General features: G+C 62.1%; 214 protein-coding genes, 1 tRNA gene and 2 pseudogenes. 118 read left to right on the top strand and 99 right to left on the bottom strand.

All coding sequences use genetic code 11. The features are described from left to right. The first annotated feature begins 77 nt into the window (after nucleotides 1–77). The 3 genes from NCT04_RS27195 to NCT04_RS27185 are packed head-to-tail and all read left to right on the top strand — an operon-like array spanning nucleotide 78 to nucleotide 6,262. Nucleotides 78–2,273, top strand: a complete 2,196-nt coding sequence (locus tag NCT04_RS27195; protein WP_502800703.1) for an NHL repeat-containing protein — start codon at nucleotides 78–80, stop codon at nucleotides 2,271–2,273. A 15-nt stretch (nucleotides 2,274–2,288) separates the two neighbouring features. Further along, nucleotides 2,289–3,800, top strand: coding sequence for an oligosaccharide flippase family protein (locus tag NCT04_RS27190; protein ID WP_250468640.1), 1,512 nt, complete (start codon nucleotides 2,289–2,291; stop codon nucleotides 3,798–3,800). A gap of 23 nt (nucleotides 3,801–3,823) precedes the next feature. After that, a complete protein-coding gene (locus NCT04_RS27185; protein ID WP_502800708.1) occupies nucleotides 3,824–6,262 on the top strand; it encodes a glycosyltransferase family 4 protein in 2,439 nt (812 codons plus the stop codon). A gap of 56 nt (nucleotides 6,263–6,318) precedes the next feature. Here the strand turns inward: NCT04_RS27185 and NCT04_RS27180 are convergent, their stop codons facing one another. Further along, nucleotides 6,319–7,455, bottom strand: coding sequence for an acyltransferase family protein (locus NCT04_RS27180; protein WP_250469492.1), 1,137 nt, complete (start codon nucleotides 7,453–7,455; stop codon nucleotides 6,319–6,321). A 217-nt stretch (nucleotides 7,456–7,672) separates the two neighbouring features. On the opposite strand from NCT04_RS27180, the gene NCT04_RS27175 reads away from it, so the two are divergent. From NCT04_RS27175 to NCT04_RS27160, 4 genes are all read left to right on the top strand, one after another. Continuing rightward, a complete protein-coding gene (locus NCT04_RS27175; protein WP_244829986.1) occupies nucleotides 7,673–7,825 on the top strand; it encodes a hypothetical protein in 153 nt (50 codons plus the stop codon). 101 nt (nucleotides 7,826–7,926) lie between these two features. Next, nucleotides 7,927–8,859, top strand: a complete 933-nt coding sequence (gene galU, locus NCT04_RS27170; RefSeq protein ID WP_244829987.1) for a UTP--glucose-1-phosphate uridylyltransferase GalU — start codon at nucleotides 7,927–7,929, stop codon at nucleotides 8,857–8,859. Between the two features lie 156 nt (nucleotides 8,860–9,015). Next, on the top strand, nucleotides 9,016–9,546 hold the full coding sequence (locus tag NCT04_RS27165; RefSeq protein ID WP_250468630.1) for a septal ring lytic transglycosylase RlpA family protein: 531 nt from the start codon (nucleotides 9,016–9,018) through the stop codon (nucleotides 9,544–9,546). A gap of 49 nt (nucleotides 9,547–9,595) precedes the next feature. After that, nucleotides 9,596–10,657 carry a phytoene/squalene synthase family protein gene (locus NCT04_RS27160; RefSeq protein WP_250468623.1) on the top strand — a complete coding sequence of 354 codons (1,062 nt, stop codon included), beginning with the start codon at nucleotides 9,596–9,598 and terminating at the stop codon, nucleotides 10,655–10,657. On the opposite strand, the gene NCT04_RS27155 is transcribed toward NCT04_RS27160, so the two are convergent. Beyond that, nucleotides 10,635–11,486, bottom strand: coding sequence for a LysR substrate-binding domain-containing protein (locus NCT04_RS27155; protein ID WP_250468621.1), 852 nt, complete (start codon nucleotides 11,484–11,486; stop codon nucleotides 10,635–10,637). The two genes, NCT04_RS27160 and NCT04_RS27155, sit on opposite strands and share 23 nt — an antisense overlap. A gap of 106 nt (nucleotides 11,487–11,592) precedes the next feature. Between NCT04_RS27155 and NCT04_RS27150 the strand changes: the two genes are divergently transcribed. From NCT04_RS27150 to NCT04_RS27140, 3 genes are all read left to right on the top strand, one after another. Continuing rightward, nucleotides 11,593–12,462 (top strand): alpha/beta fold hydrolase, encoded by an 870-nt coding sequence (locus NCT04_RS27150; RefSeq protein WP_250468619.1) that lies wholly within the window; start codon nucleotides 11,593–11,595, stop codon nucleotides 12,460–12,462. A 198-nt stretch (nucleotides 12,463–12,660) separates the two neighbouring features. Next, complete coding sequence (locus NCT04_RS27145) at nucleotides 12,661–13,077, top strand: hypothetical protein (protein ID WP_250468617.1); 417 nt, start codon at nucleotides 12,661–12,663, stop codon at nucleotides 13,075–13,077. A gap of 189 nt (nucleotides 13,078–13,266) precedes the next feature. Continuing rightward, nucleotides 13,267–14,163, top strand: a complete 897-nt coding sequence (locus NCT04_RS27140) for a fructose bisphosphate aldolase (RefSeq protein ID WP_244829993.1) — start codon at nucleotides 13,267–13,269, stop codon at nucleotides 14,161–14,163. Nucleotides 14,164–14,208: 45 nt separating this feature from the next. On the opposite strand, the gene NCT04_RS27135 is transcribed toward NCT04_RS27140, so the two are convergent. Beyond that, on the bottom strand, nucleotides 14,209–15,447 hold the full coding sequence (locus NCT04_RS27135; protein WP_250468615.1) for an NAD(P)/FAD-dependent oxidoreductase: 1,239 nt from the start codon (nucleotides 15,445–15,447) through the stop codon (nucleotides 14,209–14,211). A gap of 280 nt (nucleotides 15,448–15,727) precedes the next feature. Between NCT04_RS27135 and NCT04_RS27130 the strand changes: the two genes are divergently transcribed. After that, nucleotides 15,728–16,027 (top strand): DUF4148 domain-containing protein, encoded by a 300-nt coding sequence (locus NCT04_RS27130; protein WP_244829995.1) that lies wholly within the window; start codon nucleotides 15,728–15,730, stop codon nucleotides 16,025–16,027. Nucleotides 16,028–16,133: 106 nt separating this feature from the next. Here the strand turns inward: NCT04_RS27130 and NCT04_RS27125 are convergent, their stop codons facing one another. Beyond that, nucleotides 16,134–17,075 carry a LysR family transcriptional regulator gene (locus tag NCT04_RS27125; protein ID WP_244829996.1) on the bottom strand — a complete coding sequence of 314 codons (942 nt, stop codon included), beginning with the start codon at nucleotides 17,073–17,075 and terminating at the stop codon, nucleotides 16,134–16,136. A gap of 108 nt (nucleotides 17,076–17,183) precedes the next feature. Here NCT04_RS27125 and NCT04_RS27120 point away from each other — a divergent pair, with 108 nt between their 5' ends. The 9 genes from NCT04_RS27120 (at nucleotide 17,184) to NCT04_RS27080 (ending at nucleotide 28,499) form a co-directional block, all read left to right on the top strand. Continuing rightward, complete coding sequence (locus NCT04_RS27120) at nucleotides 17,184–18,695, top strand: CoA-acylating methylmalonate-semialdehyde dehydrogenase (RefSeq protein ID WP_250468613.1); 1,512 nt, start codon at nucleotides 17,184–17,186, stop codon at nucleotides 18,693–18,695. 137 nt (nucleotides 18,696–18,832) lie between these two features. Further along, a complete protein-coding gene (locus tag NCT04_RS27115; protein ID WP_250468611.1) occupies nucleotides 18,833–19,924 on the top strand; it encodes an NAD(P)H-dependent flavin oxidoreductase in 1,092 nt (363 codons plus the stop codon). Nucleotides 19,925–20,072: 148 nt separating this feature from the next. Beyond that, complete coding sequence (locus tag NCT04_RS27110; RefSeq protein ID WP_250468609.1) at nucleotides 20,073–21,008, top strand: TauD/TfdA dioxygenase family protein; 936 nt, start codon at nucleotides 20,073–20,075, stop codon at nucleotides 21,006–21,008. 64 nt (nucleotides 21,009–21,072) lie between these two features. Beyond that, a complete protein-coding gene (locus NCT04_RS27105) occupies nucleotides 21,073–22,134 on the top strand; it encodes an ABC transporter substrate-binding protein (protein WP_250468608.1) in 1,062 nt (353 codons plus the stop codon). A 29-nt stretch (nucleotides 22,135–22,163) separates the two neighbouring features. Beyond that, entirely contained in the window at nucleotides 22,164–22,994 is an 831-nt protein-coding gene (locus NCT04_RS27100; RefSeq protein WP_250468606.1) for an ABC transporter permease, read from the top strand. 9 nt (nucleotides 22,995–23,003) lie between these two features. Beyond that, the gene (locus NCT04_RS27095; RefSeq protein WP_250468605.1) at nucleotides 23,004–23,795 is read left to right on the top strand and encodes an ABC transporter permease; all 792 of its coding nucleotides are present in this window, start codon (nucleotides 23,004–23,006) and stop codon (nucleotides 23,793–23,795) included. A 20-nt stretch (nucleotides 23,796–23,815) separates the two neighbouring features. Continuing rightward, nucleotides 23,816–24,583: an ABC transporter ATP-binding protein gene (locus tag NCT04_RS27090; RefSeq protein WP_250469491.1), complete on the top strand. Its 768-nt coding sequence runs from the start codon at nucleotides 23,816–23,818 to the stop codon at nucleotides 24,581–24,583. Nucleotides 24,584–24,969: 386 nt separating this feature from the next. After that, complete coding sequence (locus NCT04_RS27085; RefSeq protein WP_250468603.1) at nucleotides 24,970–28,110, top strand: CheR family methyltransferase; 3,141 nt, start codon at nucleotides 24,970–24,972, stop codon at nucleotides 28,108–28,110. Nucleotides 28,111–28,121: 11 nt separating this feature from the next. After that, nucleotides 28,122–28,499, top strand: a complete 378-nt coding sequence (locus NCT04_RS27080) for a response regulator (protein WP_250468600.1) — start codon at nucleotides 28,122–28,124, stop codon at nucleotides 28,497–28,499. Between the two features lie 10 nt (nucleotides 28,500–28,509). On the opposite strand, the gene NCT04_RS27075 is transcribed toward NCT04_RS27080, so the two are convergent. The 3 genes from NCT04_RS27075 to NCT04_RS27065 all read right to left on the bottom strand — a co-directional run bounded on the left by NCT04_RS27075 (nucleotide 28,510) and on the right by NCT04_RS27065 (nucleotide 31,483). After that, a complete protein-coding gene (locus tag NCT04_RS27075) occupies nucleotides 28,510–29,274 on the bottom strand; it encodes an enoyl-CoA hydratase (protein ID WP_250468598.1) in 765 nt (254 codons plus the stop codon). Further along, entirely contained in the window at nucleotides 29,271–30,446 is a 1,176-nt protein-coding gene (locus tag NCT04_RS27070; protein WP_250468596.1) for a CaiB/BaiF CoA transferase family protein, read from the bottom strand. The genes NCT04_RS27075 and NCT04_RS27070 overlap by 4 nt, the downstream gene beginning before the upstream one ends. 146 nt (nucleotides 30,447–30,592) lie before the next feature. Beyond that, the gene (locus NCT04_RS27065; RefSeq protein ID WP_250468594.1) at nucleotides 30,593–31,483 is read right to left on the bottom strand and encodes a LysR family transcriptional regulator; all 891 of its coding nucleotides are present in this window, start codon (nucleotides 31,481–31,483) and stop codon (nucleotides 30,593–30,595) included. A gap of 238 nt (nucleotides 31,484–31,721) precedes the next feature. Between NCT04_RS27065 and kdgT the strand changes: the two genes are divergently transcribed. Beyond that, complete coding sequence (gene kdgT / locus NCT04_RS27060) at nucleotides 31,722–32,738, top strand: 2-keto-3-deoxygluconate transporter (RefSeq protein ID WP_244830008.1); 1,017 nt, start codon at nucleotides 31,722–31,724, stop codon at nucleotides 32,736–32,738. A gap of 21 nt (nucleotides 32,739–32,759) precedes the next feature. Here kdgT and NCT04_RS27055 read toward each other — a convergent pair whose 3' ends face one another. The 4 genes from NCT04_RS27055 to NCT04_RS27040 all read right to left on the bottom strand — a co-directional run bounded on the left by NCT04_RS27055 (nucleotide 32,760) and on the right by NCT04_RS27040 (nucleotide 35,112). Continuing rightward, nucleotides 32,760–32,993 (bottom strand): hypothetical protein, encoded by a 234-nt coding sequence (locus tag NCT04_RS27055; protein WP_244830009.1) that lies wholly within the window; start codon nucleotides 32,991–32,993, stop codon nucleotides 32,760–32,762. Between the two features lie 121 nt (nucleotides 32,994–33,114). After that, on the bottom strand, nucleotides 33,115–33,333 hold the full coding sequence (locus NCT04_RS27050) for a hypothetical protein (protein WP_244830010.1): 219 nt from the start codon (nucleotides 33,331–33,333) through the stop codon (nucleotides 33,115–33,117). Nucleotides 33,334–33,691: 358 nt separating this feature from the next. Further along, a complete protein-coding gene (locus NCT04_RS27045) occupies nucleotides 33,692–34,378 on the bottom strand; it encodes a type 1 glutamine amidotransferase domain-containing protein (RefSeq protein WP_244830011.1) in 687 nt (228 codons plus the stop codon). Between the two features lie 128 nt (nucleotides 34,379–34,506). Further along, the gene (locus NCT04_RS27040; protein WP_250468592.1) at nucleotides 34,507–35,112 is read right to left on the bottom strand and encodes a TetR/AcrR family transcriptional regulator; all 606 of its coding nucleotides are present in this window, start codon (nucleotides 35,110–35,112) and stop codon (nucleotides 34,507–34,509) included. Between the two features lie 250 nt (nucleotides 35,113–35,362). On the opposite strand from NCT04_RS27040, the gene flgM reads away from it, so the two are divergent. Further along, on the top strand, nucleotides 35,363–35,668 hold the full coding sequence (gene flgM / locus NCT04_RS27035) for a flagellar biosynthesis anti-sigma factor FlgM (RefSeq protein WP_244830013.1): 306 nt from the start codon (nucleotides 35,363–35,365) through the stop codon (nucleotides 35,666–35,668). 352 nt (nucleotides 35,669–36,020) lie between these two features. Here flgM and NCT04_RS27030 read toward each other — a convergent pair whose 3' ends face one another. Both NCT04_RS27030 and gcvA read right to left on the bottom strand, forming a co-directional pair. Further along, the gene (locus NCT04_RS27030; protein ID WP_250468590.1) at nucleotides 36,021–36,797 is read right to left on the bottom strand and encodes an EAL domain-containing protein; all 777 of its coding nucleotides are present in this window, start codon (nucleotides 36,795–36,797) and stop codon (nucleotides 36,021–36,023) included. Nucleotides 36,798–36,886: 89 nt separating this feature from the next. After that, a complete protein-coding gene (gcvA, locus tag NCT04_RS27025; RefSeq protein ID WP_250468589.1) occupies nucleotides 36,887–37,819 on the bottom strand; it encodes a transcriptional regulator GcvA in 933 nt (310 codons plus the stop codon). A 108-nt stretch (nucleotides 37,820–37,927) separates the two neighbouring features. Here gcvA and NCT04_RS27020 point away from each other — a divergent pair, with 108 nt between their 5' ends. The 7 genes from NCT04_RS27020 (at nucleotide 37,928) to NCT04_RS26990 (ending at nucleotide 44,928) form a co-directional block, all read left to right on the top strand. Next, a complete protein-coding gene (locus NCT04_RS27020; RefSeq protein WP_250468587.1) occupies nucleotides 37,928–39,133 on the top strand; it encodes an MFS transporter in 1,206 nt (401 codons plus the stop codon). Nucleotides 39,134–39,437: 304 nt separating this feature from the next. Beyond that, complete coding sequence (locus NCT04_RS27015; protein ID WP_250468579.1) at nucleotides 39,438–40,739, top strand: gallate dioxygenase; 1,302 nt, start codon at nucleotides 39,438–39,440, stop codon at nucleotides 40,737–40,739. 30 nt (nucleotides 40,740–40,769) lie between these two features. After that, nucleotides 40,770–42,122, top strand: a complete 1,353-nt coding sequence (locus NCT04_RS27010; protein WP_250468578.1) for an MFS transporter — start codon at nucleotides 40,770–40,772, stop codon at nucleotides 42,120–42,122. 14 nt (nucleotides 42,123–42,136) lie between these two features. Continuing rightward, entirely contained in the window at nucleotides 42,137–43,162 is a 1,026-nt protein-coding gene (locus NCT04_RS27005) for an amidohydrolase family protein (protein WP_250468576.1), read from the top strand. Between the two features lie 2 nt (nucleotides 43,163–43,164). After that, on the top strand, nucleotides 43,165–43,848 hold the full coding sequence (gene ligK, locus NCT04_RS27000) for a 4-carboxy-4-hydroxy-2-oxoadipate aldolase/oxaloacetate decarboxylase (protein WP_250468575.1): 684 nt from the start codon (nucleotides 43,165–43,167) through the stop codon (nucleotides 43,846–43,848). Between the two features lies 1 nt (nucleotide 43,849). Further along, the gene (locus tag NCT04_RS26995) at nucleotides 43,850–44,542 is read left to right on the top strand and encodes a substrate-binding domain-containing protein (RefSeq protein WP_250468573.1); all 693 of its coding nucleotides are present in this window, start codon (nucleotides 43,850–43,852) and stop codon (nucleotides 44,540–44,542) included. Continuing rightward, on the top strand, nucleotides 44,539–44,928 hold the full coding sequence (locus NCT04_RS26990; protein ID WP_244830023.1) for a hypothetical protein: 390 nt from the start codon (nucleotides 44,539–44,541) through the stop codon (nucleotides 44,926–44,928). Before NCT04_RS26995 ends, NCT04_RS26990 begins: the two co-directional genes overlap by 4 nt. A 28-nt stretch (nucleotides 44,929–44,956) precedes the next feature. Here NCT04_RS26990 and NCT04_RS26985 read toward each other — a convergent pair whose 3' ends face one another. The 5 genes from NCT04_RS26985 to NCT04_RS26965 are packed head-to-tail and all read right to left on the bottom strand — an operon-like array spanning nucleotide 44,957 to nucleotide 50,399. Beyond that, complete coding sequence (locus NCT04_RS26985) at nucleotides 44,957–45,877, bottom strand: dihydrodipicolinate synthase family protein (RefSeq protein ID WP_250468566.1); 921 nt, start codon at nucleotides 45,875–45,877, stop codon at nucleotides 44,957–44,959. Nucleotides 45,878–45,896: 19 nt separating this feature from the next. Continuing rightward, on the bottom strand, nucleotides 45,897–46,853 hold the full coding sequence (locus tag NCT04_RS26980; protein WP_250468564.1) for an amidohydrolase family protein: 957 nt from the start codon (nucleotides 46,851–46,853) through the stop codon (nucleotides 45,897–45,899). Nucleotides 46,854–46,859: 6 nt separating this feature from the next. After that, nucleotides 46,860–47,861 (bottom strand): 4-hydroxythreonine-4-phosphate dehydrogenase PdxA, encoded by a 1,002-nt coding sequence (locus NCT04_RS26975; RefSeq protein WP_244830026.1) that lies wholly within the window; start codon nucleotides 47,859–47,861, stop codon nucleotides 46,860–46,862. A 22-nt stretch (nucleotides 47,862–47,883) separates the two neighbouring features. Then, on the bottom strand, nucleotides 47,884–49,170 hold the full coding sequence (locus NCT04_RS26970; protein WP_250468562.1) for an MFS transporter: 1,287 nt from the start codon (nucleotides 49,168–49,170) through the stop codon (nucleotides 47,884–47,886). 53 nt (nucleotides 49,171–49,223) lie between these two features. Then, a complete protein-coding gene (locus NCT04_RS26965) occupies nucleotides 49,224–50,399 on the bottom strand; it encodes an L-rhamnonate dehydratase (RefSeq protein ID WP_250468560.1) in 1,176 nt (391 codons plus the stop codon). 169 nt (nucleotides 50,400–50,568) lie between these two features. On the opposite strand from NCT04_RS26965, the gene NCT04_RS26960 reads away from it, so the two are divergent. Beyond that, nucleotides 50,569–51,492: a LysR family transcriptional regulator gene (locus tag NCT04_RS26960; RefSeq protein ID WP_250468558.1), complete on the top strand. Its 924-nt coding sequence runs from the start codon at nucleotides 50,569–50,571 to the stop codon at nucleotides 51,490–51,492. A gap of 58 nt (nucleotides 51,493–51,550) precedes the next feature. Here the strand turns inward: NCT04_RS26960 and NCT04_RS26955 are convergent, their stop codons facing one another. From NCT04_RS26955 to NCT04_RS26940, 4 genes are all read right to left on the bottom strand, one after another. After that, the gene (locus NCT04_RS26955; protein WP_250468556.1) at nucleotides 51,551–52,867 is read right to left on the bottom strand and encodes an MFS transporter; all 1,317 of its coding nucleotides are present in this window, start codon (nucleotides 52,865–52,867) and stop codon (nucleotides 51,551–51,553) included. Nucleotides 52,868–53,090: 223 nt separating this feature from the next. After that, the gene (locus NCT04_RS26950; RefSeq protein ID WP_284503442.1) at nucleotides 53,091–54,647 is read right to left on the bottom strand and encodes a methyl-accepting chemotaxis protein; all 1,557 of its coding nucleotides are present in this window, start codon (nucleotides 54,645–54,647) and stop codon (nucleotides 53,091–53,093) included. Between the two features lie 190 nt (nucleotides 54,648–54,837). Next, the gene (locus tag NCT04_RS26945; protein ID WP_250468552.1) at nucleotides 54,838–55,812 is read right to left on the bottom strand and encodes a glycosyltransferase family 2 protein; all 975 of its coding nucleotides are present in this window, start codon (nucleotides 55,810–55,812) and stop codon (nucleotides 54,838–54,840) included. Between the two features lie 244 nt (nucleotides 55,813–56,056). Further along, nucleotides 56,057–56,818: a DUF899 domain-containing protein gene (locus tag NCT04_RS26940; protein WP_250468550.1), complete on the bottom strand. Its 762-nt coding sequence runs from the start codon at nucleotides 56,816–56,818 to the stop codon at nucleotides 56,057–56,059. A gap of 101 nt (nucleotides 56,819–56,919) precedes the next feature. On the opposite strand from NCT04_RS26940, the gene NCT04_RS26935 reads away from it, so the two are divergent. From NCT04_RS26935 to NCT04_RS26915, 5 genes are all read left to right on the top strand, one after another. Next, nucleotides 56,920–58,140 (top strand): helix-turn-helix domain-containing protein, encoded by a 1,221-nt coding sequence (locus tag NCT04_RS26935; RefSeq protein ID WP_250468548.1) that lies wholly within the window; start codon nucleotides 56,920–56,922, stop codon nucleotides 58,138–58,140. A 41-nt stretch (nucleotides 58,141–58,181) separates the two neighbouring features. Beyond that, on the top strand, nucleotides 58,182–58,820 hold the full coding sequence (locus tag NCT04_RS26930) for a Vgb family protein (protein WP_250468546.1): 639 nt from the start codon (nucleotides 58,182–58,184) through the stop codon (nucleotides 58,818–58,820). Between the two features lie 161 nt (nucleotides 58,821–58,981). Then, entirely contained in the window at nucleotides 58,982–61,099 is a 2,118-nt protein-coding gene (locus tag NCT04_RS26925) for a hybrid sensor histidine kinase/response regulator (protein WP_250468544.1), read from the top strand. Between the two features lie 141 nt (nucleotides 61,100–61,240). After that, nucleotides 61,241–63,475, top strand: a complete 2,235-nt coding sequence (locus tag NCT04_RS26920) for a putative bifunctional diguanylate cyclase/phosphodiesterase (protein WP_250468537.1) — start codon at nucleotides 61,241–61,243, stop codon at nucleotides 63,473–63,475. Between the two features lie 89 nt (nucleotides 63,476–63,564). After that, on the top strand, nucleotides 63,565–63,783 hold the full coding sequence (locus tag NCT04_RS26915; protein WP_244830044.1) for a hypothetical protein: 219 nt from the start codon (nucleotides 63,565–63,567) through the stop codon (nucleotides 63,781–63,783). Between the two features lie 77 nt (nucleotides 63,784–63,860). Here NCT04_RS26915 and NCT04_RS26910 read toward each other — a convergent pair. Continuing rightward, nucleotides 63,861–63,937 (bottom strand) — tRNA-Val (locus NCT04_RS26910). A gap of 180 nt (nucleotides 63,938–64,117) precedes the next feature. Here NCT04_RS26910 and NCT04_RS26905 point away from each other — a divergent pair. From NCT04_RS26905 to NCT04_RS26890, 4 genes are all read left to right on the top strand, one after another. Then, nucleotides 64,118–64,516 carry a VOC family protein gene (locus NCT04_RS26905; RefSeq protein ID WP_250468535.1) on the top strand — a complete coding sequence of 133 codons (399 nt, stop codon included), beginning with the start codon at nucleotides 64,118–64,120 and terminating at the stop codon, nucleotides 64,514–64,516. 62 nt (nucleotides 64,517–64,578) lie between these two features. After that, nucleotides 64,579–65,226: a twin-arginine translocation signal domain-containing protein gene (locus tag NCT04_RS26900; protein ID WP_244830046.1), complete on the top strand. Its 648-nt coding sequence runs from the start codon at nucleotides 64,579–64,581 to the stop codon at nucleotides 65,224–65,226. A gap of 81 nt (nucleotides 65,227–65,307) precedes the next feature. Continuing rightward, nucleotides 65,308–66,891 (top strand): GMC family oxidoreductase, encoded by a 1,584-nt coding sequence (locus NCT04_RS26895; RefSeq protein WP_250468533.1) that lies wholly within the window; start codon nucleotides 65,308–65,310, stop codon nucleotides 66,889–66,891. A gap of 99 nt (nucleotides 66,892–66,990) precedes the next feature. Further along, on the top strand, nucleotides 66,991–67,338 hold the full coding sequence (locus NCT04_RS26890) for a ribbon-helix-helix domain-containing protein (protein WP_250468531.1): 348 nt from the start codon (nucleotides 66,991–66,993) through the stop codon (nucleotides 67,336–67,338). A gap of 39 nt (nucleotides 67,339–67,377) precedes the next feature. Here NCT04_RS26890 and NCT04_RS26885 read toward each other — a convergent pair whose 3' ends face one another. Continuing rightward, complete coding sequence (locus tag NCT04_RS26885) at nucleotides 67,378–67,578, bottom strand: hypothetical protein (RefSeq protein ID WP_244830052.1); 201 nt, start codon at nucleotides 67,576–67,578, stop codon at nucleotides 67,378–67,380. A gap of 289 nt (nucleotides 67,579–67,867) precedes the next feature. Here NCT04_RS26885 and NCT04_RS26880 point away from each other — a divergent pair, with 289 nt between their 5' ends. From NCT04_RS26880 to NCT04_RS26860, 5 genes are all read left to right on the top strand, one after another. Next, nucleotides 67,868–68,548 carry a CsgE family curli-type amyloid fiber assembly protein gene (locus tag NCT04_RS26880; RefSeq protein ID WP_250468529.1) on the top strand — a complete coding sequence of 227 codons (681 nt, stop codon included), beginning with the start codon at nucleotides 67,868–67,870 and terminating at the stop codon, nucleotides 68,546–68,548. 33 nt (nucleotides 68,549–68,581) lie between these two features. Then, nucleotides 68,582–69,022, top strand: a complete 441-nt coding sequence (locus tag NCT04_RS26875; protein WP_250468527.1) for a curli assembly protein CsgF — start codon at nucleotides 68,582–68,584, stop codon at nucleotides 69,020–69,022. A 14-nt stretch (nucleotides 69,023–69,036) separates the two neighbouring features. Next, nucleotides 69,037–69,975: a CsgG/HfaB family protein gene (locus tag NCT04_RS26870; protein ID WP_244830057.1), complete on the top strand. Its 939-nt coding sequence runs from the start codon at nucleotides 69,037–69,039 to the stop codon at nucleotides 69,973–69,975. Between the two features lie 24 nt (nucleotides 69,976–69,999). Further along, the gene (locus NCT04_RS26865; RefSeq protein ID WP_244830059.1) at nucleotides 70,000–70,530 is read left to right on the top strand and encodes a hypothetical protein; all 531 of its coding nucleotides are present in this window, start codon (nucleotides 70,000–70,002) and stop codon (nucleotides 70,528–70,530) included. A 166-nt stretch (nucleotides 70,531–70,696) separates the two neighbouring features. After that, entirely contained in the window at nucleotides 70,697–71,971 is a 1,275-nt protein-coding gene (locus NCT04_RS26860; protein WP_250468526.1) for a hypothetical protein, read from the top strand. Nucleotides 71,972–72,047: 76 nt separating this feature from the next. Here NCT04_RS26860 and NCT04_RS26855 read toward each other — a convergent pair whose 3' ends face one another. Together NCT04_RS26855 and NCT04_RS26850 are read right to left on the bottom strand one after the other, a co-directional pair. Further along, nucleotides 72,048–74,069 carry a glycoside hydrolase family 28 protein gene (locus tag NCT04_RS26855; RefSeq protein WP_250468524.1) on the bottom strand — a complete coding sequence of 674 codons (2,022 nt, stop codon included), beginning with the start codon at nucleotides 74,067–74,069 and terminating at the stop codon, nucleotides 72,048–72,050. A gap of 267 nt (nucleotides 74,070–74,336) precedes the next feature. Next, a complete protein-coding gene (locus NCT04_RS26850; RefSeq protein ID WP_244830063.1) occupies nucleotides 74,337–74,972 on the bottom strand; it encodes a TetR/AcrR family transcriptional regulator in 636 nt (211 codons plus the stop codon). A 151-nt stretch (nucleotides 74,973–75,123) separates the two neighbouring features. On the opposite strand from NCT04_RS26850, the gene NCT04_RS26845 reads away from it, so the two are divergent. Beyond that, entirely contained in the window at nucleotides 75,124–76,242 is a 1,119-nt protein-coding gene (locus tag NCT04_RS26845; protein WP_255784700.1) for a porin, read from the top strand. A gap of 1 nt (nucleotide 76,243) precedes the next feature. Here NCT04_RS26845 and NCT04_RS26840 read toward each other — a convergent pair whose 3' ends face one another. Then, nucleotides 76,244–76,990: an SDR family oxidoreductase gene (locus NCT04_RS26840; RefSeq protein ID WP_250468522.1), complete on the bottom strand. Its 747-nt coding sequence runs from the start codon at nucleotides 76,988–76,990 to the stop codon at nucleotides 76,244–76,246. A gap of 105 nt (nucleotides 76,991–77,095) precedes the next feature. Between NCT04_RS26840 and pdxR the strand changes: the two genes are divergently transcribed. Next, nucleotides 77,096–78,544 (top strand): MocR-like pyridoxine biosynthesis transcription factor PdxR, encoded by a 1,449-nt coding sequence (gene pdxR / locus NCT04_RS26835; RefSeq protein ID WP_250468520.1) that lies wholly within the window; start codon nucleotides 77,096–77,098, stop codon nucleotides 78,542–78,544. Nucleotides 78,545–78,562: 18 nt separating this feature from the next. Here the strand turns inward: pdxR and NCT04_RS26830 are convergent, their stop codons facing one another. From NCT04_RS26830 to NCT04_RS26805, 6 genes are all read right to left on the bottom strand, one after another. Next, the gene (locus tag NCT04_RS26830; RefSeq protein ID WP_250468518.1) at nucleotides 78,563–79,180 is read right to left on the bottom strand and encodes an FMN-dependent NADH-azoreductase; all 618 of its coding nucleotides are present in this window, start codon (nucleotides 79,178–79,180) and stop codon (nucleotides 78,563–78,565) included. Further along, nucleotides 79,177–79,635, bottom strand: coding sequence for a GNAT family N-acetyltransferase (locus tag NCT04_RS26825; protein WP_250468510.1), 459 nt, complete (start codon nucleotides 79,633–79,635; stop codon nucleotides 79,177–79,179). Before NCT04_RS26825 ends, NCT04_RS26830 begins: the two co-directional genes overlap by 4 nt. Before the next feature lie 92 nt (nucleotides 79,636–79,727). Further along, nucleotides 79,728–80,579, bottom strand: coding sequence for a sugar phosphate isomerase/epimerase family protein (locus NCT04_RS26820; protein WP_250468505.1), 852 nt, complete (start codon nucleotides 80,577–80,579; stop codon nucleotides 79,728–79,730). 4 nt (nucleotides 80,580–80,583) lie between these two features. Beyond that, the gene (locus NCT04_RS26815; RefSeq protein ID WP_250468503.1) at nucleotides 80,584–81,747 is read right to left on the bottom strand and encodes a dihydrodipicolinate synthase family protein; all 1,164 of its coding nucleotides are present in this window, start codon (nucleotides 81,745–81,747) and stop codon (nucleotides 80,584–80,586) included. 8 nt (nucleotides 81,748–81,755) lie between these two features. Next, complete coding sequence (locus tag NCT04_RS26810; protein ID WP_250468502.1) at nucleotides 81,756–82,535, bottom strand: 3-ketoacyl-ACP reductase; 780 nt, start codon at nucleotides 82,533–82,535, stop codon at nucleotides 81,756–81,758. A gap of 128 nt (nucleotides 82,536–82,663) precedes the next feature. Further along, nucleotides 82,664–83,329 (bottom strand): TetR/AcrR family transcriptional regulator, encoded by a 666-nt coding sequence (locus tag NCT04_RS26805; RefSeq protein WP_244830074.1) that lies wholly within the window; start codon nucleotides 83,327–83,329, stop codon nucleotides 82,664–82,666. 196 nt (nucleotides 83,330–83,525) lie between these two features. On the opposite strand from NCT04_RS26805, the gene NCT04_RS26800 reads away from it, so the two are divergent. The 5 genes from NCT04_RS26800 (at nucleotide 83,526) to NCT04_RS26780 (ending at nucleotide 88,134) form a co-directional block, all read left to right on the top strand. After that, on the top strand, nucleotides 83,526–85,046 hold the full coding sequence (locus tag NCT04_RS26800) for an acyl CoA:acetate/3-ketoacid CoA transferase (protein ID WP_250468500.1): 1,521 nt from the start codon (nucleotides 83,526–83,528) through the stop codon (nucleotides 85,044–85,046). A 26-nt stretch (nucleotides 85,047–85,072) separates the two neighbouring features. Then, nucleotides 85,073–85,843 (top strand): enoyl-CoA hydratase/isomerase family protein, encoded by a 771-nt coding sequence (locus tag NCT04_RS26795; protein WP_250468499.1) that lies wholly within the window; start codon nucleotides 85,073–85,075, stop codon nucleotides 85,841–85,843. Nucleotides 85,844–85,914: 71 nt separating this feature from the next. Next, nucleotides 85,915–87,213, top strand: coding sequence for an MFS transporter (locus NCT04_RS26790; RefSeq protein ID WP_250468497.1), 1,299 nt, complete (start codon nucleotides 85,915–85,917; stop codon nucleotides 87,211–87,213). A 48-nt stretch (nucleotides 87,214–87,261) separates the two neighbouring features. Then, nucleotides 87,262–87,756, top strand: a complete 495-nt coding sequence (locus tag NCT04_RS26785; RefSeq protein WP_250468490.1) for an MOSC domain-containing protein — start codon at nucleotides 87,262–87,264, stop codon at nucleotides 87,754–87,756. 45 nt (nucleotides 87,757–87,801) lie between these two features. Then, entirely contained in the window at nucleotides 87,802–88,134 is a 333-nt protein-coding gene (locus NCT04_RS26780) for a DUF2322 family protein (RefSeq protein ID WP_250468483.1), read from the top strand. 59 nt (nucleotides 88,135–88,193) lie between these two features. Here the strand turns inward: NCT04_RS26780 and NCT04_RS26775 are convergent, their stop codons facing one another. Together NCT04_RS26775 and kdgD are read right to left on the bottom strand one after the other, a co-directional pair. Further along, entirely contained in the window at nucleotides 88,194–89,546 is a 1,353-nt protein-coding gene (locus NCT04_RS26775; RefSeq protein WP_250468482.1) for an MFS transporter, read from the bottom strand. A 90-nt stretch (nucleotides 89,547–89,636) separates the two neighbouring features. Beyond that, entirely contained in the window at nucleotides 89,637–90,554 is a 918-nt protein-coding gene (gene kdgD, locus NCT04_RS26770; RefSeq protein ID WP_244830083.1) for a 5-dehydro-4-deoxyglucarate dehydratase, read from the bottom strand. A gap of 194 nt (nucleotides 90,555–90,748) precedes the next feature. On the opposite strand from kdgD, the gene garD reads away from it, so the two are divergent. From garD to NCT04_RS26750, 4 genes are all read left to right on the top strand, one after another. Continuing rightward, nucleotides 90,749–92,341, top strand: coding sequence for a galactarate dehydratase (gene garD / locus NCT04_RS26765; protein WP_250468480.1), 1,593 nt, complete (start codon nucleotides 90,749–90,751; stop codon nucleotides 92,339–92,341). 174 nt (nucleotides 92,342–92,515) lie between these two features. Further along, on the top strand, nucleotides 92,516–93,217 hold the full coding sequence (locus NCT04_RS26760) for an ABC transporter ATP-binding protein (RefSeq protein WP_244830087.1): 702 nt from the start codon (nucleotides 92,516–92,518) through the stop codon (nucleotides 93,215–93,217). Further along, nucleotides 93,214–95,781 carry an FtsX-like permease family protein gene (locus tag NCT04_RS26755; RefSeq protein WP_250468478.1) on the top strand — a complete coding sequence of 856 codons (2,568 nt, stop codon included), beginning with the start codon at nucleotides 93,214–93,216 and terminating at the stop codon, nucleotides 95,779–95,781. The genes NCT04_RS26760 and NCT04_RS26755 overlap by 4 nt, the downstream gene beginning before the upstream one ends. Further along, on the top strand, nucleotides 95,781–96,971 hold the full coding sequence (locus tag NCT04_RS26750) for a lipocalin-like domain-containing protein (RefSeq protein ID WP_250468476.1): 1,191 nt from the start codon (nucleotides 95,781–95,783) through the stop codon (nucleotides 96,969–96,971). The genes NCT04_RS26755 and NCT04_RS26750 overlap by 1 nt, the downstream gene beginning before the upstream one ends. 6 nt (nucleotides 96,972–96,977) lie before the next feature. Here NCT04_RS26750 and NCT04_RS26745 read toward each other — a convergent pair whose 3' ends face one another. Together NCT04_RS26745 and bluB are read right to left on the bottom strand one after the other, a co-directional pair. Then, complete coding sequence (locus NCT04_RS26745; protein ID WP_250468474.1) at nucleotides 96,978–97,688, bottom strand: DUF4148 domain-containing protein; 711 nt, start codon at nucleotides 97,686–97,688, stop codon at nucleotides 96,978–96,980. A gap of 198 nt (nucleotides 97,689–97,886) precedes the next feature. Next, nucleotides 97,887–98,543, bottom strand: coding sequence for a 5,6-dimethylbenzimidazole synthase (bluB, locus tag NCT04_RS26740; RefSeq protein ID WP_250468468.1), 657 nt, complete (start codon nucleotides 98,541–98,543; stop codon nucleotides 97,887–97,889). Nucleotides 98,544–98,791: 248 nt separating this feature from the next. Between bluB and NCT04_RS26735 the strand changes: the two genes are divergently transcribed. The 3 genes from NCT04_RS26735 to NCT04_RS26725 all read left to right on the top strand — a co-directional run bounded on the left by NCT04_RS26735 (nucleotide 98,792) and on the right by NCT04_RS26725 (nucleotide 101,578). After that, on the top strand, nucleotides 98,792–100,015 hold the full coding sequence (locus tag NCT04_RS26735) for a PepSY-associated TM helix domain-containing protein (RefSeq protein WP_250468460.1): 1,224 nt from the start codon (nucleotides 98,792–98,794) through the stop codon (nucleotides 100,013–100,015). Nucleotides 100,016–100,187: 172 nt separating this feature from the next. After that, nucleotides 100,188–100,601 carry a DUF1801 domain-containing protein gene (locus NCT04_RS26730; protein WP_250468457.1) on the top strand — a complete coding sequence of 138 codons (414 nt, stop codon included), beginning with the start codon at nucleotides 100,188–100,190 and terminating at the stop codon, nucleotides 100,599–100,601. Nucleotides 100,602–100,714: 113 nt separating this feature from the next. Further along, complete coding sequence (locus tag NCT04_RS26725; protein WP_250468455.1) at nucleotides 100,715–101,578, top strand: NmrA family NAD(P)-binding protein; 864 nt, start codon at nucleotides 100,715–100,717, stop codon at nucleotides 101,576–101,578. Between the two features lie 4 nt (nucleotides 101,579–101,582). Here NCT04_RS26725 and NCT04_RS26720 read toward each other — a convergent pair whose 3' ends face one another. The 3 genes from NCT04_RS26720 to NCT04_RS26710 all read right to left on the bottom strand — a co-directional run bounded on the left by NCT04_RS26720 (nucleotide 101,583) and on the right by NCT04_RS26710 (nucleotide 103,327). Then, nucleotides 101,583–101,960, bottom strand: a complete 378-nt coding sequence (locus tag NCT04_RS26720) for a DUF1090 domain-containing protein (RefSeq protein ID WP_250468453.1) — start codon at nucleotides 101,958–101,960, stop codon at nucleotides 101,583–101,585. A gap of 183 nt (nucleotides 101,961–102,143) precedes the next feature. Beyond that, complete coding sequence (locus tag NCT04_RS26715) at nucleotides 102,144–102,785, bottom strand: DUF1109 domain-containing protein (RefSeq protein ID WP_250468451.1); 642 nt, start codon at nucleotides 102,783–102,785, stop codon at nucleotides 102,144–102,146. After that, on the bottom strand, nucleotides 102,782–103,327 hold the full coding sequence (locus tag NCT04_RS26710; RefSeq protein ID WP_250469490.1) for a sigma-70 family RNA polymerase sigma factor: 546 nt from the start codon (nucleotides 103,325–103,327) through the stop codon (nucleotides 102,782–102,784). The genes NCT04_RS26715 and NCT04_RS26710 overlap by 4 nt, the downstream gene beginning before the upstream one ends. 322 nt (nucleotides 103,328–103,649) lie before the next feature. On the opposite strand from NCT04_RS26710, the gene NCT04_RS26705 reads away from it, so the two are divergent. The 3 genes from NCT04_RS26705 to NCT04_RS26695 all read left to right on the top strand — a co-directional run bounded on the left by NCT04_RS26705 (nucleotide 103,650) and on the right by NCT04_RS26695 (nucleotide 105,364). Continuing rightward, a complete protein-coding gene (locus tag NCT04_RS26705; RefSeq protein WP_244830104.1) occupies nucleotides 103,650–104,264 on the top strand; it encodes a cytochrome b/b6 domain-containing protein in 615 nt (204 codons plus the stop codon). Between the two features lie 19 nt (nucleotides 104,265–104,283). Beyond that, entirely contained in the window at nucleotides 104,284–105,060 is a 777-nt protein-coding gene (locus tag NCT04_RS26700) for a molybdopterin-dependent oxidoreductase (RefSeq protein WP_250468450.1), read from the top strand. A 70-nt stretch (nucleotides 105,061–105,130) separates the two neighbouring features. After that, on the top strand, nucleotides 105,131–105,364 hold the full coding sequence (locus NCT04_RS26695; RefSeq protein ID WP_250468449.1) for a pentapeptide MXKDX repeat protein: 234 nt from the start codon (nucleotides 105,131–105,133) through the stop codon (nucleotides 105,362–105,364). Nucleotides 105,365–105,458: 94 nt separating this feature from the next. Here the strand turns inward: NCT04_RS26695 and NCT04_RS26690 are convergent, their stop codons facing one another. Beyond that, entirely contained in the window at nucleotides 105,459–106,571 is a 1,113-nt protein-coding gene (locus NCT04_RS26690; RefSeq protein WP_250468448.1) for an MBL fold metallo-hydrolase, read from the bottom strand. A 95-nt stretch (nucleotides 106,572–106,666) separates the two neighbouring features. Here NCT04_RS26690 and NCT04_RS26685 point away from each other — a divergent pair, with 95 nt between their 5' ends. Beyond that, on the top strand, nucleotides 106,667–107,305 hold the full coding sequence (locus tag NCT04_RS26685) for a TetR/AcrR family transcriptional regulator (RefSeq protein ID WP_250468447.1): 639 nt from the start codon (nucleotides 106,667–106,669) through the stop codon (nucleotides 107,303–107,305). 34 nt (nucleotides 107,306–107,339) lie between these two features. Continuing rightward, complete coding sequence (locus tag NCT04_RS26680) at nucleotides 107,340–108,080, top strand: beta-ketoacyl-ACP reductase (protein WP_250468446.1); 741 nt, start codon at nucleotides 107,340–107,342, stop codon at nucleotides 108,078–108,080. 10 nt (nucleotides 108,081–108,090) lie between these two features. Here NCT04_RS26680 and NCT04_RS26675 read toward each other — a convergent pair whose 3' ends face one another. Continuing rightward, on the bottom strand, nucleotides 108,091–109,500 hold the full coding sequence (locus NCT04_RS26675) for an HdeD family acid-resistance protein (RefSeq protein ID WP_244830110.1): 1,410 nt from the start codon (nucleotides 109,498–109,500) through the stop codon (nucleotides 108,091–108,093). 113 nt (nucleotides 109,501–109,613) lie between these two features. Further along, nucleotides 109,614–110,486, bottom strand: a complete 873-nt coding sequence (locus NCT04_RS26670; RefSeq protein ID WP_250468445.1) for a GNAT family N-acetyltransferase — start codon at nucleotides 110,484–110,486, stop codon at nucleotides 109,614–109,616. Between the two features lie 237 nt (nucleotides 110,487–110,723). Between NCT04_RS26670 and NCT04_RS26665 the strand changes: the two genes are divergently transcribed. From NCT04_RS26665 to NCT04_RS26615, 11 genes are all read left to right on the top strand, one after another. Next, nucleotides 110,724–112,202, top strand: coding sequence for an aldehyde dehydrogenase family protein (locus tag NCT04_RS26665; protein ID WP_250468444.1), 1,479 nt, complete (start codon nucleotides 110,724–110,726; stop codon nucleotides 112,200–112,202). Between the two features lie 196 nt (nucleotides 112,203–112,398). Next, nucleotides 112,399–113,067 (top strand): haloacid dehalogenase type II, encoded by a 669-nt coding sequence (locus NCT04_RS26660; RefSeq protein WP_250468443.1) that lies wholly within the window; start codon nucleotides 112,399–112,401, stop codon nucleotides 113,065–113,067. A gap of 22 nt (nucleotides 113,068–113,089) precedes the next feature. After that, on the top strand, nucleotides 113,090–114,364 hold the full coding sequence (locus NCT04_RS26655; protein WP_250468442.1) for an NAD(P)/FAD-dependent oxidoreductase: 1,275 nt from the start codon (nucleotides 113,090–113,092) through the stop codon (nucleotides 114,362–114,364). Nucleotides 114,365–114,450: 86 nt separating this feature from the next. Further along, nucleotides 114,451–116,067, top strand: coding sequence for an ABC transporter substrate-binding protein (locus NCT04_RS26650; RefSeq protein ID WP_244830115.1), 1,617 nt, complete (start codon nucleotides 114,451–114,453; stop codon nucleotides 116,065–116,067). Nucleotides 116,068–116,142: 75 nt separating this feature from the next. Continuing rightward, nucleotides 116,143–117,099: an ABC transporter permease gene (locus tag NCT04_RS26645; protein ID WP_244830116.1), complete on the top strand. Its 957-nt coding sequence runs from the start codon at nucleotides 116,143–116,145 to the stop codon at nucleotides 117,097–117,099. Beyond that, nucleotides 117,096–118,040, top strand: a complete 945-nt coding sequence (locus tag NCT04_RS26640; RefSeq protein ID WP_250468441.1) for an ABC transporter permease — start codon at nucleotides 117,096–117,098, stop codon at nucleotides 118,038–118,040. Before NCT04_RS26645 ends, NCT04_RS26640 begins: the two co-directional genes overlap by 4 nt. Continuing rightward, nucleotides 118,037–119,884 (top strand): ABC transporter ATP-binding protein, encoded by a 1,848-nt coding sequence (locus NCT04_RS26635; protein WP_250468440.1) that lies wholly within the window; start codon nucleotides 118,037–118,039, stop codon nucleotides 119,882–119,884. The genes NCT04_RS26640 and NCT04_RS26635 overlap by 4 nt, the downstream gene beginning before the upstream one ends. Then, on the top strand, nucleotides 119,881–120,201 hold the full coding sequence (locus tag NCT04_RS26630; RefSeq protein WP_250468439.1) for a (2Fe-2S)-binding protein: 321 nt from the start codon (nucleotides 119,881–119,883) through the stop codon (nucleotides 120,199–120,201). The genes NCT04_RS26635 and NCT04_RS26630 overlap by 4 nt, the downstream gene beginning before the upstream one ends. Continuing rightward, the gene (locus NCT04_RS26625; RefSeq protein WP_250468438.1) at nucleotides 120,180–121,598 is read left to right on the top strand and encodes an NAD(P)/FAD-dependent oxidoreductase; all 1,419 of its coding nucleotides are present in this window, start codon (nucleotides 120,180–120,182) and stop codon (nucleotides 121,596–121,598) included. Before NCT04_RS26630 ends, NCT04_RS26625 begins: the two co-directional genes overlap by 22 nt. Continuing rightward, nucleotides 121,595–122,764 carry an NAD(P)/FAD-dependent oxidoreductase gene (locus NCT04_RS26620; protein WP_250468437.1) on the top strand — a complete coding sequence of 390 codons (1,170 nt, stop codon included), beginning with the start codon at nucleotides 121,595–121,597 and terminating at the stop codon, nucleotides 122,762–122,764. Before NCT04_RS26625 ends, NCT04_RS26620 begins: the two co-directional genes overlap by 4 nt. Beyond that, complete coding sequence (locus NCT04_RS26615; RefSeq protein WP_250468436.1) at nucleotides 122,761–123,219, top strand: helix-turn-helix domain-containing protein; 459 nt, start codon at nucleotides 122,761–122,763, stop codon at nucleotides 123,217–123,219. The genes NCT04_RS26620 and NCT04_RS26615 overlap by 4 nt, the downstream gene beginning before the upstream one ends. Here the strand turns inward: NCT04_RS26615 and NCT04_RS26610 are convergent. Further along, nucleotides 123,133–124,104, bottom strand: a complete 972-nt coding sequence (locus NCT04_RS26610; RefSeq protein WP_244830123.1) for a LysR family transcriptional regulator — start codon at nucleotides 124,102–124,104, stop codon at nucleotides 123,133–123,135. The two genes, NCT04_RS26615 and NCT04_RS26610, sit on opposite strands and share 87 nt — an antisense overlap. Nucleotides 124,105–124,207: 103 nt before the next feature. Between NCT04_RS26610 and NCT04_RS26605 the strand changes: the two genes are divergently transcribed. The 6 genes from NCT04_RS26605 (at nucleotide 124,208) to NCT04_RS26580 (ending at nucleotide 130,542) form a co-directional block, all read left to right on the top strand. Continuing rightward, the gene (locus tag NCT04_RS26605; protein WP_250468435.1) at nucleotides 124,208–125,284 is read left to right on the top strand and encodes an ABC transporter ATP-binding protein; all 1,077 of its coding nucleotides are present in this window, start codon (nucleotides 124,208–124,210) and stop codon (nucleotides 125,282–125,284) included. 81 nt (nucleotides 125,285–125,365) lie between these two features. Then, nucleotides 125,366–126,079: an HAD-IA family hydrolase gene (locus tag NCT04_RS26600; RefSeq protein WP_250468434.1), complete on the top strand. Its 714-nt coding sequence runs from the start codon at nucleotides 125,366–125,368 to the stop codon at nucleotides 126,077–126,079. A 2-nt stretch (nucleotides 126,080–126,081) separates the two neighbouring features. Then, nucleotides 126,082–127,392 carry an NAD(P)/FAD-dependent oxidoreductase gene (locus NCT04_RS26595; protein WP_250468433.1) on the top strand — a complete coding sequence of 437 codons (1,311 nt, stop codon included), beginning with the start codon at nucleotides 126,082–126,084 and terminating at the stop codon, nucleotides 127,390–127,392. A 38-nt stretch (nucleotides 127,393–127,430) separates the two neighbouring features. Beyond that, complete coding sequence (locus NCT04_RS26590; RefSeq protein ID WP_370652234.1) at nucleotides 127,431–128,300, top strand: ABC transporter permease; 870 nt, start codon at nucleotides 127,431–127,433, stop codon at nucleotides 128,298–128,300. Then, complete coding sequence (locus tag NCT04_RS26585) at nucleotides 128,297–129,091, top strand: ABC transporter permease (RefSeq protein WP_250468432.1); 795 nt, start codon at nucleotides 128,297–128,299, stop codon at nucleotides 129,089–129,091. The genes NCT04_RS26590 and NCT04_RS26585 overlap by 4 nt, the downstream gene beginning before the upstream one ends. A gap of 23 nt (nucleotides 129,092–129,114) precedes the next feature. After that, complete coding sequence (locus tag NCT04_RS26580) at nucleotides 129,115–130,542, top strand: aldehyde dehydrogenase family protein (protein WP_250468431.1); 1,428 nt, start codon at nucleotides 129,115–129,117, stop codon at nucleotides 130,540–130,542. 56 nt (nucleotides 130,543–130,598) lie between these two features. Here NCT04_RS26580 and NCT04_RS26575 read toward each other — a convergent pair whose 3' ends face one another. The 10 genes from NCT04_RS26575 to NCT04_RS26530 form a co-directional block, all read right to left on the bottom strand. Further along, complete coding sequence (locus NCT04_RS26575) at nucleotides 130,599–132,341, bottom strand: GMC family oxidoreductase (protein ID WP_250469489.1); 1,743 nt, start codon at nucleotides 132,339–132,341, stop codon at nucleotides 130,599–130,601. 23 nt (nucleotides 132,342–132,364) lie between these two features. Further along, nucleotides 132,365–133,381, bottom strand: a complete 1,017-nt coding sequence (locus tag NCT04_RS26570; protein ID WP_250468430.1) for an ABC transporter substrate-binding protein — start codon at nucleotides 133,379–133,381, stop codon at nucleotides 132,365–132,367. A 243-nt stretch (nucleotides 133,382–133,624) separates the two neighbouring features. Further along, complete coding sequence (locus NCT04_RS26565; RefSeq protein ID WP_244830131.1) at nucleotides 133,625–133,972, bottom strand: cupin domain-containing protein; 348 nt, start codon at nucleotides 133,970–133,972, stop codon at nucleotides 133,625–133,627. A gap of 25 nt (nucleotides 133,973–133,997) precedes the next feature. Then, nucleotides 133,998–134,975: a M14 family metallopeptidase gene (locus tag NCT04_RS26560; RefSeq protein WP_250468429.1), complete on the bottom strand. Its 978-nt coding sequence runs from the start codon at nucleotides 134,973–134,975 to the stop codon at nucleotides 133,998–134,000. After that, a complete protein-coding gene (locus NCT04_RS26555) occupies nucleotides 134,972–136,438 on the bottom strand; it encodes an NAD-dependent succinate-semialdehyde dehydrogenase (protein WP_250468428.1) in 1,467 nt (488 codons plus the stop codon). The genes NCT04_RS26560 and NCT04_RS26555 overlap by 4 nt, the downstream gene beginning before the upstream one ends. A 10-nt stretch (nucleotides 136,439–136,448) precedes the next feature. Then, on the bottom strand, nucleotides 136,449–137,528 hold the full coding sequence (locus tag NCT04_RS26550; RefSeq protein WP_244830134.1) for a tartrate dehydrogenase: 1,080 nt from the start codon (nucleotides 137,526–137,528) through the stop codon (nucleotides 136,449–136,451). 133 nt (nucleotides 137,529–137,661) lie between these two features. After that, nucleotides 137,662–138,159 (bottom strand): Lrp/AsnC family transcriptional regulator, encoded by a 498-nt coding sequence (locus tag NCT04_RS26545; protein ID WP_244830135.1) that lies wholly within the window; start codon nucleotides 138,157–138,159, stop codon nucleotides 137,662–137,664. A gap of 45 nt (nucleotides 138,160–138,204) precedes the next feature. Next, on the bottom strand, nucleotides 138,205–139,635 hold the full coding sequence (locus tag NCT04_RS26540) for an aspartate aminotransferase family protein (RefSeq protein ID WP_250468427.1): 1,431 nt from the start codon (nucleotides 139,633–139,635) through the stop codon (nucleotides 138,205–138,207). A 139-nt stretch (nucleotides 139,636–139,774) separates the two neighbouring features. Next, nucleotides 139,775–140,701: a 2-hydroxyacid dehydrogenase gene (locus NCT04_RS26535; RefSeq protein ID WP_250468426.1), complete on the bottom strand. Its 927-nt coding sequence runs from the start codon at nucleotides 140,699–140,701 to the stop codon at nucleotides 139,775–139,777. Nucleotides 140,702–140,706: 5 nt separating this feature from the next. Beyond that, on the bottom strand, nucleotides 140,707–141,582 hold the full coding sequence (locus NCT04_RS26530) for a GNAT family N-acetyltransferase (protein ID WP_250468425.1): 876 nt from the start codon (nucleotides 141,580–141,582) through the stop codon (nucleotides 140,707–140,709). A 200-nt stretch (nucleotides 141,583–141,782) separates the two neighbouring features. Here NCT04_RS26530 and NCT04_RS26525 point away from each other — a divergent pair, with 200 nt between their 5' ends. Both NCT04_RS26525 and NCT04_RS26520 read left to right on the top strand, forming a co-directional pair. Beyond that, complete coding sequence (locus tag NCT04_RS26525; RefSeq protein WP_250468424.1) at nucleotides 141,783–143,597, top strand: DNA-binding protein; 1,815 nt, start codon at nucleotides 141,783–141,785, stop codon at nucleotides 143,595–143,597. A 169-nt stretch (nucleotides 143,598–143,766) separates the two neighbouring features. Further along, entirely contained in the window at nucleotides 143,767–144,789 is a 1,023-nt protein-coding gene (locus NCT04_RS26520; RefSeq protein WP_250468423.1) for a polysaccharide deacetylase family protein, read from the top strand. Here NCT04_RS26520 and NCT04_RS26515 read toward each other — a convergent pair whose 3' ends face one another. Then, a complete protein-coding gene (locus NCT04_RS26515; protein ID WP_250468422.1) occupies nucleotides 144,790–145,914 on the bottom strand; it encodes an MraY family glycosyltransferase in 1,125 nt (374 codons plus the stop codon). Between the two features lie 659 nt (nucleotides 145,915–146,573). Here NCT04_RS26515 and NCT04_RS26510 point away from each other — a divergent pair. Then, nucleotides 146,574–147,629, top strand: coding sequence for a glycoside hydrolase family protein (locus NCT04_RS26510; protein ID WP_250468421.1), 1,056 nt, complete (start codon nucleotides 146,574–146,576; stop codon nucleotides 147,627–147,629). Between the two features lie 104 nt (nucleotides 147,630–147,733). Then, on the top strand, nucleotides 147,734–148,816 hold the full coding sequence (locus tag NCT04_RS26505) for an EpsG family protein (protein ID WP_250468420.1): 1,083 nt from the start codon (nucleotides 147,734–147,736) through the stop codon (nucleotides 148,814–148,816). 42 nt (nucleotides 148,817–148,858) lie between these two features. Here the strand turns inward: NCT04_RS26505 and NCT04_RS26500 are convergent, their stop codons facing one another. Next, nucleotides 148,859–149,821 carry a GNAT family N-acetyltransferase gene (locus tag NCT04_RS26500; RefSeq protein WP_250468419.1) on the bottom strand — a complete coding sequence of 321 codons (963 nt, stop codon included), beginning with the start codon at nucleotides 149,819–149,821 and terminating at the stop codon, nucleotides 148,859–148,861. A 525-nt stretch (nucleotides 149,822–150,346) separates the two neighbouring features. Here NCT04_RS26500 and NCT04_RS26495 point away from each other — a divergent pair. The 3 genes from NCT04_RS26495 (at nucleotide 150,347) to NCT04_RS26485 (ending at nucleotide 153,685) form a co-directional block, all read left to right on the top strand. After that, nucleotides 150,347–151,492 carry a GNAT family N-acetyltransferase gene (locus tag NCT04_RS26495; protein WP_250468418.1) on the top strand — a complete coding sequence of 382 codons (1,146 nt, stop codon included), beginning with the start codon at nucleotides 150,347–150,349 and terminating at the stop codon, nucleotides 151,490–151,492. A gap of 616 nt (nucleotides 151,493–152,108) precedes the next feature. Beyond that, nucleotides 152,109–153,260: a glycoside hydrolase family protein gene (locus NCT04_RS26490; RefSeq protein ID WP_250468417.1), complete on the top strand. Its 1,152-nt coding sequence runs from the start codon at nucleotides 152,109–152,111 to the stop codon at nucleotides 153,258–153,260. Between the two features lie 215 nt (nucleotides 153,261–153,475). Continuing rightward, a complete protein-coding gene (locus NCT04_RS26485) occupies nucleotides 153,476–153,685 on the top strand; it encodes a hypothetical protein (RefSeq protein WP_250468416.1) in 210 nt (69 codons plus the stop codon). Between the two features lie 31 nt (nucleotides 153,686–153,716). Here NCT04_RS26485 and NCT04_RS26480 read toward each other — a convergent pair whose 3' ends face one another. The 12 genes from NCT04_RS26480 to NCT04_RS26425 all read right to left on the bottom strand — a co-directional run bounded on the left by NCT04_RS26480 (nucleotide 153,717) and on the right by NCT04_RS26425 (nucleotide 169,222). Next, a complete protein-coding gene (locus tag NCT04_RS26480) occupies nucleotides 153,717–154,937 on the bottom strand; it encodes a glycosyltransferase (protein WP_250468415.1) in 1,221 nt (406 codons plus the stop codon). Further along, nucleotides 154,934–156,115 carry a glycosyltransferase family 4 protein gene (locus NCT04_RS26475; RefSeq protein WP_250468414.1) on the bottom strand — a complete coding sequence of 394 codons (1,182 nt, stop codon included), beginning with the start codon at nucleotides 156,113–156,115 and terminating at the stop codon, nucleotides 154,934–154,936. Before NCT04_RS26475 ends, NCT04_RS26480 begins: the two co-directional genes overlap by 4 nt. Nucleotides 156,116–156,132: 17 nt before the next feature. Next, nucleotides 156,133–157,311: a glycosyltransferase family 4 protein gene (locus tag NCT04_RS26470; RefSeq protein ID WP_250468413.1), complete on the bottom strand. Its 1,179-nt coding sequence runs from the start codon at nucleotides 157,309–157,311 to the stop codon at nucleotides 156,133–156,135. Next, a complete protein-coding gene (murJ, locus tag NCT04_RS26465) occupies nucleotides 157,308–158,603 on the bottom strand; it encodes a murein biosynthesis integral membrane protein MurJ (protein ID WP_244830151.1) in 1,296 nt (431 codons plus the stop codon). Before murJ ends, NCT04_RS26470 begins: the two co-directional genes overlap by 4 nt. Before the next feature lie 85 nt (nucleotides 158,604–158,688). Further along, nucleotides 158,689–159,774, bottom strand: coding sequence for an SDR family oxidoreductase (locus NCT04_RS26460; protein WP_250468412.1), 1,086 nt, complete (start codon nucleotides 159,772–159,774; stop codon nucleotides 158,689–158,691). An 18-nt stretch (nucleotides 159,775–159,792) separates the two neighbouring features. Further along, nucleotides 159,793–161,070: a Vi polysaccharide biosynthesis UDP-N-acetylglucosamine C-6 dehydrogenase TviB gene (gene tviB / locus NCT04_RS26455; protein ID WP_250468411.1), complete on the bottom strand. Its 1,278-nt coding sequence runs from the start codon at nucleotides 161,068–161,070 to the stop codon at nucleotides 159,793–159,795. Nucleotides 161,071–161,149: 79 nt separating this feature from the next. Further along, nucleotides 161,150–163,396, bottom strand: a complete 2,247-nt coding sequence (locus NCT04_RS26450; RefSeq protein WP_250468410.1) for a polysaccharide biosynthesis tyrosine autokinase — start codon at nucleotides 163,394–163,396, stop codon at nucleotides 161,150–161,152. A gap of 506 nt (nucleotides 163,397–163,902) precedes the next feature. After that, the gene (locus NCT04_RS26445) at nucleotides 163,903–165,381 is read right to left on the bottom strand and encodes an efflux transporter outer membrane subunit (protein WP_284509443.1); all 1,479 of its coding nucleotides are present in this window, start codon (nucleotides 165,379–165,381) and stop codon (nucleotides 163,903–163,905) included. Between the two features lie 17 nt (nucleotides 165,382–165,398). Further along, nucleotides 165,399–166,403 carry an efflux RND transporter periplasmic adaptor subunit gene (locus NCT04_RS26440; RefSeq protein ID WP_250468409.1) on the bottom strand — a complete coding sequence of 335 codons (1,005 nt, stop codon included), beginning with the start codon at nucleotides 166,401–166,403 and terminating at the stop codon, nucleotides 165,399–165,401. Beyond that, the gene (locus NCT04_RS26435) at nucleotides 166,400–166,609 is read right to left on the bottom strand and encodes a DUF1656 domain-containing protein (protein ID WP_244830156.1); all 210 of its coding nucleotides are present in this window, start codon (nucleotides 166,607–166,609) and stop codon (nucleotides 166,400–166,402) included. Before NCT04_RS26435 ends, NCT04_RS26440 begins: the two co-directional genes overlap by 4 nt. Nucleotides 166,610–166,643: 34 nt before the next feature. Continuing rightward, a complete protein-coding gene (locus NCT04_RS26430; protein ID WP_250468408.1) occupies nucleotides 166,644–168,746 on the bottom strand; it encodes an FUSC family protein in 2,103 nt (700 codons plus the stop codon). Further along, on the bottom strand, nucleotides 168,743–169,222 hold the full coding sequence (locus NCT04_RS26425) for a MarR family winged helix-turn-helix transcriptional regulator (RefSeq protein WP_244830158.1): 480 nt from the start codon (nucleotides 169,220–169,222) through the stop codon (nucleotides 168,743–168,745). Before NCT04_RS26425 ends, NCT04_RS26430 begins: the two co-directional genes overlap by 4 nt. 106 nt (nucleotides 169,223–169,328) lie before the next feature. On the opposite strand from NCT04_RS26425, the gene NCT04_RS26420 reads away from it, so the two are divergent. The 7 genes from NCT04_RS26420 to NCT04_RS26390 all read left to right on the top strand — a co-directional run bounded on the left by NCT04_RS26420 (nucleotide 169,329) and on the right by NCT04_RS26390 (nucleotide 177,119). Beyond that, nucleotides 169,329–170,090 (top strand): YoaK family protein, encoded by a 762-nt coding sequence (locus tag NCT04_RS26420; RefSeq protein ID WP_250468407.1) that lies wholly within the window; start codon nucleotides 169,329–169,331, stop codon nucleotides 170,088–170,090. Between the two features lie 23 nt (nucleotides 170,091–170,113). Further along, nucleotides 170,114–171,289 carry a class C beta-lactamase gene (gene ampC / locus NCT04_RS26415; RefSeq protein ID WP_284503438.1) on the top strand — a complete coding sequence of 392 codons (1,176 nt, stop codon included), beginning with the start codon at nucleotides 170,114–170,116 and terminating at the stop codon, nucleotides 171,287–171,289. A 476-nt stretch (nucleotides 171,290–171,765) separates the two neighbouring features. Continuing rightward, nucleotides 171,766–172,851, top strand: a complete 1,086-nt coding sequence (locus NCT04_RS26410) for a linear amide C-N hydrolase (RefSeq protein WP_250468406.1) — start codon at nucleotides 171,766–171,768, stop codon at nucleotides 172,849–172,851. Nucleotides 172,852–172,933: 82 nt separating this feature from the next. Beyond that, entirely contained in the window at nucleotides 172,934–173,638 is a 705-nt protein-coding gene (locus NCT04_RS26405; protein ID WP_250469487.1) for a DUF3348 domain-containing protein, read from the top strand. Between the two features lie 9 nt (nucleotides 173,639–173,647). Next, nucleotides 173,648–175,927, top strand: coding sequence for a DUF802 domain-containing protein (locus tag NCT04_RS26400; protein ID WP_250468405.1), 2,280 nt, complete (start codon nucleotides 173,648–173,650; stop codon nucleotides 175,925–175,927). Further along, the gene (locus tag NCT04_RS26395; protein ID WP_244830162.1) at nucleotides 175,924–176,565 is read left to right on the top strand and encodes an OmpA family protein; all 642 of its coding nucleotides are present in this window, start codon (nucleotides 175,924–175,926) and stop codon (nucleotides 176,563–176,565) included. The genes NCT04_RS26400 and NCT04_RS26395 overlap by 4 nt, the downstream gene beginning before the upstream one ends. After that, complete coding sequence (locus NCT04_RS26390) at nucleotides 176,562–177,119, top strand: DUF2894 domain-containing protein (protein ID WP_250468404.1); 558 nt, start codon at nucleotides 176,562–176,564, stop codon at nucleotides 177,117–177,119. The genes NCT04_RS26395 and NCT04_RS26390 overlap by 4 nt, the downstream gene beginning before the upstream one ends. 25 nt (nucleotides 177,120–177,144) lie before the next feature. Here NCT04_RS26390 and NCT04_RS26385 read toward each other — a convergent pair whose 3' ends face one another. The 10 genes from NCT04_RS26385 to NCT04_RS26340 form a co-directional block, all read right to left on the bottom strand. Then, the gene (locus tag NCT04_RS26385; RefSeq protein WP_250468403.1) at nucleotides 177,145–178,146 is read right to left on the bottom strand and encodes a transketolase family protein; all 1,002 of its coding nucleotides are present in this window, start codon (nucleotides 178,144–178,146) and stop codon (nucleotides 177,145–177,147) included. Then, nucleotides 178,143–178,985, bottom strand: coding sequence for a transketolase (locus tag NCT04_RS26380; protein WP_244830165.1), 843 nt, complete (start codon nucleotides 178,983–178,985; stop codon nucleotides 178,143–178,145). The genes NCT04_RS26385 and NCT04_RS26380 overlap by 4 nt, the downstream gene beginning before the upstream one ends. Before the next feature lie 24 nt (nucleotides 178,986–179,009). Next, nucleotides 179,010–180,338, bottom strand: coding sequence for an MFS transporter (locus NCT04_RS26375; protein ID WP_244830166.1), 1,329 nt, complete (start codon nucleotides 180,336–180,338; stop codon nucleotides 179,010–179,012). An 88-nt stretch (nucleotides 180,339–180,426) separates the two neighbouring features. Then, nucleotides 180,427–181,176 carry an SDR family NAD(P)-dependent oxidoreductase gene (locus NCT04_RS26370; RefSeq protein WP_250468402.1) on the bottom strand — a complete coding sequence of 250 codons (750 nt, stop codon included), beginning with the start codon at nucleotides 181,174–181,176 and terminating at the stop codon, nucleotides 180,427–180,429. A 135-nt stretch (nucleotides 181,177–181,311) separates the two neighbouring features. After that, the gene (locus tag NCT04_RS26365; RefSeq protein WP_244830168.1) at nucleotides 181,312–182,208 is read right to left on the bottom strand and encodes a LysR substrate-binding domain-containing protein; all 897 of its coding nucleotides are present in this window, start codon (nucleotides 182,206–182,208) and stop codon (nucleotides 181,312–181,314) included. A gap of 149 nt (nucleotides 182,209–182,357) precedes the next feature. After that, nucleotides 182,358–182,945: a peroxidase-related enzyme gene (locus tag NCT04_RS26360; protein WP_250468401.1), complete on the bottom strand. Its 588-nt coding sequence runs from the start codon at nucleotides 182,943–182,945 to the stop codon at nucleotides 182,358–182,360. Nucleotides 182,946–182,964: 19 nt separating this feature from the next. Continuing rightward, entirely contained in the window at nucleotides 182,965–185,574 is a 2,610-nt protein-coding gene (locus NCT04_RS26355; protein WP_250468400.1) for a PAS domain-containing hybrid sensor histidine kinase/response regulator, read from the bottom strand. 221 nt (nucleotides 185,575–185,795) lie between these two features. Then, nucleotides 185,796–185,972: a hypothetical protein gene (locus NCT04_RS26350; protein ID WP_244830173.1), complete on the bottom strand. Its 177-nt coding sequence runs from the start codon at nucleotides 185,970–185,972 to the stop codon at nucleotides 185,796–185,798. A 62-nt stretch (nucleotides 185,973–186,034) separates the two neighbouring features. Then, complete coding sequence (locus NCT04_RS26345; protein ID WP_250468399.1) at nucleotides 186,035–186,865, bottom strand: siderophore-interacting protein; 831 nt, start codon at nucleotides 186,863–186,865, stop codon at nucleotides 186,035–186,037. Nucleotides 186,866–186,879: 14 nt separating this feature from the next. Next, entirely contained in the window at nucleotides 186,880–187,641 is a 762-nt protein-coding gene (locus NCT04_RS26340) for a PadR family transcriptional regulator (protein WP_250468398.1), read from the bottom strand. A gap of 150 nt (nucleotides 187,642–187,791) precedes the next feature. Between NCT04_RS26340 and NCT04_RS26335 the strand changes: the two genes are divergently transcribed. Both NCT04_RS26335 and NCT04_RS26330 read left to right on the top strand, forming a co-directional pair. Then, entirely contained in the window at nucleotides 187,792–188,373 is a 582-nt protein-coding gene (locus NCT04_RS26335) for a flavin reductase family protein (protein ID WP_250468397.1), read from the top strand. 312 nt (nucleotides 188,374–188,685) lie between these two features. Then, nucleotides 188,686–189,438, top strand: coding sequence for a hypothetical protein (locus NCT04_RS26330; RefSeq protein ID WP_244830177.1), 753 nt, complete (start codon nucleotides 188,686–188,688; stop codon nucleotides 189,436–189,438). 94 nt (nucleotides 189,439–189,532) lie between these two features. Here the strand turns inward: NCT04_RS26330 and NCT04_RS26325 are convergent, their stop codons facing one another. The 3 genes from NCT04_RS26325 to NCT04_RS34510 are packed head-to-tail and all read right to left on the bottom strand — an operon-like array spanning nucleotide 189,533 to nucleotide 191,743. Continuing rightward, nucleotides 189,533–190,876, bottom strand: coding sequence for a sensor histidine kinase (locus NCT04_RS26325; RefSeq protein WP_250468396.1), 1,344 nt, complete (start codon nucleotides 190,874–190,876; stop codon nucleotides 189,533–189,535). Then, nucleotides 190,873–191,613, bottom strand: coding sequence for a response regulator (locus NCT04_RS26320; protein WP_250468395.1), 741 nt, complete (start codon nucleotides 191,611–191,613; stop codon nucleotides 190,873–190,875). The genes NCT04_RS26325 and NCT04_RS26320 overlap by 4 nt, the downstream gene beginning before the upstream one ends. Before the next feature lie 7 nt (nucleotides 191,614–191,620). Next, nucleotides 191,621–191,743 carry a hypothetical protein gene (locus NCT04_RS34510; protein ID WP_284507835.1) on the bottom strand — a complete coding sequence of 41 codons (123 nt, stop codon included), beginning with the start codon at nucleotides 191,741–191,743 and terminating at the stop codon, nucleotides 191,621–191,623. A 271-nt stretch (nucleotides 191,744–192,014) separates the two neighbouring features. On the opposite strand from NCT04_RS34510, the gene NCT04_RS26315 reads away from it, so the two are divergent. The 3 genes from NCT04_RS26315 to NCT04_RS26305 are packed head-to-tail and all read left to right on the top strand — an operon-like array spanning nucleotide 192,015 to nucleotide 192,968. Then, the gene (locus NCT04_RS26315) at nucleotides 192,015–192,203 is read left to right on the top strand and encodes a DUF4148 domain-containing protein (RefSeq protein ID WP_250468394.1); all 189 of its coding nucleotides are present in this window, start codon (nucleotides 192,015–192,017) and stop codon (nucleotides 192,201–192,203) included. Nucleotides 192,204–192,242: 39 nt separating this feature from the next. Continuing rightward, a complete protein-coding gene (locus NCT04_RS26310) occupies nucleotides 192,243–192,515 on the top strand; it encodes a hypothetical protein (RefSeq protein ID WP_250468393.1) in 273 nt (90 codons plus the stop codon). Nucleotides 192,516–192,551: 36 nt separating this feature from the next. Next, nucleotides 192,552–192,968: an organic hydroperoxide resistance protein gene (locus NCT04_RS26305; RefSeq protein ID WP_250468392.1), complete on the top strand. Its 417-nt coding sequence runs from the start codon at nucleotides 192,552–192,554 to the stop codon at nucleotides 192,966–192,968. 101 nt (nucleotides 192,969–193,069) lie between these two features. Here NCT04_RS26305 and NCT04_RS26300 read toward each other — a convergent pair whose 3' ends face one another. The 3 genes from NCT04_RS26300 to NCT04_RS26290 form a co-directional block, all read right to left on the bottom strand. Beyond that, the gene (locus NCT04_RS26300) at nucleotides 193,070–193,693 is read right to left on the bottom strand and encodes a superoxide dismutase (RefSeq protein WP_250468391.1); all 624 of its coding nucleotides are present in this window, start codon (nucleotides 193,691–193,693) and stop codon (nucleotides 193,070–193,072) included. A 30-nt stretch (nucleotides 193,694–193,723) separates the two neighbouring features. Then, a complete protein-coding gene (locus NCT04_RS26295; protein ID WP_250468390.1) occupies nucleotides 193,724–194,215 on the bottom strand; it encodes a DUF2753 family protein in 492 nt (163 codons plus the stop codon). Between the two features lie 255 nt (nucleotides 194,216–194,470). Further along, entirely contained in the window at nucleotides 194,471–195,199 is a 729-nt protein-coding gene (locus NCT04_RS26290; protein ID WP_250468389.1) for a haloacid dehalogenase type II, read from the bottom strand. A gap of 93 nt (nucleotides 195,200–195,292) precedes the next feature. Between NCT04_RS26290 and NCT04_RS26285 the strand changes: the two are divergent. From NCT04_RS26285 to NCT04_RS26275, 3 genes and pseudogenes are all read left to right on the top strand, one after another. Beyond that, a pseudogene (locus NCT04_RS26285) lies at nucleotides 195,293–195,478 on the top strand (helix-turn-helix domain-containing protein); the annotation flags it as partial. A 372-nt stretch (nucleotides 195,479–195,850) separates the two neighbouring features. Continuing rightward, on the top strand, nucleotides 195,851–196,483 hold the full coding sequence (locus NCT04_RS26280; RefSeq protein WP_404989408.1) for a TetR/AcrR family transcriptional regulator: 633 nt from the start codon (nucleotides 195,851–195,853) through the stop codon (nucleotides 196,481–196,483). A gap of 188 nt (nucleotides 196,484–196,671) precedes the next feature. Beyond that, nucleotides 196,672–197,079: a VOC family protein gene (locus tag NCT04_RS26275; RefSeq protein ID WP_244830187.1), complete on the top strand. Its 408-nt coding sequence runs from the start codon at nucleotides 196,672–196,674 to the stop codon at nucleotides 197,077–197,079. Between the two features lie 91 nt (nucleotides 197,080–197,170). Here NCT04_RS26275 and NCT04_RS26270 read toward each other — a convergent pair whose 3' ends face one another. Then, nucleotides 197,171–197,593 carry an RcnB family protein gene (locus tag NCT04_RS26270; protein ID WP_244830188.1) on the bottom strand — a complete coding sequence of 141 codons (423 nt, stop codon included), beginning with the start codon at nucleotides 197,591–197,593 and terminating at the stop codon, nucleotides 197,171–197,173. Nucleotides 197,594–197,869: 276 nt separating this feature from the next. On the opposite strand from NCT04_RS26270, the gene NCT04_RS26265 reads away from it, so the two are divergent. The 3 genes from NCT04_RS26265 (at nucleotide 197,870) to NCT04_RS26255 (ending at nucleotide 200,505) form a co-directional block, all read left to right on the top strand. Next, nucleotides 197,870–199,384 (top strand): xylulokinase, encoded by a 1,515-nt coding sequence (locus tag NCT04_RS26265; RefSeq protein WP_250468388.1) that lies wholly within the window; start codon nucleotides 197,870–197,872, stop codon nucleotides 199,382–199,384. Next, a complete protein-coding gene (locus NCT04_RS26260) occupies nucleotides 199,381–200,046 on the top strand; it encodes an HAD family hydrolase (RefSeq protein ID WP_250468387.1) in 666 nt (221 codons plus the stop codon). The genes NCT04_RS26265 and NCT04_RS26260 overlap by 4 nt, the downstream gene beginning before the upstream one ends. 201 nt (nucleotides 200,047–200,247) lie before the next feature. After that, nucleotides 200,248–200,505, top strand: coding sequence for a hypothetical protein (locus NCT04_RS26255; RefSeq protein WP_250468386.1), 258 nt, complete (start codon nucleotides 200,248–200,250; stop codon nucleotides 200,503–200,505). A gap of 21 nt (nucleotides 200,506–200,526) precedes the next feature. On the opposite strand, the gene NCT04_RS26250 is transcribed toward NCT04_RS26255, so the two are convergent. Both NCT04_RS26250 and NCT04_RS26245 read right to left on the bottom strand, forming a co-directional pair. Then, entirely contained in the window at nucleotides 200,527–201,696 is a 1,170-nt protein-coding gene (locus NCT04_RS26250) for a zinc-dependent alcohol dehydrogenase (RefSeq protein ID WP_250468385.1), read from the bottom strand. A gap of 42 nt (nucleotides 201,697–201,738) precedes the next feature. Beyond that, nucleotides 201,739–201,942: a CsbD family protein gene (locus NCT04_RS26245; RefSeq protein WP_244830193.1), complete on the bottom strand. Its 204-nt coding sequence runs from the start codon at nucleotides 201,940–201,942 to the stop codon at nucleotides 201,739–201,741. Nucleotides 201,943–202,207: 265 nt separating this feature from the next. Between NCT04_RS26245 and NCT04_RS26240 the strand changes: the two genes are divergently transcribed. Beyond that, nucleotides 202,208–202,396 (top strand): hypothetical protein, encoded by a 189-nt coding sequence (locus NCT04_RS26240; RefSeq protein WP_250468384.1) that lies wholly within the window; start codon nucleotides 202,208–202,210, stop codon nucleotides 202,394–202,396. 58 nt (nucleotides 202,397–202,454) lie between these two features. Here the strand turns inward: NCT04_RS26240 and NCT04_RS26235 are convergent, their stop codons facing one another. The 6 genes from NCT04_RS26235 to NCT04_RS26210 all read right to left on the bottom strand — a co-directional run bounded on the left by NCT04_RS26235 (nucleotide 202,455) and on the right by NCT04_RS26210 (nucleotide 209,133). Then, entirely contained in the window at nucleotides 202,455–203,282 is an 828-nt protein-coding gene (locus NCT04_RS26235; protein ID WP_244830195.1) for an ABC transporter permease, read from the bottom strand. 19 nt (nucleotides 203,283–203,301) lie between these two features. Continuing rightward, on the bottom strand, nucleotides 203,302–204,555 hold the full coding sequence (locus tag NCT04_RS26230; RefSeq protein ID WP_250468383.1) for an ABC transporter permease: 1,254 nt from the start codon (nucleotides 204,553–204,555) through the stop codon (nucleotides 203,302–203,304). Between the two features lie 77 nt (nucleotides 204,556–204,632). After that, complete coding sequence (locus NCT04_RS26225) at nucleotides 204,633–205,679, bottom strand: ABC transporter substrate-binding protein (RefSeq protein WP_244830197.1); 1,047 nt, start codon at nucleotides 205,677–205,679, stop codon at nucleotides 204,633–204,635. 1 nt (nucleotide 205,680) lies between these two features. Beyond that, a complete protein-coding gene (locus NCT04_RS26220; RefSeq protein ID WP_250468382.1) occupies nucleotides 205,681–206,862 on the bottom strand; it encodes an ABC transporter ATP-binding protein in 1,182 nt (393 codons plus the stop codon). A 29-nt stretch (nucleotides 206,863–206,891) separates the two neighbouring features. Further along, entirely contained in the window at nucleotides 206,892–208,040 is a 1,149-nt protein-coding gene (locus NCT04_RS26215) for an SRPBCC family protein (protein ID WP_250468381.1), read from the bottom strand. Nucleotides 208,041–208,206: 166 nt separating this feature from the next. Beyond that, nucleotides 208,207–209,133: a LysR family transcriptional regulator gene (locus NCT04_RS26210; RefSeq protein ID WP_250468380.1), complete on the bottom strand. Its 927-nt coding sequence runs from the start codon at nucleotides 209,131–209,133 to the stop codon at nucleotides 208,207–208,209. 234 nt (nucleotides 209,134–209,367) lie between these two features. On the opposite strand from NCT04_RS26210, the gene NCT04_RS26205 reads away from it, so the two are divergent. From NCT04_RS26205 to NCT04_RS26185, 5 genes are all read left to right on the top strand, one after another. Further along, nucleotides 209,368–210,699, top strand: a complete 1,332-nt coding sequence (locus NCT04_RS26205; RefSeq protein WP_250468379.1) for a flavin-containing monooxygenase — start codon at nucleotides 209,368–209,370, stop codon at nucleotides 210,697–210,699. Between the two features lie 57 nt (nucleotides 210,700–210,756). Further along, on the top strand, nucleotides 210,757–211,188 hold the full coding sequence (locus NCT04_RS26200) for a RidA family protein (protein WP_244830202.1): 432 nt from the start codon (nucleotides 210,757–210,759) through the stop codon (nucleotides 211,186–211,188). Between the two features lie 15 nt (nucleotides 211,189–211,203). Beyond that, nucleotides 211,204–211,881 carry a DUF1028 domain-containing protein gene (locus NCT04_RS26195; protein ID WP_244830203.1) on the top strand — a complete coding sequence of 226 codons (678 nt, stop codon included), beginning with the start codon at nucleotides 211,204–211,206 and terminating at the stop codon, nucleotides 211,879–211,881. Next, complete coding sequence (argE, locus tag NCT04_RS26190; RefSeq protein ID WP_250468378.1) at nucleotides 211,874–213,037, top strand: acetylornithine deacetylase; 1,164 nt, start codon at nucleotides 211,874–211,876, stop codon at nucleotides 213,035–213,037. Before NCT04_RS26195 ends, argE begins: the two co-directional genes overlap by 8 nt. Nucleotides 213,038–213,145: 108 nt before the next feature. Further along, on the top strand, nucleotides 213,146–214,582 hold the full coding sequence (locus NCT04_RS26185; RefSeq protein WP_250468377.1) for a purine-cytosine permease family protein: 1,437 nt from the start codon (nucleotides 213,146–213,148) through the stop codon (nucleotides 214,580–214,582). A gap of 56 nt (nucleotides 214,583–214,638) precedes the next feature. On the opposite strand, the gene hpxZ is transcribed toward NCT04_RS26185, so the two are convergent. Genes hpxZ through NCT04_RS26160 form a run of 5 tightly spaced genes read right to left on the bottom strand, consistent with a single transcriptional unit; the run spans nucleotide 214,639 to nucleotide 218,594 of the window. After that, the gene (gene hpxZ, locus NCT04_RS26180) at nucleotides 214,639–215,016 is read right to left on the bottom strand and encodes an oxalurate catabolism protein HpxZ (protein WP_250468376.1); all 378 of its coding nucleotides are present in this window, start codon (nucleotides 215,014–215,016) and stop codon (nucleotides 214,639–214,641) included. Beyond that, complete coding sequence (locus NCT04_RS26175; RefSeq protein ID WP_250468375.1) at nucleotides 215,013–216,416, bottom strand: AtzE family amidohydrolase; 1,404 nt, start codon at nucleotides 216,414–216,416, stop codon at nucleotides 215,013–215,015. Before NCT04_RS26175 ends, hpxZ begins: the two co-directional genes overlap by 4 nt. Next, nucleotides 216,413–216,610 (bottom strand): AtzG-like protein, encoded by a 198-nt coding sequence (locus tag NCT04_RS26170; protein ID WP_250468374.1) that lies wholly within the window; start codon nucleotides 216,608–216,610, stop codon nucleotides 216,413–216,415. Before NCT04_RS26170 ends, NCT04_RS26175 begins: the two co-directional genes overlap by 4 nt. Before the next feature lie 50 nt (nucleotides 216,611–216,660). Further along, nucleotides 216,661–217,794 (bottom strand): amidase, encoded by a 1,134-nt coding sequence (locus tag NCT04_RS26165; RefSeq protein WP_250468373.1) that lies wholly within the window; start codon nucleotides 217,792–217,794, stop codon nucleotides 216,661–216,663. Then, entirely contained in the window at nucleotides 217,791–218,594 is an 804-nt protein-coding gene (locus NCT04_RS26160) for a cysteine hydrolase family protein (RefSeq protein ID WP_250468372.1), read from the bottom strand. The genes NCT04_RS26165 and NCT04_RS26160 overlap by 4 nt, the downstream gene beginning before the upstream one ends. Nucleotides 218,595–218,770: 176 nt before the next feature. Between NCT04_RS26160 and NCT04_RS26155 the strand changes: the two genes are divergently transcribed. From NCT04_RS26155 to NCT04_RS26130, 6 genes are all read left to right on the top strand, one after another. Next, entirely contained in the window at nucleotides 218,771–219,778 is a 1,008-nt protein-coding gene (locus tag NCT04_RS26155; protein WP_404989399.1) for a BMP family protein, read from the top strand. After that, nucleotides 219,775–221,346: an ABC transporter ATP-binding protein gene (locus tag NCT04_RS26150; protein ID WP_250468370.1), complete on the top strand. Its 1,572-nt coding sequence runs from the start codon at nucleotides 219,775–219,777 to the stop codon at nucleotides 221,344–221,346. The genes NCT04_RS26155 and NCT04_RS26150 overlap by 4 nt, the downstream gene beginning before the upstream one ends. Next, on the top strand, nucleotides 221,343–222,449 hold the full coding sequence (locus NCT04_RS26145; RefSeq protein WP_409015130.1) for an ABC transporter permease: 1,107 nt from the start codon (nucleotides 221,343–221,345) through the stop codon (nucleotides 222,447–222,449). The genes NCT04_RS26150 and NCT04_RS26145 overlap by 4 nt, the downstream gene beginning before the upstream one ends. Further along, nucleotides 222,446–223,363: an ABC transporter permease gene (locus NCT04_RS26140; protein WP_250468369.1), complete on the top strand. Its 918-nt coding sequence runs from the start codon at nucleotides 222,446–222,448 to the stop codon at nucleotides 223,361–223,363. Before NCT04_RS26145 ends, NCT04_RS26140 begins: the two co-directional genes overlap by 4 nt. A 41-nt stretch (nucleotides 223,364–223,404) precedes the next feature. After that, nucleotides 223,405–224,109, top strand: coding sequence for a TetR family transcriptional regulator (locus NCT04_RS26135; protein WP_250468368.1), 705 nt, complete (start codon nucleotides 223,405–223,407; stop codon nucleotides 224,107–224,109). Between the two features lie 158 nt (nucleotides 224,110–224,267). Next, the gene (locus tag NCT04_RS26130; protein WP_250469483.1) at nucleotides 224,268–224,543 is read left to right on the top strand and encodes a YlcI/YnfO family protein; all 276 of its coding nucleotides are present in this window, start codon (nucleotides 224,268–224,270) and stop codon (nucleotides 224,541–224,543) included. 29 nt (nucleotides 224,544–224,572) lie between these two features. On the opposite strand, the gene NCT04_RS26125 is transcribed toward NCT04_RS26130, so the two are convergent. Continuing rightward, nucleotides 224,573–225,463, bottom strand: a complete 891-nt coding sequence (locus NCT04_RS26125; protein ID WP_244830215.1) for a LysR family transcriptional regulator — start codon at nucleotides 225,461–225,463, stop codon at nucleotides 224,573–224,575. 219 nt (nucleotides 225,464–225,682) lie between these two features. On the opposite strand from NCT04_RS26125, the pseudogene NCT04_RS26120 reads away from it, so the two are divergent. Next, nucleotides 225,683–225,760, top strand: a pseudogene (locus tag NCT04_RS26120) (succinate dehydrogenase, cytochrome b556 subunit); the annotation flags it as partial.

Raw genomic sequence — 225,760 nt, 5'->3', positions numbered from 1 at the left:
TTCTCGTTGATGCGACCAGACGACGTCCCGATGCATCGAGCGCACCCGGCGTGCACGCAGTTTTATCGGAGGCCCCGTTGCAGCGTAATTCGTTCTTCACTTCCGTTTGCAGGCTGATCTGTTTGCCGCTCGCGTGCGTGGCGGCTGGCGCATTCGCGACGCCGCCCGTGCTCGATGCAAAGACATCGTGGATAGGCAATACGTCGGGCTTTGGCGACGGCACATGGACGCAGATCAACATCACGGCGATTGCCGTTGCGCCCGATGGCCGCGTGTTCACCAATGCGCCGTGGGACGAAAGCGGCGCGGAAGCGAGCGTGTATCGCGATGGCCGCATGTCGAGTTACGCCGGCGGCACGCATGGATGGGGCGCTTCCGGCGGCAATGCCGTCGCAGTGAATTCGCGCTATGTATTTGTCGCCGTCGGCGTAGGTAACGAACGAGGCCGGCTCGTCAAGCAAGGCGTGTGGCCGCCTGCGGGCAAGCAGTGGTGGGGCGTATCGCGTCGCGATATCAACGACGTCAAGCGTCCCGTGCCTTTCGGTGCGAGTGCATTGGACGAAAAGGACCTGCGCGCCACGCTGGCGCGCAGCTTCCTCACGATCAACGAGTCGAACGACGCACGACAGGACGTAAGCGGTCTTGCTGCAAGCGAAACAAGGCTTTATGTGGCGAACACGGCGCTGAATCGCATCGAAGTCTATGACGCGCAGTCGATGCAAAAAGAAGCGCAATGGAGCGCGCCGCAGCCGGGGAAAATCGCGCTGTCGGCGGATGGTTCCTTATGGGCGATCGTGGAGAGCAATGGCGATCATCCGCGCATCGCGCATTACGCCGCATCGGGCGCGGTATTGGACGATGCGCCGCGCTTGAATGCCGATAGCAGCGCGGTGGATATCGCCATCGACAGAGAAGGGCGTCTGCTTTTAGCCGATAACGGGCCGCGTCAGCAAGTGTTGTTCTTTTTGCGCAAGGCGAATGCTTATCTCGAAGCTGGCGCGTTGGGCGAGCGCGGCGGCATCTTCTCCGGCGTTGCGGGAACGCCGGGCCCGCGTCGCTTCAATGGCCTGACAGGCGTGGGTGTCGATGCCGCTGGCAACGTCTATGTATCGACGAACGGAATAGGGCCACGCACAGGTTCGACGGGCGCCGGTCTTGGCGCGACGCTGGAAAGCTATGCCGCCAATGGCGCGTTGCGTTGGCAGACGCAAGGGCTTCTTTTCGTCGATGGCGCGTGGATCGATCCGGGCCGCCCCAATAGCGTCTTTACCGGCAACAAGCGGTTCGAGCTGGATCTGTCAAAGCCTGCGGGACAGGACTGGAAATACGCGGGCTTTCTGTCGGGCCGCTTCAAGTATCCCGACGATCCGGTGTTCCACGTCGATCAATGGCCGGGCATGCCTATCGCAAGAAAACTCGATGGCCGCACGTTCCTGTATCTGACCGACATGTATGCGGATCACATGAAGATCTATCGCTTCGATGCGAAGCATGACGGCGAGCTGGCGATTCCATCGGGCTTTATCGCGGGAAGACCACGCCCCGTGCAGAACGTGCCGAACCGCCCCGAAGGCGGCGAGTGGATTTGGCGCGATAGCAATGGCAACGGCCGCTTCGACGAAAGCGAATTCAAGCGCAATCCGGGCACTGCGCGCATGACGGGCGGCTGGGGCTGGTGGGTCGATATCAAAGGCGACATCTGGCGCACGAGCGACGTGAAGGGCATTTATCGCCTGCGCTATGGCGGCCTCGACAAGCAAGGCAATCCTGTCTACGACTACGAAAACATCGAGACGTACCCCGTTCCCGCGCCGTTCACCGAATTGCGCCGCGCGATCTACGACGCGGCAAGCGACACGCTCTATGTCACCGGTTATACAGCGGACGCGCCTTACGACAAGCGCTATTGGAAAGAGGTCGGCAAGCGCCTCGTGCGCTACGACCACTGGTCCGACGGCCCGCATCAACGCTATGCAATCGACTTGCCGTGGGATACGCAGAAGAAGCCGCTATCGACCGTGATTGGTGTGACCGTCGAAGGGCAATACGTGTTCGCGGTCGAGCCTGTTGGCGACGTGCACGTGTTCGACAAGGACTCCGGCAAAGAGGTAGGCGTAATCAAGCCGGGGGCGGAAGTCGGTCATGCGTCGGGCTGGGTGGACGTACCCAATGGCGTGAGCGCCTATAAGCGCGGCGATGGCGAGTACCTGGTGTTCGTCGAGGAAGACGCACGAGGCAAGGTGATGATGTACCGCTGGAAACCCGGCACATGAAGTCGCGAGGAACCGATGGAAAAGAGCATGGTCAGGAACGTCGGCATCAACTTCGTCGGGTTGATCCTGCCGACATTCGTATCGCTTGCAACGGTGCCTGCCTATATCCACCTCGTAGGCGTGGAGCGTTATGGCGTGATCAGTCTCGTATGGACGCTGATCGGCTACTTCGGGATTCTCGATCTCGGCATGAGCATGGCCGCGCAACATCAGATAGCGAAAGCGCATGCGGCCGGGGATATGGCACAGCGCGCGCAGGTCTTCTGGAGCGCGGTGTGGCTCAACTTCGCGACGGGCGTGGCAGGCGGCCTCGCCATCTACTTCGGCGCGTTTCTCTATACGGCGTATGTGGCGCACTCCGCACCGGCCTTGCAGCATGAGGTTTATCGCGCGTTGCCGTGGCTCGCGCTCGCCATTCCCATTGCCAATGTGTCGTGGGTTTTTGCTGGCGCGATCAACGCGATGGAACGCTTCGGCATCTATAACGCCAATCAGACCTTCGGCACTTTCCTGTTCCAGTTGCTGCCGCTCGGTGCTGCGTGGTTCATCGCGGCCAATCTGCAAACGGTGCTGGCTGCCGCGGTCGTCGCGAGATTGCTCGCGGCCATTCTGCTTGGAAGAGCGAGTCTGAAGCTGCTGGCGATACGCCGCATCGATTGGCCGAAGCGTGCCGTTACGGGCGGACTCTTCCGCTTCGGCGGCTGGATGCTGGTCTCAACGATGACCTCCATGCTCACCGATTCGCTCGATCGCGTTCTGCTCGGCGCGCATCTCGGCGCGCGTTTCGTCACGTATTACACGGTGCCGCAGAACCTCGTCACGCGTCTCAACATGCTGCCCAACGCGATGGTGCGCACGCTATTTCCGCGCCTTTCATCGATCGATCGCAGCGACGCCGGCAAGATGGCCGCGACATCGCTCGAATTCCTCAATGGCGTATTTACGCCGCTTGCGATCTTCGCGATGCTCGTGCTCGAACCGTTCCTGCATGTGTGGATCGGCGCTGATCTCGCCATCGCAAGCGCGCCGGTAGGCCGCATTCTCGTGATCGGTGTATGGCTCGTCGGTCAGGCGAGCGTCACGCGCATCCTCATTCAGTCGAAGATCAACCCCGCTTCGGCTGCACGTGCAGGACTCTTCCAGTTGCCGTTCTTCGTGGCGCTCCTATGGTTCGGCATTCAACGATACGGACCGGTTGGCGCCGCAAGCGTGGTTGCCCTGCGAGCGCTTGCGGACTACGCGGTGCTGTTGTGGCTGACCCGTGTGCGCGCAACCCCGATTGCGCTCGACATGCTTGCCCATCTCGCGTTTCTGCTCGCGGGGCTGGTGCTTGGCTATCTGATCGATGCCCTGGCGCATCCGCTCTATGCAATATCCGCAGCCGCCTTGCTCGCACTCGTCGATGCGGGATGGTCCGTGGTGACGCGGCCGGCCTTGCGTGCGTTTTTGCTTGCAGTGTTACGCAAGGCCGGCGCGCGTTTTGGAAGACGCAATCATTTACCGTTGAAGGCGAGGAGTGACGCATGAAAACAAATATCGAAGACGCGTTCATGGGGACCGCGAAAGCGCGTCATTTCCTGCACGAGCCGGCGCCAGCCATGACGCCGGTGCCGCGTCGCGAGCGCAGTATCGCGCGTGCGAACGGTGTACCGCGTATCGCTATCGTGCATGACTGGCTCGTGACCTACGCTGGCGCGGAGCGTGTGCTGGAACAGATGATCGCGTGCTTTCCGGACGCGGATATTTTTAGCGTCGTCGACTTCCTCGAAGACAGAGGGTTCTTGCGCGGCAAGCAGGCGAAGACCTCGTTCATCCAGAAGTTGCCCTTCGCGAAGAAGCGCTATCGCGCATATTTGCCGCTCATGCCGCTCGCGATAGAACAGCTTGACGTGTCCGGCTACGACCTCATTCTGTCGAGCAGCCATGCGGTAGCGAAGGGTGTGTTGACAGGACCCGATCAGGTGCACGTCAGTTACGTGCATTCGCCCATACGCTACGCATGGGACCTGCAACATCAGTATCTCAAGCAGTCGAATCTCACTGCGGGCATGAAGTCGCTGATCGCACGCATGGCGCTGCATTACATGCGTAGCTGGGACATACGTACCTCGAATTCGGTGAATCATTTCATCGCTAATTCGGCTTTCATTGCGCGGCGAATCCACAAGGTTTATCGGCGTTCGTCGCAAGTGATCTTTCCTCCTGTCGATGTCGCCGCGTTCAACGTGTGCGAGGAAAAGGACGATTTTTATTTAACGGCGTCGCGCATGGTGCCGTACAAGAAGATCGATCTGATCGTCGAGGCATTCGCGCAGATGCCTGAGCGCAAGCTCGTCGTGATCGGCGAGGGCCCGGACATGGCGAAGATCCGTGCGAAGGCTACGCCCAACGTGCGCATCATGGGGTATCAGCCGTTCTCCGTGCTGCACGAAAAGATGCGCCGCGCGAAAGCGTTCGTCTTCGCGGCGGAAGAAGACTTCGGCATCTCGGTGGTCGAAGCGCAAGCGTGCGGCACGCCAGTGATTGCCTATGGCAAGGGCGGCGCATTGGAAACCGTGCGCGATGCGTCGGAGGCCGAGCCCACGGGCATGTTCTTTCAGGAGCAGTCGGCGGACGCCATCGTGGATGCTGTCGAGGCCTTCGAAGACGGGACGGTGACGTTCAAGCCAGCCGACTGTCGCAAGAACGCAGAGCGCTTTTCCAACGCGCGTTTCAGGGAGCAGTTCCATGCGCATGTCGCACGCGTGGCGCCGCGCTTCGTTCTTCCTCCGCTGCCGGCCGAGCCCGAGGTTCAGGTCGAAGAAAAGAGCGATTTGCGCGTGCTTGCCGTGGATCAAAGCGGCTCGCTTGGCGGCGCGGAACTCTCCATGCTCGAAGTGGTGAAGAACATGCGCGGCGACGTGCAGACGGTTCTTTTCGACGATGGTCCGTTTCGCATTGCGCTGGAAGCGGTCGGCATCAAGGTAGACGTGCTCGACGGCAAAGCGCTCGGCAATGTTCGCAAGGACGGCATGACGCGTCCCGGCGCGGGCGTGGTGGGCGGCGTCGTCAAGCTCCTGCGCGGCACGCTCGAAAAGTCGCGCAATGCCGATGTCATCTACGTCAACACGCAGCGCGCGATGGTGATCGGCGCCATCGCCGGCCTGATCTCGCGGCGCCCCGTGGTGTGGCATCTGCGCGATATCGTGAGCGAGGACCACTTCGGGCGGACGCAGCTTTCGATCATCAAGTGGTGCACCAAGCTCATGCTCGAACATGTCATCGCCAATTCGACGGCATCGGCGGCCGCGGTCACGGCGCTCACGCGTTTGCGCGAGGAGCGGCTCGATGTCGTGTTCAACGGCATATCGGCGGAGCCTTTCACTAGCATCGAAACGGTGGCGCAGCATGAGTTGCGAGCACGGTTCGGCTTGCCGCAAGATGCGTTTCTCGTCGGATGCTTTAGCCGTCTTGCACGCTGGAAGGGTCAGCATGTACTGCTCGAAGCGTTGCGCGAATGCACGGAGATGCATGCCGTTCTGGTTGGCGCGGCGCTTTTTGGAGAACACGAGTACGAGGCCGAGCTGCGTGCTTTCGTACTCGAACACGGGCTTGCGGACCGCGTGCATTTTCTCGGCTTTCAGGATGACATTGCCGCGTGCATGAAAGCGGTCGATGTGGTCACGCATACGTCGATCATGCCGGAGCCGTTTGGCCGCGTGATCATCGAAGGCATGTTGTCGAAACGGCCCGTTGTTGCGACGCGTGCGGGCGGCGTGACGGATATCGTCGACGATGGCAAGAACGGCCTGCTCTGCGCTCCCGGCGATGCCGCCGAACTGGCGCGCGTACTGGATCGCCTCAAGGACGACTCACCGCTTCGTGACCGTCTGACCGAAAGCGGCTTCGTACACGCAACGAAAAGATTCGGGACCGAGCGATACGTCGAGAGCGTCGAGAGAATCCTTGGAGACGTGGCGGCGAAGGCGAAGAAGCGCGAGCGTAGCTGAGGTACTCGAACTTCGATCAAGCCGCCTTTCGAGGCGGCTTTTTTATTGGCGCTTTATCAACGCGCAATGCGAACGCGTGTCTTCGCAGGTTTCAATCTTGCGGCCCAGGCCATGGCGGGTCGCTCGACAAGCGCATAGAACGCTGCGGCAACCACAACTGCAATGGCGGTAAAAGCAAACGAGGCCCAGATGCCCGTTTGCAAGACCGAATGAAAAAGCACGGACCCAAGCAGCACGAAAATGGGCAGATGCACGACGTAAAGCGAGAAGCTGAACTCGCCGAGCACGGAAAACACGCGCACTGGGCCGCCTTCACGCATGGGCCGATCTAATGCGCCAAACAAATAAACGGCAAACGCCAGCGCCCAAAGCTGAAACGCCAGATATTGCGCAAGCCCGAAGGCAGCGCATCCGCATAGCGCGATGCCAACCGCCACGACTCCCGAGCGCCTCGGTGCGCGCACGTTGCGCGCTTTCGCTTCGGCGATCCATGCTCCAAGCATCCATGAAAGCCAGTAGGACGTGAAGATTACGATCTGCTGGCGCTCGAAGACGAGCGCCGACACGATGTTGACGACAGCGACAAGGCCGACGACCGCCGGCATTCCGATTCGCCTCCGCAATGCAATCACGAGCGGATATACGAGGTAGAACTGCACCTCGACGGAGAGCGTCCATAAGGCGCCATTGGAGCCGAACGTCTTGCCCGCGATTCCCTGCAAGGAAAAGAGATTGATGAGAAAAGCATGAAGATCGAAGGGATTGATCTTGCGGCTTACCGGCTCAAAGCCGACGCTAAGCGAATCCAGCACGAACGTCAGGACCAGCGCGGCAATCAGAACCGGATAGATCCGCACGAACCGCCGTAGCAGAAAATTCAAGCCGTCGAACGGCGCGCGCGGGTCGGCATTCAGGCGCCGCGCCATCGCGCGATGAATGCAATAGCCGCTGATGATGAAGAAAATCGGCACACCGGCCGATCCCCAGGCGACAGGGAACGTGAGGTAACTGACGACTGTGTTGAGGTCGAACGCGGGCGAAGCGCGATGAAACTGCTGCATGCCGACCCACGTAACCTGCCTGCAATGAAAGTACGCGACCAGCAACGCGGCGACACCACGCCATGCGTTGATCGCGACGTCTTTATCGTCGGCGATAGCGTTCGAATTGCGCGCGGAAGTGCGCAGCGCCATGCCGCTTTCGTCGAAGGCCGGGGAGTCGCTCATCGCTTAACCTTAAGGAGCCGAAGGGATCGGCCCATGTTAGAGCAGCAAGAAATCCGTGCCTAAGCAAAAAATTCGGCGCATTTCTTAAGAAAGCAGGCAGCGTAACGGCTTAAAGCGGGCGAATTATTTATCGATTTTTTTCTGCTACGGTGAGCCCTCATCTACAGGCGAATGGGTGTCGATCATGGATATGCATGCAGTCGCCGGCATAGCCGTGCTGCTGGTACTCGTGGCGGCGTCCGCGTACCGCGACGCGTTGCGCAACGACCCTCTCGATCCCTTCCGCAAGAAGGGCTCCAACAATGCGCAGGCATCGCAGATGGAGGAAGCGGAGTAACGTGCGCAACGCTCGAAGCCTGCCGCCAGTGCGGGCGAATTCACAAGAAAAACAGCGCGGGGACAACGTCAATTTTCCGGTTTCGATCTGGAGGAGCAGTCATGCTTAAAGTGACCAAGGCCGTATTTCCAGTTGCAGGTCTCGGCACACGTTTTTTGCCAGCCACCAAGGCGAGTCCGAAGGAAATGCTGCCAGTGGTCGATAAGCCGCTCATTCAATACGCGGTGGAAGAAGCCATTGCTGCGGGCATGACGGAGATGATCTTCGTCACGGGTCGGGGCAAGCGCGCAATCGAGGATCACTTCGACAAATCATATGAGCTCGAAGCGGAACTGGAAGCGCGCAACAAGGCGGTTCTGCTCGATGCGGTACGCAGCATCAAGCCCGCGAACGTGGATTGTTTCTACGTGCGCCAGCCGGCCGCGCTGGGCTTGGGTCATGCGGTGCTATGCGCGGAACGGCTCGTCGGCGGTGAACCATTCGCCGTCATTCTGGCCGACGATCTGCTGCACGGCGCCGAGCCTGTCATGAAGCAACTCGTCGATGTATTCGACCACTATCACAGCTCGGTGATCGGTGTGGAACGCATTGCGCGCGAGGAAAGCGCGTCGTATGGCGTGATCGAAGGGCGCGAATGGGAAGAGGACGTCATCAAGTTGTCGGGTGTCGTCGAGAAGCCACAGCCCGCGCTTGCGCCTTCCAATCTCGGCGTGGTCGGGCGTTACGTGCTGATGCCGAGCATCTTCGATCATCTGCGCAAGACGAAGCCCAACGCGGGCGGCGAGATTCAGCTAACCGATGCTATCGGCTCCTTGCTCGCGGTCGAACAGGTGCTGGCGTATCGCTACTACGGCACGCGTTTCGACTGCGGCAGCAAGCTCGGGTATCTCAAAGCGACGGTACAACTGGCCTTGCAACATCCTGAAGTGCGCGGAGACTTTGAGGCGTATCTGCGTGCGGCGGTATGGGCGCTCATGCCGCAAACAAAGGACGAACCGATGACGCATGCGGAATCGCTACAGGATTCGCTGTGATTGGAAATAGTTCGAATGACGAATCATGATCATCGTAAGGCAAACGTAGTCCTGTAAAGAAGCGTCATATCCAAGGAAGGCAGGTCAACGCTAAAAAGCAGAGGGCGTTAAGGGCGATCCGATCCACGAATCGGTAACTCATGGAGTAGATCGCCCATGCAGGTCCGCGCATTCCATGCGCGCCGGCTATTGGCCTGGATCGTGTCCATCGGCGCTTGCGTGTTGCTGTGCGGATGGACTTCACATCGGCCAGTCAAGCCAGCACGCAAGCATCATGCTTTACACAAGGCCGTGTCGCACGCGAAGCATGTGCACGCCAAGAAGGCATATGCCTTCCAGATCGGCATGGCCAGCTATTACGCCGACGCCTTCCAAGGCCGCCCCACCGCGAGCGGCGAGGCTTACGACGTGAACGCGCTCACGGCCGCGCATCTCACGCTGCCGCTCGGCACTTACGTGCGCGTCAGCAATGCCGCGAAGACGCGGTCGGTCGTCGTGCGCATCAACGACCGCGGCCCCTACCAGAAGGGCCGCGTGATCGATCTTTCGTTTGCGGCGGCGGTATTGCTCGGCCTGCAACACGCGGGTACGGCGCAAGTGGTGATCGAGCGTGTATCGGCGCATGATGCCGTCGCCATGCCCGTGCATCATCGGGCAAAGAGGCGAAGGCACAAGAGGCACCGTTGAGCCGGATACAATGCGCTCTCGCCTGCTTGAGCGCTCTCTGATCCCACTCATGAATCAATCGACCCGGGCAGTCCTCCTCGGCCCGCTTCTCAAGAGCGTTTCGCGCTCGTTCTATCTGACGCTGCGGATTCTTCCGGCGGGCATGCGCGACCCCGTCGCGCTGGCGTATCTGCTTGCGCGCGCCGCCGATACCATCGCGGATACGTCGCTCATCGCGCCGCAACTTCGTCTGGAATTGCTGCTGTCGTTGCGCGCGCAAGTCAACGGCGCACCGGACGATGGCGCGCTGGCCCGCATAGCCGGCGAAGTAGCGGGCCAGCAAGCGCAAGCGGATGAACGCGCGCTGCTCGAATCGCTCGGCGGAGCGCTTGCCATCCTGCCGCAATTGAGCAAGGCCGACCGCGATGCCGTGCGCGATATCGTGGCCACGCTCACAACGGGCATGGAGTTCGACCTGCGCACGTTCCCCGATGAAACCTCGGGCGAGATCGCGGCGCTCGGTGAATTCGACGAACTGGACCGCTACACCTATCTCGTCGCGGGCTGCGTGGGCGAGTTCTGGACGAAGATGACCTACGCGCATATGCCGGGCACGCTCAAGGCCGCGCCGGATATCATGCTCGCGCGCGGCGTGCGCTTCGGCAAGGCGCTGCAGATGACCAACGTGCTGCGCGATTGCGCGCGCGATCTGCGTATCGGGCGTTGCTATGTGCCTTCGTCGATGCTGGCGCGTCATGGCATCGCGCCACGAGAACTGCTCGCGCCCGATGCGTCCGATAAAGCGCGTCCCGTGCAAGACGAGCTGTTGCAAACCACCATCGCGCTCTATCGCGACGCGCTGGCCTACACGATGGCGATTCCATCGAGCGCCATTCGGCTACGGCTCGCGTGCCTGTGGCCGATCATGATCGGGCTGGAAACGCTGGTGTTGCTGGAACGTAACGACGCATGGCTCGACCCGGAGCGCATTACCAAGGTGCGCCGCAACGATGTCTATCGCATCATGGCGGCGTCGATGCCTCTGGTTGCATCGAATGGGCTCCTGAAGGTGTGGGCCGAACGCAGGATCAGCGACATCCAAGCCGCACTCAACGGCGCAGCTCGGCCATGATGCGTTCGGCCAGGAAGTCGCAAGGCGGCCGTTTGGATGCCGCGCTGCGCGCCAGCACCACTTCGAGCGCGGCGATTTCCGGCAGCCCTTGCGCCTGACCGAGTAGCGTGAAATGCGCGGGGACAGCGCACTTCGCAAGCGGCGTGACGGCAAGACCGGCTTCGGCCATCGTCAGGAGACCGAGCAGACTCGGGCTCTCGTACGACGTGCGATAGCCGATACGCGCGCGTTCCAGGCTGCGTATGGCGTTCTCGCGCGCCACGCTGCCCGGCAGGAACACGGCAATGGGCAAGGGACGTTCGCGCCAGATTTCCGTGGCCCCGGGCGCGGCGGCCCAGACCATCGGCTCGTGACGCAGGAATTCGCCGCTCAGACCTTTCACGCGCGTGGCGCAGACCAGATCGACCGAGCCGTCTTTCAGCATCGGCGCAAGCGCCACGCTCGGCAAGCCGACCACCTGAATCTCGACCTTGGGAAAGGTCGCCGAAAACTTCTTGAGGATGGGCGGAAACAGCGACGACGCGTAGTCGTCCGGTACGCCGATCACCACGCGCCCCGTCACGTCCGGCCGCACGACGGCGGCCCATGCTTCATCGCGCAAGGCGAGCATGCGGCGCGCGTAGGTCAGTAACACTTCGCCGTCTTGCGTGGGCGTCACGCTGCGCGGTTTGCGCACGAATAGCGCCTTGCCAAGCGCGGTTTCGAGCGTCTTGATCTGCATGCTGACGGCCGATTGCGACCGATGCACGAGTTCCGCCGCGCGGCTGATGTTGCCCGTGTCCGCGACGGCGACGATCATGGCAAGGACATCGAGGTCGAGTGCTTTCATGCCTGTGTATGACGACTTGGTATCAGAAAATCTGAACGATGTTATCAATATTATGCGATTTTCTTTTAAATTGGCGAACGGCATAGTGCGGGAAAGGAGCGAATCAATGAACGCCCGTACCGATCCCGCCGTACTGTCCGCCTTGCAAGCCTTGCCGGAAGCGTCTTTCGCAACGACCGCGTCCGGCATTTCCGTGCCTTACGTGGATTGCGGAGAAGGCGAGCCGCTCCTGTTCTTGCATGGTTCGCTCTGCGATTACCGCTACTGGAGCGCGCAGATTCTGCCGCTTGCCAGGCAGTTTCGTTGCATCGCGCCGAGTCTCAGTCACTACTGGCCCGCCGTCGATGCCTTCGTGCAGGGCGAATTCAGCTGGGAAGCGCATGTCGCGGAGATGGCGGAATTTATCGAGGCGCTCGACATTGCACCCGTGCATCTGGTCGGGCATTCGCGCGGCGGGTGCGTCGCGTTTCATCTCGCAAGGGAATATCCGCGTCTCGTGAAGACGCTCACGCTCGCGGACCCGGGCGGACCGCTCCAGGTTTCGCCGCAGCCTGCGGCCGCCAGCTTGCCGCCCGCGACCAACGCCTTGCGCACGCGCGTGGCGGAACTCATCGAGATGGGCGAAATCGAGCCGGGGCTGGAACTGTTCGTCGACTCGGTCAGCATGCCGGGCTTTTGGCAAAAGAGCACGCCGGCTTTTCGACGGATGGCGATAGACAACGCGCTTACGGTGCCGAAGCAACTTCGCGATCCCTTGCCCGCTTATACTCGCGACGCCGCGCGCGATATCAAGTGCCGCACTTTGCTGATAGACGGACAAAAGAGCCCGCGCATGTTCCGCAATAACGTCGACAAGCTGGCGGAATGGATTGAATTCGCGGATCGGCAAACTATTGCCGGGGCATCGCACGGAATGAACGTGGCAAGCCCGGCCGCATTCAATCGCGCTATACAGGCGTTTGCCGGTGCCTGGTAATTTCCTTAGCGATTCTTTAGCAAGAACGCTCGTTCGCTCGAAAGTCACGCTTAAGAATATCTTTGGCCATTGCTAAGGAAGTAATGGAAGGCAAGCTTTTATCGTCCGACTTTTTGTCTGCTTGTTGTGGCGGGACAACGCAAACGCGCGGGTCTCGGGCTAACATCATTGCCACCTCATCGCCAAGAAGAGGCCAATGTGAGTACGGGCCAAGACGATCTCGAAGTATGGAAGCGCCAGCGCACCCAGCAATTGGCGTTCGAACTGGCCGATAGCGGTCAATACGAGAATTTCGCCGATATCGCTTATGCGCTGCAATTCGAGCGCGGTCTCGCGACGGCGCAAGCACTCATCGAAAATCCGGAAATGCGTCGCTTGCTGAACGTGCATTGCGCAAATGCGCGTGAAGCGCTCTTGAACGTCAAAGCGCCAGCGCCTGAAAAAATACAGGCGCAATCTCAGCCGGTTTTAGAAACGCCCGAATTACCCACCCTCGAAATCATGGCGGCGCAAGGCGCGCCATCGTTCCTGCGCCGCGCTGCGTTCATGCTCGGGCGAAGCGCACGCGCGGTCGAACCCGTGAACGCCGGGGACTTCAACTCCGCTGCGCCTTGAGCAGATCGAGCCGCAAAAGCCCTGCCGCGTCGCCTTTTCTCTCCTCGATTTGAGTGTGTGGCAGGGGAAATGGCGGATATGCACAGTCAAGTCGCGCCTCAAAACCATTACACTTACCGTAGTGGAACCAGAAGCCCGGGCCGTGCTCGCGCGCGTTCCGGTGTTTGAACTTTGAGGAGGGAAATGTTCGTGGCTAACGAAAAGATGCTGTCGCAAATGGCGGAGAAGCAAGGTTTTATCGCCGCCTTGGATCAAAGCGGCGGTTCGACGCCGGGCGCGCTCAAGCAGTACGGCATTGCAGAAGACGCCTACAACGGCGACGCCGAGATGTTCAAGCTGATGCATGAAATGCGCGTGCGCATCATCACCGCGCCGTCATTCACGGGAGAAAAGGTCATTGGCGCCATTCTCTTCGAAGCCACCATGGACGGTCAGGCAAATGGCAAGTCCGTGCCTGCGTTCCTGTGGGAAGACCGTGGCGTGGTGCCGTTCCTCAAGGTCGACAAGGGCCTCGAAGCGGAAGCCGACGGCGTGCAGGTCATGAAGCCGAACCCCGGCCTCGACGCGCTGCTGGAACGCGCCGTCAAGCTCGGCATCTTCGGCACGAAGATGCGTTCGGTCATCAAGGACGCGAACGAAAAGGGCATCGCCGCAGTCGTGAAGCAGCAATTCGAAGTGGGCAATCAGATCATCGGACACGGTCTCGTGCCCATTCTCGAACCCGAAGTGTCCATCAAGAGCACGGACAAGAAGGGTGCGGAAAAAATTCTGCGCGACGAATTGCTGAAAGGTCTCGACGCGCTGCCGGAATCCAGTCAGGTGATGATCAAGCTGACCATCCCCGATGAAGTGGACTTCTACGCGCCGCTGATCGAGCATCCGCGTGTCGTGCGCGTGGTGGCGCTTTCGGGCGGCTATACGCGCACCGACGCATGCCAGCGTCTGGCGAAGAACCACGGCATGATCGCGAGCTTCTCGCGCGCGCTTATCAACGAACTGAAGAAGTCGATGAGCGACGAAGAGTTCAACGCGACGCTCGGCGAGTCCATCGACGAGATCTACGAAGCATCGGTCGACAAGGTTTGATGCTTCAGTGGCAATGAGGCGTGCTGTCTGCCCTCATCGCCACGATCATGAATCGGCGCGTGTCGTCGATGGCGGCGTCTGTACGATAGGCGCGGCAGCCCGGAACAACTCTTCGCGGCAGCCGCTCCTCGGCGGATAGATCCGCTCCCCGTTGATCGTGCGCTTGGTCGCCTTGGCGGCCTCGCCTTCCGACACCAGCTTGCGTTCCCATCCCTCCGTATAGACCGCGCCCCACGGGCCCAAGTCGCAGACCGTCGTGTACCAATCGATCTGCAACGGCAGCATCTCTTCTCCGTATAAATCGCAGACGGCGTTATTGCCGGCGTAGCGGCCCATCGGCCGGCCATGCTGACACGACATGACCGAAGGCCGTTTGCCGTCGATCAGCACGCGTGCGCAATCGCCCGCCGCAAATACGCCGGGAACGCCCGTGACGCGCAGATAGGCATCGACGGGCACGCGGCCCATGGAATCGAGTCCGACGGGAAGCTGGCTCGCTAATGCGTTGGCGCGCATGCCGCCGCACCAGACCACGGTGCATGCCTGGATGTAATCGGCATTGACGCCGTCCGAAAGCGAAGCGCCGTGTCCGTCGAGTTCTTCCAGCGATACGCCTGGCCTAAGCTCGACGTCGAGCGAGGTCATGGCCTGAACGACGACGCTTTGCGCGCCGCCCATCGATTGCGCGATTTTCGGCGATCGATCCGCGAGCACCACGCGCACCTTGTCGCGATCCGCTTCGCCCACGATCTCACGCAGGCGGCCGGGCAATTCCGCCGCGAGTTCGATTCCCGTCAGGCCTGCGCCGATCACGACAGCCGTATAGCGTCCGGGCGAGTCGGGCAATGCGGGCAGGGTGGACAGATGCGCCTGGAGCTTGCAGGCGCCCGCATAGGTATCGACGTCGAACGAGTGGCGATCCAGCCCGGGAATTTCCGGGCGTACCAGTTCGCTGCCTACCGCGAGGATGAGCCGGTCGTATTCCAGCGAACCTTCTCCGTCTTCCCGCGTGAACATGACGCGCCGATTCGCGCTATCGACCGTGTGCGCGGTCGCCTGGACGAAGCGCACGCCGGTCGGACCGAACACGCCGTCGAGCGGCACGAGCGTGGGATCGAGCGGTTGCTCGTAGTTGCGCACGCGCACGCTGTGATAAGGCTGCGGATTGAGGACGACCACTTCGGCCTGATCCGCTGGTTGCTGCAATTCATCGAGTTTGCGCGCGGCGGCGAGCGCGCTCCATAGTCCGGCAAAACCCGCCCCAACGACCACGATTCGCTTCAAGGCATTGCCTCCTTTGCAAACCGAACGTTCGATCCATTTGACATGATGTGTCGTGGACAACGTCCTGCTTACTTTATAGGCGATGCGCTAAGCAATTTCCTGTCGATGCTAAAGAACTGGAGTTTTCAGGCCTGGATTAGTCGCGATTTCACCAAAACTGATTTCGTGGATTAAGTATTTACCCTAAGCGAAGCACTCACTAAACTCTCTTCAACGGTCGCACACGAGCAAATGCCAAGTGAGCGACAGCCCCAAAAACCTAAGCTGGAGGGTATCAATCATGAACAAGCTCATTGGAATCGCAGCAGTTGCCATCGCTTTCGCCGCACCGGTTGCTTCTTTCGCACAATCGAACCAACCGCTTACGCGCGCTGAAGTTCGCGAACAGATCGTTCAGTTGGAAAAGGCCGGTTATAACCCCGGCTTCGTGAGCGACTCGCACTATCCGTCGGACATTCAAGCTGCTGAAGCGCGCGTTGCGGGTCAAGGCAACTCGTTTGGCGGTGCGACTGAAGGCTCGGCGCAAGCCGGCTCGCGTGCGGTGCAAGCCGACGTGTTCCCGACGTTTGCGCATCACTAAGCAACAGGTAGTCTCGCTATAAAGAAAGCGCTCGCAATTGCGGGCGCTTTTTCTTTGGCTAGAGCAAGCGCTAAAGCAAGCGCTAAAGCAAGCGCTAAAGAAAACGCTAAAGCGGAAAGCCGCCCGCAAAGGTCTCACGCAAATAGCCGATGAAAAGCGCGACCGCACGCGGCACATGAGGCGCATAAGGACGCACGACATAAAGCTGATCGGCGAATGTGCCCACGCAGCGCCAGTCCGGCAGCAACACCACAAGCTTTCCCGCCTGCACCGCGGCTTGCGCGCTGAAGTCGGGCAACAGCGCGATACCCAGATCGTCGAGCGCGGCATCGCGCAGCACTTCGCTATTGTTCGCGGAGAATGGCCCGTTGACCGCAAGCGTATGAGGCCCGGCCGCCGTCTTGCGCGCGCCCTTACGCACGAACGACCACACGCCCGATGTCTGCGCGCGCGGATAAAACAGGCAGTCGTGCACCGCGAGATCGGCGGGCGTTGCGGGCATGCCGCGCCGTTTGAGATATGCATGTGTCGCCACGATCACCGAATGGGTATCGCACAACTTCCACGCGACATGCGTTTCCGGCGCTTGCGCGCTGTGCCGGATGGCGAGATCGAAGCCCTCCGTCGCAATGGAACTCAACCTGTCCGATGCTTCCAGTTGCACCCGCACTTCCGGATGCGCATGCAGAAAGCCCGCTAAACGCGGCACCAATTGCTGACGCGCGAACGCCATTGGCGCGGTGACGCGGATCAAGCCGCGCGCCACGCCCGCCATTTCCCTCACGCTCGAAAAGCTCGCGGCGATATGCTCGTACTGCGTGCGTGTATCGTCGACGAGGCGCCGTCCTGCCTCCGTGAAGCGCACGCTGCGCGTGGTGCGCGTGACGAGCGGCACGCCTGCCGCGCGCTCCAGTTCGGCGATACGCTGACTCATCGCGGCTTTGCTCACGTTGAGCCGCGCCGCCGCCGCCGTGTAGCTGCCCTGCTCGGCGAGCACCGTGAGCCAATGCAGATGCGTCCAGAGCCCTTCGACTTTTTGTGCGTCCATGCGCGGGGATTGTTTGCCGTTATGAACAATGAGTTCAATCATAACGCGTTCGCGGCGCACGATTCCGTCCTACACTCTTGGCATTGACACTTCTGGACAGGAGACGAAATGCAAGCGTATAACGACACCGCCGACGTGGTTCACTTCATTCATGGCGAACGCGTGAATGGCTCGGGCGCCCGCTCGCAGCCCATTTTCAATCCCGCGACGGGCGAGCGTCCGCGCAAGCTCGTGCTCGGCGAAGTCGCCGATGTCGATGCCGCCGTCGAGAGCGCGAAAGCCGCGTTCCCCGCATGGCGCGATACGCCGCCCATTCGGCGCGCGCGCGTCATGCTGAAGTTCCTCGAACTCATGAACCTGCGTCGCGATGAACTCGCGGCGATCATCACCGCCGAGCACGGCAAGGTCTTTACCGACGCGCAAGGCGAAGTGTCGCGCGGTATCGACGTGATCGAATTCGCTTGCGGCATTCCGCAATTGCTGAAGGGCGATTACACCGAACAAGTCTCCACCGGCATGGATAACTGGACGACGCGTCAGCCGCTCGGCGTCGTCGCGGGCATCACGCCGTTCAACTTCCCTTGCATGGTGCCGTGCTGGATGTTCCCCGTGGCCATTGCAAGCGGCAACGCGTTCATCCTGAAGCCGAGCGAGCGCGATCCGTCCGCGTCGCTTTTCATGGCTAATCTGCTGAAGGAAGCGGGTCTGCCGGATGGCATTTTCAACGTGGTGCAAGGCGACAAGGTCGTGGTCGATGCATTGCTCGAACATCCCGATGTGCGCGCGATCAGCTTTGTCGGTTCGACGCCTATCGCCAACTATATCTACGAGACCGGCGCGAAGCACGGCAAGCGTGTGCAGGCGCTCGGCGGCGCAAAAAATCACATGGTCGTGATGCCGGACGCCGATCTCGATCAGGCTATCGATGCGCTCATCGGCGCGGGCTATGGCTCGGCGGGCGAGCGCTGCATGGCGGTATCGGTCGCGGTGCTGGTGGGCGACGTGGCGGACAAGATCGTGCCGCGCCTCGCCGAACGTGCGCAGCAGCTCGTCATCAAGAACGGCATGGAGCTGGATGCCGAAATGGGGCCGATCGTCACGCGCGCCGCGCTGGAACGTATCGAAGGTTATATCGCGCTGGGCGTGGATGAAGGCGCGAAACTCGTCGTCGATGGACGCGGCCACAAGGTTCCCGGTCACGAAGACGGCTTCTTCACGGGCGGCACGCTGTTCGACCATGTGACGCCGAACATGCGCATCTACAAGGAAGAAATCTTCGGGCCGGTGCTTTCATGCGTGCGCGTGAAGGACTTCGGCGAAGCCGTGGAACTCGTCAATGCGCACGAGTTCGGCAACGGCGTCGCCTGCTACACGCGCGACGGTCACGTTGCGCGCGAGTTCGGCCGACGCATCGAAGTGGGCATGGTCGGCATCAACGTACCCATTCCCGTTCCGATGGCATGGCATGGCTTCGGAGGCTGGAAACGCAGTCTCTTCGGCGACATGCACGCTTATGGCGAAGAAGGCGTGCGCTTCTATACGAAGCAAAAGTCCATCATGCAACGCTGGCCGGAAAGCACGGAAAAGGGCGCGGAATTCGTGATGCCGACCGCGAAGTAAGACATACGCAGCATAGGTAGTCGTCGCCCGCTTGGCTTCCGTGCAGGAAGGAGCGGGCGATTTGTTATCTGGCCTCGCAGCCTTGCGTGCGGTTTCATCGTCGAGAAGCTCGAGGCCACTATCGAGAGGACATGGTCATGAGCAGGAGCAACGCTTTATTGCCGTTACTCGGCATCAACAAGCCCATCATTCAAGCGCCGATGGCCGGTGTCACGACGCCTGCTCTCGCGGCGGCGGTATCGAATGCGGGCGGACTGGGGTCGCTCGGCGTGGGCGCGATGAACGCCGAAGCGGCGCGCAAGGTCATTCGCGAGACGCGCGCGCTGACCGACAAGCCGTTCAACGTCAACGTGTTCTGTCATAGCCCGGCTAAAGCCGACGCCGCTCTGGAAAGCGCGTGGGTCGAATGGCTCGCGCCCGTCTTCGCGCGATACGGCGCCACGCCGCCCGCGCGGCTCAGCGAAATCTACACGAGCTTTGTCGTCGATGAAGCCATGCTCAAGGTCTTCGTCGAAGAAAAGCCGGCTATCGTGAGCTTTCACTTCGGCCTGCCTTCGAAGGACTATATCGATGCCCTCCGTAACGCGGGCATCAAACTGATTGCATCTGCAACTAATGTGAGTGAAGCGGAGCAAATCGCAAAAGCGGGTATCGATGCGATCGTCGCGCAAGGCATCGAAGCGGGCGGGCATCGCGGTATCTTCGACAGCGAAGCCGACGACGATTATCTCGGCACCTTCGCCCTCACGCGTTTGCTCGTGCGCAAGTTCGACGTACCGGTGATCGCGGCGGGCGGCATCATGGATGGCGCGGGAATCGCCGCCGCGCTCGCGCTCGGCGCGCAGGCGGCGCAGCTTGGCACGGCTTTCGTTCCGACCACCGAGTCCGCAATCGATGCGGGATATCGTCGCGCGCTTCTGAGCGATGCCGCGAATCACACCACGCTAACCGCCGCGATATCGGGCCGCCCGGCGCGCAGTCTCGTCAACAAGTTCACGGAACTCGGGCGTGAGGCAAACGCACCGAACAGCCCCGCGTATCCCGTGACTTACGACGCGGGCAAGGCGCTGCATGCGGCGGCCAAGGCACGAGGCGAGTTCGGCTATGGCGCGCAATGGGGCGGGCAGGCGGCCGCACTCGCGCGCGAAATGTCCGCCGCGGAATTGATGGCGCGGCTCGAAGCGGAACTCGATGAAACGATCGAATCCTTACAGCGTTATTCGCGTTGAATAGCGGATTCGAGCAAAGCGTCATCACCTCGGCGCTGTAAAGCTTAGTCGAAACGCTTCGTTGGTCTGATGGGCAGTCGATGCTTCAATGTTTCGGTCGCGTTCTTTCGCGGCTTGCCCACGATATCCGAAACCAACGGAGCAACCGATGTCCGATTCCGCTACGCTCGACCACGATTCCGTCCGTCAGCCCGCCGCCACGCAGGAGCCTTTCCAGGTCCGTCCCATAGGCGGCCGCATTGGCGCCGAAGTGCGCGGCGTGACGCTCTCAGGCGATCTCGACGATACCGCCATCACTCGCATCAACGACGCGCTGCTCAAGCACAAGGTGCTGTTCTTTCGCGGCCAGTCGCATCTGGATGACGCCTCGCAGGAAGCGTTCGCCGCGCGTTTTGGCGACACCGTGGCGCATCCCACGGTGCCTTCGAAGGAAGGCACGAGCCGTCTGCTCGAACTCGATTCGAAGCACGGCACGCGCGCGAATTCATGGCATACGGATGTCACTTTCGTCGATGCTTATCCGAAGATTTCCATCCTGCGCGGCGTGGTGATCCCGCCCGCCGGCGGCGATACCGTGTGGGGCAACACCGCCACCGCCTACAGCAACCTGCCGCAGCCCTTGCGCGATCTCGCCGACAACCTCTGGGCGTTGCATTCGAACGCCTACGACTACGCAGCCACGCGCAACGCGCCCGACACCGAGACGGAGCGCGAGTACCGCAAGCAGTTCACCTCCACGCTCTACGAGACGGAACATCCCGTGGTGCGCGTGCATCCGGAAACGGGTGAACGCACGCTCGTGCTGGGTCACTTCGTGCAGCGCTTCGTCGGGCTGTCGCAGCGCGATTCGGACCGACTGCTCGAAATCTTCCACGATCACATTCAGCGCCTCGAGAACACGGTGCGCTGGCGCTGGACGCAAGGCGATGTCGCGATCTGGGACAACCGCGCGACGCAGCACTACGCGGTGGCGGATTATGGCGATGACCACCGCGTCGTGCGTCGCGCGACCGTTCACGGCGACGTGCCCGTTTCCATCGACGGCAGAAAGAGCCGCACCGTCAAGCGCGAAGCACGCGCCTGAACGCCCTCACTGGCGATGACGCGGGTCATCGCCAGTCGATCATCGAATAACGCCGAAGGACAAGATGACAACGAGATTCGCGCGCTTCGCGGGCGCTCTTTTGTGCGCCGCATTCGCTTCCATCTCGCACGCCGCGGCGCCGGAAACAGTGCGCATCGGCGTCGCGCAGCAGGGCGCGGGCGACCCGCCCACGTTCGGCGGCTCGCCTGCCGCCACCGCGCAATTGCAGCATCGTGTCGAGGATGCATTGCAGGGCGATCACATCAAGGTCGAGTGGATCTTCTTCAAGGGCGCGGGTCCGGCCGTGAACGAGGCGCTCGCCAACAAGCAGATCGACTTCGCGTATCAGGGTGACTTGCCCGCCGTGCTCGGACCCGCGAACGGCCTGAAGACGCACTTGCTGCTCGAATCGAATGTGCGCGCGGGCGTGTACGTCGCGGTGCCGCCGGACTCCGACATCAAGTCGGTGAAAGACCTCAAGGGCAAGCGCGTGGCGATTTTTCGGGGCACGAATCTGCAGCTCGTGGCGGATAACGTGCTCAAGGAAAACGGCCTGACCGAACGCGATCTGCGCGTCATCAATCTCGATACGGCCGCGGCGCAGGCAGCGCTTGCGTCGAAGGGCGTCGATGCCGTGTTTCTCGACTACTCGCTCTTCAAGTTGCAGCGCCAGGGTCTCGCGAAGATCGTTTATGCGTCGCGCGATGGCGGCATGCAACTGACGCGGCAAGCGCATCTGCTCGTACTCGACGACTTCGAAAGCGCGCATCCCGACGTGGTGCAAAAGGTCGTGACTTCGGTGGTGCAGGCCGCGCAATGGTCGTCCGACGAAGGCAATCGCAATGCGCTCTTCACGTTGTGGTCGAAGAGCGGCGTGCCGTCGGAGTCGTGGGCATCGGAGTATGCGAATCAGCCTTTGAAGGACCGCAATTCGCCGCTCATCGATCCATTCGTGCAGGCACGCTATCAATCCGTCGCCGATGACGCCTTGCGGCTGAACCTCATTCGCCAACCTGTCAGCGTGAACGGCTGGTTCGAGCCGAAGTATCTCGATCAGGCGCTCAAGTCGCTCAAGCTCGAAAGCTACTGGCCGCGCTTCGATGCGTCGGGCAAGCCGGTCGCCTGACCCGCTTCTTTCTCAACGGAGAACTTCCGATGGCGAATGCTCTCTCGCGTGTGCTGGTGCCGGCGGCACGCCGCAACGCTTCGGTCGCGCGCGCATCCGGCGGCACGGCGCGTTCGCTTGGCTGGGCCGTATTGCCGTGGCTTCTGCCGCTCGCCTGCGCGTTGCTATGGGTTATAGGCTCGCGTTTTGGATGGATCTCCGCGCAGGTTCTGCCGCCGCCCTCGCTGGTCTTCGATACCCTTACCGCGCTCATCAAGAGCGGCGAACTATGGATGCACTTGGGCGCGAGCATGTCGCGCGCGGCTGTAGGCTTTGGCGGCGGCGTGGTGCTCGGCATTCTGCTAGGCGGCGTGCTCGGCCTGTCGCGCACGGTCGAGGCGTATGTGCTGCCGAGCTTCAACGCGATCGTGCAGGTGCCCGTGCTCGGCTGGCTGCCGTTTCTGATGATCGTGGTGGGCATCGGTGAGCCGTTGAAGTATCTGCTCATCGGTCATGCCGCGCTCGTGCCGGTGACCCTGAGCACCTTGCAGGGCTTTCGCAGCACGCCGCCCGAGTTGCGTGAGGTCGCGGCGGTGTATCGCTATACGCGCTGGCAAACCATTTTGCGTGTGGTCTTGCCCTCGTCGGTGCCGATGATCGGCACGGGCATTCGCCTCGCCTTCACCAAAGCATGGCTGACGCTCGTGGTTGTGGAACTCGTGGCATCGTCGGAAGGGCTCGGCTATCTGATCGTGTACGGACGCCAGCTCTTTCAACTGGATCTGGTGCTGGCTTCGGTCTTGATCGTGGGCGCGGTCGGCTATGTCGCCGATCGCTTGTTGACCGCGCTCGAGCGCAAGTTGCAGCGCGGCGCGGTCTAGGAGCGGACGATGTCATCGATAGAACTCGAAGCAGTCCCGCGTGTTGCCATGCCGAAGCGCTGGCGCGGCTTCGTGCTGCCGCTCGCGGCTCTGGCGATATGGTGGCTCGTATCGCGCGATGCCAAGCCCGCCCACGGCATGATGGTGTCGCCCGCGCAAGTGCTGCATGTCGCGTGGGAACAGTTGCGTAGCGGCGCGCTGGCGCGTGCGTTGTCGGCGTCGCTTGCGCGGGAGTTGACGGGCTTTGCGATCGGCACTTCGCTCGGGCTCGCGCTCGGCGCGTTGCTGGGTGTGTCGAAGCTCGCGAATCGCGCCATTGCGCCGAGCTTCAACACCTTCAAGCAAGTGTCGCTGTTCGCGTGGATTCCGCTCATCTCCGTGTGGTTCGGTCTCGGCGATGTCGCGAAGGTCGTGTTCCTGTCGCTCGCCGCGCTGGTTCCGGTCGTGATGCATACGAGCGACGGCATCCGCGCCGTGCCGCCGCGTTTTCTCGAAGTGGCGCGCGCGTATCGCTACGGCAAGTTGCAGACGCTCGCGTTAGTGGTGCTGCCGGCCGCGCTGCCTTCGATCTTCACGGGCATCTATCTCGCGCTCATCTATTCGTGGCTCGCGACGCTCGGTGCGGAGTATCTGCTCGTCGCGGGAAGCGGGATCGGCAATACGCTCGTGGATGGCAGCGAACAGTTTCGGATGGATCTCGTCGTATTCGGCGTGATCGTCGTGGGAATAACGGGGTGGGCGCTCAACGCGCTCGCGCGTGCGGTGCAGCGGCGCTGGTTCAGCGAAGCGCGCGCGGCTTGAGGAGAATGACGATGGCAGCGATACCAACGATGGCAACGGACACGAGCGGCCTCGCGCTGCGGCGGGTGAGCAAGCGTTATGAAGGCGATGCAGGTGCGCCCGTGCTGGATCGTATCGACCTCTCGATCCGAAGCGGCGAGTTCGTGAGTATCGTCGGGGCGAGCGGTTGCGGGAAGTCGACGCTCTTGCGGTTGATCGCAGGCCTCGATGCGTCGTACGAAGGCGAAATCGAATTCGGCGGCGAGCGCGTGGTCTCGACGGATCTTTCGCGCGGCATCGTGTTTCAAGATCATCGTCTGTTTCCATGGCTGAACGTCGAACAGAACGTCGCGGTGGCCTTGCGCAACGCCCCTTTGAGCAAGCACGAGAAAGCGCGTGCGGTAGCCGAGCATGTGGCGCTCGTCGGCCTCGAGGGGTGCGAGGGACAGTATCCGCATCAGCTCTCGGGCGGCATGGCGCAGCGTGTCGCCATTGCGCGAGGGCTCGTCAACCGGCCGCGTTTGCTCTTGCTCGATGAACCGTTCGGCGCACTCGATGCGCTCACGCGCGCACGGCTCCAGGACGAACTGCAACGCATCTGGGCGCAGGAGCGCATCACGATGGTCCTCGTCACGCATGACGTCGAGGAGGCGGTGCTGCTCTCGGATCGCATCGTAGTGATGGAAGCGCGTCCGGGACGTATCGGCGAAATCGTCGATGTCGACCTGCCGCGTCCGCGCAAGCGCGGCAGTCTCGATGTCGTCGCGCTCAGGGACGGTATTCTCGAAGGGTTCTTTCACGAAGCGTAGAAGCGCTGCCAGACAGCGCTCGTCGCCGTCGCCATCGCCGTGAAATAAAAATCGAACGGATTCGACGGCGAGTCAAGGCTTATATTCGTGAAGCGGCCCGCGCGGGCCGTTTATGTTCAACACTCTGGCTGACCGCTCGCGTCACGCCATACATGTCTGCCCGCCTTGCATGCACGCTTCGACGCCCGTTGCGCGCGCGGTAATATAGACTGATACCTTTGTTCTTCGAGGCGGTCCATGACCAGCAAGCACGCAATCGACGTCCGTCTTACGGAACATCTCGCGGTTTTCGTCAGGGCGCGCTCAGGCCTTGCTCGCGAAGCCGGACTTCTCCCGGAGGCAAGGCGCCTGGACCGCAGCGACAATGCGCCGATGCGGGAGAAGTCATGACACCGGCAACCGACTTCCCCATTGTCGGCGTCGGCGCGTCCGCTGGCGGCGTCGAGGCGCTGGAAGGCTTCTTTCGCGGCATGCCGGAAAAGCCAGGCCTCGCTTGCGTGATCATCACGCACCTGAGCCCGGACCGTATCAGCTTGTTGCCGGAGATTGTTTCGCGTTTTACGCCAATGCAGGTACACGCGATTGCCGAAGGCGAGCCGATCGAGATCGATAGCGTCTATCTCTTGCCGCGCGATGCCATCGTCAGCGTCTCGAACCGGACCTTGCACGTGCAGTCACTGGACAAGCCGCGTCGCGAGCGCAAGCCGATCGACCATTTCCTGAGCACGCTCGCGCTCGATATCGGCGAACTGTCGGCAGGCGTCATTCTCTCAGGCGGCGATTCGGACGGCACGCTCGGCATCAAGGCCATCAAGGAGCGGGGCGGACTGACGCTCGCACAGGTTGCGGACGGCTTCGGACCGCATCACCCGGACATGCCCAATAGCGCCATTGCCACTGGCCTGGTCGATTTCGCCGTGCCGGTCGACCAAATGGGCGCGAAGCTCGCGAGCTTTGCCGCCGGCGCCTTCAGGCTCGATTCCGTCGTGGAAGAGCCCGAAGTCGAAGCCGCCGCGAAAGCATTCGACGAGGCGCGAGAAGCCATTTACGGCATCTTGCGCGATAACGTCGGACACGACTTCAGCGGCTACAAGGTCAAGACTTTTTCGCGGCGGGTGCAGCGGCGCATGCAGGTCCGGGCGATGGCAACTCCGGAGAGTTATGTAGCGCGGCTCGCGGCCGATCCGCAGGAAGTGACGGCACTGTTTCGCGATCTCTTGATCAACGTCACGAGCTTTTTCCGCGATGAGCACGCGTTCGAGAGTCTCGCCACACTCGTCCTGCCGAAGCTTTTCGAAGGCCGCACCGCCGAGGATGTCGTACGTGTCTGGGTGCCGGGCTGCGCCACGGGCGAGGAAGTGTATTCCATCGCCATGCTGATGTCCGAACAGATCGCAGGTGTCGAGAAGGCGCCGCGCATCCAGATCTTCGCCACCGATATCGACGACGGAGCGCTCACGGTGGCGCGTGCGGCGCGCTATCCGCTGGCGTTGCTCGACAATGTATCGCAAGAGCGGCGCGACCGTTTCTTCGTGCCGGACGGCAGCAGCTTCGTGGTGGCCAAGGAAGTACGCGAACTGTGCATCTTTTCACCGCACAGCGTCATTCGCGATCCGCCTTTCTCACGCATCGATCTCGTGTCGTGCCGCAATCTCCTCATCTACTTCGGAATCGAGGTCCAGAATCAGGTCATTCCGACCTTCCACTATGCGCTGCGCCCGGACGGTTTTCTGTTCCTCGGCCCGTCGGAGAACGTGAGCCAGTTCGACGAGTTGTTCGTTCCGCTCGACAAGAAGCACAGGCTTTTCAAGCGCCGCGCCGATGTCGTGTCGCAAGTGCGCCTGCCACTCGCGGTATCCGCGCTGACTATCGGCCATTTGTCCGCGTTGACGCCAAGCCGTCCGCCCCTGGGCGGCGCCGCGCTGCGCCTGGCTGTCGACGGTCATATGATCGACCGCTTCACGCCGCCGCACGTGCTCGTGACGCGCGATGGCGATGTCGTCTACTACTCGGGCCGCACCGGCAAATATCTCGAGGCAGCGCCCGGCATGCCGACGCGCCAGCTATTCGCAATGGCGCGCAAGGGGCTGGGCCTCGACTTGCGCTCGGTGTTTCGCGAAGCGGTCGACTCGGGCCGCACGATCGCGCGAGAGGGGGTGGTGGTCGAGGGCGAGGACGGCCGTGTACAGGTGATCAATCTGACCATCGAGCCGCTCGTCCAGCAAGCGCCGGGTGAGCGCATGTATCTCGTCGTGTTCCAGGACCAAGGGCCCGTGCTCACGCGCGAAGAGGCGCTTGCGCGCGCCGAGGCCATGCACGACGGCACCGCGGAGCAAATCGAAAAGGAACTACGGGATACCCGTGAGCGCCTGCAATCGATGATAGAGGAATACGAGACCGCGCTCGAAGAACTCAAGTCGTCGAACGAAGAGTTGGTTTCGGTCAACGAGGAACTGCAATCGTCGAACGAAGAGCTGGAGGCGTCCAAGGAAGAGCTCGTCTCGCTCAACGAGGAGCTGCACACCGTCAATCTGGAACTGAATGGCAAGATCGACGCGCTCGACCGCTCGAACAGCGATCTTCACAACCTGTTCGAAAGCACGTCGGTCGCCACCGTGTTTCTCGACCGGCAATTTTCCATTCGCTCGTTTACCCCGGCAATGGCCGATATCTTCCATATCCGTCCGGTCGATCGCGGGCGTCCCATTTCGGAGCTCGTCAGCCGTCTCGACCTTCCGGGGCTGGAAGAAGGCATCCGTGAGGTATTCAGGAGTCAGGAAACACGCGAACAGCAGGTCAGCAGCAAGGATGGGCTGAATCATTTCCTCGTGCGTCTCGCACCTTATCTCAACGGCGATCGCAAGATCGACGGTGTGGTCATTGCTTTCGTCGATATCACGGGAATGGTTCATGCTGAAGGTAGACAGGACGTTTTGATTGCGGAATTGCAACACAGGACGCGAAATCTGTTGTCGGTGATTCAGTCGATCGCGCAACAGACGCTCTCGGGCGACGAAGCGCTCGACACGTTCACGAGTCGCCTCGCCGCGCTTGGCAGGCTGCAGGGCTTGATCGGCGAAGCGAACGGGCATCTGATCAATTTGGGTGACATCGTTCGCCTTGAATTCGAGGCGCTCGGTGTGGGCAGCAGCGATAGGGTCTCGGTGAGTGGACCGGTCGTGCCGCTTGGCTTTCGCAACGTTCAGACGATCGCGCTCGTGCTTCACGAACTCGCGACCAACGCGCTCAAGTACGGCGCATTGAAGCATAAAGGCGCACGGCTCGTCGTCAGCTGGATTGTCGAGAAAAGAGAGTCCGGGCCGGAATGGCTCGTTCTGGACTGGATCGAAAGTGGTGTGCGCATCACGCCCGAGGACAAGAAAATCGGCTTCGGCCGGCAACTCATCGAGAAAGCGCTTCGTTTCACGCTACACGCTCGCACCGAGCTCGACTTCAACTGGGATGGGGTTTCGTGTCATATCGAGATCCCGCTGCGACCAGCGCATATGCACGGCAGCAGTCCCTAGGGGGTCCGAAAATGGCAGTAGTCGGGACACCGCTCGAAGGTTTGAGCATCTTGGTCGTGGAAGACGATTACCTGGTGGCGCTCGCGCTGTCCGCGTTGCTCGAAATTGCAGGGGCAATCGTCGTCGGGCCGGTGGCGTGGGCGCAGGACGCGCTGGCGCTTCTAGACGACGACGAACATTACATCGACGTTGCTATTCTCGACATCGACCTCAACGGCGAGAAGTCATACGCCGTAGCAGATGAACTGACGCTGCGTGAGATCCGCTTCATCTTTGCAACCGGGTACGGTGTCGATTCGATCGATATCGCCTACCGGCATCATCCGCGTTGTCAAAAACCCTTCGATCATCAAACGCTCTTCAACACGCTCGCACTGAGCGGGCGTTGAAGAATCGCGCTCACCGTTTCGGCTTGCCCGAAGTGAATGCTGTCACCGCATCACGAAAAGCCGCGCTTCCATAGACTTCCTCGATGATGTCTTCGTCCGCGAAGCTCTGGTCGATCACGATGCGCCGTAGGCTCTCCTTTACCGCCTTCTGCGTGATTGGCGACAACGCCATGAGCCGCTCGGCAAGCGCATGCGCGCTGGCATCGAGCGCGTCTTTCGTCACCACCGAATATACGTAGCCGCACGCCAGGACCTCGTTCGCTGCGAGAAAGTCGGCGAGCATCAGCATGCGCTTGACGCGCGGCACGCCGAAAGCCGCATGTAGCCGCGCGATATTGCGCGACGAAAGCGTGTTCGAGAGCGTCTTGGCAATCGGTGCGCCGAACCGGGAGTTTTCGCTGCACACGCGAAAGTCGCAGGCCGTGGCGAGCGCGAGACCACCGCCGACCGCCCAGCCATCGATCACGGCGAGCGTGGGAAGCGCGATGCGCTCGACTGTATCGATCACGCGCTCGACCAGCGCTTCGTAGGCCACGCCATCGTGTCCGCCGCGAAAGTCCTTGAAGTACTCGATATCCGTTCCCGCGATAAACGACTTGCCGCCCGCGCCGCGAAAGAGAATGCAGCGCACGTCTTTATTGCGCTGGCATTCGTCGATACGCGCGAGCAGCGCTTCGTACATGGGAATCGACATGGCGTTGTGACGCTCGGGCCGGTCGATGACGATCTCCGCCGCGCCCGATGCATGCAGCGTAAGCCGGACATGTTCGCTCATGGCTTCATTCCACTGGTTCCGTTGATCTCCGCGAAGATCTCTTCGTTATGTTCGCCGAGCAGGGGCGGATGGCGGCGCACGGTCTGCGGCGTCCCGAGCAGCTTGACCGGAAAGCCGATGTTCTTCACCTTGCCTTCGTGCGGATGATCGATTTCCATTGCCATGCAGCGATGCGTGGCATGTTCGCTCTCGAATGCTTCCGGATAAGTCAGGATAGGGCCGGCTGGAATGCCGGCCGCGAGCAGGGTATCGACCCATTCCGCGCTGTCGCGCTTGGCGAACTCCTCTTCGAGCACTTGGATCATGGCCTCGCGGTTTTTCAGGCGCAGCGAGACGTTCGCATAGTCGGCGTGGTCGATCAGATCGGGCCGCTTTAACAACCCGCACAGCTTCGTCCACAGCTTCTGGTTAGTCGCGCCCATCACGAAGTAGCCATCGCGCGCCTTCACGGCCTGATACGGCGCGCTCATCTTGTTGCTGGTGCCAAGCGGTGTCGGCGGCACGCCCGTGCCCCAGTATTCCGACATGTCCCAGATCGAGAAGGCCATGACGGAATCGAAGAGAGAAGCGTCGATATGCTGACCGACGCCCGATTTTTGCGCGCCGATATAAGCCGACAACAGCCCCGACACCGCAAAGAGCGCGCAGCCGATATCCGCCACCGGCACGCCCGCCTTGACCGGCTTGCCGCCGGGATATCCCGTCACGCTCATGACGCCGGACATGGCCTGAGCCATCAGATCGAAGCCGGGCCGCGTGGACCACGGGCCGCTTTGCCCGAAGCCCGAGATGCTCACATAAACGATCTTCGGGTTGATCTCCCGGATCGACTCGTAATCGATACGAAGCCGCTGCACCACGCCTGGCCGATAGTTCTCGACGATCACATCGGCAGTCTTCGCGAGCTTGTAGAAGAGCTCGCGGCCTTCGTCGCTCTTCAGGTCCAGCGTCACCGAACGCTTGTTGCGGTTCATGTTGAGAAAGCCCATGCTGTCGGGCCCTTTCATCTTGAAGCCCATCGCGCCGCGCGTCTGATCGCCTTCGGGCGGTTCCACCTTGATGACATCCGCGCCCATGTCGGCGAGCAGCATGCAGGCGAACGGGCCCGCCATGACCTGGCTTACGTCGAGCACGCGGATTCCGTCCAGGGGGAGAGGTTTTGTCTGGGTCATGTCGATTGGTTCGGTGGAGAAGGGCTTCGACCTGCGGCGCGGGTCATGCCTTCACTTTCGACCACCGCTTGCAATGCCGCAAGGCTTGCGCGGGCAAGGCTGGCTTCGCAATTCGCGAAAGCCTCGAGCGTGCTTCCTCGTTCAGACTAGTCGCGTGCGTCGAGCAGCTCGGCCACGACGCGTTGAAGCGTCTGTTCCTGAGCGTGACCTTCGACGCAAGAAAGCACGTAGCTGCGCTTATGCCAGTCGCCTGCAATCTCCTGCGACGCAATCGCGCCTTCGGGGTGAAAGCTGCGCAGCACAGCCGCGGGCATGAGGCCGACGCCCAAGCCCTGACGCACCATCACGAGCATGGTGTCGAAGCCGCTCACGGCGTAATTGTTCGCGAAGAGTCGTCCCCGGCTCTGATGTGCGCGTTGCAGCGCGGACAGAATGGCGGAGCCTTTGCCGAGACTGATCACGGGCAAGTCCATGATCTCGTCGATACCGAGCGGCGCATCGTCGAACTCAAAATGTTCGGTGCTATACACGAGTTCGAGCCGGTCTTCGCGATACGGCATGCGGTCGAGGTCGAGAAAGCCGCTCTTCTTTTCGTAGATGCCGATATCGATGACCTTGTCGCGCAACAACTGCTGAACGATTTTGCTGTTCTCCTCCTGAACCATGAGCGAGATGCCGGGATGCTTGCGCTGAATCGCGGCGATGGCGCCCGCCAGAAACTGCATGACCACCGCCTTCGGCGCACCGATGATGATGCGCCCGTGGCGCCCTTCCTTGAGCGCGCGCGCATCGCCTTCGAGACGGTCGATCAGATTGTCGATCTGGCGGATGTACAGCAGCAGCTTCGCGCCCGGCTCGGTGAGCTGCACACCGTGCGGAACGCGCGTGAAGAGCTTCGCGCCCAGTTGCGCTTCGAGGTCCGATACGCGCCGCGAGGCGGCGGCCACCGCGAGACTGAGCTTGTCCGCGGCGCGCGAGATGCTGCCTTCGTCCGCGATGGCGAGAACCAGACGGATGGTGGTCGTATCGAATTTCACTAAGGCTCCGTTTTGTCGTGCTCGCGAATGTGAAGTGTCCGCGAAGGCCCACCGGACAGGCAAACCCGGTAACTCTGCCCGCGCACGGGTAAACGATTAACCCGCCTCCCGGCTTTGCATTCAGCGAATATAAAACAGCGATGCTATATTGCGCCGAACCGATGCGGCCGAGCTTAAAGCGGCGCATTGCACTGGGTAGACAGCCCGCCATCCGGACGCCAAAGTCCACGGAGGAGACATGAATATAAAGAAAGCGATTGACCGCATTCCAGGCGGTCTCATGCTCGTGCCCTTGCTGCTCGGCGCCTGCGTCCATACTTTCGCGCCGGGCGCGGGCAAGTACTTCGGCTCGTTCACGAACGGGTTGATCACGGGCACCGTGCCGATTCTCGCGGTGTGGTTCTTCTGCATGGGCGCGACCATCGACCTGCGCGCGACCGGCACCGTGCTGCGCAAGTCGGGCACCTTGCTCGTGACCAAGATGGCGGTTGCGTGGATCGCGACCATCGTCGCCGCGCACTTCATTCCTATCGATGGCGTCAAGGCCGGTCTCTTCGCGGGCCTCTCCGTGCTCGCCATCACCACGTCGATGGACATGACCAACGGCGGACTCTACGCCGCCGTGATGCAGCAGTACGGCAGCCGCGAGGAAGCGGGCGCGTTCGTGCTGATGTCGGTGGAATCCGGGCCGCTCGTCAGCATGCTGATTCTCGGCGCGACGGGCGTCGCGTTCTTCGAGCCACGCCTTTTCGTCGGCGCGGTGCTGCCGTTTCTGATTGGCTTCGCGCTCGGCAATCTGGACAGCGACCTGCGCGAACTGTTCGGCCGCTGCGTGCACCCGCTGATCCCGTTCTTCGGCTTCGCGCTCGGCAATGGCATCGACCTGCACGTGATCGCGACGAGCGGCTTGCCGGGGGTTGCGCTTGGGTTGGGCGTGATCGTCGTGACGGGCATTCCGCTGATTCTCGCGGATCGCTGGATTGCGGGCGGCAATGGCGCGGCGGGACTCGCGGCTTCATCGACGGCGGGCGCGGCGGTGGCGAATCCGGCGATCATCGGCGAGATGATTCCGCGCTTCAAGCCGCTCGTGCCGGCGGCCACCGCGATGGTCGCGACCGCCTGTCTCGTGACGGCCATTCTCGTGCCAATTCTGACCGCGCTCTGGGTGCGCCGGCATCGGGCGCGTCATGGCCTTGAAGAACAACGTGTGGAAGAACCGGTGCGGCCGCTCGGCGAGCGCGACGTGCACGTGTGATTTCGTGCGGCCGACGAGCCGTCAGGATGGCTCGTCGCTCACGAACAGCATCGAGATATAAAGAATGGTCGAAACGGCGATAAGGCCAACGCCCGTGAACACCTTGGTGCGATTGAATTCGAGCCCGCCGTCGATGGCGATACCAATGCCGAGCACCGAGCCTAGCGTCCCGAAGGCCGCGAGCGCGACATGCGCCTTGCTCAAAAAGAGACGCCGGCGTTTTCTGCCGGCTTCGCTGAAGGGTCCTCGTCGCATCGCTTCTCCATCGGCCATGTAGCCGCGCCGTTATTTGCGTTCCGGATGAAGCAGCAATATCACAAAAATAAAACGTGCTTCGCGAAAGAAATCGGCGAAGCACGTTCGTATCGACGATGCGTCACTCGACGCTTTCCCAGTGCTCCGGCTCGCCCTTGTCCGTGATACGCACCTTCGCCAGCAAGGGCGTATAGCCGCGCAGCCTGATTTCGCTGACCGCGAGCTTTTCTGAACTGAACACCTGCTCGGTGATCTTCGTGCCGTCGGGATACTCGAGTGTGTATCCATCGATCGGGCCCCATCGGCCCTTGGGCAAGGGTTCAACGTAGATTTGCATCATGATGACTCCGGCGTTGTAGGAAGCGTCGGGCAAGCGCCGTGACTGCGGCTGCCTCTTATATAAGAGCGTAGCCCTTAAGCGTGGCGCTGCATCGAGGAAAATGACGGCTAAATTTGCGCGTTGAATCAGAGGGTTGGAGAGAAAATTCCGCGATGAGAAACGCACCGGGGCTATGTGCAACGCGTGCATGCTGCCACGCAGCAGGATTTCTCACGACACGCGGGCTGGTTTCGTGATGTGGGATCGACGAGCTCACGCGCCCGGCAATTTGCCCGTGCATCGCAAGTCCTGGCACGAGCGTGGGTTCCATGGCGCGCGGCCGCCCAATGGCCGCGCGCGCCGGTAACGTCAACGTCGGTTATTGCGCGAGCGCCGGGTGCTTCATCAACGTCGCCGCAGCGGACGACGATGAAGCCGGGTTCTGCCCGGTAATCAAAAGGCCATCGGTGACGACATAAGGTGCCCAGTCTTCGAGCTTCGAATAGATGCCGCCCTTCGCCTTGAGTTCGTCTTCAACGAGGAACGGCACGACATCGGTCAGTCCGACCGCGGCTTCCTCGGAGTTGGTGAAGCCCGTGACTCGTTTGCCTTCGACAAGCGGTGCGCCCTCCGGCGTGCGGACATGGCGCAGCACGCCAGGTGCGTGGCAGACCAGCGCGACAGGCTTGCCAGCGGCCAAGAAGGCTTCGATCAGGGCGATCGAGTTTTTGTCTTCGGCCAGGTCCCAGAGCGGACCATGACCGCCCGGATAAAACACGGTATCGAAATCGGCTTGCGAGACGAGATCGAGCTTTACCGTGCTGGCAAGCTGCGCGGTAGCCTGCGAATCGGCTTCGAAACGATGTGTCATTTCGGTCTGATTGGCCGGCTCGTTGCTCTTCGGGTCGAGCGGCGGCTGACCACCTTTAGGCGATGCCAGCACGATTTCCGCGCCCGCATCCCTGAAGGCGTAGTAGGGTGCGGCCAGCTCTTCGAGCCAGAAACCCGTCTTGCGGCCCGTGTTGCCGAGTTGGTCATGCGAGGTCAGAACCATGAGCACTTTCATGTTGCATCTCCGTGGGTGAGTAAGGCGAAACCGTAAAGAAGGTTGATGGGGTTAGTAGACCAGTCGTCTAGTAAATGCTTCAAAAAAAGCACCTCTAAAGAAGTGCTGGCACCTCGCTCCCTGCTTCGTCAGGGAGCAAGTCGCAAGATCTGCTGCGTTGTCGTCGTCGCCACTTCAAACGGCTGCGTGTTGCGAACAATCTTCACCATGATGCTGGCGCCGAGCCACAGTTGATACAAGCTCTGCGCGACGCTTTGCGGATCACCTTCGATCGAAAGCGAGCCTTCCGCCACACCGATTTCGATTGCACTTGCAAGACGGCTAACGATCCCCGCCGTGCCGCGCTTCAGCGTGGCGCGCATGGCCTCCGACATGTCCGCCACTTCGGCGCCGAGCTTGACCGCGAGACATTTGCCCTGGCAATCGAAGAAGGACTGGGTTTCTTGCCAGATGCTCCAGTAGTTCGTCAGCCGCTGCGCCATGCTCAGTCCGGGCTGCGCTAGCGTCTGGTCGAGGTCGTTCAGGTAGTCCTCGAAATAGCGTTCCAGGAGCGCCACGCCGAACGCATCCTTGGAGCCAAAATAATGATAGAACGAGCCCTTCGGCACGCCGGCTTCCGTGAGAATCTCATTCAGGCCGACGGCGGAAAAGCCTTTGGCGCCGATCAACCGTTGACCGACGGTAATGATGTTTTCGCGGACGTCGACGGTTTCTGATGTGTTTGCGGTAGGCATGGGTGGACTTTAGCTTATAGTAGACCAGTCGTCTAGTATTTTAAGAAATTTCTTGCCCTCGCAGACGCCAAGTCCGGTCTATGTGCGATTCCTCACACTTTGTTTCAATTTGTTGCAAATACACGGGAGGCTTACTGGATAAGGCTATGCGGGCTGGACGAGGTTGCGAGGGTGTCGGCAGGCCGCCGGGCTTGGTAAAGATTTCAAGCCCCACTCCGTTAAAGAACTCAACAGACAAGGAGCCGAAGCCATGAAGATCGAATCGAACAACACGCCCGCCGCACTCCAATCCGACACCTTTCGCGTAGCAAGCAAACGCGATGTGCAGGCTACGGGCGGCGTGCAGCAAACCAGCGCGACCAACGCAACCAGTTCGAAAGTGACGTTGTCCTCGTTGTCGTCTATGCAAGTCACGGGCGGCGCGGACATCGACACGGCGAAGGTCGAATCGATCAAGGCGGCTCTGCGTGATGGAACCTACAAGATCGACTCGGGCAAGATTGCGAGCGGCATGTTGAGCACCGCAGGCGATTTGCTCAAGACGACGATGCGTTGATGGGTGGTTAAGCGGGAATGGAGCGCGGGCGGCATAGCGCAAAGCGTCGGGGGACAAAACCAAATGCCCCGTTCAAATGGCATGGCCGATTCTGCAGATTCGTAGTCGAGCGGACCGACGCGTAGTGAGCCCGACACCAATCACTCGCCTGGCGGCCCATACATCTTCGGATTTCTGCGCGGCGCCTCGACACGCTCTGAATGTGAATGATCAGTCGATGCCGGAGCTTGGGTGGCCGACCCTTCGGCTCCAACGCTATTCTCTGGCGATGCCGGCGCACCAGGCACCGCGCATCCCGCCAAAACGATTAGCAACGTCCCAAGCACGGCTTTCAACATTTTGGCACCCTGCATTAACGCACATTGGCAATCGCAGGCATCTCTTTAAACGAGGGCTTGGCGAACAAATAGCCTTGCATCAGGCTCACGCCGGCTGCTTCCAGAAAATCGCGCTCGCCTTGCGTCTCGATGCCTTCCGCGATCACGCGAATTCCCAGATCACTGCAAATCTTCAAGACGCCGGCAACGATCCGCTGACGCACGGTGTCGGTGTCGATGTCGCGCACCAATGCCATGTCGAGCTTGATCAAGTCCGGCTGAAAGTCGGCGAGCAGTGTGAGCCCTGAATAACCCGCGCCGAAATCGTCGATCGCGGTCTGAAAGCCGAACGATTTATACGCGCGGAAAATCTGCACCAGATGCGAACGGCTAATGATGTTTTCACCTTCGATGGTTTCGAAGATGATCTTATTCACCGGGAAGCCGTGTTTTTCGGCGGCCTCGAAGGTACTGCGAATGCATGCCGCAGGCTGATAGACCGCGTTCGGCATGAAGTTGATCGACAGAAAGCTGTCCATGCCCATGCTTGCCGCCTGCTCGATTGCAGTCGTGCGGCAACGTTGATCGAAGTTATAACGGTTCGAGTCGTCGACCTGCGACAACACCGAACCCGCCGATTCGCCATTCGGCCCGCGTACGAGCGCCTCGTAGGCATAGGGACTGCCCGACCGCACGTCGACGATAGGCTGAAACGCAAAGGCCATTTCGATCTGCGCCACTTCGGGGCTATTGCAGCCACCGCAGCGAACGGGGCCGTTTGCCGGCTGTCCCGCCTCGTGAATTTTGATCATGTTTCGTTCGTCTGAAAAGTTGGTCTTTGAAGCGACAGCTTGCCATCTCGCGCCGGCCTTCAATATATCGGACGATGGGACGCGCTTCTTTAACTTCCGGCACCTCCCGCGCTCGCCATGATCCACTTCTCGAAGGAAACCACGGCGTCATCCCCGACGCGGTCTGCGTTGATCACCAGTGTGTAATCGGACGCGCGCCACGCCGGCGCCGCGATCGGGCATACGAGTCGGCCTTCGGCGATATCGCGTCCGATCAGCGGCAACGACGCGAGCGCCACGCCAAGCCCCTCCGCTGCAGCAGCGAGTTGCAGATATGTGTGCTCGAACTCGACGTGCCGGGCCGCGCGCAAGTCCGCCGCGCCCGCCTCCTTGAGCCACGACGACCAACTCGTGCGCGTGCTGGCGGAATGCAGCAGCGCGTGATGACGCAGATCCGCGACGCTTGCTATGGGACGCTGACGCAGCAGCGCGGGGCTGCACACCGGCAAGCGCACATCGGCCATCAACGAGCGCGATACGACGCCCGCGCCTTGTTCATGACCCGAGCGTATGCCGATATCGAAGGCATCGCCGATATACCGCAACTTGCGCGACGTGGTCGACAACCTGACGTCGATATCGGGAAAGCGCGCCTGAAAATCGGCGAGACGCGGCAGCAGCCAGCACAACGCGAAGCTCGCCAGCGCGTTCACGCGCACGACGCCGGACACGCGGCGCGTGAATTCGTCGTGCCTGAGGCGCGCTGCCCCGCGTGTGAGACGTTCGAACGCGCTGCTCACGTCGTTGAGGAGTGCCGCGCCTTCATCTGTAAGCTGAACGCCGCGCGCGCGCCGCTCGAACAACGGCACGCCGAACCAGTCTTCGAGCAGCCGTATTTGCTTGCCGACCGCCCAATGAGTGACATGCAGGTCGGCCGCCGCCGCGGCGAAGCTTCCATGCCGGGCGACCGCCTCGAAATTGCGCAACGCATTGAGCGGCGGCAGCCTGTCCCGGTCCTGCGCCAGATTTGCTGGTTCGTCCATGGCGTGACTTTATCTCTCCATTGACGCGATCTTACGTCAATTGAAGGCGCCTTCCTCGAGTCATAAAATTGTCTTTTAGGCCTCGTCACGCCGTCGTCCGGGAGACTCATGCGCTTTATTCCGTTTTCCTTGCCGTCCTTGCTTAAAACAGACCGGACCGCGCTTTTACCTTCGCGCGTGCTTTGGCTGTCCTGCGTCGCACACGCGCTGCACGACGGTTACACGGACATGATCTACGCGTTGCTGCCGGTGTGGCAGGCGGACTTCGGTCTGGGGTATGGCGCGCTCGCCATGCTGCGCGGCGTCTATGCCGGAACCATGGCGAGTCTCCAGATACCGGCCGGGCGTCTGGCGCAAAGGCTTGGCAGCCGGGCGACGCTTGCGCTCGGCACGTTGCTCGCAGCCGGTGGCTACGCGCTCGCGGGTATGTCGGGAAGCCTGCTCGGTTTGTGCGTGGCGTTGGCGGTATCGGGAAGCGGGTCGAGCACGCAGCATCCCATTGCATCGGGCGCGGTGTCGCGCGTCTATGGCCGCCGCGCGCGCGGCCCATTGAGCGTCTACAACTTCTCCGGCGATCTCGGCAAATCGGCATTGCCGGCCGCAATCTCTCTTCTCGTTACGCTCATGCCCTGGCGTCACGCGCTCTGGATCATGTCGGTCCTGGGTTGCGTCGTCGCTGTATCCATTGCACTTTTCTTTCCTGTCATACCGAGAAGCACGCCGGCCGCCGATGCGCAATCCAGCGGCAACCGCGGCCGCTCAGGACGAGGATTTTCGATGCTGCTCTCGATAGGCGTGCTCGACACCAGCGTTCGCATGGGCCTGCTGACGTTCCTGCCGTTCTTGCTGAAAGAGAAGGGCATCTCTCCACCGATGCTGGGCACGGCGCTCGCACTCGTCTTCATCGGCGGCGCGGCCGGCAAGTTTGCCTGCGGATGGCTCGGCGCGCGGCTGGGCGTGATCGGCACCGTGCTCGCAACCGAGGGCGGCACGGCGGCCTGCATCGTCGCGGTGATGCTCTGCCCGCTGAGTGTCGCGATGGTCTTGCTGCCGCTCCTCGGCGTGATGCTCAATGGCACCTCGTCCGTGCTCTACGGCACCGTGCCGGAACTGGCGCCACTCGACGGAGCCGAGCGGGCCTTTGCGCTCTTCTATACCGGCACCATTGCGTCGGGCGCGATCTCGCCGGTCATCTACGGTTTCCTCGGCGACCGGATCGGCGTGCACGGCGCCACGCTTGCCACGGCTCTCACGGCCATCGCCATTTTCCCGCTGGCCATCGCACTGCGCTCGCGCCTCGCGCACGAGGCCTAGATCGCGCATGTTCGTGCCAATCCGTCCGCGAACATGCGGGCGGTCGGGCGACCTTGCGTCTTCCTTCTTCGCGCATCAGTTTTATTTATCGGACGCCGCATCACGCAGCCAGCCGATCGCTCGCCCAACCCCAGCAAGCAAAGGCATCGAACGTCGTCGGACGTATCGAATCGCGCCCATCTTCATGGTTTACGCGTAGTTTCCCGCGCTGCCGCCAGCCGCTATCTTCCATTCAGTTTTCCGCACCAGACACCGCTGCCGATGGACGCGTAACGCGTCGCCCGGCACCCGAAGGAGCATCACAATGGCTCGCATCATCGGCGGCATTGCTGCCTCGCATACCCCGACCATCGGTTTCGCGTTCGACAAGAACAAACGTGACGACCCGGTCTGGGCTCCCATCTTCGAAAACTTCGCGCCGCTCGCAACATGGCTCGAAGAAAAGCGCCCCGATGTGGTCGTGACGATCTACAACGACCACATCACGTCGTTTTTTTTCGATCACTACTCGGCCTTCGCGCTCGGCGTCGGTCCGGAATGGCGCGTCGCGGACGAGGGCGGCGGCGCGCGCGATCTGCCGCCGATCAAGGGGCATCCCGCGCTCGCGGCGCACATCGGCAACTCGCTCGTGACCGACGAGTTCGATATGTCGTTCTTCCAGAACAAGCCGCTCGATCACGGCTGTTTCTCACCGCTCTCGATGCTTACCCCGCACAAGCCCGACTGGCCGATGCAACTGATTCCGCTGCAAATGGGCGTGCTGCAACTGCCCGTGCCGAGCGCGCGGCGTTTCTACAAGCTCGGTCAGGCGCTGCGCCGCGCCATCGAAAGTTATCCGGAAGACCTCAAGGTCGCGATCATCGCGACGGGCGGCCTGTCGCATCAGGTTCACGGCGAACGCGCGGGCTTCAACAACACGGAATGGGATCACCGCTTCCTCGATCTCTTCGAGCGCGACCCCGAGCAACTCGCCGACATGACGCTCGCCGAATACGCGGAACTCGGCGGCTTCGAAGGCGCTGAAGTGGTCATGTGGCTGACAATGCGCGGCGCGCTGTCGAACAACGTCGTGTGCAAGCACCGCAGCTACTACCTTCCGTCGATGGCCGGTATCGCGACCGCCATCTACGAAGGCGAGGACAGCGAGACGAAGCCCGCGATACTCGAACGTCATCGCCAGAAGATGGCCGTGCAACTCACCGATGTCGAGAAGCTGCAAGGCACGTATCCGTTCAGCATCGAAACGGCGGTGCGGGCTTATCGCATCAACGACTATCTGCATCGCATGGTCGAGCCCGCGCATCGCGAGGCGTTCAAGGCCGACGAGGAAGCGAGCTACGAAGCAGCGGGTCTGAGCGAACAGGAGCGCGATCTTCTGCGCCGCCGCGACTTTCGCGGTCTTCTTCACTACGGCGTGATCTTTTTCATGCTCGAAAAGCTGGGCGCGGTGACGGGCATCTCGAACCTGCATATTTATGCGGCGATGCGCGGCGAAACGCTCGAGGAATTCCAGAAGACGCGCAATGCGCCCGGCGCGCTCTACTCGGTGGCGGGCAAGGGCGCGGGCAATCTCGCCTGGGACAAAGAAGAGAAGAACAAGGCTTGACGGCCAAAACGATGCAACACGGAGACGAACATGAACAGCGGTAAAACCATCGACATCAAGGGCTTCATCGACGCGCGGCCCATCTCGGCGTACCAGTGGTTGCTGGTCGCGCTGTGCTTTCTCGTCGTCGCGGCCGACGGCATGGACGTCGCCATCATGGGTTTCGTGGCGCCCTCGATCATCGGCGACTGGCACATCTCGCGGCCCGCGTTCGGACTCGTGATGAGCGCCGCGCCCATCGGACTCGTGATCGGCGCTTTGACGGCGGGACCGGCTTCGGACCGCATCGGCCGCAAGTGGGTGCTGATCACCTCGGTGTTCCTGTTCGGCGTCTTTACCATCGCGACGGCGTTCACCAATTCGCCCTCGTCGATGGCGCTCCTGCGCTTGCTGACCGGTATCGGTCTTGGCGCGGCCATGCCCAACACCACGACGCTGCTCTCCGAATACGCGCCGCAGCGCAAGCGCTCGCTGCTCATCACCATCATGTTCACGGGCTTCAACCTCGGCTCCGCGCTGATCGGTTTCGTCGCCGGCTGGCTGATTCCCGAGCACGGCTGGCGCTCGGTGCTGATCTTCGGCGGCGCGTTGCCGCTCGTGTTGATTCCGCTGCAGATCTGGCTGCTGCCCGAATCGGCGCGTCTCATGTCGGTGCGCGGCGCGACCTCGCAACGGATCGGCGCGGTGCTCGGACGTGTCTGCGGCGAGCGCTTCAAGGGCGATGAAGTCTTCGTATCGACGGAACCGCCGCTGCCGACCAAGAAGCCTATCGGCGTGCTGTTCTCGCAAGGCTATGGTTTCATGACCGCCGCGTTGTGGGTCACGTACTTCATGGGCCTGCTCGTGATCTATCTGCTGACCGGCTGGCTGCCCACCTTGATGAAGGATGCGGGTCTCACGGTTTCCGCCGCCGCCAACATCACGGCGATGTTCCAGATCGGCGGCACCATCGGCGCGATCATCGTCGGCTTCATCATGGACAAGACGCGGCCCGCGCCCGTCATCAGCGCGGCGTATCTCGGCGGCGCGGTGTGCGTGCTGGGGCTTGCGTGGATTGGCGCGTTGTCGTCGTCGCTCGCCGTGCTCGTGTTCGCCGCGGGCTTTTGCATGAGCGGCGCGCAGACCGGCCTCAACGCCTTCGCGCCGGGACGCTATCCGACCGTGGCGCGCGCCACCGGCGTGAGCTGGATGCTCGGCATGGGACGCTTCGGCAGCATCTTCGGTTCGGCCATCGGCGGCGCGCTGCTCGGTCTGGGCTGGCAGTTCGGCGCGATCCTCGCGATGCTCGCCGTGCCCGCCACGCTTGCCGCCGTCGCCATTCTCGTCGCGCAGAAAACGCGCGCCGGCGAACCCGCGCCGCAAACGAACGCCGCTGCACACTAGTTTCTGGAGCAAGGATGATCATCGACATTCACGGCCACTACACCACCGCGCCCAAGGCGCTGGAAGCGTGGCGCAACCGGCAGATCGCCGGCATCAACAATCCTTCGGAGAGGCCGGCGGTTTCCGAACTGCGTATCAGCGACGACGAATTGCGCGAGTCGATCGAGAGCAATCAGCTTCGCCTGATGCGCGAACGCGGGCTCGACCTGACCATCTTCAGTCCGCGTGCGAGTTTCATGGCGCATCATATCGGCGACTTCGACGTGTCGAGCACATGGGCCGCGATCTGCAACGAGCTGTGCTTTCGCGTGAGCGAGTTGTTCCCCGATCACTTCGTCCCCGCCGCGATGCTGCCGCAAAGCCCTGGCGTCGATGTGGCGACGTGCATTCCCGAACTCGTGAAGTGCGTCGAGCAATACGGCAATGTCGCCATCAATCTGAACCCGGACCCGTCCGGCGGTCACTGGACGAGCCCGCCGCTGTCCCATCGTTATTGGTATCCCATCTACGAAAAGATGGTCGAGTACGATATTCCCGCGATGGTCCACGTGAGCACGAGTTGCAACGCGTGCTTTCACACGACCGGCGCGCATTATCTGAACGCGGACACGACCGCCTTCATGCAGTGCCTGACCTCGGACCTGTTCCGCGACTTTCCGAGCTTGCGTCTCGTGATTCCGCACGGCGGCGGCGCCGTGCCTTATCACTGGGGACGTTTTCGCGGGCTGGCGCAGGAATTGAAAAAGCCGCTGCTCGAAGACCATTTGCTGAAGAACATTTTTTTCGATACCTGCGTGTATCACCAGCCGGGCATCGACCTGCTGACGCGCGTGATTCCCGTCGACAACATCCTCTTCGCGAGCGAGATGATAGGCGCGGTGCGCGGCATCGACCCGCAAACGGGACAGTATTTCGACGATACGAAGCGCTATGTCGAAGCCGCGCAGATCGAACCCGAAGCGCGCTACAAGATCTACGAAGGCAACGCGCGCCGTGTGTATCCGCGCCTCGATACGGCGCTCAAGTCAAAGGGACGTTGAACATGGTCGAACTCGGAGTGGTTTATCGCAACATCGATCGCGCGGACGCAGAGGCCGCGACCAAACTCGGCGCGCTCGGCTCGGCGACCGTGCATGAAGCCATGGGGCGCGTCGGTCTCTTGAAGCCGTACATGCGGCCCATCTATGCGGGCGCTCAGGTGAGCGGCACGGCGGTGACGGTCCTTCTGCAACCCGGCGACAACTGGATGCTCCACGTCGCCGCCGAACAGATTCAGCCCGGCGATATCGTCGTGGCCGCCTGCACCACCGACAACACCGACGGCTTCTTCGGCGACTTGCTCGCGACGAGTTTCAAGGCGCGCGGTGCGCGTGCGCTCGTCATCGACGGCGGCGTGCGCGACGTGCGTGTGCTGACCGCAATGAACTTTCCCGTGTGGAGCCGCGCGATCTCGTCGAAGGGAACGGTCAAGGCGACGCTTGGCTCGGTCAACATTCCGGTGGTCTGCGCGGGCGCATGGGTTACTCCCGGCGATGTGATCGTCGCCGACGACGATGGCGTGGTCGTGGTGCCGGCTGCATCGGCGAGACAGGTGCTCGACAAGGCGAGCGCGCGCGAAGCGCTGGAAGAAGAGAAGCGCGACAAGCTCGCGAGCGGCGTGCTGGGTCTCGACATGTACAACATGCGCGAGCCGCTGCAACGCGCGGGCCTGCGCTACATCGACTGATATGGCAACGACGATTACCGGCATCTCGTCGATGGCGACGAAGCATCTGCTAGCCGATCTCGCCCATGCTTATGCAAGCGCATTCGCGCAGCCGGTCGCGATCGAATCGACGGGCGGCGTGGCGGCGTTGCGGCGTATCGAGGAAGGCGAAGCGTTCGATATCGTCGTGCTGGCCGCGAACGCCATCGAGCGTCTCGCCGAAGCGGGACGTATCGATCCGGCGAGACGCGTGAATATCGCGCGTTCGGGCGTGGCCGTCGCGGTGAAGGCGGGCGCGCCGCATCCCTCCATCGACGACGAAAGCGCCGTGCGTCACGCAGTGTTGGCCGCGCGCAGTATCGGCTATTCGACCGGGCCGAGCGGCGCGTATCTCATGCGGCTGTTCGAGCGCTGGGGCGTGCTTCAGGAGGTGTCGTCGCGTATCGTGCAGGCGCCGCCCGGCGTGGCCGTGGGCGGACTTATCGCGCAAGGAGAAGTGGAGCTGGGCTTTCAGCAGATGAGCGAGCTGATCGGCGTCGCGGGCATCGACGTAGTGGGTCCGTTGCCCGCGGACATTCAGACGCTCACGGTATTTCAGGGCGCCGTGTGCACGGCCGCGCGCGAACCCGTGCTCGCGCGCTCCCTTCTTGCTTACCTGAGTTCTCCGGAAGCCGGCGCTGTCATGCAACGTCTTGGCATGGAACCCGTTCGATGAGCACGCGCCTGAGCGAACGATGCAGACTTGCACTCTTCCGCCTGGCGTTGTCCGCGCCAGGCGGTGTCACCGTGTTTCTGATGGCCGATGGACGAGAGAGCGCCTTGCGCATCGCGCGCGCGGCCGTCTCCATTCTTCGCGAAGTGCCGGTGCATGAAGTGCGCGTACGCGAATCGCTGTCGTTTCGCGAGTTGCTTCGCGCGGGCGTCAGCGACGACCCCGATCTGCGCGTGTTCGAAGCATCGTCGAAAGACGGCAAGGTGCAAGCCTGGATCGAGCCGCCGATCTTCTTTACCGACGACGCCACCTTGCTCGGGAAGTGGGCCGAGCTGCATGCGGATCTCGCGACGGAGACCGCACGGCAGCTCATCGACCGCGCAAAGTAGGGGCGGACTTCAGGCCATTAAAGCAGCGTCAGTGCCCCCAGCGCAGCACCAGCGGGTCGAGCTTTCGCGCCACCTTGAGCAAGCCTTCGCGCACTTTCGGATGCATCGGCGCAAGCGGATGCCTCACCGCGTCCGAGCCGATCACGCCGCCTTCCTTCATCAGCGTCTTGCATGCGGCAAGCCCACACTGGCGGTTCTCGTAATTGATGAGCGGAAGCCATTGCTGATACAACTCGGCGGCTTCGTCGGTGTTGCCGGCAGCGTAGGCATCGACGATCTTGCGGATGCCGTCGGGGTAGCCGCCGCCCGTCATCGCGCCGGTCGCGCCTGCATCGAAATCGGGGATCAGCGTGATCGCTTCTTCGCCATCCCACGGGCCGACGATGGCATCGCCGCCGAGTTCGATCAGCTCGCGCAGCTTCGACGCAGCCTGCGCCGTCTCGATCTTGAAGTACGACACGTTTTCGACTTCACGCGCGAGCTTCGCGAGAAAGGGCGCGGACAGCGGCGTGCCCGCGACGGGCGCATCCTGAATCATGATCGGAATGTCGATGGCGTCCGACACCTTGGCGAAGAAATCCTGAATGCCGCGCTCGCTCACGCGGATAGTCGCGCCGTGATAAGGCGGCATGACCATGACCATGGCCGCGCCCGCGTCCTGCGCCGCGCGGCTGCGTTCGGCGCAAACGTGCGAGCTGAAATGCGTCGTCGTGACGATCACCGGCACGCGGCCCGCGACATGTTCCAGCACGGTGCGCTGCACGGCATCGCGCTCTGCGTCCATCAGCGCAAACTGCTCCGAGAAGTTCGCGAGAATGCACAAGCCGTTCGAACCGGCATCGATCATGAAGTCGATGGCGCGCTTCTGGCCTTCGAGATCGAGCTTGCCTGCGTCGTCGAAGATGGTAGGCGCGACGGGGAACACGCCGCGATAAAGGGGAGCTGCCATTGATTGTTGTCTCCTGAATTTAGATGCGATAGAGGGCGCTGGCATTGTCGTGGAAAAGGGCCAGTCTTTCCGCGGGCGTTCGGTGCGCGACCATCGCCTTGAAGCCGCTGAAAAGATTGTCCAGCGAAACGACGAGGCTATCCACCGGAAAATTACTCGCGAACATGCAGCGCTCGACGCCGAAGCTCGCGATGGCCTCGCGCACCACCGGCCCGTTGCGCTCCACGCTCCAGTTTATCCCCGCTTCGCCGATGCCGGATATCTTGAGCCACACGTTGGGCCAGCGCGCGAGCGTATCGAGCGCGGCGCGCCATGCGCGCAACGCCTCCTCGCTGCGATCGGCCGGTAAGCCCGTGTGATTCACGATGATCTTCACATCGGGAAAGTCGCGCGCAAGTTCGGCCGCTTCCGCGAAATGCCACCACGGAGCCTGCAGTTCGAACATCAGATCATATGCCGCGAGCAGCGCGTAACCACGCCGCCACCGCTCGCAGCGCATGGAACCCGCTGCCGAGAAATCCGCGCGATGCTCCGCGCGCGGCACGGTCTTGGGCTTATGACGCACGCTGCGCACGAGCGGCAAACCACGATATCCATCAAGCACCGCGCGCACGTCTTCGCGATCCAGCCAGATTTGCCCGGCCATTGCATTGGGCAGGCCGGTGCGCGCGTTGAGCGCGCTCGCCCAGCGCGCTTCGCCGAGCGGATCGCGCGCGTCCCATTCGCCTTCCATCATCACCGTCTTGACCACGCGATGACTCGCCGCCTGCGCAAAGTAATCGTCGGGCAGGAAGTCATGGCAGATGGCCGCGTAATCGCCATAACGGAACGGAATGCGCGGCAGATCGCGCAGCCACGGATGATAGTTGTTCGCGAGGTCCCAGAAATGATGATGCGCATCGACGACAGGCAGGTCGGCATCGTCGCCGCTTTGCAGGAAGCGCTCGCGCAAGGCATCGATATGGGCGTGCATCATGGGCTCTTAGCTCACGCGGTCTTGTGCCATGCGCACGAGAATATCAAATGCCTTCTGTGTAGCGCCGACATCGGCGGAACCCTTGCCGTGGATATCGAACGCGGTGCCGTGCGCGGGCGTCGCGATGGGCACAGGCAAGCCGCCGTGCACCGTGACGCCGCGCCAGAAGCCCATGAGCTTCATCGCGATCTGGCCTTGGTCGTGATACATGGTGACGACGCCATCGAAGACCTTTTGGTCGCGTGCACGCACGAAGATGGTGTCGGCGGGAAAGGGGCCTTGCGCGTCGTAGCCGAGCGCGCGTGCATGCTCCACGGCCGGCGTGATGACATCGATCTCTTCGCGGCCGAATGCGCCGTTGTCGCCGTTGTGCGGATTGAAGCCGCAGACCGCGATACGAGGCGCCGCGATGCCCGCGCGTTTGAGTCCGTCGTGAATCAACTGCACCGCGCCGACTATGCGTTCGTCAGAAAGCCGCGCGCTCACGTCCTTCAATGCAATGTGGGACGTGACGCGCGAGGTCCACAGTTCATCGAGCACGTTGAATTCGCAAAATGCGCCGGCATAGTCGAGCTGATGCGCGAACCATTCCATCTCGTCGTTCGTGTCCATGCCCGCCATGTGCAGCGAGGTCTTGTTGACGGGCGCGAACAACATGGCGTTGGTGCGGTTCGCGCGCGTCAGTTGCAGGGCTTGTTTGAACGCTTCCAGGCTGTAGCGTCCGCCGCGTTCCGTGGATACGGCGGGCTCGTAAGGCGCGTCGTCGGGCAGGCGGAAGTCGATGAGCGAAGGCACGTCGGTATCGCGCGCGGCGGCGGCTTCATCGTTCACCACGGTGTAATCGAAACGTTGCCGCGCGATCTCCATGCCGCGATCGAGTTCGCGCCGGTCGCCGATGATGAGCAGATCGGCACGCTTGCGATTTTCCGGCCGTGCAACGAGACGCGCGATGAGTTCGGGGCCGATGCCGGCGGGGTCGCCGAGAAGGACAGCAATGCGAGGTTTCATGACGGATCAACCTTTGAGTTTTTTAGCGGGTACGGCGCAGATCGATGGCGATCGAGCCGAAGATATACACCAGCGCGCAGGCGCTGTAGAAATGCAGCACGGTATCGAACGAACCGGTACGCTGCAGGATGAAGCCGGTGATGAGCGGAATCGAGATGCCGCCGACGCTGCCCGCGCAGTTCATGCATGCACCGAGCAGACCGACGCGCCCCGGCGTCGCGAGCAACGAAGGCAGGCTCCAGTAGAGACTACCCCACATCAGCAAGAACGACGCCGCGCACAGCACCGCGACCGCGCTCACCGGCGACTGAATGGTCGGCAGCGCGGCGAATACGGCAAGCGTCGTGATGCCCGATAGCGCGATCATGCTTTTGACCACCTTGCCGCGCGAGAAGCCGTGCGTGCAAAGTGCATCGCAGAGAAAGCCGCCCGACAGCGAGCCCAAAGCGCCGGAAAAGAAGATGAAGAATGTGGCCGCGCCGATCTGCGAAAGACTCAAGCCGCGTGCTTGCGTCAGATAGCTCGGTCCCCACGTGATGAGCCCGAAGAAGATCATCGCCCAGCTCATGCGGCCTACGCACATGGCGATGGTCGAGCGCAGCGGCAAGGGTTCCTCGGCGATGACGCTCGCGGCGACCGGGGCCGCGCCGTCACGAACTCGCGCGAGTTCCGCGCCATTCACGAAGGGATGCTTCGCGGGATCGTCGCGCAGATAACGCCATGCGAGCCAGCCCGCCGCGATGGTCGCGATGCCCGCCACGACGAACGCCATGCGCCACGAGCCGAACGCGAGGATGAGATTGGAGATTGCAAGCCCGCCGATGGCCGCGCCCAATGGCGAGCCCGCATCCATCAATACGGCGCCGCGACCGCGCTCTTTCTTCGAGAGCCACAACGCATTGAGCTTGCTGCCGGCGGGAAAGAGCGGTGCTTCGGCGCCGCCCAGACCCACACGCAGGAACAGCATCGACAGACCGCCGCCGGCAGCGCCCATCAAGGTTTGGAAAATGCCCCATAACACCGTCGCGCCCGCGATGATCTTGCGCGGACCGTAGCGGTCGATGAGCCATCCGCCCGGTATCTGCAACAGCGCATACGACCAGAAGAAGCTCGACAGGATCAGCCCCTGCATGGCGGGCGAGAGCGCGTATTCCTTGGCGATGGTGGGCATCGCGATGGAAAGCGAGATGCGATCGACGAGATTGATCAGCGTGATGAGAAACACCACGCCAAAGATGCGCCAGCGCACGCTCGTCGCGCGCTCCGACGTAACCGCGTCGAGTGCGGGCGCTTCTATTCTGCTTTCCATTGCGTGTCTCCAATCCTTGATGTCGAGGGCTGCATTGGCCCATCGTTCATGCGTTATTCGATGATGTTGAAGTCATCCAGATACTTGTCCGAGAGCGTGATGCCGAGGCCCGGCGTCTCATCGGAGAGTTGCAGATAGCCGTTCTCCGGTTGCGGTTCACCGTCGAAGATGTAGTAGAAAAGCTCGTTGCCCACTTCCACGTCGTAGACCGGGAAGAACTCGGACATGGGGCTCGCCACGCTCGACATGGTGAGGTGATAGTTGTGCATCTGTCCGGCATGCGGAATGACCGGCACGGACCACGCCTCGGCCATTGCGTTGATCTTGCGCGCCGCCGTGATGCCGCCCACGCGATTCGTGTCGTACTGAATGACGTCCACGGCGCGGCGTTCGAGCAGGTCCTTGAAGCCGTAGATGGTGAACTCGTGTTCGCCGCCCGAGATCGGGATGACGTTCATCTTCTTCAGTTCCCGATAGCCCTCGATATCGTCGCCGATGACCGGTTCTTCCAGCCAGCGCGGATTGAATTCGGCCAGGCGCGGCAACATTCTGCGTGCGTATTCGAGCGTCCAGCCCATATAGCATTCGACCATGATGTCGATGTCGTCGCCCGCGAGTTCACGCAAGAGACGCAACTGTTCGACGTTCTTCGCCATGCCGCTCGGGCCGTCTTTCGGGCCGTAGCCGAAGCGCATCTTCATCGCGGTAAAGCCGTCGTCGAGATAGCTCTTTGCTTCGGCGAGAAACACGTCGCGGTCGTCGTTGTTGTAGAGCTTCGAGGCATAGCACCAGATCTTTTCCTTGGTACGTCCGCCGAGCAGTTTGAAGACGGGCTTCTTCACCGCCTTGCCCATGATGTCCCACAAGGCGATATCGACAGCCGAGATCGCCGCCATGCCAATACCCTTGCGCCCCCAGGCAAGCGTGCGCCGATACATCTTCTGCCAGATGTATTCGTGATCGAACGGGTCTTCGCCAATGGCGATAGGCGCGAGATATTCGTCGACGATCTGCTTGGCCACGCGCGGCGCAAGCGCGCAATTGCCGATGCCGATGGTGCCGTCGTCGCACTCCACTTCGACCACGAGCCATTGGTGAAAGCGGAACGAGCCCATGGCGTCGCCGCGTTCGTAGAGAATGTCCACGGCATTCGTGCAGAAGTGCGCTTGCGGCGGCACGACCTTGCCTTTCCATTCGAATACGCGTGCACGGATATGCTTGATCTTCATCGCGAATGTCTCCTTCTTGTTTGATGGAAGGCCGCGCGAGGAAGGGTTTGCGCGGCTGTTTCGGGTGACGCTAGTGTGCGAAACTGCGCGATAACTGACTATTGAATAATTTGCATCGGGTTATTTCCTGCGGTTATCGCGGGAAAGCGCTCACAGGGTTATCGCCGACATGATTGCGCCTGCCAATACCATCCGCAAACGCCTGCGCTTGCGTCATCTTCAACTGATGATGGCGCTCTCCGAAACAGAGTCTCTGCGCAGCGCCGCCGACGAACTCGCCATGACGCAGCCCGCCGCGACCAAGGCGTTGAAGGAACTGGAGGACACCATGGGCGCGTCGCTGTTCGTGCGGCATGCGCGCGGCATGCAGGCCACGGTATATGGCGAAGCGGTCATGCGTTATGCGCGCGTGGTGTTCGAAGACCTCGACGAGTTGCGCGAAGAACTCGCGGCCATCGAAGCGGGGGATATCGGCAAGGTGCGGATTGGCGCGGTCATGGCGCCCGCGCCCGAGCTGTTGACGAAAGTAATCGTGCAGTTGAAGGACGCGCATCCGCGCCTGCATATCACCGTGCAGATCGATACCAGCGATGTGCTCGTGCAAGCCTTGCAGCAGGACCAACTGGATATCGTGGTCGGGCGCATTCCCTACGGGTTTCCCGCCAACGACTTGAGTTTCGAAACGCTTGCCGAAGAGGCATTGGCGATTGTCGCGCGGCCCGGGCATCCGGTGTTCGAATCGGCCGGGCGCCCGAAACTGGATGAGCTCGCGGGGTATGCGTGGATCGTGCAGCCGCATCCGAGTCCGATGCGCGAGATCATCGATCAGACTTTCAGGGAGTCACGCGTCGCACCGCCGGTGAGCACCGTCGAGACGTCTTCCATTCTCACGACGCTTTCGCTGTTGCGCGATTCGGATATGTTGGCGGTGCTGCCGAGTTCGGTTGCCGATTACTACGCTTCGCTCGATACCATCGCTTCCATTGCCACGCCGTTGCGTGGACGGCTCGCGCCTTATGGGTTGATCCTGCGCAGTAACCGGCGCATCAGTCCGGCTACGCAACTGGTCATCGAGGCGATTCGGGCAGCCTAGTTAGGGCGACGGCGCGGCCGCGTCATGCGTGTCGAGCGCGAGACGCCGTCGCCGTCCGTCATAGGCGATCGGCGAATGCCAGTTTCCCTTCGGCATCGCGCAACGAGGAATCGGCATCGTTCGCCGGATCGAGTTCGATATCGGGTCGCATGAAGAACGTCATCACGATACCCACCGCAAGCAGTCCCAGCGAGCCGCCGAACGGCAAGGTCCAGCTTCCAGTGCGGTCCACGATGAAGCCGAACACGATCGGCGAGAAGATGCCCGCAATGGCCGATCCCGCATTGACGAGCCCGCTCGCAATCCCGACGTGCTTGGGCGTGATGTCCATCGGCACGGCCCAGATGGGACCGATGGTCATTTCGAGGAAGAAGAACGACAGACTCATGCAGCCTGCCATGACGGGCAAGGACTTCACCACCATGACGGGCGCGAGAAAGATCAACGCGCCGAGAAATGCGACGATGATCATGTTGCGCCGCGCGGCGACCACGTTGCCGGTGCGTTTGAGAATGCGGTCGGAGATCACGCCGCCCGCCGTATTGCCCACGACGCCCGAGAGAAACACGCCCGCTGAAAAAAGCGCCGAGCTCTTGAGATCGAGGCCGCGTCCGTGCATGAAGAACGTCGGCAGCCACGTGAAGAAGAGCCAGCCTGTCCAGCCGTAGCAGAAGTAGACCATCATGGTCGGCCCGATGCGCTTGATGAGACGTCCCCACGGCGTCGGCTCGCGGGTCTTCTCCACGGCCACCTTATTCTCGGGCGGCAGCTCGGCGATTTCCTCGGCCGTGATGTGTCGATGCTTGCGCGGGTTATCGGCGAAGTACCACGCGTAGACCAGCACCCAGACCGCGGTCAGCGCGCCCACCAGAATGAACGATGCACGCCACGACGCGAAGGCGACGAGAATCGCGATCAGCGGCGGCGTCAGCGCATTGCCCAGGCGCGAGAACGAATGCGTGAGCCCTTGCACGAAGCCGCGCTTTTGCGCCGGATACCAGTTGACTAGCGCGCGGGCCTGCGCCGGAAGCGCCGCGCCCTCGCCGACACCGAGCAGCATGCGCGCGCAGAAGAGCGATACGACGCCGCCCGCGAAGCCCGTCGCGACCGTGGCGACGATCCAGATCGACGCGCACAGCACGAGCGTGGTCTTCGCGCCGAAGCGATCGCTCACCCATCCGCCGATTACCTGGCAGATCGCATAGGTGTAGGCGAAGGCGCCGAACACGAAGCCGATATCGGTATTGCTGAGATGAAGATCATCGCGAATCAGGCCTGCCGCGGCGGACAGGTTGACGCGATCGAGATACATGATGAAAGACATCGCGCACATGAGCGCGAGGACCGACCGGGTGACCTTGGGTCGATGGAACATAGCGTGTCTCCTCCGAGGCTTGTGCGCTTCATGCGCGCTCTTATCGAGGGCGAATCGTGTATCGATCCGACGTCCGAAGTCTGGAGAAAACAGCGATAGCCGTCTATTGAATTTGCCTTATGAGGCGATTACCACAGGTTATGTCCTTGAAAGCGGCTTCGAAAATGCCGCGGCCCGCGCTTCCTTGAGAAGACGCGGGCCGTCAGGGTGAACCAGTAGACGATCAAGCGGCGATGCGCGCGCCTTCGTCATGCAGACGGAAGATTTCGACTGCGGTACGCAACGCGCCCGCCTGATCTTCGAGCGACTGCGCCGCTGCCGCCGCTTCCTCGACGAGCGCCGCGTTCTGCTGCGTCACTTCGTCCATTTGCGTCACGGCGCGCGCCACTTGTTCGATACCGCTCGATTGTTCTTCCGATGCCGCCGCGATCTCGCCCATGATGTCGGTCACGCGTTGCACGGCGTTGCTGATGTCGTTCATCGTGCGGCCGGCTTCATCGACGAGCGCCGCGCCGGATTGCACGCGTTCGACGGAGGTATCGATCAGTTCCTTGATCTCCTTCGCCGCCGCCGACGAGCGTTGCGCGAGCGAGCGCACTTCGCCTGCCACGACCGCGAAGCCGCGTCCTTCTTCGCCTGCACGCGCCGCTTCCACGGCTGCGTTGAGCGCGAGAATGTTGGTCTGGAACGCGATGCCTTCGATGATCGCGATGATGTCCGCGATCTTCGTCGAGCTCTGGTTGATCTCGCCCATCGTGGTCACCACTTGCGACACCACATGGCTGCCCTTGCCCGCGATCTCCGATGCATTGGCGGCCAGCACGCTCGCTTGGCGCGCGTTGTCGGCGTTCTGTTTGACCGTGCCCGTGAGCTCATCCATGCTCGACGCGGTTTCCTGCAATGCCGACGCCTGTTCCTCGGTGCGCGAGGACAAGTCCACGTTGCCCGCCGCGATCTGCTTGGTCGCGGATGCAATCGATTCGCTACCCGAGCGCACCGAACGCACGGTTTCGACGAGGCTCGCCTGCATGGTCGAAAGCCCGCGCAGCAGCTGGCCCATTTCGTCGTTCGAGGTGATGCGCACATCGCGGCGCAGGTCGCCTGCGGCAATGGCGCCGAACTGTTCGAGCGCGGCGTCGAGCGGGCGCGCAATGCGCTGGCGCAGCGAGAACCACGAATACGACGATGCAGCGAGCCCGATCACGATCGCGATGATCGACACCATGCGGAACATGGCGAAGGTCGCCTGGCTCGCGTCGTAGTCGCTTTGCGCCTGGTCGAACTGCAGCTTGCGCAACTCGACGCCGGTCTTCGCGAAGTCGTTGAACGCGGCCTGCATCGTGGCGGCGTCGGCGGTGACTTTCGCCTGGTCCTTCGCGCGCACGTCGGCATAGCCTTCGTCGAGCAGCTTCTGCATTTGCAGACGCTGCTCGTTGAATTTGTCCGCAAGCTGCTTTTCGCCGGGAGCCTGGGGCAGAGCGGCGTACTTCGTCCATGCGTCGTCGGAAGTCTTGCGCATCAGCGCGCCCCGGCCGATGGCCTCGTCCGCCGCGTTCGTGCCGATGTTCAGCGCCGCGCGATCGAAGCTCAGACGTTCGCGCGCCATGAACATTTCCGCATTGCCGACCGACACCGCGCTCGGCATTTCATTCGTGAAGAGGTCGTGGGTCGTCTCGTTGGACTTGCTCATGCCGACGAGTCCGACCAGCCCGATGCCGATGAGCAGCATGCTCAGCAGAGTCATGGCGAGGGCGAGGCGGCCCTTGATTGTGGAAAACATATTCGTCCCAAAGGTGGCTGCATCTTGTTCGCGCGCCGGCACGCGAGGATGCTCTCGCCTGCCACGCGGCCAGTGAAATGTCACCGGCCGCCTGTATAACGACCGCAACGCGATGGCCTTTAGGGAAACGGTTACCGATAACTGCGCGGCTTTGAGATCGACCGTGCGAAAACCTCGGACATTCAGCGCATCAGGGAAAACGCGGCGTGCCTGAACGCTGCCGGCTACGCATGGCGACGAGCGCGCGCACGATCAGCAAGAGGTGATAGTAGAGCCTGAGACTTGCGCCATACGTATAGGCATCGGGATGTTCGAAGGCGACGCGCAGCGCGGCGAGCGGCGCATCGTGCCGCGCGTGCAGCGAAACGACGATCGGTGCCAACCGGCGCAACGCGATGCCGCGCGCCGCTTCGAGCGATGGATCGAGCGTCATCGCCGAAACGAACTGGTAGGCGCTAAACGCTGCCGCGCTGACCGAACGGCGCGTGCTGCGCGACACGGAAGCCGTCGTCTTGCGATAGTACGAAACGTATTCGTGCAGATAGTAGACATGCTTGGCCGCCAGACACAACTGCGCGCCGAACACGTAATCGCAGCACGCGCCGACTTCCTCGCGATACCCCACTGCCCGCACGAGCGCCGCGAGCGCCATCCAGCCATTGTTGGGGAACATTTGCACAAGACCGGTTCGTCCTGGCAGCGGCTGCATGCCTTGCGCGCGCCGTTTTCGATGGAACGCCGCATTGAGCGCCGCGCTTTTATGGACATCGACGCGACCTTCGGGATCGACCTCGTATTGATCGCCGAACGCGACTTGCAGATGCGGATACGTCGCCCAAAGCGCCGCGAGCCGCGCGACGGCGTCGTGCACGAGATAGTCGTCGTCGTGGATCAGCATGACGAGCGCGCCCGTCGCACGCTCGAAGAGGCTCGACACATTGCGTGCTTGCCCGAGCGGCACGTCGTTGCGTACATATCGCACGCGCGCGTCGTGCGCGTAGCACGCGGCGATGAGCTGCTGCGTGAGATCGTCACGCGAGTCGTCCCCGATCAATATTTCGATGTGCGGATACTTCTGCGCGAGGCAGGAGTCGAGGCACTGCACGATCAGTTCGGGCCGGTTGCAAGTGGGCAGGCAAATGGAGACCGTCAGCGCGTTTTTCATCTTCTTCTCGCTTCGTCGTTTGTTTATATCGGCGATTTTGTCGGCGATTTTCAGCGGCCGCTTCACAATGCGAAATCTTTCGCATCGTTAGCAAGGTAGAAGAAAGAGAAAGAAAAATAATCCGAAAAAAATGGGTAATTAATACGGCGTTTGCGGCTCGGGTTCGTACGCCATACCGATTTACGCGATTCGCGCGATTTATGCGTGCATCGCTCTGCCTAACTGGCGCGATTGCCCCGCGCCTTCAGCCCGGATATTCGTCGTGACGCTTCCACCAGTTGCCGGTTTCGTTGCGGCCTTTCGGCGCGCGATCGAGCCACTGATACATGCCCCAGAGACTGTCGAGACCTCGCGAGTAGGCCGAGTACGTGTGATAGACGTCGCCGTCCTGCATCGCGAAGACGCTCAAGCCTGGTCTGTCGAGCGAATACGCGGGCGCGGTCGTGCCGACATCGGCGGCGCCTTGCTTGACGGTTTCGGGCGGGTCTTTCTGATCCATCGCGTGGCGATTTTTCGCATAGTTATATTCGATGCTGCCGTCGCGCTGCTGCTCTTCGGTGAACGACACGTTGAAGTCGAAGTTGAAGTCGCCATCGTGCGCGGAGGCCCATGGGAAGTGCCATCCCATGCGCTTCTTGTAGGCCGCGAGCTTCTCGATGGGCGCGCGGGACACGCACCACAGCGCGACATCGTGATGCGCGAGATGAATGGCGAAACCGTCGAAGCCATCCGCGATCGCGGAGCAAGACGGGCAGCCCGCCTTCCAGTCCGGCCCGAACATGAAGTGATAAACGAGCAACTGCGAGCGGCCGCCGAATAGGTCAGCCAGCGTGGCGCTTCCTGTTTCCGTATCGAAGCGATAAGTCTTGTTGATGCGAACCCACGGCAACGCCTGACGTGCCGCGGCGAGTTCATCGCTTTGCCGCGTGAGTTCCTTTTCGCGCGAAAGAAGGCTCAAGCGTGCGGCCAGCCAGTCGTCGCGCGTTCCTGTCGTATGACTCGTCATCGTGCTTGTCTCCCGAGTGAGGTTTCGAAATGCACGGTGTTAGATTAGTACCGGACGCACAGCTGAGGGGAGTGACAATTGTGGCGGGAATTTGAGGCGACATGGATTCACTGATCAACGCGGCGGCGCGCGCGCTCGCGGCCGGCGACCCCCTTGGCGCGCTCAATCGTGTTGCATTGCGCGACGACGCCGCCGCGCTCGCACTGCGTGGCATCGCCATGGCGCAGCTCGGCGAGTTCGCGCGCGCGAAGACCTTGCTGCGCAGCGCGGCGCGTCGATTCGGCGCGAAGGAAGCGGTTGCGCGTTCGCGATGCGTGGTCGCCGAAGCGGAGATCGCGTTGGCATCGCGCGATCTTGCGTGGCCGCAGAAAGCGCTCGATGCCGCGCGCGTCACGCTCGAAGCGCATGGCGACCACGTCAACGCGGTCCATGCGCGCATTTTGGCGGTGCGCAGGCTCGCGTTGCTCGGCCGGTTGGACGATGCTCGGCTCTTGCTCGCATCGCTCGACGCGGTAAGTCTTCCACCGGCATCGGAGGCCGCGCGCGAACTCATTGCGGCGGCAATCGCGATACGGCGTGTGGAGACGCAGCCTGCGCGCGAAGCGTTGACGCGCGCGCGAGAGGCGGCGCATCGGTCGGGTATCGCCGCGCTCGAAGCCGAAGCGGAAAGCGCGTCGAGCGTGCTCGATGCGCCAGCGGCCAGGCGTATCGCACAAGGCGAAGCGCGGCTCCTGCGGCTCGATGAAGTGGAGGCGCTGTTTGCATCGGCTGCGTTCATCGTGGATGCGTGTCGCAATGTCGTGCGCGAAGGCGGCGTGACCATTGCGCTCGCCACGCGTCCGGTGCTTTTCACGCTGGCGCGCGCGCTTGCTGAAGCATGGCCGGACGATGTGCCGCGCGACACGCTCATCGTGCGGGCGTTTCGCATGAAGCATGCGGACGACACGCATCGGGCGCGCTTGCGGGTCGAGATCGGGCGCTTGAGGACGATGCTGCAATCGCTCGCAACGGTGAGCGCGACGCCGCGCGGCTTCACGCTGACGCCGCGTCGGGCAGATGAAGTCGTCGTTCTGGCGCAGCCGACGGAAGACGCCTACGCGACGCTGCTGGCCGTTCTCGCCGATGGTCAAACGTGGTCCAGTTCGGCGCTTGCGTTGGCGCTTGGATCGAGCCAGCGCACGGTACAGCGCGCGCTTACGACGCTCGCGGCGGCGGGCAAGGTTCAGGCATACGGACAAGGACGCGCGCGCCGCTGGATGACCGCACCCCTGCCCGGTTTCACGACGGCCTTGTTACTCCCTGCTGGTTTGGCCTACGACTAGCATGAAGTCTCGATCAACCAGTGAGCAAAGAGGAAGGCGACATGAAACGCGCAAAGGCGGAGATCATCTGCGAATACGGACCTTTTCCCGAAGTGGAAGGCGTGCACGGCGTGAGCTGGGACGGACAGCAAGTCTGGTTCGCCTCGGGCGATGCTCTCAACGCGCTCGACCCCGAAAGCGGCAAGACCCGACGCAAGCTCGCGGTCGCGGCGCACGCGGGCACGGCCTTCGATGGCGAGCATCTGTATCAGATTGCCGAGGACCGCATTCAAAAGGTCGATCCAAAAACCGGCGAGGTCGTCTCGACCATTCCCGCTCCCGGCGGTGGCGCCGATTCCGGTCTCGCGTGGGCAGAAGGCACGCTCTGGGTCGGACAATATCGCGAGCGCAAGATTCATCAAGTCGATCCGGGCGATGGCAAAATTCTACGCACCATCGATTCCGATCGCTTCGTCACGGGCGTCACCTGGGTCGATGGCGAACTCTGGCACGCCACGTGGGAAAGCGACGCTAGCGAACTGCGACGCATCGACCCGGCCACCGGCGAAGTCTTCGAGCGGCTCGACATGCCGGAAGGCGTGGGCGTCTCGGGACTCGAATCGGACGGCGGCGAGCGCTTCTTTTGCGGCGGCGGGCGCACAGGCAAGATAAGAGCCGTGAAAAAGCCGAAGCCAGAATGATGCACCGGCGCTGTGCCGAAACCGTCAAGCCTCGAGTCGAAGACCAGGCATCCCCCTTGCGAACACGCTACTCCGACATTTCGCGCGCCGCGAATTAGCTTTACTCTGTCGGATTGGTGCGCGCCCTTCGCGCATCGTTCAAAGGAAAAGGATTCCCCGATTTGGATTCGACTTTTTTCGGTCGCCCTCAACTCGATTCATGGGTCGGCGAAACGGCGCGCTTCATACGCGATTTCGACTGGCGCAAAACGCCGTTGGGCCCGATCGGCGACTGGCCGCCGGTCTTGCGGTCGGTCGTGCAGGTCATGCTGCCCAACGCATTGCCGATGGCCCTGCTTTGGGGCGACGAAGGCACGCTCGTCTACAACGAAGCCTATGCGAAGTTCTCGGGTGTGCGGCATCCGGGCATCCTCGGCATGGCTATCGAGAAGGCATGGCCCGAGGCGGCGGACTTCAACCGTAACGTGATCGATTCGGGCATGCGCGGCGAGTCGCTGACTTACCGCGACACGCGCTTCGTGCTGGCGCGCGAGCACGACCCCGTCGAAACATGGCTCGATCTGCACTACAGCCCGGTTGCATCGGATGAAGGCGTGCCGGTGGGCGTGCTTGCAGTCGTCGTCGAGACAACCGAGCGCGTGCTGCTCGAACGCAATCGCAGTGCGGCCGAAGCGGCGTTTCGCGGAACCAACGAGCGGCTGCAACTCGCGTTGAATTCGGGCGCCGTGCGCGGCACCTTCGTATGGGAAATCACGCAAAACCGCGTGAAGGGCGACGAACGTTTCGCGCGCACTTTCCTCTTCTCGCTTCAGGAAGTGGAAACCGGCTTGCCGATCGAGGCGGCGCTCGAGATCATCCATCCGGACGACCGCGGACGCGTGACTTCGCTGATCGCCGCGACCTTGCGCGATGGCGCACCGTATCGCGCCGAATATCGCATCCGCACGCCGGACGAGGGCTGGATCTGGATTCTCGCGTCCGGCCGCTGCGAATACGATGAAGCCGGAGCGCCACAGCGGTTTCCCGGCGTGATCGTCGATATCAACGACCGCAAGATCGCCGAAGAAAGCCTCAAGGAACTGACGCGCGGTCTCGAAGACAAGATTTCCGAAGCCGTGGCGGCGCGCACCGCGGTCGAGGCGCAATTGCGTCAAAGCCTGAAGATGGAAGCGCTCGGCGCGATGACGGGCGGCGTCGCGCACGACTTCAACAACACGCTGCAGGCCATCAGCGGAAATTTGCAATTGATGCAGTATCTGCCGCCAACCGACCCGCGCGTGCCCGAACGCGTTCAGGCTGCGCTGGACGCCGTGCAGCGCGGCGCGACGCTCGCCTCGCAACTGCTGTCGTTCGCGCGGCGGCAGCCGCTCTCGCCGGTGGTCATCAATCCGCAGCGGCTTTTTGCCGAGTTGCGCGAACTTCTGCAGCACGCGGTGGGCGCGTCGGTGGTGATCGGCGCCGCGTTGCCGGAACAGGCGTGGAATTTCTGCGTCGACCGCAATCAGTTGGAGAACGCCCTCCTCAATCTCGCGATCAACGCGCGCGACGCCATTAGCGGCGATGGCCGGCTCACGCTCACGTGTTCGAACGAGTCGCTGGATCACGCCGCGTGCGAGGGCAACGACCTGCGTCCCGGCGAATACGTGCGTCTTTCCGTATCCGATACGGGCACGGGCATGCCGCCCGATGTCCTCGAACGCGCCTTCGAGCCGTTCTTCACCACCAAGCCGGAAGGACACGGCACGGGGCTCGGCTTGTCGATGGTGTTCGGCTTTGTCAAGCAGTCGGGCGGCCATATCCATGTGTCGAGCACGGTGGATGTCGGCACGACGGTGGAGATCTACTTTCCGCGCAGTTACGACGACGAGACCTCGTCGGCCGAAGCCGGCAGCATTCCCACGCACACGGGCAGCGCAACCGTGCTCGTCGTCGACGACGACGTCGCCGTGCTCTCCTCGACGGTCGCGATTCTCGAAGCCATGCATTACACCGTGCTCAAGGCCGCAAGCGGCGACGCGGCGATGAGCGTGCTGGAAAGCGGCATCGGCGTGGACGTGATCCTGACCGACGTGGTGATGCCAGGCAAGGTGAAATGCGCCGATCTCGCCGAATGGGCGTTCGCCCAGCCGCAGCCGGTGCCGGTGATCTACGCGTCCGGCTATACCCGCGACATCATCTCGCGCGACGGCGTGCTGCGGCCCAACGTGACGCTGCTGAACAAGCCTTATCGGGCGGAGCAACTGGCGAAGGAAATTGCGTCGGTGTTGAAACGCGATTGAGCGCGCTTTCCATCCCATCTAAAGTATTTACCGATCCCGCCGTTATGCATCAGTAAGATAAACCAAAAGCAACAGCAACAGCGGACGGGGTCGAAGGTGCAGGGCAGAGCGTCTGATTTTCTCGGGATCATCGGCGAAAGCGTGGCCGGCGAATCTCACTATGTCGAATGCACACGGCGCCTGGACGGCTTTGGAGCCGCGTTCTTCGGCGTCTTGCTGGTCGCCGCGGTGACGCCTTTCATTCCGCTGCCGTGGAACCTGCTGCTGGCGGCCATCGCCATCGCGGCGGTCGTCGTGATCCAGCAGATGCAGCGCGCGCACCGGCAAACCTTCGTCGCGCGTCAGCTCTCGAATGGTCTTCTCTCCATCGCGGACGACTGCATCAAGCTTTTGAGTCCGGAAGGCAAGGTCGTCTGCATCTCCGAAGTCGGCCAGCGCCTGATCGAAGCGCGCGCCGCCGACGATGTCGTCGGCATCGACTGGCTCGCGCTCTGGCACGGCCCCGACGCGCGCCGCGCTTTCGAACGCGCCAAGGCCGGCGAATCCACGTCCTTTACCGGCGCGTGCTGCACCATGCGCGGCAATCTGCGCTGGTGGACTTCCACTTTCGCGCCGGTCTACGGCGAGTTCGGCAAGCTGATAGCGGTACTTTGCAAGTCGCGCGACATCACGGCGGAGCGCACGCTCATCGACGAATTGCGGGGCAAGGCGCGCGTGCAGAAAGACATGGAAGATCACGTCGATGCCGTGTTCTGGACCGCGAGCCACGACTTCCGCGAACTGCTGCATGTGAGTTCGGCATTCGAGCGCATGTGGGAAATGCCCGTGTCCGCGCTCGAAGCGGACGAGACCGCATGGTCGCAGCGCGTGCATCCCGAGGATATCGCCGGGCTGCGCACGCAGATGCGCGCCGCCGTCAACACGGCCATGCCCGCGCAAAGCTATTTCCGTTTGCGCTTGCCGGAGGAACGCACGCGCTGGGTTCGCGCGGATATCTATCCCGTCAGCGAAGACGGCGCGGTGTCGCGCGTGGTGAGCGTTTGCGTCGATGCCACCGAGGAGCGCAACCGGCTTCAGCAATTGCATCGCCTGGCGAACATCGACAGCCTCACGGGTCTTCATAATCGCAACGCGATTGTCGAGGCGCTCGACGCGCGCTGCGCATCGGGCGAGCCGTTCGCTTATCTCTTCGTCGATATCGACCGCTTCAAGTCCATCAACGACACCGCCGGCCACACCGCCGGCGACACCGTGCTCAAAGCCCTGGCCTCGCGCATTCAGGAAGCGCTGCCGCCCGATGCAATCGTCGCGCGGCCGGGCGGCGACGAGTTCACCGTGATCCTGCCGGGCGCGTTCGATCACGAACAAATCGCGCGGGCGTGCCGACGGCTTGCCATTGCGTGTCATCGCCCGATAGCGATGGATTGCAAGAGCATCGCGATGACCTGTTCGATCGGCGTGGCGCTCTTTCCCGAGCACGGCAGTTCGCCCGAGTCGCTCTTCATCAGCGCCGACATGGCCATGTACGCGGCCAAACGCGCGGGCCGCAACACGTTCCGCGTGTTCGGCGAGCGCGAGAAGGACGAACTGGCGCGCGCGCATCTCGAATCCGAACTGTTGAACGCGATTCGCCAGAACCAGTTCCTGCTGCATTTCCAGCCGCAATATCGCGTGGATTCCGGCACGCTCGTGGGCGTGGAAGCGCTGTTGCGCTGGAATCATCCGCTGCTCGGTCTGCTCGGTCCGGGCGCGTTCGTGCCGATGCTCGAAGAGAGCGGCTTGATCGTCGAAGCGGGGCACTGGATCATTCGCGAAGCCGTGCAGGCGGCGTCCCGACTCTCGCATGCAATGCCCGCCGTGCATTCGATGGCGGTGAACGTATCGCCGAAACAGTTCCGCGATCCGCGTCTCGTCTCCGTGCTTAGGCACGCGATCAAGCGATGCTGTATCGACCCGAACAACGTCACGCTGGAAATTACGGAGTCGGCGCTGATCGAAAACGTCGACGATGCACAGGACGTGCTGTCGAAAGTGCGCGAGATGGGCGTGCGGATTGCCATCGACGATTTCGGCACCGGCTATTCCAGTCTCAACTATCTGACGCGTTTCAGGCCCGACGTGCTGAAGCTCGACAAGTCTTTCGTCGATAACATCGCCACCGACGAGATGATGCGCATCGTGGTGGAAGGCGTGATCGAGCTCGCGCATAAGCTCGGTGTGACGGTCGTCGCGGAAGGCGTGGAAACGGCAGAGCAGCTGGACTGTCTGCGCGAGGCGGGTTGCGACAAGGTGCAGGGCTATTTGCTGAGCCGGCCGGTCCCGCTCGACTCGCTGCTCAAGACAGTCACGAAAGTGCAGCGGCTGGCAGCGGGCTGACGCTGCGGCCTGCTTGTCGGCACGGCTCGCAGGCGGGTATACAATCGACTTGTTTATCTGTCGCGCGTTCGAATGCGCCTGCCGCCATCATGGAAACTCCATCGACCAAGGAAACGCCCAAGAAGCGGATGTCTCCCGTCATGCTCAACGTGCTGACCGCGCTCGTTGGCATCGGCACGCTTGGCGTGGGTATCGGCTGGCTGATCTATAGCTGGGTCGTGGATTTGGAAGTGCCTTACTTCGCCATTCCGCTCGTGCTCACCGTGCCGGTGATCGCCGCTGTCGCGTTCCGTAACTGCTGGGACTGAAAACACTCGATTTGATCGACGAAAAAAAACGCCGCGTTTTTATGACGCGGCGTTTTTTCTTGATGCAATGCATTCGTTGGTAGGCTCGATTGGATTCGAACCAACGACCCCCACCATGTCAAGGTGGTGCTCTAACCAACTGAGCTACGAGCCTGTGGAGCGGCGGATTATAGAGAGCGGCATCGCAATGCACAAGAGCGCACGCAAAAATTTTTGCGGCGGCGCGGCAGGCTTTCAATTCGCCTCTCAGGGCAAGTCCCGAGTCGGCTATTTAGCCGGGCATTACCTTGACCCCAAGCGTCTCCCTAAACTTGCGTCACAAGGAGGAGACGCCATGTCAAAGCTGATCCACACGATGATTCGTGTGCGGGACCTCGACCGCTCGCTGCGCTTTTACCAGAACGCGCTGAATCTCGAGACGGCGCACCGGCTGGACTTCCCGGACTTCACGCTCGTCTATTTGCGTAACGACGAAACCGACGCTGAAATCGAACTCACGTGGAACAAGGGACGCGCCGAGCCCTACACCCATGGCGATGGCTACGGACACGTCGCCGTGAGTGTCGCGGATGCCAAGGCCGAGCGTGAGCGTCTCATCGAACTGGGCATGACGCCCAACGACCTGCGCGAATTCCGCGACGACGACGGCGCGCTCATCGCCCGTTACTTCTTCATTCAGGACCCGGACGGATACAAGATCGAAGTGTTGGAGCGGCACGGCCATTATCAGTAACACGATTTCGAGCAGCGCATACACATAAATAAGCTGTTGCAGTACCCCACAAGGAGATAGACATGCGAGACACGATCATTCCGATCGTCGCGCCGCGGCGGGCGGGCGACGTCATCGAGGCGGGCGTGCGGCACTCGGAAACGCAAGCCGCGCCGCCTAAAATTGCGTTGACACGACGCGAATTCCTGCGCGGTTCGGGCGTGCTGGTCGGCACGCTCGCCGTAACCTCGGTGTTCGCGAGCCTGGCGCCAAGCCGCGTGTGGGCGCTCGAACTGCAAGGGTTCGACACGCATCAGGGCGAAGTGTTGCTTGCGTTCACGCGCCAGGTGTTTCCGCATCCCACGCTGGACAACGCCGTGTATGCGCTCGTCGTCAAAGACCTCGACGCGAAGGCCAAGGCCGATCCGGCCGTGCGTCAACAACTCGCCGATGGCATCGGCAAGCTCGATGCCGGCGCCGGTTCCGACTGGACCAAACGCGCCGCGGCGGACCAGGCAAAGGATGTCGCGGCGCTTGCCGGCACACCGTTCTTCGAAACCATTCGCAGCACCGCGGTCGTCTCGCTCTACAGCAACGCGATGGCGTATGCGCACTTCGGCTATGGGGCATCGAAGGGAGACGGAGGCTATCTCTATCAGGGCTTCAACAATCTGTCATGGCTGCCGGACCCGCCGGTCGCCGCAAGCGGACCGATTCCGAAAGACGGCTGATTGCGCGCGGATCGAAACGACATCGGGCGAGCAGGCAGCAGCGCCGACTCTCGCGATACAGCGGACACAGCGGAGACAGACATGTACGCAGGCAACAAGGTGCAGTTCAAGCAGAGCGACGACCACGTGGTCGTCATCATCGGTTCGGGCGCGGGCGGCGGGACGCTCGCCAACGAACTTGCGCAGAAAGGGATCGACGTGGTGGTGTTGGAAGCGGGCGGCTCGCATACGCAAAGCGATTTTGCGACGGAGGAATGGAACGCGTTCCAAATGCTGTCGTGGCTCGACAGGCGCACGACGTCCGGGTCGTGGCGCGTGGCGAAGGACTTCCCGAATCTGCCCGCATGGATCTGCAAGACGGTGGGCGGCACCACCGTGCACTGGGCGGGCGCGAGCCTGCGCATCCAGCCGTGGGAGTTCAAGGCGAAGTCCACGTATGGCGATATCAAGGACGCGAACCTGCTCGACTGGCCCGTCACGCGCGACGAGCTGAACCCGTACTACGACCGCGCAGAGAAGAAGCTGGGTGTCACGCGCACCAACGGTTTCCCCGGACTGCCCGGCAACAACAACTTCAAGGTGATGTCGGCGGGCGCGGAGAAGGTCGGATACAAGGAATGCAACACCGGCCACATGGCGATCAACAGCACCGTGCGCGACGACCGCGCGCATTGCTTCCAGCGTGGCTTCTGCTTTCAAGGCTGCCGCATGGGCGCGAAGTGGTCGACGCTCTATACCGAACTGCCGCGCGCGCAGGCCACGGGGCACATGGAGTTGCGCACGCAGGCGCACGTGGTGCGCATTGAACACGATGCGCGCGGCAAGGCGAGCGGCGTCGTCTACTACGACGCGAGCGGCAAGCTGCAACGTCAGAAAGCGCGCGTCGTCGCGGTGGCGGGCAATTCCATCGAGACGCCGCGCCTCTTGCTGAACTCGCAATCGAGCAAGTTTCCGGACGGGCTCGCGAACGGCTCGGGACAGGTGGGCCGCAACTATATGCGCCACACGACGGGTTCGGTCTACGGCGTGTTCGAAGACAAGGTCGAGATGTTCAAGGGCACGACGATGGCGGGCATCATCGAGGATGAAGCCGTGTTCGATCCCAAGCGCGGTTTCGCGGGTGGCTACCATCTGGAAACGGTGTCGCTCGGTCTGCCGTTTTATGCTGCTTTCGTGGATCCGGGCGCGTGGGGTCCGAGCTTCGCGCAGACCATGGATCAGTACGCTTACACAGCCGGCATGTGGATCGTCGGCGAGGACATGCCGCGCGAGACGAATCGCGTGACGCTCAATTCGGACGTGAAGGATCAATACGGCCAGCCTGTGGCGAACGTCCATTTCGACGATCATCCGAACGACCAGGCAATGCGCGAGCATGCCTACAAGCAGGGCAGCGCCGTGTACGAGGCGGCCGGCGCGAAGATGACGTATCGCGTGCCGCCGTATCCATCGACGCACAATCTCGGCACGGCCCGTATGAGCGCGCGTGCCGAGGACGGCGTGTGCAACAAGCATGGCCAGACCCACGAGGTTGCGAACCTGTATATCTCCGACGGCAGCCAGTTCACGACGGGGGCGGCGGAAAATCCGACGCTCACCATCGTGACGCTCGCGATCCGGCAGGCGGATTACATCGCGGGACAGATGAACGCGCGCCGTGTTTGAACGGATGCGCTAACGCCTGCCATGCTTCCGGGTCCGACTCGATTGCTGGACGAGTCGCCCGGGAGTAGGGTTGACCGGCAATCACGGGAGGGCTTTCTCATGTGCGGGGTTTATATCAACGCCGATCCGATTCTGTATGAATCGCGCACGCGCTCGCTGCGCATTCACGGAGTGATCACCACGGTCAGGCTGGAGAATCTGTTCTGGGATGTGCTGCAGGAAATCGCGGAGCGCGAAAATCTGACGACGAGTCAGTTCGCGGTGAAGCTCTACGACGAGTTGATCGCACTGCGTGGCGAGATGCCAACCAACTTCGCCTCATTCTTGCGCGTGTGCTGCCTGCGGTATCTGTCGATTCGCGAAGCGAAGAAGGCGCCAGCTGAAAGCGAAGCGCGCGTGGGCAATGCGTTGAATGATTCGGGGTTGAGGGTGTTGAAGGCGCGGTAGCGGCTAGCGCCGCCGCCAGTCCAGACAGCGCTGAACCCTTCAATTACAAGTCCCATCGATATACTCGAACCCCGAAGCGATCGCAAACCTGATCGCTTCTTCCACGCAATCGAATTCCCCTGGCAGTTGCACCGAGCGCTCGCGGCCGTCCACGTCCTGAATGCGCGCCATTGCGGCAAACGCATCTCCATGCCGGACTGCTGCCGGCGTGACCAACATATCTCTGTAGCTGAAAACCATCGTTATCTCTTGTCGCAATCAATTCTGTCAGCGGCGCTGCCTGTGGAAAACCCTAATTCGGCACGCTCTGCACCGATTAACGGCATCGGCAAACGTTTCTTTACAGTGATTTTCAACTGGCTTTGAGTGGCCTTTCCAACACGTTTTCATTTCTTGCGACTTTCCTCAGTCGAATGTGGCGACGACAACATAAAAGCCGTCGCGTCTCGATCAGAATCGGTTCCGTCTTACGAATAAAAACAAACGCTTCAAGGCAGCACCATAGCGGCCAGAGGCTTACGGGGAAGTCATGCAGCGAGATAAAAACAATTCGCTCGAGAAGGGTTTTAAAACCCTCCGGCGAACGACCGCAGTGTGCATCACGTTTTGGGGAAGTATCACGGGCGCTCACGCGCAGGATGCGGAAGCGCCGGCCATCGCCACGCATGTGACGAGCTCGGCGCAAGCTCAGCCGCTCATTTCGCTGCCGAGCACGCCGACGCCCAGCCCGCTGAACCGCGGCACCGCGCTGCCCGCCGCCAATGGCGCGCCTCTCAGCTCGCGCGGCACGGTGAACGGTTCGTCATCGCTCGACAAGGGCGATACCCTCGCCGATACCCCGCGTGCCCGCGGCGCCGACGTCAACGGTCAGAAGCCGCTCGACGATGCGCTCGGCGGCGTCGTCACCACCGACACCGTGACGCTCGCCGGCCAGGACTTCTACAACTGGTTCGCGCAGGCATGGGGCGCGATTCCCCTCTCCGAGCGCTACATCGTCTCGGTGCACGAGCGGCCCTCGGCGCGCTACGGCAGCCTCGTGTGGGTCGAGTTCGGGCAACGCCGCGTGTTCCAGGCGTTCCTGCCGATCGCCCGCTCCAATGTGAAGCCGGTGGCGGAAAACGCGGCGCAGATCGCGTTTCAGAACGTCATGCAGGCCGACATATCGCGCCTCTTGTTCCGCGACGCCGACATGGCGACGGACGAACTCTAAAAAAAGCAACACGGCCAATCACGGGGATTCACGATGAAGATCACTGCGCCCGCAAAACGCGCGATGCTCGCCTGCGCGCTCTCGACGACGCTCGCCGCCGCACACGCCACCTCGCTCGTCTATGAACCGGTCAATCCGAACTTCGGCGGCAATCCGCTGAACGGCACGAACCTGCTCAACGAAGCGAACGCTCAAAACAAGTACAAGGACCCGTCGCTGTCGGATCTCGGCACGAGCAGCCAGTCCACGCTCGACCAGTTCAACACGCAACTGCAGCAGGCGATCCTGTCGCGCGTCGCATCGTCGATTTCGAGCTCGATCGTCGGCACCGACGGCACCTTGCATCCGGGCACGATCAACACGGGCAATTTCTCGATTGCGATCACGCAAGTCACGGGCGGCAATCTGCAAGTGACGACCACGGACAAGACCACGGGCGCATCGACGACCTTCGTCGTTGGCAACGGACAGTGAGCTCGAACATCGTCATGAACAAGAACAACTTCAAATTTTCCGCGATGCGCGCCGCGCTCGGCGCCGCCGTCATCGGCTCGATGCTGCTCACCGGTTGCGTCACCGCGCCGATGCCCTCGGCGGGAAACGCAACCCTCACGCCGCCGACGCGCGTGACCCGCGATCTCACGCATCTGCCGCCGCCGAAGGGACGCATCGTTGCCGCCGTGTATGGCTTTCGCGATCTGACGGGCCAATACAAGCCGTCGCCGGACAGTTCGTTTTCCTCGCAAGTGACGCAAGGCGGCGCGTCGTTCCTCGTGAAAGCCATGCGCGATTCGGGCTGGTTCACGCCGGTCGAACGCGAGAATCTCCAGGACCTGCTCACCGAACGCAAGATCATGCGGGCGCTCGAAACGCCCGACGACAAGAACCGCGCGATTCCGCAGATAGGGTCGCTGGCGCCGGCGAGCATCGTGCTGGAAGGCGGCATCGTCGGCTACGACTCGAACATTCGCACGGGCGGCGCGGGCGTCGCGTATCTGGGGATTTCGGCGTCGCAGCAGTATCGCGTGGATCAGGTGACGGTGAACCTGCGTGCCGTGGATATTCGCAACGGCACCATTCTCAACAGCGTCTCGACCACCAAGACCATCTATTCGATTCAGGTCGATACGGGCGTGTACCGCTTCATCGGCTTCAAGGATCTGTTGCAGGCCGAACTCGGCATGACGCGCAACGAGCCGCAACAGTTGTGCGTGAACGAAGCGATCGAATCGGCGCTCGTGCATCTGATCGTGCAAGGCGTGGCTAATCAGTCGTGGTCGCTCAAGGACACGAAGGACTGGTATGACCCGACCATGCAGCGCTACTTGCAGGAAAACCAGGGCTATGCCGCGACGATGGAGCAGATCAATCCCGCGTATAGCCCCGAGAAGATCGATCCGCCGAGCGCATCGGCGGCCAAGAGCTAAGGCACATTGATGGAGGAGAGTGAAATGAAGTCAATGCGTTCCTTGACACGCGCCCCGAAAATCGCGCTGCTCGCGGCGTGCGGCGCGGTCGTGAGTGCATCGCTCGCGGTGTTCGCGGCGGACCTCTCGCCGATCTCGGACTTCGGTCCTTCGGAGCCGGGCTTCGGCGGGCAGACGGCGCGTGTCAATCAGGCGGGCGCGGGCAATCGCATTGTCGGCGTGCAGGCAGGACAGAACGTGCTGCTCGCCAATCAGGCGGGCGTGGCGAACGCCGCCGCGACGGCGCAGGCAGGCAACGACAACTGGACGGCGCTTTCGCAGTCGGGCAGCGGCAACCAGTACGCCGGTTATCAGGCCGGAACGAACAACCGCTCGGTCACGGTGCAGAGCGGCAGCGGTAATGCAGCAGCGGTCACGCAGATCGGTTCCTCGATGTCTTCGCAGGTGACGCAGTACGGCGCCGGCAACGAGGTTTCCATCCTGCAAAGCCGCAACGGCGCAGGCGTGTCTGTGACGCAGACGGGCGGCGCGAGGGCTTCGGTCCTCATGAAGTAGGTGCCTGAACGCCATGGTCGAGTGCCAGGGTGAGAGGAGACCGCGGTAACGCAGTAAGGTGTGATGCAGGAGAGTAGGTGGAGTCGTGCCGGCTGACGGTAGGGGCCGTCAGCCGTTAGGGTGACTAATCGAAGTACTCAAAATATCAAATCAACGAGGCATAAAAATGAAAGTCAAGGCATCTATCATCGCTATGGGTCTGGCAGCACTGGCATCGACGGCAGCTTTCGCCGACAACTCGTCGGTAGGCGAAAAAGCCTTCGTGACGCAGATCGGCGCCGGCAACACGGCTACCGTGACGCAGACGGCATCGAGCAACGACACGGTCAATGTTCTGCAAAGCGCGAACAACGCGCAAGCTACTGTCACGTCGTCGAACGGCTCGAACAACGACACCGACATCAAGCAACTGAGCGGCGCGGCGAACTCGAAGCTCGGCGCGACGGTCACGCAAGACGGCGCACACAGCGAAACCACCCGCATCTCGCAGAACGGCACGAACTCGACGGCCAACGTAACGCAAACCAACGCGTCGCAAGACAAGGACACCGTCAACCAATACGGCGCCAACAGCAAGTCGACGATCTCGCAAACGGGCGGCGGCTCGAACACCGTCACCATCAATCAAGGTTCGACGCAGTACGGCAAGATCGACGGCGGCGAAGCCACCGTGACGCAATCGGCCACGATCGGCAACACGGTGAAGATTTCGCAAGACCGTGACCACGGCAAGGCCGTGGTGCAAACCACGGGCGGCGGCTACAACGACACGACCGTGACGCAAACGGGCGGCGTGACCGACACGTCGGTTCAGCAAAACAACGAATACGCCGACACGGTCAAGATCACGCAGAACGGCGCGGAAATCGCCAACGTCTCGTCGACCAACGGTGGCAACAACCACACGACCATCGACCAGAGCGGCGCCAACTTGCCGAACCTTGCAAGCGTGCACCAGATCAACGCGCAAAACGAGACGACCAACATCGTTCAGTCGGGCGCCGCGTTCAACACCGCTTACGTCGATCAACTGTACGCTTCGAACGACCACGCGACCGTCGTCCAGACCGGCAGCAACAACACGGCTTCGGTTGCACAGCGCTTCGGCGGCGGCAACACGGCAAGCTCGCTGCAACTCGGCTCGTCGAACAAGGCCGATCTGACGCAGGACAGCGCGGGTGAATCGAACATCGTGTCGTCGCAAATCGGCGATCTGAACACGGCGAAGGCTTCGCAGTCGGGCTCGTATGAAGACCTGCTGCTGACGCAAGCGGGCTTCGGCAACGTCGCGACCTCGTCGCAAACGGGCGCCAACAACGTCGGCGTGATCACGCAGATCGGCCTGGGCAACAACGCATCGGTGACGCAAGCTGGCTACGGCAACACGGCTGTCGTGACGCAAACGGGCACGGGCAACAAGGCGACCATCGCACAGAAGTAAGCATCGCGGTTCTTGCAGTACCTTGCGGGCGGCTCATGCGGGAGCCGCCCGTTTTTTATTCGAGTCTCTTATTGCGTTACGCGCCTTGCCCCGGGAAAGGCACGAAGGCGGCGCTGCAATCGACCGGGCCTGACGTGCCCGTGTTGGTCGAACGCGTGACCGTCACGCTGCCGGCGGTCTGAAAGGGCAGATTCGTTCCATCCGCTCTAATGGCAATAAGCGCATCCGACACGGCGAAGCCAGCCGGCGCCATATCCGCGATAACGTTGTTGAGCGAAATCACGAGCGGATTCACGACCGGCGGATTCGGCACACCCGCCGTGCCGCCGGACCATCCGGAGCCTTGCATGATGGGACTTGCCGAATTGAAGCCCTGGAACGTATAGCTCGATGCATTCACGATACGCACGCCATCGAGCGCGATGCCCTGCATGTTCGGATAAAGGCCGCCATTCTTCATCGCGCTGTAATACGGCGAGAAGATGAGTGCCTGCGGGTTGCCGTCCGGCGACGACAAAGGCGTGCGGATGCAAATGTTCGAATAGCGAATGTTCGAGATCAGTCCGCTGCGGCTCCAGTCCGACTTGATGCGCAGGCCGTTGTCCGCGCCGTCGATCGCGAGATCGTAGACATTGACGTTGCTCACGCTCGGCAAGACGCCGTTGACCGCGACGACATCCGGATTGGCCGCGCCGTTGTCGGTGCCAGCGGTTTCGCTGCCGATCGACATGCCGTGGCCTTCGTAGAAGTGACTATGCGCAACGGTGAGGTTATAGGTCCGGCCGTTGACCGTGCCCGTGCCGCCCTTGATCGCCATGTTGTCATCGCCGGTGCGGATGAACGAATAGGCGATCAGGATGTTGCTCGCGTCCCCCGCGAGCCTGCCGGGATTGCCCGCATTGCTCGTGATGACGCCCGAACTGCCGGGATCGATGCCGTCGGTGTTCTTCGCGGTGGCGGGGCTATACGGCATGCCGAGATAGTTCGTCATGGCTTCATAGGCGGCCGTCGGCGTGTAGATCTTGACGGCCCATGCCGTGAAGCCGTCGATGCCGCTCGGCCCCACATGGAACTTCGGCGCATTCTGCAACGTCACGCGGTACAACGTGAAATTGCGCCCGTTGCTGATCTGGACGAGGCGCGGATTGTTCTGCGCCTGATTCAGCACCTTGTTGGCCTTCCAGCCGATGTCCCACCAACTCATGGTGGTGCCGTCGGGGCGTTTGAGCAGATTCGGGTCGTTCGGCACGCTGCTCACGAGGGGACTGCCGCCGCGCCCGTCGATGACACCGTCGCCCATCACCGCGACATTGGCGACCTTGCTCGCGTTGATGAGCGCGAGACAGCCGTTGTCGCTCGCGGTGATGACGCCGCAACTCGCCGTCCCCTTGGTCTTGTCGTACTGACGTGGGTCGCGCGACGCGAAGAGCGTGACGCCCTGATCGATCCACAAGGTGATGCCGGTCGGCATGGTCAGCGCGCCTGCGAGAAACGCGTTCGCGCCGCCCGATCCGGCCATCAGATGCACGGCCTTGTTGGTCGCGAGACTCGTGCTCGACTTGTTCGCGCAGTCGTTGAGCGCGGCCTGAATGCGCGCGGTGTCGGGCGCAGTGTCGGTGGCGTCGGCGCTATCGGGCAGGAGGCCGTTTGGCAGCGCGGAGAGCGTGGCGGGCAGTTCCTTGCAGACTTGCGCGGCGGTGGGCAACGACGGTTCGGGCGGCAATGCGGCGTCGTAGAGCGTCGTGCCGACCTTGAAGCCTGCGGGCGGCGTGACGACGGCTGGGTCACTGGCGGGCGCGGCATCGGACGCGGTTTGCGCAGGCGTGGCGTCGGAGGCAGTTGGCGCCGGTGTAGCGGTCGATGCAGGAATAGCTGCCGATGCAGGCGCAGCGGACGAAGCCGCTGAAGCCGCCGAAGCCTCGGAAGCCGCCGGTGCTTCGCCGTTATTCTCGACCGCCGCGTTTGTCGGCGTGGACGAAGAGCCGCCGCAAGCGCCGAGCGCGAAAACCGTCGTAACCGATAAAAGCCACGCGGCCGCGATCCGCGACGGACTGCTCTTGGTTTCTCTCTTTGAACTGCTGTGGATGCAATTTCTCATGCTTGGGTCAAAACCTCGTTGTTTGAATACGTCATCCGAGGGAGAACGCTGCCTGATGTCATCCGATAAGGCGGCGCAATCCTCTCATGTGGTCGTACAACTTCGAGGAGAATCTTAGCGATCCGAATCAAGAGAGATACTTGGGTTTGTCCCTTAAGCCATTTATAAGAAAAACATAAGAATCGCCGGCGAATTTGTCTTCGAAATTGCCGGTTGAATCGGTTTCAACGTAAGCGCGTCCTGGCTGGCGGGTACGGAGAAGACCCGTCAACTGCTAGAAGGCATTAAAAACCGGTCGACGATATCCACGATCTGCGCGCGCTTGGCCACGAGAAACGCTTCGGCTTTCATGTCGATATCGAACAGCGTGCCGAAGGTGTGCTGATTCGCGATGCAGAAAAAAGCCAGGCTGCTGATGGTCATGTGCACGTCCTTCGCGCTGACATCGCGGCGAAATACGCCTTGCTCGCGGCCGCGTTCGAGGATGGCGTCGAGCAGGCGAATGATGCCCTGATTGCTTTCGCGCACCACGCCCGATTTCGCGAGGAATGCGCCGCCTTCTATGTTCTCGCTTGCCACGAGCCGCACGAAGCTCGGATGGCTCACGTAATAATCGAACGTGAAGGCGCAGATTTGCGCGAGCGCTTCGCGTGGTGGCATGTTGGCGTCGCCGAGCGCTTCTTCCTCGCGACGGATGCGCTGATACGCCGCTTCGAGCGTCGCGATATACAGTTTCTCTTTTGAATCGAAGTAGTAAAAGACGAGCCGTTTGGTGAGTCCGACGCTTTGCGCGACGTCTTCCACGCGCGTGGAGGCGAAACCGTTTTGAGCGAACGCTTCGGCGGCGGCTTCGAGCAAGGCCGCTTTCGTGCGTTCGGCGTCGCGTTGTTTAGGCTTGATCATGCGGCGAGGCTTCGAGTCGGTGAGAGACGCGATTGTATGCTTAACATGTTCCATCGCCGTCATTCGTGAAGACTTCGCGAGTTGGTGCTATGTTGCTGCCGGAGATACTTCCGTCAATAAGATTGCGCCAGTCAAAGGAGTGCAACACATCATGAGACATCGTTTGATCAAAGCGGCAAGTATCCTGTTCTTATCGACAGGTTTTGCGTCGGGCGCGTATGCGCAATCCACGGTCACCATGTATGGCCGTCTCGATGGCGGCATCGAATATCTGAACCACGTGGCGAACGGTCAAGGCGGCACGTCCTCGCGCTGGAGCGCCGAAGGCGGCGACTGGGGCACGAGCATGTTCGGGCTGAAAGGTATCGAAAATCTGGGCGGCGGCACGTCGGCCATCTTCACGCTCGAAACCGCCTTGCAGATCATGAACGGCACAACGGGCGGCGGACGCATGTGGTCGCGACGCGCTTATGTGGGGCTGACTTCGAAAGAGTGGGGGCAATTGCAGGCCGGCCGTAATCTTTTCATCGATAGCGACGGCGTCTGGGAATTCGATCCCTTCGTGCAGCAGGCGGTGTCGTCGGCATCGCTCGTGAGAGGACGCAACTGGCAGCAAAGCAGCAATAACGTCGAATATCACAGCCCGGTGTTTCATGGCCTCGACGTGCAGGGGCAGTATGCGTTCGGCAATCAGCCGGGCGCGTTCAACAAGGGCGCGACAGGCGAGTTCGGCCGCTCGGACGGCATCATGCTTACCTATCATTCGTCGATGCTCGACGTGCGCGGCATCTACGATGAACTGCGCAGCGTGGATGGCCGGCTCGACAACATCTTCCAGGCGTCGCGCGAATACTTTGTCGGTGCAAACGTGAAGGTCGACAAGTTCAAGCTGCAGGCCGCGTACACGCACTACGCCGCGCCGGATTCGCCCGCAGGCGTGGCGGATAGCGCCGATCACTACTGGCTCGGCGCGACTTACCAGTGGACGCCGCAATGGGCCGTGACGGCCGCGGGCTTTTACATTCACGTGGGCGACGGCACGGGCGATACGGCGCACGATCCAGCCAGTCACGCGACGCTCTATGCGCTCGGCACGACCTACAACTTCACCAAGCGCACGTTCGTCTATGGCACGGTAGCCTACGTGCGCAACAGCGCGAACGGCACGTTTTCGGTGTTCGCCACGCCGCGCGACACGACGCCCAGCACGAGCCCGCTCGCGGGAGAATCGCAAACGGGTGCGTATGTCGGCCTGATGCACATCTTCTGATTCAGGCTTCGCGGCGCAACCAGTCTGCAAGACGCGTGCGACCCAGACGCGCATCGGCGAGCGGCACGAGCGAATTTTCTTCGAGCGTGCCGCCGAAGTACGTGGCGCTTGTATCGACGACGACATCGCGCGTGTCACTCACCGCCTGCAGATAGCGCGATATCAATTCGTTCATGGGCGCGCGCTCCGGTCCGGCTATATCGAGCACGCCATTCAGCGGCGCGGTCAGCGCGATATCCGCGACGATGGCGGCCACGTCGTCCGCTGCAATCGGCTGAAATCGATGCGGCGAGAGACGCGTTTGGTCATCGCTCGTACAGACATCGGCGATGCCTTGCAGAAACTCGAAGAACTGCGTCGCGCGTACGATGGTGTAAGGCAAACCCGATTCGCGAATCAGCTTTTCCTGCTCGTCCTTTGCGCGAAAATAGCCGTTGTCCGGCATGCGATCCGTGCCGACAATCGACAACGCCACATGATGTTTCACGCCCGCTGCGTGTCCGGCTTCGATCAGGTTCATGGTCGACGTGCGGAAGAACGCCATCACGTCATCGGGCGCCCAAGAAGGCGCGTTCGTTACGTCGATAACCGTGTGCGCGCCCGTCAACGCTTCCTTCAAGCCTTCGCCCGTGACGGCATTCACACCGCCGCGCGACGATGCGGCCAGTACATCGTGAGCCTGTGCGCGCAGAATGGCGACTGCCTTCGCACCGATGAGCCCCGTTCCGCCAATAACGACAATCTTCATGTCCAGCCTCTTCAAGTGGATGAATGGTTGAAGCCATTGTGCAAGAATGATGGCTCACCCAAAAGGGACAAGATTCGCAAGATTGACTAGGCCATAGGATGCGTCATGGCGTGGAACATGGAAATCGACCGGCGCGAGGAATTGCCGATCTATCTGCAGATTTGCGAGCGATTCAAGTCGGCTATCGCGGCAGGGCATTTGCGGCCCGGCGACCGCGTGCCCGCCTTGCGAGGCTTGGCGACGCAGCTCAACACCGCGCGCGGCACGGTGGAGTTGGCCTACAGCATCCTCGTCAACGAAGGCTATCTGCACATGCGCGGCGCGGCGGGTACGTTCGTATCGTCGTCGTTGCCTCCGTCGGCGACCGCCGCGCGATCGCGCAAGAGCCGTGACCGCGCGCTTGCGCCCGCGCAGCCTGCGCGTGCGGATGACATCGGCAACGACGCGAAGCCGCTACGCCCCGGCCTGCCCGCGCTCGATGCCTTTCCGCGCAAGGTCTGGAGCAGGCTCGTGGCGTATCGCGCGAGAAGCGGCGATGTCGCCGCGCTCACCTATCCGGAACCAGCGGGCTATGGACCGTTGCGCGAGCACATTGCAACGTATGTCGGCTTGTCGCGCGGTGTGGAATGCTCGCCGGAACAGGTGTTCGTGACCAACGGCTATCGCGCGACGCTCGAACTCATCTTGCGCGGCCTCGCTCGACCGGGCGACAGCGCGTGGTTCGAGGAACCGGGCTATCTGCTCGCGCGTAACTTTCTTATCGAAGCGGGACTGCGGCTCGTGCCGGTACGGGTCGATGACGAAGGTCTCGATGTCGAACGCGGCGTAGCGCTCGCGCCGAATGCGCGCTTTGCGTTCGTTACGCCGTCGCATCAGAGTCCGCTTGGCGTCACGCTTTCGCTCGCGCGGCGCATGAAGCTGCTCGACTGGGCGAATCGCGCGGGAAGCTGGATCGTGGAAGATGATTACGACAGCGAGTTTCGCTACGTCGGGCGTCCGTTGCCGGCGTTGAAGAGCCTCGACCGGGATGATCGCGTGATTTATTGCGGCACCTTCAGCAAGGTGCTGTTTCCCGGCTTGCGGCTTTCGTATGTGGTGGTGCCCGAGCGGGCCGTCGCGCGCTTCGGGCAATTGACGAGGAGCACCAACGCGGGCTCGCCGTATCTATTGCAGGCGGCCGTGGCGGACTTCATCGCGCAAGGGCATTTCGCGCGGCATCTCAAGCGCATGCGTGCGTTGTACGACGAGCGTCGCACCTTGCTTGCCGATGCGCTCGTGCAGGCGTTCGGGGCGAGGCTGAGCGTGGAGTTGCCCGCTGGCGGCATGCATCTGGTGGCCATCTTCAATGCGGGCCGCGACGGTCCCGTGGATGATCTCGCTGTCGCCGCGCGCGCCCGCGAGGCAGGGTTCGCGGTGATCGGTTTATCGGCGTGGTATCTGGGCAAACGCACGAAGCGCACGTTGAGTGGCCTCGTGCTCGGCTTTGCCAATGTCGGCACCGCAGCGGAAGCGTCGCGTCTTGCGCGCATGCTGAGGCGCGCGTTCGATGGCTAAAGCGCGATTAAAGCGCGATTAGAGCGCGACGGAATCGCTCGAAGCGAAGAGCGCATGATGCGCGAGCCTGGCGCGTGCAACACGCAACGCGTCCTCGACTGCGGCGTCTCCCATGACGAGCCCCTGCAGCAACAAAAACTGCACGCTGTGAATGCCGATGGAACCCAGCGCATATCGCAGATACGGCGTCAGAAAGTCCGGCTGACGCGCGCGTTCCCCTGTATGAAAACCGCCGGACCCGACGATCACGAACGTGGGCCGGTCGCGCATCAAGCCGATCTTGCCTTCGGGCGTGGCCGCGAACGTGCGATGAATGCGCAACACATAGTCGATCCATAGTTTCAACGCGGCGGGAACGGTGAAGTTATGCATCGGCGTGTTGATGATGAGCGCATCGGTCGCTTCTATCTCGCCGACCAGCGTTTCGGAGAGATCGAACGCGCTGGCATCGGGCGTGCGCGAGGTAACGTTGCCGGCATAATCGCGTGTGATGGGCGCAAGCGGATGCGCCGTCAGATCGCGTTCGATCACTTCGACGATATTGGCGCTGCGCAGACGCTCGATCATCTCCATGGCGAGTCGATGGCCGTGGCTGTTCTCGCCATGCGGGCTGGCGTTGAGCAGAAGAAGTCTCATCGCGTCTGCTCCGTCGTGTCGTTCAGCGTCTCGACGAAATGCATGCCTCGCGCGAGCAAGCCATTGCGGTAGTAGAAGCGCTGCGCGAGCGCCATATGCAGGCCTGTGTCGAGCACGAAGCGGGCGCAATCGGATTCGCGCGCGATGTTGCGCACGGCATCGAGCAGGCTTGCGCCGATGCCGCTACGTTGCAACTCGTTCGTGACGACGAGATCGTCCACGTAGACAAAGCGTCCATAGATCAGATTCATCTGCGTGCGATAACCCGCGAGTCCGAGGACCGTGTCCGCGTCGGACGCGGCGATCAAACGGTAGCCTTGTTCATGCTGTGCTCGCAGTTGCGTGCAGAAAGCCGTGGCATCCGTCAGATGCGGACGCAGTTGTTTCATCACCGAGAAAGCGCGCGTCCAGTCGGCGGGCGTATCGAGATGGCGTATGACGATCCTTGGGTTCATGCGTGTTTCTCCTTGAGGCATGAACCGTACGATACATTCTCGATGACCCAGCGACAAGAGCCAAGAAAGCGCAAACCAACTAGGCCAAGATTTCAGCACACACTCGGCAGACGCTGCGCGCAAATGTCGAGCACATCGGCGGGATCGCGGCGCCACCAGTTGTCCTTCGAAAAAATCTCCACTTCGATCAAACCGTCATAGCCCGCCCGTTCGACCGCGGCCCGCAGCGCCGCGAGTTCGATCACGCCGTCGCCCATCATGCCGCGATCGAGCAACATGTCGCGCGTGTCGCGCAGCCAGTCGCATACGTGAAACGCACGAATCCTCTTGTCGCTTCCCGCCGCGCCTATCGATTCGACGAGCGCCGGGTCCCACCAGCAATGGTAGGCATCGACAGCGATGCCGAGAAAGCCATCCGCATGAGGATCGATGTCCGTGCATATCGCCAGCGCTTGCGCGATCGTGTTGATGGCCGAACGTTCTGCCGCGTACATGGGATGCAGCGGTTCGAGCGCGAGCGGCACGCCGCAGTCACGTGCGGTTTCATGCAATAAGCCTATGCCTTCCGCTATCTGCTCGCGCGCGCCGCGCAGGTCGCGACTGTCATCGGGCAGCGCGCCCATGACCATGACAAAGGCGCGTGCGTCGAGAATCGCTGCATCGCGCAGAGCCGCGCGGTTCGCTGCAATGTTCGCGTCGAACCCAGCACGCGTCGTCGCCGGAATGTAAGTCGAGCGGCAATAGCCCGTCACCGTGAGTCCGTGCGCGCGAATCTGCCGTGCAATCTGCTTGACATCTGCTTGTTCCACCTCATGCCGCCACGGCGCAATGCCGCCGAATCCCGCACGCGCGATACGGTCGATGGTCACGTCGAGCGGCTCGCGATGGCCAAGCGTCGCCGTGTTGATCGAGCATAGATCGAGTCTTCCTTGCAGGCTGCGCATGATGTCAGGCGCCGCAACCGAGGGCCGATAAAACCGCGCGCGCTCGCACAATCGCTTGCTCGGGATCGCGCAGTAGGCCAGCGCGATCGGCAAGACGCAATACATCCGCGAGATACACGGGCGGCCGCATGCCGTGGTGCCCGCCGAGCATGAAGAAGTGATCCTGAAAGCCGTTCAGATACGCGAGAAACACGACGCCCGTCTTGTAGTACTGCGTCGGCGCACGAAAAATATGGCGCGATAGCGGCACGGTCGGCGCGAGCAACGCGTGATAGCGCGCGTGATCGTTGACGGCGAGCGCGGCGAGCGCCTGCGATGCGGCGGGCGCAATGGCATCGAAAATGCCGAGCAGCGCATGCGAATGCCCGACCTCGTCGCCTTCTATCAGAACAGGATAGTTGAAGTCGTCGCCGGTGTACATCTTCACGTCATGCGGAAGGCGGCGCCGAAACGCGATCTCCTTCGCGTCGTCGAGCAGCGAAATCTTGATGCCGTCGATCTTCGCCGCGTTCTCGCCGATAATGTCAAGACACGTCCGCGCCGCGCTCTCGTAGTCTGGCGCGCCCCAATAACCCGCGAGTTCCGGGTCGAACATGTCGCCGAGCCAGTGCAGGATGACGGGCTCATTGCACATCGACAGGACTTCACGATAGACGCGCCGGTAATCGTCGCCATTTCGCGCCACCCGTGCGAGCGCGCGGCTTGCCATCAGGATGACGCGGCCGCCTGCGTGCTGGATGGCTTCGAGTTGTTCGGCGTAGGCGCGGATCACGTCGTCGCAAGAGCCGACTGTATGCGGCGCGACGTGGTCGGTGCCGCAGCCCGAAGCGATCGAAGCGCCGGGCATGTCACGCGTATCCGCTATCGTGCGCGTGATCAGCTCGAGCGCGCTCTTCCACGGCAGGCCCATGCCGCGCTGCGCGGTGTCCATCGCTTCGGCGATACCGAGCCCTTGCCCGATCAGATAGCGCCGATACTCGAGCGTGCGCGCCCAGTCGATCGCAACGGGTTCGTGAAGCTCGCCGCTCTTGCGTGGATCGGCGACGACATGCGCCGCCGAGTACGCGATGCGATTGAACGGCGCATCGGGTTGGCGCGGCACGAGCGGCGTGCCAATCAGACGATAGGTTTCCAGTGTGCCGCGTTCGGTCGGAAGCGTGATCTGCATGCGTATGCTCAGTATTTGTGAACGAGAAGACCGCCGTCGATGCGAATCGGCTGGCCGATGCTGTAGGGCAAGCCGCCCGTGGCGAGCGTGCGCACGGCGGAAGCCACTTCTTGCGGCGTGCCCCAGCGCTTGATCGCGGTGAGACCGTGTTCCATTTGCACGTCATAGCGCGCTTTCGAGGGCGCCGTCATCTCGGTTTCGATGAAACCCGGCTGCACTTCGTAGACGCCCACGCCGAAGTCCGCGAGCCGTAGCGAGAAGAGCGTCGTTGCCATGGAGAGACCGGCCTTGGACACGCAATACTCGCCGCGCTGCACGGAGGCCGCGACGGCATTCGACGAAGTGATGGTGATGATCGAAGGTGGATAGTTCGCCCCAGGCGCAGCGGTAGTGCGTGCGATGCGCCGCCCGAACGCCTGCATCAGAAAGAACGTGCCGCGCGTGTTCACCTGGAGGCACCGGTCGTAACTTTCCGGCGATACATCGAGCAAATCGCCGCGCGACATCACCGAGACGCCCGCATTGTTGACGAGACACGTCACCGGTCCCAGACGTTCTTCGATTGCGCCAAACAGGCTTTCGTGTTGCGCGATGTCGGCGAGATCGGAGAGTTGCACCGCGCATCGTGCGCCGCGTGCGATGACGGCGTCGCGGGCATCGTCGAGTTCGGCGGATGCGGCGATATCCGTGATGGCGATATCGAAACCGGCGCTTGCGAGTTCCAGCGCGATCGCGCGGCCAATGCCGCGACGCGCGCCGGTGACGAGCGCAACGGGACGTTCGTTCATTGCCCTTTCCCTCCATGAATTATAAGTAACGATACGGTTCGTTATTTAATAAATCAAGCGATATTGGGCCGAAGAGGGTTTTTACTTAGTAGGAGAGCGGCGGCAGAGGAAGGGCCGCCGAAATGCGGTCAGCGCGGACGCAGCAGGCTGAGCACGGTATCGATATTGAATTCGAGGCGTTCGCGCAGCGCCTCTTTCGAGACGAAATCGAAGCCGAAGATGACTTCGCCGGTGAAGCGGTTGGTGAGGTAGTAGTAGCCGATGGCCGCAAGCGTCAGATGCAACTGGCGCGCGTCGATGCCGCTGCGGAAGTCGCCGGCCGCGACGCCACGGTCGAGAATCGACTGCAGCATGTCGATGAAACCGCCGTGCAGTTCGCGAAAACGCAGCGACTTCTTCACATGCCGCGCGCGATGCAGATTCTCGCTGTTCACGAGCGCCATGAACTCGGGATGCTTGAGGTAATACTCCCAGGTGAACGTCATGAGCGCGCGGATGGCCTCGGCGGGCGGCAAGTGGCCGAGTTCCAGCTTGCGCTCCGCGTCGCGAATATCGGACCACGCGTCTTCCAGCACCGCCTGAAAGAGTTCGTCCTTGCCCTTGAAGTATTCGTAAATCATGCGCTTGTTGACGCCCGCCTTTTCGGCGATCGAATCGATGCGCGCGCCACCCAGCCCGACTTTCGCAAATTCCGCCTTGGCCGCGGCCAGGATCTTCGTCTGCGTCTGGATTGGATCGCGCGTGCGTTTGGTTTTCTTCGGCGCGTCCGGCGCTTCGGCGGTCGTTATCGGCATTGCCCCGTCTCTTTCGTGTTCGAAGCCTGAACGTTAGCCGACGCCGCCGGCACTGGCAATGCGCGGACTGTCGACGTGATCATCGTAAACCCCACTTTGTTCATCGAGCGCTTGAAGCCGATCCGAGCGTGTGCCAACATCTTCTCTAAGTAACGAACCAGTTCGTTTTTAGTGAATTAGAGCGAGGTAATTCAAATTGGATAAATGGATTCACGCCGAGGCCGTCGCGAACGCGATCCCTGACGGCGCGACGATTGCAATCACCGGTTCCGGCGGCGGCTTGCTGGAACCCGACGCCGTGCTCGCCGCCATCGAAACGCGTTTTCTGACGACGGGGCATCCATGTGACTTGACGGTGGTTCACGCGCTCGGCGTCGGCGACGGGCGCGCCAGCGGTCTGGGCCGTTTTGCGCACGAAGGCATGGTCAGGCGCGTGATCGGCGGACATTGGGTCTGGTCGCCGGCCATGCAGCAACTCGCCGAGAGCGGCCGTATCGAGGCGTACAGCTTTCCGGGCGGCGTGATTGCCACGCTGTTTCGCGAGATCGGGGCGAAGCGTCCTGGCGTGCTGACGCGCGTCGGCTTGCGCACGTTCGTCGATCCGCGCTTCGGCGGCGGCAAGCTCAACGATCAAACGCATGAGGATCTCGTCGAACTCGTGACGCTGGGCGGCGAAGAGTATTTGCGCTACAAGCCGTTTCGCATCGACTGGGCCATCGTCATGGCGTCTTCCGCCGATGACAGCGGCAACCTCACCACGCGCCACGAACCCGCCGACCTCGATATCTACGCGGTCGCGCTCGCCGCGCACAACAGCGGCGGCACGGTCGTCGCGCAGGTGAAGACGCGTTCGCAAGACTACGTGCCCGCCCGGCTCGTGCGCGTTCCCGGCGTGATGGTCGACCGGATCGTCGAGACGCCCGCGCAACGTCAATGTGCGATCAGCGACTACGACGCGGCGTTGAGCGGCGAAGCGCTCTTGGAAGCGCACTCTTCGAACGATGAGGCGGCTTATCCCGAAGGCATGCGCCTGATCGTCGCCGAACGCGCGGCACGGGAACTTGGCGTGGACCAGTCGGTGAACTTCGGCTTCGGCTTTCCGGGCGCGATTCCCGCCGTGCTCGCAAGACAGGGGCGCGTCAACGACTACTGGGGATCGGTGGAGCAGGGCGTGCATCGCGGCGTAATGCTCGACGGCGCCATGTTCGGCACGGCGCGAAATGCCGATGCCATTCTCCCGAGCGTCGATCAGTTCGACTTTTACAGCGGCGGCGGTATCGACGTGACCTTCCTCGGCATGGGCGAGTTCGACGAAGAAGGCAACGTCAACGTGTCGAAGCTCGGCAGCACGGTGGTCGGCCCGGGCGGATTCATGGACATTGCACAGGGCGCGAAGAAGATCGTCTTCTGCGGCGCATTCGAGGCGAAAGGTCTCGAAGTGAAGCAGCACGCCGACAGCCTCGAAATAGTCACGCCCGGTTCGGTGCCCAAGGCCGTGAAGCGCGTGCGCCATGTCACGTTCAGCGGTGTGCAGGCGCGTCTCGAAGGCAAGGAAGTCCTCTACGTGACCGAGCGCGCCGTGTTCCGGCTCGATGCGCTCGGCGTGCGGCTCATCGAAGTGGCGAAGGGTATTGACGTGCGCCGCGACGTGCTCGCGCGCATGGCGTTCGAGCCGCTCGTCGACGAGCATTTGCTCGAAGTGGAGTCGGCCGCATGACAACGAATCGGAACGAGGAGACAGGCATGCAATCGGAATCCGGCATTCGCTTCGCCGTCGAGGGCGGCATCGCGGTCATCACGCTCGAACGCGTGGCGCGTCATAACGCGCTGACGCTTCACATGCTCGACGAAATCGCGCGCGCCGTGAAAGAAGTCGAACGCAACGATGACGTGCGCGTCTTGCGCTTCGAAACCGCGAGTCCGCGCTTCTTTTCGAGCGGCGCGGATATCAACGAGTGGGGCGACATCGATCCCCAGAAGATGGGCACGCGCTTCATACGCGAGGGAAATCGCGTGTTTCGTGGCATCGCGGAACTGGATATTCCGACCATCGCGGTGCTCTCGGCCAGTGCGCTTGGCGGCGGACTGGAACTCGCGCTTGCATGCGATCTGCGCTATGCGAGCGTCGATGCGAAGCTCGGTTTTCCCGAGGCTTCCGTCGGCGCGATTCCCGGCTGGATGGGCTGCGCGCGTCTCGCGGAACTCGTGGGCGCGGTACGCGCGCGTGAACTGATTCTGCTTGGCGAACCTATCGATGCCGCGCGCGCGGTGGCATGGGGAATCGTCAACGAAGCCTTGCCCGCGGATACCTTGCGCGCACGTGTCGATACCGTGAGCGCGTTGCTCGTCGGCCGGTCGCGGACCTCGCTGTCGGTTGGAAAGCGGCTGCTTCGACTAGTCGAAACGGGCCAGGCAGAAATTGCGCACGAACTGGCGGCTTCGGTATGCAAGGCATCGCCGGATGCGCTCGAAGGGGTGGCGGCTTTTCGCGAGAAACGCAGCGCGAGATTTTGACGTCTCTCGGCGTAGTCATCGCGAGCCCGATAATTACTTAGTAAACCGTATGAAGTGGAGAGAGACAAAACATGGACCGTTCCAGTTACCGCTGGCGCATCTGCGCGCTGCTGTTTTTTGCGACCACCATCAACTATTTGGACCGGCAAGTGCTCGGTCTGCTCAAACCCGCGCTCGCGGTGCAGTTCAGTTGGACGGAGACGCAATATAGCTACATCGTCGTCATTTTCACCGCTTGCTATGCAGTGGGCATGCTGCTGTCGGGAAAGCTCGTCGATCGCGTCGGCGTGAAAATCGGCTATGGCGTGTGCGTGTTGTTGTGGAGCATCGCGGCGTGCGGACACGCGCTCGTGCGCAGCACCTTCGGCTTCGGCGTGATGCGAGCCTTGCTCGGCTTATCGGAATCGGGCAGCTTTCCATGCGCGGTAAAGAGCGTATCCGAATGGTTCCCGCGCAAGGAACAGGCGTTCGCGGTCGGCATTCTGACTTCGGGCACGAGCATCGGCGCGGTGGTGGCGCCGGCGACCGTGCCTTGGCTCGCGGCCGTGTACGGATGGGAAGCGGCTTTCTTCGTCACCGGCCTGACCGGTTTCGTGTGGCTCGGCTTCTGGTACTTCATGTATCAGGCGCCTTTGGAACACAAGAAGGTGTCGCGGGAAGAACTTCGCCTGATCGACGATGGCGCTTCCACCAACGCCGCGACGCAACCGCGCATCAGCTGGTTCGCGCTCTTGAAGTTGCGGCCGACATGGGCGTTCTTCGTCGGTAAATTGCTGACGGATCCCATCTGGTGGTTCATGCTGTTCTGGCTGCCGTCGTACTTCAATTCGCGCTTCAATCTCGACTTGAAGAACCTCGGGCTGCCGCTCGTGATCGTGTATGTCGCGACGTCCATCGGCAGCGTGGGTGGCGGGTGGGTATCGTCGAAACTGATTGCGCGCGGTTGGAGCGTATCGAAGGCGCGTGGCACGACCATGTTCGGCCTCGCGCTGCTCGTCACGCCAATTGCATTCGCGCCGTGGATCGACAACATGTGGGCGATGGTCGGTTTGCTCAGTCTCGCGGCGGCGGCGCACCAGGGCTGGTCGGCGAATCTTTTCACTACCGCGTCCGACATGTTCCCGAAGCAACTGGTCGGCTCCGTGGTCGGCATCGGCGGATTGGCGGGTGCCTTGGGCGCGACACTCTTTCCGCTTTTCGTCGGCGCGGTGCTCGACCACTTCAAGTTGCTCGGCAACATCGGCGCGGGTTACAACGTCATCTTCGTGATCTGCGGCAGCGCTTATCTCATTGCGTGGCTCTTGATGCGCGTGATTCGCGCGTCCAGGACGGTGACCGATGTCGACGGCCTGCAGGCCGACGCGAGTTAAAGGCAAACGATAGAATCGTACGTATCGCCGTGCGCTTCCATCGTCCTCATGCCGCTCAATCCTGCTTCGCCGCTCGCCCGTCTCATGCTCGCGCCCGTGCTGCCCGGCGGAATAGTATGGATAGGCTTGCGCACGGCGCGGCGCGCGCCCATGCAACAGGTCGAGAGCACGACGGCGCTGACAGGCGGCGGCCTTGACGGCGACCACTACAGCCGCAAGCAGGGCAACCGGCAAGTGACGCTGATACAACTCGAAAGCATGCGTGCCATTGCGAGCCATCTTGGTCGCGACGAAGTCTCGCCATTCGATCTGCGACGCAATATCGTCACGTCGGGCATCAATCTGCATGCGCTGAAGGACCGTCGGTTTCGTATCGGCGATGCGGTGCTCGAAGCGAGCGGCGAATGTCATCCCTGTTCGCGGATGGAAGAGACTTTCGGCGTCGGCGGCTATAACGCCGTGCGCGGCTTCGGCGGAATCACGGCACGCGTGATCGAAGGCGGAGCGATCGCGCTTGGCGATGTGATCGTGCCTTTGACTTAAGATAGCGCGCTTCCGAACGTCCATTATCGAACAGGAGCGTCAAGCGTGATCGAGCCGAAGAGCTTATTCAAGGACAACCTGGCGCAATTGCCGGGCATCGATGGTATCGGGCGTATCGATCTGATCGATAGCCGAGGCGCGGTGGTGTCGAGCATCGAAAACAAGCCGGGCAAGCAGGGCTCGCTCGCGGTGTATCGCTATCTCAAGCAGGCCTTCGGCACGCTCGATGTCGAGGCCGCCGAGTATGGCCTCGCTCTTTTCGCCGAACATACGACCGATGCGCGCAGCCGTCCGGGCGCGCATCCGAATGTGGATCGGCTGGTCGAGATTGCAAATGGCGGCGAACCGTTGCGTATTGAAGTGATCGCCGCGGAATGAGAAAAAGCGGCCACGAAGGCCGCTTTCATCGACTTAAGCCGACACATCGAGCTGACACATCAAACCGGCCTTAACTCCACCCGCTTGATGTCCTTGACGATCACGAGATAGGCAAACACCGTGATCAGCGCATTGACGCCGACGAACGCCAGCGCGCCGTTGAACGAGCCGGTCCGCGCGAGGATATAGCCGATCACGATCGGCGTGACGATGCCCGCCGCATTGCCGAACATATTGAAGATCGAACCCGACAAGCCGATGGCTTCCTTCGGCGCCGTATCCGCGACCACCGCCCAGCCCAACGCGCCGATGCCCTTGCCGAAGAACGCGAGCGACATCAACGCCACGACGAGCCAGTCCGCATCCACATAGTTGCAGCCGATGATGCACGACGACAGCAACATGCCGGCGACGATCGGCAGCTTGCGTGCGAACGTGACCGAACGCCCGTGGCGGATCAGCGAGTCGGACAGCACGCCGCCCAGCACGCCGCCGAGAAAGCCGCAGATTGCAGGCAGCGAGGCGATCAGGCCCGCTTGCAGAATCGTCATGTGACGCGCCTGCACGAGATAGATGGGAAACCACGTCAGGAAGAAGTACGTCAGCACGTTGATGCAGAACTGCGCGAGATACACGCCGAGCAGCATGCGGTTCGTGAGCAACTGGCGCACGGCGCTCCAGCCCAAAGCGTTGCCACCGTTGCCGCCGACGCGCCCACGCCGATGCCCGCGCACGAGGCCGCCGCCTTCCTCGATGTAATCGAGTTCCTGCTTGTTGATGCCCGGATGATCGGCGGGATTCTTCATGACAGCGAGCCATGTCAGCGCAAGCAGCAAGCCGGCGATACCCATGAAGATATACACGTGATGCCAGCCGAAAGCGTGCGTGAGCCAGGCCATCAACGGCGTGAACACGACAGCGGCGAAATACTGCGCCGCATTGAAAATGGCCGATGCCGTGCCGCGTTCGCTCGTCGGAAACCAGCTTGCGACCACTTTGGCGTTGGCGGGGAAGGCGGGCGCTTCGGCCGCGCCCATCATGAAGCGCAGCACGAACAACGCGGTCACGGCGGTGGCGGCGCTGCCGAGCAGGCCGATCGAGCTTTGCAGCAGCGTAAACAGCGACCACAGAAAGATACTCGCCGCATACACGCGCCGCGCGCCGAAGCGGTCGAGCAGCCAGCCTGCGGGAAGCTGCGAGAGCACATACGCCCAACTGAAGGCCGAGAAGATATACCCCATGCGGATGGCGTCGAAACCGAACTCGGCGCGCATTGCGGAGCCGGTGACCGACAAGGTCGCGCGATCCGCATAGTTGAAGGTCGTGATCACGAAGATCAGCAACAGAATCACGTAACGCACTCTCGTGCGCTTCATGGCGTCGGCCGGAGCAGCAGCGCGGCTCATCGACATGGCAATCTCCTTTTGGTTACGGCAAAAAAAACGCGCGGCGCTCGTTGATGACGGCGCCGCGCGTTTTTGTGTCTCCTGCCTGTCGTACTCTTACTGTGCGCCGAGCTTCTTGATCAGCACGTCGAGCTGGGCGACTTCTTCCTCGGTCAGGTCGGTGAGCGGTGCGCGCACCGGGCCCGCGTCGTGACCGACCAGCTTCGCGCCCGCCTTGACGATGCTCACCGCATAGCCCGCACGGCGATTGCGGATGGCAAGGTACGGCAGGAAGAAGTCGTCGATCAGCTTGCCGACGGTTTCGTGGTCGTCCGCCGCGATGGCGCGATAGAAGTCCATCGCGGTCTTCGGAATGAAGTTGAACACGGCCGACGAATACACCGGCACGCCGAGCGCCTTGTAGGCGGCGGCGTAGACTTCCGCGGTCGGCAGGCCGCCGAGGTACGAGAAGCGGTCGCCCAGACGGCGGCGGATGGTGACCATGGGCTCGATCTCGCCCACGCCGTCCTTGAAGCCGATCAGGTTCGGGCAGCGGTCGGCCAGACGTTCGAGCATGTCGGCGTTGAGCTTGGAGTTGGCGCGGTTATAGATAATGACGCCCATCTTCGGCACGGCCTTGCAGACTTCTTCGGCGTGAGCCGCGATACCTTCTTGCGACGCTTCGGTCAGATAATGCGGCATCAGCAAAATGCCCTGCGCGCCGTTCTTCTCGGCTTCCTGCGCAAACGCGATGGCCGTGCGCGTCGGGCCGCCCGCGCCGGCGAGAATGGGCACCTTGCCACGGCACACTTCGGTGGCCGTCTTCACGATCTGCGAATATTCAGGTTGCGTCAGCGAAAAGAACTCACCCGTGCCGCCCGCCACGAACAGCGCCGATGCGCCGTAGGGCGCGAGCCATTCGAGGCGTTCGGCGTAAGTATCCGCGCGGAAATTGCCTTGGCTGTCGAAGTCGGTCACGGGAAAAGAAAGCAGGCCTTCGGAAACGATTTGCTTGAGTTCTTGCGGTGTCGTCATGGTGTTATCTCGGTGGGCAGCGTCCGGCGGTTGCAGCGCTTATAGGTCATCGTACAACACGGGGTGACGTCGTACAACCAAAAGTGAATGGAATCGACGCTCTTCGGGGTAAACACCGACCAAAAGACGGCGGCTATGTTGTAGGATGACATAACTCTAGCCGGCAGAAGTTTTCGCGCCAAGGATCATCAAGAATGAATCAGTCCCCGCTCTATATTCGCGTGCACCCGGACGATAACGTCGCAATCGTCGTCAACGACGGCGGTCTGGGCGAAGGCGCCACGTTCGCCGACGGCCTCGTGCTCCGCGAGCGCGTGCCGCAAGGCCACAAGGTCGCGCTGGCCGATCTGCAGGAAGGCGACGCGGTCATCCGCTATAACGTCGTGATCGGCTATGCGAACAAGCCGCTGCCAAAGGGAAGCTGGATCAACGAGCACGTGCTGCGCATGCCCACGCCGCCCGAGTTGCACGATCTGCCGATCGCGACCATCAAGGCGCCGGACAGCTCGCCGCTCGAAGGCTTCACGTTCGAGGGGTATCGCAATGCGGACGGCTCGGTCGGCTCGCGCAACATCCTCGCCATCACGACGACCGTGCAGTGCGTGGCCGACGTCGTGCAGCACGCGGTGACGCGCATCAAGACGGAACTGCTGCCGCAATACCCCAATGTCGACGATGTCGTGAGCCTCGGCCATACGTACGGCTGCGGCGTCGCCATCGACGCGCCCGACGCCATGGTGCCTATCCGCACGGTGCGCAATATCGCGCTGAATCCGAACTTCGGCGGCGAAGTGATGATGGTGAGTCTCGGCTGCGAGAAGCTGCAGCCCGAGCGCCTGATGCCGCCTGGCACCATTCCTATCGCGGCGGCATCGGTGGAAGTGGACGACGTTGCCGATATCGGCGATCTCACGGCGGACGAAAACGGCGGCGCGGTCGTGCTGCAGGACGAATCGCACGTCGGCTTCGAGTCGATGATCGATTCCATCATGCGCATGGCCGACTCGCACCTGAAACGCCTCAACAATCGTCGCCGCGAGACGTGTCCGGCGGCGGACCTCGTGATCGGCGTGCAGTGTGGCGGCAGCGACGCCTTCTCCGGTCTGACGGCGAATCCGGCAGTCGGTTTTGCGACCGACCTGCTGGTGCGTGCAGGCGCGACCGTCATGTTCTCGGAAGTCACCGAAGTGCGCGATGGCGTCGCCCAGTTGACGGCGCGCGCCGCGAACGGCGAAGTGGCGGCGGCGATCATCCGCGAGATGCAGTGGTACGACGATTATCTGAAGCGCGGCGGCGCGGATCGTAGCGCGAACACCACGCCGGGCAACAAGAAGGGCGGGCTGTCGAATATCGTCGAGAAGGCGATGGGGTCCATCGTCAAGTCGGGTAGCTCGACCATTTCGGGCGTGCTTTCGCCGGGCGAAAAGGTCAAGCAGAAGGGCTTGATCTACGCGGCGACGCCCGCGAGCGACTTCATCTGCGGCACGCTGCAACTGGCTGCGGGTATCAACCTGCATGTGTTCACCACCGGACGCGGCACGCCGTACAGCCTGGCCGAAGTACCGGTCATCAAGGTCGCGACGCGTTCGGATCTGGCGCGGCGCTGGCACGATCTGATGGATATCAACGCGGGCACCATCGCGACGGGCGAAGCGACGATTGCGGACGTGGGCTGGGAGTTGTTCCGTCTCATGCTCGATGTCGCGAGCGGAAAGAAGCAGACGCGCGCCGAGAAACTGAAGCTGCATAACGCGCTGGTTCTGTTCAATCCGGCGCCGGTGACCTGATTTTTTATCGCTGTTCGCTGGAACGATGCGCCCCGTCACCGGCATGGCTGGTGAACGGGGCGCAGTGGTTTGTGGTGGTGAGCGCGTCGAGGCGAGCGCTGCCGTCGCTGCTTGCCGCGATGGCTCCGGGTACACTACTTGCCCCTTGAAACGACCGTCCCACGCCTGGCCCTCATGCCCTCCATCGCTCCCGCACTCGAATGCCGCCGCCTCAGCAAGTCCTACGGCAACGGCCGCATCGTGCTCGCGGGCCTCGACTTCATCCTCGAATCGGGCGAGTTCGTCGCGATCATGGGCGACTCGGGCGTCGGCAAGTCCACTTTGCTGAATCTGATCGCCGGTCTCGATACCGCCGACAGCGGCGACGTACTGATCGATGGCGCGCCGATGTCCACCCAAAGCGACGATGCCGCCACGCGCACGCGCCGCGAGAAGCTCGGCTTCGTCTTTCAGGCGTTTCACGTGCTGCCGCATCTCACGCTCGCGCAAAACGTCGCCGTGCCGCTGCTGCTCAACGCCATGCCGCCTGCGCCCGCGAACGCGATGCTCGCCGCTGTCGGTCTCGCGGGCCGCGACGATGATTTGCCGCGACAGTTGTCCGGCGGCGAGTTGCAGCGCGTGGCGATTGCGCGCGCGTTGGTGCATCGGCCGCGCCTCATTCTCGCCGATGAACCCACCGGCAATCTCGATCCGCAAACGGCGCACGAAATCCTCGCGCTCTTGCGCCACGAAACGAAATCGACGGGCGCCGCGACCATCATGGTCACGCATTCCGAAGCGGCCGCCGCGGTTGCCGATCGCGTGCTCGTGCTCGCGGACGGCACCTTGCACGAGGCGGAATCGCTCGCGGCGTTCAACGCAGCGCGCGTCCAATGACGGCGCTCGCCGCCGCGCCCCGCACGCTTACGCGCTGGCTGCTCGGCGCGCAATGGCGCAGTCATCGCGGCCGCGCGCTGGTCGCCATACTCACTATCGCGCTTGGCGTCGGGCTCGGCTACGCGGTGCAACTCATCAACAGCGCCGCGTTCAACGAGTTTTCCGCCGCCGCGCGCAGTCTGTCCGGCCAGGCGGACTTGCAGGTACGCGGCGCACAGCCGTTCGTCGATGAAAACATCTATCCGCAACTCGCCGCGCACGAAGGCGTGGTCATGGCGAGTCCCGTGCTCGAAGTCGATGCCGCCGTGCCCGGCCGCGATGCGCCGCTCAAGGTGCTTGGCATCGATGTGTTCCGCGCCAAGCGCGTCGCGCCGGACCTTACGGGCGTGCCGTCCGCCAACGCGCCGTTCGACGTGCTGTCGGGCGATGCCATCTTTCTGTCGACCGCCGCATTGCAATGGCTCGGCGCGCGCGCCGGTGGCAAGGTTGCGTTGTTGAGCGGGACCGAGAAGGTGCCGTTGCGGGTGGCGGGCGGAATCGCGCGGGCATTGCCGGGACAGCGCATCGCGGTGATGGACATTGCGGCGGTGCAGACGCGCTTCCATATGACGGGCAAGCTGTCGCGCGTCGATCTGCAACTCGCGCGCGGTGTCGATCGCGACGCCTTCCAGCGCGAGCTGCAGCAGTCGCTCGGAGCGCGTTTTGTCGTCGGACAGACGCGCGATGTCGAAAGCCGCACCGACCGGCTTTCGCGCGCGTATCGCATCAACATGAACGTGCTGGCGCTCGTCGCGCTTTTTACCGGCGCGTTTCTGGTGTTTTCGACGCAAGCGGCGGGCGTCGTGCGCCGCCGCGCGCAATTCGCGATGTTGCGCGTGCTCGGCATGACGCGCAGGCAACTCGTGCGGCAGATCATGCTCGAAGGCGCATTGCTGGGCGTGGGGGGCGCGATCATCGGCATTGCGCTGGGTTATGCGGTGGCGGCGGTGGCGCTGCGCTTTTTCGGCAGCGATCTAGGCGGCGGCTACTTTCCGGGCGTGCAGCCGCGGGTCGGTTTCGAACCGCTTGCGACGGCCATCTTTCTTGCGCTCGGGATTGGCGTGGCGCTGGCGGGGACGCTCGTTCCCGCGCTCGAAGCGGCGCGCGCGCGGCCCGCGCCCGCGCTCAAGGCGGGCAGCGAGGAAGCCGCGCTCACGCCGCTGCGCAAGCCGTGGCCGGCGTTGATCTGTCTTGCGCTCGGCGTGGTGCTGACGCAAGTGCCGCCTGTCTTCGATGCCCCCATCGCCGGTTATCTCGCCGTCGCGTTTCTGCTCGTCGGTGGCATCGCGCTCATGCCGCGTCTGACGGCCATCGTGTTTCGTGCGGCGAGCGTCGGGTATGCATCGCGAAAGAATAAGGCGCCGCGCGCGCGCAGCACGATCGCCACGCTCGCGCTCGCGCGGCTTGCGAATGCGCCCGGTCAAGCGTCGATTGCCATGGGCGGCGTACTGTCGAGCTTCACGCTGATCGTCGCGATGGCGATCATGGTGGCGAGCTTTCGCGTGTCGGTGGAAGAATGGCTCATGCATCTGCTCTCCGCCGATCTCTACGTGCGCATGGCGTCGAGCGGCGATACGGGCGGCTTGCGTCCGGCCGAGCAGGCGCAACTCGCGGCGACAAAGGGCATCGAACACACGGCGTTTTTGCGCACCTCGCAGGTGACGCTCGATTCGGCGAAGCCGCCTATCGTGCTGATTGCACGCGAAATCGATGCCGCCGATCCGGGCGCCACGTTGCAGATGACGGGTTCCGTGCTGCCGCCTTCGTTGTGGCAACCGAACGAGACGCCGGTATGGGCGTCGGAGGCGACGGTCGATCTTTATGGCTATCGGGTCGGCGAGCGCATTGCGTTGCCGGTCGGCGCGGCGAAGGAGCGCTTCGTCATCGCGGGCATCTGGCGCGACTACGTGCGGCAGACGGGCGCGTTGCAGATCCGGCTCGCCGATTACCGCCGCATCACGGGCGACTCCACCGCGACCGACGCCGGCATCACGCTGTCGAAGGGCGTGCCGGCCGCACAGGTGATCGACGCGCTGAAGCGCTTGCCGTTCGGCGTCGCGCTCGAATTTTCGCAGCCGGGCGACATCCGCGCGCGCACGCTCACCATCTTCGACCGGAGTTTCGCGGTGACTTATTTGCTGGAAGGCGTGGCTATCGTGATCGGCCTGTTCGGCGTGGGCGCGACGTTTTCGGTGCAGACACTTGCGCGCGCTCGCGAGTTCGGCATGCTGCGGCATGTCGGCGTCACGCGCGGGCAGATCCTGGCGCTGCTTGCAAGCGAAGGCGGCTTGCTTACCTTGCTCGGTATTGCGATGGGTTGCGTGCTTGGGTTCGCGATCAGTTTGATTCTCGTGTTCATCGTCAATCCGCAGTCGTTTCACTGGACGATGTCACTGCATGTGCCCTGGTCGATGATCGCGATCATCGGCTGCGTGATGCTCGCTTCTTCATGCGCGACGGCGGTGCTGGCGGGAAGACGCGCGGTGTCCATCGATGCCGTGCGCGCGGTGCGGGAGGATTGGTGATGCGTGCGTCTTTGCTTTCGACGATGATGCTTTTGGCGACCGTCGCCGGCGCGGCAGATGCGGCAGGCGCGGCAGGCGCGGCAGATGCGGCAGATGCGGCGAATGCGGCAAGCACCACGGAGACGTCCGACACAGCCAGCGCCGCCGACCGGCAATTCGCATCCGTCAGCCCCGGCCACTCCATTCAATGGCCCCAAGACACCGGCTCCCACCCGGCTTACCGCACCGAATGGTGGTACGCAACCGGCTGGCTCGAAACACCCGATCACAAGCCGATGGGCTTCCAGATCACCTTCTTCCGTTCGAAGACCGGCAAGGGCGAGCCAACGAGTGCTTTCGATCCATCGCAACTCATCATCGCGCATGCCGCCCTGAGCGATCCCGCGCACGGCCGCCTCGTGCACGATCAGAACGTCGCGCGACAAGGCTTCGATCTCGCCTACGCGAAAAACGGCAACACCGACGTCAAGCTCGATTCATGGCGCATGACGCGCGCAGCGGACGGCCGCTACACCGTCAGCGCCGATGCCGCCGGCTTCGCATTGCATCTCGTCTTGGCGCCGACGCAGCCGCCGATGCTGCAAGGCGATGCGGGCTACTCGCAGAAGGGCCCGCTTCCCGCGCAGGCGAGCTACTACTACAGCGAGCCGCAATTGAGCGTTAGCGGAAGCGTCACGCGGCCGTCGGCATCCGAGAAAAAAGGCGATACGGTCGCCGTCACCGGCAAGGCCTGGCTCGATCACGAATGGTCGAGCACGCTGCTTTCGTCGGATGCATCCGGCTGGGACTGGCTCGGCGCGAATCTCGACGACGGCTCCGCACTCATGGCCTTCAAGGTGCGCAGCCGCGACGGCCACGCGATCTGGGCGCATGCCGCATTACGCGATGCCGCCGGACACGCGACACAATACGGCCCCGCCGACGTCGACTTCACGCCGCAACGTCAATGGCGCTCGCCGCGCACGGGCACGACGTATCCCGTGGCGATGAGGGTGCGCGTTGGCGCGCTGCAATGGCAGCTTGCACCGCTCATCGACGATCAGGAACTCGACTCGCGCGATTCCACCGGCGCGCTTTACTGGGAGGGCGCGGTGACGCTGACAGGAACAGGTTTCGCGCCCGCTCAACGGGGGCGCGGCTATCTCGAACTGACGGGTTATGCAAAGGCGATCGAAGTCGAAAAGCGCTGACGCCGGTTAGGGCGCCGTCGCGCTCGGCGTGCCACCGGGACCGTAAGGATCGGGATTGCCGAAGCGAGGCAAGTTGCCGTTCATGCGCGCCCGGCGCAACTCGTCCTGCACTTCGGCGCGCGTTTTCGGCGCCTGAGTCGATACGACGTAAGCCGGCGCCGCGTTAGCAACCGGGCTTGGTTTCGCGGCTACTGGCATGGGCGCATCCGTGGCCGGAGCGCGCGCGGGTTTATCGAGCGTATTCGCGGCCGCGGATTCGAGCGGCGCGCGTTGCACGGGCGGCACAGGCGCGCGCACCGCCGCGGCTTCAAGCGGCGCCACGCGGGTTTGCGCGACGGCATGGTTACCGCGATGCTTTTCGCGCGCAGTCTTTCTGGTTTCCAATGTCCGCTTCTGTGCGCGATGCACGCGCGCCGGTTCTGCCTGTGCAACCGGCCTGGTCGCGGGTTCATCGCGTGTAATTTCGGCTGCGGTTGCCGTTGCGGTCGCGGTTTCGGTCTGGAGACGCGCATCGGCGACGGCTACGACAGGCGCCTTTGCAGGCTCCGGCGTTTCCTCGCGCACGCTGCCGCGCACGACTGCGCCGCGGTCGCGCGACATCATGTTCGTCCTGTCGTCGCTGCGTCGGTCCTGCTTGGGCAGCAGGTTGACGGCCAGCAAGGACAGCACGATGACACCCGCGCCAATAAACGTAATGCGGTCTGCGTAGCGGAGCATGAGAGCGTGATCCTCCTTGAATCGTCTGGCGAATATGGCGGACAGCGTGCATCGGACCACCGCGTATCAGATTGGTACGCGCGATGGCGTCCGACGGATGCGCCAATCGTTCGCCAATCGCCGCCAAACTCACTCGATTGATGTGAAGGATCACCGCGCCGCCGCGTCACTTGTAGTGCGCAACGCGCGGTCCAGCCATCAGCTTTGATCCGATGCCGCCGGCCAGCGGTTCTCGAACACGCATTCCTTGCTGGTACGGCGCTTGGCCCAGCCTTCGGTTTCGAGCATGGGTTCGTCGTAAAAGCGCTCGACATGTCCCAAGCAGAGAATCGCGACTGGCTGCGCGCCTTCCGGCATGCCGAGCAGGTCGGCGACGTCGTCGGGATCGAAGATGGAAACCCATCCCATGCCGATGCCTTCCACGCGCGCCGCAAGCCACATGTTCTGGATGGCGCACGCCACCGACGCGAGATCCATCTGCGGCAAGGTGCGCCGGCCGAAGACGTGCGCCTCGCGTCCGTCCATGAGCGCCATCACGATGATTTCCGCGCATTCGCGCATGCCTTCCACCTTGAGCGCCATGAAAGCGTCGCGATGCTCGCCGAGGGCATCGGCGGTGGCGACACGTTCCCGTTCGACGATAGCGTGAAGCGCTTCGCGCGTTGCATCGCATGTGATGCGCAGCATGCGCCAAGGCTGCATGAAGCCGACGCTCGGCGCACACAGCGCGGCATCGGCGATACGCTTCAACGCGTCTTGCGCGACCGGTTCGCGCGTGAAATGGCGCATGTCGCGCCGTTCGTGGATTGCGCGATAAACGGCATCGCGCGCGGCTTCGTCGAAAGGCTCGTTCATTGAGAAATGCGCTGGAAAGTGGGTTCGTGCTGCTCGGATTCTAGTTCATGCGGGTGCGCTCGCGCTGTTCGTGCTGCATGGCCGATGTCCCCATCAAGTGCAAACAAGCCCATGCTGAATGCAACAACAGCTTACAAAAACCTTGATCGATACCATGCGCGAGCCGTAGAATGCGAACCATTCTTATTTGACGAGCGTCGCTGGCATGTTGGCAATTGCGTTGAATGATCTTCTGAAGGCGTGCTGACGTGCGGCCCGTTCTGGTTCGGCTCCATCGATGGCTCGGCGTCGCGACAGCGCTCTTCTTGTTCGTGTCCGGTCTCACGGGCGCGGTGATCGCGTGGGATCACGAAATCGACGCGTGGCTCAATCCGGCGTTGTTTTACGCGCGCACGGAAGGCGCCGCGTTGCCGGCGCTCGAACTTGCGCATAAGGTCGAAGCCGCCGATCCGCGCGTTCAGGTGACGTATCTGCAACTCGGCGCCGAACCCGGCCACACGCTGCAGATGCTCGTCACGCCGCGCACGAACCCGGCAACGGGTGCGCCATTCGATGTCGATTACAGTCAGGTCGCGGTCGATCCGGCAACGGGCGTCATTCAGGGCAAGCGGCTGTGGGGCACGGTGTCGCTGGCGCGTATCGATCTGATGCCGTTCCTCTACAAACTGCATTACACGCTGCATCTGCCGGTGCTCGGCGGCATCGATACGGGAACGTGGCTGCTCGGCATCGTCGGGATTTTGTGGTTCTTCGACAGCGGCATCGCGCTCGTGCTGTCGTTTCCGAGCGTCAAGGCATGGCGCAAGTCCTTCGCGTTTCGCTTCAAGCGCGGCGGTTATGCGCTCACGTTCGATCTGCATCGGTCGGGTGGCGTCTGGATCTGGGGCTTGCTGCTGATGGTCGCTATCACTTCGATATCGATGAATCTCGGCGATCCGGTCGTGCGTCCGCTCGTCTCGCGCCTCTCGCCGCTCGCGCCAACCATGTTCGATAACCCGGAACTCACGCGCGCGGCGCCCAAGGGCAGCACGGCGTTGCCGGTCGAAAGCGTCCTCGCGACCGCCGTCGCGGATGCAAAGCGCCTCGATATCGCCGCACCGCCCGGCGCGCTGTATTACCTTCCGGCGATGCAAGCTTACGGCGTCGGCTTCTTCGCTCCGGGCAACGATCACGGCGACGGCGGTCTCGGCAACGCCTGGCTTTACTACAACGGCTACACCGGCAAGCTCGCCGGATCGTCGATTCCTGGACGCGGGTCGGCCGGCGACATCTTCATGCAGGCGCAGTTTCCGTTGCATTCGGGACGCATCATTGGCGTGACCGGACGCGTGCTCATCAGCTGCGTCGGCGTCATGGTGGCGATTCTCAGCGCGACTGGCCTGATGATCTGGCTGCGCAAACGCACGGCGCGCTCGCGTTCGGCGGCGTCGGCACGCGAACGCGTCGCACGCGGCCAGTCGGTTTCGTCCTGATTTGCTGGGCGGCATCGGCGGGTGCTTCGTGCATGACCTGAGAGTGGAAGACGCCTCTGCGAGTCGAAAGACCGCCGAGGCGTTTTTTCGTGGCGCGTGCGCGGATTCGCGGGACGGCGAGACCCTGTGCAGTACCATCACTCGGTGCATGAAAAGAAGACATGGAGCACTCATGAATGCATCGGAACAGATCGACGAATTGATCGCGGGAATCACCGACTGGCGCGGCGAGACGTTCGCGGACATTCGCCGCGTGGTTCTCTCGGCGGACCCGCGCATCATCGAGGAATGGAAGTGGATGGGCAGCCCGGTCTGGTCGTGCGACGGCATGATCGCGGTGGCCAACGCGCACAAAGGCAAGGTGAAGCCGACCTTCGCGCACGGCGCGGGTATTGCCGATCCGGACCAGCTCTTCAATGCGGGCCTCGAAGGAAACGCGCGACGCGCCATCGACTATCTCGAAGGCGACAAGGTCGATGCCCGCGCTTTGAAGGCGCTCGTGCGCGCGGCTATCGCTTATAACCAGACCAAGCTCAAGAAGAACGCGCCTGCGCGCAAGCGGGTGAAGGCGGGTAGCGAAGGCTGAACGGCGGACATAACGCGGCGTCATCAATCCAATAACCTCAAAGCCATTTCTCGCATCGAACGCGCGCTCTACCATTCGACTCATCGTTTCATAACGAACACGGAGAGTCGATCATGTACGTCATCACGGGAATCAGCGGAAAGGTAGGCGGCGCGCTCGCCAAGGCATTGCTCGACGCGGGTCAGACGGTCCGCGCGGTCGTGCGCGATGCGAAGAAAGGCGACGCGTGGAAGGCGCGCGGCTGCGAGGTGGCGCTCGCCGACATGACGGATGCGCGAGCGCTCGCGCATGCGTTCGAAGGCGCGACGGGCGTGTTCATTCTTCCGCCCTCGGATTTCGATCCGGCGCCCGGCTTTGCGAGCGCGCGCGAAGTGATCGATGCGATCGTCGCCGCTATCGCGCTTGCGAAGCCGAAAAAGATCGTTTGTCTGTCGACCATCGGTGCGCAGGCGAAAGAAAGCAATCTGCTCTCGCAACGCACGCTGATGGAAGAAGCGTTGAGCAAACAGGAGATTCCCGTGACCTTTCTGCGTCCGGGCTGGTTCATGGAAAACAGCGAATGGGACGTCGATACGGCGCGCGCCGAGGGCATCGTCCATTCGTTCCTGCAGCCGCTCGATCGCGCCATCCCGATGATTGCCACGGAAGACGTCGGCCGCACCGCCGCCGCCTTGCTCCAAGAGGAATGGAGTGGCGTGCGGTATGTCGAACTCGAAGGCCCGCAACGCGTCAGCCCAAACGATATCGCAGCGGCGTTCGCGCAGACGCTCGGTAAGCCGGTGCGCGCGCAAGCCGTGCCGCGCGAACAGTGGGAAGCGTTATTCGTGAGTCAGGGCATGCGGCATCCCACGCCGCGCATGCGCATGCTCGACGGCTTCAACGAAGGCTGGATCGACTTCGAAGGCCCGGTGGAGCGTGTCCGCAAGGGCTCGGTCTCGCTGCTGGCGGTGATTGGGAAACTCGTTTCCTCGCGCTGAAGCTTCAAGGCGCCGCTTCGGTCTGCGCACGCGCGAGTTCCGCGTGCGCTTCATCCACCTTGCGCTGGCGCTCCGCGATCTTCTTCGCGCTCTTGCCTTCGGTCTTCGCTTTCTGCAGATCGTGCTCGCGTTCGGCGAGCTTCTTTTGCGCGGATGCGACCTTGCGCTGGCTCTCGTTGCGTAAGGACGCTTCCGTGCAATTGGCGTTCAGTTTGCCAAGAGCGGTTTCCAGGCCATCGATACGACTCGCATTGCCATGCGCACGCGCATAGGTAATTTCCTCTTCGATCGAGGCGCGCTTCGAGTCGCAACTGGTCTGTGCGGAACAGAAAAGCGGCATGGCCGCCATTGCCAGACATGCCGCCTTGAACGCCGTTTTCATAGTCGATCCTCGCGATGAATGGTCCGTCAGCATAGCGTAAAGCGCTTGACCCATTTGCCTCCTTGCACCAACTTGCCGATTGCGGATCTTTCGATCGAGACGAAAGATGGCTTGGAATGGCCGGCGCTTCATTCACGCACGCGCGAAAGCACGGCGAGCGCGGCGAGCAAGCCCGACGTCTTATCACCAACGCAGCAAGCGCGGCCCGAGCCATGCGCCGATAGCGGCAGGCATGAGCATGCCGATGGCGTACCACACGCTCCAGAACGCGGGGCTCATCTCCGGGCAATGCAGGCAATACGCCAGCGTGGCGAGCGAGCTTGCGAGTAAGCCCGCGACCGTCCCAGCGAGCCGCAAACGTGTGGGTGCAAGCCCCTTGACGGCCCAAAACACGGCCGGAAACGTCGGCAACGATAGCAGCGTGATATTGAACGGACAACTGCGCCACGAATGCCCAAGAACGAGCGGCGCGCGGTCCACGGGAAGCGCGGCCGCGAGGACGAACGCCCCGGCGACCCACACGACGACGAACGGTAGCACCACGAGTGCCCACGCATGACCCGCGCGCGCACCCGGCCTGCCGAGCCGCGTCACGGCGAGCAACGCGCCGATGCCGACGCACGAGGGAAATGCGATCTTCGCCCAGAACATCGCGGTGCCCGCGACGCTGCGCAAGTCGGGCCGCATTCCATAGACCATCAGCATCAACACGACGGAGCCGAGCACACCGAGCGGCAACGCCTCGCCGAAGCGTCGTGCAATGGCCGCGCGATCGACGCGCGTTGCGCCATTCGAGAGGAGATCGATCAGGTCATCGGTTTTCATCGGATACCCCGGATGCGCGCGGCAAGTGCCTTCAGGCCGCGATGCACGCCCACCTTCACCGCCGACTCGGACAGCCCCGTGATGCGCGCCGTTTCGGTGACGGAAAGGCCTTCGAGCTTGACATGAACGATAGGCAAGCGCTGCTTGTCAGGAAGATGTTCGAGCAACTTGCCGATGTCGTGACGCGCGCGCGCGGGTTCGTCGTCGCTGAGCGCGAAGAGGTCGGTATGGTCGTCGAGCGGGTCGTTCAGCGATTCGTGACGCGAGCGCGAGCGGAAGAAGTCGGTCAGCTTGTAGCGGGCAATGGCATGCACCCACGCCGTGAGCGGTTCGTCCGGCCGATACGTATGCCGCGCATTGTGCACGGCGAGCAGGATTTCCTGCACGAGGTCTTCGACATCTTCGCGATGCTGCGGAATACGTTTGCGCAGATAAGCCCGCAAATGCCGCGTCAGCGCCTGCAGGAATTCGCGGTAGGCAGTCTGCTCGCCGTCCAGGCCGAGCACGAACAGAGCCTTCAGGCGGTGTTCCGCGTCATGCAAGATGGGTCCTGTGTTGACGAGGCGACGAATGGGCGATTCCGCATTGCGCTGCGTGGCCGCGCGGTCACGTTCACGTTCTGAATCGGTCGATCCAGAATAGCCGAAGCCAAGATGCGTCGCAACATTGGCGCTGATTGCGTGCAACGTGCCGTCGGTGTTCATCGTCATCGTCGTGTAGTGGAAGGGTCGACCTGGGTAGTTCGTTGCAAAGCGTCCCGTGGTTACAGTTTCTTTGCATCGATAAAAATAAGGTGTCGCTGTAACCGGCGGCGCGTTGGCAACGAATTACTCGGAACACAACCGCGTGGCGCCCCGAACGATCATGCAAACCACTCTTGTCGATCAGCCTTCTGAACTCGTGCATCCGCTCTGGCTGCGCGTCTCGCACTGGCTCAATGCCTTTGCCGCTTTCATCATGCTGTTCTCGGGATGGCGCATCTACGACGCATCGCCCGTCTTTCCCGGCTTCGTCATTCCGCCATCGATCACCCTTGGCGGCTGGCTCGGTGGCGCGTTGCAATGGCATTTCGCGGCCATGTGGCTGCTGTTCTTCAACGGCATCTTCTATCTGATACTCAATCTCGCGAGCGGCCGTTTCCTCGCCAGGTTCTTCCCAGTGTCGCCACGCGCCGTATGGCGTGACCTGGTCGCGGCGCTTACCGGCAAGCTCTCGCATGGCGACTTGCGCCAGTACAACGCGGTGCAGAAGCTCGCGTATCTCGTCGTCGTGATCGATCTGATGGTGCTCGTGCTCTCAGGGCTCGCGATATGGAAGTCGGTGCAGTTTCCGCTGCTGCGCGAACTCATGGGCGGCTATGACCGGGCGCGCGTCGTCCATTTCTGCGCGATGGCGGTGATGGCGGCGTTCATCGTCGTCCATGTGGCGATGGTCGCACTCGTGCCGCGTTCGCTTCTGACCATGCTGCGCGGCCGTTGAACCGATACGAGACTCCACGATGAAACCCATGGACAGAAGCATCATGACGCTCGATCGCGCATCGATTCTCGCGGATGCGCGGCGCGAACTCGATATGCCGTCGCGGCGTCTTTTCGGCAAGCGCCTGTTGTCGCTCGGCGGACTGGCGATGCTCACCGGCTGCTCGATCACCGACGACGACTCGGTGAACACATTTTTGACTGCGGTATCGCGGCTCAACGACCGCGTGCAAGGCGCGCTATTCGATCCCGCGCGGCTCGCACCGACCTACACGGAAGCGCAAATCACGCGGCCGTTTCCATTCAACGCGTTCTACGGAATCGACGACGTACCGAGCGTGAATGGCAGCGACTATCGGCTGAAGGTGAGCGGGCTCGTGGCGGGGCAGCGCGTATGGACCTTGCCGCAGCTTTACGCGCTGCCGCATGCCGAACAGATCACGCGTCATATCTGCGTGGAAGGCTGGAGCGCCGTAGGACGTTGGGGCGGCACGCCGTTCTCGGAGTTCCTGCGTCGCGCCGGCGCGGATACGACGGCGAAGTATGTCGGTTTTCGTTGCGCGGACGACTACTACGAGAGCATCGACATGCCGACGGCGCTGCATCCGCAGACACTGCTCACTTTCGATTACGACGGCGAACGCTTGCCGGCGAAATACGGTTATCCGATGAAGCTTCGCATGCCGACCAAGCTCGGCTACAAGAACCCGAAGCATATCGTCGAGATCTTCGTCACGAACACGTATCCCGGCGGCTATTGGGTCGACCAGGGCTACAACTGGTTCGGCGGTTCATGATCGCCGCTCGTTGAAATCCGGCTTTGGCCGGAGCAAAAGACTCAACCTCACTCACTCAAGGAGAAGTAGCATGAAGCAATTGATGACGGCAGTTTTCACCGCGGTCCTTGCAATCGGCACGACGGCCGCCTACGCGCAGGCAAGCGATACGATGGCGCAGGGCTCGATGAGCAAGGACAGCATGTCTCACGATCCCATGAGCAAGGACGCGATGTCGCATGACTCGATGGGCAAGGGCGACAAGATGAAGAAGCACGACAAGATGAGCAAGGATCACGCGGCTTCGGGCGCGATGGCGCAGTAAGCGCAAAGGCCGGGAGTGATATCCCGGCCTTATTCCTTTTAGGACAGATGCGCTTCAACGCCATGCGAAGCGACAACCGCTGCGGCAACGAGCATCACGAAGACTCACGTCCCGCGCACCACCGCCATCCTGTCTTCACCGTCTCGACTTCCGGCACTTCGCGCCACCACTTATCACCGCGATGCGGCTCGACCAGATTCAGCCGCTCGCCCATGCGCGGCGTCGCCAGCGCGATACCCCGTGCAAGCGCGAGCCCAGTCACGCGCTCGAACGGTTCCTGCCAGCGATGCATCGCCAGATCGAACGTGCCGTTGTGAATGGGCACGAGCCAGCGGCCGCGCAAGTCCACGTGCGCCTGGACGGTCTCCTCGGGCTGCATGTGCACGTAGGGCCACTGCGCGTCGTAGGCGCCGGTTTCGATGAACGCGACATCGAACGGTCCGAGCCGCTCGCCGATGGTCCGAAATCCATCGAAATAGCCGGTATCGCCGCTAAAGAACACGCGCAAGGCGTCATCGACGATCACCCACGACGCCCACAACGTGCTGTTGCCATCGAAGAGACTGCGGCCGGAAAAGTGCTGAGCGGGCGTCGCGGTGAATGCGAGGCCGTCTAGCTCCACGCTTTGCCACCAGTCGAGCTGGCGCACCTTGCTCGCGTCGATGCCCCATTCGATCAGCCTGTCGCCCACGCCGAGCGGCGTCAGAAACACGTCCGTCGTCGCGGCGAGCGCAAGCACGGTCTCGCGGTCGAGATGGTCGTAGTGATCGTGTGAAAGGATCACGCCGCGCAACGGCGGCAGGTCGGCAAGCGCGATGGGCGGCGCATGAAAACGCTTCGGCCCGACATTGCGGAACGGCGATGCGCGCTCGCCGAACACTGGATCGGTCAGCCAGAACTCGCCGCGCAGTTTGAAGAGCAGCGTGGAGTGGCCGAGGCGAAAGAGGCTGCGGTCCGGCGCGGCATCGAGTTGCGCGCGCGTCAGTGTCAGCACGGCCGGCGGCTCTACGGGCGCGGTGCCGCGCGGCTTGTTGACGATCATGTTCCACATGATGCGCAAGGTCTTGCCCATGCCCTCGGCCGGACGCGGCTTGACATTGCAAAAGCGCTCGCCGTCATGCTGCGGCGACGTATGCGACAGTTCGCGTCCGCGCCTGGCTGCGGTGAGTCCGAGCGCGCGGCTGATCGAGGCGGTAATCGACGTCATGGCAAATGGCATCCGGTTGGTGCAGCAGGAAAGTAGACTGCCCAGTGTAGTTTATTTCCGAGATGAAAGTAAACCGCTCAGTGTAAAATTGCCTGATGGAATCGAACGCTGACCAACCTCGTCTGACCGACCGCAAACGCGCCGCCATCGTGAGCGCGGCGGTTGAGGAATTCATCGCCTCGGGTTATGACGCCACGAGCATGGACCGCATCGCGGCGCGCGCGGGGGTATCGAAGAGAACGGTGTACAACCATTTCGACGGCAAGGACGCGCTGTTCGCGGCGATCCTCCATCAGTTGTGGACCGCAAGCCAGTCCGACGACGCTCCTGCCTACGACCCTCGATCGCCGTTGCGTGCGCAGTTGCTCGACCTGCTTGCGCGCAAGTTGAATCTGTTGAACGACGCCGCGTTTTTATCGCTTGCGCGAGTGGCGATTGCGGAGGGCATTCATTCGCCCGAGCGCGCGCGGGAGATGGTCGGCAAGCTTGGCGAGCGCGAAGAAGACTTGACGCGATGGATACGCGCCGCCGCCGCCGATGGCCGCCTGAATGTGGCGTCGGACCCGGCGTTCGCGGCGCAGCAGTTGCATGGCATCGTCAAGGGATTCGCGTTCTGGCCGCAGGTCACGATGGGTCAATCGCCCTTGTCCAAGCGCGAGCAGAAGCGGGTGGCGGAAGCGGCGGTGGATCTCTTTCTGGCGGGGTATGGCGTGCCCGATTCATCGTCGAAATAACTCCAGTTTTTCCCTTAAAACAAGGTTCGAACGAATGAGACTGAAAGGAAAAGTAGCGATCATCACGGGCGCGGCGCAGGGCATCGGCGCGGCCACGGCACTCAAGTTCGCGCAGGAAGGCGCGATCGTCGCGGCATGCGACCGCAACGCGGAAGCGCTGGGAGCGGTGGTCGAAGCGTGTCGGCAAGCGGGCGCCCAAGCGAGCGCATTCTGCGTCGATATGTCGGATCGTGAGCGCGTCGACGAGATGGTGGCGACGGTACGCGACCGCTATAAGCGCATCGACGTGCTCGTGAACAATGCGGGCATCACGCGTGACGCACGCCTGCAGAAAATGACGCTCAAGCAATTCGACGATGTCATCGACGTGAATCTGCGCGCCGTCTTTCACGCGAGCCAGGCCGTGGCCGATGGCATGATCGCGCAAGGTTCGGGCGTGATCCTGAATGCGAGTTCGGTGGTCGGCATCTACGGCAATTTCGGGCAGACCAATTACGCGGCGGCCAAGTTCGGCGTGATCGGTTTCACGAAAACGTGGAGCCGTGAACTCGGGCCGAAGGGCATCCGCGTGAATGCGGTCGCACCCGGTTTCGTCGATACCCCGATTCTCGCGACCATCCCCGCCGAAGTGCTAGAAAAGATGCGCGCCGATGTGCCGCTCGGCCGTCTCGGCAAGCCCGAGGAAGTCGCGAATGTCTATGCGTTCCTCGCAAGCGACGAAGCCAGTTACGTCAACGGCGCGGTGATCGAGGTAGCGGGCGGCATGACGCTTTGAAGGTTGGCGTTCAGCCCGGTTCCTTCACTTGCCCGGCTTGCGCGGCGGCGTCTTGCGCCGCCTCTTCTTCCGCACGCCAGCGCTGACGCGATCGATACATCGTCGCCAGCGCAATGCGCGCCATCTTCACCCAGCCCGAACGGCGCGGATCGGCCAACATGCTGAGCGCGCGCGCGTAGTCGAGCGTCAGGCCCGGCGTCCACGCCATGGTCGCCGCGCGCTTGCGCACTTGCGCCGCCACCCATAGCTCGGGCGTCGTCATGATGCGCACGAGCGGATTCCACCCGCCGCGCTTGCCCCACACACGCGCCGATGCGCCTTCGATGGCCGCTTCGAGCGCGCGCGCCACGGTGCTCGAACAGTTGCGATACGTGAGGTTGTAGGTCGTGTCGCGCTGATATTCCTGCCAGAAGCGCGCGAGCCTTTCGGGATCGTAATTGCGGATGCGTACCTGTTGCGTCGACGGGCACCATGCTTTCGATTCGGTCGCGTAGTCGGGTTGAAACATGCCGGGCACATCGTTATCGCGGGTCGCACGCAAGAGGCGCGAGAACTCGTCCGGCGAGCGGTCTATCTCCACCGCCGGATACAGGCTGATATACACGCCCTCGGGCGTTTCGAGCGCGGCATGGCCGGTCGAGATGGTGCCGTTGCGGTCGACGGCGGCAATGTACCGGTCGATGATCAACTGCCTGCGCGGCTGCATCTTCGCGGTGCCGACCGGCGTCCATACATGCACGGTCAAGGCGGCTTCGTCGGGTCCGGGAGGGCCGTCCCAGACGACGCCCGCGACCGGCGTGCGTGCCGCCTGCACGGACGCCTGCGATGCAGCTGCGGCGGCCGCGGCGTCATCGGCTGCGGGGTTGCGCGCGAGACGCCGCACGCGCGAGGCGAGCAGCAGCATGTTCCATCCACCGAAGAAAAGGCCGAACGCCACGCAATAAGCCACCGTGCCCGCGTAGTAATCCGGATACGGCTGGTAGAAGAAAATGGCGATGGCGATCTCGAACACGCCGCCTGCCATCGCGAGCTTCCAGCGGCGATAGCGGACCACGCGCGCGGAGACGATCTGCAACGCGCCATCCACGAGAAAGAGCGTGCCGAAGATGAGCGACAGCACGAAGTTGCCGCGCTCGCCGCCGATCAGCACGAGCAGCGCCGACAAAGAGAACGCCGCGCTCTTAACGTAGCGCAGCGTGCGTTGCCCGCCCATGCCGGTCCATGCAACCGCAAGCGTGGCGAGTCCTTCGAGCAGCAAGGCGAGCGCGAACGGGATGATGGGAAAGTACAGCGAGCCGTCGAGGGCATCGACGAAAATGACTCCGCCCAGCGCGATGCTCAGAAAGCCGAGCACCATGACTTCGCGCCAGCGCGTGCGCAGATAGTCCACGCCGAGAAGAATCATCACGAGACGAACCATGTCGAAGCTCCGTCGAACTGTTCGGTGCGTGGAGTGCGTCCATTCGCAAACGACGCGGCCACTCACTATATAAAGCATCGGACGGGGAAGCGGCAAGCTCGCGATGACAAGCCCTAACCTAACGCCTGACTGGCGATGGCGTATTCGATCGATGTGGCATCGACGGGCAAGGGACCATTGCGCACCACGCGCTCGATGCTGTCGACATGCGGCAAGCCGAGGCCTTCGAGCCATGTCGAAAGTCCGAGCCTCGCGGGGGTATCGACACGTACGAACATACCTGCATGCAGCGCGAGCCAATAACTGATGAGCGCTTTCGCGCGGCTTTCATTCGGCGAGTCGGGCGCGACCACCGGGCCGATCACATGACCGTCGCCGAAGCGCCGGAACAATGCGAAGCCGAGCAACTCGCCGTCGCGATCGAGCGCGATACCGCTTGCGACATCGAGCAATTGCGGCAGCACGGCGCTGCGATCCAGCCCGCTTGCACGCGAGGCGAGATCGACCAGACGCGGCGTGTCGTTCGCGCCGATGGGCCGCAGCCGCTCGCCCGGCGGCAGCGAAACGAGCGGCGGCTGAAACGCCGCGCCCTGATGCTGATGGATGGTGCCGGTCTTCTCGAAGCCGAGCGTTTCGCATAGCGCGAGCCCGGAACCGATCGCATGCATGACGACCGTGCGCGCGCCGAGTTCTCCTATGTGCCGCTCGATCAGCTCACGGCCGATGCCGAGTTGCTGATGCTCCGGCGACACGATGAACATGCCGATGGACGCGGCCTCCACACCGAACTTCCACGCGAGCGCCGTACCGACCACCGCGCCGGAAGCGTCGACGGCGGCGATGCCGCTGCTGGTCTGCGCGGCAAATCGCCAGTCGTCCGGACGATGCCGCCACCGGACGGCGCTCGACAACGCGTGTCCTGCCGCGATGTCGTCGGGCGTGAAAGCGCGATATCGAATCGCATCGTGCTGATTAGAGTCGGGCACGCCGGCCTCCTGGTTCTGAGCGTTCTATAGACGGTTATCGCGACTGTGACATCGCACAACGCGCATGACTAGGACGATCTTCCTATCAAGCGTTGCGCTTTTGATGCAATGCAAAACCACGGGTTAGGCGTGCAAGAACGCGCCCGATATGCCGATTGCGCAATTTTGTCAGCGAATTATGCCGGGCCTTCGGACCTAAGATTTCATACGACATCAACGCATACAAGGCCCAAGCACATGGACCGTTTCGATCCCGCCGTCATTGCCGTGCCGCGCGGCCACTTCATCGGTGGCGAGTTCGTCGATGCAGGCGCCACGCGCATCGACGTCACGCGGCCTTCGGATGGCGTCGCGTACGCATCCATTCCAGTCGCCGATGCGGCCATGATCGACCACGCCGTGCAGAACGCCTACACCGCGTGGCGCACGAGCGGCTGGGCAAGCTGCGCGCCCCGCGAGCGGTCCCGCGTGCTGCGCCGTTTCGCGGATCTCGTTGCCGCCGACGCCGCCACGCTCGCGCCGCTCGAAGCGCTCGGCTCCACGCGTCCCGTGCGCGATGCATTCAACTGGGACGTGCCGTTCACCGCCGAAGGCATCCGCTTCTACGCGGAACTCGCCGACAAGATCGGCGGTGAGGTCGCGGCGACGGATCATCGGCATCTCGGCATGACCATGACCGAGCCGTATGGCGTGATCGGCGCCATCGCACCGTGGAATTTTCCGCTGGTGATGGCGTCGTGGAAGATCGCACCGGCGCTCGCGGCCGGTAACGCGGTGGTCCTCAAGCCTTCGGAGATGACGCCGTTTTCGGTGCTGCGTCTCGCCCGGCTCGCGCTCGAAGCAGGCGTGCCGCCGGGCATCTTCAATGTCGTTCAGGGCGATGGCCGCACGACCGGCGACGCGCTCGTGCGTCATCCGCGCATCGCCAAGGTGACGTTCACGGGATCGACACGCACGGGTGCCGCGATCATGGCCGCCTGCGCCGAGACCGGCACCAAGCCCGTGACGCTGGAACTGGGCGGCAAGAGTCCGCAGATCGTCTTCGCGGATGCCCCGCGTATCGATGAAGTCGCGCGGCGTATCGCCGGTGCGATCGCCGGCAACGCGGGCCAGGTATGCGTCGCGGGATCGCGGCTCCTGGTCGAGCGTTCGATCGCGGATGAACTCGCCGATCGCATTGCACATGTATTCGGCGAACTGCATGCCGGACCGACCTGGGCCGCCGACACCACCTTGCCGCCGATCATCTCCGAGCCGCAAGCCGCGCGTATCGAAGCGATCGTACAACGCAGCGTCGCGAGCGGCGCCGCGCTGCGCTGCGGCGGAGAACGCCCGCATGCCGCGACGCCCGGACCGTTCTATGCGCCGACGCTTCTGACCGGCGTGACACAGGAAACGGAAGCCGTGCGCCACGAAATCTTCGGCCCGGTGCTGACCTTGCAGGCCTTCGACAGCGAAGAGGAAGCGCTCGCACTCGCCGCTCACCCCGACTATGGCCTCGCCGCCGGCGTGCACACGGCAGACCTCGGCCGCGCGCTGCGCATGGTGCGCGGCATCGAGGCGGGCACGGTGTGGGTCAACCGCTACGGCCGCACCAGCGACTTCGTGATTCCCACCGGCGGCTACAAGGGTTCGGGCATCGGCAAGGACCTCGGGCGGCAAGCCTTCGAAGCCAATTTGCGCATCAAGAGCGTGCTGATCGACATCGGTCAATGAACGATCGATCGTGCGTCGGAAACGCGCCGCATAAGCTGCTGCGGACATGCCTCGAAACGAGTTGTTTTGCATGGTCGAAGCACCCGCATTCAACGACATCAGTATTTTTGCCCTGATTAAATTTTCTTCAGGAAATGCGTTTTTCCTGGCCCTCGCCCCTGAACCCTGCGGTTCATTACCCGATAGGACTGACACCATGATCGATTTCGAGCCTAAGTACATCACCTTCGACTGCTACGGCACGCTGACGAAGTTCCGCATGGCCGATATGGCCCGCGAGATGTACGGCGACCGTCTGAAGGGCGCCGAGCTTGAAAAGTTCGTCGCATTCTTTTCCGGATACCGCCGCGACGAAGTGCTCGGCGCGTGGAAGCCGTATCGCGATGTCATCGTCAATGCCGTGCGCCGTGCGTGCCAGCGCATGAACGTCGAGTTCAACGAAGCCGAAGCCGAAAAGTACTACCTCGCCGTGCCGAGCTGGGGCCCGCATCCGGACGTCCCGGAAGGTCTGTCGCGTCTCGCTTCGAAGTACAAGCTCGTGATTCTCTCCAACGCATCGAATGACCAGATTCAAAGCAACGTCGACAAGCTCGGCGCGCCGTTCCATCGCGTGTTCACGGCACAGCAGGCGCAGTCGTACAAGCCGCGCATGCAAGGCTTCGAGTACATGTTCGACCAGCTCGACTGCAACCCCGAAGACGTGCTGCACGTGTCGTCGAGCCTGCGCTACGACCTGATGACCGCGCACGACATGGGCGTGAAGCACAAGGCGTTCGTCAAGCGCGGCCACGAGCCGAGCACGCCGTACTACGAGTACTACGAAGTCGACACCATCGGCGATCTCGCCACCGAGCTCGGCCTGTAATCGTCATCCTCCGGACCCGCCGATGAAACTCGACTCCTACTGGCTCGATACCGCACCCGCCTTCACGGCGGCGCAGGAAGGCCCGGCCGATGGCCGGGTCGATGTGGCGGTGATCGGCGGCGGCTTCACCGGTCTGTCGGCGGCGCTGGCGCTTGCCAAACGCGGCGCGAGCGTCGCCGTGTTCGATGCGGGGAAAATGGGCGGCGGCGCTTCCGGGCGCAACGGCGGCCAGTGCAACACCGGCGTGGCGCAGGACTATGCGGCGTTGCGCTCGCAACTGGGCGTCGAGCGTGCGCAGGGCTGTTATCGCGCGTATGCGGCCGCCGTCGATACCGTCGAGCGTTTGATTCGCGAGGAAGGTATCGATTGCGATTATGTTTCGACGGGTAAGCTCAAGCTCGCGTCGAAGCCGCATCATCTCGCGCACATCGAACGGACCGCCGAACTCATTCGCCGCGAAGTCGATCCCGATATCGACGTGCTGACTCGCGAACAGGTTCGCGGCGAAGTGCAGTCGGACAGTTTTCATGGCGGCTTGCTGCAACGTCATGGTGGCCAGATGCATATGGGCAAGTTCGCGGCGGGTCTTGCGAACGCCGCCGTGCGGCAAGGCGCGAAGCTTTTCGAACAGGCGGAAGTGCGCGGCATCACGAAGGAAGACGGCGGATTTCGAATCGATACGGCGCGCGGCGCGGTGAGCGCAAAGCAAGTGTTGATCGCGACCGGTCCTTCCAAGCACGGTCCTTTCTCGTGGTACAGACGCAGGCTCGCGCCGGTGGGCTCGTTCATCATCGTGACCGCGCCGCTGCCGGCGGAAGAGCTCGCGCGCATCTTGCCCAAGCGCCGCTCTTACACCACGAGCCGCCTCATGCATAACTATTTTCGCGTGACGCCGGATGCGCGTTTGCTGTTCGGCGGACGCGCGCGCTTCACGGCATCCGAAAGACCTTCGGATGCGAAGAGCGGCCGCATCCTGCAGGACAACCTCGCGCAGATGTTCCCGAGTCTCGCGAGCGTGGGCATCGACTATTGCTGGGGCGGTCTCGTCGATATCACCGCGGACCGTCTGCCGCGCGCCGGGCAGCACGACGGCATCTACTTTTCGATGGGTTACAGCGGCCACGGCACGCAGATGTCCACGCACATGGGCCAGGTCATGGCCGACGTGATGAACGGCAAGGCCGACGCCAATCCGTGGCGCGATTTCGACTGGCCCGCCATTCCGGGTCACACGGGCAAGCCGTGGTTCCTGCCGTTGGTCGGTGCGTACTACTCGATCAAAGACGTTTTCTATTGAAGCATCGAAGCATCGAAGCAAATACAGCCAGCCGGAAACAACCGAGCCGGCGATTCATTCAGCCCCAATCTCACGCGGAGAAGTTCATGAGCATCGATCAATCGCCTGATGCAGTCGACCATGCCGGTATCCGGCTCGACGAACTGACGAAAAAAGGCGCGTCGCGCCGTAGCGTGCTGCGCGCGCTGACCGCGGGCGGCTTGCTGTCCGTCACCGGCACGGGCCTGCTTTCCGTGAGCGGCGCCGCGTTCGCGCAGGAAAAGCCGAAGCAGGGCGGACGGATTCGCGTGGCGACGCAATCGTCTTCGTCCGCCGATACGCTCGACCCCGCCAAGGGCGCGCTCGGCACCGACTACGTGCGCGGCTTCATGATCTACAACGGCCTGACCGAACTGGATTCGCATCTCGGCGCGCAGATGTCGCTGGCTGAATCGCTCGAAACGAAAGACGCGACCGTGTGGGTCGTGAAGCTCAGAAGCGGCGTGCAGTTCCACGACGGCAAGTCGCTTGCGCCGCAGGACGTGATCTATTCGCTGATGCGTCACAAGGATGCAGCGGTCGGCTCGAAGGCCAAGACCATTGCCGACCAGTTCAAGGACGTGAAGGCCACCGGCCCGAACGAAGTGACCATCACGCTCGCCGGCGCGAACGCCGACCTGCCCGTGATTCTCGCGGATTCGCACTTCCTCATCATCAAGGACGGCACCACCGACTTCAAGACGGCGATCGGCACGGGTCCGTTCAAGGTCAAGGAATTCACGCCAGGCGTGCGTACGGTCGGCGTGCGCAACGAGAAGTACTGGAAGCCGGGCCTGCCGCATCTGGATGAAGTGGAGCTGATCGGTATCGCCGATGAATCCGCGCGCGTCAACGCGCTTCTGTCCGGCGACGTGCAACTGATCAACGCGGTGAGCGCGCGCTCGACGGACCGCATCAAGGGCACGCAAGGGTTCAACGTGCTGGAAACGAAGACGGGTCAATACACCGACCTGATCGTGCGCGACGACGGCGGCATCACGGGCACGAGCGATTTCCGGCGCGGCATGATGCACTTGATGGATCGCGACCAGATTCGCCAGACCGTGTTTCGCGGCTATGGCGCGATCGGCAACGACCAGCCGATCGATCCGACCAACAAGTACTACATGGCCGGTCTGCCGCAACGCAAGTTCGATCCGGACAAGGCCAAGTTCTACTTCCAGAAGGCGAAGCTCGGCAGCGCGCCGGTGCAACTGTACGCATCGCCGGCGGCTGAGGGTTCGGTCGAAATGGCCGTGCTCTTGCAACAGGTCGCGCCGCAAGCGGGCCTGAATCTGCAAGTGGTGCGCGTGCCCGCCGACGGCTATTGGTCGAATCACTGGATGAAGCATCCGCTCGGCTACGGCAACATCAACGCACGCCCGAGCGCGGATGTGCTCTTCACGCAGTTCTTCAAGTCCGATGCACCGTGGAACGAAGCCAACTGGAAAAACCCGCAGTTCGACCAGATGCTGGTGGCCGCGCGCGGCGAGCCGGACGACGCCAAGCGCAAGAAGATCTACGGCGACATGCAGCAGCTCGTGCACGAGGACGGCGGCATCGGCATTCCGATGTTCCAGAGTTCCCTCGATGCCCACACCGCGAAGCTCAAGGGCCTCGGCTCGATTCCGCTCGCCGGTCTCGGCGGCTTCATGTTCGCGGAAAAGGTCTGGCTCACGGCGTAAAGCACGCTGCGTCTCAAGCGACATCGCGCGCCCTCAACGGACGGCGCGCGAACCTCAAACCGGAGGCGATATCCGATGAAAGTTCATGCGCAACGACTCGTCGCCACGCGCATCGGCCTCGCGTTGCTGACCTTGCTGATCGTCTCGGCGGTGGTGTTCGGCATCACGGGTCTCTTGCCCGGCGATGCCGCACAGCAGGCGCTCGGCCAGGCGGCCACGCCCGAGCAGGTCACGGCCCTGCGTCACGAGTACGGGCTCGATCAGCCCGCGCTGCAACGCTACGTGCAATGGCTCGTGCACGTGGTCTCGGGCAACTTCGGCACGTCGCTGTCGAACAATCTCCCGGTGAGTCAGCTGATCGCCTCGCGTCTGCCGAATTCGCTCGTGCTGGCCGGTTTGACCGCGCTGGTTTCGGTGCCGGTGGCGCTCTTCATCGGCATCGTATCGGCCATGTTTCGCGGCTCGCTGCTCGACCGCGCGCTCAACGTGCTGACGCTTTCGACCGTGGCCGTGCCCGAGTTTCTCGTCGCGACCATCGCCGTCCTGATCTTCGCGGTGAAGCTGCGCTGGCTGCCAGCGCTCTCGTATCTCTCGGATGTGTCGTCGTTCGGCGCGCTCTTGCGGGTCTACGCGATGCCAGTGATGACGCTCTGCTGCGTGATCGTCGCGCAAATGGCACGCATGACGCGCGCGGCGGTGCTGGATCAGCTCAACGCGTCTTACGTGGAGATGGCGCGTCTAAAGGGCGCATCGCCGATGCGCGTGGTGTTGCGGCACGTCTTGCCCAACACCATCGGCCCGATTGCGAACGCGGTGGCGCTGAGTCTCTCGTATCTCTTCGGCGGCGTGGTGATCGTCGAATCGATTTTCAACTATCCCGGTCTTGCAAGCCTCATGGTCGATGCCGTCACCAACCGCGACATGCCGCTCGTGCAGGGCTGCGTCATGGTGTTCTGCGCGGCGTATCTCGCGCTCGTGCTGATTGCCGACCTGGCCCAGATCGTATCCAACCCGAGGCTGCGTCAACGATGAATCGTCCCTCGACACCTCACGTGCCACACGCCTCGCAGGTCATGTACGAGCCGGAGCCCGGAATACCGGACGTGGCCGAAGCGCCGGTCATCGTGCAGAAGCGCGGCCCGCTGCGGCGTCTCGCCGGACGCTTCTCGGTGCTCGGCTTGATCGGTCTTTTCATCGTCGTGTTCTGGCTCGCGGTCGCGTTCCTGGCTCCGCTCGTCGCGCCGTACAAAGGCGGCGCGATGACTTCCATCGACATCTTCGGCAGCTATAGCGCGGCGCACTGGCTCGGCACCGATTATCTCGGCCGCGACATGCTGTCCCGCGTGCTGTACGGCACGCAGTACACGGTGGGCCTCGCGCTTGCGGCGACGCTGCTCGCGAGTTTCATCGGCACGTTCTTCGGTCTGATCGCGGCTGTGTCCGGCCGCTGGGTCGATGAAATCCTGAGCCGCTTCTTCGATGCGCTCATCTCCATTCCGAGCAAGGTGCTCGCGCTGGTGGTGATCGCCGCGTTCGGCTCGTCGATTCCCATGCTGACGATGGTCGCCGCGCTCGCCTACATTCCCGGCGCGTTCCGCATTTCGCGCTCGCTCGCGGTCAACATCATGACGCTCGAATACGTGCAGGTGGCAAGAGCGCGCGGCGAGAAGCTGTTCTATATCGCTCGCGTCGAAGTGCTGCCGAACATGATTCACCCGATGCTCGCCGACTTCGGCCTGCGCTTCGTGTTCATCGTGTTGCTGCTGTCGGGCCTGAGCTTTCTCGGCCTCGGTGTCCAGCCGCCGAACGCGGACTGGGGTTCGCTCGTGCGCGAGAACATCGGCGGTCTGGCGGAAGGCGCGCCGGCCGTGCTCATGCCGGCGGTCGCCATCGCCACGCTGACGGTCGGCGTGAATCTGCTCATCGACAGCCTGCGCCGCCACGGTGCGCGCGGCAACGGAGGCGCGCAATGACCACCAACATGATCGAAGTGAAAGGCCTGCGCGTGGTCGCGGGCGCGGCGCCGGACCCGGTCGTCGAGATCGTGAAAGGCGTGGACTTCGTCGTGAAGAAGGGCGAAGTGCTCGCGCTGATCGGCGAGTCGGGCTCGGGCAAGACGACGATTGCGCTGGCGCTGCTCGGCCATGCGCGCACCGGCTGCGCGATTGCGGGCGGTTCCGTCAAGATTGGCGACACCGAAGTGCTCGAACTGAGTGAAAAGGGCCGTCGCGCGCTGCGCTCGCGCACGGTGGCTTATGTGGCGCAGAGCGCGTCGGCGGGATTCAATCCGGCACGCACGATCATGGATCAGGTGACCGAGCCCGCGTTGCTGCACAAACTCATGTCCGCCGCGGCGGCGCGCGAGAAGGCGGTCGCGTTGTTCCGCGCGCTCGCGTTGCCGAATCCGGAAAGCATTGGCGACCGGTATCCGCATCAGGTCTCGGGCGGGCAGTTGCAGCGGTTGATGGCCGCGATGGCGCTGATCACCGATCCCGCCGTCGTCGTGTTCGACGAACCGACCACCGCGCTCGATGTGACCACGCAGATCGAAGTCCTCGCCGCATTCAAGCGCGTGGTGCGCGAACTCGGCACGACGGCGGTGTACGTATCGCACGACCTGGCCGTGGTGGCGCAGATGGCGGACCGCATCGTCGTGCTGAACGGCGGACGCGTGCGCGAGAACGGCGCGACCGCGCAAGTGCTCGACGCTCCCGCCGACGATTACACGCGCCAGTTGCTCGGCGCGGTGCGCCGCCCCGATGCGCTGCTCGCCGAACTCTCGCCGCTCACCAGTCAGGGTGAAAAGCCGTTGCTGGAAATTCGCCGCCTGAGCGCGGGTTATGGCCGTGTCGATGCGAACGGCGTGCCCGCCGTGCGCGTGCTCGACGACGTGAGCCTGAAGATCGCGCGTGGCAGCACGCTCGGTGTGATCGGCGAATCGGGATCGGGCAAGACGACGCTTGCACGCGTGGTCGCGGGTCTGGTGGACCGGGCGCGCGGCGACGTGCTGCTCGACGGCAAGCCGCTGCCGGCCAAGCTCTCCGAACGTACGCTCGAACAATACCGGCGCGTGCAGATCGTGTTCCAGAACGCCGATACCGCGCTCAACCCGAGCCGTACCATCGCCGATATTCTCGCGCGGCCGATGAACTTCTATCACGGCCTGCGCGGTGCGGCGGCACGGAAGCGCATGCTGGAACTGCTCGATCTGGTGAAACTGCCCGCAGCGATTGCGAAGCGCCAGCCGGGCGGTTTGTCGGGCGGACAGAAGCAGCGCGTGAATCTGGCGCGCGCGCTCGCCGCCGACCCCGCGCTCATTCTCTGCGACGAAGTCACGTCCGCGCTCGATACGGTGGTCGGCGCGGCCATTCTCGATCTGCTCGCGGAATTGCGCCGCGAACTCGGCGTCTCGCTCATGTTCATCAGCCACGACATCTCGACGGTGCGGGCCATCTGCGACGAAGTCATCGTGCTGTATGCGGGCCAGTGTGTCGAAGCGGGCCAGCGCGAGTCGCTTTCGCATCCGCCGTATCACCCGTACACGGGTCTGCTCGTCGATTCGGTGCCTGCGCTGCAACCGGGCTGGCTCGACGAGCGGCGCGCATCGACGCTGACTGCCTTGCCCGTGCTCGGCTCGGATAGCGACGTGGATGCGTTGTGCAGCTTCCGTGCGCGTTGCACGGTGCGTATCGACGGCAAGTGCAACGTGACACCGCCATCGGTCAAGACCTTGCCTTCGGGCGCCGCCATTCTGTGCCACCGCTCGGCCGACGACCTCACGCGCATGCAGACACAAGACAACGCGGTGGCTGCATGAACGCACGTTTCGTGAGAGTGGCGGAGACGGGGCGCAAGCCCGTGACCATCGTTATCGACGGCAGCATCGCACAGGCCAAGGAAGGCGACACGCTGATGGTCGCGCTGCTGACGGCGCAAGACACCTTGCGCGATTCCGAGTTCGGCGATGGCCGCCGCGCCGGTTTCTGCCTGATGGGCGCGTGCCAGGATTGCTGGGTTTGGACCGCGAGCGGCGAACGCCTGCGCGCCTGCACGACGCCGGTTGAAGAAGGCATGTCGATCGTCACACGCATCGGTCAGACGAAGGAGGGTGTATGGCCGCGCGCGAGCGTTTGAAGGTCGTGGTCATCGGCGGCGGACCGGCGGGCGTGCGCGCAGCCGAAGCGCTCGTGCGCGCGGGCTTGCGTCCGACCGTGGTCGATGAAGGACGGCGCGACGGCGGGCAGATTTATCGGCGGCAGCCCGACGGGTTTTCGCGCTCGTATGAAACGCTTTATGGCAGCGAAGCCGTCCGCGCTCAGTCGCTGCATCGCACGTTCGACGGCTTGCGCGCGCAGATCGACTATCTGCCCGAGACGCTCGTGTGGAACATCGAACCGAACGTGGTGCACATCGTCAGCGGCACGCGCTATCGCAAGCTCGACTTCGACGCGCTCATCGTGTGCAGCGGCGCCACCGACCGCCTCATGCCGGTGCCGGGCTGGCATCACGCAGGCACGTATAGCCTCGGCGGCGCGCAGGTCGCGCTGAAGTCGCAAGGCTGTGCAATCGGCGCGCGCACGGTGCTGATGGGCACGGGACCGCTGCTCTATCTCGTCGCCGCGCAATACGTCAAAGCAGGCGCGACGGTCGGTGCGGTGCTGGACACCTCGACGCTTGCACAACGCATTCGCGCATTGCCGCAACTGCTCGCCATGCCATCGACGCTCGTCAAGGGGATCGGCTTGATGCGCGTATTGCGTCGCGCGGGTGTGGCGGTGCATCGCGGCATCACGCCGGTTGGCATCGGCGGGACGGCCGAACATGGCGTCACCGGCGTGCGCGTTGAAACGGCGAACGGCGCGCAACTCGATATTGCCTGCGATGCCGTCGCGCTCGGCTATCACCTCCGTCCCGAAACGCAGCTCGCCGATCTCGCGGGCTGCGAATTCGTCTTCGATCAGGCCGCGCGGCAATGGCTTGCTCGCATCGACGGCGATGGCCGCAGCAGCGTGCCCGGCGTCTATCTCGCGGGTGACGGCGCACGCGTGCGCGGCGCGGACGCCGCCGAGCGCTCCGGACAACTCGCGGCGCTCGCCGCCTTGCACGATGCGGGGCTCGCGCCCGACAACGCGCGCGTCACGCAATTACGCGCCGAACTTGCGCGCTTCACGCGATTCGCCGCCGGCCTGCGGGCCGCTTTCCCGTGGCCCGCGCGCTTTGCTGCCGCGCTTCCGGACGAGGCGATCGTCTGCCGCTGTGAAGCCATCACCGCGGGCGAATTGCGTCGCGTGGTACGCGAAATGGGCGCGCGGGAAGCGAATCGCGCGAAGGCGTTTTCCCGCGTCGGCATGGGCCGCTGTCAGGGCCGATATTGCGCGCACGCGGGCGCGGAAGTCATCGCCGCCGAGGCGCGCGTGCCGCTCGAAGCGGTCGGACGTCTGCGCGGACAAGCGCCTGTCAAGCCGCTGCCGATGGCCGTGACGCCGCAGGACGAAGTGCATCGAGGAATCGAAAAGGAGTTGAGCGAATGAACGAGCGCGCCGATGTGATCGTGATCGGCGGCGGTATCGTCGGCACGACGACCGCATTCTTTTTGCGCCGCCGTAAGCGTTCCGTGATCGTGCTCGAACGCGGTCTCACCGGGCAGCAGGCAAGCGGCGTGAACTTCGGCGGCGTGCGTCGCCAGGGCCGCGCGCTTTCGCAACTGGCCATGTCCAATCGCGCCTTGCAGACCTGGAAACGCTCGCGGGAACTGCTCGGCGAAGATGTCGAATTCCTGCCTTCGGGCCATACGCGCGTCTGCTATCACGCGCATGACGCCGAGTATTTTCAGCGCTATGCCGATGAAGCGCGCGCCCACGGCCTCGATCTCGAAGTGCTCGAAGGCCGTGCGATGTTCGAGCGCTTCCCCTTCCTCGGCCGCGAAGTCCTTGCCGCATCCGTTTCGCCGCTCGATGGCCACGCCAATCCGCGACTCGCCGCGCCTGCGTTCGGGCGTGCGGCGGCGCGGCTCGGAGCGCGCATCGTCGAGAACACGGAAGTGGTGCATATCGAGAAAGAAGCGGGCGGCTTTCGCGTGGAAAGCGCGGCGGGCGACATCTATCGCGCCGAACAAGTGCTGGTATGCGCGGGCGCGTGGGCCAATACCTTGTCGACGCAACTCGGCGAGCCTGTGCCGCTCGTCGCGCGCGGCCCGCAAATGGCCGTGACCGAACCCGTGCCGTATGTCTTCCAGCATTCGATGGGCGTCTACACGACGGTCAAGGCCGAGAGCGTGTACTTCCGCCAGATTCCGCGCGGCAATCTCGTGCTCGGCGGCGGCCCGCCCGGTCCCGCCGATATCGCCACGCGCCGCGCGGGCGTGCTGCCGGAAAACACCGTCGCGCAGATGGCGCAGTTTCGCCGCATGGTGCCGGCGCTCGGACCCTTGCATGTGATTCGCGTCTGGAGCGGCGTCGAAAGCTATCTGCCGGATTCGGAACCGGTGATCGGCCCGAGTACGAAAGCCGATGGCCTCTTCTATGCGTTCGGTTTCAGCGGCTCGGGGTTTCAGATCGGGCCGGGCGTGGGCGAAACGCTCGCGGAACTGCTCGATACCGGCGCCACACCCATTCCTCTCGATTCGTTCTCCATTCAACGATTCCAGCGCGGCGCATCGGCACACGCGGAATCGGCCACGTCAGAGACTTCTTCATGAACCACGAGAGCCACGCGAACATCAAGCCCGCCGTGCTCGGCAACGCGCTCGCCTATATCGAAGCGAATTTCGACAAGACCGTGAGTCTTGCGCAGCTCGCCGATGTCTCGGCGTTGTCGGTGTCGCGCTTTGCGACCGTGTTTCGCGAGCAGATCGGGCTTTCGCCCTACAAGTATCTGTGCCGCGTGCGGGTGCGGCGTGCGCAGAGTCTGTTGCTCGCGGGCATGCCGGGATCGGTGGTGGCGACGGAAGTCGGCTTTTTCGATCAAAGCCATCTCGCGCGGCATTTCAAGCGCTTGTGCGGCATGACGCCGAGTACGTTCATCGAGCACGCACGCGAGCACGCACGCGACCATGCGGACACGCGTTCAGCCAAGCTCGATGCCGGTTGCCTTAAGGGCGTCGCGAAGACCGAGCCGCGGATACTTGCTCTCGACGACGCGCATGTCGCCTAGCGTCTCCGCGATGAGCCAGTCGCGCACGTCGGCGACGATAGGCCGCAACGGCCGGTTCGGCGGCGTGACGAGGCAGCAGCGCCGGCTCGTCACGATGAGTTCCAGTTCCGCCGGCACGAGCGCGCCTTGCGCGAGCCAGTGAGACGCCACGTTGAGCCAGCCGAGCGCCATGCCTTGCCCAAGCAACGCGGCCTGCACGACGATGGCGTAGTCGTTGAAACTGAGCATGCCGGCGACATGCCGCTCTTGGTCGGCGAACGCATGAAAGCGCTCATGCCAGCCGCGTTCGCCGTCGTCCATGACGATCACCGTATCGCCATGCGCGCGGCCCGCTTCGGTGCACGCGGTTTCGTGGTATCGCTCGTTCGATACCGGCAGCAGCGCTTCGGGCATGACCAGCACGGCGTTCTCGTCGATCTCTTCATCGTGAAGGAAGCGCATGCCGAGATCGACATCGACGAGCGGCCCGCCAATGCGCCCCGAGATCAGTTGAAAGCGCAGGTCCACCGAAGGAAACGCCTGATTGAGCCGGCTCATGCGCGGCATCAGCCAGTGCGTGGTGAAGGCGGTGGAAACCGACAGCGTGACCGACTCCACGCCGGTGGCGCGTGCCTCGATTTCGCGGATGGCGCTTTCTATGCCATTGAAGCCTTCCGATATCTTGCGATACAGAATGCGCCCGCTTTCCGTCAGTTCAATGCCGCCGCGCACGCGCTCGAAAAGCCGCACGCCGATATGGTCTTCCATGCGCGCGAGCATGCGGCTGACCGCCGGCTGACTCACGTAAAGTTCTTGCGCGGCACGCGTGAAATTACCGCAGCGCGCGGCCGCTTCGAAGACGAAGAGCGCGTTGGCGCTGGGCAGTTTCTTGCGAAGGTTTGGCATGACCTGATGTTATGCCCGATCCAACAATTTTGGAATTGCCGTCAAAAACATCGCGCCGTATATTTTTCTTAATCCTCAAGCCCGAAGACACGAGACGACACTCATGGATGCACGAGCGAAAACCGGCGTATCGATCAGGTCGGCAACCAAGCGCTACGGCGCGCTGGCCGCACTCGACGATGTTTCTCTCGACATCGCGCCGGGCGAATTCGTCTCGTTGCTCGGCCCGTCGGGTTCGGGCAAGACCACGCTGCTAGGCATTCTCGGCGGCTTCGTGCAGCCAACGTCCGGAAGCGTCTGGGTCGGCGAGCGCGACATTACATTTGCGCCGCCGCACAAGCGCGATATCGGCATCGTGTTCCAGAACTACGCGCTCTTTCCGCATATGACGGTGGGCGAGAACGTCGCGTTCTCCCTGCGTGCGCGACGCGAGCCGAAATCCACCTGGCCGAAGAAGGTCGCCGATGCCCTGGCGATGGTCGAACTCGCGGGCTACGAGAATCGCGGCATCGACCAGTTGTCGGGCGGGCAGAAGCAACGCGTGGCGCTCGCCCGCGCGATGGTCTTCGAGCCGCAACTGATCCTGATGGACGAGCCGCTCTCCGCGCTCGACAAGCAATTGCGCGAGACCATGCAGATCGAGCTGCGGCGGCTGCATCGGCGGCTTGGCGCGACCATTGTCAACGTGACGCACGATCAGCGCGAGGCGCTCACCATGAGCGACCGCGTGGCCGTGCTCAAAGACGGCAAGCTCGTGCAGATCGACACGCCCGAGCGTCTCTACGACCGTCCTTGCGATGCGTTCGTCGCGAGCTTCATCGGCGAGGCGACCTTGCTCGACGTGAGCCGCGCGGGCGACGACGCCGTGCGTCTCGGCAACACGGTCTTGCGCACGGCGCACCCGTTGCCACGCGGCGAGAAGCTCTTGCTCGCGGTGCAGACGGAGAAGCTTTTCATCGCGCATGGCGACGCGCAAGCAAACGCCAACCGCTTTTCCTGTCGCGTGACCGAAGTGCTTTATCAGGGCGAAAGTCTGCGCGTGTTCGCGGTGCTCGCAGACGGCACGGCCATCAGCCTGAGACAGCCCGGCAGCTTCGAGGCGCGCCGCCGCATTCCCCAGCCGGGCGCCGAGATGATCGTGGCGCTCGATCCCGCGGACACCATCGTCGTGCCCGCATGAACGGTTTTTCATCGCCTGTGCACGGGCGATTCGACTGGCACATGTTGCCAACTCATACGCAACCCGCAAAAGGATGATGCAATGAATCTCACCGATTTCAAGGTCCTGACGTTCGATGTCGTCGGCACGCTGATCAACTTCGAAAAAGGCGTGCTCGATTCCGTGCGGCGTCTGGGCGGCCCGAAGGCAAAGGACCTGACCGATGACCAGATCTTCACGCCGTACATGGATGGCCGCGCGAAGTATCCGGGGCGTTCGAGCCATGAGATGGCCAACGTCTATCTGCATCTGGCGAAGGAACTCGGTCTGCCCGACGACGCGCAATCGGCTGCCGCGTTCCAGCGCGACGTGCTCGAATGGCCCGCCTTCGAAGATTCGGTTGCCGCATTGAAGCGCCTGCGCAAGCACTTCCGGCTCGTCGCGATGACCAACGCGGACCGCGTCGCACTGTCGGCGTATGCGCATACGCTCGGCAATCCGTTCGACGATACCGTCTGCTGCGATGAAACCGGTGTCGCCAAGCCCGACCCGCAATTCTTCGCTTACAACCGTGGACGTCAGGCTGCGTTCGGCTACAAGTTCGACGAGATTCTGCATACGGCGCAGAGCCAGTATCACGACATCGGCGTCGCGACGAAGCTCGGTTATGCGACGTGCTGGATCGAACGCCGTCAAGGTCAGAAAGGCTTCGGCGCCACGCCCGTGCCGGAGAACGTGACGACGCCGACGTTCAAGTTCGCGACCCTCGGCGCACTCGCCGATGCGGTCGAGGCCGAACTGCGCGCCGCCGCCTGATCATGCGCGCCCCGACGACGCCGCGTCCCGTACCCGACTCGCTCTGGCGGGCGATGGCCGGCCCTGCTGCCGCCACGGCGCCCTTGGCTCGCGACCTCGATGTGGAAGTCGCGATCATCGGTGCGGGCTATTCGGGGCTGACGGCCGCCCATGCCTTGCAAAAGCGCGGCGTGGAGTGCGCCGTGCTCGATGCGAATCCGGTCGGATGGGGCGCAAGCGGTCGCAACGGCGGCGTGGTGTCGTCGAAATTCAGGCTGTCGTTTCCGTCGATTGCGAGCGCGCATGGCGTCGCTATGGCCAAGCGCATGCATCGGCTCGCGCACGAGGGCGTGCGCGCGGTGGAAGCGCTCATCGACGAATTCGGTTTGCAGGCCGCGCAATTCGAGCACACGGGCAGTCTGCGTTGCGCTCATACCGAGCGCGCTTTCGCCTCGATACGGGCGGAAGCCGAGTGGGTTCGCACGACACTCGGCGACACGACCATGAGCGTGCAGTCGCGCGCCGAAGTGGAACACGAGACGGGTTCGCGTGGTTTCGTGGGCGGCGTGTTGAGCGCGGACGCGGGCACCATCTTGCCGCTGGAATACGTGCGCGGGCTTGCCGACGGTCTGACTGCGCGCGGCGTGCCGATCTTCGAATCGACACCAGTGATCGACATGACGCGCGCGGACGATCGTCGCGTGATCTTGCGTGCCCCTGGCGGCACGGTGCGCGCGAAACAGGTGATCGTCGCGACCAACGCTTATTCGAATCTTTCCGATGCCACCGCCGCCTATCATCGCGAACTCGTGCCGTTTCGCAGCGCGATGATCGCAACCGCGAAGCTTCCCGCCGACCTCGACGCGCAGTTGATGATCAATCGCCGCAGCTACGCCGAAACGCGCCGCATGATGAAGTGGTTTCGCAAGGTGGATGGCCGCATGCTCTTCGGGGGACGCGATGCCTTCGGCAAGGAGGGCGAGCCAACCGGCTTCGATGCGTTGCAACGCGCGATGATCGCGCTGTTCCCGCAACTCAACGGCGTGCCGGTCGAGTACCGCTGGTCGGGCTATGTCGGCATGACCTTCAACGCGCTGCCGCATGTCGGCCGTAGCGACGACGCCACCACGTTCTGCCTCGGCTACAACGGCGCGGGGATTTCCATGGCGAGCCTCGTCGGGCAACATGCAGCGGCGCTCGCCCTCGGCGACAAGCCCGATCTCGCGCTGCTCGCGCAAGACGGCTTGCGGCCGGTGCCTTTTCATGCGCTGCGCGCGCCGGGCGTGAGGCTCGTCGCCGCGTGGTATCAGTTTCTCGACGCCGTGGGTGCATGATGACGATAGCCAAACGGATACTAGAGGATGCAACCCCGATGCATGCCGCCGCAACCGACCCCTCGGTGCGCCATCAAAGACGCGAAGACCGCGCCATGCTGCTGCTCATGGCTCCCGCGTTGTTCGTGGTGATCGTGCTGCTGGTGGTGCCGCTCGCGTGGCTGTCGTGGCAGTCCATTTATCACGAAGGCGCGTTCACGCTCGTGAACTATCGGCGCGTTTTCACGGGCGCTTATCTCGACACCTTTCTGCTGACGTTCAAGCTGTCCATCATCGTGACGGGCGTGACGCTTTTGCTGGGATATCCGGTCGCTTATTTCGCGGCATCGGTTTCGCCGCGATGGAGCGCGCTGATACTCGGCATGGTCATTCTGCCGTTCTGGACCAGCGTGCTCGTGCGCACTTACGCATGGCTCGTGCTGTTGCAGCGCACGGGCCTCATCAACAAGGCGCTGCTCGGCATGGGGCTGATCGAGCGGCCCTTGCAGCTTTCGTATAACCAGTTCGGCACGATCATCGCGATGGTGCATATCCTCTTGCCTTTCATGGTGCTGCCGCTCTATTCGGCGATGCAGAAGATTCCGCCGAACCTGTCGCAAGCGGGCGCGAGTCTCGGCGGTTCGCCCTTGCATGTGTTCATGCGCGTGTTCCTGCCGCTCTCGATGGGCGGCGTGGTCGCGGGCGTGACACTCGTCTTCGTGTTGTGCCTGGGCTTCTATATCACGCCGGAACTCATGGGCGGCGGCAAGTCGATGATGGTCTCCATGATCGTCAGCCGTAATGTGGAGATCTACAACAGTTGGGGCGCGGCGAGTTCGGTGAGCGTGGTGCTGTTGCTGTGTGTCTTCGCAATCTTCTGGCTCGCGAGCCGCGTGATTCCGCTCGAAAAAACGCTGGGGGCGAAATGAAGAGACTGTCGCTCGGCCGGATCATACTCGGCGCATCGGTGCTGCTGATCCTCGTGTTCCTGATGGTGCCGGTGGTGATCGTCGTGCCGCTGTCGTTTTCGGATGCGCGCTTTCTGACCTTTCCGCCGCCCGCGTATTCGTTGCGCTGGTATCACGCGTTCTTCGACAACCCCGCGTGGATCGACGCAGCCAAGACGACGTTCGCCGCATCGACATGCGCAGCATTGATAGCGACGCCGCTCGGTATTGCGGCGGCTTATGGCATTCAGTACGGCTCGCACTGGTCGATGCGCTATCTGCGCACGCTCCTCATGTTGCCGATGATGGTACCGATCATCATCGTCGCGGTGGGCGTGTTCTTCGTGTTCACGCAAGCGGGATACGTGAATACGCTGGGCGGGCTCATCATCGCGGACACCATGTTGGGTCTGCCTTATGTGCTCATCTCGGTCGGCGCGGATCTGCGCAGCTTCGACCGCACGCAGGAAATGGTCGCGCGCAGTCTCGGCATGAACCGCTTTCGCAGTTTCATGGCGGTGACGCTGCCGCAGATTCGCGCGAGCGTGATCTCGGGCGCGGTGTTCGTCTTCATTCAGGCGCTCGATGAAACCGTCGTCGCGCTGTTCATTTCGGGCGGCAGCAACCAGACGCTCACGCGCCGCATGTTCGTCACCTTGCGCGACGAGATCGATCCGACCATCGCGGCCATCAGCACCATGCTCACGGCGATTACGTTGTGCCTCGTGATGATCGTCGTCGTGAGCCGGCGCTCGGCGGTGGCGCGCACTTAACGCTTATAGAAACGGATCAACGCATGTCACACTCATTGCAGTTCTACATCGATGGCGCGTGGGTCGAACCGGCCGGCACGCGACGTCTGCCCGTGATCGATCCCTGCACGGAAGAAGCGTTTGCAGAGATCGCGCTCGGCGATGCGCGCGATGTCGATCGCGCGGTTGCAGCCGCGCGGCGTGCATTCGAAACGTACTCGCGGACATCGGTGTCAGAGCGCGTCGCGTTGCTCGAACGCATACTCGAAGCGTACCTTGCGCGTTACGACGAGATGGCCGAAGTCATCACGCGTGAAATCGGCGCGCCTTCCAAGCTATCGCATGCGTGGCAGGCGTCGCTCGGCAAGCGGCATATCGAAGAGACCTTGCGCACGGTCACGCGCTTTCAGTGGCAACGCAGGAAGGGCACGACGCTCATCAACCACGAACCGGTCGGCGTCGCTGCGCTCATCACGCCGTGGAACTGGCCGATCAACCAGATCGTCTGCAAGGTCGCGCCCGCGCTCGCTGCGGGTTGCACGGTAGTGCTCAAGCCAAGCGAAGTATCGCCGCTGAATGCGCTCTTGTTTGCCGAGATTCTCGATGCGGCAGGCGTGCCGCCGGGCGTGTTCAATCTCATCAATGGCGACGGTCCGACCGTGGGCGCGGCGCTGTCTTCGCATCCAGATGTGGACATGGTGTCGTTCACTGGCTCGACGCGCGCGGGAGTCGAGATTGCGAAGCTGGCCGCGCCGACCGTGAAGCGCGTGCATCAGGAACTGGGCGGCAAGTCGGCGAACATCCTGCTTGACGATGTCGATCTGGAAGCGGCCGTGACGGCGGGCGTGAACTCGTGCTTCGGCAATAGCGGTCAGTCGTGCAATGCGCCCACGCGCATGCTCGTGCCTGCATCGCGTCATGCAGAGGCCGTGGAGATCGCGCGGCGTGCGGCTTCGAAGCAGCGCGTCGGCCCCGCCGATGCGGACGGCACGACGATGGGCCCGGTCGTCAGCGACGTGCAGTTCACGCGCGTGCAGCGGTTGATTGGCATCGGCATCGAAGAAGGCGCCGAGTTGGTGGCGGGCGGTTTGGGGCGTCCGGACGGGTTGGAACGTGGTTACTACGTGAAGCCGACGGTGTTCGCTGGTGTGGATCCTTCGATGACGATTGCGCGCGAGGAAATCTTCGGGCCGGTGCTTGCGATCATGCCGTATCGCGATGACGAAGAAGCAATTGCGATTGCCAACGATACGCCGTTCGGGCTTGCGGCTTACGTGCAGTCCGGGGATAAGGAGCGGGCGCGGAAGGTGGCGCTACGCATGCGCGCGGGTAGCGTTTATGTGAACTATCCGCCATGGGATGCGGGGTCGCCATTTGGCGGATATAAGCAGTCGGGGAATGGGCGCGAGTATGGGGAGTGGGGATTGGAGGCGTTTTTGGAGGTCAAGGGGATTGTGGGGTTTGGGGAGTAGTCAAGCGCACGCGCCTCGATTCGTAGCGCGCGTGACGCGACCGCCAATCTCGCGCCCTACGATATCCGCTTCGACCCATACCCATCCACCACTCCGACCTCGCTCGCAAAGCGATTGGCGCTCGACTCCGCCCGCAGCATATCCGCCACGCGCTCGGCCATCATGATCGTCGGCACATTCGTATTGGCACAGGGTATCGAAGGCATCAGCGAGGCGTCGCATACATAAAGACCATCGACGCCATACACCGCGCCGCGCGCGTCAGTCACGGCGAGCGGATCGTTTTCAGCGCCCATGCGGCATGTGCCCGACGGATGCCACGTTCCGCCAACCGATCGTGTCACGAACCGCGTGAGCGCTTCGTCATCGTTCATCAAGTCGGCGATACTCACGCCCTGCGTCACCACGCGTCGGATCAGCCATCCACGCAACGGTCCCGCAACATCCAGCAGCGCACTCAACACGCCGCGCTGCAACGCGTTCCACATTCCCGGCACGGCGACCGCTGCGACGCGCGGCGAATAGCTCGACGGAAACACGATATCGCGATGCGCATCCATCGACGCCGCGTTAAGTGTTTGCGCGCCGAAGCGCAAGGCAAGCTTGAGCCGTTCGAGGTCGCGCGTATCGGAAAGCATGGCGAAATCGACCTTCGGTTCATCGAGTGGATTCGCCGATGCCAACGTCACCCGCCCGCGCGAATACGACTTGTTGACCCAGAAGAAGATCGTGCCGAGCCGATAACCCACCGAATGCCAGCCGGAACGCGAAAGAATCGCGCCGTGCATGTCGCCGGGCACGGTGTCATCGAGATGCGATGAGAAGCGCACGATCGCCTGCTCGTGATGCTCATCGGGATAAGGCGTGCGCGCCGAACGCGGCAAAAACGCGGACACCGCAATCGACGGATGCTCCATCAGATTGCCGCCCACGCCCGGCCGGTCCGCGCATACTTCGATGCCGAGCGCAGCCAACGCTTGCGCCGGCCCGATGCCGCTGCGCATGAGCAACGCGGGACTGTGTATCGCGCCCGCCGAGACGATCACGCGCCGCGCGTGCACATCTTCGTGCGTGCCATCCGGCCGCAGGATGCGCGCACCGATCGCGCGTTTGCCATCGAACAAAATGCGATCGACGACGAGACCCGTGCGGATCGATAGATTCACGCGCTTGCGAGTGGCATCGTCGAGATAACAGACGGACGTCGGAATACGTTCGCCCGCCGCGCTCACCGAGAGCGAGCCGATAAACGCGCCGTCTTGCCAGGGCCCGTTCTGATCGTCATGTAATGGATGGCCGCTCTTGCTGAGCGTATCCAGCACGGCGCGCACGAACGGCGAGATGCGCGCCCACTTCGGACGCTGAATGCGCAGCGGTCCGTCCGAGCCGTGATAGGGGCCGGCGAAGTCGCAATCGGTTTCGAGCTTGCGGAAGTAGGGCAGGCAGTTCTGCCAGTTCCAGCCATCGGCCCCGAGCGTGTCCCACTCGTCGTAATCGGCGGGCGCGCCGCGATTGGCCATCAGCGCGTTGATCGCGGAACCGCCGCCGAGAATGCGCGCTTGCTCATAACGTCGAACGGGCGCGAGCGCGCTCATGCGGGCCTTCAACTGCCGCCAGATGTTGTTCGTATCGAGATAAGCGCGCCCCGGATAGCGGCTGCGAACCGCGTCCGGCATGGTGCTCGCGGAGATGTCGCGGCCCGCCTCGACGAGGCATATGTGCCTGCCTGCGTCCTCCGACAGGCGCGCGGCCAGCACGCAGCCCGCCGAGCCGCCGCCGAGAATCAGATAATCGATCATGCCGGAACGCGCGCGCTGCACGTTCACTGCATGAACTTGAGCCACCGCGCCTTGGCCTGAATGCCCGGGTCCGATGCCCACCACTCTTCCTGCATCAGCGCTTGTTTCGCGGCATTGGCCGGTGAACTCGGCAGCTCGGATGCGCGCTTCTCGCTGATCCTGCCGGTCTTGAACGCGGCCGGATTGCCCGGACCGTAATCGATATACGTCGGCAGGTTCGCCTGCAATTCCGGCGAAAGCGCGGTATTGAGGAAGCGCACCGCATCGTTGAGGTTCGGCGCGTTCTTCAGGATGCACAACTGCGTGTTCTGCAGGATGCCGTCGTTGAAGGTGAAGTCCACGTTCGGATCGTCCTTGCGCACGGCGCTCGCGCGGCCGTTCCAGATCATCGTCATGTCGACTTCGCCGTCGTGCAGCAACTGCGCCGACTGGCCGCCCGAGGTCCACCATACCGTGATGTTCGGCTTGATCTCTTCGAGCTTCCTGAACGCGCGATCGACATCGAGCGGATAGAGCTTGTCGCGCGCCACGCCGTCCGCGAGCAAAGCGGCTTCGAGCACGGTCTGCGGGTCGTTGCGCAAGGCGCGCGTGCCGGGGAAACCTTTCACGTCCCAGAAGTCCTTCCAGCTTTGCGGCACCTTCTTGAGCGTTTTCTTGTTGTAGCCGATGACGGTCGAATAAAACTCGTACGCCGCCGAATAGGGCGTGCGGTATTGCTCGGGCATCGCGGCCGCGTTGGGGATCTTCGAGAAGTCGAGCTTTTCGAGCAAGCCTTCGCGCCCGCCGCGCAGACAGTTCGACGTCGGGGTATCGATCACGTCCCAGATCGGCTTGCCGGTAGCGGCTTGCGCTTTGACTTGCGGCCATGCATCCGGAATGCTGTCCTGCTTGATCGTGATGCCGAGTTCTTTTGCAGCGGGATCGAGAATCGCCTTGGTCTGCGCTTCCTGATAAGCGCCGCCTTGCGACACGAAAGTGATGCTGCCCGCGGCAAAAGCCGGTGCCGCGCCGCCCAGGGCCATGCCAAGCGCGAAAGTCATGGCAAGCGGGCGAAGCGTGAGACGGGAACAACTGAACCTTGCAATATTGATCACGGCGTTTCCTCGACAAGGTTGAAGCGAAGGACGTCTTGCAGGTCGCGCCGTCACTGCGGATGAGCATGTCATCGCGCAAGAACGACGCGGGTCTGAGCAAAAATATATTGGGTCAAATTCGCTGGAGCAACGCCGCAATTGTTGGAGGCTCCATGACCCTAGGTTATGCCCTGCAATTCAAGAAACGCTTCACTGGAAAATCACGTAGACCTTGCGCATGGTCTCCTCGACTTCCCATGTTCCTTCGGTGTTCGCCGCGAAAAACAGCGTGTCGCCGCCCGTGAAGTGCACGGTGTCTTCGCCATCGGGCGTGAAGCGTCCGCTTCCGGCAAGAAAGTGCATGACTTCCGCTTCCTTGACCGAGCGACGATACGTGCCCGGCGTGCATTCGAACACGCCGGTGTCGATGTTCTCGCTGCCCGGAATCACGCGCTGTACGCCCGAAACCCTGATTTGCGGTGTGCCCGGAAGGCCTGCCGTGCCCCAGTCTTCCAGGCCTTGTAGCCCGATGCTCTGCTTGATCTGCTGAACTTTCATATGGTCGTGTCTTGTCGATCGAATGTTATTGCGATGCAGCGATACGCTGTTCTATCTTCCCAAGCCTCACCACCGTCACGCCCGCGCGCAATTGGCGCAGCGAAGGCATGACGAGCATGCAATCGGCATAGGGCGTGCGGACCGCTTCGCCTTCGGACCAGCCGATCACGCTACCGGCTTCCGGAAAGACTTCGAGTCCGGTGTAGGCATCGGCGAAACGGAAGTCGAGGCTCTTTGCCACGACAGGTTCCGTCACGCGCACGATCAGCATCTCCGGCGGTGACGGCTTGATCCATCCAATGGGGAGATCGGCCTCATCGAGCACGTCGGCAAGGCGGAGAAAGCGCGCCGTGACGTCGCGCGCCACGTCCACCGCGCTTGCTTCCCAGTGCTGTCCGCATTCGATCAGAAGCGCGTTCTTCTCGCTGGCCGGATCGCCAAAGCCTTCGTAATCGCGCATGCGGCGGCCTTCGGGATGGCCTTCGTCGCAGATCACGGTCGCGGGCGTGCCGAGTTGCGCCGACAGCGCAATGCCTTTATCGAGCGGTCCCGCGACGATCAGCGGCGCGCTCTTCTCGTGCATCGAATGCAGGTCGAGCAGCAGATCCACCGTGTCGATGACCGGACGCATCGCGCGGGCGCGGCGCAGTTCGCTCGAATCGCGCGAGGTGTCGTCGAGCGTCTGCGCGGTCCACACGCGGTTGAAGTCCTGATCGACGAAGCGCGAGGCATCCGGCTTCGCGGCATCGAAGCGTCGATAGGCATCGACATTCGCAAACGCGAGCGTGAGCTTGCCGCGCCGCGGACGCACTTTCGCGCGCAGGAGTTCATCGACTGCAATCGCGCCGCACACTTCGTTGCCGTGCGTGAGCGCGTTGATCATCACGTGAGGACCGGCCACGCCCGAATCGAAGGTATGCACATAAGGGATGCCGGTGTTGCCGGCCTCATGCGCGCCGATGTCCGGAAACGTGACCTGAATGGGATAAGCCGTCGCGTTCATTCGAGACCGCCCTGACAGAGATATTTGATCGACAGATAGTCGTCGAGGCCGTACTTCGAGCCTTCGCGGCCGTAGCCCGATTCCTTCACGCCGCCGAAAGGCGCGGCTTCGCTCGCGAGCGCGCCTTCGTTGATGCCGACGATGCCCGCTTCGAGCGCACGTGCCACGCGGTCGATGCGCTTCACGTCCTGGCTGTAGAAGTACGATGCGAGGCCGAAGGGCGTGTCGTTGGCGGCGCGAATGCCTTCGGCCTCGTCGTCGAAACGAAAGAGCGGCACGACAGGACCGAAGGTTTCCTCGCAGCTCAGTTGCATGTCGGGCGTGGCATCGGCGAGCACGGTCGGCGCGTAGTAGTTCGCCCCGAGTTCCGTGAGCCGCTTGCCGCCCGCGAGCACGCGTGCGCCGCGCGCGACGGCGTCCTCGACATGGCGGGCGATCTTGTCGACCGCGCGCGAGTTGATCATCGGGCCGATCTGCGCTTTCGGGTCGGTCGCGGGCGCAACCTTCAATGCAGCGACGCGGTTACTGAGCAAGTCCGCGAAGCGCTCGTACACGCCGGACTGCACGAACACGCGATTCGGGCACACGCAGGTCTGTCCGCCGTTACGGAATTTCGAGGCCATCAGGCCGGTCACCGCCGCGTCGAGATCGGCGTCATCGAACACGATGAAAGGCGCATTGCCGCCGAGTTCGAGCGAGAGCTTTTTCAGCGTATCCGCCGACTCGCGCGCGAGATACTTGCCGACAGGAGTCGAACCCGTGAAGGTGATTTTGCGTACGCGGCTGTCCTGAAGCCAGTCGGCGACCGCGGGCACCGCGCTCTCCCGCGACGAACTGATGAGATTCAACGCGCCCGCCGGCACGCCCGCCTCGTGCGCGAGCATGACGAGCGCAAGCGCGGTCAGCGGCGTGTCTTCGGCTGGCTTGCCGACGACCGTGCAGCCCGCCGCGAGCGCGGGCGCGATCTTGCGCGCGATCATCGCGAGCGGAAAGTTCCACGGCGTGATGGCCGCGACGATTCCCACCGGCTCCTTCACCGCGCTCATGCGCTTGCCGCGCTGCTGTTGCGGAATGATGTCGCCGTAAATGCGCGTGGCTTCGTCGGCGAACCACGCCACATAAGACGCGCCGTACAGCACTTCGCCGCGACCTTCGGCAAGCGGCTTGCCTTGTTCGAGCGAGATGAGCTCGCCGAGCGCGTCGGCATTCTCGACGATCAGCGTGTGCCAGCGGTGCAGCACCGCCGCGCGATCCTTCGGCAGCGTGTCGCGCCAAGCGGGAAACGCGCGCGCGGCGGCATCGGTGGCGGCGCGGGCATCGGCGGCGCCGCTGTCGGCTACTTCGACGATGACTTCGCCCGTCGCCGGGTTCGTCACGGCAAAGCGCTTGCCGTCGGCGGCCGCCACCCATTTGCCATCGATGAAATTATCGGCGCGGATCAGATCGCTCAATGTATGGCTCATGGCGGCTCCTTTAAAGCAGACGTTGCGCGACGGCTTGCCCGACTTGCGTCGTGTTCGCCTTCCCGCCCAGGTCGCCGGTGTGCGGGCCTTCCTTGAGCGTTGCCTCGATGGCGGCGAGGATCGCGTCGTGGGCCTCGCGCTCCTTGCCCGTGCCGTTGCCGAGGAAGTCGAGCATCATCGCGGCCGACCAGATCATGGCGATCGGGTTCGCAACGCCCTTGCCCGCGATATCGGGCGCCGAACCATGCACCGGCTCGAACAGCGACGGGAAGTTGCGCTCTGGATTCATGTTGGCCGAAGGCGCGATGCCGATGGTTCCGGTGCACGCCGGCCCGAGGTCCGAAAGAATGTCGCCGAAGAGATTGGTGGCAACGACCACATCGAAGCGATCCGGGCTCAAGACGAAGCGCGCGCACAGAATGTCGATATGCTGCTTGTCCCACTTGACGTCCGGATACTGCTCCGCGATCTCCGCGGCACGCGCATCCCACCACGGCATGCTGATCGAGATACCGTTGCTCTTGGTCGCCACGGTGATGGTCTTTTCGCGGCGTTGCGCGAGATCGAACGCGAACTTCAGCACGCGCTCCGCGCCCTTGCGCGTGAAGATGGAGGTCTGCGAGACGAACTCGCGTTCCGTGCCCTCGAACATCGCGCCGCCGACCGACGAATACTCGCCTTCGGTGTTTTCACGCACGATCATGAAGTCGATGTCGCCCGCCTTGCGATTCGCGAGCGGCGAGGGCACGCCTTCGAAAAGACGCGCGGGACGCAGGTTGATGTACTGGTCGAACTCGCGGCGAAACTTGAGCAGCGAACCCCACAGCGAAATATGATCGGGCACGGTCTGCGGCCAGCCCACCGCGCCGAACAGAATGGCGTCCGTGTCCTGCAATTGCGCCTTCCAGTCGTCGGGCATCATCTGGCCGTGCGCCGCGTAGTAATCACAGCTCGCCCATTCGATATGTTTGTATTCGAGCGCAATGTCAAAGCGCTTGCTCACGGCATCGAGCACGCGAATGGCTTCGGGCATCACTTCCTTGCCGATGCCATCGCCGGGAATAACCGCAATACGATATTTGCTGGACATGAGGATCTCCGCTTTCGTTTAGTCAGGAACCACGCGCGCGAGGGTCGTGCGCCGACCCGCCCGCGGCGCGAGCGTTCGAAGCTTCAATACAGGAAACAAGGATAACAACGCGCGTGAATGCGCGTTGCGGTGGTCAGTGCTGGCTTGGCGAGAAGAGCGTTTCGAGCGGGTAATGCGTTTTCGCGAACGCCGTCTTGATGATGACGTAGCTGAAGTACTTCTCGATGCCGATATCCCGCTCCAGCAGCCCTTCGACGATGTTTTGATAATGGCTCACGCTGCGCGTGACGAACTTCAGCAGATAGTCGTAGCCGCCGCTCGCCAGATGACATTCGACGATCTCGTCCACGTCTTTCACCGCATTCACGAACTTGATGAAGTCTTCGCGCCGGTGATCCGCCAGCGTGACTTCGGTGAAGACCACCTGAATGTCGCCGAGCTTCTCCAATTGAATCTGCGCGCCGTAGCCCACGATATAGCCCGCCTTTTCCAGACGCTTCACGCGAATCAGGCAAGGGCTTGGCGATAAGCCGACTGCATCGGCGAGTTCGACATTGGTGATGCGTCCGCGCTTTTGCAATTGCGAGAGGATGCGCAGGTCGATTCGGTCCAGCTTGCAGTCGGTGCTCATCGTGGGAGGCGGGGCGGGACATGTCGGAGAAGTCGGTCGATGGTATCACGCAGCCACGCGACGATTAAATCCCGTTGCACCGCCTGCCGCGCCGCCCAGCGCCGCGCGCACTTCCGCTTGTGCGAGGACGTCGTCGAGTGTCTTCGTGAGACGCTCGAACATCATGTCGAAATTGGCTTCCGTGTAGCACAACGCCGGTGCAAAGCCGAGGATGTTGTCGCCGAACGCGCGGAACACGAGGCCGTTGCCGTAGGCGGCAGCGGCGATGCGGTCCGGCAGTTTGAGCGAGGCGTCGAAGCCGCGCTTGGTCTCTTTGTCGGCTACGAGTTCGAGCGCGCCGAGCAGACCGCGATGCCGCGAATGTCCGACGAGCGGATGCGCAAGCAGCGAATCGAGCCCTTCGGCAAAGCGCGGCGCCCGCGCCTGGCCGTTTGCGAGCAGTCCGCCTTCGTGATAAAGCCGCATGACTTCGAGACCGATCGCCGCGCTCACCGGATGCGCCGAATAAGTGTGACCGTGACCCACGGCCACGCCATTGTTCGTACCCGACGCGATGCCTTGATAGACGGCATCGGACATGAGGACGGCGCCCATCGGCGCGTAACCTGCCGTCAGGCCCTTGGCGACCGTCATCAAGTCCGGTTCCACGCCTTCGCCTTCGCACGCGAAGAGCGGGCCGGTGCGCCCGAAGCCGGTGATGACTTCATCGGCGACGAAGAGGATGTCCAGTTGGCGGCATGCTTCGCGCATGGCCTTGAGCCAGCCGACAGGCGGCACGATCACGCCGCCCGAACCTTGAATGGGCTCGCAGAAGAAGGCGGCGACGTTCTCCGCGCCGAGCGCTTCCACCTTGGCCCGCAGCGCCGCCACCGACGCGGTGATGAGCGCGTTGTCGTCCGCGTAGTCGTTGCGATACGCATACGGCGAGGGAATGTGATGCTGCGTCGCGAGCGGCAGATCGAAGTTGCGATGGAACGCGGGCAGCGCGGTCAGCCCCGCACCAACCGACGACGATCCGTGATAGCCGCGTTCCAGCGCGATGAAGTGCTTCTTCGCCGGACGGCCGGTCGCGTTGTAGTAGTGCGTGATGAAGCGCAGCGCGGAATCGACCGCATCCGAGCCGCCGAGCGTGAAGTACACATGCGTAAGCGATGCCGGCGCGAGATCGACCAGCTTTTCGGCCAGTTCGATAGCCGGTTCGGAGCCGAAGTGGAAGTAGCCGGTGGCGTAAGGCAGACGCGCCATCTGTTTCGAGGCCGCCTCGACGATGCTCGCATGACCATAGCCCGTGTTCACGCACCAGAGGCCGGAGAACGCGTCGAGCAGTTCCTTGCCTTCGATATCGCGCAAGAAGACGCCGTCCGCCGAATCGAGCACGGTGACGCCGCGCGCTTCATGGGCGCGGTAGCTTGCGACTGGGTGAATCAGATGTTTGCGGTCGGATTCGACCAGGGCTTGCTTGGATTGATTCGACATGAGCGGGCTCTTCTCGGAAGTAAGCTGGACCGTTCCATACTATCGGGGGAGCGCCGTCGGGCGCATCGCCAAATAAATCGCGGAAAAGCAAATATGCGGCGTTTTGCGGGGCGTGCGCAGCATTTTGTGCTGAGGCGCCTCAGTAGCCCCGGCTGCGGTCTATCTGACCGATCATCGGCTGCCCTTCGCGATGCCGGCGCAAATTGTCGAGCACCACGTCCACCGCTGTTTCCGGCCGCGTCGCGCTCGCGATATGCGGCGTCAGACGCACGCGCGGATGCATCCAGAACGGATGCGTGTCGGGCAAAGGCTCGGGATCGGTGACATCGAGAATGGCGGCGTGCAGATGGCCGCTATCGAGCGCATCGAGCAAATCGTCCTGATTCACTTGCGGACCGCGCCCGACGTTGATGAACGACGCGCCTGGCGGCAGCGCGGCGAACACGCGCTTATTCAGCAGGCCGCGCGTGGAGTCGGTGAGCGGCAAGAGGCACACGAGCACATCGGTGCGGGCGAGGAAGGCATCGAGCGACTCGACACCCGCATGACATTCGATGCCTTCCAGTTCATGCGCCGAGCGGCTCCAGCCCGCGCACGCAAAGCCGAAACGGTGCAACTGTTTCAGCACGGCCGTGCCGAGCATGCCGAGGCCCAGCACGCCGACACGCCGCGTGGATGCCGCGCGCACCGGCATTTCACGCCATACGCGTTCGCGTTGCTGCGCCGCGTAGTCGAAGAGATCGCGATGCACGGTGAGCACCGCCTGCGTCACGTATTCGACCATGCCCTCGACGATGCCCGGCTCGACCATCCGCACCACGGCGATGCCGGACGGCACGGCGGACAGATCGAACTGGTCGATGCCCGCGCCCACCGAGAAGATCACTTCGAGATTCGGCAGCGCGCGCGTGAGGTCGGCGGGCGGTTGCCATGCGGCCAGATAGCGGATGGACGCGGCATCGCCGATATCCGGCCACAGGCGAAACGGTGTCTCGGGCGCCTTGCTGGCGAAAAGCTGCGCCCACTGTCTGCCGCGCTCGGGGTCGGCCTTATAGAGAAGAGCCATCGTATTCAACCCACTGCCTGATTGACGATGCCGAACTGGCCCACAGACGCGTCCGGCCGCGGCGCACCATTGCGCGCCATCTTGACGACCGCATCGACCTGCCTGAGTCCCAGTTCTTCGAGCCACGGCGTGAGGCCGCTATCGCCCGGCGTATCCATGCGGGTAAAGGCGCCTTCGTTGGCGGCAAGCCAATGCGCAACCAGCGCCTGCGCGCGCTGCAACCGTTCCTGACCTTCGCCCGTGGCGATGACCGGACCGATGGCGTGGCCGCGCCCGAATGGCCGCATCAGCGCGAAGCCGACGATCTCGCCGGCGGATTCCAGCGCGACGCCTTGCGCCACGCCGAGCAGTTGCTGCAGAATCGCGCCGCGATCCACACCGGCCGCGCGCGATGCCAGTTCGGCGAGACGCGGCGTATCGGCAAATTCGAGCGGACGCAGGCTTTCACCGGCCTGCAGCAAAATGGCGGGTGCGCGAAAATCGGCCGATTGATGTTGATGCAAGGTGCCGATTGGCTCGAAACCGAGTTTGGCGTAGAGCGGCTGTCCGGCGGGCGTCGCGTGCAGGAGGGTGACGCGGGAGCCGAGCGCATCGAGCAGCAGTTCCATCAGCTTTCGCCCGATGCCGTGCCCTTGCCGGTCGGGCGCGACGATGACCATGCCGAGCGAGCCGGCATCCTCGCCGAACTTCCAGTAGAGGGCGGTGCCGACCACGCGCTCGCCTTCCTGCGCGATGAAGCCGGCGCCAGCGTCGAGAACGAAGCGCCAGTCGTCGGCGCGGTGCGGCCATTTCACTTCGACCGACAGCGCATGCGCGGCGTCGATGTCGCGGGCTTCGAAGGGTCGGTACAGAATGGTTGAGCGTATTTCGGCAACGGACACGGCGCACTCCAGGGACGGGGACGCATGCTACTTTGACAGCCGCGAACGACCCGGGCTAGGACGATCCTGCTGCGCCGCGAGCGCGGCTTCGCGCGATGGCAGGCACCGCGCCGTGCACGGAAAATGACGGATCTCGCGGCGAACGTAGTAACGTTACGCCAGTCGATGTTTTATCAGGCAAATACAGTGTTGAGGGGCACATGTCAGAGTCAAGCACCATTACGGATCAACAGGTCGCATCGATCGCGCAACGGTTGAGCGGAGAAGGCCGCGAGTTGTCGCCATTGACCGTCTGGAACGAAATCCGCAGCGGCTCCATCATCGAGGTGGCAAACGCGTTGCAGCGCTGGAAAGCGGCACAGGAGCCGCAAGCCGCGCCCGCACCCGTCGACGACGAAGCGAGCTTGCCGCAAGGCGTCGCCGAGACGCTTCTGAACGCGGCGCATCAGCTTTGGGCGGGCGCGCATCAACAGGCCGGGCAACGCTTCCAACCGCAATTACGCACGTTGGATCAGCGGCTTACGGCCACGCTCGCGGAACGCGACGAAGCGCTCGCCGGTTTCCAGCAGGCCGACGAGGAAGCCGGCCGCGAGCGCCAGCAGCGCAACAATCTGGCGCAGGCGTTACAGGCTTCGGAACAGACGGTCGAACATCTGCGCAGTGCGCTTGCCGATGTGAGCGCCCGCGCCGAGACCGCCGAACGGCGCGTCGAGGAACTGACGCAGCGGGAATCGATGGAGCAGGGCAGGCTTGCAGCGGCGATCGCCTCCTTCGAGGAAGCGCAGCGTTCGCAGGAAGCGTTGGCCGCGTCGATCTCGGATAAGGATGACGAGCTCGCCCGAATTGCACGGGAGCGGGACGAAGCGCGCCATGCGCATGAGGCGCTCACGGCATCCGTCGCGGCGAAGGACGACGAGATTGCGCGAATCGTCCGCGAACGGGACGACGCGTTGAACGCGGCGACAGTCGGCAAGCACGAGGAGATCGCGCGCATCGTCCAGGAGCACAACGATGCCTTGCACGCGGCCGTCTCGCAAAAGGACGAGGAGATCGCGCGCTTCGTGAGCGAGCGCGACGACGTGCGGCAGGCGCATGAAGCGCTGAGCGCGCATGTCGCGAGCAAGGACGACGAGATTGCCAGCCTCGTTCGACAACGCGACGAGGCGCGTCAAAGAGCCGAGGCGCTGCAGCATGAAAGCCAGGCGAAATCCGATGAAGCGCAACGCTACGCGCATGAAGCGGGCGTTACCGCCGAACGCGTGGCGGCGGTCGAGCAGCAAGCGAACGAGCGTTTTGCGCGTATCGCGGAACTCGAAGTCGAACTCGACGCGGCACGCGGCGCGCTAAACGAGTTGCAACAGGCTCACGCGGCCAAGCACGATGAAGCCACGGCGCAGTCCGGCGAGCTTCAGCGTGTCGCACGAGAACTCGAAGCGGCGCGTTCGCAGATCAGCGCGTTGAACGAGCAAAAGGACGCGGCAAGCGCCGACGCCGCCCAGCGCGCGCAAGATGCCGCCGCTGCCCGCGAGCGCGCGGAGAATGCCGAACAGCAGGCGGCATTGCTGCAGGAGCGTTTGGCCGAACAGGAACAACGCGAAGCCGATGCAAGAAGCACTCACGCCTCGCAGCGCATGGAACTCGAGGCACGCGGCGTCGCGGTGGAAGGCGAGATCGCCGCTTTGCAACGGCAGATCACGACACAAGCCAAGGATCATACGAAGGCCTACGACAAGCTGCGCACGCAGGCCGAAGAATGGGTCAGTTATGCCAAGGACCTGAAACAGCGGCTCGACGGCGCGAACGAGAAACTGCTCTTCATCGATGCACGCAGCACCGGCGAAGTCGCGCTCATGCGCCGGCTTGCGCTGGAACTCGAACGGCTCAAGCCGGACCATGAACTCGTGTTGCGTGAAGCGCAGCAAAGGGTGATCGGCGACAAGATGGTCCAGCAGCTTGCGCAGAAGGGCTATCGTTATGACCCGGCTACTTCGGCGATTTCGAAGATCGAAGAGTAGGCGTTAATCAAGCGGGACTAGAGTGAGAACGTCAAGCGGGCCATCGTCGATGGCCCGCTTCGTCTAAGTGCGGTAGCCCACCATCGTCGGCGGGGAAATCAGCGAACATGCGCATGCATCAAGCATCGTTCGCCTGATTCATTTCTCTTCCACGACGAAAAGCCGCTTCATGACATTCGACCATGGGGTGTTCACGGTCTCGCTTGACTTCGAATTGCTCTGGGGCGTGCGCGAGACGCGCACCATCGAGAGCTATGGCGCGAACCTGCGCGGCGTGCGCGAGGCCATTCCGCGCATGCTCGATGTCTTTGCCGCAAACGGCATTCACGCGACATGGGCCACGGTAGGCTTTCTTTTTCATCGCAATGCGGATGAACTTCGCGCGGCTTTACCGCCGCCTTCCCTGCGGCCGAATTACGTGCGCGCAGGCATTTCCCCTTATGAATATATCGATGCAGGCCAGGCGCTCGATCCGCTTTATCACTTCGCGCCCGAACTCGTCGAACGCATTGCGGAGCAACCTGGTCAGGCTATCGGCACGCACACCTATTCGCATTACTACTGTCTAGAACAAGGTCAGGGCTTGCGCGAATTCGAAGCGGATATCGAATGCGCCACGGAGGTTGCCAGGCGCGCAGGCTTGCGGTTGAAGAGCATCGTATTTCCGCGCAACCAGTGCAATGAAGACTACCTTGCGGCGCTCGCGCGGCATGGCATCGTGTGTTATCGCGGAACACAAGGCGGTCACGCTTATGCGGCCTCCGACAAGGCAGGGCAAGGCTATCTGCGCCGCGCAACGCGTTTGCTCGATGCTTATATGAACGTGTCCGGACACAATACCCATGCGCTCGAATCATGCTTCGAAAGCGCGCCTTTCAATTTTCCGGCAAGCAGTTTTCTGAGGCCTTATTCAAGCAAATGGGCAATGCTCGATGGCTTGCGCCTTGGACGAATAAAAAATGCCATGACCGATGCGGCGCTCAACAAGCGCCTTTATCACCTCTGGTGGCATCCGCATAACTTTGGCCGCAATACCGCGCAGAACATCGCGTTTCTTGAGCGCATTGCCGAGCACTATGTTCTGCTGCGCGAACGCCACGGCTTCGCTTCGCTCAACATGGAGGAGCTTAGCGAGCTGGCGGCCACGCGATTGGTCGATCAAACAAGCTTGCCTGCCGCCGAGCCTGCGTAATCAACGGCGGGTTTCGGAGGCGGTCGGAGCAATCGCCGAATGCGCGGTGAGAAAACGCGGCGTCCTGAAACGCACGATGCTTGCATAGAACCATACGTAGACCGCGATGAACATCGCGCCGGTGACGAAAAGCGCAAGCGGCCGGTCCCAGAACACCGTTGCGGGCGCGACGCCCACCGCGCACAACACCCACAGATAAGGCGATGTGCGGCCATTGCGGCGCGCGCGCTGACGCACATCGCTATAGTCCGATCCTTTGAGTGCAATGCGCTTGTAGATGAGCGTGTGAAGGTGCACGCCATCTGGTTCGCTCACAGGTCGGCCGCGCACGAACTTGCGGCGATAGATCGAGAACACGGTTTCGAAGAGCGGATAGATGGCGACGACCGCCGCATACCACGCCGACACGGAAGGATGCCGCGCGATCAGCAGCACGAGCAATTCGGCCATGACGAAGCCGATAAAGTATGCACCGCCATCGCCTAGGAAAATGTGGGCGCCTGGATAATTCCATACGACGAAGCCAAGGATGGTGCCGATCATGGTCAACGCGACGCTCATGATCAGCCAGTCACCGACTTGATGCGCGACGAACCCTATCGAAGCGAAGATCAGGATGGACGAGACCGATGCGAGGCCATTCATGCCGTCGATGAGATTGATTGCGTTCGTGAGTCCCGACACGGTCAGCACGGTGAGGCCGACCGCAAGCGGCATGAGTTGAAGCCCGTGATCGACCACCGGCAGATCCACGCGAACCAATACCGCATGCAACGCATAGACGCCACCGATCGACCCTGCCATGGCCGCGAGCAGACGCGCACGCGGGCTTACATGCTTGGTCAGGTCTTCGAGACAGCCGGCCAGGAACGGTAAAGCGGCGCACGCCAATAACAGCATCGACTCGCCGCGTGGATTCGCACCGAATAGGCCGCCCATCATGAACGTAATTGCCGTTCCGCCGACGATGGCCGCACCGCCCACGCGTGGCACGGGGACCGCATGATTCTTCTGCACTCCATTGAGGTCGGTGTCGAGTAAATGCGATCCCGCATGACTCGCATAACGCACGATCCAAAGAGTCAGACAAAACGAAGTCAGGCAACCGAGAGCGAGGTTTAGCATTGTCTTATGCTCGTCTTAAACGCGGACGGTCGTTAATTTCAGTGAGGACGAACTATCGTTCGGCGAGACCGAAGCATGCAGATAGTCCAGGAAGTAAGCGGCGCAACATCGACGAAACTGAAAAACGAAAAGCAACGGAATGAGATGACAAGGCGGTACATCGCGCTTACGGCTAACGGCTATTTCATCAAGCTATTTGCTTTTTGCCGTATTTACTGATTAATTAGGGAAACCCCCATGATTAAATGCCTTTCGGAGTCCAAATATCATCTCGCGGAGTGCAGCGAAGTGACCATCTTTTTTTGAAGATGAAATGTGGGCTAGACCGCGTATCGATTCAAATTTGCTAGCGCTTCTAAGACGACTTTTGTGCTCTAAGCATTGTTGAACATTATCGAGTCAAGCCTGTGGCAAAGCGTTAGCGAAATGCTGACACTGATCGTTGATACGAGCGAAGCAGCTTGGCTTGCAATTGGACTAGCAACGAATGAAATAGCGGTGGGCGTGACCCGCGTGCAAGGTCGTCGAAGATCTCTCGTCCGATGAAAACCTTTGGATCGGAGCGCTTCATTGGCCACCGCTAAAACGTGCGTCAGGCGTGACAATAGACCTAAAGGTCTTCAGAGTCGAAGATGTGAGTCGCGATGCGGGTCCATCCCGTGAATGCTTTATTCAACGCGTTGAACCATTACGATATGCTCGATAGAAGAACTGCATTAAAGGTTTTTGCATCGTGCGCATTGGTGCAAACCCTTGCGCCGCATCGCGCGCATGCGCAAACAAATGATTCGACTGAGCTTATACGGGCAAGCATGTTCGGTGTGATAGGCGACGGTAAAAGCAATGACCGCGCGCGTCTTCAGGCCGCGATAGACAGTACCGTCGGCAAGACCTTGTTGATAGAAGGTCGGTGTCGAATGGATACGCGAGGTCTGGATCTGCACAGCAGTACGCATCTGCGTTTTGCGGATGGCGCATCGATCAAGCTGTTGCCTCACGACACGCCTTCTTATCAGATGATCCGTATCTGGGATGCGGATAACGTGCTGCTGGAAAATGCGACGCTGGATGGCAGCAAGGAGCTCAACGCAGCGCCGCCCGAAACACACGACGGTGGCTACGGTATGGGCATTTCCATCGCGGGGAGCACGAATGTCACGATAAACTCGGCCACGACGATCGGCTGTTGGGGCGATGGCCTTTATATCGCCAATAGTTATGAACGGGTGACGCGACGATCCCGCAATATTGTCGTCCGCGATCATCATGCGCGTGCGTGCCGGCGTCAGGGTGTGTCGCTCATCAGTGGAATGAACGTGCTGATCGAACGTGGTGTGTGGGAAGACATCGGTGGAACAGCGCCTTCGGCAGGCATCGATATCGAACCGAACTCCAATCGAGACGTGCTCGAAGACATTCGCATCGTAGATCCGCTTACGCGCCGATGCAGTATCGGCATTCTCGTTTATCTCGCGGAATTGCCCGGCCCCAAGCCTAAGACCGTAAGCATAGAAATAAGCGGACAGCGCGATGAATCTTCTTCCGACAATGCCTTTAGCGTATCCGGTCTCGACACTAAAGGATGGACGGTGAAAGGTAGCGTGACGAATGTCTCGCCGGTATGGGTGAATTCGCGGCTAGCCTCAGTCGAAAGCGTCGACTACGATAAGCGCGGGCCGGCTATCGTCGTGTCCGGGTTACGCCTCATCCGTTAAGCCACATGCTGTGCGACAACGTACAGACGGGTCGCATGTACTCACGACACCCTCAGCGGGTTGTCGCCATATCATTAGAATCGCGCTAGCAAGGGAATTCCTAGATGAGAGCAAGAGCAATGGAAGCGCGAAGCGTTTCTCCTTCCCGTCCTCGTGCGCGTGCTCATTCCTATCTGGCGACGCCGAATGGCTTGCTGTTCATCATTCTCGCGCTCGTCGTCCTGTATGTGATGGCGACGGGCGTACGCAATGTGCCGACGTTGCTCGACCAGGACAATTACCTCGAATACTTCCGCAAGACCACGTGGGACTGGTTCCTCAATACTTACGAGGAACGCAAATCCACGGTTAGTTTCGTCATCAGCACGATCACCGAGGAATTCGGTTGGCGCGCTTGGGTCGTCGGTTTGAACGCATTGGGCTTTACACCCGATGCCGGTGTGCGACTTACGGTGGTGCTGCTCAACGCGCTGATCTTCATTGCGCTTCTGGAAGTACGCCGGCCATTGCTGGGTCTCGTGCTCTGGTGTGTCGTGCCGATGGCGCTCGCCACTGTCGGACTATTTCAGATTCGCCAGGGGATGGCGTTCTCTATCGCCATGCTCGTGTCCTTGCGCTATCAAAGACCCGTAACGGGATGGCTACTCGCAAGTTTTATTCACACCACGTTCGCGGTGCCCGCGCTCCTGCTTATCGCAATGCGTCCATGGGGCAATCGCAGATGGCTCGCGTTGGGAAGCGCTTCGGCGGTGGCGGTCGTGCTGGTTTCGTCGGCGGGCTTTCTCTTCAAGAACTTTGGCGGCCGTCGTATCGACGAATATGCGGGCTACCAGAACGATTTCACCATCAAACTGGTGATTCTCCTCGTGGTTTATATGACGGCGGCACTTGTCATGTTTTATACGGAATGGAAAACGAAGCAGGCGGGCAAGGCTCAGGCATGGCGCGACATCTGTTTCATGGACGTCGCGCTCGTGCTTTATCTGGTGCTTGCCTTCCTGCTGTTTCCCTTCGGCAAAGGGCGCGTATGGTATTGCGTGCCCTTGCTGCTGCCGTTTCTCGTCGGGCAGACGCGCTTCAAGAATCGCTTCGTATGCTGGTGGACCGTGGGAATATTGCTGGTGCTGACTGCGGAAATCATCAAGAGCTATTACGAGGGCGTGTACGCGTATTTCCTCGGCTTATGACCGCGCATGGCAAGCAATGGCGCGGTCATTCGCCTGCATGATTCACGTTTTATCGAGCGTTGCCTTGCGCAAGCGTCGCGCGCCAGTGCGGATTGCCATCTTCTCGCCTCTTAGTACGGTGCGCAAGGCGCCGTAATCCGCGCGCATGCGTTCAATTTCATAGCGCGTTACAAGGCGTCCCCCGAAGCCCGATAGAAAGTCGAGAATGGTAGCGGTGGAAATGCCGTCGAAATCGAAAATGAGTTTGCGTTCTCGCGCCACGCGCGCGCCTTCCCAAATCAGAAGACTTATTGCGCCGCCGTGTGCATCCGCCGCGCGCGATGACAGCAGGTAGTACACGGCACGCGTATCCCACACGAGTGCGGTCTCGGCGACGAGTTGGCCGTTCTCGTCGAATGCACCAAGCATCACACCTGCATTGCGCTCGATGACTTCGCCGAGCACGCGGCGCATGATCTGCGAGCCGTACACGTTATTGCGTTTGCGCACGGCGAGGTTGGCGTCGTAGAAATCCGTGAAGGCGTCGGGGCTGTTTATTTCGCGCACGGTAAGCCGTTCGGTGGCGCGACGCAGCCAATTGCGTGTATTGCGCCGCAGCGCCGACCATGCCTCGGCTTCGCTTCGATCAGCCGGCAACTCGAGCGTATAGCCTATGGAGACATCGAAGCCATGCAGCGAAAATGCAATAGCTTCGGCTTGCGACATACGCGTGTCCATCAATTGATGAAAATGCGCACACGCCGGAATCTTCGAGACGAGCTGATTCGTGATGTCCATTCGATAACACCATTCGCGCTCGCCACTACCTAAACGTTGCGGTTTGATGACAGGGCCAAGCGTGCGCGTCAAAGGCGGCAGCACGGATATGCGCCAGATGCCTTTACGCTCGAACATATAAGGCATTTCCCCAATGACGACATCGCCCTGCTTTACTTCAGCAATGCCCCATTTACCGTCGGTCGCCGCTTCAAGCCACCAGGGCTCATGAAAGATGGAGCGCTCCACGATGCCTTCTGCTTTAGTGGTGCTCGAATCGTTCTTGACGTTTTCCCTGATTTTCTTTTTAACCGGTTTTGAGCTTGGCTCGATAGGTGAAGAGCTTACTGAATAGCATTCGTTATCCATTGTCCCTCACAACTCGGTTCATGAAAGCCGTTCGCTTTGTGTGTATGTCGCTTTGATCATCCCGTTCGCCGCCAAAGATGGACGATTGCACCGGGCCGCCTCGCAGATGAAGCGCCGTGTTGCAGGCCGCTTGTCGCGGACCGGTGACAGCATGAGGATGTGCGTTCTATCGAGACGAAGTCGCGCCGTCTCCTGCGCGACCCTGTATAGGGGCTTACTGGAGCGTAAAGACCAATCGCATGCACCACTGTACGCCATCGCACGTTGGGCAGTTTGCTATTCGATGCAAGATCTTGACTCGAAGGAGAGCCAAGCTTGTGCTTAAGTGCGCGCTATGAGGGCACGCTTGTGCGGTTGCAGATCCATGATCAAGCGGACCTCGAATAACGATGCCGGAGCTGCCCGATGAATACGGCCAAATATGTGATCGATCTGATTAAAAGTCCTGACGAATTCGAAGCGCTGCATAAAGAATGGGATGAACTGTGGACGCTCGCCGACGGGTGGCATCATGAATCGTTTGCGGTCTGCTCATTGGTTTGGCGTCATGTCGCCAAACCTGCGGGACGGTCACTTTGCATCATTACTGCGCGGCGCGAGGAACGTATCGTCGCCATTTGGCCGCTCGTGCGTTCGCGCAATCGTCTCTGGAACGTGCTTCGGCCACTTAGCTCTGAATCGGCAGACTATACGACCGTGCTGACCGATCCAGCGTATGCATCGCCGGATCTGTCGCAATCGATCTGGCAGGCGGCGCGTGACCTAGGGAAGGGCGATATTGTTTTGCTTCCGTATGTCGATTGCAAAAGCGAGTTGTATCGGCTCGCTGCGGAGCATCCGGGGATCATGCTCGCCAAGGAACATCCCTATGCCGTGGCTAAACTTTCGGAAGTGAATTGTTGGGATGAATTCGTCATTGGCTTGGGCAAGCTTTCGGGCAAGCGACCCGGCCAGTTGCGTGAACGACTCGACCGCGAAGGCAAGTTCGAGGTGCGTATTCTCGGCCCGCACGACCGTGAAGAGAACGCGCGCATGGTCGACTGGATGCTGGCGAGAAAGCGCGAGTGGGGCGAACGCGTCGACAAGAAGGGCAGTTGGCTGTGGGAGGAAACCTTCCGCAATTATCTAATCGAGCTGCTGAATCATTGTCATCCCCTCGCATGTGCAAAGCTCATGGTCCTGAAACTCGATGGCGAGATTCTCGCCGTGAACATGATCGGTCTCGGCGCAAAGAGCATGATCGGTCTGATTGCGAGTTTCGATAAGCGCTTTGGGAAATTCGCACCCGGCGCGGTTTCAACCGAGGCATGGGTTCGGTGGGCAATCGAGCAGCGTCTGGATTTCGACCTCGGCATCGGCGCAGAAACGTTCAAGCCGTACTGGAGCCGGGGCAATACCGCAATGGTTTGCAGTCTGCAACTTGCGCAAACGAACTGGGGACGCGTGGCATTCGCCATTTCTGGCGCACAACGAATGCTTAAGAAAGCGAGCGTTAATGTCTGGCGTTCGAACGTTCGGCCAGAAAAATCCTTGGGCAAAGAACAGGCGTAGAAAGGCCTAGAAGCGAATCTGTTCACAATTCAGCGCGGCTTGAGAATGACCGATCAAGCTTGTTTAATTCCGTGCGCTCAGCGTTGCGGGAAACAAGCTAAACACGAAAATCAGAGATTTTGCTGAAAGATCTCCAATCAGCTGATTAGAAGAATTCAGGGAAAATTTCCTTCATTAATCTGATAAATAGCCGTTGTTTCACTGCGACAGAATTCGTTTTTCGCAATAAATTCGAGAATTGCTTATTCATCTGATTATATGCGCAATAGAAAAGCGTATTTCCCGCCTGACGTGCGATCGCGCGTTGCGTGAGCCAGAAAATTCGGCCCTGTCCCCGTTATACAGTTACAGATAGTTACGATTCGTCTCTATTCGTCATACAACGATCTGTATCATACGATCCGTATTCGGTATTTAATGCCTTATCGGGGGCGAACTTAATTTCGATAAAGGTAATTAATGCCGTTCCAACGAGTGCGCGAGTTTGCTGGTCCTTCCGAGGGCCATCCGAGTCGTGAAAATCCAATCCGAAAGCTGACACGGCGAATCTGTTCGTCAGACGCCCATTGATAACTTCGAGCTCATGTCCTTGAACAAAAAAACTCCTGTTACTCCAATGCCATTTGCTGATCAGATCGATCAAATCTTCACGCGTCGCAAGTTTCTCACTGCGGTGATGGCCAGCACCGGATCGCTCGCACTTTCCGCATGCGGTGGCGGCGGTGAAGGAGATGTCGCTGATTCCGTCTCCAAGCGCCGCCGCCGTGCGTCCGGCACCAGTTCCGCCTCAAGCACCCAAGCTGCTTCGACACCGGCGGTCGCTTCGTCGACGCAGGCCGCGACGACATCCGGCACGGTCACCGACACGTCCTTCGGCGTGAAGGGCGATGGCACTACCAACGACCGCGTCGCGCTTCAGAAAGCGATCGACGGTTCAGTCGGCAAGATTCTGCTGATCACCGGCAAGAGCCGTATCGATGCGGCCGGCCTCGACCTGCGCACGAACTCACACCTGCGTTTCGCAAGCGGCGCGTCGATCAAGCTGCTCGCGCACAACGTCGCCAGCTATCAGATCCTGCGCGTCTGGGATGCCCAGAACGTGCAGATTGAAAACGCCTCGCTCGACGGCAGCAAGGAACTCAACTCCGCGACCAACGATCCGAACGACGGCGGCCAGGGCATGGGCATCTCCATCGCGGGTTCGACCAACGTGACGATCACCTCGCCGACCACGATCAACTGCTGGGGCGACGGCATCTACATCGGCAACTCGTATCGCAGCCTGACGACGCCGAGCAACACGGTCAACATTACGAAGCACCACGCGACCGGTTGCCGCCGTCAGGGCGCAACGATCACGAGTGGCGCGAATATCACGTTCGATACGCCGACCTGGGAAAACATCGGCGGCACGTTGCCTTCGGCGGGCCTCGACATCGAACCCAACAACAACAACGCCGTGCTGCAGAACATCAAGATCATCAGCCCAACGACGAACAGCTGCCGCTATGGCATTCTGATTTATCTGGGCGCCTTGCCAGGTTCGGTGAACAAGGTCGTCTCGATCGATATCTCGAACCATCGCGACAACAACGCCAATCACGTCGCGTACGAAGTCGGTGGCCTTGCGCTAAACGGCCATTCGGTCACGGGTCATATCACGAGCGCGTCGCCGGTCTATATGCATTCAGCGCTCGGCTTTAGCAAGACCGATTGGGACAACGCCGGTCCGACGGTCGAAGTCACCAACATGGTCTACACGCGTTAAGCGTTTAGCGAGGCAACATGTCGAAAAGAGGGCGCGCGTTCAGCGCGCGCCCGGTGTCGGTGCTTGGCGCACCGATTTTTCTTTGCGCGGCGCTTTACCATGCCAGGCTTTTTAGACGGAGATGCCGAAAACGATTGGCATGGATGGTGCTCTAATAAAGTATCGGGCGTCACGAGACGCCATCTCCGAAAACGCAGGAAAAGTCTGGAGATTCAATGGATCTCGCCATCATCATTGGCACGATCGCCTTCTTCGCTGTCGTCGCGCTTGCCTTGCTTGCGCTCGCCGACGTACTGTTGCCCTCGCGCCGCCGCCGACGCGACGAGCAAGGGCGTACGAGCATCTGGTCACGTTCGCATAAAGCGGGCGAGCTGAAGACTAAAGGCGCGGGCCATTCCGGGCCGGGTTCGGAACATCCGAAATGACGAACCGCGTGCAAAATCTTCCGGTGCGCGGTTATTGACCGGAACCAATGTGTCGTTCTTTCGCCGACACCTGTGCGACTGGCGCCGACGCTTCATCCACTGAGCCCCTTCGTTCGCTGATTCGCAAGTAGATGTCTTCATAGCGACGCCAGCTGGCTTCGATCGAAAAAGCCCTGTCGATTCTCTCTCTCGCCGCCACGCCAAGCGCCGCGCGCCGCGTCCGCGGCAGCATCAACATGTCGACGAGTGCCTGCGCCAGTGCATCGGCGTTCCGAGGCGGCACGACGGTTCCCGTTTCCCCGATGAGCCACGCGGTATCGCCGACGTCGGTCGCCACGCATGGCGTCTCGCATGCCATGGCTTCGCCGATGACGGTCGGCAATCCCTCGCTGCGTGACGAAAGACAGAAGACATCGAGCCCCGCCAATAGCGCTTCAGGATGCTTAAGCGGGCCAAGCAAGCGGCACGCATGTGCCACGCCTTCACTGCGAATGAGTTCGACGAGCTCGCGGTTGTCATCGTCGAGGCCATTGCCTGCCATCACGAAGCGGCACTGCGGCAAAGATTGCAGCACACGCCGCACTGCCGCGATGAAGTTGGGATAGTCCTTGACCGCGTGATACCGGCCCATGATGCCGACGACCGGCGCATCCGCAGCGAAGCCGTGGTTTTCGCGTAATGCCTTGTGAGACGCTGGCGCGGGCTTGAAGACATCGAGTTCGAAGCCGTTTGGAACCGCGATCATCTTCTTCGCGCAGTAACCGCCTTCGATATGCGCGCGCCGTGCAGCTTCGCCGCAGCAGATGATCGCATCGGGCACGTGGTTCGACAGCAGCGCGCATGCTCGCGTCACCCAGCGCGTCATGCGGCTGCTACCGCTTGAACGAAGGTCCGTGTGATGAATGCCCCAGGCGAGCGGCAGCCGTTTCTTGCGCCATGCTCTCACGGCCGTGACCGCGAGTCCGCCCATCAGATCGCCGTGATAAAGCCAGGTCTGAACGACATCGGGTTCGAGTTCGTCGATCCAGCGCACGAGCTGCACTAACTTGCGCGGCTCCGGCAGACTCTTGCTCATGCCGAGTATGCGCACTTCGGCGCCCGCCTCACGAATGCGCGCCGCCAGCGTGTCTTCAGACGACAGCGAGATGACCACATGCTCGACGCCTTCGCCGCGCGATGCGCGAATCAGTCGATATAGCATCATCTCCGCGCCGTCCGCGGGCAATGCGGTGATGACATGAACGATCTTCAAGGCGTGATCTCGACGGATGCGGTCGCACTCGCCGTCGATGTCGCGGGCGCGAGCGCGCGATACACCGCAACGGTCCTGTCGATGACGATCGCTTCATCGAATTCGCGCAGCGCCTTCTCGCGCGCGGCGAGTCCGAGCTTGCGCGCGAGCGGACGGTCGTCGTCGAGCAGGCGGATGGCGTCGGCCAGCGCCGTTGCATTACGCACCGGCACCACGAGCCCGTCTTCGCCGTTGCGGCTCACCACTTCGCGGCAGCCGGGTGCATCGGTCGTGATGAGCGGCAATGCGCACGCGGCCGCTTCGATAAGGGACTTTGGCAAGCCTTCGCGATAACTCGGCAGCGCCATGACATCCGTTTCTGCAAACAGACCCGGCATGTCGCTGACATGACCGCGCCATTCGACGAGGCCTTCCTTCACCCAGCCTTCTATCGTCGACTGTTCGATCGAAGCGGGATTGCCCGCGTCCGGCGTCCCCGCAAGAATGAAGCGGATGGTGCGTCCCTCGCGCTTGAGCACGCGCGCGGCCTCGATGAATTCGGCAATGCCCTTGTCCCACAGCATGCGTGCCGCAAGCAGCACGCGCAGCGGCGCGTGCGAAAGAGGCGCATCGGCGGGAGGCGCCGTGAAGCGCGCGCAATTCACGCCGGAGCCTTTGATGAGGTGGATGGCTTGTTCATCGGCAAGACGGGCGCTCTTGAACATCGCTACATCGTCCGGATTTTGCAGGATCAGCGCACAGTTCTCGCCGTCAAGAGCCAGACGCAGGACCTGGCGCACCACGGGCCGTAAAAAGCGCGCTTTCATGTCGCGGCTCGTGAAAACGTAACCCAGCCCCGCCACCGAATTCACGCGAGCGGGCACGCCTGCTAGCCTCGCGGCAAGCGACCCATAGACCGCGCTCTTGATCGTGAAGCCATGCACGAGCGAAGCGTGTTCCGCGCGAAAGAAACGCGCGAGCCAGAGCACGAGATTGAGTTCGCGCAATGGATTGAGACTGCGCCGGACCATTGGCACCGCATGCCAGCGAAAGCCGAGTTCGATCAGGCGCGGTCCATATTCGCCGGGCGGCGAAAGCAATATGACTTCATGCCCAAGATCGCGAAGTCGATTGGCAAGCGAAAGACGAAAGTTGTAGAGATACCAGTCGGTATTCGCAAAGAGAATGACCTTGTTCATCGCCTGCCTCTCAGGATCTAGTTCAACGTGCCGGGGCTCGATGCTTCTGCATGACGCAGGCCAGTATCCGTACCGGTCGATGTTTTCGTTTCGCTGATACCCACGCGCGCGAAGAGTTCGTCCCACGCCCGCAGGATGGTGCTGACGGCATAGCGCGCGCGTACCGATTGCGCGCCCTTGACGGAGAGCGCTTTGCGCAAACCTTCGTCGGCAAGCATGCGGCGCAATGCGTGCGCGAGCGCAATGGGATCGCCAGGTGGCACGAGCAAGGCGTCTTCGCCATCGCGCGTGATATCGCGTGGACCGCTCGGGCAGTCGACTGCCACTGCCGGCACGCCGAGCGCCATGCTCTCGGCCAGCGCAAGTCCAAAGCCTTCGAAGCGCGAGGACATGACGAAGGCCTGCGAGCGCAGCACTTCCGTCCACGGCTTGTCGGTGACGCCAGGCATGAAGATGCGTCCGCTCATGCCGCGCTGCTGGATTCGCGATTGCAACGTCATGCGTTCCGCTCCTTCGCCCCAGATCCACACATCCCACTGTGGAAATTCATGGGCGATGGCCGCGAACGAATCGATCAATAAGCCGTAGTTTTTTTGCGGATGCAGCCGTCCGAGCGAAACGAGCCGCATGCGTTCATCGGGGCTTGCCGTTGGCGCGGGCTGGTGGAACAGTTCGTCGGGCAGCGGGTTCGGCATGACCGCCGTGTGCTTGATGCCGGGCACCATCGCGTTGAACGGCGCAACGACGTTGTCGGTCAGTACCGTGACGGCGCGCGCATGCGGATAAGCGAGGCGCGTGGCGAACTTCCAGAACGGCGTGCGGCCATCGACGGAAGGATCGTTGTGTTCGCATGCAATGACCGGAACGCGCAGACCCGCGCAAGCGAGAATGCTCGCCACGTTCACGTTGGTGAGGAAGCTGATCACCACGTCCGGATTGGTCTCGCGTATCAGCTTGCGCAACGCCCGGTGCCGTTGCATGTAGCCGAAGAACTTATTGCGCGTGGGCGGGATCCGATCCGCAAGCTGGATGAAGCGCACCTTGTCGGACAGCGCATAGAAGCACGCGCGCTTGCGGCTATACGTGGCGACGAGCGTGACCTTGTCGCCGCGCTCGCTCCATGCATCCACGAGTGTGGCGGCCACGCGCTCGGCGCCGCCGCTGCCCATCGAGCTCACCAACAGCATGATGTTCATGCAGCCAATCCTCCGGTCGGTCGCAGCGGCGGGATGCGTCGCGTGAAGAGCATCGAGAGGCAAAAGACGGATGCCTGCATCACGCCGGTCGCGACGACCACGCCCGGCATGCCGATCCAGCGCGTGAGCAATGTGTTGGCTGCGACTTTGACGATAAACCCCAGTGCGGTAATGATGGCCATCTCCTTGTAACGTCCCTCGACCGACAACAGGTTCATCATCACGAGCGAGGCGAAGTAGAACGGCAACTGCACGAGCGAAAAGCGCATGAGTTCCGCGACCAGTTCCGTGTTCTGCGCGGTGAACGCGCCACGCTGAAAGAGCACACCGACCATCCACGGCGCAAGCGGGTATGCAATCGCCGCGCAGACGGTTCCCGCGCCGAGCATCAGAAGCGACCATTGGAACGCGGTATGACGCGCGCGCTTGTGATCGTCGCGGCCGAGAATGTCGGACAGCACCGGCAAGGTGCCCTGCGCAATGGCAAGCGCGCCCATGCTGATGATCAGACCGAACACGCGGTTCGCATAGCCGAGGGTCGCGACCGCGCCATCGCCCAGATGGGCGACGAAGTATTGATCGATCGCGGGTGTGCAGCACACCACCAGTTGACCGAGCATGAAGACGCGTACCGCGTGATAGACGGGCGGCCATTTGCGCGAGCGGAACGTGAAGCTCAAGCGCGCATAGTTGTTATCGACCTTGCCGCCGAGCGGCCTCAGCACCAGAACCAGCGCGACATATCCGAGCAACGTGCCGTACATGAGCGGCTGCATTGCGCTATTGCCGGTAAAGAACAGCACGAGCAGAAGCGTCATCACGGCAGGCAGGCCGTCGAGCAAGGTCGCGATATGGCGCTCGCTCGATTGCAGACGCGTCGAGTAGGCCGTGACCATCATGATGAGCACGCCGATGGGCGCCATCACCATCATCATGTGATGCGCCATGTCCTGCGTCTCGACGGCGAGATTGCCCGCCATGAGCCGCAGAACGTATGGCCAGATCAGATACAGGATCGCGGTGAAACCGAGTCCCACCACGGCCGACCATGTAACGAGTTCGCTCAGAAATTGCGCTTCTTCGCTCGCGGATTGCTTGCGCAGATCGACGAATGCAGGCACCAGCACGATGGCGAAGATGGCGGAGCACGCCGACGGCAGCCACGAAACCAGCATGAGGGTGATCTGATAGGCATCGACCACGTTGCTGATGCCGTAGCGATATGCGATCACCATCTCCTTGAACGCGCCCGCGGAGCGCCCGATCAGCACGAACGCCGCCACTCTCGACATACCCCGCGCAGCGCGAAGGTGGTCGGGATGAAGCTGCAGCAAGCGGTCTCTCAACGCGGCGAATTGTGATATCAACGCGGCGGCCTCACTTTCCGCTGGCCATGGCCGAGAGCGCGTCGACGCGGTTCGGCTCGTGGCCAGCACGTTCTGCCAGAAAGCGGATGTACCACGGCATCGCGCGCGCGAGTCCTTCCGCAAACGGCACCTTGCCGTCATAACCGAGCAGACGTTCGGCCTTGCCGACATCGGCTTGCGAATGACGGACATCGCCCGCTCGAAAAGGTCCAAAGTGCGCATCGCGCTCATAAGCGATGCCGTGCGCGGCGAGCAGACGCTTGAGTTCCGCGAAGAGTTGTCCGAGCGTCGTGCGATCGCCCACGGCGACGTTGTAGACCTGACCGCGGGCCGCGGCATCCGCCTTGGCCGCGAGCAGGTTCATCTGCACGACGTTATCGACGAAACAGAAATCGCGGCTCGTTTCACCGTCGCCGTTGATGGTCACGATCTCGTCGTTGATGAGCGCGGCCGTCCACTTCGGAATCACGGCGGCATAAGCGCCATCCGGGTCCTGACGCTTGCCGAAGACGTTGAAGTAGCGCAGGCCCGTCGCATTGAAGCCGTAAGCGCGCGCGAACACCGACGCATAGAGCTCGTTCGCATATTTCGTGACCGCGTAAGGCGAGAGCGGCTGGCCGATGCGATCTTCCACCTTCGGCAAGCCGGGATGATCGCCATATGTCGAACTCGATGCCGCATACGTGAAGCTCTGCACTTGCGCATCGCGCGCGGCGCATAGCACGTTCAGGAAGCCGCTCAAATTCGTTTCGTGCGTAGCGATGGGGTCGGCCACCGAGCGCGGCACCGAACCGAGCGCCGCTTCGTGCAGCACGTGATCCACGCCTTGCATGGCCGCCTGACAATCGAGCAGATTGCGGATGTCGCCTTCGATGAAGCGAAAGCGCCGCCACTGCCTTTCATCGACGCTCTCGCGCACTTCTTCGAGATTGCGTTCGTGCCCGGTCGCGAAGTTATCGAGTCCGACCACGCGCTGATCGAGCGCGAGCAACGCTTCGAGCAAGTTGGAGCCGATGAAGCCGGCCACGCCCGTGATGAGCCATGTCTCCGGACGTGCGCGCAATTGTTCGCGCACGCTTTCGTATCGATCTTTCATTGTCATTTTATGCCTGCACTACAGGCGCAAGTCGCTTGCGTCGGCGGGAAGAACGTATTTCAGATCGTAGACGACGTGTTGCTTCTTGCCGTAGGCATGCAGCGCGGCCGCACCCATTTCCGTGAATTGCCGGTGCGATACCGCCACGACGATCGCGTCGTACACGCCCTTGGCAGGCTCTTCCACGGGCTGGATGCCGTATTCGTGGAACGCGTCTTCACGCGAGATCCACGGGTCGTAGACATCGACATTCGTGCCGTATTGCGTGAGTTCAGTGACGATGTCCACCACACGCGAGTTGCGCATGTCCGGACAGTTCTCCTTGAACGCGAGCCCCATGACGAGCACGCGCGCGCCGGGAATATAGATGCGCGCACGCGTCATCGCCTTGACGAGTTGCGAGACCGCATACGTGCCCATGCTGTCGTTCAGGCGCCGTCCGGCGAGAATGATTTCCGGGTTGTAGCCGATCGACTGCGCCATGTGCGTCAGGTAGTACGGGTCCACGCCGATGCAGTGACCGCCCACGAGTCCGGGCCTGAAGTTCAGAAAGTTCCATTTCGTGCCGGCGGCGAGCAGCACGGCTTCGGTGTCGATACCCATCTTGTTGAAGATGATCGACAACTCGTTGACGAGCGCGATGTTCACGTCGCGCTGTGTGTTCTCGATTGCCTTTGCCGCTTCTGCCACGCGAATGCTCGCGGCCTTGTGCGTGCCGGCGGTGATGATCTGTCTGTACAGTTCATCTACCGCCTCGGCCACTTCGGGGGTGGACCCGGAAGTCACTTTCTTGATGTCCGGCAAGCGATGCAGCTTGTCGCCCGGGTTGATCCGCTCGGGGCTGTAGCCCGCGAAGAAATCGACATTGAAGCGCAAGCCCGACACGCGTTCGAGCACGGGCACGCACTCCTCCTCGGTCACGCCCGGATATACGGTCGATTCATAGATCACCACGTCGCCCGGTTTGAGCGCGCCGCCTATCGTTTCGCTTGCGCGCAGCAGCATGCCGAGGTCAGGGCGCTTGTGCCGGTCGATCGGCGTCGGCACCGTGGCGATGAACACGGTGCAATCCTTGAGCGCTTCGGGATCGTCGGTGAATGCAAGCGATTGCGCCGCATGCAGCTCGTCGTCGCCGACTTCCAGCGTGGCGTCGTGTCCTTCGCGCAACGAGTCGATGCGATGACGGTTCACGTCGAAGCCGACTACCGCGTGATGCTTGCTGAACTCTACCGCGAGGGGCAGGCCGACATAGCCCAGCCCGATGACGGCGATCTTCTGGTCCGTGAGCGAACGCATTGAGGTGTCTCCAGTCTCGAAGCAACGCAAGGTTGTGTTGGATTACCGCATATCCGTTAAAGCCGGATGTCCTCTCGCTTCAGTCGGGCGCCGACTCGTAGTTATGCGCGACATAAGCGCTGCTGCCATAGCGCCCCGCGAGCGCGGTATTGGCGGTATGCAATGCGACGCTGTTGAGCAGCACGCCCGTCACGCGTGCGCCGGTTTGATTGAGGCGCTTGATCGATTCCTTGATTTCACCGACGCGCGTCTGCCCGTAAGACGAAACCAGAAAGATGCTGCCTGCGGCCGGCGCAATGGCGCCCGCATCGGATACGGCGAGCACGGCCGGCGCGTCGACCAGCACGATGTCGTAGGCCTTCGATGCCTCGTCGATCACTTCGCGATACTTCGCTCGCAGAAGCAGCTCGGCCGGCGTCGACGGATAAGGACCGCCTTGCAGCACATCGAGGTTCGGAAACACCTGGCGATTCACGGTGGCCTCGAGCGTGCGGTTGCCCGCCAGCATGTCGGCGAGACCCGGTCCCGGATCGAGCCCGAACTGCTTGTGCAGATAACCCTTGCGCAAGTCGGCGTCGATCAGGAGCACGCGCGTGCCGCCCGAAGCCAGCACGGTGGCGAGATTCGCCGAAAGGAACGACTTGCCCACGCCCGGCAGCGGCCCGGCGATCATCACGACGTTGTTGCGTGCGCCGACCAGCGTGAACTGCAACGCGGAGCGCAGGATGCGCAGCGCCTCCACGGTCGGGTCCTTCGGGAACTGCGCGGCGAGCACGGCCTGACGCGGCGCGGAACCACCGATGGCGGTCGTCAGCGCAGCTTGCCGCGCGCTCTTCGGAATGGTTGCGAATACGGAAAGGCCCGTCTCGATCTCGATCTCCTGCGTGTCCGTGACACCACGGAAGACGCGATCCAGAAGCATCGCGAGCCCGATGCCGAAGAAGAGACCGAGCACGAGCGCGATGGCGAGCGCCAGTAGCTTGACTGGCTTGACCGGTTGTTCGGGCACGTCGGCGATATCGATCAGTTGCACCGATGCCGCCTTGCCCGCCTTGATGAGCATCATCTCTTCGATGTTGTTGCGCAGCGCCGTATAGAGATCGGTATTCACGCGCACGTTACGCAAGAGGCGCAGTGCGCCTTGCTCGGCCATCGGCATCGAGCGGGTGCGGTCGTTGAGTTTTTCGAGGAATTGCTGAGTCGCGGCGATCTGCCGGTCCACCGCGACCACACGCGGATGCGAAGGCGAGAAGGTCGTGGCGAGATCGTCGCGGGTATGGCGCAAGGCCAGCAGTTGCCCGTTGGCGTCGGCTGTCTGCTTGAGCAGCAGACGGTTGGCTTCGTCCGAATCGAGCAGCGAGTTGGCGTCGCGGTACGTGTTGTACGCGTTCTCCGCTTCTTCCATCTGTTGCTTGAGCACGGGCAACTGGCGCTGCAGATAAGTGAGCGAGTTCTCCGCGATCACCGCCTTGCGGTCGCCGTTGAGACGCACATACTGCCGCCCGATCTCGTTGATGGTCGCGGCCACTTGCACGGGATCGGCGCTTTCCAGCGTCGCCTTCAGCACGCTCGACTTGTTGCCTTGTTCGCTGATCTTGAGCTGGTTCTGAATCGCGTCGATGGTCAATTGACGCGAGTAATGATTGACGTTGAAGCCGGCGCCAGGATTGCCCTTGAGCGAAGAGACGAAAAGCCTGACCGGCCCCTTGGCGGTTTGCGCTTCCAGAATCTCGCCCACCTTGCCCGTCACGGGCGCGCCGAGCGCCGGGTGGCCGAGCGTGTATTCGCCGTCGCTGCCGGCCGTGAGCAGGAAGTTCTGGCCTTCGAGCGAGCGCGGCACGTCGAAGTCCGTGACGCTGATGGATTCGTCGCCCCAGGTGTAATGGCCGAAGCCGAAGAGGCCCGGCTCGGATAGCGAGCCGTCGTGATGAACCAGACGGCTGCCGATGAAGGGCAGGCGCAACGGCCGCGCGCTGATATAGAGCTTGAGGGCGTCGACGGCGCGCGAGACGACGAGCTTCGAACCCAGCACCTGAATTTCGCCTTCAGCGGAAGAGCGGTCATCGAGAGTCGGCAACATATTGCTTAAAGGGTCGCCAGCGCGTGAATTGGAAACGTCCTTGTTGTCATCCACCTTGATGAGAATGGCGGATTGGAAAATCGGTGGACTTAGATAGGCATACGCGGCGCCAATCAATAGCGCGAGACAAACCACCGTGCTAATAAGAATGCGGTGGTTAATAATCGTATCAATCAGCGCAGCAAAAGGGATTTCGTCATCGGATTCAACGCCGGCTTCTTCAGACGATTTATCACTCGCAATCATGTGAGCAGATCCCGAATCTTATGGTTAATTCAAACGAGGCTTGAAGACGACATGCTGGTAAAGGCCTGCCGAGCCGTCTCGCGAAGGTGCCGCCGATCGATATGGACCGTGAGAGAGGCGAGGATTGTGCGTGTCGCAACCGTATCAGCGGGTAGGTTGCCGGTATGCGCGGAAGCCCACATATCCAATCGTGGTGCATGCCAGCCTTCGAAAATTCATGCGGATTTCTGAAGGCGATTATCTGGCTTGGTGTTTCCCGGTGAATGGCTTGTGACAAGCCGGAGAAAATCAGTATTGGGATTTACACGTACAAGTCTGATTGCGTGATTATCTTCAGGCGAATTTATAAGGCTTTGATAAGCGTAATGACTTTTACAGATTTAATACGCTATACAAACCCGCGCTAATTTGTTTTTGATTAGGGAAAACCAGTGTCGGGAATAGCGGACTGCAAGTCGATGCGCTCGGGCATCGACCTGGTTCCAGTCGATGCCCAAGGAGCATGATTACTTACCCCCGCCCCCCACCGCCACTTCTTCATCGCGTTCCCATCCGCCGCCAAGCGCAAGAAACAGCGTGACCTGATCCTGCGCGACCTGCGCTTCGGCCGCTGCCACTTGCGCGGCGACGCTCGTCAAGGTGCGCGTGGCGTCGAGATCCGAGAGAAAGGATTCGCGTCCCGCCGAATACAGCCGATGCGTTTCATCGGCCGATTCGACCGCCGACTTGTACGCGGTGCGCAGCGCGTCGGCGCGCGTGGTGTCGGACGCGTAGTTCGCGAGCGCGCTTTGCGTTTCGCGCAGCGCGTTGAGCACGACGCCGTCGAAATGCGCGAGCGCGCCGCCGGATGCCGCCTCGGCCTGGCGCACGCGCGCACGCTGACCGTTGATCGGAAAGTTCCAGTTGATGAGCGGACCGAAAGCCCACCGGTTGGTCGAGGCGCCGAGCAAGTCTTCGGCAACGCCCACCGACCCGACCGATGCCCCGAAACTCACCGAAGGATAAAGCGCCGCCGTCGCCACGCCGATACGCGCCGTCGATGCCGCCAGTTGCCGCTCCGCCTGCCGCACGTCGGGTCGGCGTCTGAGCAGCGCCGCGCCGTCGCCGACCGGAATCGGCTGCCGCACATGCGGCGCCTTCTTGCAGGCGAGCGTGGCACGCGGCAATTGCGCGGCAGGACGCGCGAGCAGCATGGCGAGCCGATACTGCGCCACGCGGCGACGCGCCACATAACGCGGGATGTCTGCGGCGAGCGTGTCGGACTGCGTCTGTCCGCGCGTGACTTCGGACTGATTGCCACGGCCTGCATCGCGCAGACGCTGCGAAAGCGTCACACGCTGCTTCTGCAAGGACAGCGATCGTTGCGCGATGCCGAGCTCTTCGGCGGCCGCGCACGAATCGACATACGCGCGCACGACATCGGCGACCACGGTGATGCGCGCGAGATCGAGCGCGGCTTCGATGGCTTCGTCATCGGCATTGGCGGCTTCGACACCGCGCTTGAGCTTGCCGAAGAGATCGAATTCATAGGAGACGCTCAGGTCGAGCACGCCTTCATTGACGACCGGAAGCTTTTCGGTCAGCAGATACTGCTCCGCCGATTCCTGCGCGCGCTGAAACCCCACCGACGACTTGGACGAGAAGCCGCCTTGCTGATTGGCGAATTCCACTTCGGCGCGCGAACGCACGAGATTCGCCGCCGCCACGCGCAGATCGGAATTCGAAAGCAGCGCCTCGTTGACGAGCTCGTCGAGCGCGGGATCGTCGTAGAGACGCCACCACTTCGCGGGCACCGTGCCTTGCGTGACGGGCGCTCGATCGGCTCCATCGATGGCGGCATTCGCGTAGTCCCGGTTGACGACCGCGCCGTCGGGCAGCTTGTAGTTCGGCCCGACTGTCATGCAGCCGGCGAGCGCGAGCGTGGAAGCAAGAAGCGTGAGGCCGCAGCGCTTGAGCAGCGCGGGTCGCTTGGGTCGCTTAGGCATCGAGATGACGCGGTGTTTCATCGCAAGGCACCCGAAGCACCCGAAGCACCCGAAGCACCCGAAGCACCCGAAGCCGCATGCGCCGCCACCGGCGATGCAGGCGCGGTGGCCTGAGCGGGCACGGTGTTCGAAGCGGGCCGCGCGCCGACCGTCGGGCCGATGCCGCGTACCGAAACCGTCGCCGTGCGTCCCGCGATCATGCGGAAATCGGCGGGAATCTCATCGAGCGTCACGCGCACGGGGATTCGCTGCGCGAGCCGCACCCAGCTGAACGCAGGGTTCACGTTCGGCAGAAGACTCGAGCTTTGCTGACGATCGCGATCCTCGATTGCCGCCACGATGCTCTGCACATGACCGCGCAGCAGATTCGGCTCGCCCATCACCTTGATATCCACCGGTTGGCCGATGTCGATGCCATGCAGCTTGGTTTCTTCGAAGTAGCCATCGACGCGGAAGGAGTTCATATCGACCACGGACAGCACGGCGCGGCCCGAGGCGACGTATTCGCCGACTTTCGGCGCGCGGTCGTTGAGATAACCGTCGACCGGGCTCAGCACTTCGGTGCGCTGCAGATTGAGCCGCGCGGTATCGATGGCGACGTCGGCATCCGCGAGCGCGGCAGCGGCCTGTTCGACGCGCGAATGCGTTTCTTCCACGACCTCGCGCGCAACGAGATTGCCGAGCGAGCGATTACGCACGTCCTCGCGCTTCGCCTGATCGAGCGTGGCGCGGCGTTGTTGCGCGGCGGCTTGCGCGTTGCGCAGTGCGAGCGTGTAGCGCGCCTGATCGATCACGAAGAGCACGTCGCCGCGTTTGACTTGCTGGTTGTCGACGACCTTGACATCGGTGATGAGACCGGCCACGTCCGGCGCGACCTGAATGACGTCGGCGCGCACGTGGCCATCGCGCGTCCAGGGCGCGAACATGTAGTAATCGACCAGCTTCCACAGGACCGCGCCTGCAATTGCGACGACGATGAGCGTGAGCAGAATCTGCCCGACGGAGAACCAGGTTTTTTTCACGGGATGAGCCGATGCGAAACGACGACGACAAGCCCCAGCACCAAGACGTAGATGCCGAGATCGAAAACGGAGCGATGCCACACGAAACGATAGAAGCCCACGCGTGCGAGCACCGTGCGAATCACGAGGTTCACCAGATAAGCGATGAACATGAGCACGAGCACGGCGGGCACGAAGACGCCGAGAATATCGATTTCGCCGATCATGCGAGTCGATCCGAAGAGAGCGTTCGAGACGGCATCACGCGGGTTCCTGACGTTCGTTGGCGGGTTTATCGACAGCCGGCGGATGCAACGAAACCCGGATGCCGACGAGCGCATGCAGCGTATCGCGCAACGAACGCTCGCCGCGCGACGCGACGGGCGCGGCTTCTTCCGCGACGCTGTTGGCCGCCACGACTTGCCGCGCGGCGGCGTCGATGGTCTGAATGAGCGTGCCCGGCACCGGCTGACGCGCACGCCGTTCGAGGCAATGCTGGAAATACTGGCGAACGCCGGCGAGCACATCGTCGATGGACGATTGCACTTCCACCGACATCTTGCGGCGCGCGCGGCGCAGATCGAGCGCGTTGAGCGCCACGCGAAAATCGCGGAAACTTCCGATGGACGGATGCCGGTGCGCATCCGTTGCGGCGAGACGCGGCAGCACCTGCATCAGCCGGTCGAGCATGCGCGAGTAGAAGTTGCGCTGGTCGTGAAAGGCTTCCGGCAAGGTGCTCTTGACGATATCGCGCCACGCCGAGCGCGTGAGCCGCGCGACGGCCAGTTCCGCGCCGAAGGGCCGCGTCACGCGCGTCCAGACGAAGGCGAACAGAAGCCCCGCGACGCCCGCCAGATTGCTGTTGAGAAACACGAAGAAGTCCGCTTCGTAGGCGCTTTGGATGCTGATGAAGGTCGCCGTGTTGACGGCCACGAGCATGGTGACGAGATTGAAGCGCGGCCGCGGAATCAGCGTGCCGATGATCAGGAACGGTATCGCGAAGATCAACACGAGCATGGCGAAGTCGTGCACGTGCGGCAGCACCGCGAACACATAGAGACCGGCCAGCACCACGCTCATGCAGGTGGCGAGAAAGAACGCGAACACTTGGGGCGCGGGTTCGTCGAGCGCGGCGAAGAAGCAGCAGGCGACAGCGGCGAGCGTCACGGCGCCGGCTCCGTCGTTCCAGCCTGATTCGATCCACAAGCCGCACGCAACGATGATCGCGCTGACCGCCACGCCCGTCGAGAACAGCATCATGCCGCGATCGAAGAAGCGCGCGGTGCCGCCAAGACGCCAGTGACGAAAGCGCGGTTGCCATTCGTGAGTGTCGTTCAGGATGGCGAGGCGCAAACTGCGGATGTCCTGCCATACGTCGATGACTTGCGTGAGCCGCCAGAGCGCGCTGGAGAGCAATGCGCCGTTCTCGCTCGCAAGTCCTTCGGCGGATGGCCGCATGGCTTCGGCGCGGGCACGCAGCGCATCCGGCGTGCGCGCGAAGGCTTCGACGGCGGTCGGCTCGGCGGAATCGGGCATGGGCGCGGCGACCCACGCAGCCACGTCTTGCAGCAGCGCCTGCAACTCCGGCGTGCCCGCGCCACGTTTATCGATCAGTTCGATGAGCGGGTCGGCCATCGACGAGATCAGCGGCAAGAAAATCTGCATGCGTCCTTGCAAGGCGCGCGCGCGGCTCACGATATCCGGCCGCGTATGGTCGTAGGTCAACTGGCTCAACAGCACTTCGAGGCCGTTCACCGTAGCGGCGAGCCGTTGCCGCGCCGCCGAGATGGCCGCCCCCGCGAGCCGCCCGGAGAGCGATTCGCTCGCGTAGAACGCGGCGTCGCGAAACCACGCGTCGGTGCGCTCGATGAGCGTCGGCGCGAGCCGGCTCGGAAACACCACGGAGCCGACGATGCTCGCCACCACGATGCCGAGCAGAATCTCTTCGGTGCGCGAGATCGCGAGATCGAACACGGTGGCCGGGTTCAACACGGAAGGCAGCGCGATCAGCGGCAGCGTATAGCCCGCGAGCAGGAACACGTAGCTGCGCGCGGTGCGGTCGAACATGGAGAGAAAGAGCAGGGAGCCCGTCCATAGCGCGACGATCACGCTGAACAGAAACGGCGACTCGACGAACGGCGGCACGATCAGCACCGCGCCCGCCGCGCCGATAGCCGTGCCGAGCGCGCGATACAAAGCTTTCGAGCGCGTCGCGCCGACGAACGGGTTCGAGACGATATAGACCGTGGCCATTGCCCAGTACGGGCGCGGCAGTTCGAGCGCGAGGCCGATATAAAGCGCGATCATCGCGGCGGCGAAGGTCTTGCCGGAGAAGAGCCACTCGCGCGCGGACGGGAAGTTCATGGCGTGCGCGCTCCGCTCTTGCCGTCATCGCGTGCGGGCACGGTGTCGAGCGTGGCGCTGAACGCGTTGAGCACGCGCAGCGTGGTTTCGAGGTCCTCGCGGCTCACGCCCTTGAGCAGCCGCGCGCGCAGCGACATCAGGCGCTCTTCCATGCGCGCGGTGACGGCGCGGCCTTCGTCGGTGAGTGTGATGGTCTTGGCGCGCTTGTCTTCGGGGTCTTCGTCGCGCCGCACGAGTCCGGCCGCGCATAGCTGGTCGAGCAGACGCACGAGCGACGGTCCCTCGATACCGACATGCTCCGCGAGCGTCACTTGCCGCACGCTCTCGCCGAGCCGGTTGGCCGTGAGCAGCGGAACCGCGCACGCTTCAGAGACGCCATAGGACGCGAGCACGCCATGACTCGTACGCCGCCAGCGCCGCGCGGCAAGTACGAGTGTGCTGCTGACGGAGCGGCGCAGAAGGTCGAGATGGCTCATGGGGCGCGATTATATCGGCAGTTTTATTCGTTAGCGTCCTATCGATCAAAAATATCGCGGCACGCTCGTGTTATCTTTTTTGTCTCTTCATCGCGCGGGAAACGTCATGCCGATCGCCTATCTCCGGGGCCTGACTTCGCCCAGCCGCACGCAGTCGGCCAACCGCCGCCTCGGTTGCGCGCTGGCCTTCGTGGCGGGCGCGGCCAATGCGGGCGGCTTTCTCGCCGTGGGTCAATACACCTCGCACATGTCGGGGCTGGTGTCGTCGATCGCGGATAATTTCGTGCTCGGGCAAGCGGCGCTCGTGTTCTCGGCGATGAGCGCGGTGCTCGCGTTCGTCGCGGGAGCCGCGACTTCCGCGTTGCTCATCAACTGGGGACGCCAGCGCGCGGCGCATAGCGTGTTCGCGGTTCCGCTCGTCCTCGAAGCCTGCCTGTTGCTGGTGTTCGGCGTGCTCGGCGCGAATCTGGAGGCGCATCGTTTCTGGGACGTGCCGATGACCGTCATGCTGCTGTGCTTCGTGATGGGCCTGCAGAACGCGATGATCACCAAGATATCGAAAGCCGAGATTCGCACGACGCATGTGACGGGGCTCGTCACGGATATCGGCATAGAGCTGGGCAAGAGTCTGTATTGGAACCGGCGCGTCGGGCGCGACGACGAGCGCTATGTGTGCGCCAATCATGCGCGGCTCGCGCTCTTGAGTTCGCTTTTCGCGATGTTCATCGCGGGCGGCTTCGCAGGCGCGGTAGGCTTCGCGCATCTCGGGTTCATCGCGACCGTACCGCTTGCGGCCTTGCTGCTGCTCTTTGCGGCGGTGCCGGTGATGGACGATTTATCCGCTGGCCTGAGACGGGCGCGGAAGTAGTCACACTAAAACGGAGACGTTGCATGATCAGGATCGGGACGTTGAGCCTTTTGGCAACGGCCATTTTTTCCATCGGCGCGAGCCAAGCGGCGAATGCGGCGGCGGCGAGCGACAAGGCCATCAGGCAGACGGTCGATCGCACCATCGAGCCCTTGATGGCGCGCAATGGCATTGCGGGCATGGCGGTGGGGATCGTACTCGATGGCAAGACGCATATCTATAACTATGGCGTGGCGTCGAAGGAAGGCGCGAGGCCCGTCACGCGCGATACCTTGTTCGAACTGGGATCGGTGAGCAAGACGTTCACGGCGACGCTCGCTTCCTATGCCGAAGTGACCGGCCATCTTTCTCTCGACGATCACGTGAGCCGCTTCGTGCCGTCGCTGCGCGGCAGCCGTTTCGGCGACGACGTGACGCTCGTCGAACTCGGCACGCACACGCCGGGCGGCTTGCCGCTGCAAGTCCCCGACGACATTCACGACAACGCGCAACTGATCAAGTATTTCGAGGCGTGGAAACCTTCGTGCGAGCCGGGCACGTGCCGCACGTATGCGAATCCGGGTATCGGCATGCTGGGGTTCATCGCGGCGAAGAGCATGAATGCCGATTTCGATCAGCTCATGCAGCAGCGCATTTTTCCGGCGCTGGGATTGAAGAACACGTTCATCGACGTGCCGCCTTCGCGCAAGCACGATTACGCGCAAGGTTATGCGAAGGACGGCGCGCCCATTCGCATGGCGCCGGGCGTGTTGTCGTCCGAGGCTTATGGCGTGAAGTCGACTGCTGGCGACATGACGCGCTTCTTGCTGGCCAACATGAACGAAGCAGGACGTATCGATGCAAAGCTGCAACGCGCGATCGTCGCCACGCATACGGGCTACTTTCAAACCGGGCCGATGACGCAGGATTTGATCTGGGAGCAGTATCCGTATCCGGTCGAACTGCAGGCGTTGCTCGACGGCAATTCATCTTCGATGGCGCTGGAAGCGCATCCCGCCACGCGCCTCGACCCGCCGATGAAACCGCGTCAGGACGTGTGGATCAACAAGACGGGTTCGACCAACGGCTTTGGTGCTTATCTGGCATTCGTGCCGGAAGAGGACGTGGGCATCGTGTTTCTGGCGAACAAGAACTTCCCTATTCCGGAACGCGTCGCGGCGGCGCATGCGATCGTCAAGGCGCTGGATACCGTGAAGTAGGTTACAGATGCGCTGCATCGCGAGAAGCGCATCGACGTCCATAAAGGCGCGTGGGTTGAGCCGATACCCACGCGCTCAGAACATCACCGTCACGATTACCGTATCGCTATGACTGCCTGGCGGCCGGGTCGGTTGCGAAGTCGATATTCGACGCCGCAATTATTTCTTCGAACATGCGTGTGATTGAAAGCGGGCCTGTTACTCTGCCGCTCCTGCTCACTTGACGACGTGCGGGAAAAAATCCTGAAGCTATTGATTCATTGTATTTGTTTAGGTAATTTTCACCGGTTGGTTAAGCTGGCTCACCTTTGGCGCCGATGTTCGGCGTGCTTGGCATTTCGTCTTTACAAACGCTGGGAATTCCCCTATTTCTGAAGACGGCGCGGCGTCACCTCTAGAAACGCGCCGCCGTTCATCGCGCGAAAGGGTTTCGCCGTCCTCATTCAGAATTCGAAACGATAAACGGAACTGTTGCCATGACCCGAGGATTCACCCGGAAGCTCGTCTGTCTCTTTGCACTTGCTTGGTTGTCCACCTCGCTTGCTCTCGCCTGTACGCGCGCGCTGTACGTCGGCGACAAACTCACCATCACGGGCCGCACGATGGACTGGTCCGAAGACATGCGGTCCAACCTTTGGGTGATGCCTGCCGGCATCGAGCGCGATGGCAACGCCGGCGAGCGTTCCACCAAATGGAAAGCGAAGTACGGGAGCGTGGTGGTATCGGGCTACGACATCGGCACCGTGGATGGCATGAACGAACGCGGACTCGTCGCGAATGCGCTTTATCTCGCCGAGAGCGACTACGGCAAACCCGACCCGAAACGCGATCCGCTCTCCATCAGCCTGTGGGCCCAGTACGCGCTCGACAATTTCGCGACGGTCGCGCAAGCGGTCTATGTGCTGAGCCGCGAGCCGTTTCAGATCATCGCGCCGCCTTTGCCGGACGGCAAGCCTCTCACCATCCATCTGGCGCTCTCGGACGCGCGCGGCGACTCCGCGATCTTCGAGTACATCAAGGGCAAACTGATCATCCATCAAAGCAAGCAGTACAAGGTGGTGACGAATTCACCGGCGTATGAAGACCAACTCGCCATCGACGCATACTGGAAAGGCGTCAGCGGCACGGCGTTCCTGCCGGGCACGAACCGCGCGGCGGACCGCTTCGTGCGCGCGTCGTTCCTCATGAATTCGATCCCCAAGCAGGCCGACCCGAACTACATGGCGGGCGTGCCGCAGAAGTCGTATCCGTTCCAGGCGGCGGCAAGCGTGATGAGCGTGATGCGTTCGGTGAGCGTGCCGCTCGGCATTCGCTCCGACAACATGCCGAATCTCTCGTCGACGATCTGGCGCACGGTGTCCGACCAGACCAACCTCGTCTATTACTTCGATTCGGCCACGCGCCCGGACACGTTCTGGGTGTCTCTGAGCAAGGTCGATCTGCGCCCGGGCGCGCCGGTGAGGAAGCTGACCATCGACGCGGGCCAAGTGTTCTCGGGCGAGACGGCGGATAGATTCGTGACGACGCCGTCGTTCACCTTCCTGCCCGCGAAAGCGCAGTGACGCCCGTGCGGCGTCCCTCCATCTCAAAATCGAGGCCGGCGCTGCGTCAGCGGTTAAAATAGTCAGCTTTTGCCCTGGTCATATCGTGCAAGCCCAGACGCGCACGGCGCTCAGCGGCCCGGCGCTCGTGCGTCTGCTGGCACGCATCGCCAACCTCGATGTTCACGAACCCGCCGCATCGCTTTCGGACCGCCTGAGCCAATGGCTCGGCTGGACCGATGCGATCGCGCTTTCGACCGCGCTCGCCGATGCGCCGCCGGCGCCTCTCGTGACGATGCACTCAGGTGCGCACGCGCTGGAAGAAGCCTGCATGCGCATGCGCGCGTCGCTGGTGAATGCCGTCGCGGGCGGCGAGAAGCCTGCAGCCGGACGGCATCGCGCACGCGTGCCGACGCCACCTCCGGACGATCTTTCGCTCGACTTTGCGGCGTTCCGCCAGCGCTATGTGTCCTTGCAGCAGACCATGGAAACCGACATCGGCCTGTTGCGCGGCCGCTTGCGCGCGGCGCTTGCGGCGCAATCGCCCGATCTGGCGCGGCTCGCCGCCGTCGATGCCGTCATGGAACAGGCGTTGAGCGCACGCGAACGCAGCCTGCTCGCGCAAGTGCCCGTGTTGCTCGGCAAGTTTTTCGAGCGCATGAAGCGCGCAGCCGCGGACCAAGCCGCGCCCGTGTCGAATGCCTGGCTCGAGGCCTTTCGCGACGACATGCGCCACGTCTCGCTCGCCGAACTCGAAATCCGTTTTCAACCGGTCGAAGGGCTGCTTGCCGCCCTTCGAACCCGCTAAAGCCACGCCATGCCTCGCTATATCCTGAATGTCGCCGTCTTTCTCGCTGGTCTTGCCGCCGTTTGCGGAATCGCCATTGGCTATGTCGGCTCGAATGCGCTCGCGTTTTGCGTCACGCTCCTGATCGGCGCGTGCTACCTCGCGGGCGCGGCCGAACTGCAGCGCTATCAGCAAACCACCTATGCATTCGCGCATGCGCTGCGGCAACTCGCCGTCACGCCGAAGAGCCTTGCCGTCTGGCTCGAAAGCCTGCCCGTGGGTCTGCGCAATGCGGTGCGCTTGCGGGTCGAAGGCGAGCGCGCCGCGTTGCCGGCGCCTGTGCTTGCGCCATATCTCGTCGGGTTGCTCGTGTTGCTCGGCATGCTCGGCACGCTGCTCGGCATGGTCGTGACGCTGCGCGGCACCGGCGCGGCGCTGGAAAGCGCGACCGATCTTTCGGCGATCCGCTCGTCGCTCGCGGCGCCGGTCACGGGCCTGAGTTTCGCGTTCGGCACATCGATCGCGGGTGTCGCGACATCGGCCATGCTTGGCCTGCTTTCAGCGCTGTGCCGCCGCGAACGGCTCGACGCCGTGCAGACGCTCGACCTCAAGATTGCGACGACACTGCGCGTATTTACAGAGACGCATCGGCGCGAGGAAGGCCTGAAGCTGATGCAACGGCAGGCCGAACTCATGCCGAAGCTGGTCGATCGCCTGCAAGCGATGATGCACGCCATTGAACAGCAGAGCATCGCGGCAAACGAGCGGCAACTGACCAATCAGGATGCGTTTCATGCCAAAACCGAGACTTCGTATCGGCGGCTGGCGGCATCGGTGGAACAGTCGTTGAAGCAGAGCGTCGCCGACAGCGCGCGCGCTGCGAGCAGCGCGCTGCAACCGATCATGCAATCCGCCATGGACGGCATCGCGGGCGAGACGGAAGCCTTGCACGGCAAGATCGAACAGGCCGTGGCGCGGCAGCTGGATGGCTTGTCGAGCGGCTTCGAGGCTTCGTCGGCGAAAATCGCGGGCATCTGGCAAGACTCGCTCGATAAACATCGGCAGTCGAACGAAGCGCTCGTCACGCGCATGGGCACGTCGCTCGACAGCTTTGCGCAAGGCTTCGAAACGCGCTCGGCCGCGTTGCTCGAAGGCGTATCGGCGCACATGGAACGCATCACGAGCGGCTTCACGACTTCGGTGACGGAGATCGCGGAGCACTGGAACCAGTCGCTCGCCGGGCATCGAAAGTCGAACGAGGCGTTGATGACGGGAACGCGCGCCGCGCTCGATGGTCTTGCCGAAACGTTCGAGCAACGCGCGGCCGGTTTGATCGATGGCGTCGCCGCGCGGCTCGACCACACGTCATCCACGCTCGCCGAAACGTGGAGCGAAGCGCTCACGCAACAGACGCGCACCGGCGAGCATCTCGCCGCGCAACACGAGCAGGCGTTGCTTAACGCGACGGCGAGTTTCCAGGAACACGCCGCTTCGCTGCTGCTCGCCGTCGATCGATCGCACGCCGGTTTGCGCGACGAGATCGCATCGAACAGCGAAGCGCGCCTGAACGCCTGGACCGATGCGCTCGCCACGCTCGCCGCCAACCAGCGAGAACAATGGCAAGAGACGAGCGCGTTCGCCGCCGAGCGTCAACAGAACATCTGCGACACGCTCGCGCGCACCGCGAGCGAGATGGCCGCCGATGCCGAGAAGCGCGCAAGCGGCACCATCGCGAAGATCGAAGGACTGGTCGCGGCGGCATCGGAAGCGCCGAAGCTCGCCGCCGATGTGATTGCGCAGATGCGCGAGAAACTCAGCGAATCCATGGTCCACGACAACGCCATGCTGGACGAGCGCACGCGCTTGCTCGCCACGCTCGAAACCTTGCTCGATGCGGTGAATCACACGTCGAACGAACAGCGCGTGGCCGTCGATGCGCTCGTCGCTTCGTCATCGGACCTGCTCGCGCGCGTCGGCACGCAGTTCACCGACAAGGTCGAGGCAGAGACCATCAAACTCGAAGCGGTCGCGGCGCAAGTCACGAGCGGCGCGCTCGAAGTCGCGAGTCTCGGCGATGCGCTCGGCGGCGCCGTGCAGTCTTTCGGCGCATCGAACGAACTGCTCGTCGCGCATCTCAAGAGCATCGAGGCCACGCTCGACAAGTCGCTTGCGCGCAGCGACGAACAGCTTGCCTATTACGTGGCGCAGGCGCGTGAGGTGATCGATCTGAGTACGCTTTCGCAGAAGCAAATCGTCGAAGACCTGCAGCGTATCGCGGGGCAGCGCGCCGCCGGAGCGAAGGCCGCATGAACGAGGAGATCGATGGCGGCGTGGAGGCCGCCGCGCCCATCTGGGCCGCGTTTGCCGATCTCATGTCGGTACTGCTGGGCGCGTTCGTGCTGATCCTGGTCGGCGTCATTGGCGTGCAGTTGCAACTGTCGACGCGGCTGGAAAACGAAGTCAAGCAGCGGCAGATGGAAACGCAGCGCCGCAAGACGCTGGAGCAGGCGCTGGCTGGCCCGCTCGCGTCGGGGCGCGTGACGCTGGTGAACGGGCGCATCGGCATTAGCGGCAGCGTGTTGTTTGCGTTGAATTCCGATCAGTTGCAGCCGCAAGGGCGTGATGTGCTCAAGAGCCTTGCAGGACCGCTTTCCGCCTATCTCGGTTCGCACGAAGAGATTCTGATGGTGAGCGGTTTCGCCGACGATCAGCAGGTGCACGAAGGCAATCGCCGCTTCGCCGACAACTGGGAACTCTCGGCCAAACGCGCCTTGACGGTGACGCGCGCGCTGATCGACGCGGGTGTGCCATCGTCGTCCGTATTCGCGGCGGCGTTCGGCTCCGAGCAGCCGATCAGTTCCAATGCCGACGATCTGGGTCGCGCGAAGAATCGTCGAGTCGAGATTTCAGCGGTGCCGCGGCCGACCAACGGTGGAGTAAAGCGGTGACTGAGCGCTCGCAAGCACGCGCAATGCTCGATGAATGGCGCGTTCAGGGCGATGATCGCGTGAGTCCGCTGCGCTTCGCGTTCATCGATTCGCTCGAACGGAGAGCGAGCGCGCAGCGTGGCGAGGCGCGTCGTTTGCTCGATGCGCGCTTGCAGACCTTGCTCCATGACTACGCGCGAGAAGTCCAACTTGCCGCGCCTGTCGAGCCGTCACGAAAGGTTGAAAACACGCCGCTCGCCGTGCTGGTCGCCGACATGAATGCGCGCGTGGCGCATGCCTCACAGAGCGAATTGCTCGAATACTTTCGTGAAGTGTGGGCCCGACTCAGCGCCGAGCAGCGCCTGAACGAGTCTCTCGCGCGGGTGCCGAAAAACGCGGGTCCGCTCAATTCGAGCAGTCTGGTGCATCGTTCGCTTGCATTGATGCGCGAAGTTTCACCCGCTTATTTGCAGCACTTTCTTGCGTATCTGGACGGGCTTTCGTGGATGGAAGAAATGGCGGGCGATGCACCCGCCGTCAAGAAACCCATGCGGGGCAAGGCGGCTCGCGGTTGAGCCGCGCCCGCCCGCATTCGTGCCGTTAGCCCAACCATCCTTTGATGGTTTCGCTCATCACGCGGGTGGAAATGCCATAACGGTCATGCAAGGTCGGTAACGCGCCGGCATCCAGAAACGCATCGGGCAGGGCGATCTGCTTGAACGGCGGCGCGACGCCAGCGTTCAGCAACGCGGTAGCGACACCTTCGCCAAGCCCTCCGATCACCGTGTGATTCTCGGCCACGACCACGAGCCGTCCCGAACGCCGCGCTTCGCGCACGATGGTCTCAGTGTCGAGCGGCTTGATGGTCGGCACGTGCAGCACCGCGACATCCACGTTGTCGGCTTCGAGCGCCTTCGCGGTTTCCAGCGCGCGCATGGTCATGATCCCGGACGAGATCATCAGCACGTCGGCGCCATCGCGCAGAAGCTTCGCCTTGCCGAGTTCGAACTGATAGTCGTATTCGTCGAGCACGGCGGGCACGTTGCCGCGCAACAGGCGCGCATACACCGGCCCTTTGTGCGCGGCGATGGCGGGCACCATCTGCTCGATATCGAGCGCGTCGCACGGATCGATCACGGTCATGTTGGGCATGGCGCGCATCAACGCGAGGTCTTCGGCGGCCTGATGGCTCGGACCGTAGCCCGTGGTGAGCCCCGGCAATGCGCAGACGATCTTCACATCGAGATTGTCTTCGGCGATAGTCTGGTGGATGAAGTCATACGCGCGCCGCGTCGCGAATACGGCATAGGTCGTGACGAACGGCTGCGCGCCTTCATGCGCGAAGCCGGATGCCGCGCCCATCAGCAACTGCTCGGCCATGCCCATCTGGTAGAAGCGCTCGGGAAACTCCTTCGCGAAGATATGCAGGTCAGTGTACTTGCCGAGGTCGGCCGTCATGCCGATCACATTGCTCTTGGTGCGTGCAAGTTCCACCAGCGCGTGTCCGAAAGGCGCCGAGCGCGTGAGCTGTCCTTCGCTCGCGATGGACGCGATCATCGCCGATGTCTTCAGGCGCGGCTTTTGTGTCAGCGTGTCGCTCATGCTTGTCTCCCTTGTTCAAGTGCCTGCAGCGCCAGTTGCCATTCGTCGGCATCGACACGGATGAAGTGGTTCTTTTCGCGCTCTTCGAGAAACGGCACGCCGCAGCCCATGCGCGTATCGCACACGATGATGCGCGGCTTCGCTTCCTTCAAATTGCGCGCGTTATCGAACGCTTGTTTGACGGCGTCGATGTCGTTGCCAGTCACGCGCTGCACATACCAGCCGAACGCTTCGAGCTTCGGCACGAGCGGCTCGAACGCCATGATCTGCGTCGAAGGTCCGTCCGCCTGTTGATTGTTCACGTCGATCATGGCGATGAGGTTGTCGAGCTTCCAGTGCGATGCCGACATCAGCCCTTCCCAGATCGCGCCTTCGTCCAATTCGCCATCGGAAAAGAGCGTGTAGACAAAAGACTTCGATCCTTTACGCTTGAGACCGAGGCAACGGCCGACCGCGATCGTGAGCCCTTGTCCGAGCGAGCCGCCCGACATTTCCATGCCTGGCGTATAGCTCGCCATGCCGGACATGGGCAGACGGCTGTCGTCGCTGCCGTAGGTCTCGAGTTCCGCTTGCGGCAGGATGCCCGCTTCGAAGAGCGCAGCGTACAGCGCGATTGCATAGTGACCGTTGGACAAGAGGAAGCGGTCGCGCTCTTCCCATTCGGGATCTTCGGGGCGATAGTTCATCGCGCCGAAGTAAGCGACGGCCAGCACGTCGGCGATATCGAGCGCCTGGCCGATATACCCTTGACCTTGCACTTCGCCCATCAACAACGCATTGCGGCGGATACGGTAGGCACGCTCGGCGAGCGTGACCTCTTCGATGACTGCACTACTCATGATGTTTGTCTCCTTGAAAAATCTTTAGCGGTTCACGGTCTTGGCGGGCACGAGAAAGACCAGCGCCGCGCCCACGACGATTGCAATCGAGATGAAGATGAGACCGGCCGTCGATTTGCCCGTGAAGTCATTCAGCCATCCGACGATGGCCGGAGAAAAGAAGCCCGCGAGATTGGCGAAGCAGTTGACCGCGGCAATGCCCGCCGCCGCCGACATGCCGCCCAGCACGGCCGTTGGCAACGACCAGAATTGCGCCGATGAACTCAGGATGCCTGCCGCCGCCACGCTCACACAGATGATCGACGCGCTCACGCTGCCAAGCGTCGGCAAGGTGGCGAACGCCGCTGCGGCGATGAGCATGGGAATGGCCAGATGCAGGCGCCGCTCGCGGCGTTTGTCGGCGCTCGAACCGATGAGCGGCAGCGCGATGATGGCGCACAGATACGGAATCGCGGTGAAGATGCCGACCCACAGCGGGTCCGCCACGCCGGCACGTCGCACGATGGTCGGCAGCCAGAACGTGAGCCCATATTGTCCAAGGACGACGCAGAAGTAGATCGATGCCATCAGCCACAAGCGACGGTCGCCAATGAACGCGCGAATCGATACGTGCTGCACGGTCTGCGCGTTGTCCTTTTCGACGTTGCGAGCGAGCAGGGCTTTCTCCGCATCCGTGAGCCACTTGGCTTGCGCAATGCTGTTGTCGAGATAGAAAAGGATCGCGACGCCGAGAAAGAGCGAAGGCAACGCTTCGAGCATGAAGAGCCACTTCCATCCGGCAAGTCCGTGCGCACCGGCAAGCGCATGCATGATCCAGCCGGAGAGCGGACCGCCGACCATGCCCGCGAGCGGAATCGCCATGAAGAACAGCGACAATGCCTTGGCGCGCCGCGCAGCGGGAAACCAGTACGTGAGATAGAGAATCACGCCTGGCGCGAAGCCCGCCTCGGCGACACCGAGCAGAAAGCGCAGGACATAGAACATCGTCGGCGACTTGACGAACACGAAGCTCGCCGAGATCACCGCCCACGTGAGCATAATGCGCGCAAGCCAGTTGCGCGCGCCGACTCGATGAAGAACGAGATTGCTCGGTACCTCGAAGAGGAAGTAACCAAGGAAGAAGATGCCTGCGCCCACGCCGTAGATGGTTTCGCTGAAGCGCAGGTCATTGAGCATCTGCAATTTGGCGAAGCCGACGTTGACGCGATCCAGATACGCGCCGAGATAGCACAGCATCAGAAAGGGGATGAGTCGCCGTCCGACCTTGGCGTAAGTCTGCGCTTCGAAGCTCGTGGAATCGGCAGGCGAAGCAAATTCGGCCGTGGCGGCCGGCGCGGAATATTTCGGTTTCATGCTTGTCTCCAATGGACCGGAAAAGCGCCTGCGCGTTGATCCGGTCACGTGCCCCGGTTGGTCCGGGTGCGTATCTGAGGTCGAATGCTTAGTGAATCAGCATGCCGCCGTTCACGTCGAGTGTGACTCCGGTAAGGTAGGAAGAGAGGCCGCTCGTGAGAAAGAGGCAGGCGTTGGCGATATCGGCGGCGTCGCCCAGACGTCCGAGCGGAATGCCCTTGATGATGTCCGTGCGCATTTCAGGCGTGAGCTTGTCGCCCGTGATGTCGGTCTGGATCAGGCCCGGCGTGATGGAGTTCACGCGGATGTGGTCGGGGCCGAGTTCACGCGCCATCGCGCGGGCAAGACCGAGCACGCCCGCTTTGGCCGCGCTGTAATGCGGGCCGCCGAAGATGCCGCCGCCGCGTTGCGCGGAGACCGAAGACATGCAGACGATCGAGCCTTGCTGCTGCTTCTTCATCTGCGGAATCACGGCTTGCGACATATGGAGCGTGCCGCGCAGATTCACGCCGATGACCGCATCGAAATTGTCCGCGCTGATTTCCAGCGTCTTGATCGGTTGCGTGATGCCCGCGTTGTTGATGAGCGCATCGATACGCCCGTATTTCTCGATGGCCGCGTTGGCGGCATCGACGCAGGCGGCTTTGTCGGTGACGTCGCAGGCAAGACCGAGATGACCGTCGCCGAGATCGCTCGCGGCGCTTTCGGCATCGGCCTGACGCAGATCGAGAATGACGATGCGCGCGCCTTCTGCCGCAAGCGCCCTGGCCGTTGCCTTGCCGATCCCGCGCGCCGAAGCCGCGCCCGTGACGATCACTACCTGGTTGTCAAGCAGCATGTTTGTCTCCGTTGGTTGTCTGGTGTGGATGCAGTGTCTTCGCGTTCCACATGACGATCAACGGAGTTTGTCTCAGCTATTGCTGAGAAATTTTCAGGTGTTCGCGGCGCCTTTCACTACGGGCCTCGAGGGCTGTCACCGTCTCTCACGGCCTCGTTCAATCTCCTGGTCCATCCACGCGAGAAACTTCGCGACGCGCGGCAGGTCCGCGTTCTGACTGGGGTATACCAGATGATGCGCGCCGACTTCGACGGCATACTCGCGCCCGAATACCGGCACGAGTGAACCGCGTTCGAGATGCACGGAGGCGAGCATGGTGCTTTCGAGCGCGATGCCATGACCGAGCGCGGCGGCTTCGAGCGACATGTAGGAGCGATCGAAAGAGAAGTCGAATGCCTTGCGCCGCGTTGCCACGCCGAACTTGCCGAACCACTGCTGCCATTGCACGAGCGGCGACTCGGAGAAGATCAGCCTGTGTTCGATCAGATCGTCGGGCGATGCGACCGGATAGCGTTCCAGATACGCGGGAGATGCAAGCGGCGCAATGGTTTCGTGACGCAGGGTTCTGACTTCGATATCGGTCCAGTGCCCGTAGCCGTGACGGACATCGACATCGTAAAAACCCGAGGTAAAGGACACGTTTTCATAGGAGCACGCGAGGTTCATCTGGATATCGCCATTCGCCTCCTGGAACGCGGCGAGGCGCGGCAAGAGCCACATGAGGCCGAAGCTCGGACTCGAATGAATGCGTAGTATCTCGACCGATGTTTCGCTCGATGCCCGCTCGGTTGCGCGGTTGAGTTCGGCGAGCGCGCCGGTGACATCGGCGAGATATTGCGTGCCGGTGGGCGTGAGAACGAGGCCGCGTCCGAGCCGCGTGAAAAGCGCGCGGCCCACGATGCTCTCTAGATTCGCGAGCTGATGACTGACCGCGGAGGGCGTGAGGCCGAGTTCATCGGCGGCGCGGTTGACGCTCTTGGTGCGGGCGACGCTTTCGAACGCGATGATCGACTTCAGGGGAGGAAGGCGCATGGATGCGAGCGTGGAGTTGTCGAGGAGCGGGGCGGTGAAGTTTAGCTCGATTCGTGGGGCATACGCAGTGCAATGGACTCGCAAAGCACAGCCATTTCAGCGCCGCGGGAAGACTTGCGAAACGAATGCTTCCTTCTCTCGACAGGCCGCTAACCGCGCTCCCTACCCACCCGTCCCATCAGATAAAACTCCTCGTTCGGCCGCATGGAGATCACGTTCGCCATGCGGTTCGACAACCCGAAAAACGCCGTGATCGCCGCGATATCCCACGCGTCTTCATCGCTGAAACCGTGTTCGCGCAGCGTGGCAAAGTCTCTATCGTCCACCGTGCCTGAAGCCTGGCAGACCTTCAACGCGAAATCGAGCATGGCCTTTTGACGCGGCGTGATGTCCGCCTTGCGATGATTCACCGCGACCTGATCCGCCACCAGCGCATTCTTCTCGTAGATGCGCAGAATCGCGCCATGCGCGACCACGCAGTAAAGGCAATCGTTCACCGCGCTCGTCGCCACCACGATCATCTCGCGCTCGCCCTTGGTCAGCCCGCCGTCCTTCAGCATCAGCGCATCGTGATACGCGAAGAACGCACGAAACTCGTCGGGCCTGTGCGCAAGCGTCAGGAACACATTCGGCACGAAGCCGGCCTTCTCCTGCACTTCGAGAATGCGCGCACGGATATCGTCCGGCCACGCTTGCGGATCGGGAACGGGGTAGCGGCTGATGGGACGCGTGGTCATCGTTTCTCCGGTCATGGCTTCATCGCGCGACGGTCAGCGACGAAAGCAGCTTCAATAAACTATCCACGTTGACGGGCTTCACGAAGTGATAGTCGAAACCCGCCGACTGCGCGCGCAAGCGATCCTCCGCTTGCCCGTAGCCGGTAATCGCGATCAGCATGGGCGCACGTTCGCCCTTGCGCCGCAAGCGCCGCGCCAGTTCGTACCCGTCGATATCCGGCAAGCCGATGTCGAGCAGCGCGACATCCGGATGAAACGGCGGCGCGGCATCGAGCGCTTCGGCCGACGAGTACGCCACGCGTGCCTTGTGTCCTTCCGATTCGCACAGCATGGCGAGCGAATCGGCGGCATCGCGATTGTCATCGACCACGAGTATGCGCAACGAAGCATTCGCTTTCGGCGCTTCGGTATCCGACAACGCGCGCGCGGAATGCCGCTCATGATGATGAAGCCGCGGCAGCCGCACCGTAACCGTCGTGCCGAGTCCCGGTCCCGGACTTTGCACGGTGATGGTTCCCTTGTGCATCTCCACGAGCTTCTTCACGAGCGAAAGGCCGATGCCAAGCCCGCCATTCGAGCGGTCAAGCGTGCGCTCGCCCTGCGAGAACAGCTCGAAAACCTTGGGCAGAAGGTCCGCCGAAATGCCCGTGCCGCTATCCGCGATGACGATCGAAACCCACTGCGCATCCGCCTGAACACTCACCGAAATGCGCCCCTGCTCGGGCGTGTACTTGCTCGCGTTATTGAGCACGTTGACGAGGATTTGCGAGAGCCGCGTGACATCGCCGCAGACCCAGGTGGTGGCGTCGGGGACATCGACGGCAATATGCTGCGAGCGCGCCTCGACCATGCCGGCAATCGCCTCGACCGCGTGATACACCGCCGTGCCCACGAGTATCGGTTCCACTTGCAGCGCAATGCGCCCCTGCGTGATGCGCGACACTTCGAGCAGGTCATCGACGATACGCGTCATATGCTCCACTTGTCTGCGCATGAGGTCGATCATCTCGCGCGTTTGCGCCTCTACGTCGTGATCCTTCTGCACGAGGGCAATCGCCGTGCGCAGCGGCGCGAGCGGATTGCGTAATTCATGCGCGAGCATTGCGAGAAACTCGTCCTTGCGACGGCCGGCCTCGCGCAACATGAGTTCCATGTGCTTGCGTTCGGTGATGTCGATCACGCTGCCGATGATGCGCAACGGCACGCCGTCCTTGCTGCGCTGAAGCAGGGCGCTGCCCTGCATCCACTGTTCCCCGTGCATTGTCTGCACACGAAACTCGAACTGGCTGCCCGGATCTTCGCCTGATGCCACGCGCCGCACGTAATGGTCGAGCGTCGCGGCATCGTCGGGATGCACGCGGGCGAGCGCCGCGTCATACGTGATCGTGTCGTTCACCTGCCATTCGCCGCCGGTTTCGAAAAGGAGCGTCCAGGTTTCGAGTTCGAGCGAAACGATATGAATCTTGGCCGCCTGCATCGCCACCGTAAGACGCAGGCTGCGCGCTTCGATGGCGGCCTGCGCCTCGTATTGTGGCGTGACGTCGGTGGTCGTGCCGAACCATTCCTGCAGGGCGCCCTGATGATCGTAAAGCGGCGCGGCATGCGCCTGCACGATGCGGTAGGTGCCATCGCGTCTGAACATGCGGAACGTGAGCGTGAGCGCGTTGCCTTGTCGCACGGCGTCGAGCCACGTGCTGCGCGTGCGCTCGCGGTCGTCGGGATGCACGAAGTCGAGCCAGCCGAAGCCCATCAGACGATCGGGCGGCGCGCCCGTGAACTTCTCCCAGTCGCCGCCAGAGGGGCGAATAGCGCCGTTGGCATCGGCGGACCAGACGAGCGCATCCGTCGATTCGACGAGCGCCCGATATCGTCGCTCGGAACGGCTCAGACGCTCTTCGTCCGCGCGCTGTTCGCTTATATCGAAGCTCACGCCGTAGACGCGCGTCAGCACGCCATGCCGGTCGAACTCGGGATGCCCGCGCATGCGCAGCCAGCGATGCTCGGACTGATCGCCATCGAGCATGAAATCGAACTCGAACGGACCGCCGTCGCGCAGTGCTTCGGTGAGCATGCGCTGGAACGGCTCACGATATTCCGGCGCAACGCGATCCCACACTTCCGAGAGCATGACGGCCTCGGTGCCCGGCGGAAACGAATAGAGCGCAGCGAGTTGCGCGGTCATGCGCACCACGCGCGTTTTCATGTCCCATTCCCACGCGCCCATGCGCGCGCCCGCGAACGCAGCCTGCAAACGCCGTTCGCTTGCTTCGTACAAGGCCCATGCATGCCGCGATTCGTGGATGTCGATGGCCACGCCGACCGTATCGCCGAACTCGCCTTCGTCGTCGCGACGCGCCTGTAAGTGAAGCGTATGCCAACGGTAAGCGCCGTCCGCGCGCAAGAGACGCACATCGACATTGCGCAGCAGCGTGCCGTCGCGCATTTGACGGAGCGCATCGAGCACGGGCGGGATGTCGTCGGGATGAACGAAGGCGTCCCAGTGACGGCCTTCGAGTTCCGGCATGGCAATGCCGAGATACCGGCAAGCCCACGGATTGGCGTAGCGGATAGTGCCGTCTCGCGCCGCACGCCAGACGAAGGACGGCAGGAAATGAGCAGGATCGTGCATGGGCGTCTTTGCTTCGAATCACCGGCAAGACGCGTTGCCTGGTGCGATATATGGTTGTGAGCTAGGGGTCGTACCAATAGCTTAGGGATACCATACATCAAAGCGCGGCAACATCGGCGCTTCCGAGCAAGTTCAACACTTGGTAAACCGTGTGATTCGGTACAAAGTGCGCTGCGAACGCCCGTTCGCGGCGCTATGTACTCTGCACTTCGTTAAGAGAACTAGCCTGCTTCGCCTACGTCTTTCGGATCGGGCAGCTTGCCTCCTTCGCTGCCCTTGGCGGGTTCTGGCTCGTTCTTCAGTTCACTTTTCTGCTCATCGGAAAGACGCCGGTCAGCCACGTTCGGATCTTCGCTCGTCTGCTTCGGCGGCGTCTGCCGTTCGTTTTGCTCGCTCATGTGCGCTCCACGCGTTGGGTTCGATGGAGCATGTTGCACGCGGCGTGCCCAGGCTTCTAGCGTTACTCGTCGATGGTCCCGTGCACGCCTTGCTCGCCATGCTTCCAGTACGCCGAAGCCCGAATGCGCCGCTTGTCGAGACCGCGTTCGTTGCACAGCAACTGGCGCACTGCGCGCATGAGCGTGGCTTCGCCGGCGGCCCAGACGTATCCGTCGCCTTCGGGCAGATACGTGTAGCGCAAGGCGTGCAAGAGCGCGGCATGTGCATCGTCGCTGTCGCTGCGATAAATCCACTGCGCGAAGAGATCGGCACGCGTGTCGAGTTCGATATGCGCCGATAGGTCCGCCGCCTGAATCAGCGTGGCCGCGCGTGTACCGGCAGGCAATTCTTCGAGCCGCCGCGCGATGGCGGGCAGGGCGGTTTCATCGCCGATCAAGAGATGCCAGTCGAATTGCGCGGGAATGACGAACGAGCCACGCGGCCCGCCGATGCCGAGGTACTGCCCTGGCTTGGCTTGTGCCGCCCATGCGGTGGCCGGCCCGGCTTCGTGCATGGCGAACTCGAGGTCGAGCTCGCGCGCGGCGCGATCGAAGCGGCGCGGCGTGAAATCCCGCGCGACGGGGCGCGGCTTGTCTGGATCGAACACTGGACCATTCGGGCCTGCTTGCGGCACTACGGGCTTGTCCTCGCCCGGCAGCGGGAAAAACACCTTGACGTGGTCGTCGAACGAGGCGCTTTCGAAGTCGGCGAGATCGTCGCCTCGAAGCGTCACGCGGACCAAATGCGGGTTGAGCGTGGCAACCTGCGTGACTTGCAGCAAGCGAAACTTGAGCGCATGCCGCACGCGCGTGACTTCCAGTTCGGGACGGTGTTGCAGTGCGGATTCTGTCATCGTGTGTCGCTCCTTTACGCCTGCTTGGGCGCGGGATTCTGTTCGATCTCGGCGGTCGCGCGCGCCAGAATTTCGGCGATACGGCGTTGCTCGTCCGGCGAAACATCGGTGCGCAAGACCAGCGCGCGTTTCAGCGCTCGGCGCGCGGCGATCAGCTCGGACGTCCAGCCGTTGTCGGCGGCGGTATCGTCGCTTTCCTCGCCGGCATAGGCGCGGCGCACGAGGTCCATCTTGCGGGCAAAGTGCGTGAGCTTCGCGAGCATCAGGTCGATGCGTTCGCGGTTCGCTTCCAGATAGTCGCGGCCCGCGTCGGACAGCGCGTAGCGCTTGCGGTTGCCTTCCACTTCGACAGTCGCGTAGCCGATTTCTTCCAGGTATGTCAGCGCCGGATAGACCATGCCGGGGCTCGGGGCATAGAAACCGTTCGAACGGTCTTCGAGCGCCTTGATGAGTTCGTAACCGTGACGCGGCGCCTCGGCCAGCATGGCGAGCAGCAGCAGTTGCAGGTCGTCCGAGGAGAACTTGCGGCCGCGCGGCATGCCGTCTTCGCCGCCGAAGCCACCGCGTCCGCCACGGCCACCGAAGCCGCCGCCAAAGCCGCCGCCGAAGCGGTCGTCTCCACCGCCACCTCCGCGTCCGTGCCGGCCGATCAGCCCCAGGCGGGAGAAGGCGAAACGCTCGACCCACTCGGGCGCGTTGCGAATGTCGAAGGGAAAGTCGAAGCCAGCCGCGCGAGAACCCGCGTCGCGCCCGCGATGAAAACATTTGGATCGCATGAGATCACTCCGTAGATATCGTAAAACATATCTAAAGATATGTATCGTAAGAGCGTCTGTCAAGCGACTATTTTAGGATGAGCAGCCGTCCGGCGATGCCACCTACAATCCTTCGATATTCACCCCTACCCAATCACGCAGGAAACTCAAATGACTCACTTCCGCTCCGTCGCCCTTGAACACGCAAGCCGGTTGATCAATCACGGACCCACCGTGCTCGTCACGAGCGTTCATGGCGAACGTCGCGACGTGATGGCCGCGGCCTGGTCGATGCCGGTCGAATTCACGCCGCCGCGCATCGCCGTGGTCATCGACAAGAGCACTTACACGCGTGAACTCGCGATGGCGAGCGGCGTGTTCGGCGTCGTCATTCCGGGCGCGGCGGCTATCGACTTGACGTTTGCGGTCGGCTCGACAAGCGGACGCGAGATCGACAAGTTCAAGACTTTCGGGATCGAGACGATAAAAGGACCAGTGCTCGGTCTTCCGTTGATCGAGACGAACTGTGCGGCTTGGCTGGAATGCCGGCTCATCAGCGAGCCGCATACGCAAGACGCCTATGACACGTGCTTCGCCGAAGTCGTGTCCGCTGCGGCCGACGAACGCATTTTCTCTAACGGTCATTGGAACGTGGACGACTCCAATGCGTCGCTGCATACCATCCATCATCTTGGCGCGGGCAAGTTCGTGCGCGGCTCATCCATGCAGCAAGCCAAGCCGCTCACGCGATAAAACTTGCCGCTTGTCGAGGCTGTCGTCGGTCGATCTGACTCGGCCTTGTACGCCTTTAGAGCGCATGTTCTAAGCGTGACTTAAAAGGTCTAAAGAATCTCTTTTCCCGGTCGTTAAGCAGTCGACGAACGCGAGGCACCGATGGTGCACTTGCGTCGCAAATAACAAGCACGCGATCCGTCACATGAACTCGGACGTGTGCGATAGGTGGGTGAGGACAGGTTTCATACAGTCACGGGCTTGCTGCGAAAGCAGCGCGCCGGTGTGACTGCCATGAAGGCCGCTCGCACCATCCGGGGAAAGGGGTGTGGTATGAAACAACGGTTTTCGGGTTTGCGATTCGTCGTTTATCTCGTGGGCTTCACGGGGCTATTGTGGCTGAGACTTTTGATCTCACCCGATGGCAAAAGCGGCGTGTTGGCCTTCTTCGCGTGCGTGGCCTCGCTCGCGGCGGCTTATCTGGTTTATTACGCGGCGTCGGAGGGTTACTTTCGCAACCTTGCCGGTGGCGTGGTGGTTTATCTTGCCATCGCGGCAGTGGTCGTGGCGTGTCCGCCATTCGTCTTGCTGCTTGCGTTCTGGTCGGTGACGAGCCTCTTCAAACAGCGCCGCGCGCTGCTCATGCATGCGCTTGCAAGCGTCATGTTATTCCTGCTCATCTTTCCGATGCCGCTCGCCGAGCGCCTTGGCATGCCTGAACTTGCGGGTGCGCCAGCGGGTCTCGCGTATCTGGTGTTTTCGCTTGCGTGGTCGGCTGTGGCGGCGCGCAGTCCGTTGAAGATCGGCCTCTTCAAGTTCGCGACAATGCTTGTGGCCCTGCCGCTCATTGGTACTTTCGTGTCGCTGGTTGGCGGCGGGATGCTGAATCGTCCGGAGCGGCGTGTGCGTAATTCGCTGGCACGTTCGCGACGGGCGATGCAGTTGGCTTTGCCTGCGCCCGAGGCTACAGCGGCTTCTTCCGCCTCGCGTGTGGCTTCGACCGATGCCGGATTGGCGTTGCCTGCCGCCTTGATCGCGGGGATCGCGGCTGAGGTGCTGATGCCGGTGGCTGTCGCGGCTGAGTAGGAGAGGTGTTTCGCCGATATGCTTGGTGGATGAGCGTATCGGCGGGGATGTTGGAGGCAGCTTGTCGGCACGCGGAAGGCAAAGCCGCAGCCCACTAAGCCTTCACCACCAACCTAGCCTCCAACCCACCCCCCTCACGCTCATGCAGCGTGAGCGTCGCATCCATCGCAAGCGTCAATTGACGCGCAATCGCGAGCCCCAGGCCGGTCCCTCCGGTCTGCCGGTTACGCGATCCTTCCAGCCGCACGAACGGCTCGAACACCGCTTCCAGCGACTCGGCCGGAATACCCGGTCCGCGATCCAGCACCACGATCGAAGCGCCTCCGTCCGGCAGTCCGCCGATCTCGATCTCCGCTGCTCCGGCGAACTTGAGCGCGTTATCCACGAGATTGCCGACGATCCGTCGCAACGCCTGCGGCCGCGTCACCATCGTGCCGCCGATACTTCCCTTGAGCGACACGACCTTGCCCGCATCGAGATAATCGTTGAGAAGGCTCTCGAACAGCGCGTCCGAATCGACACGGAGCGGCGCCTCGGTCGTGCCGTGCAACGTCCGTGCATAAGTCACGCCTTCCTTCACGAGCGTTTCCATCTCCTGCAAATCCTGCTGTAACTTGGCACCGGCAGGATTTTCATCCATCGTGTCGACGCGCAATCGCATGCGCGTAATCGGCGTCTGCAAGTCATGCGTGATGGCCGCGAGTATCTGCATGCGCTGGGTCATGTACATCGAGACGCGGTCTTGCATCGCGTTGAATGCCTTGGCCGCGCGCGTTACTTCGTCCGGACCGTGCTCGGGCAGACGCGTGGCCTTGAGGTCCGGACCGAGTGTGTCTGCGGCTTCGGCCAATTGCTTGAGCGGGCGCGTCGCGATACGCACCGCGAGCCAGCAACATGCCGCGAGCAGCACGAGTTGTCCTGCAAGCACGAGCGGCAGCCACGCGGACAGCGGCGTGCCGACCATCGGATGCATGTCGATGGTGAGCGGGCTGCCATCGGTGAGACGCAAGTGAACCTGCATGCGTTCGGCATCGCCGGGAACGGCATTGACCGTCAGCGGATAACGCTTGCCGATGCCATCCGCTATCGACTTCGCAAAGCGCTCGGAGAGCGCGGCATCGAGCGGCGTGCCGCTTTCGCCCGGCCCGAGGATGAATTGATAGCTGCGGCGCGCCAGTCGCGGCAGCCACTCGGCGCGTTCGGCGGGCGGCAGATGATCGAGCAGCGCCACGGAACTCGTCACCTCGCGCTCGACGTAGCCGACCATCACGTTGGTCATCGACTGATCGCGCTCGGTCATCGTGATCCAGAACGACAGCGTCTGCGCAAGCGCGATACCCACGAACAGAATCACCGCGAGCCGCGCGAACAGCGTGCGCGGCCAGGGCAAAAACCGTGGCGGATGCGCGGTCGATGTCGTTGCACCGAGCGCGCTCATGACGATGCATCCAGCGGCGTGACCGCAGCGGAAAACACATAGCCTTCGCTGCGCAACGTCTTGATGTAGCGCGGCTCGCGCGCCTCGTCGCGCAGACGCTGACGCAAACGGCTCACCAGCAGATCGATGGAGCGGTCGAAGGCATCGGCCTGACGGCCTTGCGTCAGGTTGAGCAACTGATCGCGCGTAAGCACGCGTTGCGGATTGTCGAGGAACACGCGCAGCAGGCGATATTCCGCGCCCGACAGCGCCACCATGGTGCCTTCTGCATCGAGCAGATGGCGCGCGGTGGTGTCGAGCCGCCAGTCGCCGAAGCCCAGCATTTGCGCCGATTCGGTCACTTCCATTCCCGGCGGCAACATGCGTGTGCGACGCAGCACGGACCGGATGCGCGCGAGCAGTTCGCGCACGGCGAAGGGCTTGGGCAGGTAGTCGTCCGCGCCCATTTCGAGGCCGAGAATGCGGTCGGCTTCCTCGTTGCGCGCGGTGAGCATAAGCACGGGCACCGCGCGGAACTTGCTCGCGCGCAATTCGCGGCACAACACGAGGCCGTCCTCGCCGGGCAGCATCAGGTCGAGCACGATCAGATCCGGCGCGCCTTGTTCGAGCGCGGCGCGCATCTGGCGTCCGTTGGCGGCGAGCGAAACGCGCATGCCATTCTTTTCGAGGTAGGTCGCGAGCAGCTCGCGGATACCGCGATCGTCATCGACGATCAGCACATGGTCGGTCGTTTCCATCGATAGCTCACGGCTTCTTGCGCTTGATCTGCACGCGGCCCGGAGTTATCGAGAGGCACTGCACCGGATGGGCCAGTTCGGTTGCGATACCGCCGAATAAAAACGCTGCGACGGCGAAGAACTGCTTCATTTTCAATCTCCCGCGTGATCGCCATGTCTGCGTTATAGCGCAGAACGCGAACGGTTTTGTATCGCAGTGTATCCGGACTTTTTCGCGACACATGCGGATTCACTCGCGGGTCTTGAACGGCGCTTCGTATCGCAATGTATCCGCGCTGCCTTCGATACAAAACATTGCTCACGCAACACACAGCGGATACGTCCGAACGTTTTAATGCTTCAACGACGGCATCAGCGGATTTCAAGCGTCGCCTCCCACCCACCAGTTAAGGAGTAGCACCATGAAGATTTCCATCGTTGCTTTCGCTCTCGTTGCAAGCGCCATGACGGGCATTGCTCACGCGGAGGTTCACACCACGTCGACGCAACCGCAGGTCGGCAAGACACGCGCGGAAGTGAAGCGCGAACTCGTGCAAGCGCGAAAGAACGGGCAGATCGCGGCGCTCGCGAATCTGTATCGCGGTAGCTGATCGGCACGCATTGTCTCAATCCATTTCGTGAGGTTCACCATGTTCAAGAAGCTCATCACCGCTGCAGTCGTCGTTGCTAGCGCCACTGCCGCAGGCTCCGTTTTCGCAAGCAGCGGATACGGTCTCGCGCCGCACGGTGACACGTCGGCCGGCGTGCGCGCATCGCAACGCGCTCAGCGTGTGCAGTCGATCAACGATAGCGGCATGCAGGGCTATGGCGGCATGCGCGATGTCCAGACGCAATCTGGCAGCGCATCGACGATCACGACTTTCCCGACGAGCGGCACGGGTTCGCTCTTCGCGCACCACTAACGCCTTGATCAACGCCTACCGAAGGAGATGAACACCATGACGCAACTCGACAAGCTTCTCTACACCGGCAAGACACACGTGACCGGAGGCCGCGATGGCGCGGCGTGCAGTTCCGACGACCGGCTGAATGTCAGGCTCACGCCGCCCGGCGCGCCTGGCGCGGGGACCAATCCCGAGCAATTGCTCGCAGCGGGATGGTCCGCATGCTTCATCGGCGCGATGGGCAAGGCGGCCGCGAAACTGCAAGTGAAGTTGCCGGCCAATACCGCCGTCGATGCAGAGATCGATCTGGGTATGAATGGCGATGCGTACTTGCTGCGTGCGCGGCTGAACGTGAGCTTGCCGGGCATCGAACGTAATGCGGCGCAGGCGATCGTCGAGGGCGCGCATCAAACCTGTCCGTATTCGAAGGCGACGCGCGGGAATATCGATGTGACCATTACGGTAGTTTGAAGCCGCAAGAAACTAAGCGCAGCCGTGCAAAGTGCACTGGCTGCGCTTCTTTCTGCTGGCCGTTCAAAGCGGCAAAGCTCCCCGCTCGCGATACTCGAGACTTACTTCTTTGCTTCGGCAAAGCGCCGCGCGACTTCCTTCCAGTCGATCACATTGAAGAATGCGGCGATGTATTCGGGCCGGCGATTCTCATACTTCAAATAATAGGCGTGCTCCCATACATCGAGACCGAGAACCGGCGTATTGCCCGAGCCGATTCCCGACATCAAAGGGTTGTCCTGATTGCCCGTGCTTTCGACCGCGAGCTTGCCCTGCGGTGTCACGCTGAGCCACGCCCAGCCGCTGCCAAAGCGCGTGAGTGCGGCCTTGGTGAAAGCTTCCTTGAAGGCATCGAAGCCGCCGAGGTCGGTATCGATAGCTTGGGCCACTTCGCCTTCTGGCTTGCCGCCGCCTTGCGGAGACATGATGGTCCAGAAGAGGCTATGGTTCGCGTGGCCGCCGCCGTTATTGCGCACCGGGGTGCGGACCGCTTCGGGCAGTTTGTCGATTTGCGTGATCAGTTGCTCGACCGGCAAGTCCTTGTGCTCCGAACTCTCTAGCGCGGCATTCAGATTATTCACATAGGTCTGATGATGCTTCGTGTAATGCACTTCCATCGTGCGCGCGTCGATGTTCGGCTCGAGTGCATCGTAAGCATAGGGCAGCGGAGGCAGGGAATAAGCCATTGCGAATCTCCTTTTTGACGATGAGAGGAATCAATGCCGGGCCGGGCCGCTGGCGGAAAGCGCCAGACTGGCGTTTTCGATGGTCCGGGCAATGAGGGAATGCGGCCCATGACGGGCGACGTGGCGGATCAGCGCCACGTGTGTTTCGCGGCTGTGACGCAAGGCGGCTTGCCGGATCGTGACCGGCCGCTCTGCGCTTACGGACAGCGCCAGAAGTGCTTCGTGCGCCTCGCAGCGCAACTGCGCGGCGGCGTCCTGATTGCCTTGTTCTGCGTAGTGATCGGCGAGGTTGTGATGCGAGACGACGAGCGCCGCGATACAGTCCTCGCCGCGTCCGGGCGGCGGTGCTTCGATGAGTCGACGCGCGATCTTAAGTGCGTGCTCGAAGGTCGAGCGTGCTGCCGTGGTCTGTTGTTCCGCTGCGGCTTTGATCGCTTGCCGCATGAGTGCTTCCCACACGGGAAGACTCGGGCTGTCTTGTGCCGATATGTCCACGGCTTGGAATTCGATTCGTTCGTGCATGGCGTAGGCTCCAGTTCCTGCGCCCTTTGCGTCGACGAAAAGCCTGCGTACTCGGGACAAACAATGATAACCAGTATCGAGGGAGTCTGCACGCGGGGGCTAAACCTCGCGTAAAGCGAAAGCTTGCAAGGTTGCCATGCGCGGATCATAGAGCAACTAACCGTCTTCCTCCTGACCATCCACGAATTGGCCCACCAGTCGCCTATTAGCGACTCCGCTTGCCAACATCAGTTCCACATAAAGACAGTGGCATGGTCAAGCCGTATCACTCAATGCATCCCGATGCGCCTGCGCAAGCTCTGCCATGGTATTGAACCGAAAGTCGATGCGCGGTTGCGCGCCTGGGTCCATCGTTGCGCCGAAGCCTGGCTGCCCGTGCCGTCGATAAATCCAGCATGACGTCAGCCCGATTTCGTTCGCGGGCTTGTGATCGTGAAACAGGCTTTCCGCGACGTGAAGAATCTGCTCCTTGCGAATGCCTCGGCTTGCAAGCTTCTCCAGCAAATACTCGAAGTTACGTTGTGATGGCTTGTAAGCGCCGACGTCTTCGGCGGTGACGATGCCGTCGAATTTCACCTGCAACTTCGCGTTGCTGAACGCAAAGCTTTCGTTATCGACGTTCGAGAGAATCACGAGCTTGAAATGATGCTTCAGATAACAAAGCGCTTCGGCGGAGTCCGCAAACGCAGGCCAGTTGCGGATGGACCGACCATACGCGACGCATTCTTCCTGCGTGTAAGAGAGTTTCCATTCCTCGGCGAGCCGCTTGTAAACGATAGCCAGCACCTCCTGATAGCGCTTGCCCGGCGTGTACTGCTGCTGCGAAGACTCGTGACGCGCATGCGCTTCGAGTACCTGATCGCGCGTGGGCGGCGGAACCGCGCGTTCGAGCAATGGCCGCAAGCCTTCGAAAATGCCGGTTTCCCAGTCGATCAAGGTTCCGTAGCAGTCGAAGGTGAGCGTATCGAAATCGGTGAGATTCACTGCGGCTCCTTTTTGGCGTTGGTAACGAACACCCGGTATCTTGCCGCAGATTAGAATATGAGCGAATCACTCATTTTAGAACGATAAGGCCGCATGATGGCGCAAGCTCGCAACGCTCCCCGGCAAGACCGCTCGATAAGGACCATCGATTCCATCGTGGATGCCGCCGCGCGCCTGCTCGGTGAACGCGGCCAGCTTCTGACGACGAATGCGGTCGCAGAAGCGGCGGGCGTGAGCATCGGTTCGCTGTATCGATACTTTCCAGACAAGGGCGCGTTGATCGACGCCGTCCGCCAGCGTCATCGCAATGATCTGCTTCCCGTGCTGCAAGTTGGACGTGGGCAAGTCGCCGCGTTCGTCGACGGGATGATCGAGGTGCATCGCCGCAATCCTGCCGCGCAGCGTGTGCTGCTGGAAGACGGACGCTGCGAAGCCGAATGCAGACGAGCGTACGAAGCGCTCTTCGCGGCCTTGACGCGATGCTCCGCGGAGCACAGGCCCATTGGCGCTGAAGTGCTTGCGGGCGCGGTGGGCGGCGCGCTTGAGGAGGCAGCGCGCAACGAACGCTTGGCATCACCCGTGTTTCGATGGGAACTGATCGCGCTCGTCGAGGCTTACACGAGCAAGCCGCGCCCTGCAAAAGCAGTCACGATCGAGCGCGCACCGCAAACGTCGCGAGCAAACAAGCGTCAGCCGCGTGCCCATTTGCGCCTGCGTAAATCGCCGACGCAGCCGCGCTCGTCGGAGACTGTCGCCGCCATCGTGGAAGCCGCGGCTCAAGTGCTCGAAAGCGAAGGCTTCGAAGGCTTCAATACAAATGCAGTCGCCGCGCGTGCCGGCGTGAGCATCGGCTCGCTGTATCAGTACTTCCCGGGCAAGGACGCGCTGACCGTTGCGCTCATCCATCGTGAGACGCAACGCTTCTACGATGACGCAGCCATCGCGCTGGATAAGCGAAGCGGCAAGGCGGCGCTCGAATATCTGATCGGCGCGTCGGTGCGTCAGCAACTCGAGCGTCCGATGCTCGCGCGTCTGCTCGATATCGAGGAGAGCCGTCCGGCCTTGCGCGATGAGCTTGCCAAGGTGGACCTCGCGGGGCTGTTTGCTGCAATCGTAGCGAGAGCGGCTCCGAAGCATCCGCAACCGGAAATAGCGGCAGGCGACCTGTCGGCGATTATCCGAGGCATGACCGACGCGGCGGGTGAACGCGGGGAACGCGACCTCGAACGTCTGCAACGGCGCGTTCGCGCGGCGGTTTTCGGGTATCTCGCTCGCGAGAGCTGAACATGCGAATGTGAGCAAGCGCAAAGCAAGCGCGGGCGTGCCAAGCCGCGACGAACCGCGCCATGCGGACTTCACGCCGCGCGCGTGGAGGCGCTCGATGCGAGTTGTCCAATGTGAGCTTTTACTTTTATTCTGACGTCGTCGAGCGAAACGGCACGGGCCTTCGCCATTAACAGATGAGAACGACGATGACAGAAACCATCAAGAGCATGAAGCTCAACCACCTGAGCTTTCCTTCACGCGATACTGCTGCAACCGCGAAATTCTTCGAACACTATCTGGGCTTCACCGTCTCAGGAAGCTGGGACAAGTCGTACATTTTGAAGCGTCCGGGCTTCGACGTGGTAATCGATCATGTCGAAAGCGATGACGTCACGTGGCCCCGGAATTTCCACGCGGGCTTCGAACTGCCCACTGTCGATGCGTTGCAGGAACTCTATGATCGCTTCAAGCAAGAGGGTGTTCAGATGGAAACGGCGGTCTTCAACAATGGCCGTGGCTCGCGCTTCTTTTGCCGCGCGCCGGGCGGTGTGATGTTCGAGTTGAATACGCGTTCGGACGCCGCACCGGAGTTTCGCGGCACGTTCGACGAGTAAGCATCGAGCGTAGATTGCAAAAGCCGCATTGCCCTGTAAAAGGCAATGCGGCTTGTGTCGTTTCGCGAGACGCCTCGCGGCGTAGTGCGAGTTACTGCGAAAGCACGACTTGCGCGATGATCCCCGAAGCCACGGCGACGAGCAGATAGTCGCCACCGACGCCTACCCACTGATAGCCGCGCGGCGGCTGACGCAGGCCGTGTTCATGGTAGTTATCGACGACGTATTGATGGTCACGATAGTCTTGCGACAGATGCTGACCTTTCTGCCAGTCTGAGTGGCGCGGGCCGTTGTCCGCATGCTCGGGCGGGCGCGGTGCGTCATGTCCGTAATTAGCAGGGCCGTGTCCTGGTTGGCCAGGACCGCCATGATTTTGCGGGCCGCCGTGATTTTGTCCCGGACCGCCGCCGTGGTTCTGATCCGGACCGCCGGGGCCTTGCTGCGCAAAGGAAGCGCCGGCGGCAAGACTCAAGGTCGCGCACAACAGCGCGGCAACGATTCGATTCTGCTTCATGTTGATTCTCCAATCGAGTGAGTAGTTCGCGTGCATCGCCTGATGCGTGCGCTGCGAATCGATGAGCGGACTTTACTCAAAGCCGAAAGGAAACGGGGTGAGCAGATGTAAGCGTCGCTTACGTATGATTACGGCGAGGGGGGAGCAGACACGCGAAGGACACAGATCGAGGCGATTACCGCCTGGCCGGGTACTTCGACATCTGTCGGTACACTTGGAAGGCAGGCCGCGTGGACTGCATGACCAGCAATGAGGCTGTCCAACGGATGGAACGACATGCAGACCTATTATCTTGCCATCGATGTCGGGACGGGCAGCGTGCGAGCCGCACTCGTCGATGCGCGTGGCGTGGTGCGCAGCATCGCCGCACATGAGCACGAGCAAATCGTGCCGCGTTACGGCTGGTCTGAGCAACGCCCAGCGGACTGGTGGGAAGGCGCAGCGCGCTCGATACGCGAAGTGCTCGACGACGTTCCGGATGCAGCTTCCGATGTCGTCGCGATATGCGCATGCGGCCAGATGCACGGCACGGTGCTGATCGACGCCGATGGTCAACTCGCACGCGATACCGCGCCGCTCTGGAACGACAAGCGCACCTTCGCACAGGTCGCGGCGTTTTGCGCGCGCCACGCAAGCGCTTCGTATCTCGCGAAGACCGCGAACCCCGCGACGCCCGCGTGGCCCGGTTTCAAGCTGCAATGGATCAAGGAGCACGACCCGTCGGCTTATGAACGCGCGAGCACGGTGTTCATGCCGAAGGACTACGTGAACTTCAAACTCACGGGCGAACGTGCGTGCGACTGGAGCGATGCATCGACGAGCTTCATGATGGACCCGCGCACGCGCGAGTGGTCGCAAGACATGCTGACCTTGCTCGGACTCGATGCCGCGAAGCTCGCGCCGATTCGTGCGCCGCTCGACATACTCGGCGGCGTGACGCACGAAGCGGCCGCCGCAACCGGTTTGCGCTCGGGTACGCCGGTGCTGGTTGGCGGCGCGGATTATCCGGTGTCCGTGCTCGGCTCGGGCGTGTTCGAGCCGGGGCTGGCATCGGATATCACGGGCACATCGTCGATCATCACGATCATCGCCGACACACCGCTGCTGCATCCCGAAGTGTCGAATCTGGCGACTTGCGAAGGGCTGTGGGGACGCTTCATGCTGCTCGATTCGGGCGGCGATGCCATGCGCTGGGCGCGTCGCGCGTTCCATGAAAACGCGTTGTCCTACGACGATATCGCTGCCAAGGCCGCAAGCGCGCCGGTGGGTTCGGAAGGCTTGTTCTTTCTGCCGTATCTCACGGGCGAGCGTCTCGGCGAGCATGCCAATTCGCGTGCACAGTTCTTCGGCATTGCGGCGAGTCACGGGCTCGCCCATCTACATCGCGCGGTGCTCGAAGGCGTTGCATTTGGCGTGCGCCGGCATATCGCGCTCATCAAGCCCGAAGGCGTGGGTATCGAGCGGCTCGTTGCGGCGAGCGGCGGCGCGAAGGCGTCGCTTTGGCTCGATATCAAGGCCAGCATGTACCGCACGCCCATTCTCGTGCCGGCGCAAGTGGAATGCGGCGTGATAGGCTGCGCCATTCTTGCTGCAACCGCGCATGGCCAGTTTGCACGTCTCGCCGACGCCGTGCGCGCCTTCGTGCAGTTCGAGCGCGAAGTGCAGCCCGACCCGCGTGCGAGCGATACCTATGACCGCATGATGCCGATTTTCGAGCGCCTTTATGTGCACTCGCAGCAGTTTTACGACGATCTCGACCGACTCTTTCCAGACAACCCAACCTCTACATGACGAATCAGACTTCCTCCATCAAGGCTGTCCTTTGGGACATGGACGGCACGCTCGCCGAAAGCGAACCGCTTCATTTGAGCACGCTGGTTGCGGTGCTTGCGCATCACGGCATCGAAGCGGGCGACGAATTGCATCCGCTGATCTTCGGTAAGACCGGGCGCGAAGTACACGCGCTGTGTAGCGAACGCTTTGGCATCGATACGGACTTCGCGGACTGGTCCGCGTTTCGCGCACGGCATTATCTCGAAGGCGCGCCTCGGCTCGTGCCGCGTCCTGGCGCGCTCGAGGTGTATCGCGCGGTGAAGCGGGCGGGCATAACGCAAGGAATCGTGTCCAATTCGTCGCGCATGTTGCTTGAAGCGAACTTGCGAGCACTGGGCATCGAGGAACCGCAACTCGTGAGCGTCAGTGTGAACGACGTGCGCAATGGCAAGCCGAGCGCCGAGCCGTACGAACGCGCGGCGTGGCTCATGCGTCTTAAGCCGGAGGAAGTGGTCGTCGTGGAAGACAGTCCCACTGGGGCGCGCGCAGCGATCGCGGCGAACATGCGCGTGCTGGCCTGGCCTTTCGATGATGCTGGCGCCGCGCTTTTTTCAAACGATGCGCAAATCGTCCGCTCCGCCGAGGCGCTTGCCAAGGCGCTGGGCGTAAATCTGGCCTAAGCAAGAAGGTGCCGGTGTTTTCAGGTGCGCCGCTTGCTAAGGCGAGATGGCAATTGGTGCATGCCTTCGTAAAGCCTGCATGATTCTATGCAAAGCACGCGCGTAAAGACGCGCTAAGATGAAGGGCTGCACATGGAACGTGCCTCGTTCGCATAAGGCGCCGCGCGCTGCGAACGGACGCTCGGAAAAGAAGGAGACACCATGCTTACGCTCTATCATCGAGGTGTAGCGCTACAGCCGTCCGCAGGTCGAAGCGGCAAGCTGTTCGTATCGCGCGTATCGATTCTGGAAGAAGACGGCGAGGAGACGGTACTGCGCGAGTTGGGCGCATTTCCCAGCCGCGACGCGGCGCTGCAGTTTGCGCTTACATGCGGCACCGCTTTCGTCGATGGTGAACCACTGCCTATTGCGCCACAATCCGTCGTGCGTGACGAGGAATCGAAAAACGCCGGTCTTTGAAGACCGGCGTTTTTTTTTGCTTCAGGGTGTGAGTACCACCTTGATGCAACCGTCCTCCTTGTCGCGGAAGGTCTTGTACATTTCCGGTCCTTCCGCAAGCGAGACGCGGTGCGTGATGACGAACGAGGGGTCGATCTGACCTTCCTGAATGCGGCTGAGCAGGTCGTCGGTCCAGCGAGCCACGTGCGTCTGACCCATGCGCCAGGTGAGGCCCTTGTTCATCGAGGCGCCAAAGGGAATCTTGTCGATCAGTCCGCCATAGACGCCCGGTACCGACAGAATGCCCGCGGGACGGCATACGTAGATCATCTCGCGCAACACGTGCGGCCGGTCCGACTCGAGCATGACCGCCTGCTTGGCGCGATCGTAAAGCGAGTCGAACGAGCCCGTGGCGTGCGACTCCATGCCAACGGCATCGATACACTTTTCCGGGCCTTTGCCTTGCGTGAGATCGGCGAGGCGCTCGACCACGCTCTCTTCCTTGAAGTTGATGGTGGTGGCGCCAGTGACGCGCGCCATTGCAAGGCGTTCAGGCACGCAGTCGATTACGACGACATGCTTTGCACCAAGCAGAAACGCGCTGCGAATCGCCATTTGTCCCACCGGTCCCGCGCCCCAGATCGCCACGGTGTCCGTTGGCTCGATATCGCAGTTGATCGCCGCTTGCCAGCCTGTCGGGAAGATGTCGCCGAGGAAAAGCACTTGTTCGTCTGAAAGGCCATCGGGAATCTTCACGTGCGTTTTATCGGCGAAAGGTATGCGTACGTACTCGGCCTGGCCGCCGGCATAGCCGCCCGTCAAATGCGTGTAGCCAAAGAGACCCGCCGTGGTGTGTCCGAAAACCTTGTCGGCCGTGCTCTTGTTGCGATTACTGCGCTCGCACACGGAGAAATTGCCGCGCTTGCATTGATCGCATTCGCCGCAAAAGATGGTGAACGGTACGACTATGCGGTCGCCGACCTTGAGCGCAGCGTTTTCGGCGCCGACTTCGACCACTTCGCCCATGAACTCGTGGCCCATGATGTCGCCGGATTCCATGCCCGGCATGAATCCATCGAACAGATGCAGGTCCGAGCCGCAGATGGCGCAACTCGACACCTTGATGATCGCGTCGCGCGGATGTTCGATCTGCGGGTCCGGTACCGTGTCGTACCGAATGTCCTTCTTGCCGTGCCAGGTAAGCGCTTTCATTGGAAGTATCCTTGTCCTTGAGAGTGAACTGTCGACGAAGCCTTACTTGTTGGTTGGCTCGCCGGGATCTTCGATGCCCTTTTCCATATTGTCCTTCTGGTCACCGTAGTCCTTTCGATTCGCACCGTTCGTTATCTCGACGTCACCCTTCAGCTTGCGATCTTCATTGCCGGTGAGTGTGCCGATGGCCGTGTCGGTCCAGCCCTTTATTTGTTCCTTGATGCCTTCTTTCTGATCCTTGTTCATTGCGTTCTCCGTGCCATGTATCGGAAGCCTAAGAGTCTCTTGCGCCAATCGTTGGCGTCGATACAATTCAGCAACGCGTGTGCCTTCGCCGTGTATACATTGCGCGAGCGCTCCGGCCGACATGCGGCACTACGATTGCTGCGAGAAAGAAGTGCGCTTCATGGTTCGACATCGCGCATCGAATCCACGCCTGATCTGTGCGTCCGGATGTGATTCGTCTGTTTATCCATCCGATCACTTAAACGCAACTATCAGGAGCAACAAGATGAACACGCCCGCCGAAACCCCCATGACCGATGATCCGAAAAGCGACGACGAAGTCGAATCCGGCACGGACGATGCGCTCACCACGGATGTATCGGAAACCGATGATGAAGGAACGACTGTCCGCGAAGCGGAAGTAGACCCGGACGATCTGACGGAGATCGAGCCGGAAGGAGACGATAAGTCTTGATGTAAAGCGTTGTGAGCGGCGCAGTCCGAATGGCCCGCGCCGCTTATTGTGTGTCTGATCAGCCGAGCGCCTGACTGGCCGCCGCCGCACGTCCGCGCAGCCAATTGATGCTCGCAAAAAGCAGCACGGCGAAGACGATCAGCATGGTCGCGACCGCAAGTATTGAAGGGTCGATCGAATCGCGGATGCCGCTCCACATCTGACGCGGCACGGTCTTCTGATCCGGCCCGCCGATGAATAGAATCACGATGACTTCATCGAATGAAGTGGCAAAGGCAAACACGCTGCCTGTGGCGACTGCAGGCATGATCAGCGGTAACGTCACACGCCTGAACGTGATCCATGGCGCCGCGCCAAGACCGGACGCCGCACGCAGCAGGCTCTGATCGAACGACAGCAGCGAAGCCGTCACGGTGATGACCACGAATGGCGTACCAAGCGCCGCATGCGCGAGCACGACACCCGGATACGAGTTGACGAGACCGAGCGGCGCGAAGATTAGATAGAAGCCCGCAGCCACGACGACGATGGGTACGATCATCGGCGAAATGATGATGGGCATGATGAGCGAGCGCCACGGAAATTGCGCGCGGCTCAGGCCCAGCGCGGCCAGCGTGCCGAGACAGGTCGCGATCAACGTCGACGCCGCGCCGATCCCGATGCTGTTCAATAGCGAGCGCTGCCAGTCCGCGCTCGTCAACGCCTGCTCGTACCAGCGCATTGAAAAGCCCTGCATCGGATATGAAAAGTACGAACCCGAATTGAACGAGAGCGGAATGATCGCGAGTATGGGCGCGATCAGAAAGAACAGGACGATCGCCGTATGCACGCGCACCCAGCGATTCGCCACGCGTTCGGTCAGCACGGTATTGCGTTGATCTTGCATGTCGTCGAGTCCGTGTCGTTCATCCGAAACGCAGCCGGTCGATGCCGACTATGCGGTTGAAGAGGAAATAGAAGACCGCCGTGAAGATCACGAGGTACGCCGACAGCGCGCCCGCGAGTCCCCAGTTGAGCTGCGTGTTGGTCTGAATGGCGATGAGCTGGCTGATCATTTCATCGCCCGCGCCGCCGAGTAGCGCAGGCGTGATGTAGTAGCCGAGCGCGAGCACGAACACGAGGAAGCATCCCGCGCCCACGCCCGGCAGCGTCTGCGGCACATAGACCCGCATGAACGCAGTGAACGGATGCGCGCCCAGCGACTTCGCTGCACGCATATAAACGGGCGATACGCTTTTCATCACCGAGAAGATGGCGAGGATCATATAAGGCAGCAGCACGTGCGTCATGCCGATCAGCACGCCCGCGCGATTGAAGATGAGTGGCACGGGATGCGACGCAAGGCCCAGCCCCATGAGCAGGCTGTTGATGACGCCGCCCGGTTGCAGCAGCACATACCAGGCGGTCGTGCGCACGAGAAGCGAGGTCCAGAACGGCACGATCACAAACAGCATGAGACGGTTGCTGCTCTTAGCGGGCAGATTGGCGAGCAACCACGCAACGGGGTAACCGAGCACGAGACACATGAGCGTGACGGTTGCGCTGATGGAGATGGTACGCACGAACGCCTCGCGAAACACCGATGAATCGGCCGGCATGGACGCGATGTTGCCTTGCGGTGTCACTTGCGCATCGACGGCAGCGAGCAGATAGTCGGGCGTGGGCGATGCAGCGGCGCGTTTGAGCAAGCGCCAGATTTCCGGGGAATTCCAGCGCTCGTCGGTTTCGATGAGCGCGGGTTTCCATGCGGGTGGTGCATCGGCGGGCAGGCTGCGTGCGGTACGCATCAACAGGCTGCGAAACTCCGCTTGCGCGAAGTTCAGACGGCGCGCCACGGTGCCGAGCTGACCGCTTTGCTGGGCTTCCTTGAGGCCGGCGGCCAGCAATGCGAAGGTGCGTTCGTCGGGCACGCCGTGGCCGTCCCATGCATCGAGCGCGCGCGTGAGGGCGGGCATGCTGTCGGGGACTTCGCGATTCTGCACGCTGCGCGCGAGCAGTAGCGCAATCGGCGCGATAAAGGTGGACAACAGAAACACGATCAACGGCAACGCAAGCAACAGCGCTTGCAACGATGCACGGCGACGCGCCTTCTGATAAGACGCGTGGCCGTCGGCGCTTCTAGGAGAGCCCGATGGCGCGGCCTTTGCGGATACGGACATGTTGGTGGTCGCGGTCAAGTCGGGCTCTCTTCGGATCATGTTTCGCGTGAAGCGGACAGCGTCGATACCTTGCTGTCTTACTGCGTCAGCCACACCTGAAAGCGCTTGTTGATCTGATCGGCATTGTCGGCCCAGAAATTCGCGTTGATCTGCACAGCGCGCTTGAAGTTGGCAGGCGAGGTCGGCAGGTCGGCAAGACGCTGCTTGTCCACCAGTTCTATAGCGTCCTTGCGCGGCGGCGCATAAGCGATGTACTTCGTAAGATCCGCATACGCCTTCGGCTGCGATGCCGAGATGATGAACTTGGCCGCCGTGTTTGCGTTCTTCGCGCCCGTCGGAATGCCCCACCATTCGAAGTCGTACACCTGCGCGTCCCACACGGCCTTGAAGGGCTTGTTGTCCTTCTTCGCTGCATCGTCGATACGGCCGTTATAGACCTGTGTCATCGCCACTGCGCCGTCGGCGAGCAACTGCGGCGCCTGCGCACCCGACTCCCACCACACGATGTTCTTCTTGATGGTGTCGAGCTTCTTGAATGCGCGATCCACGCCAGCTGGCGTGCCAAGCACCTTATAGACATCCTTGGGATCGACGCCGTCGGCGATCAACGCCCATTCCATCGTCACCTTTGGCGACTTGCGCAGGCCGCGCTTGCCGGGAAACTTCTGCAAGTCGAAGAAGTCGTTGACGCTGGTCGGCGCGGTCTTCAACTTGCTCGCATCGTAGGCGTAGACGGTGGACCACACCATGCTCGCCACTGCGCAATCGAGGATGGAGCCGGGAATGAAGTCGCTCGTCTTGCCGAGCGTCTTCTTGTCGAACTTCATGAGAAGACCTTCGTCGCAAGCGGTGATCGCGTCGTTGGTTTCGAGGTCGATCAGGTCCCACGTCGTGTTCTTCGCCTGTTCCATCGCGGAGAGCTTGGCCAAGCCGCCGTCGTACGATTCCGTCGAGAAGCCAACGCCCGTGGCTTGCGTAAAGGGCTCGAAATAAGCCTTCTTCGCAGCGGCTTCATAAGCGCCGCCGAACGTCACGACCGAAAGTGTCTCTGCAGCCTGAACGGTGATGCTGGAAAACGCGCATAACGCGAGTGCCGCGCATTGAGTTTTGATAAAAGTGCGCATGTCAGTTGGCTCCTGCTGTAGCGGGCGTGGTGATTGAAGTTGACGACGGTGTGGAAGAAAGAGGTGTGGACACGCTTCTGGACGCGCTCATCGCAAGTATCTTGCAGTCGTCGTGGCGCCAGGCGACATCGACCGTGCTGCCATCCGCGGGCAAGGCGTGACGCTGAGTGTTCGGCAGCTTGACGACGAGGTTGTCGCGCGTGCCGAGCTTCAGGTGCACGCGATGATGATCGCCGCAATAAACGAGTTCTTCGACTCGGGCGCGCACCACGTTGCTGTGTTCGTCGACATGCGAACCTTCCGCGCTCGGAATGTGCGCGCGTTCGGGGCGCAGCGCGAGCATGGCTTCGTCGCCTTCGGTGAGGCCGGGTTCGCATCGTCCACGAATGATGTTGCCGTCCGCGAGGGCCAGGGTCGCCCATTCGTCGCTCGCACTGGCCACGCGGCCAATGAGGCCGTTGTTCTCGCCCACGAAGTTCGCGACGAAAGCGTTCTGCGCGTTCTCATAGAGTTCGCCGGGCGTGGCGGCTTGCTGAATACGGCCATCGGAAAACACGGCGACGCGGTCCGACATGGTCAGCGCTTCGGCCTGATCGTGCGTGACATAGACGATGGTGAGCGACAACTCGCGATGCAGCCGCATGATCTCGTATTGCATGGTTTCGCGCAGACGCTTGTCGAGTGCGCCGAGCGGTTCGTCCATGAGCACGACGCTCGGTTCGAAGACGAGTGCGCGCGCGAGCGCCACGCGCTGTTGCTGCCCACCGGAAAGCTGCGAAGGACGCCGGTTCGCGAGATGCGGCAGTTCGATCATTTCGAGCGCGCGCTTGACACGCGCCTTCTGATCGGCGCGGCTTACGTGGCGCACGGAAAGCGGGAACGCGACGTTCTCTGCAATCGTCAGATGCGGAAACAGCGCGTAGTTCTGAAACACCATGCCGATATCGCGCAGATGCGGCGGCTTGTCGTCGAGACGTTTGCCATCGAGACGAATCTCGCCTTGCGTGGGAGATTCGAATCCCGCGAGCATCATGAGCGTGGTCGTTTTGCCTGAGCCCGATGGCCCGAGCAGCGACAGGAATTCTCCCTTGCGCACGTCGAGATTCAAGTCTTCGACGACATAATGCATGCCGTCATAAGACTTGCTCACGCCCGTGAACGAGATGAAGGAAGCGTCAGGCATCGTTCGGTCCTGTCCGTTTGCAGTGATGTTCAATGCGCGCCAACCTTGCTGGCGAGATAGCGCGCGAAGTCATAGTTGGGCCGTTCGAGATGGCTGAGATGACCGGGCTTTGCAAGCGGCGCATGTACGCCACGAAAAACCGCTTCGACGCCGCGCTTGTCTTCCGCGTTGACTTCATCGAGCAAGGTCTTGAGCGAGGCCATATGCGCATTCGCTTCTGGGTCGGCGATGAACTCGGGCGCAAGACCGCCGCCGAAACGAATATGCACGCGGCCAACGCCTTGCGGTTGCAGCACGAGATACCAGAAGTAGCCAGGTGTGAGCGTGACGAGATGCGTCGGATAGATCGCCAGCAGCGCCGTGGTCTTGCGCCAGTGTCCCGTAAGCCGCGTGTTGTCCGGATGCGCGTTACCAATGGGCAGAGACGCTTCCTTCGTGATCCAGTGGTAGTTAAATGCGGGAAAGCCGGGCGGGCATTCCATCTCTTCAAGACGTGAATGCGGTCCTACTGTCGCGCGATGCAGCATGGGCAGGTGATAGCTCTCCATGAAGTTTTCAGCGAGGATCTTCCAGTTGGTGTCCCACACGTGCTCTTCATAGAAAGTTTCGATGTAGTGTTCCATGCCGTAGGCATCGATGAGCCCGCTCAAATCGGCAAGCTGTTCACTGACCGGCCGCGCTTGATCGTCGAGCGTTACATAGATCCAGCCTTGCCATTCTTCACACCGCACGGCGGGCAACTTATAGCTTTCCTTGCAGAAGCCTTCTTGACGGTCCATCAGGGGTGCGCCTTGCAACGCGCCATCCAGCGAGTAATTCCATGCATGATATGGACACACGATCCTGCGCACGTTGCCGCGCCCTTCGAGCAGAACCGACATGCGATGCAGGCAGACGTTGGACATCGCCTTCAGTTGCATCTGCTCATCGCGCAACACCACCAAAGGCTGTGCGCCAATGCGCGCCGTCAGGTAGTCGCCCGGCATCTTCAAGGCGCTTGCGCGGCCAACGCATTGCCATTCGCGTTCGAAGATGTCGCGCTCTTCGAGCGACAAAAAATCGGCGGAGGTGTAGACGCCAGGCGGCATGGCATGCGCGTCGTTGAACGATCGTTCGCAACCGGCGCGCAACTCGTCGACGAGTGCCGTGATCGGGATCGTTCTTGCCTGGCTGGTCATGAAAGACTCCTTGAATCTATTTCCTTATAAGCGCGCCAGCGTAGAGTCGGCAAGGCGTTGCGCTCGCATGGCAACAAATTTATCAAGCCAAATTACCAGCCAAAATATTGTTTTCGGATACAAAGCAGAGCTTTTGCCTATGTAGCGTTCCTGGCTTTGGCGTTTCTTAGGCGTCTAGATGCAGCCGCCGGATATAGTTCTCACAAAACGAGGCGAAGCGTTGCACCACTTGGCGCGGCTTCATGGTGCGCGATTGCGCAATGCCAAGCGTCGTTGCGTTGACGTTGTCCTTGAAGCGCTTAATCACGAAGTCTTCACCATCTACGGTGCGATTCGATTTGAGCGGAAAATTGAGGATGCTATAGCCTAAGCCGTTAGCCACCATGCCGCGCACGACTTCAGGCTGCGACGACCGAAATGCGGGAACCGGCCGGTTGCCGACGGCATCGAAAAGGGCCGCGAAATATTCTCGGCTATGCGGTAAATCCAGCATCACGTAAGGCTCCGCTTCGAGATCCGCTAATGAGACCTTGCGCGCGCGGGCTAGCCGGTGCGTCTTCGGCAAGATGACATAAGGCGGCAGAGAGAGCAGTGGCGTAAACGCGATGTCCTCGGTCAAATCCAGGCTATAGGTCAGCGCAATATCGAGCGAGCCGTCGTGCAAGCCTCTTAGCAGGCCATCCTGATGCGCCTCGACGGTCCTAAAGGAAATCCCTGCATGCTCGCCGGTGAAGCGGCTTATGAGCCCCGGCATGAGCGGCGGCGCAAGTGAAACGAGGCAGCCGAGCGCGATCGAGCCCGTCATGCCGCCATCCATTTCCTTAGCGGCCATTTGCAATTCTTCGGCTATTTTTAGCAGATTGCGCGCTTGCCCCAGAAGGTCTCGGCCTGCTTGCGTAAGCGACAATCCCGCCGCGTGATGCCGTATGAAAAGCTGCACGCCAAACGATATTTCGAGGTCCGCGAGCGCGGTCGAGATCGACGGCTGCGATATGTGCAGGCGCCGCGCGGCGGCTGTAAAAGACAGCACTTCCGCCGTCACGACGAAGTAGCGCAATTGCCGAAGCGAGTAGCGCAAAGGGTGGTTTTCCATCGGAAACGCTCCGCCTCTAAACGGTTGACCGGCCGAATTGTGGCTTCGCCAAAAAGGATTGCATAGCCAAAACCGATGCTAAGCATTTTTTAAATATATTTTTAGAATTCTGCGCTCAAGCGTAAATTTGGGCTTCATTGGCAGAACGCCAGCCACGCACGACTGCACGTATTTCAAGGACGCTGACTTCGCCGGACACTTCCGCGAAGTAAAGCCATATCGAAGGACATAGCCATGACAGTGGAAATAACCTCAATCGACACGCTCGTCGTTGGCGCCGGTCAGGCCGGCGTGGCGATGAGCGAGCATCTGAGCAAGCTCGGCGTGCCGCACCTCGTTCTTGAACGCGACCGCATTGCGGAACGCTGGCGCACGGGACGTTGGGACTCGCTCGTGGCGAACGGTCCGGCGTGGCACGATCGTTTCCCCAATCTCGAGTTCGATGAAGTCGATCCCGATGGCTTTGCCAATAAAGATCAGGTCGCCGATTACTTCGTCACCTACGCCGAAAAGTTCGATGCACCCATTCGCACGGGCGTCGAAGTCAAGAAGGTGGTTCGCAATGTCGGGCGGCAAGGCTTCACCGTCGAAACATCGGAAGGCGTGATCGAAGCGAGCCGTGTAGTCGTCGCTACTGGTCCGTTCCAGAAGCCGGTCATCCCGGCTATCGCCCCGAAGGACGAACGTCTTACGCAGCTTCATTCGGCTGATTATCGGAATCCTGAGCAATTGCCGGAAGGCGCGGTGCTCGTGGTCGGCGCGGGATCGTCAGGCGTGCAGATTGCGGATGAACTAATGCGCGCCGGTAGGAAGGTGTATTTGTCGGTCGGCCCGCATGACCGTCCGCCGCGCGCGTATCGTGGCCGTGATTTTTGCTGGTGGCTGGGCGTGCTCGGCGAGTGGGATGCGGAAGTCATGCGGCCGGGCAAGGAGCACGTCACGATTGCAGTGAGTGGCGCGCGCGGTGGACAAACAGTCGATTTCCGCCGTCTCGCGCATCAGGGCATGAACCTCGTCGGTCTCACGAAGTCATTCGAGAATGGCATTGCAACGTTTCAGCCAGACCTCACGACCAACATCAACAACGGCGACGACAACTACTTGTCTTTGCTGAGCGCCGCAGACGCGTATGTGGCGCGCAATGGTATCGATCTGCCGGACGAGCCCGAGGCACGCATCATTCCGTCCGATCCGGAATGCATGAAGCAGCCTGTTCTCGAACTGAACCTTGCCGATGCTGGCGTGAGTTCGATCATCTGGGCAACCGGCTACGCCGTCGACTTCAGCTGGCTCGATGTCAACGCCTTCGACGATAAAGGCAAGCCCAAGCATCAGCGAGGCGTTTCCAAGGAGCCCGGCGTTTATTTCCTTGGCTTGCCCTGGCTTTCGCGGCGCGGCTCCGCTTTCATCTGGGGCGTCTGGCACGATGCAAAACATATTGCCGATCACATCGTCACGCAGCGCAAGTATCTCGCGTATCACGATGCGTCGCGCCGTCATGCCGACCAAGCCGCGACATTCAGCGATCCGCGCGTGCACAAGGTCAGCGAGATGGGCGTGAACTGACGATCGCCCAAGACGCCGCATTCACTATTCAATCATTCTCAGCTTCGAGGTGCATCGATGAGCCAACCTACGCATACGCGTATCCGCATGTTCAACACGAAGGATACGTACCCGAACCAGACGCTCGATAACGATCTTTGCCAGGCCGTGCGCGCCGGCAACACGGTCTATGTGCGTGGTCAGGTGGGAACGGATTTCGAAGGCAATCTGGTGGGTCTCGGCGATGCACGCGCGCAAGCCGAGCAGGCGATGAAGAATCTCAAGCAGTTGCTCGAAGAGGCGGGCAGCGACATGAGCCATATCGTCAAGACGACCACGTATCTGATCGATCCGCGTTATCGCGAGCCGGTGTACCAGGAAGTCGGCAAGTGGCTCAAGGGCGTGTTTCCCATTTCGACGGGGCTGGTGGTGAGTGCGTTGGGACAGCCGGAATGGCTGATGGAAATCGATGTGATCGCGGTCATTCCTGAAGGTTGGAAGCCCGCCTAAGTCGAGGAGCCTTGCATGACATTCTCCGTGATCGGACGTTGCCAGGAAACCGGCCAGCTTGGCATTGCAATCAGTTCGTCGAGTATCGCCGTGGGCGCGCGATGTCCGTGGGCACGCGGCGGCGTGGGCGCGGTGGCCACGCAAAACGTGACTTTGCCCGCACTTGGGCCGCAGATCCTCGATCTCATCGACACTGCGCAACTCGATCCTCAGGCGGCGCTCGACCGTGCGCTCGATGCGAACGCGTACAGCGAATATCGGCAAGTAACGGTCATCGACGCTCATGGCCGCACCGCGTTTTTTAGCGGCAAGGAAGCGCTTGGCCTGCATCACGCGGTGGCTGGAGATCAATGCGTCGCCGCAGGCAACATGCTTGCGAGCCTCGGCGTGATCGAAGCCATGATTCCCGCGTTCGAAAACACCAAAGGCATGCTGGCGGATCGTTTGCTCGCTGCGATGCGGGCGGCGATGACCGCAGGCGGCGAAGCCGGGCCGGTGCATTCCGCAGCGCTCAAGATCGTAAGCGATCTGAGTTGGCCTATCGTCGATCTGCGCGTCGATTGGGCCGACGCCGACCCCATCGGCCAGCTCGATGGTCTGTGGCAGGCTTATCGGCCGCAAATGCAGGACTACGTGACCCGTGCGCTGAACCCGACAGTGGCGCCTAGCTATGGAGTGCCGGGCAATGAGTGAGATGTCGAGCCGCGACGTGCTCGAACGGCTGATCGGCTTTGCAACCGTCAGCCGCGATTCGAACCTGGAACTCATCGAGTTCGTTCGCGACACCCTTGCGAATCTCGGCGTCGAGAGCGAACTGTTTTATAACGCCGAGCGAACGAAGGCGAATCTGTTTGCGACGATCGGTCCGCGTGACAGGGGCGGCATCGTGCTATCCGGTCATACCGATGTCGTGCCCGTCGATGGCCAAGCCTGGACGCTCGATCCCTTTCGGCTTACCGAGAAGGAAGGGCGCTTATATGGCCGCGGCACGGCGGATATGAAGGGGTTTATCGCCTCGGTGCTGGCGTCGGTGCCTACGTTTCTTGAGAAATCGCTATTCATGCCCGTACACCTTGCCTTCTCTTACGACGAGGAAGTCGGTTGCCTTGGGGTGCGGCCCATGTTGGAGCAACTGGCAAGGCGCCCACACAGGCCCGTTTTGTGCCTTATCGGAGAGCCTACCGAACTGAAGCCGGTGCTCGGTCATAAAGGCAAGCTCGCCATGCGCTGCCAGGTGAAGGGCGCGGCTTGTCACTCGGCTTACGCGCCCTACGGCGTGAACGCCATAGCGTATGCAGCACGTCTTATCGGCAAGCTGGATGATATTGGCGAGCAGCTGGCACAGCCCGAGCACCATGATGCACTCTTCGATCCACCCTATTCGACCGTGCAGGCAGGCGTCATCAAAGGTGGGCGTGCACTCAATATCGTGCCGGCGGAATGCGAATTCGATTTTGAAGTGCGTGCACTTCCCGGCTTCGACGCGCATGAGGTGGCGGATGAATTGCAAAGCTTTGCCGAAGCCGAATTACTTCCGAAGATGCGCGCGGTGAAAGCGGACACGGACATTCGCTTCGAATCCTTGAGCGCCTATCCGGGCTTGGCCACACCACCAGACAGCGAAGCAGCGCGCCTGCTGACGCTTCTTAGTGGCTCGAACGAGTTCGGCACGGTGGCGTTCGGCACCGAAGGCGGACTCTTCAATCAAGCGGGCATCCAAACCGTGGTGTGCGGACCGGGAAGCATGGATCAAGGGCACAAGCCCGACGAGTTCGTGAGCGTCGAGCAACTCGACGCCTGCGACGCCATGCTCGCGCGTCTTGCGGATTATCTAGCAACCGCTTCCTGACACGCGCCATGGCGCGTTCGAGAGCCCCGAGACTTTCGACGGGCTCCGCGGTGCGCATGGTCTTTCGAAACGACTCGCGCATGCGCAAAATCAATAAAGGAGACGACTTTGAATACGTCGGATAGCAACACGTCCTCGTTCATCGAGAAGCATACGATCGGCTATGTGCCGCCGGAGGATCGGCATGGCAAGGTGCGCGATCTATTCACGCTCTGGTTTGGCGGAAACATTGCGCCATTGCCTATCGTGACGGGCGCGCTTGGCGTGCAGATATTCCATTTGAACTTGCTGTGGGGAATCGTCGCGATCATCGTCGGTCAGGCAGTGGGCGGCGTGTTGATGGCGCTGCATTCGGCGCAAGGGCCACAGATGGGTATCCCGCAGATGATTCAGAGCCGCGCGCAGTTCGGATCATGGGGCGCGTTGCTCGTCACGGTGATTGCGGGCGTGATGTACGTGGGCTTCTTTGCATCGAATATCGTGCTCGCGGGCAAGTCGTTGCATGGCATCGAAACATCGATATCGGTGCCAGTCGGGATCGTCATCGGTGCGGTGGGCTCGGGGTTGATCGGGATCATCGGCTATCGATTCATTCATATACTCAACCGAATCGGTACGTGGGTGCTGGGCATCGGTATCTTCGTAGGCTTTGCGTACATCTTCACGCATATCGCGACGGCCGACTTCTTCACGCGCGGCGGCTTCAATTTCGCAGGCTGGCTGGCTACCGTTTCCTTGTCCGCGCTATGGCAGATTGCGTTTGCACCTTATGTTTCCGACTACTCGCGCTATTTGCCGAGCAATGTGCGTGTAGCGTCGACGTTTTGGGCGACGTATCTGGGCTGCACCATTGGCTCCTCGCTTGCGTTTGCCTTCGGTGCGGTCGCCGCGCTTGCCGTCGCGCCCGGCGCCGATACCATGGACGCCGTCAAGACTGCGACCGGCCCCCTCGGCTTGCCCATGCTCGTCTTGTTTCTGCTTAGCGTGATTAGTCATAACGCGCTCAATCTCTATGGCGCGGTGCTCGCCACGATTACTTCGTTGCAGACGTTTGCTTATCGCTGGATTCCCACGGCCAAAGCGCGCGCCGTGCTTTCAGTCGCGATTCTGCTTGCCTGCTGCTATGGAGCGATTGGCGCATCGACCAACTTTGTGGGAAATCTCGTCGATCTGGTGCTTGCCTTGCTCGTGGTGCTCGTGCCCTGGACCGCGATCAATCTGATCGACTTCTATGTCATCCATAAAGGGAAGTACGATATTCAATCGATCTTCGAAGCCGATGGCGGCATTTATGGGCGCTTCAATCCGCAGGCTTTGATCGCTTATGCAATCGGCATCATCGTGCAGATTCCGTTCATGAATACGCCGATGTACGCCGGTCCCGTGCCGAAGTATCTCGATGGCGCGGATCTGTCGTGGGTCATTGGCCTGCTGCTGACTTCGCCGCTTTATTACTGGCTGGCTTCGCGGGATTCGGGCTATCGGCGCAGACAAGAGGGCGCGTTGACGATGCGGCAAGCGCGCACAGGTCCCGGATACGAGTGATGATGCCTGGCGCCGCGGCGATCCGTCTGCATGAGGATCGCCGCTCGCGGTCGCGTTTAGGTCATCCAGCTGACATGCGCGCTGACGACCTTCCATCCATCCTCGAAGCGTATCCACGTCTGACTTTGTCGGCCTATACGCGCGTCGCCTTCCCTCCGGAATTCGATACTTGAAACGGCCATCGAATCTCCATAGGTCGTCACCATTCGTGCCGTCACCTCGCGCGCCAAACCTGTTCCGGACCGTGCTGCACGAAACTCGCGTATGGCGTCGTAGCCGTAGAGATTTTCCGTCGCCCCATAGCGCACCGTTAGCGACGAATTAAAAAACAGGTCATCCAGCATCGCGACGTCATTGCTAGTCAGGGCCCGTTCATACGCGTCGAACACCGCATTCACTTCCTCGAGAACATCCGGTCGATTGATCTCGTTCACGCTGTCTCCTCGGCAAAACGCGGTGTCGCACAACCCGCTACGCCAGCTTGCTCCAGACGCCGGGCGGCTTCGAATGCCAGGTCTTCGCGCCACGGCGCGGCAATCAACTGAACTCCCATCGGCAAGCCGGCTTCCGTTCGCATAGGCGCGGTCACAACGGGCAATCCAAGGCACGAGATAGGTTGCGTCAACATGCCGAGGCTGGCTCGCACTGCCATTCGCTCACCGCGGACCTCCATGAACTCGTCGCCGATGCGCGGCGCCACGACCGGCGTCGCTGGCGCGATTAAGACGTCGTAGCGCTCGAAGAGTTCCAGCACGCGTCGCCGCAACGAAGCGCGGACGCGTTGCGCCTGAATGATCCATGCGGCAGGCAGCAACGCACCAGCCATCAAGCGGTCGCGCGACAAAGGCTCACGCTCGTCGTAGTGCGCGCGAAGGTCCTTCATATGCAATTGGCCGCCCTCGGCAGCGGTGATGAGAAACGCTGCACCACGCGCCGCATCGGCATCCGGATACTCGACGGTATCCGTCGCATCGAGCGCGGCCGACGCAGTGAGCGATGCGTTGCGCGCATCGTCGTTTGCGTAGTCGTCGAAATAGCCCGTCAGACGTGCAACGCGCAAGGTTCCGCTCATCGCACGCGCGGGTTCGAATTCACGCTGCGCGCAAGCCATATCGAGTGGATCGGCAAACTGTAGCGCCTCATAGACAGCGCCGAGGTCTTCGACACTGCGCGCGAATGCGCCCATATGATCCAGACTCGCGACGAACGGATACGTTCCGCGCCGCGACAAGCGTCCATAGGTCGGCTTCACGCCGAACACGCCGCACAGCGAGGCAGGCACGCGCACTGACCCATTCGTATCGCTTCCGAGAGTGAGCGGCACGAAGCCCGCCGCGACCGCCGCGGCGCTGCCGCCCGACGATCCACCCGCCGAGCGTGTCAGGTCGTGCGGATTGCGGCACGGTCCCGCATGACTGTTCTCGGTGGTGAAGCCGTAAGCGAACTCGTCCATGTTGAGCGCGCCGACCATGATTGCGCCATGATCGGCGAGTCGTTTAACGAGCGTTGCATCCGCAGCGGCGGGCGCGGCATTGGCGAGCACGCGCGATCCCGCGATCGTCGTGACGCCCGCGATGTCGAACAGGTTCTTCGCCGCAAAGGGAACGCCTGCGAGCGGTGGCAAAGCAGCGCCGCTCGCGCGCCGTGCATCGAGGGCAGTGGCTTCATCGAGTGCGCGTTCGCGCGTGATCGTGGTGAAGGCGTTGATCTGCGCGTTAAACGTGTCGATGCGAGCGAGCGTTGTTTCGATCAATTCGCGCGCACTGAATGCACCTTCGGCATAGGCGCGTGCAATGGCAACTGCGCCAGCAGGGAATGCGTCGTTGATGGTCATGGGCGATACACCGGCGCAGGTTCATCCTGGGCATCGACGGGATAGGCGAGTACCGGTGCCGCGAGTTGCGCGATGCGCGCGAATTGCGCCTTGACACGCGCGGCGGTGTCATCCGTTAGATGAGGGAAGTGCAGCCGAAGTGCGGCGTCGGCATAAGCGTCGAGCGTTCCATCGATTTCCGGTGGCATGTTCATGGTTCTCATTCGATGTTGAAAGCGATGGCAAGTAGACAAGTTCGTCTACCTCATTCGATATTGGCAAACAGACTTCGCGCCCGCGCAATCAAGGCACGGTCGCTGTTACGCGGACCGATCAAGGACAACGCGAGCGGGCCGGTCGATTCGTTCGCAATGGGTATGGTCACTTGCGGCAGTCCGGCAAATGCCGCGATGGCGTTGAAGGTCAAGGCATCGCGATAGAACGCGCCGATATGCTCCGACGTTTCATTCTGGCGCAAAAGCGAGACGGGCGTAGTTGGCAGCACGATCAAGGCATCGGCGACGATATGCGCAATACGTGCCGCATATTCCTCACGTAAAGCGTGGCACCGATTCACCTCCGCGTCGTCGATCGACTTGAGCCGCGCGAAGCGTGGCGCGATGTTCGCTCCGAAGCGCGGCGTATGCGTGTCGATCCATGAACCAAGAGACGCACGTATCGCGTCGTCCTGCAACTGCTGATAGACATGCAGCCAGTCCGAGCCCTCGCCCGCGAAGAGTTCGATCTCGGCGGATGCGGGTGCAAATTCGCGCAGACGCGCGGAACCGTGCGCGTCGAATGCTTCCTTGCAGCACACGAGACGCGCGGGAGCATCGTGGGAAGCGACCTCATCGAGGAGCACGTTTGCAACGCGCGCAAGCACATCACCCGAGCGCGCGAACCATCCGACCGTGTCGAAGCATGATGCAAACGGCAGCACGCCATCGAGCGATACCGCGTCGTGCGTTGGCCGTATGCCCCAGAGTCCGCAGAACGCGGCAGGCACACGCACCGAGCCGCCGGTGTCGGTGCCGAGTGCGAAATCGACACTGCCGCTCGCAACCGCCGATGCCGATCCGCTCGACGATCCACCGGGCAATGCATGCGGCCAACGCGGATTGAGCGGTATGCCATAGTGTTCGTTTGCGCCTTCGAGGCTATAGGCGAGTTCATCGGTGATGGTCTTGCCATCCACGGATGCGCCCGCCGCTAACAGCTTCGCCACGCACGGCGCATGACATTGCGCGGCATCGTGCGTGGCAAACCAATCGGGATTGCCGCCGCCCGTCGTTACGCCCGCGATATCGATCAAATCCTTCACCGCAAAACGCAAGCCATCGAGCGCGCCGCTGCCGGTTGCGTTCACGCGAATACGCGGACCGGGAACGAAAGCGTTCATGCGGCCGCGCTGTTCAATGCGTCGGCGAATTGCAACGAATCCGCGACGAAGCCATAGCATTTCTTCACGTTCCAGATACTCGCTTCCGTGCAGAAGTCGGGCGATGAAGTCGCGCAACAATCGGTGAGCATGACGCAACCGTAGCCGAGAAAATTGGCATCGGTGAGTGTGTGCATCACGCATTGGTCCGTGTTCACGCCCGCGAAAAACACGGTACGTGTACCGAGATTACGCAAAATGCTGTCGAGCGGCGTGTCCCAGAAGCCGCTGATGCGGTACTTGTCCACGCAGATGTCTTGCGGTTCGATCTTCAGTTCATCGACCACGGCGGCTGCCCACGAATCTTTTTCAAGGACATGTGCGCCATGTTCAGGCAAGGCCTCGCCAAGCCCGATGCCCGTTCCCTTCGGCTTATACAGATGCAGTTGATTAGGCGGCATGTTGGCGAGATCGGGCCTATTGCCCCAGTTAACCCAAATCACCGGCACGCCGCTTTCCCGCGCGATCGGCAGCAGGCGCTGCAATGGCGCTATTGGTGCACGGTCCGCACCGTAATCGCCCCCGATATGGTCGACCCACCCGCCTTTGGTGCAGAAGTCGTTCTGCATGTCGATGATCACGAGCGCTGTTTTCTCGATGTCGAAGCGCACTTTCTGCGGCTTGGCATCGAGTGTCGCGAGGCGCGGAACGGGCGTTGGCACGGCCATATCGACGAGCGTTTCCGTCGCTTGCCAGCGCGTCTGCGCGAATGCGCCGAGCAAGCCAGCGCCTGCCGTGGCGGGGTTCGGGGCGTGGTCCATCGTGTTCTCCATCGGAAAAGAGTTGAGGATGTTGCCGCAGGTCGCCGATGACACCGAACGCGACTGACGCGAAGTATTCGACATTCACGCGCGGGTTGAACATGGCATTGAAGTTGCAATGTGCATTTCGCTCATGAATTACCTACTTACCGAAACTCAACGCAAAAGGAGTGCCAGTGATGTTCCGTTCGCAACAGCCTTCCATCCTGATGAAACGCGTCGTGGCCATTGCCGGCGTAGTTGCGCTCGGCGTGCCGGCGTTCTTTATCCGCCCTGCGCACGCGGCCGATGAAGCGATGCGCGTGGGCGTCCTGATCCCCGGTTCGAAATCCGACAAGGGCTGGATGGAGTCAGGGTATGAAGGCGTCGCGGCCGCGCAAAAGGAGTTCGGCCCGAAGCTGAAGACGCAGATCATCGAGAACATCAACTACGCGGACATGGAGCAGGCGCTCACGAATCTCGCGACGAAGAATCAGCTCGTGATCGGTATCGGCGGTCAGACGCAGGCTGCGGTACTTAAGGTCGCGAAGCGCTTTCCCAATGTGAAGTTCTCCATCGTCGGCGGCAACAAGGGCGAGAACATGCCGCCGAACGTCGCGGGCTATGACGTGAAGCAGGCCGAGATCGCTTATGTCGCGGGCGCGGCCGCAGCCATGCTGTCGAAGAACGGCGCGGTGAGTTATGTGGGCGGCATGGAGATTCCGTCGATCGTGAATGCGGGCAAGGAATTCGGCAACGGTGCGCGCTATATCAATCCGAAGGTCAAGTACTTCGAGGCTTATACCGGCGACTTCGACAACGTGGCGAAGGCGCGCGAAGCGACGGCAGCGGCCATCGCGCAGGGCGCGGACGTGCACTATCACATCCTGAATCTCGGCTTGCGCGGGCTCGAACAAGCGGCGAAGGAAAAAGACACGCACATCATCGGCAGCTATACGGACCGTTGCGGAAGCGATCCGCTTTACATCGCATACAGCATCACGGGCGTGGGCTATCAGGCGCAGTACGCCATCGAGCAACTGGAGAAGGGGCAATGGCAGCCGGGCTATAAAGCGTTCGGCCTTGCAATGGGGCCGAAAGCATCCGGCATGGTGATCTGCAAATCCACGCCCGCCATGGACGCCAAGATCAAGCAGATCGAAGACGATATCCAGAGCGGCAAGATCAAGGTCTCTGAAGGATGAGCACGCTGGCTTCCCCATCCGCCGATAGTTCGCCCATTCTCTCGCTGCAGGGAATCGGCAAACGCTTCGGCGCGTTCACGGCGCTCGACGACGTCTCGCTCGACCTGTATCCCGGCGACGTGCATTGTTTGCTCGGCGAGAACGGCGCGGGCAAGTCGACGCTGTGCAATGTGATCTTCGGTGTGCATCAGCCGGATGCAGGCGCCATGCGCGTCAACGGCGCGCCGTATCGGCCGCGCAATCCGCGTGAAGCGCTCGCGAACGGTATCGCGATGGTGCATCAGCATTTCAGTCTCGTCGACGATGCCACCGTGCTCGACAACCTGCTGCTCGGTCAGGCGCGCGGCTGGCTCGACCGGCCAGCGGAAGCCACGCGCGTGCAAGACGTGTTGGCGAGCGTCGGTCTCGATCTTGCGCTCGACGCGAAGATCGCGGACTTGTCCGTCGGCGAACGGCAACGCGTCGAGATCGTCAAATGCCTGATGCGCGAGCCGCGTCTTCTGCTGCTCGATGAACCCACCGCCGTGCTCTTGCCCGCCGAGATCGATGCGTTGCTCGACACGTGCGAACGCGTGGCGAAACGCGGTTGCGCGGTAGTGCTCGTGACGCACAAGCTCAAGGAAATCGGCCGCATTGCGACACGTGCGACCGTGCTGCAATCGGGACGCGTGGTCGCGCGTTCGTCGAATCCATCGAGGGATATCGACCGGCTCGTGCACGCGATGATTCATCGCGAAGACAGCGATGCCGCCGACGATCTCGCGACGCGTCTGTCACTCGTGCAAAGCGGCTCGCCGTACTCGCGACCGCTCGATGACGAAGTACTGCAACTCGACGGCCTGAGCGCTCGCGACGCGGAAGGCGTCACGCGTCTCGCGGACTGCACGCTCGTCGTGAATCGCGGCGAGATCGTCGGTATCGCGGGCGTGGAAGGCAACGGTCAAAGCGAACTCGGCGCGGTGCTCGCGGGCATGCTGAGCGCATCGTCGGGGCGCTTCTTTATCGCTGGCCGCGACATGACCAACGCCAGCCCGCGCGAATTAACGGAAGCGGGCGTCGGTATCGTGCCGGAAGATCGTCACGCGGTAGGCTGCGTCACCGGCATGAGTCTCACCGACAACCTCTTGCTCAATCATCTCGACCGCTATACGCGCGGTGGCTTTCTGCGCCGCCGCGCCATGCGCGATGCCGCGCTCGAACTCATGCAACGTTTTGACGTGCGTGCAAGCGGCCCCGATGCATTGTTCGGCGGACTCTCCGGCGGCAATCAGCAGAAAGCCGTTCTTGCACGCGAACTCACGCTCGACCCTTTGCTGTTCCTGCTTGCGGCGCAGCCCACGCGCGGGCTCGATGTCGGCGCGGTGGCCGCCGTCTATGCGCATATTCGCGCGGCGCGCGACCGCGGCGTGGGCGTGCTGCTCATTTCCTCTGAACTCGACGAACTAATGAGCGTCGCCGATCGCATCGTCGTGCTGTATCGCGGTCGCATCATGGGCACATGTACGCCCGATGCGAGCAATCGCGGTCGTATCGGCGCATGGATGGCGGGCTCGGGAGATAACGCATGAACGTCAACATGAAGCTGCATCGGCCGTTCGCGGCAACGTCCGGCGCGCGCCATGCGCCGCAATTACGCGTTGCGTTCGTGATCGCGGCGGCCGTGCTCTTTGCAATGCTCGCGGCGCTCGGCTTGATCGCGGTGATGGGCGTATCCATTGCCGATGCGCTCGCCGCGTTCGCAGATGGCGCGTGGGGCTCGCCCTATGCAATCGGGGCCTCCGTCAATCGCAGCCTCGCGTTCGCGCTCGTCGGCACGGGCTTTGTCATCGCAAATCGCGCGAAGCTGACCAACGTGGGCGGAGAAGGGCAACTGGCGATAGGCGGCATAGTTGCCACGGCGATGAGTCTCTACGGCGGATGCGCGCACTTGCCTTTCGGCCTCGCCTTCATCGTGCCGATGCTCACGGCGGCCGCCGCGGGTGCGGTATGGGGCGGCGTGCCCGGCGTGCTGAAAGCTAAAGCCGGTACCAACGAAGTCATCAGTACGCTGCTGCTTTCGTTCATCGCCGTGTGGCTGCTTTACTGGTGCGTGCAAAGCGATGCACTGCTGCGTCAACCAATGACGAGCGGCGCGACCTTGCCTGAATCGCTGGAAATTCCCGATGTAACCAAGCTGCCGGCCATCTTCATGGCAAGCGGCATGAACCTGAATATCGGCTTGCCGGTGACGCTCGTGCTGGCTGTTGCATCGGCCGTGATGCTCGCGCGCACGCGCTTCGGCCTGTCGTTGCGCGCAGCGGGGCTCAACGCCGTTGCCGCGAAGCGCGCGGGCTTGCCGATCACATCATCGCTCGTCGGCGCGCTTGCGATCGCAGGCGCGTTCAGCGGACTCGCCGGCGCGTTGATGCTGCAAGGCGATCAATACTCGCTGAAGGCGGGCTTCTCGTCTGGCTACGGTTTCGATGGCCTCGTCGTCGGTTTGCTCGCGCGTGGTTCGATCACCGGCGTGTTCGCGGCGGCCTTGATGTTCGGCTTCTTGCGCTCGGGTGGCATCAACATGGAGATGGTCGCGCAAGTGCCTTCGGCGCTCGTGTTGATCGTGCAGGGCATCGTCACGATCGCTTTGGCAGGCGGCGCAATGTGGCTCGATAAAGGAGAAACTTCGCGATGAACCTCGAACTTCTCGCGGTCTTTGCCGGCGCATCCATTCGCCTGGCCGCGCCCATGTTGCTTGCTTCGACTGGCGAACTCATCAGCGAACGCGCAGGCGTGTTGAACATGAGCGTCGAAGGCATGATGCTGACGGGCGCGTTTCTCGGCGCGGTGTTTTCCTGGCTGACGGGGCATCCATCGCTCGGGCTTTTATGCGGCATGCTCGGCGTGATTCCGCTTGCCTTGCTGCAGGCGTTTCTGAGCGTGACCTTGCGCGCGAATCAGATCGTGACGGGCATCGGCATCAACATTCTCGCGCTTGGTGGCACGACGCTCGCATACCGGGCAGTTTTCGGCGAACGTTCCAGCGCGGTCATTCCCGGCCTCGCGCACTGGTCGCCGCCCGTGCTTGGCAAATTGCCGTTGATCGGCGAGCCGGTGTTCGGTCAGGTGTGGCTGCTGTATGCGGGGCTTGCCGTTTTGATCGCAACGTCGGTCATCATGCGCCGCACCGCGCTCGGCATTGCGCTGCATGCGACAGGCGTCGCGCCACGCGCCGTCGATCAATCGGGGCTGCCTGTCACGCGCATTCGTTATGGCGCGGTGGTGTACTCGGGCGTGATGTCGGCGGCAGCGGGCTGCTTCATTTCCATCGGCGACATACACACGTTCACGGAGAATATGACCAACGGTACGGGTTATCTGGCGATTGCCGCCATCATCTTCGGCAGCTGGAAGATCGGCCGCACGGCGCTCGCGTGTCTCTTGTTCGGTGCCGCCACGGCCATGCAGTTTCAGCTCCCGATGTTCGGCCTGCACGTGCCCACAGCGTTGCTCATCATGTTGCCGTATTTGCTTGCGTTGATCGCGGTGGCGGGGCTCATCGGCAGACAGACCGCACCGCCCGCGCTCACGCTGCCGTTCAGACGTTAAAGGCGGGTAACATCGACATGTCCTTATCAACGACACGACTCATGGCCCCGCCCAAGCTGAAAAGCGCCTCGAAAGAAGATGCCGCGCCCACACGCCGCGCGCAGCTCGCGGCGAAGACGAAGGAGCGCATCTTCAGGATCGCGATTCGCGAGTTCGCGGACAAGGGCTTTTCCGGTGCGCGCGTAGAGACCATCGCGAGCCGTTCGAAGGTCAACATCCGCATGATCTATCACTACTTCGGCGGCAAGGAAGCGCTTTATGTCGAAGTCCTGGAGCATGTGCTCGCGCGCCTTCGCGAAGCCGAATTAGCTGTCACGCTCGACGCGCATACCGTCGATCCCGCCGCGGGCATTTTGCAACTTTATGACTTCACCGAAGGCCATTTCGCGGCACACCCCGAGTTGCTGTGTCTGCTTTCATGGGAGAACCTGAATCGCGCGCGCTACATGAAGCGTTCGAAGGTCATTCCCGCAATGTCGTCGCCGGTGCTCGACATGCTGCGCACGCTGATCCGTCGTGGCGAGACGGCAGGGACGTTAAGACGCGGCATCGACCCGTTGCATCTCTATGTCACGCTGGTGAGTCTCGCGTATTTTCACAAATCGAACGCGTACACGCTGTCACGCATGTTCGATACCGAGATGCTCGCCGCATCGTGGCAGTCCGCGCACAAGGATCAGGCGCATCAACTCGTGCGCGCGTTTCTCGCAAGAGAAGGTACGATGAAGCTCGCGGTGAATGCGTGATGCGGTGAATGCGTGAATAAGCGTGCGATTCAAGCCGCGCGCAGGCATGTTTGCGAAGGCCGCAGCAAAGAAGCATTGCGATGCGCCGCCTCTTTGTGATAAAAGCCGAGCCACGCACGCGTCCGTTATCGACGCGGGACATGCATTGGGAGTCAAGGTTGAGAAGGTCCGCCGAAAACAAGTTGAAGGTCGTCGCGGTTCGCGTCGAGCCCGCGATCGAACAAAGAGTACGCATACTGGCGGAAGCGACTGGGCGCAAGCAGTCGTTTTTTCTGCAGCAGATGATCGAAAGCGGCATCGCCGCAATGGAAGAGCGGTGGCTCTCGCCGCAAGTGCTCGAACAGGTCAGGAGCGGCGCGTTGCAGTCGTTGCAGCCATCGAGCGGTGCGACGTCGGATTTGTTCGGCGATATGCACGACGCTCAGGCCGATTGAGCGGCTTCGCGCACGCGGAAGCGGCCACCCTAAACCTGAGCAAAACCCAGTGCCATATCGAGAAAGTTCGCGGTCTTGGCTTGCGTGGCTTCGATCCGCGATGCCAACGCAAGCCTGATCGATACGGCTTTGCCGGTCATGTCGGCATACACGACACCTTCGACCTGTATCTGGCACACGGAAGCCGGCACGAGCGACACGCCGAACTCGGCTGCGACGAGGTTCACGACCGACGAAAGCTGTGGCGCCTGCTGGCCTGCAACGGGCTCGAAACCGGCCTCCCTGCATGCGCCGACGATCACATCGTGCAGCGTCGGACTGGCCACGCGCGGCAGCATGACGAAGGGATCTTCGGCCAGCGCTGACAATGCGATCTTCTTTTTCTTCGCCAGCCGATGCGTGACGGGCAGCACCACGCGCATGGGCTCTACCGCGATGTGGTGAAACTCGACGCCCACGGGCGACTGACTGCCGAGCCGCACGAACGCGACATCGACGGTGCCTGCATCGAGATAAGCCAGCAATTGGGCGGTGTTGCCTTCGGCCAACGTAAGCGTAACGTTAGGAAATGCCTGTCGATACGCGCGAATCAGTTGCGACACAACGGGATTGAACGCCGCCGAACCCGTGAAACCGATGTTGAGTTGCCCCATTTCACCGCGTCCCGCGCTTTGCGCGTTTTCCACGGCAATGCGCGTGTCGTTCAGGATGCGTCTGGCATCGGCCGCAAACGCTTCTCCGGCCTCGGTCAGCACCACGCCGTGCCCCGTGCGACGGAACAGACGCACGCCGATTTCGTCTTCTAGAGCGTGAATCTGCTGACTGAGCGGCGGCTGCCCGATGCCAAGCCGCTCCGCCGCGCGCGTCACGTTTAGCTCTTCGGCCACGGCCAGAAAATAACGAATATGGCGCAATTCCATGCGATATCTGTTAAAGCTATTTCAGAAAGACGAGATAGATATTGGACAGTATAACAACGACGCGACAAAATAACGCTATCGCGCAGACCGCGCGCCTATAACTCTTCCTCCAATACACGCGGCCGGTTTTCGACTGAGGCCGACGGGACGAGTCGCGCTCGACGAGCGTGCCGGCGACGTGCTGCGGTTGCTCAATCCAAAGTGAGAAGGGGTCTTCCCGTGGCTGAAGCCGTAAAAAAACCAAGGCCCGAGTTCCGGAACATCGGGCTTGGTCAACTCGCGAAGTATCGCTTGCCG

Origin of the sequence: Caballeronia sp. GAFFF2 (genome assembly GCF_023631485.1) — a bacterium.
In the GTDB taxonomy this organism is placed as follows: domain Bacteria; phylum Pseudomonadota; class Gammaproteobacteria; order Burkholderiales; family Burkholderiaceae; genus Caballeronia.
This window is presented reverse-complemented; position numbering and strand designations above follow the sequence as displayed.

What these genes read in the sequence shown, in the direction of transcription:
- NCT04_RS26870 (WP_244830057.1), top strand. Translation starts at nt 69,037, where the DNA reads ATGAACAAGAACAACTTCAAATTTTCCGCGATGCGCGCCGCGCTCGGC.
- ligK (WP_250468575.1), top strand. Translation starts at nt 43,165, where the DNA reads ATGGTCGAACTCGGAGTGGTTTATCGCAACATCGATCGCGCGGACGCA.
- NCT04_RS27185 (WP_502800708.1), top strand. Translation starts at nt 3,824, where the DNA reads ATGGGGACCGCGAAAGCGCGTCATTTCCTGCACGAGCCGGCGCCAGCC.
- NCT04_RS26565 (WP_244830131.1), bottom strand. Translation starts at nt 133,972, where the DNA reads ATGAAAGTTCAGCAGATCAAGCAGAGCATCGGGCTACAAGGCCTGGAA.
- NCT04_RS26805 (WP_244830074.1), bottom strand. Translation starts at nt 83,329, where the DNA reads ATGCCGATAACGACCGCCGAAGCGCCGGACGCGCCGAAGAAAACCAAA.
- NCT04_RS26445 (WP_284509443.1), bottom strand. Translation starts at nt 165,381, where the DNA reads ATGCCTAAGCGACCCAAGCGACCCGCGCTGCTCAAGCGCTGCGGCCTC.
- NCT04_RS26315 (WP_250468394.1), top strand. Translation starts at nt 192,015, where the DNA reads ATGAAGATTTCCATCGTTGCTTTCGCTCTCGTTGCAAGCGCCATGACG.
- NCT04_RS26310 (WP_250468393.1), top strand. Translation starts at nt 192,243, where the DNA reads ATGTTCAAGAAGCTCATCACCGCTGCAGTCGTCGTTGCTAGCGCCACT.
- NCT04_RS27095 (WP_250468605.1), top strand. Translation starts at nt 23,004, where the DNA reads ATGTCATCGATAGAACTCGAAGCAGTCCCGCGTGTTGCCATGCCGAAG.
- garD (WP_250468480.1), top strand. Translation starts at nt 90,749, where the DNA reads ATGAATCAGTCCCCGCTCTATATTCGCGTGCACCCGGACGATAACGTC.
- NCT04_RS26330 (WP_244830177.1), top strand. Translation starts at nt 188,686, where the DNA reads ATGAAACAACGGTTTTCGGGTTTGCGATTCGTCGTTTATCTCGTGGGC.
- NCT04_RS27180 (WP_250469492.1), bottom strand. Translation starts at nt 7,455, where the DNA reads ATGGCGCTGCGCACTTCCGCGCGCAATTCGAACGCTATCGCCGACGAT.
- NCT04_RS26300 (WP_250468391.1), bottom strand. Translation starts at nt 193,693, where the DNA reads ATGGCTTATTCCCTGCCTCCGCTGCCCTATGCTTACGATGCACTCGAG.
- NCT04_RS27030 (WP_250468590.1), bottom strand. Translation starts at nt 36,797, where the DNA reads ATGATCAAAATTCACGAGGCGGGACAGCCGGCAAACGGCCCCGTTCGC.
- NCT04_RS26195 (WP_244830203.1), top strand. Translation starts at nt 211,204, where the DNA reads ATGACATTCTCCGTGATCGGACGTTGCCAGGAAACCGGCCAGCTTGGC.
- NCT04_RS26515 (WP_250468422.1), bottom strand. Translation starts at nt 145,914, where the DNA reads ATGCTAAACCTCGCTCTCGGTTGCCTGACTTCGTTTTGTCTGACTCTT.
- NCT04_RS26320 (WP_250468395.1), bottom strand. Translation starts at nt 191,613, where the DNA reads ATGGAAACGACCGACCATGTGCTGATCGTCGATGACGATCGCGGTATC.
- NCT04_RS26915 (WP_244830044.1), top strand. Translation starts at nt 63,565, where the DNA reads ATGGAAACTCCATCGACCAAGGAAACGCCCAAGAAGCGGATGTCTCCC.
- NCT04_RS26675 (WP_244830110.1), bottom strand. Translation starts at nt 109,500, where the DNA reads ATGGTTCGTCTCGTGATGATTCTTCTCGGCGTGGACTATCTGCGCACG.
- NCT04_RS26705 (WP_244830104.1), top strand. Translation starts at nt 103,650, where the DNA reads ATGCAAACCACTCTTGTCGATCAGCCTTCTGAACTCGTGCATCCGCTC.
- NCT04_RS26595 (WP_250468433.1), top strand. Translation starts at nt 126,082, where the DNA reads ATGCGCGCCCCGACGACGCCGCGTCCCGTACCCGACTCGCTCTGGCGG.
- NCT04_RS26935 (WP_250468548.1), top strand. Translation starts at nt 56,920, where the DNA reads ATGGATTCACTGATCAACGCGGCGGCGCGCGCGCTCGCGGCCGGCGAC.
- NCT04_RS26775 (WP_250468482.1), bottom strand. Translation starts at nt 89,546, where the DNA reads ATGTCGATGAGCCGCGCTGCTGCTCCGGCCGACGCCATGAAGCGCACG.
- NCT04_RS26255 (WP_250468386.1), top strand. Translation starts at nt 200,248, where the DNA reads ATGCTTACGCTCTATCATCGAGGTGTAGCGCTACAGCCGTCCGCAGGT.
- NCT04_RS26470 (WP_250468413.1), bottom strand. Translation starts at nt 157,311, where the DNA reads ATGAACATCATGCTGTTGGTGAGCTCGATGGGCAGCGGCGGCGCCGAG.
- NCT04_RS27010 (WP_250468578.1), top strand. Translation starts at nt 40,770, where the DNA reads ATGAACAGCGGTAAAACCATCGACATCAAGGGCTTCATCGACGCGCGG.
- NCT04_RS26475 (WP_250468414.1), bottom strand. Translation starts at nt 156,115, where the DNA reads ATGAACAAGGTCATTCTCTTTGCGAATACCGACTGGTATCTCTACAAC.
- NCT04_RS26830 (WP_250468518.1), bottom strand. Translation starts at nt 79,180, where the DNA reads ATGAGACTTCTTCTGCTCAACGCCAGCCCGCATGGCGAGAACAGCCAC.
- pdxR (WP_250468520.1), top strand. Translation starts at nt 77,096, where the DNA reads ATGGCGTGGAACATGGAAATCGACCGGCGCGAGGAATTGCCGATCTAT.
- NCT04_RS26200 (WP_244830202.1), top strand. Translation starts at nt 210,757, where the DNA reads ATGAGCCAACCTACGCATACGCGTATCCGCATGTTCAACACGAAGGAT.
- NCT04_RS26535 (WP_250468426.1), bottom strand. Translation starts at nt 140,701, where the DNA reads ATGGCTCTTCTCTATAAGGCCGACCCCGAGCGCGGCAGACAGTGGGCG.
- NCT04_RS26585 (WP_250468432.1), top strand. Translation starts at nt 128,297, where the DNA reads ATGAAGAGACTGTCGCTCGGCCGGATCATACTCGGCGCATCGGTGCTG.
- NCT04_RS26305 (WP_250468392.1), top strand. Translation starts at nt 192,552, where the DNA reads ATGACGCAACTCGACAAGCTTCTCTACACCGGCAAGACACACGTGACC.
- NCT04_RS26640 (WP_250468441.1), top strand. Translation starts at nt 117,096, where the DNA reads ATGAATCGTCCCTCGACACCTCACGTGCCACACGCCTCGCAGGTCATG.
- NCT04_RS26650 (WP_244830115.1), top strand. Translation starts at nt 114,451, where the DNA reads ATGAGCATCGATCAATCGCCTGATGCAGTCGACCATGCCGGTATCCGG.
- NCT04_RS26265 (WP_250468388.1), top strand. Translation starts at nt 197,870, where the DNA reads ATGCAGACCTATTATCTTGCCATCGATGTCGGGACGGGCAGCGTGCGA.
- NCT04_RS26900 (WP_244830046.1), top strand. Translation starts at nt 64,579, where the DNA reads ATGCGAGACACGATCATTCCGATCGTCGCGCCGCGGCGGGCGGGCGAC.
- NCT04_RS26960 (WP_250468558.1), top strand. Translation starts at nt 50,569, where the DNA reads ATGATTGCGCCTGCCAATACCATCCGCAAACGCCTGCGCTTGCGTCAT.
- NCT04_RS27155 (WP_250468621.1), bottom strand. Translation starts at nt 11,486, where the DNA reads ATGAAAGCACTCGACCTCGATGTCCTTGCCATGATCGTCGCCGTCGCG.
- NCT04_RS26930 (WP_250468546.1), top strand. Translation starts at nt 58,182, where the DNA reads ATGAAACGCGCAAAGGCGGAGATCATCTGCGAATACGGACCTTTTCCC.
- NCT04_RS26460 (WP_250468412.1), bottom strand. Translation starts at nt 159,774, where the DNA reads ATGAAAGATCGATACGAAAGCGTGCGCGAACAATTGCGCGCACGTCCG.
- NCT04_RS26655 (WP_250468442.1), top strand. Translation starts at nt 113,090, where the DNA reads ATGAAACTCGACTCCTACTGGCTCGATACCGCACCCGCCTTCACGGCG.
- NCT04_RS26785 (WP_250468490.1), top strand. Translation starts at nt 87,262, where the DNA reads ATGCCGCTCAATCCTGCTTCGCCGCTCGCCCGTCTCATGCTCGCGCCC.
- NCT04_RS26975 (WP_244830026.1), bottom strand. Translation starts at nt 47,861, where the DNA reads ATGAAACCTCGCATTGCTGTCCTTCTCGGCGACCCCGCCGGCATCGGC.
- NCT04_RS27160 (WP_250468623.1), top strand. Translation starts at nt 9,596, where the DNA reads ATGAATCAATCGACCCGGGCAGTCCTCCTCGGCCCGCTTCTCAAGAGC.
- NCT04_RS27015 (WP_250468579.1), top strand. Translation starts at nt 39,438, where the DNA reads ATGGCTCGCATCATCGGCGGCATTGCTGCCTCGCATACCCCGACCATC.
- NCT04_RS26815 (WP_250468503.1), bottom strand. Translation starts at nt 81,747, where the DNA reads ATGCAGATCACGCTTCCGACCGAACGCGGCACACTGGAAACCTATCGT.
- NCT04_RS26885 (WP_244830052.1), bottom strand. Translation starts at nt 67,578, where the DNA reads ATGGTTTTCAGCTACAGAGATATGTTGGTCACGCCGGCAGCAGTCCGG.
- NCT04_RS26660 (WP_250468443.1), top strand. Translation starts at nt 112,399, where the DNA reads ATGATCGATTTCGAGCCTAAGTACATCACCTTCGACTGCTACGGCACG.
- NCT04_RS26560 (WP_250468429.1), bottom strand. Translation starts at nt 134,975, where the DNA reads ATGAACGCGACGGCTTATCCCATTCAGGTCACGTTTCCGGACATCGGC.
- NCT04_RS26375 (WP_244830166.1), bottom strand. Translation starts at nt 180,338, where the DNA reads ATGAAACCGAAATATTCCGCGCCGGCCGCCACGGCCGAATTTGCTTCG.
- NCT04_RS26335 (WP_250468397.1), top strand. Translation starts at nt 187,792, where the DNA reads ATGACTCACTTCCGCTCCGTCGCCCTTGAACACGCAAGCCGGTTGATC.
- NCT04_RS34510 (WP_284507835.1), bottom strand. Translation starts at nt 191,743, where the DNA reads ATGAAGCAGTTCTTCGCCGTCGCAGCGTTTTTATTCGGCGGTATCGCA.
- NCT04_RS27120 (WP_250468613.1), top strand. Translation starts at nt 17,184, where the DNA reads ATGCAAGCGTATAACGACACCGCCGACGTGGTTCACTTCATTCATGGC.
- NCT04_RS26215 (WP_250468381.1), bottom strand. Translation starts at nt 208,040, where the DNA reads ATGACCAGCCAGGCAAGAACGATCCCGATCACGGCACTCGTCGACGAG.
- NCT04_RS26645 (WP_244830116.1), top strand. Translation starts at nt 116,143, where the DNA reads ATGAAAGTTCATGCGCAACGACTCGTCGCCACGCGCATCGGCCTCGCG.
- NCT04_RS26485 (WP_250468416.1), top strand. Translation starts at nt 153,476, where the DNA reads ATGGATCTCGCCATCATCATTGGCACGATCGCCTTCTTCGCTGTCGTC.
- NCT04_RS26615 (WP_250468436.1), top strand. Translation starts at nt 122,761, where the DNA reads ATGAACCACGAGAGCCACGCGAACATCAAGCCCGCCGTGCTCGGCAAC.
- bluB (WP_250468468.1), bottom strand. Translation starts at nt 98,543, where the DNA reads ATGAACGAGCCTTTCGACGAAGCCGCGCGCGATGCCGTTTATCGCGCA.
- NCT04_RS26365 (WP_244830168.1), bottom strand. Translation starts at nt 182,208, where the DNA reads ATGCGCCTTCCTCCCCTGAAGTCGATCATCGCGTTCGAAAGCGTCGCC.
- NCT04_RS26700 (WP_250468450.1), top strand. Translation starts at nt 104,284, where the DNA reads ATGAAACCCATGGACAGAAGCATCATGACGCTCGATCGCGCATCGATT.
- NCT04_RS26150 (WP_250468370.1), top strand. Translation starts at nt 219,775, where the DNA reads ATGAGCACGCTGGCTTCCCCATCCGCCGATAGTTCGCCCATTCTCTCG.
- NCT04_RS26170 (WP_250468374.1), bottom strand. Translation starts at nt 216,610, where the DNA reads ATGAACATGCCACCGGAAATCGATGGAACGCTCGACGCTTATGCCGAC.
- NCT04_RS26895 (WP_250468533.1), top strand. Translation starts at nt 65,308, where the DNA reads ATGTACGCAGGCAACAAGGTGCAGTTCAAGCAGAGCGACGACCACGTG.
- NCT04_RS26945 (WP_250468552.1), bottom strand. Translation starts at nt 55,812, where the DNA reads ATGAAAAACGCGCTGACGGTCTCCATTTGCCTGCCCACTTGCAACCGG.
- NCT04_RS26555 (WP_250468428.1), bottom strand. Translation starts at nt 136,438, where the DNA reads ATGAGCCATACATTGAGCGATCTGATCCGCGCCGATAATTTCATCGAT.
- NCT04_RS26145 (WP_409015130.1), top strand. Translation starts at nt 221,343, where the DNA reads ATGAACGTCAACATGAAGCTGCATCGGCCGTTCGCGGCAACGTCCGGC.
- NCT04_RS26985 (WP_250468566.1), bottom strand. Translation starts at nt 45,877, where the DNA reads ATGGCAGCTCCCCTTTATCGCGGCGTGTTCCCCGTCGCGCCTACCATC.
- NCT04_RS26260 (WP_250468387.1), top strand. Translation starts at nt 199,381, where the DNA reads ATGACGAATCAGACTTCCTCCATCAAGGCTGTCCTTTGGGACATGGAC.
- NCT04_RS27005 (WP_250468576.1), top strand. Translation starts at nt 42,137, where the DNA reads ATGATCATCGACATTCACGGCCACTACACCACCGCGCCCAAGGCGCTG.
- argE (WP_250468378.1), top strand. Translation starts at nt 211,874, where the DNA reads ATGAGTGAGATGTCGAGCCGCGACGTGCTCGAACGGCTGATCGGCTTT.
- NCT04_RS27105 (WP_250468608.1), top strand. Translation starts at nt 21,073, where the DNA reads ATGACAACGAGATTCGCGCGCTTCGCGGGCGCTCTTTTGTGCGCCGCA.
- NCT04_RS26505 (WP_250468420.1), top strand. Translation starts at nt 147,734, where the DNA reads ATGAGAGCAAGAGCAATGGAAGCGCGAAGCGTTTCTCCTTCCCGTCCT.
- NCT04_RS27040 (WP_250468592.1), bottom strand. Translation starts at nt 35,112, where the DNA reads ATGCCTACCGCAAACACATCAGAAACCGTCGACGTCCGCGAAAACATC.
- NCT04_RS26860 (WP_250468526.1), top strand. Translation starts at nt 70,697, where the DNA reads ATGAAAGTCAAGGCATCTATCATCGCTATGGGTCTGGCAGCACTGGCA.
- NCT04_RS27055 (WP_244830009.1), bottom strand. Translation starts at nt 32,993, where the DNA reads ATGCGACGAGGACCCTTCAGCGAAGCCGGCAGAAAACGCCGGCGTCTC.
- NCT04_RS26225 (WP_244830197.1), bottom strand. Translation starts at nt 205,679, where the DNA reads ATGCGCACTTTTATCAAAACTCAATGCGCGGCACTCGCGTTATGCGCG.
- NCT04_RS26175 (WP_250468375.1), bottom strand. Translation starts at nt 216,416, where the DNA reads ATGACCATCAACGACGCATTCCCTGCTGGCGCAGTTGCCATTGCACGC.
- NCT04_RS26605 (WP_250468435.1), top strand. Translation starts at nt 124,208, where the DNA reads ATGGATGCACGAGCGAAAACCGGCGTATCGATCAGGTCGGCAACCAAG.
- NCT04_RS26760 (WP_244830087.1), top strand. Translation starts at nt 92,516, where the DNA reads ATGCCCTCCATCGCTCCCGCACTCGAATGCCGCCGCCTCAGCAAGTCC.
- murJ (WP_244830151.1), bottom strand. Translation starts at nt 158,603, where the DNA reads ATGTCGAGAGTGGCGGCGTTCGTGCTGATCGGGCGCTCCGCGGGCGCG.
- NCT04_RS26820 (WP_250468505.1), bottom strand. Translation starts at nt 80,579, where the DNA reads ATGCGCAGCCTGCAAGGAAGACTCGATCTATGCTCGATCAACACGGCG.
- NCT04_RS27075 (WP_250468598.1), bottom strand. Translation starts at nt 29,274, where the DNA reads ATGAGCGAACATGTCCGGCTTACGCTGCATGCATCGGGCGCGGCGGAG.
- NCT04_RS26340 (WP_250468398.1), bottom strand. Translation starts at nt 187,641, where the DNA reads ATGCGATCCAAATGTTTTCATCGCGGGCGCGACGCGGGTTCTCGCGCG.
- NCT04_RS26955 (WP_250468556.1), bottom strand. Translation starts at nt 52,867, where the DNA reads ATGTTCCATCGACCCAAGGTCACCCGGTCGGTCCTCGCGCTCATGTGC.
- NCT04_RS26495 (WP_250468418.1), top strand. Translation starts at nt 150,347, where the DNA reads ATGAATACGGCCAAATATGTGATCGATCTGATTAAAAGTCCTGACGAA.
- NCT04_RS26950 (WP_284503442.1), bottom strand. Translation starts at nt 54,647, where the DNA reads ATGTTTTCCACAATCAAGGGCCGCCTCGCCCTCGCCATGACTCTGCTG.
- NCT04_RS26160 (WP_250468372.1), bottom strand. Translation starts at nt 218,594, where the DNA reads ATGGACCACGCCCCGAACCCCGCCACGGCAGGCGCTGGCTTGCTCGGC.
- NCT04_RS26635 (WP_250468440.1), top strand. Translation starts at nt 118,037, where the DNA reads ATGACCACCAACATGATCGAAGTGAAAGGCCTGCGCGTGGTCGCGGGC.
- NCT04_RS26590 (WP_370652234.1), top strand. Translation starts at nt 127,431, where the DNA reads ATGCATGCCGCCGCAACCGACCCCTCGGTGCGCCATCAAAGACGCGAA.
- NCT04_RS26520 (WP_250468423.1), top strand. Translation starts at nt 143,767, where the DNA reads ATGACATTCGACCATGGGGTGTTCACGGTCTCGCTTGACTTCGAATTG.
- NCT04_RS26630 (WP_250468439.1), top strand. Translation starts at nt 119,881, where the DNA reads ATGAACGCACGTTTCGTGAGAGTGGCGGAGACGGGGCGCAAGCCCGTG.
- NCT04_RS27150 (WP_250468619.1), top strand. Translation starts at nt 11,593, where the DNA reads ATGAACGCCCGTACCGATCCCGCCGTACTGTCCGCCTTGCAAGCCTTG.
- flgM (WP_244830013.1), top strand. Translation starts at nt 35,363, where the DNA reads ATGAAGATCGAATCGAACAACACGCCCGCCGCACTCCAATCCGACACC.
- NCT04_RS26665 (WP_250468444.1), top strand. Translation starts at nt 110,724, where the DNA reads ATGGACCGTTTCGATCCCGCCGTCATTGCCGTGCCGCGCGGCCACTTC.
- NCT04_RS26295 (WP_250468390.1), bottom strand. Translation starts at nt 194,215, where the DNA reads ATGCACGAACGAATCGAATTCCAAGCCGTGGACATATCGGCACAAGAC.
- NCT04_RS26325 (WP_250468396.1), bottom strand. Translation starts at nt 190,876, where the DNA reads ATGAGCGCGCTCGGTGCAACGACATCGACCGCGCATCCGCCACGGTTT.
- kdgD (WP_244830083.1), bottom strand. Translation starts at nt 90,554, where the DNA reads ATGACGACACCGCAAGAACTCAAGCAAATCGTTTCCGAAGGCCTGCTT.
- NCT04_RS26205 (WP_250468379.1), top strand. Translation starts at nt 209,368, where the DNA reads ATGACAGTGGAAATAACCTCAATCGACACGCTCGTCGTTGGCGCCGGT.
- NCT04_RS26240 (WP_250468384.1), top strand. Translation starts at nt 202,208, where the DNA reads ATGAACACGCCCGCCGAAACCCCCATGACCGATGATCCGAAAAGCGAC.
- NCT04_RS26570 (WP_250468430.1), bottom strand. Translation starts at nt 133,381, where the DNA reads ATGACTTTCGCGCTTGGCATGGCCCTGGGCGGCGCGGCACCGGCTTTT.
- NCT04_RS26890 (WP_250468531.1), top strand. Translation starts at nt 66,991, where the DNA reads ATGTGCGGGGTTTATATCAACGCCGATCCGATTCTGTATGAATCGCGC.
- NCT04_RS26750 (WP_250468476.1), top strand. Translation starts at nt 95,781, where the DNA reads ATGCGTGCGTCTTTGCTTTCGACGATGATGCTTTTGGCGACCGTCGCC.
- NCT04_RS26600 (WP_250468434.1), top strand. Translation starts at nt 125,366, where the DNA reads ATGAATCTCACCGATTTCAAGGTCCTGACGTTCGATGTCGTCGGCACG.
- NCT04_RS26355 (WP_250468400.1), bottom strand. Translation starts at nt 185,574, where the DNA reads ATGCACGATCCTGCTCATTTCCTGCCGTCCTTCGTCTGGCGTGCGGCG.
- NCT04_RS26840 (WP_250468522.1), bottom strand. Translation starts at nt 76,990, where the DNA reads ATGAAGATTGTCGTTATTGGCGGAACGGGGCTCATCGGTGCGAAGGCA.
- NCT04_RS26825 (WP_250468510.1), bottom strand. Translation starts at nt 79,635, where the DNA reads ATGAACCCAAGGATCGTCATACGCCATCTCGATACGCCCGCCGACTGG.
- NCT04_RS26435 (WP_244830156.1), bottom strand. Translation starts at nt 166,609, where the DNA reads ATGATCGGCGAAATCGATATTCTCGGCGTCTTCGTGCCCGCCGTGCTC.
- NCT04_RS27045 (WP_244830011.1), bottom strand. Translation starts at nt 34,378, where the DNA reads ATGAAAGTGCTCATGGTTCTGACCTCGCATGACCAACTCGGCAACACG.
- NCT04_RS26795 (WP_250468499.1), top strand. Translation starts at nt 85,073, where the DNA reads ATGCAATCGGAATCCGGCATTCGCTTCGCCGTCGAGGGCGGCATCGCG.
- NCT04_RS26695 (WP_250468449.1), top strand. Translation starts at nt 105,131, where the DNA reads ATGAAGCAATTGATGACGGCAGTTTTCACCGCGGTCCTTGCAATCGGC.
- NCT04_RS26125 (WP_244830215.1), bottom strand. Translation starts at nt 225,463, where the DNA reads ATGGAATTGCGCCATATTCGTTATTTTCTGGCCGTGGCCGAAGAGCTA.
- NCT04_RS26680 (WP_250468446.1), top strand. Translation starts at nt 107,340, where the DNA reads ATGAGACTGAAAGGAAAAGTAGCGATCATCACGGGCGCGGCGCAGGGC.
- NCT04_RS26245 (WP_244830193.1), bottom strand. Translation starts at nt 201,942, where the DNA reads ATGAACAAGGATCAGAAAGAAGGCATCAAGGAACAAATAAAGGGCTGG.
- NCT04_RS27110 (WP_250468609.1), top strand. Translation starts at nt 20,073, where the DNA reads ATGTCCGATTCCGCTACGCTCGACCACGATTCCGTCCGTCAGCCCGCC.
- NCT04_RS27080 (WP_250468600.1), top strand. Translation starts at nt 28,122, where the DNA reads ATGGCAGTAGTCGGGACACCGCTCGAAGGTTTGAGCATCTTGGTCGTG.
- NCT04_RS26430 (WP_250468408.1), bottom strand. Translation starts at nt 168,746, where the DNA reads ATGAACTTCCCGTCCGCGCGCGAGTGGCTCTTCTCCGGCAAGACCTTC.
- NCT04_RS26725 (WP_250468455.1), top strand. Translation starts at nt 100,715, where the DNA reads ATGTACGTCATCACGGGAATCAGCGGAAAGGTAGGCGGCGCGCTCGCC.
- NCT04_RS26625 (WP_250468438.1), top strand. Translation starts at nt 120,180, where the DNA reads ATGGCCGCGCGCGAGCGTTTGAAGGTCGTGGTCATCGGCGGCGGACCG.
- NCT04_RS27175 (WP_244829986.1), top strand. Translation starts at nt 7,673, where the DNA reads ATGGATATGCATGCAGTCGCCGGCATAGCCGTGCTGCTGGTACTCGTG.
- NCT04_RS27190 (WP_250468640.1), top strand. Translation starts at nt 2,289, where the DNA reads ATGGAAAAGAGCATGGTCAGGAACGTCGGCATCAACTTCGTCGGGTTG.
- NCT04_RS26575 (WP_250469489.1), bottom strand. Translation starts at nt 132,341, where the DNA reads ATGATCGATTATCTGATTCTCGGCGGCGGCTCGGCGGGCTGCGTGCTG.
- NCT04_RS26790 (WP_250468497.1), top strand. Translation starts at nt 85,915, where the DNA reads ATGGACCGTTCCAGTTACCGCTGGCGCATCTGCGCGCTGCTGTTTTTT.
- NCT04_RS26395 (WP_244830162.1), top strand. Translation starts at nt 175,924, where the DNA reads ATGAACGAGGAGATCGATGGCGGCGTGGAGGCCGCCGCGCCCATCTGG.
- NCT04_RS26875 (WP_250468527.1), top strand. Translation starts at nt 68,582, where the DNA reads ATGAAGATCACTGCGCCCGCAAAACGCGCGATGCTCGCCTGCGCGCTC.
- NCT04_RS26880 (WP_250468529.1), top strand. Translation starts at nt 67,868, where the DNA reads ATGCAGCGAGATAAAAACAATTCGCTCGAGAAGGGTTTTAAAACCCTC.
- NCT04_RS26855 (WP_250468524.1), bottom strand. Translation starts at nt 74,069, where the DNA reads ATGAGAAATTGCATCCACAGCAGTTCAAAGAGAGAAACCAAGAGCAGT.
- NCT04_RS26360 (WP_250468401.1), bottom strand. Translation starts at nt 182,945, where the DNA reads ATGACCACGCGTCCCATCAGCCGCTACCCCGTTCCCGATCCGCAAGCG.
- NCT04_RS26845 (WP_255784700.1), top strand. Translation starts at nt 75,124, where the DNA reads ATGAGACATCGTTTGATCAAAGCGGCAAGTATCCTGTTCTTATCGACA.
- NCT04_RS26690 (WP_250468448.1), bottom strand. Translation starts at nt 106,571, where the DNA reads ATGACGTCGATTACCGCCTCGATCAGCCGCGCGCTCGGACTCACCGCA.
- NCT04_RS26940 (WP_250468550.1), bottom strand. Translation starts at nt 56,818, where the DNA reads ATGACGAGTCATACGACAGGAACGCGCGACGACTGGCTGGCCGCACGC.
- NCT04_RS26685 (WP_250468447.1), top strand. Translation starts at nt 106,667, where the DNA reads ATGGAATCGAACGCTGACCAACCTCGTCTGACCGACCGCAAACGCGCC.
- NCT04_RS26715 (WP_250468451.1), bottom strand. Translation starts at nt 102,785, where the DNA reads ATGAAAACCGATGACCTGATCGATCTCCTCTCGAATGGCGCAACGCGC.
- NCT04_RS26730 (WP_250468457.1), top strand. Translation starts at nt 100,188, where the DNA reads ATGAATGCATCGGAACAGATCGACGAATTGATCGCGGGAATCACCGAC.
- NCT04_RS26865 (WP_244830059.1), top strand. Translation starts at nt 70,000, where the DNA reads ATGAAGTCAATGCGTTCCTTGACACGCGCCCCGAAAATCGCGCTGCTC.
- NCT04_RS26230 (WP_250468383.1), bottom strand. Translation starts at nt 204,555, where the DNA reads ATGTCCGTATCCGCAAAGGCCGCGCCATCGGGCTCTCCTAGAAGCGCC.
- NCT04_RS27085 (WP_250468603.1), top strand. Translation starts at nt 24,970, where the DNA reads ATGACACCGGCAACCGACTTCCCCATTGTCGGCGTCGGCGCGTCCGCT.
- NCT04_RS26400 (WP_250468405.1), top strand. Translation starts at nt 173,648, where the DNA reads ATGCCTCGCTATATCCTGAATGTCGCCGTCTTTCTCGCTGGTCTTGCC.
- NCT04_RS26425 (WP_244830158.1), bottom strand. Translation starts at nt 169,222, where the DNA reads ATGAGCCATCTCGACCTTCTGCGCCGCTCCGTCAGCAGCACACTCGTA.
- NCT04_RS26140 (WP_250468369.1), top strand. Translation starts at nt 222,446, where the DNA reads ATGAACCTCGAACTTCTCGCGGTCTTTGCCGGCGCATCCATTCGCCTG.
- NCT04_RS26250 (WP_250468385.1), bottom strand. Translation starts at nt 201,696, where the DNA reads ATGAAAGCGCTTACCTGGCACGGCAAGAAGGACATTCGGTACGACACG.
- NCT04_RS26995 (WP_250468573.1), top strand. Translation starts at nt 43,850, where the DNA reads ATGGCAACGACGATTACCGGCATCTCGTCGATGGCGACGAAGCATCTG.
- NCT04_RS26755 (WP_250468478.1), top strand. Translation starts at nt 93,214, where the DNA reads ATGACGGCGCTCGCCGCCGCGCCCCGCACGCTTACGCGCTGGCTGCTC.
- NCT04_RS26810 (WP_250468502.1), bottom strand. Translation starts at nt 82,535, where the DNA reads ATGAACGAACGTCCCGTTGCGCTCGTCACCGGCGCGCGTCGCGGCATT.
- NCT04_RS26490 (WP_250468417.1), top strand. Translation starts at nt 152,109, where the DNA reads ATGCCATTTGCTGATCAGATCGATCAAATCTTCACGCGTCGCAAGTTT.
- NCT04_RS27070 (WP_250468596.1), bottom strand. Translation starts at nt 30,446, where the DNA reads ATGACCCAGACAAAACCTCTCCCCCTGGACGGAATCCGCGTGCTCGAC.
- NCT04_RS26540 (WP_250468427.1), bottom strand. Translation starts at nt 139,635, where the DNA reads ATGTCGAATCAATCCAAGCAAGCCCTGGTCGAATCCGACCGCAAACAT.
- NCT04_RS26410 (WP_250468406.1), top strand. Translation starts at nt 171,766, where the DNA reads ATGACCCGAGGATTCACCCGGAAGCTCGTCTGTCTCTTTGCACTTGCT.
- NCT04_RS27165 (WP_250468630.1), top strand. Translation starts at nt 9,016, where the DNA reads ATGCAGGTCCGCGCATTCCATGCGCGCCGGCTATTGGCCTGGATCGTG.
- NCT04_RS26610 (WP_244830123.1), bottom strand. Translation starts at nt 124,104, where the DNA reads ATGCCAAACCTTCGCAAGAAACTGCCCAGCGCCAACGCGCTCTTCGTC.
- NCT04_RS26345 (WP_250468399.1), bottom strand. Translation starts at nt 186,865, where the DNA reads ATGACAGAATCCGCACTGCAACACCGTCCCGAACTGGAAGTCACGCGC.
- NCT04_RS26990 (WP_244830023.1), top strand. Translation starts at nt 44,539, where the DNA reads ATGAGCACGCGCCTGAGCGAACGATGCAGACTTGCACTCTTCCGCCTG.
- NCT04_RS27125 (WP_244829996.1), bottom strand. Translation starts at nt 17,075, where the DNA reads ATGGACGCACAAAAAGTCGAAGGGCTCTGGACGCATCTGCATTGGCTC.
- NCT04_RS26275 (WP_244830187.1), top strand. Translation starts at nt 196,672, where the DNA reads ATGACAGAAACCATCAAGAGCATGAAGCTCAACCACCTGAGCTTTCCT.
- NCT04_RS26970 (WP_250468562.1), bottom strand. Translation starts at nt 49,170, where the DNA reads ATGGAAAGCAGAATAGAAGCGCCCGCACTCGACGCGGTTACGTCGGAG.
- NCT04_RS26380 (WP_244830165.1), bottom strand. Translation starts at nt 178,985, where the DNA reads ATGAGTAGTGCAGTCATCGAAGAGGTCACGCTCGCCGAGCGTGCCTAC.
- galU (WP_244829987.1), top strand. Translation starts at nt 7,927, where the DNA reads ATGCTTAAAGTGACCAAGGCCGTATTTCCAGTTGCAGGTCTCGGCACA.
- NCT04_RS26385 (WP_250468403.1), bottom strand. Translation starts at nt 178,146, where the DNA reads ATGAGCGACACGCTGACACAAAAGCCGCGCCTGAAGACATCGGCGATG.
- kdgT (WP_244830008.1), top strand. Translation starts at nt 31,722, where the DNA reads ATGAATATAAAGAAAGCGATTGACCGCATTCCAGGCGGTCTCATGCTC.
- NCT04_RS26210 (WP_250468380.1), bottom strand. Translation starts at nt 209,133, where the DNA reads ATGGAAAACCACCCTTTGCGCTACTCGCTTCGGCAATTGCGCTACTTC.
- NCT04_RS26980 (WP_250468564.1), bottom strand. Translation starts at nt 46,853, where the DNA reads ATGATGCACGCCCATATCGATGCCTTGCGCGAGCGCTTCCTGCAAAGC.
- NCT04_RS26720 (WP_250468453.1), bottom strand. Translation starts at nt 101,960, where the DNA reads ATGAAAACGGCGTTCAAGGCGGCATGTCTGGCAATGGCGGCCATGCCG.
- NCT04_RS26450 (WP_250468410.1), bottom strand. Translation starts at nt 163,396, where the DNA reads ATGATTGCGAGTGATAAATCGTCTGAAGAAGCCGGCGTTGAATCCGAT.
- NCT04_RS27050 (WP_244830010.1), bottom strand. Translation starts at nt 33,333, where the DNA reads ATGATGCAAATCTACGTTGAACCCTTGCCCAAGGGCCGATGGGGCCCG.
- NCT04_RS26270 (WP_244830188.1), bottom strand. Translation starts at nt 197,593, where the DNA reads ATGAAGCAGAATCGAATCGTTGCCGCGCTGTTGTGCGCGACCTTGAGT.
- NCT04_RS26965 (WP_250468560.1), bottom strand. Translation starts at nt 50,399, where the DNA reads ATGAAGATCAAGCATATCCGTGCACGCGTATTCGAATGGAAAGGCAAG.
- NCT04_RS26550 (WP_244830134.1), bottom strand. Translation starts at nt 137,528, where the DNA reads ATGTCCAGCAAATATCGTATTGCGGTTATTCCCGGCGATGGCATCGGC.
- gcvA (WP_250468589.1), bottom strand. Translation starts at nt 37,819, where the DNA reads ATGGACGAACCAGCAAATCTGGCGCAGGACCGGGACAGGCTGCCGCCG.
- NCT04_RS26620 (WP_250468437.1), top strand. Translation starts at nt 121,595, where the DNA reads ATGAACGAGCGCGCCGATGTGATCGTGATCGGCGGCGGTATCGTCGGC.
- NCT04_RS26235 (WP_244830195.1), bottom strand. Translation starts at nt 203,282, where the DNA reads ATGCAAGATCAACGCAATACCGTGCTGACCGAACGCGTGGCGAATCGC.
- tviB (WP_250468411.1), bottom strand. Translation starts at nt 161,070, where the DNA reads ATGCGTTCGCTCACGGACCAGAAGATCGCCGTCATCGGGCTGGGCTAT.
- NCT04_RS26165 (WP_250468373.1), bottom strand. Translation starts at nt 217,794, where the DNA reads ATGAACGCTTTCGTTCCCGGTCCGCGTATTCGCGTGAACGCAACCGGC.
- NCT04_RS27115 (WP_250468611.1), top strand. Translation starts at nt 18,833, where the DNA reads ATGAGCAGGAGCAACGCTTTATTGCCGTTACTCGGCATCAACAAGCCC.
- NCT04_RS26135 (WP_250468368.1), top strand. Translation starts at nt 223,405, where the DNA reads ATGGCCCCGCCCAAGCTGAAAAGCGCCTCGAAAGAAGATGCCGCGCCC.
- NCT04_RS27100 (WP_250468606.1), top strand. Translation starts at nt 22,164, where the DNA reads ATGGCGAATGCTCTCTCGCGTGTGCTGGTGCCGGCGGCACGCCGCAAC.
- NCT04_RS26850 (WP_244830063.1), bottom strand. Translation starts at nt 74,972, where the DNA reads ATGATCAAGCCTAAACAACGCGACGCCGAACGCACGAAAGCGGCCTTG.
- NCT04_RS26580 (WP_250468431.1), top strand. Translation starts at nt 129,115, where the DNA reads ATGTCACACTCATTGCAGTTCTACATCGATGGCGCGTGGGTCGAACCG.
- NCT04_RS26220 (WP_250468382.1), bottom strand. Translation starts at nt 206,862, where the DNA reads ATGCCTGACGCTTCCTTCATCTCGTTCACGGGCGTGAGCAAGTCTTAT.
- ampC (WP_284503438.1), top strand. Translation starts at nt 170,114, where the DNA reads ATGATCAGGATCGGGACGTTGAGCCTTTTGGCAACGGCCATTTTTTCC.
- NCT04_RS27020 (WP_250468587.1), top strand. Translation starts at nt 37,928, where the DNA reads ATGCGCTTTATTCCGTTTTCCTTGCCGTCCTTGCTTAAAACAGACCGG.
- NCT04_RS26745 (WP_250468474.1), bottom strand. Translation starts at nt 97,688, where the DNA reads ATGCTCCGCTACGCAGACCGCATTACGTTTATTGGCGCGGGTGTCATC.
- NCT04_RS26350 (WP_244830173.1), bottom strand. Translation starts at nt 185,972, where the DNA reads ATGAGCGAGCAAAACGAACGGCAGACGCCGCCGAAGCAGACGAGCGAA.
- NCT04_RS27130 (WP_244829995.1), top strand. Translation starts at nt 15,728, where the DNA reads ATGAACAAGCTCATTGGAATCGCAGCAGTTGCCATCGCTTTCGCCGCA.
- NCT04_RS26905 (WP_250468535.1), top strand. Translation starts at nt 64,118, where the DNA reads ATGTCAAAGCTGATCCACACGATGATTCGTGTGCGGGACCTCGACCGC.
- NCT04_RS26370 (WP_250468402.1), bottom strand. Translation starts at nt 181,176, where the DNA reads ATGCTGCTTGACAACCAGGTAGTGATCGTCACGGGCGCGGCTTCGGCG.
- NCT04_RS26525 (WP_250468424.1), top strand. Translation starts at nt 141,783, where the DNA reads ATGTCAGAGTCAAGCACCATTACGGATCAACAGGTCGCATCGATCGCG.
- NCT04_RS26420 (WP_250468407.1), top strand. Translation starts at nt 169,329, where the DNA reads ATGCCGATCGCCTATCTCCGGGGCCTGACTTCGCCCAGCCGCACGCAG.
- NCT04_RS26545 (WP_244830135.1), bottom strand. Translation starts at nt 138,159, where the DNA reads ATGAGCACCGACTGCAAGCTGGACCGAATCGACCTGCGCATCCTCTCG.